Below are 230,686 nucleotides of genomic sequence, written 5' to 3' on the forward strand. Positions count from 1 at the left end.
TTTATTATTTTGCCGGCAGGTAACTCCTGCCGGATCGCAATGGATAATCCACCGCTGCTGCATAAAAGACTTGAGGTATATAAAACCGTTTTTTATATTTATAATAAATTGCACCTTCATAAGTGAATGTATTGTAACAAATAAAAAACTCCCTGCAAAGACAGAGAGATACGGTCAAAATAATCTTGATAAAGATCCCCTCGGTAGGTCGTCTTACGTTTACGCCATGTGGCACCTACTGTCTTCGGCATATATGCAAACCGCTGAGCGGTCAAAAACCAACTCAACGATTTGCATTATAACATTGTATATTATGGTTGTCAACAATTTTCTGCTGTTACTGTGTAATTTTAACTACGTTTAATCTTACACCAGGTCCCATTGTAGATGTAAGAGTTGCACTCTTAACATACTGACCTTTTAAGCTTGCAGGTTTAGCTTTGTTGATTGCACCCATAAGGGTCTGGAAGTTGTCGCTTAACTGTTCTTCTGTAAAAGAAGCTTTTCCAACTGGCACGTGGATAATGTTTGTTTTGTCCAATCTGTACTCAATCTTACCAGCTTTGATGTCGTTAACAGCTTTTGTAACATCCATAGTTACTGTTCCAGCTTTCGGGTTTGGCATTAAACCTTTCGGTCCAAGTACACGACCAAGACGTCCAACAACGCCCATCATGTCCGGTGTAGCAACAACAACATCGAAATCTAACCATCCCTCGTTCTGGATCTTCGGGATCAGTTCCTCTCCGCCTACGAAATCAGCGCCTGCTGCCTGTGCTTCATCAACCTTGGTTCCTTTTGCGAATACTAAAACCTTAACTGATTTACCAGTTCCGTGTGGTAATACAACTGCACCACGGATCTGCTGCTCTGCATGACGTCCATCACAACCTGTTCTGATGTGAAGTTCGATTGTCTCATCAAATTTAGCTGTTGCGTTTTTCTTTACCAGGCTGATTGCTTCAGCAACATCGTACTGAGCAGCCTTGTCAAAACCTTTAACAGCTTCCTGATATTTCTTTCCTCTTTTCATTCTAAAAAAACCTCCTGGTGGTATTATCGGGAGAGGGCCCTCCCACATAATCGTTAACAAATAGTCTTAATTGTTGTAGAATTTTCCAGAAGAATGCCGCTCTTGCATTCTTCCAATGAATTTGCTGTTTTTGCAAATTCTATTCTTCTACGGTAACGCCCATACTTCTTGCAGTACCGGCGATCATGCTCATAGCTGCCTCTAAAGATGCTGCATTTAAGTCTGGCATTTTTAATTCTGCGATTTCCTGTAATTTTGCTCTGGAAAGTGTAGCAACCTTTGTCTTGTTCGGTGTTGCAGAACCAGATTTAATGTTGCAGGCTTTCTTAATTAATACAGGAGCAGGTGGTGTCTTTGTAACGAAGCTGAAGCTTCTGTCTGCGTATACTGTAATAACTACAGGGATGATAAGATCTCCCTGATCAGCTGTTCTTGCGTTGAACTGTTTTGTAAATTCAACGATATTAACGCCGTGCTGTCCAAGAGCAGGTCCAACTGGAGGAGCAGGTGTAGCCTTGCCAGCAGGAATCTGCAATTTGATATATCCTTCTACTTTCTTTGCCATTTGGAATTGCCTCCTTAATCCAATGTTTCAGGCATGATCTCATACCTGCGCACAGATCCTGGTCTGTGCATTAATTGTTAAGTTTTACATCTGCGAAACTTATTTCTACCGGTGTTTCGCGACCGAACAGTTCAACATTGATCGTTACACTCTGTTTTCCGTGGTTCATCGCCTGAATTACTCCGATGGTGTCTTTCCAGACGCCTCCGGTAACCACAACGGTGTCTCCCTCTGTAAAGTCAACTTCAATGTTCTCTTTTTTGATTCCCAATGGTTTCATTTCCATATCGGTAAGTGGAACCGGCTTACTTCCCGGACCAACAAATCCGGTAACACCACGGGTATTTCTGACAACATACCATGTGTCGTCATTCATAACCATATTGATAAGAACGTATCCCGGAAACATTTTCTTTGATACGGATTTTTTTGCGCCATTTTTCATTTCGACAACATCCTGCATCGGAACGCGAACCTCTAAGATCTGATCTTCCAGATGTCTGTTTTCAATTGTCTTGTCAATGTTCGCTTTTACCTTATTCTCATATCCTGAGTAGGTATGAACAACATACCAGTGTGCCTCTGCCATAAATCACTCTGCCTCCATTAAAAATTAAAACCAACAAGGAAATCAACGCCATACTGAATTGCGAAATCCAAAAGCGCGATAATAAGACCTAATACAACGGATACAGCAATAACCGCCGTGGTCTGTCTTACAAGTGATTGTTTCTCCGGCCAGATGATCTTTTTGAACTCAGCCGAAAGACCGGTAAACCAACTCTCTTTCGGAGCCTTGTCTAACTTCTCGGTTTCTCCCATTTTTTCACTCCTTTGCCACGCGCGTCTTATTTGGTTTCTTTGTGTAACGTATGGGTCTTGCAGAATCTGCAATACTTTTTGGTTTCCATCCTGTCAGGATGAGCTTTTTTGTCTTTTGTCATGTTGTAGTTACGGTTTTTGCATTCCGTACATGCCAATGTTATTTTTGTGCGCACAACTTCCACCTCCATTAAAATTCTTTGTGCTTTTTCCTGCCCCGGTCTCCGTAGTGAGACGTTTTCTAAGGATCAGCGACAGTCCTTAAAAAAAGGCATAAAAAAAAGACCTACTTCCATCGCCTGTCTACTATATCATATCCGTCTATTTCCGTCAATCTTTTTTTATATTTAAAAATCCACAATATCTATCCATACTTTTCTGTGAGTTTTTTCCTATTTATTTCCTATTTCACATTTTTTTCTCAAATGGTATAATATTTTTAGATGGTTCAACCGAAATAGTTCTAAAGAATCTTTAAATTTATATTAAAATCCCCACATTTATCATGCCAAGCGGCAAGGATGCTGTCCTATAACCTGATAAATGTTATATATTTCATGGAAGAAAGGAGGGGTTTTCTTGGCTGCTATTGACAGTGCATATCATTATTATTTAAGCACTTATGGCACTTCGAAGGTATCGCGTTATGATACCCATAAGAAGAGTCAGCTTCGTGCTGTCTATAATCAGATTGTAAAAACAAACAAAGATACTCCTCTGTATAAAATTCCAGACTCCACAGATGTCAAAAAATTTGCGATCGATCTGAAAGAACATACCAGGTCTATCCAGAATGTGATCGCATCCCTTTCTGACAATGATGAGGGGATTGAAAACGTATTCAATAAAAAAGTGGCAAAGTCTTCTGATTCATCCTCTGTTAATGTTTCCTACATCGGAGAAGATCAGAATCTCGATAATTCTCTGCATTTTGATGTTGAAGTAAGGCAGCTTGCTGCTCCGCAGATCAATATCGGAAAGTTTCTGTATCCTGATGAATGTGATTTTAAGGCCGGTACTTACACATTCGACATATCAACTGACTTAAATTCATACGAATTTCAGTATACGGCAGGCAGAAATGATGACAATCAGTACATTCTTGAAAAACTTGCACGCCTGGTCAATTCTTCCGGCGTCGGAATCCATGCAGATCTTGCGAAAAATGCCAGCAATAAGATTGCACTGCGTCTGACTTCAAGCCAGACCGGTCTCGCTGACGGTCAGTCTTATCTGTTTGAAGTTACCCCAAGTTCCGATCATGCATCCGCAAAAGCAATGCAGACACTCGGTATTGACTATGTTGCCCAGCAGGCATGTAATTCTTCTTTCCTGTTAAATGGTACTGAACACGCATCCTTGTCTAACACTTTTACCGTCAACAATGCTTTTGAGCTGACATTGAACAAACCAAGTTCCCGGACAACGCCTGTACAGATTGGTTTCAAAACAACCGCTGACTCTGTTGTAGACAATGTACAGTCTTTGATAAATGCGTACAATAATCTGATCCAACTGAGTTATCACTATGACGATACACAGGAAGCAGATAAATTGCGGCGTGATTTCACGCAGGTAGTGAAACCTTATTACAATGAATTTGAGTCATACGGACTGAATTTAACAGACGATGGAGAAATCAAAATCGATACAAATCTCCTGACAGACGCCGTTACTTCTGCTGATGCCAAAGAATGTTTTTCCACATTAAATAAATTCAAAAATGATCTCGGAACGACCGCTGGAAATGTCTCTGTCGACCCATTAAATTATGCAAGCAAAACGATGATCACATACAAAAGACCCGGACATAAGAATTTTTCCTGTCCTTATCTGACTTCCGTTTATTCCGGAATGATGTTAGACAGATACTGCTAAACGGACACTTACAGATTTTCTGTAGTGTCCGTTTAATATTCCAATATCCCAGATGCAACTTCAGATTATGCATCTTTCACGCTGATCATGTACTATATATCATTTTCCTGATTTTCATTTTCTTCTATAATATCCAGCATCGTATTTATTCTTTCTATATAATTGTGATGCTCCCTTACTTTTCGATAACCATTTTCCGCGATTGCCAGACGTTCTTCCTCATGTGCCAGATAATATCCTGCTTTTTCACAAAGATCATCAATTCCGTCAAAGCATACTAAATCTTCGCCTTCTTTAAAATAATATGGTATCTCTGCCTGATAGTTCGTCAACAAAAAGCCACCTGCCCCAAGCACATCCCATACCCTGAGCGGTATGCCGCTCTTGATATTCGGAATCGTAAAATTCAGATTGATCTTTGACATACGAAAAACCTGCGGCAGCTCACTCCAGTAATCAACCGAACCACAGTACTGAATCCGCAGCATATCACTTATATCACTGTTACTGTACACATTGACATGATAACGTTTTGACAGTTCGATCAATGCACGTCTGCGCTCCACTTCCGCAATTTTAAATCCAAGTACGGTCGTCTGAAAGATCAGTCCAAGATCCGAAAACGACCCTTCTGATTTTTCCAGTTCAAAATATTCCTGAAGTTTTTCCAGTATATCCGTGGTCAGCATAGATTCCACAATATTTGCACCACTGATATTTAACTGTGCCTCGATCACTGCGTCAAAATACCCCCGTAGATATTCTGGCAGCCTGCTTTTTATCTTATCATAAGAATTTCTTTCATAAAGGCTTCCAACAAATGCGATATCCCCTTTGTATTTCTGTATTTCCGGCGAATTTGCAATCACCATATCCATCCGGTTTGTATCTACCGCAAGCGGAAGATACCAGATATGCTCTACTCCCATCTCCCGAAATTCCAGATAATTTGTCTTATCAAAGGTAAATATATAATTGCAGGGATGAAAAATGGATTCGTGATACATACTGATCAGCGGATTGTCGCAGCTCCACGATACATATTTTATTCCCATCTTCTGACAGACATTCGAGATCAGCGCAAAATAATTGACCGTAAATACCATATCATAATGCGTTTCCTGCATCTTGTGCTCAATTATTTTTTCAAATTCCGGATCAATATCATAATTGCCAAGGTGCTGTTCGATATTATCCACAGTATGTCCCAGCAATATAAATGTCTGCTCTATGTCTCTGTAATTATAAGCCTTCCAGCGATACATCAATATGTGCATAATAATCCCCATTCCTGCGCTGCTTTTAAGCGCATCACAAGTTTGTGCGAAGCACAAATCTTGCGTGTGAAAAATGTATTTTTCACACTAATCTCCATTCCTGTGCTGTTTCAGCCAAAATAACGTTTTCATCTGTATATAAAGCCTGTTGCAGAGAGAGAATGAAAACCTCCGGCTCTACATCCATGCTTCCCTGATCCACGCTGCCCTGCTTTTCCACGTATGATGCTCTTTTGCTGCCTGATATCCACAGTCTGCCATTTTTTGTGTGGATTGCATGTGTCCGAACAGATCAAATACACGTTCCGGCAGGGTACGGATCTCATTTCTTGAAAACATCACAAGCTCTTTTCCATCCGTAAATTCTCTTCGCAGATAAGTGGAATCATCCGTCACAACTGCTGCCCCCGCAAGCATTCCATTAAAAATACGGTCATGTGCTCCGGCTTTAAACCAGGTCATCGTATTCAGGACAATCTTGCTGTCGTTCATCAGTGGCAATATTTCCGGCGCAAGTACTTTTCCACCATACACCAGATACGGATTATCGCTCCATTCACACTGATCCCAGCCTGTTCCATATGCTGTCACGCGAATCCCATTTTCCACCAGAATACGGACAGCCTGTTCACGGAAAAATGACGTGGCATACGAGTCAATAAAACGCATCTGCACGATGATCTCATGAATACGCTGTTCTGAAATATCATTCCGCTTATATTTTAAATATTCTTCTATCACATCCTCTGTTGTCCGGTCAGGATGATGCACCAGTTCTGACAGCACAGCCTGTGCCATCTCCTCGCCATCGACTTCCGGGATGGATGATAGATCCGGTATCATCTTCGCAACTGTGTAGATCGGCAATGCCCCGGCATATAAAACATCAATTCCACGCTCCGCAAGCGGCTTATGCCTGCTGCCAAGTTCCACTCCCGCATGTGGCAGGAAATCAGTATACCGGATATTTTTAAAGTATCTTCGGATGTAGCGGACATGATTCCGGTCTGTACACAGCACAACGGATGTGTCCGGCGCATTCTGCAATGGTTTTTCATAATGAAACGGGTGATCCATCAGGATATTGATGTATGGAATCTCATAGGTTTCCCACAAATTCGGCTCTCTTGAGGAATTTATATCTTTTGTGGAATATCCCATATTCTGTTTTGAACATGCATCACCAGTTTCTGTTTTGGCTTCCGGAAGTGTCAGATTATATCCGAGGTTATTAAAAGTGACACCAAAAAATCTCTGTCCTTTTTTTGTGCCTTCTTCGATGCATTCGATCAATGCCTGCTTACTCTCCTCTTCCAAACGGGCATCATAAGTAAATGAGGCATACCCCATGGTCTCAAACGCATTTTTCAGTTCCTGTGTAAATAAGTCAAGGGTATCGTAGATGCCGGTGATGTAGATGATGGTTGTTTGCATGGTTGTCTCCTGTTATAACTTGATCCTTTCTATCCTGCAGCTATGTCTTTTATAATCGTCCTTTACAGAATCTGTATTGTCATAATTAATGCCAGCCAGGATCACTTCTCCATGGTAATCTTTCAGACTCTGCATGTATTCCTTCTTCTTTATCTGTGCAATGGCTGCATCCGATGATTTATCCCATTTTAATTCCACTACGATTGCTGGCACATCTCTATATTTTCTCGGAACAAACACAATATCTGCAAATCCTTTCCCCCCTGCAAGTTCCCGATACATTACATAATCTTTCCGTGCGGCATAATATGCCAGTGAAAGCACGCATGACATTGAATTTTCATCATTATACTTTAAGATAGATATATTTTCCTGATGCACCTGTTCAATCATTTGTGCAACATATTCTTCTTTTCCATCTATTGTTGCCCAAAGCAGTGCTTCAGAATTACGGATCGCATCCATAACCGGTTCCCAGCCACCGTCTTCTATACAGTTAATAAATTCTTTCTGTACCTCCTGATTTGGAATAGAAACAGTCTGATTTTCAAAATCATAGGTCAGGTATCCCAAATGTACCAAAAGTGTAAATATATCATCTACGCTTGCAAACGTGGACATATCATTCTGAAATTTATCTGGATTAATTTTAATATGACTGCCTGAAATAAGCTGCGTAACTAACGCTTTCAGGTGATACATATCCATCTGTATATATTTTTTTAATGCCTCATATGTCTCTGTCTTCGTCCAATAACTGTCAAAGTCATGTCCCAGCAATGACATAACAACCGATCTCGGATTATAAATCTGAATTCCCTTTAAATCATATCCATCGTACCACTGCTTCATCCTGTCATAAGACATCCCATATGACATACACAGACTTTGAACTTCCGTTTCTGTAAAACCGGTAAATTCAGCAAGTTCACGCTGATTGGTCATGGAATATTCGTCAAACATATTAAGTGCAGAATGCTCGCCATATTTTTTGATTGGCAGTATTCCTGTCATATAAGCCAGTGCAATATATGGTTTATCTTTCATCCACAGGCGTAGGAAATCCAAATATTTTTTCTGTGCATCATCATCACCCGGATATTTTCGGAATATACAGTCCCACTCATCGATAATGATTATAAATTTCTGATTTCTCTGACTATATATGTTCTCCAATACATCAATAAGATCCTCCCAGTCAAAACAGTCTACATCCCCGTATTCCCGCCTGATATCCCACAAAAGTCTCTTTTGCATATAATCAATCATTCCGTCCACTGTCTGCGCTCTGTTTAAGAAATCAAGCATATTGACACGAAGGACATTATATTTATTCAGATTTGCCTCAAAACTCTCATCCTGTGCAATCTTATAATCAGCAAACATGCTTTTGGAATCGCATCCTTTACTATAATATGCCACAAGCATATTTGCAGTCATAGATTTTCCAAAACGGCGTGGTCTGCTTACACATATATTCTGATGTTCGGTATTCAGATTCCGATTCATTTCAGAAATCAGCATGGTTTTATCCACATATATCTTGGAATTAAGTGCTTTCTGAAATTCTTCATTTCCCGGATTTAAATATATTCCCATTCTAATCTCCATTCTGCATTTGAAAAATTATATTTTTCACTCTGTTTCTCCAATAAGCTGACTATAACAAATTTAACTGTTTATCAATTTTAAACGTTTTTTTGCCGGCTCATAATTACCGCACTTCTGATAATAATACTTTGCCTCACTGATTTTCTCCAAGCATTCATAAATAACTCCAACATTATAATAAGCTGCATAGGAATTTACTCCCGCCATCCTGCAGTCCCGGTGTTTGACCGCTTTCAAAAATTCTCCAACTGCTGCATCAAACATAGCGTTGTTCATATAAATGAGTCCCATCAGGAACTGAAAATCCGCACTATTTCCAAATTCTTCGTAAATGTTTTCAAAGAAAAGTGCTTCCCCGGCGCGTCCGCTGTTGATCAAAGCATAGCCGTAGGTTTCCACCATATCGATGACATATTCTAACTTTGGTTCAAGGTCATAACTGAGCCCATGGGCGAACCAGAAGCATGCCTCGTTATAATCTTCTGCCATGTAATAGCTTTTTCCAAGCTGATACAATAGATACGGGATGTGCTGCTCTTTTTTTGCATCCGTAATTTCAGATTTCTGCTCTGCATCCGTATCCTGCTTTGCGATATTCTGATCTAACTGCGTGGCATGTGCTTCGGCATCCCATCCTGAATTCTTTAATTCCTGCTCTAACAGCCTTATATTGCGCAGCGCTTTTGCCTTTTTTCTTCCTTCGGAAGATCATAACCTGTATGACCGCTGACGACCGGTGCTTCGTATGTACGATATTCCTTTTCGTCACAGGCAGTTACCTGCTCATGGATTCTTCCCGTGTAATGAAAACTTTCTTTTGCAAAAATGCGGTTGATCCACTCTTTATTTTCCTGCTTTCCATCTTTTCCGGAAATAATATTGATTCTCCGGATCCTGCCAACCTCACCTGGATGTTCGGCAATCATTTTCTCTAACTGTACCCGATCGATCTGCTGTAAATATTCATCGCTGTCAATGACCATCACATACGGATGTGCTGCTTTTGAAATCGCAAAATTCTTTGCTGCCGAAAAATCATCGTACCATGGGAAATCATAGATATGATCGGTGTATTCTGTCGCAGCTTTTTTTGTCTGATCTGTCGATCCGGTGTCCGCTACGATCAGCTCAAATCCGGTTTTCTGGAATGATTTGAGGCAGCGCGCTATATTGTGTTCTTCGTTTTTGGTGATGACGCAGACTGATAACATGTGGTGATTCTCCTGTATGTCCCAAATTATACTGAAATATATATATGTGTATCCTAAATTATACTTTTTATCAATTTTCGGTGATCTGTGGATGATCCGCAGCTGATTCGATCAGGACTGTCTTTCCTTAAAATGCATAACAGTGGATACGTTCTTTAGGAATCCCACGTTCCACCAAATTTTCGACATAGCGTTTTTCCTTAATCTGTGCCAACGCTGTTTCCACTGTATCTTCAAGATTTTTCTCCCGGCGCGCATTAAATACCTTAAACTCGATCACATATGCGTCACGCTCTGCAGGGTTTTTCGGTTCAATCATTACATCATATCTGCCAAACCCGCTTTCGCGATTGGAAGTAAGATAATACTGATCCTGTAAATCTACCAAAAGTCCTAAAACAAATCCGTGATAAAACTTCTCCGGCTTTGATCTGGATAGCTGCTTTCCTGCATCAAAACTGCTGAAAGTGCGCAATGCTACACCATTCATATATTCGTTCATGGCATCCACATTGTTTTCCAGCAACGCATTGATAAAATCATTGTACTCTTCTTCCGCATCATCAAACCATGCATGTATCATACTCTGAAACATCAGACTGACTTCCAGATTCGTCAGTGCCAGTTCATATTTCGGCTGTGTTCCCGCCGGGATCTCTTCATATTTTTCATAATGAAGCACTTTTAAATATCCGCTTGCCAGAAGCAAGCTCCAGATTGCACGCTCACTTCCGTTGTCTTAAATGTAGAATTAAACAGGCTTCTGGTAAAGCATACCAGCTGATCCCAATATCCATCGACAAAAGCTTCCTGCATCGGTGTATCATATTCGTCCAGTAAAATAATCACTTTTTTCTTACCGTAATACTGATAAAGAAAACTTGACAGCTGGTATAAGGCAAGTGTCACATCCACATCATTCATATTCTCTGATGTTGTCAGCATTCTTTGAAAAAATGTAATGTCCGAACCGCGCAGGATTCCACTTTCTAAAATATAAACATGCTCTGTCTATAATTTGGAAAGCAGCTGACATATTTTCTGCCTTGTCAGCTCATACGTCGGTTCCTTGATATTCGCAAATGACAGGCTGATGACTGGATAAGTTCCCTGCAGATTACGGTATTTTTCCTCTTTCCAGATTGCCAGATGTTCAAACAGATTTGACCTGCCCGCATAATCTATGGAAAAGAACTGCTCCACCATACTCATTGTAAGTGTCTTTCCAAAACGACGCGGACGGGTGATCAAAGTCGCACTGTCCCCACAATCCCACCATTCTTTAATAAAAGGCGTTTTATCTATATAAAAATAGTTTCCCTGGATGATTGTGGAAAAATCCTGGATACCGATTGCTATATTTACAGACATTGTGACCTCCCTGCGTTTCAGACTGATATTGTGCGCTCTTTTTTATTGTGATAAATTAATCAATGGCATTTAGTTAAGGTATTTCCAGTGGTTTCATCATTATGAAGCCACTGAATTTTTATGTTGCCAAATTCAAAAATTATTACATATCAAGTACACCTGAGCCCATAATACTAAAGTTCATGTCTTTTCCTGTTATTTCTCTTCCCATACATCCCTCAATAAAATCAAAGTATCCATCTGAGCCTGAGTGTTTTTCCCATGTGTCAATGGATTCCTTGATCCTTAACAGGCACATTACCGGAAATCTATAGTATTCTTTCACTTGTCCCTGTGACAACATATCCACCTGGAATTGTTCTTTTAACAGTTCCATTATCTCTTCATTCGTGTAAGGGTCAAATGCCATAAGCAATGCTTTTTCAAGTCTTTCATTTTCTTCATTTCTAAAGTTGCCTGTGTCATATTTTTCACCACTGCAGTTTCCTTTTACATCAAATAATACCAATGCAATGGCCTCCCTTAGTCTACGGCTGTTTGATTCCGGAAATTCGCGGTGTATTTTTAATACATTTCCCTCCATTGGCAGCAGCAACATAGCGTATGTTTGCTTCTTCGCCTTTTCGGATCTTCCCAAATTCCCGTTCCATCTGTGAATAAATTTTTTCAAACTGATATAACTGCATGATTGTTTTTCCTTCCCATCTTTCTATAAATTTTTTCAAAAAAGCTTGACCGATCAGCCAGTATATGTTACGCAAGCCTTGTTTTTAAACATATTTCAAGGAGGTACCTCATGGCTCACATTTATTTAGCACAATTAAAAGCAACCCTCGATAACTGCATTGATGAACTTGAACAGATCCATTTTCTGTTCTCTAAAAACCCGGAAACTGATTTTTCCAGAAAGCGTAAACTTATTTTCAAAAAATATATACAGTTTATGCTTCTGATGCAGGGCAAATCCGTTTCAAATGAAATCCTGGATTTTTTCAGTCATTCCCTGTCCACCCCCCCCTCAAAATCTGCATTTACACAGCAGCGTTATAAGCTTCTGCCGGAAGGATGGGATTTTCTATTTCATTCCTTTGTAACACAGTGCAGACCCCTGTCCGATAACCTCTATTGCGATTACCGTCTTCTAGCCTGTGACGGTTCTGATGTAAACATAGCCAGAAATCCGTCTGACGAAAGGACTTTCATCCATGAAGGCGAAAAAGGCTATAATGCAGTACATATCAATGCACTCTATGACATCATGAGCAAAACCTGCTGTGACTTTCACATCCAGGGAAAGAAAAAACTCCATGAACGTGCAGCACTGAATCTCATGGTTGACCGTTATTCAGATCCTGTCCCTTCTATCCTGATGGCAGACCGTGGTTATGAAAGCTTCAATACATTTGCACATCTTATCTGGAAAGATATAAAGTTTGTTATCCGTATGAAAGATATCAGCAGTAATGGGATCCTTTCTGCCTATGATCTGCTGGATGGAGAGTTTGATACCGGTTTCCGTATTGTCCGCATACATCTTGGAAATGGCAACTATATTTGTATTGCGGCAAATCTCTCAGAAGAGGAATTTTCCCTTAAAGAGATAAAAAACTTTACAAAATGCGCTGGAACGGGGAAACAAGTTTCCGGGAGCTTAAATACACAATAGTTCTTATCAACTGGCACAGCAGCAAATATGATGGAATCCTGCAGGAGATTGCTGCAAGGCTGCTGTTATACAATTTCTATGAATTGGTCATTGCCCATGCTGTGATCCACCAAACCGCCGAAAAGGTCAAACACGTTTATAAAATAAATTTCGCCACCGCAGTCAATATATGCAGGGCATATCTGAAAAACGGCGGTGACGAAACAGCGTCCATGTTTCTCATCCTTATTATATTTCTTAATGTGGCAGATGCGCAATCTGTCTTTTCGGTATGCCTAAAAATATTTTTTCAGCATGTGTGAGTATTTTTCCTATAATATACAACGCAAATTTTTCCACGTATTCCCTTAACTAAACAACAATTTCTGTGTTTTGGAAGATGTGTTATACTCTATTTTGTTAATTTGAACTTAACTAAATGACATTGATGTTTTATTGCCGACCCATAATTGCAATGAATCTATAATTCTATACTTTTAACTAAACCTTCTCAAAATACGTTTAAATTTTTTTACTGCAAAAAAATCTCTAATAGGACGTATTCTGATGCTTTCTTCAAAAAATTTATGTATCTCCTCATGTTTTTGATAATAATTTACAAATGTTTTGACGATTTCATAATTATGATATTTATTACACGAAACAATGGTCTGTAGAACCAAATAACCCACGCAGTCTGCATCATACTTTTCATAATATGCATAGAAAAACTGCATGCGTCCCCCCATTCCTAAAGGTACAATTTCACGAAACAAATCTGACAGATCAATTCGCCTAATAATTTTATCTTTATACATTTTTTCTATTCTTCTACAAAGTAACATTATTTCATGAAGCGCCTGACTGGAAATCCATTCATTACAATTTCTGTCATTTTCTTTATAATTTCGTATTTGAATATACAACTGTGAGTCTTCAATATTATGAGAATTTTTCATCTTACCATCAGTGTTTTGTTTTACCTGCCAATCACACTTATCATGCAAAACAGATCTAACCATAACAGATTCTAACTTTTTACCTTTTGTATTTACATTCGACTTTGCAATAATTGAATCATAAATTGCAGAAAATGAATCTTCTACTTCTTTTAACATTGCGTGACGTTCCATTGATGTCTGAAAATGATCAATTAGCTTATATACAATAATTCCACTTATCGCAGCTAAAATCCAACCAAGGAAATCTCCCATCGTTATTCCATCAGTAATTCGCAAAAATTCATGTATCATCTGCCTCATAATATTAACCTTCTACTTTCGCCTTCGCTTACCCTTTTAATTACATGTTTTCTTTATCTGCTCTACTACATAGCAAATATCATTTGCTGTCAACTGTGTACTGCTCGGAATATTCAAAATACACTTACTGTAATAGGGTGCTTTTTCCATTTTATAAGAAATCGCATCACAGTACGGAATCTGTTCATGTATTAACCCCCAGATTGCACGCGTCTGCACTCCACATTCCTGTAATCCGGTAATAATATCTCTCATTGTTTTACCGTGTATTTTTTCTATCTGAAGTTTTAACGAATAAAACCACTGGTTTGAAACCGTTCCTTCACGAAATTCCAGTAATTTTCCTATAGTATAATCAGAAAACAGCTGTTGATACTGCTCGTAGTTACGATGCTTACGTCTGATAAATTCCGGCAATTCCTCCATCTGTGCTACACCGAGAGCGGCCTGCAAATTTGTCATTCTGTAATTATATCCAATTTCATTATGCACATAAAAATGTGGATCATCTTTTGCCTGTGTTGATAAATATTTCAAATGTTCCACTGTCTTTGTATCTTTTGCTGTTACTGCTCCGCCTCCACCAGTCGTAATGATCTTATTTCCATTAAAAGAATATGCTCCAAAATCGCCAATCGTACCTGCATATTTTCCAGCAAATCTACCTGTCGTATAATGAGAGCCCAATGCTTCTGTCGCATCTTCAATGACCTTTAAATGAAATTCCTGCGCAATATCCATAATTGCTTCCATATCAGCAAGATTTCCAAACACATGTACAACGATCACTGCCTTCACATGTTTACCTGTTTTTTTATGAATCAATTTATTGTCCTGACAGACACATTCTTCTTCACAAAAACAACGCAACTTCTGCGGATCCATACACAGACTGTCATCACAATCCATAAAAACCGGCTCTGCAAACTGATAACGGACAGGATTCACTGCTGCAATAAATGTCAACGTTGGTACAATTACCATATCTCCAGGTTCTACTTTACACTCAATCAACGAAAGATGTAAGGCTGATGTACCACTCTGACAGGCAGCAACTGCTCCTGTATGTAAAAAATCTGCCAGATTCTCTTCCAGCTTCGTAATATATGCACCGCCGGTTGACACCCATCCCTGCTCTAATGCCTCATCTACATATTTTTTTTCATTTCCCTCAAAATTCGGAATTGATAATGGTATAAAACGACTCATAATAATCTCCATTCTTTCTAATGCCCATGATTAAACATTATAAATGTCTGTCTTATAGGCATCCATATGATGACGAATCCACTCAATTGTTTCTGCGATTCCTTGTTCAAACGTGTACTGCTGTTTCCAGTCTGTCAATTCTTTGATTTTTGCATTCGCTCCAAGTAAACGATTTACTTCACTTTTCTCGGGTCTTAACCGCTGTTCATCGCATACAATCTTTGCATTCGGATTAATCTGTGAAATAATTTCATGTGCAAGTTTTCCAATGGAGATTTCCTGCTGTGTTGCAATATTGATCTCCTGCCCAATCGTACGGTCTGACTCTGCAATAGCAATAAAACCTGCCGCTGTGTCTTTGACATAATTAAAGTCTCTTGTAGGTGTTAAAGATCCAAGTTTTATTTCCTCTTTTCCCGCTAAAAGCTGTGAAATAATCGTCGGGATTACCGCTCTCGCAGATTGTCTTGGCCCATAAGTATTAAACGGACGCACAATAGCTACTGGAAGATTAAAACTGCGATAAAAGCTCTCTGCCAGACGATCCGCACCAATTTTTGTCGCAGAATACGGAGATTGTCCCTGATATGGATGCTTCTCATCAATTGGAACATATTGCGCTGTTCCGTATACTTCTGATGTAGATGTCACCATAATACGTTCTGTTTCAAGTTCCCTTGCTGCCTGCAATACATTTAATGTACCTTTGATATTGGTATCTACATAGGAATCCGGGGAATGATAACTAAACGGTATCGCAATCAGTGCTGCCAGATGAAATACACCATCTACTCCTTTCATTGCCTCACGCACACCATTCGGATCACGCACATCACCGGCAAAAATCTCTATCTGATCTAATTTTTCCTTTGGCAGAGTATCAAGCCATCCCCAGTTATTAAACGAGTTATAATATACAAAGGCTTTGACATCATATCCCTTTTCTAAAAGACTCTCTGTCAAATGACTTCCAATAAATCCATCTGCACCTGTTACAAGTACCTTTTTCATGATATCCTCCATTCCTGCACTGATTTGCGCACTCTACTTTTTCTTATCTTTTCATTCTGATTTTAAATTCAGCTTTTCTTCCATACGGTGCATTTCCTCAAATTCACCCATATCAAGAAACGAATCCTCACTAATCGGATACATTCCGACCTTTCGGTTTTGCTTTAACAATTCATCTGCAATATCCGTCATATGAAAAAAAGTATCCTTTGGTATCTGTTCTTTTAATTCCGGATTTAAAACATACATGCCGGTATTTACAAAATAGGACAAACACGGCTTTTCCTCCATAGACTCTACTGCCCCATTCTCACTCGAATGAATCACTCCATAAGGAACTACAATATTTTTCAATGCTGTAACTATCGTAAGTTCATTTCCAGACTCCCTGTGATAACGGTAAATATCCTCATAATCAGCATGAATTAGAATATCACAGTTTGTTACAATAAATGGCTTATCAAACTTATCTTCTATGAGCTGAAGGCTTCCTGCCGTGCCAAGTGGCTTATCCTCCTCCACATAGCAGATCCGATAACTTGTATTCAATTCCGAAAAATAAGATTTTATCATATTTTTCCGGTAATTGACTGTTGCATAAAAATTATGTACTCCATAATCAAGGAATTTACCGATAATCCGTTCCATAATCGGTATATCACCAATTGGTATCAATGGTTTGGGTAAAATTTTTGTATATGGGTACAGCCTTGTCCCCTTTCCCCCCGCCATGATCACAATGGGCACATCTTTTAACAATCCCTCCGGTGTTTTCTCTGTAACATTTTCAGCATCCGAAAAAAGGATGTCTGATATAATTCCCTTCGTTGTCAGAATCGGGAGTGCTGTAATCTTCTGGCTCATCATAAATTCTTTTGCCTGTCCCTGCTCTTTTCTCGTGATACTTTGGGGATTGATATTCATTACTTTTGCAACTGCTGCCTTAAGTTCCCCTGTACGGATCAACCAACGCCTGATATCCCCATCCGTGATCACTCCAAGCAGCTTCTGTTGCTCATTTACAACAAACAAAATTCCCCTGGCATTACGATCGATCTTCTGCATTGCTTCCACAACCGTATTGTCCGGGGATATAAAAAATAACGTAAGCTGCTCTGCCTTCATAAAAACCTCCCTGTTTTTTCTTATCTTCCATGATAAGTACATTTTGTATATATATCGGTCTGTTTTTATAAAATATTTACCAAGCAATCACAAAGTGGAGGCTTCTTATCTCTCATTCTGGTGGTTATATTGCTTCATCAGAACCTCAACAACTAAAAAGTCAAGTTCCTGATCAATATCTACGGAATGAAGCTGATCCATGATATAGGCATAGCAATTTTCTTTATATAAATTTTTTTGTGAAAATAAGTGATGTGTCTTTAAAATATATATTGCGCCATTTTCACGATAATATGTCGGGAGTTGTTGTCTTGGAAGAAATGCAACCTCTTCATCCTCAAAGTTTTCCATCGATAAATCCTGCGGCAAAACATTGCTCCATAGCGGAGAATGTTCCATCTCACAAACAGAAGATATCATACTTGCATTCTTTTCACAAAAAAACTTATATGCTCCCTGTATATCCTCTTCATTTCTTAATGGTGATGTTGGCTGCAATACCGTTATTGTGTCAAACACTTCTCCACATTTACGATACTCATTTATAACATATTTCATCGCATCCCATGTAGTTGCAATATCTGATGACATTTCCGCCGTTCTTAGGAACGGTACATCGGCTCCATATTCTACAGCAATTTTCTTATAAATTTCTGAATCTGTTGACACATGTATTTTGTCAAATATTTTTGATTTTTGTGCTGCTGCTATAGAGTATGCTAATAATGGTTTTCCACATAATTCTTTTATATTTTTATCTTTTAATCCCTTTGATCCGCTTCTTGCTGGAATTACTGCTAAATTTTTCATCTGTATTCCTCCTAACAATCCACAATCCCTGCCATCTCAAGCATTTGTTTTATTCTTTTTTGTAACGTATATTCCTTTTTGGCTTTTTCGTATCCCCTTCTCGCTATCTTACAGCGTTCTTCTTCATGTGAAAGATAATACGATATTTTATCTAATAATTCTTCTTCCGATGAAAATGTCTCTAATTCATTTCCAATCTCAAAGTATTCTGTTATCTCTGTCTGATAATTTGTCAGGACAAATCCACCTGCACCTAAAATATCCCATATTCTAAGTGGTAATCCCGTGCGAATGGGTTTTGATGTAAAGTTCAAGTTAATTTTTGAAAGATGAAATATCTTTGGCATTTCAGTCATAGTTTTTGCCAATCCCCGCATCTCTACCTGTGGCAATCCAGAAACATCACTTCCCGTATACAACGTAACCTTATGGTATCTTGCTATGCTTTTTAGTAATCTTAATCTCTCTTGTTCCGTCACTTTATTGCCTAGATATAAATGTGCCAATGCAGCTTTATCATTATGCACTGCTTTTTCAGGGAATTGATAAAATGGTACTTTCTTTTTAAGCTCACCAACCATATCATCTGTAATACATTCTTCCAAAAAATTGTACCCATAAACCTTTAATTGTGCTTCAATGAGTCCATCTAAATATCCTTTCAGATATGAACCATCTTCTTTTAAACGATTATACGGACATTTTTCTGTATACAAAGAGCCCACAAACGCAATATCTGAGCTGAATTTTTTTGCTTCATCCAGCGTTATTGACGATATTAAAGTATCCAATCTATGATAATTTGCACCTAATGGCAGATAAAAAATACCTGTTGGATTTTCATTTCTGAATTCTTCGTACAATGCATAATCAAACATAAAAATACGATTACACTTATTTCTTATAGAATAAGAATATAATTCCATTACCGGGCTATCCACAATCCAACATACATATGGCACTTTAAATATATTACAGACTTCAGAGACAATCGGGAAAAAATTTATACTAAATACCATGGAATATTCTTTTTTCTTTAATGATTCGGAAACAATTTTCAGACATTCTACCGCTTCCAGTTCTTTATTTTCCATTTCTTCTGTGATTGAATCGACCTCAAATGCATTTTCTTCAAATACATTTATAATATCAGCTTCACAGATACTGTTGTAGCGATAAAATAATATCCTCATAAACTCAGAACCCCTTTATCTTGAAATGTCTGTTATAACTTGTTTATTATACTCCAAATCAATTATTTCAATCGGATGCTCTCCACCCTTTAATTCATTGTTATATTTTCCTTCGACATATGTTCTATGTCCTTCCCCTTTTAAAAACCACTCATATTCTAAATCGACATGTCCTACATCAACCGCCTGATACCCAGCTTTGTATAAATCGTATGCTAACACCGTTGCAGTTGGTCCAAGTGCAATTAAAAATAAATCTTCTTTCTTCTGTTTTATGCACTCACTATATATATTATCATAGTTTTCAAATGCATTTACCGCTGGTGCTATAATTCTTTTTATTGAATTTGCATTATCAAACAAGTCATTTCCAACACCTAATCTCGTCTGTTTTCCTTCTACCAGTATACAATCTCGCCCTTCCCAGATATGTTTTAAATTTTCAAATCTTTTTCTTGGCGCGTCGGTTCTATTATCCGCATACATTACATAAGGTCGTGTTACATACGCATCATAATAGCAAGTATCTTTATTCAACAATTCTAAATGTTCTTTTCGTACTTCTCGCTTTAAATATCTTCTAATTTCTCTTTGCGCCTGTTCATTATATTGCTGGAGGCATCCATAATTATCTGCTATTCCTATCAAAAGTTTATTGTCTTTTGAATTTAATACCTCCTTGAGCCGTTCTGCTAGTTTTTTATCATCTGTCGTTTGAAACTTATGACGAATCCTCCCTGCTATTGCAGCAAATTCACCATCTCCAAATCTTGCCATGGAACATCCCTCTCTGACAATCCTGTCAATTGCCTCCCTGCCAGACTTGATGTTCGGATACCAATATTCTTTATCCTCTTTTACCTCTGCCTGTATTTCAAAACGAACATTTTGTTTATAATCCTCGTTTTCATCTATTGTATCCTGCAGCCATTCAAACAACTGTTTATTGGACTTGATCAAGACTTGATTTGCCTGTTCTAAATTCATAATCTTTTGTTGCATATTCTGTACTATTTTTACAAGCTGCAAAAAATCTTCATTCGTTATGTTTTCCATTTATTTCCTAATTCTGCCAAACCTAAATTTATTATCTTTACTATCTTTGACGTTTCTTTATTGTCTCAGTTCTTCTTTTAATAAAAAATTAATACTCTATCTTTTTTAAAATCTGAAATGCTTCTGCATATTCTACATTGCATGCAGCTGCTCTAAATTTTGCCAATCCCCTTATCGCATCTTCATTTCTCGGAAATGGTGACGGTTTTATTTCATTTTCATATTCATTCATAATAGAAACTTTTTCATCAATATACTCACTTATATCCACATACAAATTTGGCGAAAATCCTTGTGTGGATACCGCATAATCAGTTTCTGATAATATCTCCATACTCAATATCATTTCCACATATGGATATCTGAACGATTTTGTGCAAGAATACATCGTTTCAAATACTACTTTATGATCAGAATGTACATCAAATTGAAACGGTATAATAACTATATTAGGTTCTACCTCTTTAATAATTTCAGAAAATTTATTAATTAAAAATGATTTATCATATTTATCTAATGCTGCTGGCTCTAAACATAAATCATAAAACTTTTTCATTCCATATCTTTCCGATACTTTTTGAGTTTGATTTACACCATCATATTGTTCTTTCTCCGTATATCCATATTCTGTTCTTGCATTTGTAACATTTAACCAATAAATTTCATCTTTTAAATCCCTATGCTTAAGTAAATATCCTCCTGCACCCAAAGTTTCATCATCTGCATGTGGAGAAACAACTAATATCTTTTTCATAAATATTCTCCTTCAATAGCTGTGTATGGATCGCAATCTAACACGTGTATTAAATTATCATATGCTTTTACATAAAAGTTAGTTTCACTTATAACCTTTACAATTTTTCCTGGCTCGATGTTTTTATATAAAGAACCATCTACTTCTTCTACTTTCCATACTCTATAAGATTGTTCTCCACATACAAATGCTGCACCAATATATGGATGGCTCAAGGCACGTACTAAATTATAAATTGCATAACTGGACATTCTCCAATCTATTATACCGTCTGCCGTCTTTCTTTTTCTCCACACATTTCCTTCATTTTCTTTCTGCTCTGCACCAAAAATCAAACCTTTTTCAAATTTATCCGTAAAATCTATAATTTGCTCACACTCCGTTTTTGTTATTTTATCATATAATGTACGTGCATTATCTTCATAATCAATTTTTATCCTCTTCTGTGAAATAATTTCCCCTGAATCAGCTCCCTCATCCATTTTAAAAAAAGAAACTGCCGTGTACTCCAACCCTAATACTAATGCCCAAATAATGGGATGTCTTCCTCTATTGTTTGGTAATTCTGCCGGATGTGTTCCGATTACTCCAAGCGGCGGAATATTTAATATTTTACTTTTTATCAATTGAGACCATCCAAAACAATAAATAATATCTGGTTGGCATACCTCTATAAATTTTACACTTTCTTCTTCATTAATATCTTTCACATACATGTATGGTATATTATACTCTTCTGCTAAAGGTTTCAAATCAACAAAATCAGAATTGAACTTTGATTTTTCCTTTGTGATAACACCAACAATATTCTTTTTTTTCTCCAATAATAATTTTAATTCGGTATACGACGACTCTACACAACCGATGTAAAAAATTTTCATTAATTTAAACATGCCGTCGTGGCATGCCCCCCTTGCGTCGTTCCTGCCTTCAGCACAAACAATGCATAAATCTTATTTACAGGTTACTTTTTATTTCAATTCATGTTATCAAGTACAGACAACTGACAAACATGTGTGATATTAGTTTACACTTTTTCTCTCTCTTCTACAAAATTTATATCATAAAATTTTTTTTCAAGATTGATTTTTTCCTTTAATTCTTTTTTTATAGAATTTATTATCTGCTCTGATGCATGACCCTCACCGAATATATTTTTGCTAGCTTTACATTGATTTTGAAATCTTTCACTTTGTGCAGTCAAAATTGCCTTGCTAATTTCCTCCCGGTCTGCTTTACAATCAATGACCGTATTCCCATGTACTCTGCCCTTTTGTCTGTTTCCAATATTAATTGTTGGTATCTTAAAAACAGGGGCTTCATATAATCCGCTTGAAGAGTTTCCAATCATAATGCTTGCATATTTTAATGCCGAAATATAATATTCTCTTCCCATTGAATCTACCAATTTCGCATTATCCCAATTCTTTGTTCTTTCTTCTAAAAGCTGATTCAATTTATCTCCCTGATAATCTGCATTTGCTTTCGTAAATAAATAGAAATACTCTCCATGTTTCTCCAACACGTCAAGTAATTTTTGAAACTGTTCTATAGAATTTTCTTCTAACGTCACAGGATGATACGTTACTATCGCTAAATTTTCAGGAAATTTCTCTAAATTTAATTTTATCTTTAATTTCTCTTTCGCCATATATTTTTGATTTAAAATATTATCAACACATGTATCCCCGACATTAAATACCCGGCTCGGATTCTCTCCTAACTGAATTACGCGTTTTCTATGCACCTCACAATTTACGAAATGATACATGCTCATTTTGGTAATACAATGACGATATGCTTCATCTAAGGCTCCTTCTGTTGTTTCTCCACCATTTAAATGTGCAATGGGAATTTTTGCGTTCACAAATACGGTTGCAAATGCCATCATTTCATAACGATCGCCCAGAATAATTGCAATGTCCGGTCTATTTTGGGCTATAAATTGTGAAAACTGTATCAACACGCTTCCCATCGCCTTTGATACAGCACATTCATCTTCTACATCATCCAAAATATCAATTTCTGCTGCAATCGGAAATCCATCTTGTATAATCTCATTTTTTGTATATCCATATTTCTTACTTAAATGTGTTCCACTCACAATTAACTGCAGTTCTAACTCGGTATCCTTCTCGATTAATTTTAATATCGGATACAGTAATCCGTATTCTGCCCTTGTAGCAGTTACCACACATACTTTTTTCATAGTTCAATCATCTCATCTCTTTTAAAATTCCGTACAGCACATGTTCCAATGACTTCTTCCCAGCGCATAGGATTCACTCCACCACCTGGTCTTTTTGCAATAATATTTTCTTCTGTAAATTTTTGTCCTTTTTTTATCTCACATCTTGCAAATATACTCTTTCTTGCCGCAATTCGATTTTCCTTTTCAGAATTACTAGGAACCTTTTTCCCTGTACCAATTGCTTTTTCAATATTTCGAATTGCCTGTACCATCTCTTTTAACTCTAATGGGTTCAAACTGGCTACATGATCCGGTCCTTCCATATTTCTATCAAGAGTGAAATGCTTTTCAATAATTGTTGCTCCCATCGCTACTGCTGCAATAGGAACTTCTATCCCTTGTGTATGATCTGAATATCCTATGTCGCACTGAAACATACTTTTTAGTTCATACATTGCCTTTAAATTAACATCTTCCATAGGAGTTGGATATTGCGTATTACAATGCAAAATTCTAATTTCTCCAGCACCATATTTTTTTAAAACATCTACTGCGTTACTGATCTCCTCAATTGTACACATCCCCGTAGACAAAATTATTGGTTTATGTGTTTTTGCCATTTCTCTGAGTAACTGAAAATTTTCCACCTCACTGGAGGCAATTTTCCAAATAGGCATGTGTATTTCTTCTAAAAATTTTAAACTCTCTATATCAAATGGCGTTGATAAAAACATAATTCCCTTTTTTTTGCAATACTCTTGTATTTTACGGAAATCATCAAAGGATAGTTCTAATTTTTTTAATAATTCATATTGGCTTTCCTGCTGTTCTGTTTTCTGATATTCTGCTTTTTCACAATTTACCGCTGTATCATTCTCGGTTATATAAGTTTGAAACTTAACACAATCCGCATTTGCTTCTTTTGCTGCATCCACCAGTTTATACGCCAATTCTAAACTTCCATTATGATTTACCCCCGCCTCAGCAATAATAAATACATGTGGTTTCATCTATCTATTCCTCCATCTTCATCATATGTATATCAAAATATTTCATCATATATACACCTGATTCGTATTTACCAATACAAGGTTTATTTACTATTCCATTCATATTGTTCATTAAAAAAAACGGAAATCTTTCTCCACATTCATACGCATGCAAGTATCCCCCCCCAAAGCGAGGATTTACCTCAGAAATATAAAATTCTCCATCTTGTTCGAATACATCAATATCATTTGTTCCTACTAATCCGAACCCTTTTGAAAACTTCTCTATCAAACGAAATAGTTTTTCATTTTTATACGAAACGCTTTTATCCGTTTCTCCTGCACGCATCTTCAATTTCTTTTTTGCAAAAATAGAAATTACTTCCCTCGAGATTAAGTCTACGTAAATATCTACACCTATTTCCTGCCCTTGCATATATTCTTGAACTATGACATCTTCTGTATTAACAGATCGTAATTGTGCTGCATTCTGAATCTTCTGTATTCCCGCACTTCCGCTTCCACATCTTGGCTTAATAAATAATGGATATGCCAATTGTCCATTTTTCAGATCCATATCTGCATCCTCTATTGTTTTATAAGTTTTGATCCAAGGATAATCATTTTCCTTCAAGAACTGTAATGTTTCCCATTTATCAAAGCATTTATGTATAATATTTTCTTCTCCCACATTAACCATAATTCCTATTTGTTCAAAATGTGCTTTTTGTTTTGCTAATAATTCTAATTCCGGATCAATCAGTGATAATATAAGTCCTATCTCATTCTCTTTACAAATGTTATCTATTTCATCCCAATAGCCATCTTCATCCCAACGTTTTGTAACATAATATTTATCTGCCTCATATAACGCAGGCGCCAAATAAAAGCTATCTGTCGCAATTATTTTTACCCGATCATCTAAATCTTTTTTAAAATCTTTTATTAACTTATTTCTTGTCCCTGCATTTAGAATTAATATGTTTTTCATACCATTACTCCCACTTACATTTTTGTAAGAATTCTGTTACTCCCCATTTTTCTCTTACGATTGTATAATGTTCCTCAGTTCTGACATATACAGTTGGTAAATATTCAATAAAAAGTGAATTAAAGCACATTGTATACCCACCTACAATATGATAAATTATTTTATCTCCTGGTTCGAGTTCATACTCATTTTTCAATTCCAGCAACCGGTCTTTTTCCATACAGGTAAAGCCACAAATAACCTGTCTATCTACCCTATTTTTTTGAGATGTTATCACAGAATATTGGTAATTTTGTTTATGAAAAAAAGGATCAATATGCAATCTGCTTCCGTCTGTTATAACAAAGCGGTTTCTGACTGTATCCTTCTTATCAATAATCTCTGTAACATAATCTACTGCTGTTGCAATTACCGATGCACCAGGTTCCACAATTAGTGTTATTTCCTGCTTTTTTCTCCTGCATAAAATATCATGTATAGCTTCTACATATTTTTTATAAGAAGCTCCCTGATCTCCCCCGCCAAAAAACCCCCCTCCTATATCGATATACTCCAACTCTAACTTTTCATCTTCTGCTATCTCGCAAGCTTTTTTTGCAAGAATCTGATAAACTTCCGGACTTTTACTTTTATTGCTGACATGCATATGAACACCTTTTATCTGTATTCCCTGCATCTCATTTATTTTAAGAATTGCAGTATGCAAGTTTCCATTTTCGTAACCAAATCCAAAACGCCCCCCATCGTCTCCTGTTGAGGTCTGTCCAGGTAATATACTCTCTAAATCTATATTTATACGAATACCTATTTTTCCCTTTACACCATGTTTTGACATTTGTTCCAGCCACTCTATCTCGCGCATAGAATCTATATTAATCAATGTACCCTCTGCAAATGCTTTTTTAAATATATCTTTCCCTTTTATTGGTCCATTAAATATAATCCGATCCGCTGTATAGCCCATTTGTTTTGCAAGAAGATATTCCGTATCCGATACAACTTCTGCATAACACCCTATTTTCTGAGCTTTTTTTATAATATATGGTAACGAATTTGTCTTAAATGAATAACCAATTCTATTTGATGGGAAATATTCATCCAAAATTTTTTTAAAATCCCTGATATTATTTTCAAATTCTTTTTCATCCAACACAAAACATGGTGTCTGCAGTTCCCTAATATCCATTCTATTCCCTATCTTCCTGTTATTTTTCTGCAATAGCAATATAATGTTCTACTTGTACATGCCTATCTGTGTATAATATTGTATCTATTTGTATATTTTTAAACCCAGCTTTTTCTAACACATAATTTAATTCAGCTTTATCATAAAAATGTATCGTACCACGTCCAACTAATACTCCTTCAGTAATCTCTGCATAAGTGTCTTTTTCCAAAAATCTTCCTGTTCCATATCCATCAGTTTCTTTGCCAAAACATGTAGTCAGTAGTTTACCACCTGTTTTTAACATCCTATAAATATTTGCATACATCGTATTGATATTGTCCAATAAATTACAACAAATACATACATTATCAATAACTGCATCAAAATATCCATCCGGATAATTGACATCTAGTGCATCCAAAACATCAAAATGTGCTTTCAAATGTTCTCTTTCAAACCTTTCTTTTGCTCTTTTAATTGCACTTTCAGAACCGTCAAACGCATATGCATCAAACCCTTCTCTTGCAAGATACCATGTATGCGCACCTGTTCCACAGCCAAAATCCAGCATTTTTACTTTACTTCGCTCCGGTGTTTTATAATAATTTCTTGCCACAAATCTTATGACATGTTCTGTAGGGTACATCCCCCATTCCTGTGTGCTATGCACTGTTTCCCACTCCTGGTTAAATGATTTTTCCATTTCAATCCACCTCTTTATATATTTGCAATAATGATTTGTCTCATGATCTCTGATACATTTGTTTTATTTATGTATTCAATATCTGTTTCGTTAATTTTTTCACCATTTTGTTCTTTTTTCATTATTTCTCTTACTATCCTCAAATGGCTTATTAATTGCGAAAGATTTTCTGATACCGCATACATTCCAGTTATTCCCTGTTCTTTTTCTTTTTCTAAAATAATGTCCATTCTATTCCCTATCTTCCTGCTATTTTTCTGCAATAGCAATATACTGTTCTATTTGTACATGCCTATCTGTGTATAATATTGTATCTATTTGTATATTTTTAAACCCAGCTTTTTCTAACACATAATTTAATTCAGCTTTATCATAAAAATGTGTCGTACCACGTCCAACTAATGCTCCTTCAGTAATCTCTACATAAGTGTCTTTTTCCAAAGGTCTTCCTGTTCCATATCCATCAGTTTCTTTGCCAAAACATGTAGTCAGTAGTTTACCACCTGTTTTTAACATCCTATAAATATTTGCATACATTGTATTGATATTGTCCAATAAATTACCATAAACACATACATTATCAATAACTGCATCAAAATATCCATCCGGATAATTGACATCTAGTGCATCCAAAACATCAAAATGTGCTTTCAAATGTTCTCTTTCAAACCTTTCTTTTGCTCTTTTAATTGCACTTTCAGAACCGTCAAACGCATATGCATCAAACCCTTCTCTTGCAAGATACCATGTATGCGCACCTGTTCCACAGCCAAAATCCAGCATTTTTACTTTACTTCGCTCCGGTGTTTTATAATAATTTCTTGCCACAAATCTTATGACATGTTCTGTAGGGTACATCCCCCATTCCTGTGTGCTATGCACTGTTTCCCACTCCTGGTTAAATGATTTTTCCATTTCAATCCACCTCTTTATATATTTGCAATAATGATTTGTCTCGTGATCTCTGATACATTTGTTTTATTTATGTATTCAATATCTGTTTCGTTAATTTTTTCACCATTTTGTTCTTTTTTCATTATTTCTCTTACTATCCTCAAATGGCTTATTAATTGCGAAAGATTTTTTGATACCGCATACATTCCAGTTATTCCCTGTTCTTTTTCTTTTTCTAAAATAAATAGAATTAACTCAATATCCGGTATTTCATTTTTTATATCTGATAATTCCAATTGTACATCCGGTCTCAATTTCAGGAAATCATAAAATAACTGCCTTGCCTCTGAGAATTGTCCCATTTTTACCAGTTGTCCCATTGCACGTTTAAACTCAACTGTCTCGGCTTTCTCTGCCGTGATCCCAATATGACCTTCTTTCACTTTTAATCTTTTCGCTGTAATATAAACTAACAATAACTCCTCAGACAAAAAGCCAAATAACCGTTTATGATAATCATCATAACTGCTCACATCTATATATTTTTCCATTTCAAAAAAAATTGAAAAAAGCCACTCACAATACATATCAAACAGCTCTTTTTTCATAACGCATAAATTACCGAAATAATACTTTTTCCCTTGCATTACTTTTTCAAATGCATCAAAATCTTCCGGAAAAAGTTCCTTTATTATCTCTCCTGCCAATATCATATCTTTTTCATTATGTGCCCCACCAAAATATTCCATATATGATTTTGGTGCATACATTGCATTTGAAACTAACACATCTGCGTCTTTTAATGCCATTTCATATTCTTCTTTCGACATCAGCTTTCCATCACCATTAAAGAAGTATCGCCTATAATGACATATACCAATTAAATCTGCATCATGATAATTTTTCCATAGCCAGTACATTCCCGTAAGTTCTCCATAGTAAGGATTCAACTCTGATATGGAATCTCCACTGTCATCCCTTATATATCCCAAATTCTCATTCAACGCAGTTCCTACTTGAAGCGGCACATATATTGGATTACTCGGCGGATTAAATTTTTTATGTGTCATAACAAAAATTTGTACTTTCATATTCACCACGCTATCTACCACACTATTGTATACCATTTTCATAAAAAAACTAGAAAAAATTTATTTCTCTGTTATAATCAATTTTAAATAGAAAGGATTGTATAGTATGAATATTTTATTTCTTGACTGGCCATGTTTTGGTCGTACTGATTTATTAAATTTTTTCCACGAAAGGCATGACTCTGTCACTTTATTTTCCCATCCAGACTATAACCTCAGAAAAAGTAACTCCTTTGCAGAAAATATTCATTCTATATTTCAAAGTCAAAACTTTGATTTCTGTTTTTCATATAATTTTTTCCCACTGTTGGCCACTGCATGTTTTAAACATAATATTAAATATGTCTCACTTGTATATGATAGTCCACAGGTAAAACTTTATTCTTACACAGTTACTTACCCTACAAACTATATATTTTTATTTGATAGTTATCTTGTTTCTCAATTTCAGAAAGAAGGTATTTCCACGTTCCATTATATGCCTCTTCCTGTCAACTCCAACCGTATTTCTGACCTTTTCAAGCAGACCTATGATGCTTCACGCTTATCTGCCGAAATTTCTTTTGTCGGCTCTTTATATAACGAAGAACATAATTTATATGAATCATTAAATAAGCTTCCACCTTATACCAAAGGCTATCTGGATGGACTTTTGCAAGCCCAATCACATGTTTATGGTTATAATTTTATACAAGAATGTCTTACTTCCTCCATTACAACACAAATCCAAAATACAGTGCACTACAAAAAAAATCCAGATGGTGTTGAACCTTTAAGTTATATTTTTTCAGATTACTATTTATGTCGAAAATTAACATCATTAGAACGTATTGAATATCTTACTGCTGTTGCTGCAAAACATACTTTAAAACTATTTACATCGAATGACGATTTTATTATTCCAAATGCTAAAAATATGGGATTTGCTGATCCGCTTATCGAATCACCCTATATTTTTCATAATAGTAAAATCAATCTTAACATTACCCTACGCAGTATTAAAAGTGGTATTCCTCTTCGTTGCTTAGAAATTATGGCAAGTGGTGGTTTCTTGCTCACAAATTTTCAATCAGATTTTTTGAAACATTTTGTTCCAAACAAAGAATTCGTTTTCTTTGAAAGTAAAAAAGATATGTTGCAGAAAATTGATTATTACCTTGAACATGAAGAGGAACGAATTTCCATTGCAAATGCAGGATTTACTAAGATTTCAAAACTATTTAGCTATGAATCAATTTTTCAGAAGATGTTTTCTCTTATAAATTTTTAATCTTTCATCGCATTATGCAAATATTCCTAATCTATAAACATTAGTTTCCTAAAATATTTACTCTTGGTGAGTAACCAGAATATGGGTTACTCATCAGAGATTAGAATTCTAACCTCTTTTCAAGTTATTTTCCACTTCAAAATCTTTCTAACTCAAAAACTTGAAAAGTTTTTCTTCAAAATCTTTTAATGCTTCTTTCATTTCATATTGTTTTACAGTTTCTATGCATTTTCTTCCTTCTACAAAAGGTAACAGTCCATCTTGTAAATAATTCAAAATTTCAGCAAGCATTTTGAAATCATTCCAACCAAATAAATATCCTGTTTCTCCGGGCGTTATTAACTCTTTTACACCATTAATGGGAGTAGTAATGATCGTCTTTCCACAGGCCAAAGCTTCTATTACAGACAATGGTGCTCCCTCATATTCGGAAGCAAGTACAATTGCATCTGCCTGTTGCGCATATACCCAAGGATTATCCTTCCAGCCAAGCCAAAAGACCCTGTCAGCTAACTTCATTTGTGAAGCCTGCGTTTTCAAAGTATTTACATATTCTTCCTCTCCATCTCCAACTATGTATAATTTCCAATTCTTATCAGCTAACTTTATTGCATTGATCACAATCTCAATATGTTTTTCCTCAGATATTCTTCCTACATAAAACAGTTTTTTCCATTTATCCTGTTGCATAACAGATTTCTCATTAACCCTCGAAAAATCAACGGGATTATACACCCGAACCACTTCCGAGATATTATGTTTTTTTATTTCGCTATAAATATAATCAGAAATTGCAAAATGTCCATCTGCCCATCGTAAACTTTCGTATCCACCATAACCCGCTGCCTGATATCTTTCAACAGGTGCATGTAACCATGAAATAACCGGTATTGTTTTTTCCCCATATACAGCTTTTTGAGCAACATAACTCATATAAGGCCATGCTGTTGCTAACACAATATCTGGTTTTTCTTTTTCATGCAAAAAGTTCATATACGCTTCGGTAAATTCCATCAAATTATGTCCTGCACGTCCGTATAATAAAGGGAAAAATAGAATTCCTTCTCTCGTCCAATTTATTCCTTCCCATACAAGTTGTACAATTCGGACTATCCAACCATCTTCTTTTAGATACAACGCTGTATCATTGATTACATTTTCAACTCCGCCCCGCTCTGCTACTGCAATTACTATATCAATTGTCATTTCAGCCTCAGTTTTCTGCCAATTCAGAAAAGATTTTGACTGCTTCCTGTTTTAAGAGTTCAGATGCTTCAACTATTAATTTTGTATACAATTTACCCTTTCTTGCAAGTTCCAGCCCTTCTTCTTTTAAATTGTCCAATTTATCAAATTCTTCGTTTCTCATAATCTGCATTGCTGACGGCATTGTAAGAATTACCAGCTGATAGACTTCCTGACTTTCCACTTTTTTTATCTGACTTTTTATTTTCGTCAGTAATTTAATATACTCCTGACCTTCCATTTGATTTTTCTTACACAAGCTTTCTACTTTATAGTAACTTTTACGCAATTTTTCTGCACACTTCTTTAAATTTTCAAATTGATCTGGTATTCCAATTAGATATTCTTTCGCCCACTTTTGGTTTTCTTCATTTAACATCGGTGGAATTTTTTCAATACATTTAGCTATATCTACCTCTTTTGTACAAGTTTGTTCGATAGCATCTTTCAATGTCATCAATTCTGTTCCTTCTATTTTTGCTCCACCTTCTGTTGCATTAATCACACGGAATCCTTCCACATGTTCTTTATATAATCTTATATTTGTCTTATACCACTCTAAAAAAACATAAAAATCTGTTCTTGTAGGAACTTTTTCTTCGTAGTTTCCTTCTATCCATTGACAGTCTTTCGTGTCAACTTCATGCATTTTTTCTTCAAAAGTACCATCTGCATGTGTTTTATTCCCAGTAAGTGCTAAATCCTGTCCCACTAATATAATCGTTTTCAAGCCAATTTTATATAACAAAGAAAATGCATTGGTTGCAACTGAACCTCCGCTGCATACATTTCCCCACGGCAGACCGCTTTTTTTCATAATTTTTTCTGCGAATCGATATGATTCATCGAAAAAGAATTTTTTCCCCTGATGAAAATCAAGAATTTCCGGTGTCGCATTTAATGTAGTCGCCATCGGGATTTGTTCTACGCCTTTCATTTCAACCAAATTCATCGGCTTTAATGCATCGACAATGAAAAACATATCCGGAACAATCCCTTCACGCAATAAAGGTTTCAATGCAGTATCTACAGCTATAATAAAAGCTTTTCCTTTTGCCTTTTTTAGTTCCTGGATATTTTTATTTAAAGAGGGGCCTGCTGCCACGACAATTCCTGTAACATCCATTGGAATTGCACGAAAAAGCTGTATCGTTTTATATCCATTATATAAATATTTTGCATTGCGCAATACATTTATAGATGTGACCTCAGCAAAAGCCATAGCAGTATTATATGCAACACGGTTATCCAATGCAGCATTCTTACATTTTTCAATAAGTTTATCTGTTTCCTCTTTAAATAAAATATCATAACCCGGAAGTATAAATAATTGTAAATGCTTTAGATTTTCTAATTTCATAATTCCTGGTAATATTGTATCTACCTTTTCAAGAGACATTCTTGCTATTCCTTCTACCCAAAAAAGAATAAAATGCCTTTCCATTCCTTTTTCTAAATCAATTTCCTCTAAAGCTTTTAAAAAAATACTTATAGATGGTTCATATATGATAATATTAAGCCGTACTTCCACATGCTCAATGAGTTCCCGCAAATAATTAATATTCCCAATTCCCATAAATATATAGGTATAACTTTTTTTTAACTCTCCCTGTTCCAAAAACCATTCATGTGGCGGGCATTTTGCATTTCTTTTCCCCCCTAAATAACAACAATTTCCATTTCTGCTTACCTTGAGTATTCTTTGCTTATCCTCTGAAAGAAGTTCCTCAATTATAACATCCTGTTCCTGCTCCTTTTCTGCCTGTCTAATGTTTTCTTCCATTCCAGGATAATATTGTTCCAGTATCTTTATATTTTTATCATACAGTCGCATTATTTATTTCGTCTCCCTCACATTATTAGGCAGGAAAATTCTTAAATATTCCATCATTCCATATGTAATTGCATCATGCATTAACACATAATCCTGCTGTTCAATTGCCTGCACAATATCTTGAAGAATTTCTATCAGTTTTTCACAGAGTATTTTCCATTCTGTCTCATTATTTTCAAGATGATTTTCTTGCATAAACCATACCGAAAACCCCTGAATTTCTTTCAAACATGCCTGAACCGGCACAAGGTCGTTTCTCTTTTGATAGTCCAAAAAATTATCTGATATTATTTTTAATTTATCATATAATTTCTCTATTTCATCCAACATACCGATTCCTCTTTCTTTCTAAAATAAAAGAGTTGGCAAAGCCAACTCTTTTATTCATATTGTTACTATCATACTCTTGATTACTGTAACAGAGAAAGTACACCCTGAGTAGACTGATTTGCCTGTGCAAGCATAGACTGTCCAGCCTGTGCAAGAATATTATTCTTGCTGTACTCAACCATCTCATCAGCCATATCTGTATCACGGATACGAGATTCAGCGGAAGATGTATTTTCAGATACATTATCCAAGTTTGCAACTGTATGCTCTAATCTGTTCTGTAAAGCACCGAGAGCAGAACGCTGAGAAGATACAGAATTGATAGCCTTCTGTACTGCGTCAATTGTTGCGTTTGCACTTGCATAATCTGATACATCCGGTTTGGTAAGTGTTGTAGCTTTTCCAACAGTTGCTTTATCAGCAATAACATTCTCTGTGTCAGCATATGTAGCATTATTTGCATTAATTGCAGCTGAAATAGCATCTTTCATATTGCTTACATCTGCTGCCATTGCAGCACTTGCAGTTGAATACATATCGTTATTTGCATCCAGATAATATGCACTACCTGACTCCATATTTATCTGCCGCTGATATCCTTTTACATCTGCCGTATTAGAAACAATTGCCTGTAAGCTTGCAATAGCAGTTGCTACCTGACCTGAAAAAGTGTCGTTTGCACTTATTGTTGTGGTTGTATACTTACCAAAAGTAAATCCCGTTACTTTCTTACCAGTCTGTGCCTGTGAAGTGGTACCTGCAATATTATGTAATCCTAAAGCAGATGCATTCATATTGCCGATTGTAACAGAAATCTTCTGATCAGAGTTTGCTCCAACCTGTAAGTTTTTAGATGCAAAACCACCATCTAATAAGTTCTGCTTGTTGAACTGTGTTGTAGATGCGATACGATCGATCTCTGCTGTAAGAGCATCTAACTCCTCGTTGATAGCATCACGGTCAATGCCTTCATTTGTGTCATTAGCACCCTGAACAGCTAATTCATTCATACGCTGTAAGATAGAATGTGTCTCAGCTAATGCACCTTCTGCAGTCTGGATAAGAGAAATACCATCCTGAGCATTTGAAGAAGCTTTATCAAGTCCACGAACCTGGCTTCTCATTTTTTCAGAAATCTTTAAACCTGCAGCATCATCGCCTGCGCGGTTAATTCTGTAACCAGAAGATAATTTCTCAGAAGATTTTGCCTGAGCGCTTGTTGTGATTCCTAACTGACGGTTAGCGTTCATCGCTGTAAGATTGTGCTGTACTACCATATTATTTTTCCTCCTTGAATAGGGCTTCAGCATCCATGCTGAAGTAAATTTGTTTTTGTGAGTCAGCCTACTCTGACCGTACGCTTCATTTTGGCTTTCTCTCAAGTAGCATTCTTTGCTTACTTAATATATATATCGGACATGTCTTTTTTTTCTTTAGTACAAAATGAAAATTTTTCACATTTTTTATTTATAATTTAAAATGGAGCTACGTTATCTCATAGCTCCATCAAAATCTCATTGTACCTTCGCATTCCGTAACAATTCATCTATGCCCAATTCCTTTACCCTCTTATTACTGTTTCCCACACCAATAACAAGCTTATCTACATCAATAAATGCCGTTTTAGAGTTTCTTGCCATAGACCAACTGTCACTTTTTACTTTTTGATAATTATTATCTTTCGTTTTCGATATTATCTGTTTTATCATATCCTGCCTCATTTCCTTATGCGTAATGGCTAAACACCATCATTATTTCTCTTTTTCCTATATCTTATTCATAAAAGAGTTGTCTTACAATAATAGATCAATTATATACCTTTCTATGGATCATTTCAACTACATTCTGCATTTTACACTCTTTTTTCACTTCTTATTATCCACAAAATATGGCTCATTCATTGCACTTTTCATCATACTCTTATAATACTGCTGTACGATTTTCTGGCTGCTGCGCACTTCTCGAACTTGATTACGGATAGTTGTAAACTTCTGTTCTGTCAGACATTTATTTTTTGCCTCTATAGTCTGTATCTTAACACTCTTTTCTGTAATGTGTCTAATCAGTTCCTGCATCCGCCTAATTTCAGCTGCATAAACACCCCTGTCACCAGATAAAGTCTCCTTTACTTTTTCATAAAGACTTTCAAATCCATCATCTAACAATTGGAGTTTTTCAATCTGATCAGATTTTTTAGTTACATACTTCCGAAAGTCATCTGGATCTAAATTGGGATCTGCAAAAAGATTTTCCTGTTCTTCACACAGTCTGACAATCTCATCTAACACCTGTTCCTTTTTCTCCAGACTTTCTATCATGATCTGTAGATAATTCTCTGTCATAAAGATTCCCTCCATCTTTTTCATTATATAGCAAAAGCTGCCGCATGCATTTCGAATATGATTTCATGTGACAGCTTATTGCTTATTTTTTATGAATGATTATTAGAAAGTTTCATTACTTCTTTCCATGTATCCCTCATAGTTCGCAAGTGTTTTAAAACTTCCTCTAATATTTCTTTATCTTTTTTTATATTAGCTTCAAGGAGCCTGTCTTTTAAATACTTATATACATTGTCAAAATCATCTGCCACTGGATATTTATGATTCAAGGTAACCTGAAACTCTGTAATAATATCTTCCACTTTTTTTATATTATTATGTGTTTTTTCCACGTCCTTTTCTTCAATACCCGCAATAGCAATATTGCAGAATTTAATCGCCCCATCATATAACATCAACGTAAGTTCTGCCGGTGTCGCTGTCATGATCTTACTGTTCGCATATGCTGCATAACCCTTAAGATTGTTCATCTGACTATATTCCTCCAAAAACTAATTACTATCATGATCCAAACAAATTTGACAATGAAGATGTCTGAGATTGTAATTTTGAAAGAGCCGTTTCCATTGCAGAAAACTTCTTGTAATAGTAATCCTCCATATCTTCTAACTTATTTTCCCATTTTGTAATGGTTTGTGTGTAATCACTATACTCAGAAGCCATTTCCTTATCATTGTAAAATGTCAAAGAGCTGCGCAATGAACGGCTGCTCTTCATCTTTTTATCCATGGCATCATACAATCCTTTTGAAAGCTGTTTCATAAAATCCACAACGCTATCCGGATCACTCTTGATTGCTGCCATTAATTTATCTTCATTTCCTGATGTTGAGCTATCATCTTCATCTCCATCAATATGATATGCGTACTGTTCATTCTTTGCCGCATTCATAAATCCTAACGTTTTAATCCCAAAACTGCTCAAACTATACGTTTTATCATTTACCGTATAACTCTTTGACATAGCTGTTGTCATACTGTTCAAGATTCCACTTAATGTATCATCCCGACGTAACAGGGAACTCTTTATTTTCGTCTCCCACTTCTCCACTTCTGAATCACTCATCTGATCTTTTTCATCATCAGTCAGTGGTTCATATCCCTTCGCATTGTCTGCGTTGTACAAAGAAGTCATTTCATTAATAAGCGCATTATAGCTGCTCAAAAAGCTCTTTACTTTATCATAAAGTCCCTGCGTATCTGTTGTAACAGTCAATGTCAGTGATTCGTTTGCATCTGTAACTCCCAATGCTGTAATTGAAACACCATTAATGTTGAAATCATTTGTTGATGACGTATATGTAGCACCATTTAAGACAATTGCAGCATTTTCTGCGGAAATTCTTGAATTTCCACTATTTTTCTCTGCTGAACTATCATATACTGTTGAATCCATGCTTAACCCCAATGCAAGCAGAGCCTTATCTCCATCTGCATTTTTGGATTTGATATCAAATGCGTTGTCTGTTCCAGCTTTTGAAGATGCTATAAAAATTCTCTGATTCGTTGCATCAAAATTAGCAGACAAACCAGCTTCTTTTAACTGGTCGACAAATTCGCTTACTTTTGTGTCAGCACTTACGGAAATTGTACTGACTTTTCCAGTCTCCTTATTCGTAACTTCAAAACTTGCATCTGATCCGCTATACCCTAACTGGCGTAATGTTGTAGAAGTACTTACCTTATCTTTAGATGTATTATCTGCAAGTTTCATCTGGGCACCGGTAATATATTCACTTTTCGCAACAGACTTTACTTCCAACGTCTGTACTCCAGCCGCTGCATTTCCACTGACACTCACACTTGCCTTGGTGCTATCCGAAATACTTGCTGTCTTTAAGCTGTATGCAGAAGAGTACTTCAGATTACCAGCCTCTTTATAAAAGCTGTAAATCTTGGAATTCAATGTCTTCCATGCATCCTGTTTCCACGAAAGTTTTGTCTGTGCCTTTTTATATTTATCTGTTTTGTAGCTGTACGAAGACACCAGTGCTGATATAATACTCTCTGTATCCAGACCTGATGCTAATCCTGTGATTCTAATTGGCATATGATCACTCCTATCTGATGAATTTATTGGATGTTATCTTACAGTTTCTGATCCACTAACAGTCCCGCGACCTCCCATACCTTTGCTATCATATCCAGCGTCTTCTCCGGTGGATATTCTTTCAGGACTTTCTTAGTATCTTTGTCTATAATCTTAATCGTCACACGGTTTGTTGCATCATGGATGCCAAAGATTGCCTCCGAGTTCTGAACCTTTTTGTTAATCTCATCAACTGCCTTTTTGATCTGAGTATTCGTACCTACACCTGCAGACTGCTGTCCATCCTGTGACGTATCTGTCTGTCTGGTCGCAATATCATCTTTTGACTGATTCTGAACACCTTTTTCTGACGCTGTGCTATCTAGTTTGATATCTACATTTTCTACGGTTTTCCCATAGGTAACTGTAGAATCCTGCATACGCTGCACTTCCATCTTTATGACCTCCATTTCTGTCAAACATATAACGATTTTTTAATCTACCATATATATCGGTTTCTTTGCCACAAAATTAATACCGAGATGTATTTTTCATATTCCGGATCACAATAAATCATTCAATGATGCAATCGTGTCAACATTTAGCGCAGCCTTATTTTCATTCTGAATCTGTAAATATACCTCTTTACGATAGATTGGCACATCCTTCGGTGCCGATATACCGATCTTTACCTGATCTCCGCGAATCTCAAGCACTGTGACTTCCACATTATTGTTAATCACAAGCGACTCACCTTTTTTTCGTGTCAATGCCAGCATCCTTATTCCTCTGCTTTCTTTTTTCTCATTACTGCTTCATAAATATTATACTTAACCGGGTAATCATCTTCTACAATGATCTGACATCCTTTATTTGTTTCTGTATTAATAATAATCGGCGCTTTCAGATTAATAGACGCGTCCTTTTTGTCTGCTGTTGCAGTAACGGTTGTAAGCACATATAGATTTGTTTCATTCAGTTCACCCAACGGTTTTAACATCTCATCACTGACTGTCGGATTATAATCTGGTTTTAATCCATTCGGCTGCATAACCGGAAATGCGACCTGTGGTTCGTCCATACTCTGAAACCACATAATAGAACTTTCTTTTTTCTTTTTTTCCATGTCATAAATCAGGGCAAATTTCTTTAAATCCGGAAATCCAATCATACCGTTTTCCATATGAATAATCTTCTGCTCTTCTATGTCTATTTCTCCAAAAAGTCTGGTATCTGCCTTCACTTTTTGTCCCTCCTGGTTTATTTTATCTGTTTTGCGTCTTACAGATAACTAAGTAATGTTGTCTGATTAATCTTTGATGCAGCCTGCAGAGATGACTGATATGCAGTATATGCTGCTGTATAATCTAAAATAATATCAGAAAGATCCCTGTCCTCATTTGCTGACTTGAGTTCCTCAAATGTCTCCTGTTGATTAGACATACGGTTTTTGGTCAATGCCAGACTCTGCCCTTTTGTACCGACATCTGTGAGTGCAAGATTTACCTTGTTCAGATAGGTGTCACAATTTCCAATGTAGCTGTTATAAAGCTTTTGCATGTTATCATCTGCATAATCCTGTTCTTTTTTCGCTGCAGCAATCCATTCATCCAGTTTTTCCTGATCTTTTTCCGACGAATACTGATCCATTTTCTTCATCGCTTCTAAGTCTGTTACTTTCTGTTCTGCATCTAACGAACGCTGTACAGCATCGATCAGTTCATCCACATCCCTTCCTAATGACTGGTCAAACACATTGGAAGCCTCTGTATTCACATTTAAAGTCTGATTCGCTGCAATAACATAATCAATATCCTGATAAATCTGGTTGCCATCTTTATCATATTTTTCATATTTTAATGTATTATTCGGATCCGTGATGTTTGTACAGTTATAATAATATTCCGGACGTAACTCTCCATTATCAAAACCTGTTTTGGTATAAGAAATATCCATGGATGCATTATTTGTTGATAATGTGGTCGATGCCACATCACTAAAAATCAGCTCTCCTGTATCTCGGATCAGCACTGCCTCACCATCTGCAATGTCATATGATTTTGGTGTTTTCGTGGATGCTTCTAACCATTTATCATAAGAATCATATACGGTAACATTCATATTTCCTGTCTTATTTACAGGCGTTTTCCCTGTTGTATCTGTATAATTGTAACTGATCGTTACCGTGCTGCCATTTGCAGAGATTTTTGTAGTATTTCCTGTTGCATCCGTCACATCCAGACTGTCAATGCCGTCATAGCCAAGACGGATTCTGTCATAAGCAGCTTTGGTCGGTGATGCGATCATATTATTGTTTAATTCATTCTGGCTTTTTGGAACTTCAATATCATTTCCATAGTATCTGTGTTCCTGCAGATCGGAATAAGATAGTTTCTGTGTGATCTCATACTTTGTGGTTGATTCATCCTGCATAAATGTAATCTTTTTATTGGTGCGGTATCCTGTAAATACGGTTCTTCCGGCATAATCAGCATTTCCTTCCGAATAAACCTTGCTGCGCAGCTGCTCTAACTGCGTCAGAATTGTTTTTCGGTTGCTTGCTGTCAATGAATCCTGTGCACCATACTCGCACTGTGTACGGATTGTCTTAATAAGCTCCTGCATGTTAGTCATTGCAGTCTCCGTTACATCCAGCCATGATTCTGCATCCGGAATATTTTTCTCATAGTACTGATCGATCTCGCTCAACGTACTGCGCAGACGGAGTGCACGGATCGCCGTTACCGGGTCATCGGAAGGACGCTGTATTTTTTTCTGGCTGGTCATCTGATTGTTCAGTGTGTCCACATTTCCTTTATTTCCATTGATATTAATGGATGTATTATGCAATATGATATTATTTGTAATACGCATTGCCATTTCCTCCTGTTATAAATCCGTTTATACTCCGGTTTCCTCGATCAGTTTGTCATATACTTCTGCCATAACTGAGATCATTTTAGATGATAAATTGTAGGCATTCTGGAACTTGATCAGATCAAGTGCTTCCTCATCCTCATCCACACCGGAAACAGACATTCTCTGTGTCTCAAGCGCTGCCTGTATATTTGTATAATTGTTGCTGAAGATCGTAGACTGCTGTGTATCAATGGAGATATCAGAAATCATACATTTCAGGAATCCTGATGCATTTCCTGCACGGAATAAAACCGTATCACTCTTTAATTTTGCCAGATCTTCAACCAGTTTATACTTATCTACACCATCTTCTGTATCGGTCTTATACTGTGCAGCAAGTTTAGATGAATCTTTTACACAAATGGAAGAAACGCAGATATTAGATGCTGTCAGTTTGTAATATGAGCTTGCGCCGCAGTCTGTCGTGTTTCCATGATTCTTATCGCTCTTTCCTAATACATATTCCTCACCGGTCACCTGATCTGCACCGGTAAAGAAAGAATAATAGTCTGTTGCATTTCCGTCTAAATCCTGTCCTTTTAACATGATATCATTAAATAAAGAACAGAAAGAACGTAAAAACTGATTCATCTGTGACATGTAATACGGAACACCCATGGTATCAACAGAGCTTCCGATGGATGCCTGCATACCGTCTACCTTATTGGACTGCTGCTGGCTTAATGCATCCTCAAGTTCAAATGTGTAGGATGTGATCTTGCCATCGGCATCTGTCTCAAAAGTAAATTTTGTATAATTGTAATCTTTTCCGTAAATGGTGAGTGTACCGCTCTCCGGCACTGTCATTGCCTCAATATCTGTGATGGAAGGACTGACTACTTTCACATGTTTGCTGTCGATCACTCTTGCCTCACCGGTAAAGTTCTCTCCGTTGTTGCCATCACGGATATCAAACAATGCCTTTAAGGTACCTGACATGGAACTTGCGCCAGCTTTGAAGCTGTTGCCGGTTTTCTCCCATTTAACATCATATAAACCGTCCATATCGGACTGGTTTACTTTATTTTCCCTTGCAACACATTTTAATGTTTCATAATCGTAGGTATCTACCAGTACCTGACCACCGATCTTAACTGTAAAGTAATTAGCTCCTGTCGGCAGTTCCGGATCGTTTGAGTTCTGTACCGGAAGTTCCTCTGCCTCTGTCGGAACAATCTTGGATAGCTCATCGATCAGTAAGGCTCTCTGGTCACGCAGTTCGTTCGCATAACCACCCTGAATTTCAATGACGTTGATCTGGTGGTTTAAACTTGCGATCTTCTCTGCAATGGAATTGATATTCTGTACTGTAGATTTGATTTCCTCGTTGGCATTATTCTGAATATCTCCCAGTCCGGATGCAACGCTGTTAAAGAATGTTGCGAAATTCTGGGCACTTCCGATAAACTGCTGACGTGTATTCACATCTCCGGCATTGTTCTTTAAGGTATCTAAGTCATTAAACATCGTGTTTAAGATTGTTGAAAAACCTTTGGAAGAATCATCATCAATAAAATAATTTTCAATCTGCTTCAGGTAATTGAGCTTCGTCTCATATAAACCGACAGATGACTGGTTGTACCAGTATTTGTTGTCATAATACTGGTTGCGAAGCTGTTTTACGGACTCGGTCGTAACACCGGTTCCCATACTGCCGTATTTTGCATAGGCACGAATAGACTCGGAAGCAACACGGTTTGCCTGCTGTTTGCTGTATCCTTTTGTCTGTACATTCGATATATTATTTGCACTCGTATTTAAGGCAACCTGATATGCACTTAATCCTGAAGATGCAATCGTTAATCCAAAAAATGTTGATGGCATGTTAACCTCCTATGCTGCTATCCAAGCTGTGTGATCAGATGCTCGATCATCTCATTAATAACATTAATAAAACGGCTGGATGCATTGTATGCGTTCTGGTATTTGATCATATAAGTCAATTCTTCATCCGAAGAAACTCCGATTACCTGCTGTCTCTGGTTATCAACTGACTGTACCGTCTGGGACAGGTTTGTTGCAGTAGAATTGTATACATTTCCGTAGGTAGCAACCTCTCCGATCATAGCTGCATAATAGTCCTTAAAGCTGTATGCCTTTGTGTCATTCGGATTGACTGTAAGGCTTTCTTTATCCCACACTGCTGCAAGTGTCGCCATCAATGACTGATCCACATCTCCATTCTGCTGTAAATGTGGAAGTAATGTCTCATCTGTGATCAGTGCACTGTTTACTCCGGTGCTTGCCATGGTGTACTGCTTTGTCGTGTCTGTCGGATCTTCTTCATTATATAAATAATACGTCTTCGTTGTCGGTGGATTAACACTTGTATCTGTATATGTAACCTCTGTGTAACGTTCTGTTCCAAGTCTTGTAAATAACTCCTGTGGTGGCAGTTTCCCATCCGATCCCACTGCACACTTATCTGCATCTAAGATCTTCGTATTTGCTGTCACGGTATAGGTATTGCCGTCTGCATCGGTCATGGTAACAGATCCGTTTCCTGTCAGGCCTGTAATATAATTCGATGCTTCCGTATTCGGGCATAAGATATCGTTGATCGCCGTTGCAATTCCATGGAACAACTGATCCATCTGTGCTTCTGCACGGAGCATAACAGACATGCCTGTCGTATCATCATAAGTCTTGCCATCTAAGCCAACAATATCCTTGTAATTGGCAACTTTGTCTCCTCTTGCAAGTACAAGTGCCTTGATCTCACCCATATCATTTTTATTTTCCGTGGAAATATCACGGTTAAAATTAAACAGATAGGTATACTCACCCTTGTCCGGGTCAGAGAGATGTGACCAATATGGTGTCACAAATCCTGTCACTTTGTCAGTCTGTTTTTCTACTTTATAATAGCCGTTCTCATTGACAAATTCGTTGCCTTCCACGCTGACGCGCACGACACCGTTTACCTCTTCTTTATAAGAAATATCAACAAGACTCGACAATTCATCCAGTGCCAGATCTCTTGCATCACGCAGTGTCATTGCAGTTTCAATATTTCCTGCCTCGATCTTCTGGATCTGCAGATTTAGTTCACTGATCGTCTTTCCAAGTTCATTGACCACATCAATGTCATCGGAAATCTGTGAATTGATATTATACTGATAACTCTTCAGTCCAGAATAAACAGCACTTGATCTGCTGGTAAAAAGCTGTGCCTTCTGAATAACAAGATTCTGATATACGCTATCCTCCGGGTATTTATATAGCTCCTGAAATGAGCCCCAGAAATCGGTTAATGCATCCTGAAAAGCCTGTCCCTCTAATTCCTGATAATAGTTCTGCACCTCTGTCAGTGCCTCACTGGTCGATGCATAAAAAGACTGACGGCTTGATTCTGTACGGTATAACCGATCTAAGAATACATCTCTTGAATGGACAACATCTCCGATCGTTACACCAAGACCGGATTGCTGATTGCTGATTGCTGCTGTTGTATTAAATGTGACATAGTCACGGTCTGCAAACAAAACGCTCTGACGCACATATCCTGTTGTGTCTAAGTTCGCCAGGTTGTTTGATGTTACGTTAAGTGCATTCTGACTGCTCTGTAAACCGGCTACGCCGATAAACATACTTCCAAAACCATTTGCCATGGTAGTTCCTCCCTGCTTTTACTATTGCTTCGCGTCGAATCCACTGCTGCCTAAGATATCGCCTGTATTATAGGCATTCTTATCATAGTTGGCAGTCTCAGGTGCCTGTCGCGTGCTTCTCAGCAAGGTAAGGTCAAATTCCACCATCTCCAATGCCTGTTTTAAAAGTGCCTCATTCTGTCTGTTTAGCTGCTGCATCTTAGCACCGGCCTCAAGCAGCCTGTCACGCTGTCTGGTAAGTGCTTCCTGTTCTTTTGGCTGCTTGTTAAGATATCCGATCATCTTTGTGATCGTCATCTCTTCCGGGCTCTGACCTAAGACAGTCGCCATATCCGTCAGGACACGGTTTCTTTTATTGGAAAGATTAAGAAGCACGCTCGCAGCATCCTGCTCTCTCGTCGTAACATCCGTAAGATGTTCGATATTGCCCTGCACCACTGCGTCTGTTTTTTCAGTCGCAAGTGTGATCAGTTCCTGATACTGCTTCTCCTCTTTACCCAGCACATCCAAAAGCTCTTCCATTAAACTAGCCACAGATTCATCCTCACTTTTACTTTACTAAAGCATTGTACTTTTCTAATAACTTATTCGCGAAATCATTCATATCCACGTTATAATTACCAGAGTCCAACCTTTCCTTAAGCTGTGCGACTCTATCTTCCCTGATATCCGAAGCATCTGCCACTGCCTGCTTTGCGATCTGGTAATCACGTCCCATAGAAGAGATCTGCACTTCGTCGCGTCCGGAGCCGAGCTGCTTTGTGCTCTGCACTTTCTGCGTCTTCTCTCTATTGTAAAGTTGTGCCACCTGATTATAAGCTTCTACTCGCATAATGGCATCTCCTTTCTTCCTTGAAATTCGCTTTCTAGTGTTTATATCGGACGAATCATTTTTTTCATTAGCGCAAATATGAAAAAAGAAAATGACAGGTCACCACTTTTCGCAGTATCCTGTCATTTTTCTACTGGTATTCACGGATCAGGCAGTATTGTTTCAGTGGGAAGTTCTTCTCCACAATTCCATACACCTGAAATCCAAAGTTTTTATAAAAATCAACATTTTTTTCATTGTGTGTTTCCAATGATATCATCATATGGTGTTCCTGCGCATACGCAATCGTTTCATTTAAAAGTTCCGCAGCGATCCCATGATGCTGCATATCCGGATCAACCGCCAGATAAATAATATGAAGGCGCTGGGTCTGATGTAACTGATCCGTCCAGCTTGAGTTTAAATAATCCCCGCCTTTTATGAAATTGTGAAGTGTTACAAGCGATGGGTCTTCTTTGATCAGAAATGCATCCGTATGGATCGTTGCCCATGACTCTGTCAGGAAAAAATGAAACATATTGATGTGCTCTGCTTCATCCGACACAACAAGAATACTGTTTAGTTCCTTACTGTCCGCAAAAATCTCACAGGTTTCATAAAATTCATCCATATCGCATTGAAACAGTTCCGGCATCAGCCTTTTTCTTACTTCGGCATCCGGGATCAGTGTTTCATAGAGTGGATCATGCGCAAAACAGCGGTATAAAAGCTGCTCTAATTTTGGCAGGTCCTCGCGCTGTACCCGGTATAATTTGTCCGATTTCATATTTTTCTTATCCCCTTTTTATTGTATCAGAACATTTCCTTTACCGTCTGACTGATTTCTTTTAAGGTCTCGCAGAGACGTCTGGTCTGTTTTTTATAGCATTCCTTTAAGTAATGCAGTTCTTCCCGGTAATCTGTGTCTGCTTCTTTTCTCTTTTTCAGCAGGCATTTCACCACATGGTAGAGATCCTCATGCTCTAACAACCGGCCATAACCCCATTTTAAACGCTCCTTCGGCTGGTTGAACACATAATCCGTAAAATGGCGGTAGACATATTCATCAAACATAAACGCATACGCATTGTTATCCACCTGATAAATTTTTTCCAGTGCGTTATCCACATCAGACTGTTCCAGAGCGTTTATAGTGTCCTGCAATAAGCCAATATTTTTCCACAATATCTCATGTGGGAAAAATACCTCTCCATACCAGTCAATGCGGACAAAATGATCCTGCTCCTGTTTGAATTTTACAAGCAGTTGTTTTTCTCTTTCCCTGTTTTCCGCAAAGAGCTGCTCCGCCTCTTGCATGTTACCTTCTGCAAGAAGTGCGTGGTAGCGGGTATTGATAGCGGCAGTCTCTTCGTAAGACTGTTTTGCTTTTTCCTGTGTCTCTTCTGTTACCTGAATTAATTTTTTTGTGATTGCAGCGATCTGTTCCTGTGTTTCTTCCACTTTCGCTGCGATTTCACTGCCTCCGGCAAGTATGCGCTCTAACACCGGTGTAAAATCAAGCGGCACAACTGCCGTTTCATCCAGTGCTAAGATCAGCAGTGTGAACAGCTCATGGTGCAGCCGGTAAACCGCCTCATCATAAAAATCATCATTATCAAACTGGGAATGGTAATGTGTTTCCATGAAACTTCCGCCGGTAAAATCATTGACCATGGAAGGGATTCCTGCGATTGCCATCGAAAAATCATCTGACCAGGTTTCGATCGGTGCCGTCACGCTTGTCATCTCAGGATAAGCCTTTGTCAGTTCCGGAAGTCCGTCTAAATATTCTTTTATATAATGTACATATTCATAACAGCAGCGGATTCTTGCACGCGTGCCGTGTGCCAGCGCCGGCAGCTCAAAATTCAGATCTGCGATCACTTTTCCGACCCATTCCGGATGTGCGGTAAAAATCTGCTCGTAAGCTCCGGTCGACCAGTCAAAGTTGGAATCAACAACGCCCCATTCCTCTGCCGCCATCGCACAGAACACGATCGTGTTGTTCGGCTTGAATCCGCTTTCAATCAGCGTTTTTGCAATGCCAAACATCATGGCGACTGCCGTATTATCATCTTGAAATCCACTGAAATAGGAGTCATAGTGTGCAGATAACAATACCATGCGCTCCGGGTGTTTTCCCGGAATACAGCCTGAAATGTTATAAGTCGTGCAGTCACGTTTTACCCGGCTGTCGGCTTTCAACCATACGGTTGCTTCTTTCTCTCCATCCAGCAGTTCCCGCAATAATGCAGCATCCTCCCTTGAGATGGAAAATGCCGGTGCATCCTCCGGTCCGGCGATATCCTGTGCGTTGAGTGCCCTCGCATCGACTTCTCCATAACCGCCACACTGCACAGCGATCACTGCCGCCGCACCTTTTAAATGTGCCTGATAAACCGGATAATTGATCCACCACTCATCTCTCTGGTTGATATCCACTAACACCAGTTTTCCGGTTACATCTTTCCCTTCATAATCCGCTTCTGTTCCCTTTCCAAGATACATCAGGGAAAATGCCTGCTCACCGTCCGTTACAAAATCTGTCTGATATGCCCCGAGCAATGCGGTATGCCTTTTTCCCTCTTTCGTTTCAAACGTAAGCTCCGCATTTTCAAACTCCCAGCCATCCACGGTAACCGCATTTTTACATACATCCGACAGTCCAAGTTTTTGCATCTCATCCTTTAACATTTCCCCTGTCAGGAATTCTGCCTTCGAACCCGCAGGACGGTAACCGAGTTTCTCGTTTGAGCGAAACTGCTCCATCCGTTTTGCAAGCTGGTACGAGTAATCCGTATCAATATTTTTTATGACCGCTTCCTGCATTGTCATGTGTGTCACACCTTCTTTTTTGCTTCTATTTTTGCTGTTTTTTGTGTTATCTATTTCTTTTTGTGTTCAAATTATTTCCTGTTTTTGATTATAGCACACTTTTTTGTTATGAACAGTCTTGTGGGGGGATTTTGAGCCGATATAATTATGTGGATGGGTTCGATTCGGATGGACATGGCTGTCGGTATTATTATCGGCGGTGCTTTTACAAGTATTGTGTCGTCACTGGTCGAGGATATTATCAACCCGTTTCTTGGAATTTTCGGTGGCATGAATTTTGACAAGCTGCACTGGAATATTGTTGGGGATGTCACATTGAATTACGGAAAGTTTCTGACTGCCGTGATGAATTTCCTGATCATGGCTTTTGTTGTATTTATACTGGTGAAAGCGTTAAATACCGCTGCCCGCATTGCACCTCTATCTTAGATGCAAAGGCAGTGGAAGCATTTGAGAAAAATTTGTAATTTTCATTTGCCACAGCAGATGAAAATTCAGGTAAGTAATTATACGAAATGTGAATGATACATTACACTAGTTCAGGCTGTCTGTCTTTGTGTCATGAACGATACAAAGCAGGCATGTCTGTCCATCCATTTTCCGATCAGTCCGATCACTTTTCCCATAGTAAATGCGGCTAAAATAGTTCCGATCCCAAGGCCGTCAAGATGTCCTAAAAATGCAAAGGTCAGTCCGGCTGTCACGGCAAGGCAGGTAACATCAAATCCAACTTTGATCTTAGAATAGGTAACGGATGTGATATCCGACAATTCTCTCGGGAATAAATCCGTCGGTATGATCGGCAGTTTGCATCGGTTCGACAAAGCAATTCCAATACAGAGCAAAATATAACTGATCAGAAAATAGATTACACGATATCCCGGCGTCAGCGGCAAAACATTGATCCAGCTCTCATGCACATCCAATAATTCGCTGAATGCAAATCCCACTACAAAACTGAACAGATACTGCGGCACAAATTTTTTCCGCAGGATCATGAGACTTAGCACCAGAAGTCCTTGAAATATATAAGTCCAGGTTCCAAGCGATACGCGTGTGAAAACTTCGGAAAATGCATACGGCACGCTTGATATTGCCGAGATGCCTGCACCGGAATGCAGCATCAGTACAACACCAAGACTATTGATGGCAACTGCGACCATGAGTGCAAGTTCCCCGCGGACCGTGCGGCGGGATTTTTCTTTCTGTATTTCTGTTTCTTTCATTTTAAATATTTCCTCCCGGGGAAGTTTTTACAGAAGTCCTGCTTCTGCATTTATGGTCATCCCCAAATTTCAGAAACACTTTACACCTTTCTAATCCATTTAACAAATCAATAGTTTTTATAGTTTGATAGACAGTATCTATTAATTGTGATAAAATAAGCAAAACAGGGAGGAAAATCCTCTCCTCGCCATTGGGCAAATTTTACCATGTAAAATTGGATTTTGCTTCGCAAAACAAGGAGGATTGCCATGAACTTATTCCAGCTTCGTTATTTTGTAACTTTAGCAAAAATGCAGCACTACACAAAGGCTGCACATGAACTTTGTATCACACAGCCGAGTTTAAGCCATGCGATCTCGCAGTTGGAGGCAGAACTTGGCGTGGCACTTTTTGAAAAAAGCGGACGCAATACTACACTCACAAGTTTTGGGGAAGAGTTTTTAATCTGCGCAAACCGCACGCTTGCCACATTGGATTCCGGAGTTTCATCCCTGCAGCGGAGCGCACGCGGTGACGGATTGATCCGGCTTGGCATGCTGCGTTCCCTCGGTGTCAGTTTCATTCCGCAGCTTGCCGCGCGTTATCTGGCATCCCATCCTGAGCATGATGTGCGTTTTACATTTCATACCGGCTCGACCGGCGATCTTGTCAACGGTCTCTCGGCAAGGGATTATGATCTGATTTTCTGTTCCATGCCGCCGGAGACAGAATCGTTAGACACTGTGCCGATCACCCACGAGGATCTGGTACTTATCGTTCCAGACCATCACCCACTGGCAGCAAAACAGTCCGTTGCATTGACGGAAACGCTCATCTATCCACAGATTTATTTTTCCCACGGTTCCGGTATGCGTGACGTTGTGGACCATCTGTTTTCACAGATCAATGCAGTACCGCAGATTGCCTATGAGACAGAGGAAGCCGAGGTGATTGCGGGACTCACTGCACAGGGTTTTGGCATTGCCGTCGTTCCTTATATGGATCTTTTATTAAAGCTGGATGTGAAGATTCTGCAGATCAGTGCGCCTGTATGGGAGCGTAATCTGTATATGATTCATGACCGGCAGGCGTTTATGCCGCCTGCCGTAAGAAATTTTCGTGAATTTGTTTTAAAAGAATGTGAGTATCCTATGATACCAGATTAATTCTGCCACAGGATCTGTTGTTTTGTGAGCATTGGATAATGCACCGGAACACTTCCTTCAAGATCTTCTCTGTGCATGTCCACCGCCGTGATCTGGCTGTTGGAATATGTGGTGTAGTAATAAATTCCACGGCTTGCATTACAGCAGGAGGTGTAGATCGTGATCTCATATTTTCCATCGGATACCTCGCAGCAGCCTCTCTGCTGGTCGACAGATTCTAAGATATGGAAAAACTGTGCCACACTCTCCTCCTCGGAATCGTCAGAAACTGCGTTCATTTTTGTAAACGCGACTCTCGCAAAACGGGAAGCTGATGAAAGATCACCCGGCAGTCCTAATGCTCCCATGCCACGACTGTACATATTCAGATCCAGTTTATCCGTAAAATGATTTTCCGGCTGTTTTGGTGACAGTCCCATGTAATTATTCAGCATAAACATCTGCTGTTCAAACGGAGGATTGTTTGTCAGAACACCAACCGGGTTTTCATGGATATGCAGACCGTTCTTCATAGACTCAACAGTAATAGAACCGTTCTTATCGGAAATGATCCAGTGAAGCATGCCGGATGGCAGATTCTCACTGAACGGTGTATCCACAATATTTAAGTCTGCGATCAGATTCCGCACTTCGTCTAATGAAGCACACTGTGAAAGCACCCACGGAATAAATTCAAATGATGCCACATTTTTTTTGCCTTTTTCTTCCTTATGGTAATATGCATTGCCGACAAAATTAAGTCCCGCCATGCCGACACCTTTTTCATTCACAGCATCATAATAAAGCGGATAATCTCCTGCCATATGCGCCATGCCAATGATCGCATAATGTTTTTCCAGATTTTCCGTATGACGGAAATGAAACGGATAATTGCGCGGTGTTACCGCAATTTCCTCGCCATAAGAAAATTCATAATCTAATGTTCTTCCAAAATAAAAGTCTTTCGTCAGGTAAGTTGCTGCTGTACACATAAAATTCTCCATTCTTATATTGTTTTCAAGCCGGGGCTTTCGTGCGAAAAATCTAGCCAATCTCGTCCACGTTTGCCCCACGCAGTTTAATTCCGTCTGTCTGTTTTAAATCCTGCTGGTATGGATTCGACTCATTATAATATCTGATCTGTGTGTCCGTCACACCACCGGAAATATAAGAACGGCCACATTCCGGGCAGACCGATGTCTGGACTCTGACGGATGCAGATACCACTTCGCCGTTTTGCGTGGCAGCTTTGTGATACGCATTGGAAACATGCTGCCCCTCATGTGCCCTGACAGCAGAAGATGCCGCTTCCGGTGAAATATGCGCAGCATTTTTAAAGGAAACGTTCGCTTCGTTAGAGCCATCAACATATTTGCGGTTTTTACAGGTCTGGCACTCCGTGGTCTTAGATTTATCGACCGCGCCTTTTTGTCCCAGTTCATCTTTATTATTAACATTATTCCGCTGATTTAAATTATTATCATAGGAATCTGTGATATTCCATTTGTATCCATCCACGCCACCGATCATAACGCTCCTCCCCTCCATCCCCATAGGTCTTTTATACCCAAGATTCATCATACGGCAAATCTGCAATTCAATATGCCAATTTTTACAGTTGAGATAATATGCGACAAATACGAAATTCATCCTACTAATTTTCATAACTGTCGGTTTCAAAATTGCTCGTTCACCTTTATTATACGCCCGATCTTACCGTCTTTCAATCCGTCTTCTGATTCTCATCCATAAAACAGCCGACAAAATGTTGCTGGTCACACACTCCGCTCAAAATGCCGTCTTTGCAGGTAAAATATTGGATGGAAATGGAAAAACATTTACTTTTCTTTAAAAAATACCACAGGTAATAGATGCTTGCCAAAATATTTCCGATTGTCGTCGCAACTGCGGCTCCCGCAGCTCCCATCCCCATACCGCTGATCAACACCGGATCTAACACGATATTGGCGACGGTGCCGATCATACTGCCGATCATTGCCTCCTTGCTTGCACCCTCCGCGCGCACAACAAAACTTGCCGCTGCAGACCAGATGATAAACGGCGCCCCGTATGCAATGTGAAAAGTGTATCCTTTTGCATAGAGAAACGTCTGCTCGTTTGCCCTGAACATATTTAAAACCGGCATCATAAATACCATTAAAATGACTGCAAGTGCCACACCGACGATCAGTGACGCATATGTCGCAAACGCGGATGCCTGTTTCATTCTTTTTTCATTTTTCCCGCCCATCGCCATGGAGGCAGGCGCACTGCCGTCCATTCCAAACATGTTAGCAAATGCCATAAACAATATGAAGATTGGATTTGTCAGGCTGACTGCCGCCACCTGCAGCGGATCGCCGGTCTGTCCGGCGAAAAAAGTATCCGCCATGTTGTATACAACTGTTACCAGACTGCTGATCACACTCGGGATCGCCATCTTTGCAACCGCCTTCGGGACGGGAAGGCTGCTCATCAGTTCATTTTTTCTCCTTTCTTTCGGTGGTTTTTCATGAAAAAACGCTTTCACACTAATTACCATTTCTACACCGATATTATCCTCAATATATAATGGGCGAAAGTTCCTTTGTCCAAGTCTCTTTCGCCCATTTCTTCTTTCTTTTTAACATTTTCACAGCCATTTCGGGCGAAAACATCTTCTGTTCTCCTGTTTTCGCCCTGATTTTTTCATTTTCGCGGGCTATTGGCTTCATCCTTATAACGCTTTCGCCCATTCTCTTCTAAATCTCCATTAGACTTCGGTAAAAATGGATGAATCTCTTTCATTTTCCGTTCACTTCGCCAATTTTTTCTTTCTTATACACCCTGCACGATTTCATTTAAGAAATACGCGTGCACCCTTGCATCTTCACTCACTTCCGGGTGAAAACTGAGCGCAAGCTGGTTTTTGTAGCGGACTGCTACCGTATTGCCATCCACTATCGCCAATGTCTCCACCTGCGGATTTAAAATTTCATCAATATATGGTGCACGGATAAAATTCATCCGGTAAGTTCCAATGTGTGCAATCTCTGCGTCCGTGACAAAGCTTCCGAGCTGTCTGCCATAGGCGTTGCGTTTCACGCTTACCGGCAGTGTCTTTAAATAAGCCCTGTCATCATTGGAAACACGTTCTGCTAAAAGGATCAGTCCTGCACAGGTCGCAAGCACCGGTGTACCCGCTTCGATCAGTTCTTTTAACTGGTCAGACATGCCAAGGTCTCTAAGCAGTTTTCCCTGTACCGTGCTTTCACCTCCGGGAAGCACGATCCCCTGCAGTCTGCCATTCTGCACAGTCTCTTCCAAATCCTTTTTCTGACGGATCAGGAATGTATCCGCACCAAGCCCGTCAAGCATCGCCTGATGCTCCGCAAATGCGCCCTGCACCGCAAGGATTCCGATTGATACTTTTTCTGACATGATAATCTCCATTCTTGCGCTGTTTTTTGCGCATCTCAAGTTTGTGCGTAAGCACAAATCCTGCGTGTGAAAAATCTTATTTTTCACACTTATCTCCATTTCTGAGCAATTTATTTCCCACGCTCTGCCATAAGCAGCTGTATCTCATCCTCGTTGATGCCAACCATCGCTTCTCCTAAATCTTCAGATAACTCTGCAATCAGTTTTGCATCATTGTAATTGGTCACTGCCTGTACGATTGCTGCTGCACGTTTTGCCGGATTGCCGGATTTAAAAATACCCGAACCTACAAATACGCCCTCGGCACCAAGCTGCATCATCAATGCTGCATCTGCCGGAGTTGCCACACCGCCTGCCGCAAAGTTTACAACCGGAAGTTTTTTGTGGTCATGCACATATTTTACAAGATCATATGGAACCTGAAGCTGTTTTGCCGCCTCAAAAAGTTCATCCTCACGCTTTGCCGCAACTGCCGCGATCTCGGAGTTGATCAGTCTCATATGATGTACCGCCTGAACCACATCACCGGTTCCCGGCTCCCCTTTGGTACGGATCATCGCTGCGCCCTCAGCGATTCTTCTGAGTGCCTCGCCTAAATTTTTTGCTCCGCAGACAAACGGCACCTGAAATTTTGTCTTGTCAATGTGGTAAACATCATCTGCCGGAGAAAGCACTTCACTCTCGTCGATGTAGTCGATTTCTAATGCCTGTAAGATCTGTGCCTCCGCAAAATGACCGATTCGGCATTTTGCCATAACCGGAATGGAAACTGCACCCTGGATCTCTTTGATCAGCTTCGGATCACTCATTCTTGCCACGCCGCCCGCTGCTCTGATATCCGCCGGGATCCGCTCTAATGCCATAACCGCACATGCTCCTGCCGCCTCTGCGATCTTTGCCTGCCCGGCATTTGTGACATCCATGATGACACCACCCTTTAACATCTGTGCCAGTTCACGATTTAATTCATACTGCTCTTTTGTATTATTTATATTACTCATAACTAACTTTCTCCTTTTTCAGACAACCAGTTTGATTTCTGCGCAGTTTTTCAAACAGTTACTCTGTATCAATTTCTTTCCGGATCCTGATATTATGAAGTATAAGAAAAAACTGGATGTACGAAAACATCCAGTTTTTTCTTTTTCAACCATGCCAGTTTGTAATTGACATGATCTGAGCATTCATTTTTTATTTCAATCCATGATACCATATCAGCACCAATAAATCTTCTATGCCCGAACCGCCCAGCGCATCTTGGTAGACCTTGCCCTTCCGTTCTGGGCACATTCCTGTGCGCTCGGTCTTACCACATCTTTGGAATAGTCTGCATATATGCCAGCCCGATAGCCTTCCTTTAATGCTTTTTTTACCAGCTTATCCTCTCCGGAATGGAATGTAAGGATTGCCACACGTCCGCCCGGTTTTAGGGCATCCGGCAGTTTTTCCATAAACTCGTATAAAACCTCAAACTCACGGTTCACATCGATGCGGAGCGCCTGAAATGTACGCTGACAGGTCTTTTTGATCGTGTCCTTTTTTTCTTTTTCCGGCAGAAAATCCAGTGTTTTTTCGATCACTTCGCGCAATTTTGTCGTCGTGTCGATCCGGTTGCCTTTTCGGATCTCGTCAGTGATTGCCTTCGCAAGTTCCTCACAGTAAGGTTCATCGGAATTTTCATAGAGCATTCCGGCAAGTTCCTCCCTTGTGATGGTATCAAGACGTTCTGCCGCGCTGATTCCTGCTTCCTGATTTAAGCGCAGGTCAAGTGGGCCATCCACCTTAAATGAAAATCCACGCTTTGGATTGTCGATCTGCATGGAAGATACACCCAGATCCGCTAAAATGAAATCAAAACCGCCGACTTCTTTTGCGATCTCATCGATCGTACAGAAATTCTGCAGCCGGATCGTCAGGATATCCTCTCCATACCCGAGTTCTTCCAGTCTCTTTTTCGTCTTGGCGGACTCCTCCGGGTCAACATCGGTTGCATAGATATGCCCCTGTCCGTTCAGACAGGCAAGCATTGCTTTTGTATGCCCTCCATATCCTAACGTAGCATCAAAACCGGTCTCGCCCGGCTGGATCTTTAAGGTATCAAGGATTTCCTGCACCATAATGGAAATATGCATTCCTGCCGGCGTATTTCCCTTTTTGATGACATGTTCGATCGTATCCTGATATTTTTCCGGCTGAAGTTCTTTATATTTCTCTTCAAACTTCTTGGGGTATTTTCCCTTGTAACGTACACGCCTCTTGTGCGGTGTCTGCTGTTCCTGTTCCATATGTCTGTCCTTTCTGTTTCCAAATCATGGTTTCAAAAAAATATTTCTTATGATGATCTCAAAACCATCCTTTTCCATCAGCAACTAATGTCTTTCATTATAATTGCTGGATTGGAACAATTCAATGCCTGATTGCTTTGCGCATTATAAAAAATCCCACAACACAAAAAATGCCCTCTTCTGAGAGACATTTACCCGCCTGCTTAGAAAAGAGCATTTTTACTTCATCTGAAATTGTATTCACTGACAAACTGCATGTAATCTCAAATTACATGTAATCTCAAATTACATGTAATCCCAAATTATATGTAAGCCTAAATTACATGTAATCCTAAATTACATAGAATCCCAAGTTTACACCATCATCCGTATCTACTAGATATTCAGCAGATCACTAAATACTTTCAGTGCACCGTCTGTCTCATGTGCAAGAACACGTTTTGCAAGGACTTTACCAAGCTGAACACCTTCCTGGTCGAAGCTGTTTACATTCCATAAGAATCCCTGGAACATGATCTTGTTCTCGAAGTGTGCTAATAACGCACCAAGAGAACCAGGATTTACCTGATCACCGATAATGATGCTGGATGGACGGCCGCCCTCGAAGTTCTTGTTGCGGTTCTCATCGGATTTACCACATGCAAATGCAACGATCTGTGCTGCAACGTTTGCACACAGTTTCTGCTGGCTTGTGCTGTCCTGGATCACAACATCAGTTCCGATCTGGTTATTTTTAAATCCAACAAACTGTAACGGAACAATATCTGTTCCCTGATGTAATAACTGATAGAAAGAATGCTGTCCGTTGGTTCCCGGCTCACCAAAGATTACCGGACCTGTCGGATAGTTTACAGGTTCACCGAAACGGTTTACAGATTTACCGTTTGACTCCATGTCAAGCTGCTGTAAATGTGCCGGGAAACGGTTTAATGCCTGGGAATATGGCAATACTGCGGTGCAAGGATAACCTAATACGTTACGCTCATATACACCGATCAAAGCATCGAGCATCTCCGGGTTCTTTAATACGTCTTCATTTGCAGAAAGTTTATCCTCAGCGGCTGCACCCTCTAAGAACTGTGCAAATACTTCCGGTCCGAATGCAAGTGATAAAACAGCACCGCCGACTGCAGATGTGGAAGAGAAACGTCCGCCGATATAATCATCCATAAAGAAAGCTGCCAGATAATCATCGCTCTTTGCCAGTGGAGATGTCTCACTGGTAACTGCGATCATGTGTTTCGAAGCATCAAGTCCTGCTTTCTTTAATGCGTCTTTTACAAAAGATTCATTTGTCAGTGTTTCAAGTGTGGTACCTGATTTAGAAACCAGTACGAAGATAGAATGAGCCACATCGATGGAATTTAAAACTGCTGCTGCATCATCCGGATCAACATTGCTGATGAATTTTGCTTCCATTTTAAAAGTATTATTTTTCTTTGCCCAGTTTTCTAATGCAAGATACATTGCGCGAGGACCGAGGTCACTGCCACCGATACCGATCTGAACAACTGTTGTAAACTTCTCACCTGCTGCATTGGTGATCTCACCTGCATGTACTTTGTTTGCAAAATCAGCGATTCTGTTCTGCTGCTCTACATAAAAAGCACGTTTGTCCACGCCATCAGCGTTTACAGCATCACCGAGCTGTCCACGTGTCATATGATGAAGTACCAGACGTTTTTCACCGGTATTTACAACTTCTCCATTGTAGAGAGCCTTAAACTTCTCTGCAAGCTGTGCCTCTTTTGCAAGTTTTACGAGTGCATCAAGCACGTCATCATCAACAGCTTTTGCTGCATAATTGTAAGAAAAGCCCTCCGCCATAGGAATGCTGTAATTTTTTACACGCTCTGCACCGTTCTCGCCTGACATTACTTCTGCAAGGTTTACACGGGAAGCCTTTGAAAGTTCCTTATAAGAATCAAGGGTATCTAAGTTGTTCCAGGTAATCATAATGTCCTCCTTGTTTTTCAGAGAAAATGTGCTTTCCATAAAAACACGCATTTTCATCTGTAAATAAATTTTTAATCACTTAAAATTTTTTTAGCTTAAGTGATTATACTATTAAATATCTGCAAGTTCAAGACTCTGCCCGAATATCACGAAAAATTACTAAAAAAATGTAAAAATCATGCACTTTTTACCATATTTATATTCTTTATATTGACATTATTCTACCTTTTTGAATGATATTTCTGATGTTTAATTTCTGATCCAGCAACAGCACATTTCCATAATTGCCAACTGCGATCTTACCATAATCTTCCTCCACACCAATGGCTCCTGCCGGATTTTCCGTTGCCGCTAACACTGCCACTTCAAGTGGGATTCCCATGTTCTGCACACAGTTTTTCATGCAGTCAAACAGATTTGTGACACTGCCCGCAATGACACCCGGATCTTTTGTCAGGACTGCTTTTTTCCCTTTTACGGTCACATCCTGTCCACCAAGCTGGTAATCTCCGTCTAAAAGTCCTGTTGCTTCCATGCTGTCAGAAATCAGTATCACTTTATCTGCCCCGAAGATGCGGAATGTGGTTCTCACCATCGCCGGATGGATATGGATGCCGTCTGCGATCAGCTCCACCTCTGCCCCCGCCTCAAGTGCCGCTATGACTGGTCCCGGTTCCCTGTGATTGATTCCAGGCATGGCATTATAGAGGTGTGTCATGTGGCTTGCACCTTTTTTTAATGCCTTACACGCCGTATCATAATCACAACAGGTATGTGCAATGGAGATTTTTACTTTATCATGGCACTGCTCAATAAATTCCATGGCGCCCTCTCCCTCCGGTGCGATGTCTACCAGCTTGATCAGTCCGCCGCTTCTTTCCTGCAGACGCAGAAACATTTCTTTATCCGCCGGCATGATGTATTCCGGATTCTGTGCACCGGCTTTTTTTATATTGATAAATGGTCCTTCCATATTGATGCCGACTAAATCTGCTCCCGTATCTTCCTGATAGTCCGCTGCCTTATCCATGATATGTCCTAAAATTTCTTCATTATAAGACATGGTTGCCGGACAGATTGCAAGAACACCGTTTTTTGCTTCATACTCCGCTATTTTTAACAATTCCTCTTTCGATGCCTGACAAAAATCATAACCTACCGCTCCATGGAAATGGATATCCACAAGCCCCGGTATCGCATACATTTCCGCTCCATCAACCACATCCTCCTCTTTGGCTTCCAGTGCACCATTCTCTGCAATCTCTGCAATGCGCTCGTCTTTAATTCTGATATCCTTCTTTTCAAACCTGTGGTCTGATGTATAAACCATTGCATTTTTGATGATCATAATTAATCTCCATTTCTGCGCTGCTTTTAAGCGCATCACAAGTTAAATCTTGCATGTGAAAAATGTATTTTTCACACTAATCTCCATTTCTACGCTTCTTTTAGATCTCAGTAAGCGCTTCTTCATCTGCGATCAGTGTGAAATCCGGATGCATCTGCAGGATCGATGCAGGAACTTCCGGTGTCACAGGTCCCATAAATGCTTTTTTGATGATATCGGCTTTGTTCTTTCCATTTGCGATCATAATAACTTTTTTTGCCTGTATGATCGGCAGGATGCCCATGGTATATGCCTGACGCGGAACTTCATCCTTACTCTCAAAAAATCTCTTGTTTGCCTCGATCGTGCTCTCCGTCAGTTCCACACAGTGTGTATTTTTTTCAAAATGATCCGCCGGTTCGTTAAAACCGATATGTCCGTCCAGGCCAATTCCAAGAAGCTGCATATCAATACCACCGGCAATTTCGATGATCTTGTCATATTCCCTGCAGACTTCCTCACTGTTAAGATTTTCTCCGTTTGGAATGAAAATGTGGTCTTCCCTTACATTTACATGTTTAAACAGATTTTCCTGCATAAAACTCCAGTAGCTCTGTTCGTGGTTTCTTTTGATTCCTCTGTATTCATCCAGATTGATCGTCGTAACCCCGGAAAAATCAACCTCACCGTTGTTATATGCTTCCACGATCTTTTTATATGCCCCCACAGGTGAACCACCGGTAGCAAGTCCTAAAACCGCATCCGGTTTTAAATTTACCTGTCCTAAAATCAAATTTGCTGTCTTTACAGAAACCTCATCATAGTTTTTCACTTTAATAATTCTCATGTTATTTTCCTCCCTCTCCCTACTGGTATGAATCATATGACATCATAAAACGTTCTTTTACCGGCTTTGTATCAACCCCACATAACAGGCAACACATGATACATGCGCCATATACCGGCGGATAGTCCGGAACGTCTAATTCAATATCCGGATGCAGCATCTCTTTTAGCATTTCCCGGAATGCCGGTTTCTGTTTTAAAATTCCGCCGGATGCAACCACATATTTTCCGATATCATAATGATCCACGGCAAAATTGATAAGTTCCGCTAAACATGCTGCATTGTTCTTTAAAATCTGCTCTGCAATCTTATCTCCATTTTCATATGCCAGAAATACGCATGGTGTAAAGGATGCAATGTAGGACTGGTTTTTGCTGTAGATGTCCTGGATGCTCTCCCATACCGTATTCCCTAATTTTTCCTCAACAAGATCCGTCAGTATCGTATGTTCTCCGATCCCGTCCCTTGCATCCTGCGCTGCACAGATCGCATCCCGTCCGATGTGGTAGCCGCTGCCGCCTTTATCAAGCAGATAGCCGCGCCCGCCAAAATGCTTTAAATTTCCATTCTGGTTTGCGTAAATGATCATTCCGGTTCCGCTGATCGCAGCCACACACCGGTCAAGATTTTTTCCACAGGCAATGACGTTATAGATGTCATTTTCGCACTGGATTTTTACTTTCGGATATTTTTCTTTTAACATCTTTTTGATCTTTGATGTATTGTTTCCGGAATCTAATCCTGCAGCACCCACAAAGATTCCGCTGATCTTCCCCTTGATCTTCATGAGCGTATCAATGCCAAGCTGCAGGATGTTCATTGCCTCCTCCATTCCTACCGTATTCGGATTGCAGCCGTCTAATACGATCCGGTTTAAGATCCGTCCACTCTCAGAAAATAAGACAAACTCGGTTTTTGTTCCTCCCCCGTCAATTCCGATCATCATCTTTTCGCCTTCACTGCTCTCTCCGATCAGTGTATCAATGGATACATCTAAAATCTCTGAAATTACACAGAGATTCTCGATACTCGGACAGGACTGCCCGCACTCCCACTTCGATACTGCCTGCGGGCTGATCCCTAATTTTTCTGCAAATTCATACTGGTTCATTCCCCTTTTGTTCCGGTATGTTTTAATGTTCTCCGCCATTGTCATGATATCAAACATTTCGCATCCCCCATTTCGTTTTTTCTAATTTCATTATAAAACTAATAGTTGTTATTTCAAGCATGTACTAGTTGTTATTTCTTTTTGTGCATCAATCATTAGTTGATATATAAATAGAAAAACAGAGCGGATATCGTACAAGTACAATACCGCTCTGTAAAAGTTATACTTTTTAGTCCATATAAGCACCCTTCATCGCACTGGTCGCGTGCTGTGCATACAGTTTTAACAGACCACGTTTATATTTGCTGGTAAATCCTTTCCAGTTCTTTTTCCGCTCCTCTAAAATCTGTGCTATTTCTTCCTCTGTCTTTTCCTCACCTTTCACACCTACGATCGCAAGACGGCGGTTTGCAACATCAAGTTCAATGAGATCTCCCTCTTCCACAAATGCGATCGGGCCGCCGGCTGCTGCCTCCGGAGATACATGTCCTACGACCGGTCCTCTGGATGCGCCGGAAAAACGTCCGTCTGTGATCAGTGCAACACTGGCTGCAAGTTTCGGGTCAGAACAGATTGCCTCGCCGGTGTAGAACATCTCCGGCATACCGCTGCCTCTCGGTCCCTCGTAGCGGATAAATACAGCATCCCCCGGAACTACTTTACCCTTTAAGATCGCATCGATCGCTTCTTCCTCACTGTCATAAGGTTTTGCATTTAATCTTGCATGGAACATTTCTTTCGGACAGGCAGTGTGTTTGATGACTGCTCCCTCCGGTGCAAGGTTGCCACGCAGAATCGCAATACTTCCATCCGTACCGATCGCATGGTCAAAGTCTGCGATGATATCGGTACGTTTAATTTCTTTTCCGATCAGTGCTGATTTTTCTTTTAAAATTGCATCACAGTGTTCGTAAAAACCGTTTTTCTTTAACTCTTCTAAGTTTTCGCCAAGTGTCTTTCCGGTAACTGTCATCACATCAAGGTGGAGCATGCTCTTGATTGCTTCCATGACTCTCGGCACACCGCCTGCATAGTAGAAATACTGTGCCGGCCAGTCTCCTGCCGGGCGGATGTTTAGCAGATAATGTGCACCGCGGTGCATTCTGTCAAAAGTATCCGCATCAATTTCAAAACCAAATTCGTGAGCGATTGCCGGAATGTGCATAACCGCATTGGTAGAACCTGAAATCGCTGCATGTACCATGATCGCATTCTCAAGGCTTTCCATCGTAACGATATCTTTTGCAGCAATGCCCATCTCGACTAATTTCATCAACTGTTTTCCCGCATCATAAGCAGCCTGCTTTAACTCCGGTGCAGTCGCCGGCATCAGCGCTGTTCCCGGAAGCATCAGTCCGAGTGCCTCCGCCATAACCTGCATCGTTGAAGCAGTTCCCATAAAGGAACATGCGCCACAGCTCGGACATGCATTGTGCTTGTAATAACGAAGCTGTTCTTCCGGAATCTCACCACGCTCATACTGTGCGCTGAATTTTCCGATCTGCTCTAAAGTTAAAAGCTCATTGATCTTGCAGCCCGGATCATTTTCTACATATTCCGGTTTTACAACGGTTGCTTCCATAACTCCGCCGGTCACAACGATCGCACTCATTTCTTTTAAACGACCGATACTCATAAGCATCGCCGGCATTGCTTTATCACAGCTTGCGATAAACACTCCGCCGTCAAAAGTTGTTGCGTTCGCCTGTGCTTCCACAAGGTTGGTAATCGCATCTCGGTGTGCTAAGGAATAATTGATTCCATCATGTCCCTGTGACATGCCATCACACATATCTGTCGCATAATAACGCGCTGCTTTTCCGCCGTTTTCGTCAACACCTTTTACTGCTTCTTCCACAAAAATATTTAAATGACTTGAACCCGGATGACTGTTTCCATAAGTGCTCTCTATGATGATCTGCGGTTTGGAAAGCTCCTCCTCTTTCCATCCCATACCCATGCGGAGCGGATCCATCTCCGGTGCAAGTTCTCTTACTTTCTGACTTCTTAATTCCATATTAATCTCCATTCCTGCGCTGCCGTCCATCGCATCTCAGGTTTGTGCATAAGCACAAATTCTACATGTGAAAAATGTATTTTTCACACTAACCCTATTTTCTGCGCTACATTCGCGCATCTTAAGTTTATTTTTCACATTTCTTCTATACAAAGAAAGAAATAATAAGTGCTACGATAAATCCGGTTCCACCAACTAATGTCTCCATGATTGTCCATGTTTTTAAAGTAGTTTTCTCATCAAGTCCGATCAATGATCTTACCAGCCAGAATCCGGAATCATTAAAGTGTGAGCAGACTGTCGCACCACCAGCAACGGCTGCAACCACACATGCAAGATACATCGGTGATAAGGATGCAATCTCTGGCATTGCTGCTACGATTCCTGCTGCCATGGTCATTGCTACGGTTGCAGAACCTACACAGATTCTGACAAGTGCTGCAACTAAAAATGCTACAACAACGATCGGCAGATTTACGGATGCGACTGCATTACCAATGATCTCACCTAAACCGGAATACTGTAAAATGTAACGAAGCACACCGCCGCATGCTGTCACAAGAAGGATCAGTCCTGTCGGCTCTAATGATTTTGTGAGGATCTTCTCTAATTCTGCCATAGAATAACCATGTCTGGTTCCAAGGATAAACATTGCTGCTAATGTTGCAATCAGGAGTGCTGCAAACGGCTGTCCTAAAAAGTTAAACAGCGGCTGTACACCTGCTAATGCCGGTACCACTCCTGCAACGGATTTTAATATGATAAGTACCAGAGGAATCATGATAATGGTAACAACGGATGCAAAACTCGGAAGTTTGGATTCATCGATATCTTCCTGATTTGCGATCTGCTCCGGAACCGGAACATAAAATTTCTTCCCACAGATAGCTCCCCAGACCGGACCTGCAACGATCATTGCAAAAAATCCACAGCATACACCGACTAAAATAACCCAGCCAAGTTCCACGTTTAACATGGTAGCAACTAAAACCGGTCCCGGTGTCGGCGGAATGAATGCATGTCCCACGGCAAGTCCTGCTAAAAGCGGGATTGCATAAAACAGGGATGATTTCTTTGTTCTTTTGGCAAGAGAAAATGCCAGCGGAATTAAAATGATAAGTCCTGCATCAAAAAATACCGGGATGGAAATAACAAGACCGGTGATTCCAAGCGCCCATGCAGCCTTCTCATCTCCAAATTTCTTTACCATTGTAACTGCCAGCGTCTGTGCTCCACCCGATGCTTCCAATATCGCACCAAACATGGAACCTAGTCCTACCAAAAGAGCGATTCCTTTTAGCGTGTTTCCTATACCATCATCGACCGCTGTTACGATCTCTTCAAATGGCATTCCTGCGATCAGTCCGATTGCAATCGCACCGATTAAAATGGAAAGCATGGCATGAACCTTAAATTTGATAATCAGAACTAACAACAATGCCAGTCCGATAATTGCTGCGATAACCAGTCTTGTGGTATCTAATTCTGCGACGTTACCCATGATATACCTCCTTATCAACTTTCGTATGACGTCTGATGTTTTGTTATGTTTATTCTATTTTACAGGGCATTTTTTGTCAATACATCTGATGTCTAGTTCTTTAAAACCTCTTTTTTAGACAAAAAAACAAGGCTTTTCTCTTAAAAACAGCCTTGTTTTTTGTGTATTTTTCCGATATTGCCTTATATTATCAGCACCTGGCGGATGATCATAGGACGTCTTTGCATCTAATTCTCTTTTTTCAACGCCTCTTCCTGTTTTTTCAAAATCATCTGACGATTATAATTAAGGTGCATGATCATAGCATATTTTGCCCCTGCACTGTCCCCCCTTAAAATTGCATCCGTGATCGCACGGTGCGTATCGATCGTCTCCTCTTTTAACTGGCGGTGTGTCAGATTCACGAATGTAATGACCGCTGACTGGATGATCGGCACAAGTTTTTCGATCACTTTATTTTTGCTGCAGCGCGCAATGCAGGTATGAAATTCCACATCCTTCTGAAGGTGGTTCTCTCCTGCAAGATAAAGTGTTTCCACCTCATCACACAGACGTTTTAACTCTGCTTTTTCCTTGTCCGTGGCATTTTCGCTTGCTAACATTGCAATCTCCGGCTCTAACATCAGACGCACATTGCAAAGGTCAAGCGCCAGTTCAAATTTATCCGTAAACTTTGAAAGCCCAAGCGGATCATCCTCTAATCGGTTTGTCCCGATCACATAGGTTCCGGACCCCCGGCGGACTTCAAGCACTCCTTTGGAAACCAGGCTTTTTACAGTTTCACGTACCGTACTCCGCCCAACACCAAACAGTTCTGCCAGCTCAAATTCATTTGGCAGCTTCTCACCTATTTTTACCGGCGTATGTAAAATATAGTCCATCAATTCTTCTTCTACATGCGGTGCTAACAATTCCCGGCTCTTTTTCTCCATATTGTTTCATTTTCTCCTTTGTGCTGGATGATTTCTAAAGACATCATACCACTTTTTTCCGGATGTTTGGAAACTTTTATCTCGCCTTCGCAAAATATTCGTTTAATATCTCTTTGATATAGTGATAACGTCTCGCATAGGAATTTTCCACGCGGATGATCTGCATATGGTGTGCTTTGCAGATTTCATTTTTCTGTCTGTCCCTCTCCCGCACCACCTCATCCTCAAAATGCTCCTTGCCGTCAAGTTCGATCGCAAAAACAGGCATCTCCTGTTTTCCTCTTTTTTCGTAGACAACAAAATCAAATCTTCCCATATAAAACAGGTTATCGTAAGTGACATTTTCCTTAAACACCTGTGATATGGCGACCTCTTTGTGAATCGTGTATCTGTTTCTGGTGAGCCAGATATTTTCCAGCGCATGTGTCAGATTCTTTAAAAATGCAGTTTCTGTCTCTGTGGAAAACGGCTGTATTCCAAGTGCCCTCGAACTGACATGTTTTTCCGTGATCTTTGATTCACCGTTCGTTTTCACATATTGCACCAGCTCGTATAGGTCATCATCCTCATTTCCCTGATGAAGACGTTCTAATTCCTTTTCGTCTGCTAAAAGGATCAGCTTGTCTTTCGCCCGCGAAGTTGCGACATTGATCAGCTCTTTATTATTTTTAAGCCAGTCATAAGTGCCTTTCCCGGTCCGGTCACTGAGTGCTGTAGAAAACAGCACTACGTCCTTCTCATCTCCCTGAAACGCATGTACCGTCCCACACACAACATGTTCAAATCCATTTTCTCTGATCCCCTGCTCAATCAACATCCTCTGATTTACAAACGGTGTAATGACAGCAATGCTTTTATCCTGATTTTCCGCTGCATAATGCATAATCTCTTCCACTTCTGCGGGTGAGGTATTTTTGATGTCACTTTGACCTCCAGCCACATTTACATAGACAAGCGGCTGTTTTTCCCTGCTGTCAGAATGCACCTGCAGCTTTGAGTTATAATATTTTTTATTGTTAAAGTCGATAATTTTTTCATTACAACGGTAATGATTGCGCAGCAAAATCTCATCACTGACCGCATCACAGGCAAGATAAGTCTTATAAATAGAATTTTCGCGGTAATCATATTCATCTGCGACATGGTATTTTCTGCGCAGCCTGCGGTTAGTAAGCTCATCTAATAAGATCACAGGCTTTAACTGCTGCGGATCTCCCACCAGCATCAGTTTTTCGCCACGGATAATAGGCACTAACGAAATTGCTACATTGCACTGGCTTGCCTCATCCATGATCGTCATGTCAAACAGTGGTTCCGGTTCCCCTAATTTATGGGCGGAAATGCAGGTCGTTATCATGATTGGAAATACCTTCTGCAATTTTTTCACGTTCTCTGATTTCTGCAGATACTTGTTAAATGCCACCGCCTGCTCATTCGGATCGTCATCATCATCCAGAATTTCCCGCAGATCCCCAAATCTGTTACTTTCCAGCTCCTTGATGTATTTTGCTGACATATAAAATAGATACTGATAAAACTCTTCCTCATTACGGTCTAGGAGCACCATCGCATCCTGCTCGGATATCTCACCGATCTTTTTGATTTTTTCATCCAGATTCCGAAGCTGGCGTCCCTGAAGATCTGCATGAAAATGAAAGAGTGTTGCGACATTTTTCATCCGCTCCTGATATTCCATTACCTGTGTCAGCGTCTCTTTACGTTCTGTCAGATCTAAGATTTCCTCATACTCCTTTAATCTGCCGGAAAGCTGTTTTGCACGGTCGATCCTGTCACCCTTCCGCCGGTCTAACGTAGACGAAAACACTTTAATTCCCTGCACTTCTCTCCGAAGCTGATTAATATAGCGGATGCATTCTTTTACCTTATCCTGGTTTCCAAGGCGTAATACTGGAAATGCGATTCGTTTTCCTTTATAGGTCAGGGAACTTAATTTTTCAAATACGTTGTCTATGGGAACATTATTGTAGGATGCAAACAACACCGTCATATTATTAAAAAACGCCGTTACGATCGTATTTAAGATTGTATTTGTCTTGCCGGTTCCCGGCGGTCCCTGAATATAGGCAAGCGGATATTTCATGGCATTATTGATGGCAAGAAGCTGGTCAAGATTGATATTGCGATTTAACAGAGCGATCGGATACGCTTTCGTTCTTCGCGGTCGCTCTAAAAGATCTCCGAAAAAAGCACGGATTGGAAAAGTAATCTGTTCTTTTTCGTACATATCAAGGATTGCCTTATATTCCTCATGCAGGTTCAGTACACAGTCCATACCAAGTCCAATGACATAGGGCATATCATCCACAACCGATTTTGATCTGCTTTTTTCTGCGATAGCATCTTTTATTTTTTCAAGATTTGTTTCAAAATCGGACAGCAGTTCATATTCATCCGCATCTAAATATCTCCGGATACTTTCCTGTGTTCCTCCTATGGTAAACTGCGTGCAGACCGTGATATCCTCATCCGGTTTAAACGCTTTATTTTTCACATCAAGATTCAGATTCCGGTATGCAAGTACATACAAACCCTTTTTCGTATGGATACTTAAAATATTAAGCGCCAGCTTCTTTATATGGAGTGTCTTTCCCTGTTTATCCTCCCGGCTCATCCTCCACTGAAAGTTCGTCACAATTTCCTTAAACTGCTCCTCCGACAACTGGTACTCTCCGTCACGCACCCGGTCGCCATCTATATAATGCACCAGCTCATAATCTGTGGTATACGGCGTGGCATCCAGTTTGCTGCACATTTCCAGATAACTTAGTATTTTTAAATTAGCCGTGTTTGCAAAAAGGTTCTGATAACGCTCCGGATGCAGTGCAATGTCTTCGGTCAGCTGTTTGTTTTCCGGACAATAAGAACCTTCTATAACCTCGGTAGACAGGATAGCATCAATATAAATTTTATCGTATTCTTCAATCGTGCACCTGTTCAGATGAAGTCCTTCTACTTTCAGTGTCCGGTTACGTGGATCTAAATCCCGGATTCCGATCCAGTAGTTTGTATGTTTGCCTTCTTTGTTCAGATATTCAATTTTCAGCCATTTTCCTTCATGAATGGCTTTGAAGATATCCCTGCATATACTGTTCATATAATCTACACTTTTATTGAATTCTTACCATTTCCGGATTAGTCTTAAAATAAGATGCCCTTGAAACTTTATTTTTTTCCAGATACTGATTTTCTACCAGATTTTCCAACACCTGTTTTCTGAAATAAGTAGAATCACTTACTCCCAGATACGATACAATCTCGGAAACCTTGTGTGCCTGATAATAACAAAATGATAACACCTTTTCATCATAGACCGTTCCATTTGGTACTGGTGCAAAAAGTATATTCGGTACACCACTGTCTTCCACTCCATCTGAATATGTCAGATCCGGAAGCACCAGTGTAAAATGATCTGATGAAGAATATATATATGGCCGATGTGTTTCATCGACATTCTGATATTCTTCCATAATTTTCTCAAATCCTGTCCCTGCTGCCTCCATAACATTGCAGTTTACCAATACAGACGTTATTAATTCATTTCTCCTTTTCGAAATGATTCCGGATAAATCATACGTTTTCCCAATTTTTTCACCTATGTAAAAACCTCCTGGGGAAGAAATTTCCAATCTGTCCTTAAACATATCCATCTGAATCTGTGTTCCATCTAAAAAGTAATCACGATGTGCAACCGCATTGATCACACCTTCAAACAATGCACGTTTTGGATATGCATCTATATTTTTTCTTGTATTATCCAGTTTTATCATGGAATGATTCATTCTCTGTTCCACAAATTCTATCATGTAATTAATATCTGCAATTATATTTCCATGGAAACGGTTGACTGTAACAATCCGCTCACTTCCCTTATTAAACCCTGAGAACACAGAACATACAACCTCTGTTTTTTTTCCCTGATAGTCATCTCCAAAAAGCACTGCACCATTGACAAGCAGCCCATTTTCATTATAAAACCCCATCGACATTAAAGCTTTTTCCGATAATTCTTTTCCATTATTATGCAATGCATAAAATTCCTGAAGCGTCTTATAATTTTCTGCTTCGTATTTTTTATCCGACAAAAGAAGATCAAACTGTGTGTTCCAGCTTTTAACACTCATTTCTATAATCTCTTCGTAGGTTGCACCATTTGTAAATCCGTCCCGTCTCATAAAAATGGACGGAATATTTTTATACTTTAAAATGACCGGCTTTACAACTGATTCCGGTATATACACATGTATAATAAATCGTTCATTTCCGTTTGCCTCATAACGCACAAAAGATACTTTCATCTGTGGTCTCGGTGACAGATGTTCGTTCACTTGATTATTAAAATAATTCCGTTCATTGTCAGCTTCTTTTCTGTTAAAACCTATCAGCTTATTTGTTTTATCTTCGACTCCGATATAAAAATCTCCTCCGGAAGCATTTGAAAATCCGGCAATGCTTTTCAGCCATCCCACAACATCTTCCCGATTCAACCTGCTCTTACATTCACATTTATCACTTTCCAACTCGACGTTTTCTACAATCTCTTCCAAATACATCGCTTATCACCCCGGTTTTATTCACAGTTTTAATATGCTTTATATTTTATTTCAATCATACTTCAAAGTCAACTTCAAAGTCACTTCAAATAGTTTCATTTTACTTTGAAGTATAATTCTATTATTTCCATACTACACATAATTCAAACTTTTTTGCGATGTTCTTTCTTATTGGCTGATTTTCGGCTCATGTTCTCACATGTTATGTATTTTCCCCATCCCCCTTGCATACTCTGCCAGCTCCCTGTTTGCCTCATTGAACGGTCCAAACTCTTCCACTGTGCAGATGCAGGTCTTACAATGATCGATCAGCTGTTTTGCTGCCTGCACTTTTTCCATTCCAATCGGGAAAAATGCCTTTTCCGACACGACTTCCGATGCTAAAGCCACTGCTGCATTGTACTCTACATCATTTTCCTGCAGGATTCCTGCCGCAAACGGAACAGCTTCGCGCCACAGTCTGTTGTATACCGGGATTCCGCTGCCTGCACCTCCGATCACAAACACCTGCGGGCTGACCGGATTTAAAATCTTATCGTCACTGCAAAAATCTTTGTTCTGGCAGCTATCGGCACTATGCTCCCGGAAACCTTCTGCATTTTCATATCCCGCACACAAAAAGATCTGCCCTGTTACCGGATCAAAACTTCTGTCTGATACTCCGTACAACTCCTGCACATAAGTCCCGGCAAAAATTTCTTCCGGCGTGCCGACACGGTCGATGCGGTCACCTCTGACACAGGCGATCGTATCGGAAATCTTCTGCGCAAGATCAAGTTCATGCAGCGACATGATGACTGCCATCTTTTTATCTCTTGCAAGCATACGGATATTTGTAAGAATGTCCATCTTAAACCCCATATCCAGATAAGAAGTCGGCTCGTCTAAGATCAGTATCTTCGTATCCTGGCAGATCGCACGCGCAAGCATCAGACGCTGGCGCTGTCCGTCACTGATCTTCATAAAATCCTGATCCTGCACCTCTTTCGCGTGGACGAGTGCGATCGCCTCATCCACTTTTACCCAGTCTTCTTTTGAGAGGATACCAAATCGCCCCGTGTAGGGATAACGCCCGGAAGCCACTACTTCCCTGCCACTCATCAGTTCCGTGCGAAGCCGTTCCGTCATGACCATGGACAGCCGTTTTGAAATCTGGCTGTCTTTTAACTCATCCATGGAGTTTTCACCCAAAAACACCGTTCCGTCCAGTTTCTTTAGCTGTTTGGTGATCGTTTTTAAAATTGTGGATTTTCCAGAGCCATTCGGACCGATCAACGTCAGTATCTCTCCCGGCCGGACAGAAAGATTCACATCCCCGATCAGCGGCTTTTTCTCATAGCCGACGGTCAGATGCTCTGTACGGATTTCCTGCATATGCGCTACCTCCCCTCCTGTTTTCTCAACATTGCCGCAATTACAACCGGAACTAAAAACAGCGCTGTGACAGAACTGATGCTGATCTCTGTCGGTGCAAACACAGTCCTTGCGATTCCATCACAGAAAAGTGTCACGACTGCGCCGCACAGAAAGCACCCCGGTATTAAAATAATCGGTCTTGCTGTCTTTGTAGCCATCCTTACCAGATGCGGCACCGCGATCCCGACAAAGGAGATCGGCCCTGCAAACGCAGTCACACAGGCAGACAGCAGGCTCGACAAAAGGATCATCGTAACCCGGAGTGCCTTTACATTGACACCTATATTTCTGGCATAAGCCTCCCCCATCTGGTATGCCCCGATCGGTTTTGCCAGACAAAATGTCACAAGAACCGCTGCACCAACGATCACGACGATCATCTTTATATTTTCCCATGTCATGCCGGAGAAACTACCCATTGACCAGTTGTGAAGGTTAACGATATTCGAATCACTCGCAAACGTAACACAGAAATCCGTGATGGCAGAACAGATATAACCGATCATGATTCCGCAGACTACAAGCAGAGACATTTTTGATACACGAAACGAAATAAGCAGCACAAATCCCATTGCGAGCATGGAACCCACAAATGCAGCCGCCACCATGCCAAAGGAACTGATCATGATCCCTTTTTCCAGCAGAAAAATCATGGTAAGTGCCACTATCAGCTTTGCACCGGATGAAATTCCAAGCACATACGGTCCTGCGATCGGATTCTGGAAAAAACTCTGAAGTAAAAATCCCGATACCGACAAAGCACCTCCAAGCAGGATCGCAGCAAGTATACGTGGCAGCCTGATTTTCCACACGATCTGCGAAAATGTCTCATCTTTTCCACTTCCTGCAAAGATTGCAAACAGGTCTGATGTGGATATGTCAACACTTCCTGCTGCAACATTCCATAAAAAAAGTGCCATCAACAGGATAAATGCAATAACAAACGAAATAATATATCTTCTCTTCATGATCTAATTTTCTCCCAAAGCCACAAAACTACCTTCAGCCTGGTACAATCTGCCAGTCATTATCTTTTATGACACCATTTCCTTTGCGGCATAATATCAATCCAGTTTCTTTAAAAACCGATACTCTGCATCGGTATCTCCAGTCAGAACTTTATTCAGATCCTCGATAAAATCACAGGTTCCACTCGTCTGCTGGTAAAAGTTGCTTCCGGTCGTATAGACCTGTCCTGATTTTACTGCTTTAAAATCCGCAAACAGGCTGTTTTTCTGTACCAGTTCGTCGATCGATGTCAGTTCTCCTTCTATTGTACCATTATAAATAAGAATGTCAGCATCTTTTTCGGCCGCATAAAAATCTTCCATCTGCATTTTCAATGTGGAGAGCGCATTTTCTTCCTCCTCCACATAGCCGTTTAGGGAATAAGTGCCCCCCGCAAGTTCGATCATTGATGACACATAATCGTTTGGTTTGCGCACGGTGACGGTTCCATCGGATGCGACTGCAAAAAATGCCACGGAAAGCCCCGTTTTTTCTTTTTCCAAAATTGGTTCTATATGCGCCACCTGCGCATCAAAAAACTCTTTGGCCTGCTGTTCTCTTCCGAACAAAACGCCAAAAAGTTTTATCCATTCGAGTCTTCCCAGCGGATGTTTTTCATAGCTGGAACGCTCGATCATGACCTTGATCCCAAGTTCTTCTAACTTCTCTTTCACTTCCGGATTATGTGTGATCATCGTATTTTCAATCGCAAACGTACATCCCCCGGAAAGTAAAAGTTCGTAATCCGGTGCACTGTATTTTCCGGCATAGATCAGCTTTCCCTCTGCCATGGCATCTGCGGCTGTCTTTACATACCAGTCTTTTTCTTTTACTCCTGTATATTTCAAATCAGAGACCACACCGATCTGGCAGACTAAATCCATCACCGCACTCGACACCAGATATACATTTTCAAGCGGTTGCTCTAAAACCGTCACATCCCCCGGCACATTTTCCGGTATAGCAATACCTTCTGGTACAAGCAAAAAACGACCGTTATCCACGATCGTAATCAGCTTATAAGCACCATATTGTTCTACTTCAAACTGATCGGCGTAGGATAACTCCATACGCCCATTGCAGTTTAAGTCTGTAAAATCAGCCGTTTCCGGGAATCGGAAAGTCAGTGTATAATCGATCTCATGCGGTGTACTCATTGCCGTTGTATCACCGATCACATCCATCTCACATGGGATTCCATCAATTGGAAATGTGAATGTAGAGTTTCCACCCTCATTTTCATTGAGATATTTCTCCCCGTTCACGATCATGTAATCGTAATGCGTACTGCTCCATGTGATCGTCGCATATGCCACACCGTCTGTCACAGTGACCTTCGCCTGTGAATCCACGGTTGCTTTTCCACTGCCGCCCTCTAATGTGACATCCACTGTATATTCGCCATCCTCAGGGACGGAAACTTCTGTACTGTCTGCCTGCTCTGTGGCATCTTTTCCTGCGATGCTTTCTTCTGCTTCATTCTGCTCTGCCATGCCGCCTGCATTTTCCTCTGTGGCATTCTGTCCTGCTGTCTGTGTATTTTCCCCTGCTGCTCCCTGTGCATCTTCCGTTGCAGCCACACTACTCTCTGTCTGGGCAGCATCATTTTTTGTCCCGCATCCTGCAATGATCTGCATGCACATCATTGCAGCTAAAAGCACTGCTGTCACTTTTCTTTTCTTCATATATCTCTCCATCTATATCCAGGTCTGTATCTGACCGACCAGCCCGGATCAGTTAATCTGCTTTCTGTGGATCAGAAACACTTACCTTATGATCGTACCACTCGCCTTTTGTGCCGAGGATTGCAAGATCAAACTCTTCATCTAATGCTTCCACCGGAACATCAAAACCATATACTTCTTCACTGGTTCCATCACTGTATTTCACAGTGTCAGTTGTAGGCTCTAAAATAGCAGCGCCATCTTTCTGTGCATCGTCTGCTGTTCCAACGAAAAGGTTTACGATCTTCTTTGATACAAGGCTGATATGGATCGTCATTTTTCCATCTTTTACCGTGAGGATCCCACGTCCCTCGTCTGCTTCATTTACATGGAACATACTGCTGTCGGTATCAAACTTTGCTGTGTAAGTTCCATCCTCGAGAGTACCAACGGTACTCTCTGTGGTGGATGTTGACTCAAGTGCTCCTAAAGAATCGATTGCGTCTTTTGTATGATCTACATAAATCTGCTCGATCGCGTCGATTCTTCCAAGTCCTGAAATCTGTGTATCAATGCTGTCAAAATATCCGCTTGCTGTAAACTGGCTCTTCCAGGAATCCTCATCATCTCCTGCCATATCGTTGTTCGCATGATCTCCTGCAACAACCATAAGCGGTCTTAAAACAACTTTTGTATAACCTGCTTCTTTTACTGCCTCGATCACATTTTCGCAGGATGTATCTTCCGGCTCACCCTCAACAGTTCCGATAAATACATTATCATAGGAAAGCGCTTCCATCTGGGCTGCCATCTGGCTGTAGCTTACTTTTGCAGAATGGGAAGTACCATGTCCCATAAATACGAATGCTGTACCATCCTCTTTTGCAGCATCCAGGGAATCATAACCTGCTGTCTTTACAGCCTCTGCTGTGATCGCCTCTGCAACTTTTGCCTTGTCCTCATTGATCACGGTGGCATCTGATCCAACTTCGCCAAGTAATGGCTCTGCAACGGTTACTGTCTCAAATTTGTCTTTATAATTATCAAGTGCTTCTACAAGCTCGTCATACTCTGCACCATGCATCAGATGTGTCGGCTGGACAACAAGATTTTTTACTCCGTTATCAACTGCTCTCTCTAATGCCTGATCCACATTGTCAATCTTCTCATCATCTCTTGCCTGAACATGGTTGATGATGATCTGTGCTGTAAAGGCTCTTCTTACAGACCAGTCCGGATATGCTGCTTCGAGTGCTTTTTCAATTCCGCCGATATCTTCTGCACGGCTGTCATTGAAAGATGTACCAAAACTTACTACTAAAAGTTCGTTCTCTCCGATATTATCCTCATTTAAAGGATCATCCTTTGTGGCATCTCCTGTATCTCTTCCGAAATAATCAGGATCTGCATTTTCACCGGAAACTAACTCTTTCTGTGCATCTGTCAGGGCATCCCATGCCTCTTTTGCTTCTGCACACTGTGCATCTGTATTGTCATTTCTTGTCTGGACATAGATCGCATCGATCAGTTCTGCGACATGATCAGCGGCTGCCTGATCGTCAACTTCTGTGCTCTCTACTGTTTCTGTTGCTTCTGTTTTCTCTGAAGCTGCCTCAGAAGTCTTAACTGTGTCTGTTGCTGTGTCTGCTGCTGTGTTGTTACTTCCGCATCCTGCGACCATGCCTGTGGCAAGTGCTAATGTAGTAAGTAACGCAATGGTTCTTTTCTTCATAATACTCTCCATTCCTGTGTGAAAATGTGTTTTTCACACTAATCTTATATAATGTATTGTTCATAGCTCACAGTATTTTCCCATACAAAGAAACACTCCGCCTTATGATACGGCGGAGTAATAAGTCTGCACATACAATAAAATGTACGCTTTTGCGGACATTCTGTTGTCATGAATAATAGAATGTACGCTCTGCGAACACTCTGTTTATACGGTACGACCAATTACTCGTGATCCGGGAAAATCATTTCCCTGTACCAGACAACTGGCAGGTTTCCTGGCTGAAAGATCATCACACAGACTCCGCCTTCCCAACGCATTGCACAAAAATGCAAAAAACATCAGTGACTTATCTTTAGAATCTGCACTCCCTAATCACAGTGACGAGATCGTACAGGAATCACACCTGTTTCCCTTTTAACCGGCCTGTTCCTGATTTAAAAATACGGCATCTTTTGCATACAGCCACATGCTTTTGGCAATAAACTACCCACTCTGCACACATTCTATTTCAAAAACGACCGGCACCAATTATCTTCTCTATGAAACTCTTAACATACTAGCATATACGCCCCATATTTACAACAACCACTTTTCTCTTGCAAATCATGCAAAATATGATATACTAATCAAGTATTTGCAAAAACATATCTGGAGACGTATCGAAGTGGTCATAACGGGGCGCACTCGAAATGCGTTAGCCCTCCGGGGCACGAGGGTTCGAATCCCTCCGTCTCCGCTCTTCAAAACGGAAACACGATTTATTTTATATTCGTGTTTCTTTTTTTTACACTTTTTCTCCATTTCTCATAATTTTGCTTCTAAAGTACCATATTTTTTGCAATTTATGTCTACCATTTTTTGTCAAAAAATAGTAAAATAAGTGTAATTAATCTTAGGAAAGGGAGCTTGATATCCATGAAAAGCAAAAGTGTTAAAAATTCACTGACAATAATGTGTCTTCTGTTCGTCCTCGTATCTGCTGTAGTCATCGGTAGTATTTCTATCGCAAATATCAGCACCATGACCTCCATGGCAAATAAGAACTATGAAAATGCCATGTTAGACGGGTACAATACCGAGATCAAAAGTCAGGTACAGTCTGTCATCGCCATTTTACAGGCAGAATATGACAAATTCCAAAACGGTGGTCTGACCGAAGATGAAGCAAAAAAAGAAGCAGTAGAAATCGTCCGCAACATGCGTTACAGAGATGATGGAAGCGGATATTTCTGGATTGATGACACCGACTACAACCTCGTTATGCATCCGATTTTAACCGAACAGGAGGGAAATAACCGTTATGATCTAACTGACCAGAATGGTATCAAGATCATTCAGGAGATCATGAAAGTTTCTACCGGTTCCGACGGCGGCGGCTTCAACGAGTTTTACTTTACCAAAGCAGACGGTGTTACTGTTGCCCCAAAGATTGCATACTCTCAGATTTTTACTCCATGGAACTGGGTTGTTTCCACCGGTAACTATGTAGACGATATGGATGCCGAAATGGATATTGCAAAAAATGAAGTTCACGAAAAATATCAGACTATGATCACAGTCCTGATCATCATCGCTCTGGTTATTGCAGTTGCCGCATTCATTGCATCCCGTATTTTCGGTAATACCATCTGCAAACCTTTGATTGAAATTCAGAATTTTGCAAACAGAATGTCAACCGGAGATCTGACTACCGGAGTCAGTGTTTCAAGTAAAAATGAGCTTGGTAAAACAGCCGGTGCGCTTGATCTTGCACAGCAGGAAGTCGTTGGACTTATCTCTAACATTGACGGGGTTTCCTCTCATTTACAGTCTGCCGTTTCGGATTTCAAAAAGAATTTCGACAGCATGAACGAATCTATCCAGAACGTTTCGGCTGCAATCAATGAAATTGCCCAAAACAGTAACTCTCAGGCAGCATCAACTTCAAGTGCCTCTGAAAATATTGCTGAAATTGCCGATGGCATCGCAGATACTTCCTCAGAAATGGAATCTCTTGATCAGAATGCACAGCTGATGCAGGATCGTTCCAATAAGTCCATGGAAACTTTACACAGACTGATTGATGTCAATTCTACAACCAAGACTGATATTGATTCCATGTACAACCAGACAGCACAGACCAATGATTCTGTCAACAAGATCAGTCAGGCAGCTACCTTAATCAGCGAAATCGCATCCCAGACCAACCTGCTTTCTTTAAACGCTTCCATTGAGGCAGCAAGAGCCGGTGAAGCCGGACGTGGATTCGCAGTTGTCGCCGAGGAGATCGGCGGACTTGCTACCCAGTCAGCACAGACTGTCAGCGAAATCAACAACATCATCAGTGAGCTGAGCCAGAATTCTGAAAAGTCCATGGAACTGATGAAGAAAATGAGTGAGGCTTCCGACGAACAGGTTGCAGCTCTTGAAAGTACACAGCAGATGTTTGAAGACTTAAAAGGTGCTCTTGATTCCTGTATGGCGTCCATCCAGACCATTACCGGAAAGATCCAGAATGTCAATTCTCAGCGTGAGCTTGTCACAGAGAGTATCGATACCTTGACACAGCTTGCAACCGACAATGCATCCTCCACAGAAGAGACTTCTGCTATGGCAACGGAACTGGATGCCGCTGTTCGGCAATCTTCCGAGCTTGTGTCCGCTTTGGCTGATGATATTTCAAAGCTCTCTGCAGATATGAAACAGTTTAAACTGTAAATCCGTATGAACTATATACAAATTAATATTTAATCCCAAAAAACCGTGCGGTAATTTTAATCCGCACGGTTTTTCATATCTTTGTTTTCCGCCGGCCAGATAAGTATATCCTGCTGCGGCGGTTCATCTGTCTTATTTTTCCTGATTTTTTAAATGCGCTGCCTGACAATCACTAAAAAGCCACTGTAAGAAGCATTTTAAAACGTGTCACAGCCTTAAGCGCATGGGAAATACCTTTTGGCATAATAATGGACTCGCCTTCTTTTACGATATTTGGCACTCCGTCGATCGTGATCTCTGCTTTACCCTCTAAGATCTGAACCATCGCATCCCCGCCTGCTGCGTGTGCACTGATACCCTCACCTGCATCAAATGCAAATACTGTCATGCCTACACCCGGCTGCTGTGCAAGTGTCATGCTTGCTACTTTTCCTGCTTCATAGTCTACAAGATCTTTCAGACAAAATGCTTTTCTGTGCTCTACGTTTTTGATTAATTTTTCTCCCATGATTTTTTCCTCTTCTCTGCTATAAAAATTCTTACCGTCCGTAAAATAAACTGAAACCATTATAAATCTGTATTTTACAGATATCCCATATACCTAACCGGTTACGGTAATCTGCATGATTTTAAATGCCCCGTTTCCCTTCACGCCATGTGAAATGCCTTCCGGAATCATGAGCGTTTCACCTTTTTGCAGCGGATAGTTCTGATCTTTCGTGTATATATATGCTTCACCGTCTAACAGCACATACATGGTATCTCCGGGATATTCTTCTTCCCGGACATCCTCACCGTCTGCAAATGCAAGCATTGTCATGCACACATGATCACTGTTTGAGAGTGACATGCTGACTACCTGGTGCTCGCGGATATCAATCAGGTGATCTAAGGGCTGGGCTTTTTCGGTGGGCAGGTTTTTTAATGTTGACATTGTTGGGTTCACCTCTGTGGTTTGCTGTGTAAATCCATAGTTACGGTTTATAGTATACACAGTTTAGAGAAAAAATCTGTTGTAAGTACAACATGTTTGGTAAATCATGTAAAAAATTTTATTTATTATTTCTGTTTCTCTCCCTTTTTGCCCGCAAACACCAACCCCAGCAGCAATACCACCGGAAACAGGATGCCCGCAAATATTCCAATTCTTAAGTTATTTTCAAATGCGCTCGACACAAATCCAACCAGAGTCGGTCCGCCGGAACAGCCCAAGTCCCCGGCGAGGGCGAGCAGGGCAAACATAACAGTTCCACCGCGTTTTAATGCAGCGGATGCTTTGCTGAACGTACCCGGCCAAAGGATTCCAACGGAAAATCCACAGATCCCGCAGCCTACAAGTTCCAACATTGGAACCGGGATCAGGGAAATGCAAAGATAGGAAAGGATGCAGAGCGCACAGCTCAACTTCATGAAACGGTCGAGATTTAATTTTTCACCATATTTTCCATAGATCAGACGGGATGTTCCCATCAGGATGGAAAATGACATCGGACCGACCAAGTCTCCGACTGTCTTTGTGATACCAAGTCCCTGCTCCGCAAAGGTGGATGCCCACTGGCTGACTGCCTGTTCTGCGGCACCGGAGCAGACCATCATGACCATCAGCATCCAGAATACCTTTTCCCGGAATAGTTCCTTCATAGTCATACCAGTCTCGCCCTCCTCGTGAAGGCTATAAATCGGTACTTTCGTAAAAAGGATCATATTTGCGATCGGAATGATCGTCCATAATAAAGTAAGGATTTTCCAGTTCCGAGTGCCAAAAGCCGCAAAAAATATGGTAGACAGCAGGACTACACCCGTGCAGCCCCAGCAGTAAAACGAGTGGAGCAGGCTCATTGCCGCCTCTTTATTGTCGGTCGGACAAGCCTCAACGATCGGGCTGATCAAAACTTCGATCAGTCCGCCTCCAACCGCATACACTACGACTGCACATAAAATTCCAGCAAAATGATCCGGCAGTACCTCCGGCAAAACCGTTAACAGTATCAGTCCCACAGCGGCACAGATATGTGCAATAATCACCGATGCACGATAACCGATCCTATCTATAAATCCTGCTGAGAGCAGATCAACTAACAACTGGATCACAAAGTTGATCGTGATCAGCAGTGTGATCTGTGTCAGCGGTATCTGATAACTTTTCTGAAATGTCACAAATAAAAGCGGTACAAAACTGTTTACGATCGCCTGCACGATATAACCGATAAAGCAGGCATACGTTGTTTTTTTATAATCAAACTTCATAATCTCTTTCTCTTACGCAAAACATTTTTTGATCTGTTCCGTGATCCCGCCGTCAATCCATCCTTTCTGTACCATATTTTCCAGTATCGCACATGCCTCATCATGCGTCATTCCGGCTTTATATGGTCTGCTCTCTGTCAGTGCCTGATAGATATCAATGCACGCCATGATGCGTTCCTGCCGGTTTAACTCAGCACCTGTTTTTCCGAACGGATACCCGGTACCATCGAGTTTTTCATGGTGGAGCGCCGCCCAATCGCGGATATCCTCCATTCCTTCCGCCTGTGATAAGATCAGATATGTGTATCCCGCATGATTTTTCATTTTGGAAAACTCTTCGTCCGTCAGGCGTCCCGGTTTTTCTAAGATATCATTTCCGATTGCAACTTTTCCGATATCGTGCAGTGCACCTGCCAGATACATTTTTAGCACCGTCTCCTCGTCATCACCGAGATATGTGGATAATCTGGCTGCATTTTCCGCAACACCAAGTGAATGACGGCTTGTAAATTCGGATTTATAGTCAATGATCTTTGCAAACAGATTGGCAAAATTTTTGCACATTTCACCGCTTAAATCCCGTTTTTTCCTTGGTACAATATTCCACAGCCGCTCTTCTAAATCTGCATCTCCAAGGCTTAAAAAATGTTCTTCCCCAAAAACGTCCAAAAAAACATCCACACATGCATCATCAAATTTTGTCCCTTTATTTTTCAAAAGATAATCTTTTGCGCGCTGCCACACGGCATCATCAAATACCGGCGTCCGGCAGAACGCATCTAAAATATCACACAGATGAATGATCCTTGCAAAAAGAGGGATCTCTTCCCACTTTTTTCCAAATGGTCCGCTTCCATCGGCATTTTCATGGTGATATAAAATCACATTTTTCACATCCGTCAGAAACGGGTACATTTTTAAGTTTTCTTCCCCGTAAATGCAGTGGATGCCAAGCTGCTTTGACGTTATATTTTCCGTATTATTTTTTGTAAAGTCATTGTGAAATTCCTCATGAATATACTGCGTCAGCGCATTGTCATGCAACAGCGAACATGCCGCAAGATCCTGCAGGGCATCTCCTGTAATTCCCATTTTTTGTGCGGTACATACGCTCATATATGCAACTCTTTTTCCATGTTTTGTCGCAACATGGGTCAGTTCCGCTTCGACACAGTCGAGTGCATAAGAGCATGCACCAAGCAAACCAATAATGTCTAATTCCATTTCCCATTCACTTTCTTTTTTATTTTTTCTATCTTAGCACACCAAAATGACTTTTTATAATAATACAGACCAAACCCCTGTTTTACAAATGCTTCTGCTATAAAATTTTCAAATAATGCACCTTTATAAATTCCAAGATTTTTATTTGCCCGAAGATCCTCTTCATAATCAATATTTATCTGTCTTTGTAAACTTTCATTTCTGTATCAGAAAAAGGTCTGCATTCCGTCATATTTTCCATCCAGCTTAAACGCTTTCAACGCTGTCGCCATATCGGGATACTCCTTTTATAATTGCTTTCGGCAAAATAGAGGATCGATTCTGTTTTTCCAATCTGCCTTGCCCCTTTGATAATCAACGGTAAATGATCCGGATCACTTTTCCATTCAATTAAATACTGATCTATTTTTTTAATACATACAAATCCTCATTTTAAAGTTTTTTCTTCATACGATATTCCCACGTTTCGCTGCTCATTATAACACATTTTATGAGCCATAAATATTATTTATTTCACATTTTATGAGCTTTATTTTTATATTTTCTCACATTTTATGAGGATTTTTTCTTTAATTTTTCACATTTCATGTTTCACTTTATCATTCCAACAATTTCTGCCACACGCTTTCCCCATGTTTCACTTTCCTGTTGAAGTTCCGTAGCACTGCGAACCTTTTCGATAAACTCTGCTTCATTCAAAACAAACAACCAGCTTATCTGTGGTTTTATTCTACCACGAATAAGCTGGTTTGTGTAAAAATAATTATTGTCTCACTAATAGGAGAAATCCGAAAGAAAATCGGAACTGTCTTATAAGTATCATAAAATTTTAATTCCATAAATTTATGGGAATTATGGGATATATATTGATATCTTTCTTGTAAAAATATCAAGTTTCCTGTCTGTAGTCATTTTGGCAAACTTGAATTTACTTGCTTTTCTTCTCTTTGCTGCGTCTCACTAATGCGATAAATAGTTCAATGACTCCGCCACATAGCCATATGATACCTAACGCAATATTTTCTGCCCAGAACCAAAACGGTGACATAACAATCCATGTAATCGCTAAAATAAAAATTCCCCTACTGCTCATGATTTTCCTCCTGAAACTCCGATTGTTGCTTACATTATACTTCGTCCATCTCTCTAAGGACAGTGGGATGTTGTGATGAAAGTGAGAGAGATCGCTTACCTGTCAGACAATTTATCTTACTATATTTTTTGCACGATAAATTTACTGATTTAATATCTCTGCAATCGTGTTTGGTGCATATTTATTGAGTTCATGTCCTGCATTTGGAACGATGTGCAAAGTAGCTTGGGGTAGCAATTCTTTTAGCCTTTTAGAAGCCTTTAGATTGGCAGTATCCTTTTTTCCACACAAAATTGTTACTGGACAACGAATATTATTTAATTGCAAAGTAAAATCCAATGACCGCATAGAGTGAGCCAATTTTATGGTGCTGCTTTTTGATAGTCCCATACTTTCAAAAACCTTGTTTGGCATACAACGGAAGATAAGATTTTGAAAATCTATCAGTAAACTTGGAACTTTATATTGTGCGCCAATCAAAACCAGCGAATCCACTTTTTCCTCATGTCGAATAGCAAAATCAATCGCAAGAAGCGCACCTAACGAAAGACCGCAGATACGAAGCGGCTCTTTTACTTCTGAATACCGCTGTTCTAAATCACCCAAAATCTGCGAATAGGATATTTCATCTTCTGTTGAAGAAAAAAGTTCTGGGCAATCGACATCAGAAATTGATAGTTGTTGGACTACTTCTTTCCAGTCCTGTGCAGTTTGTCCCAACCCATGTAAAAAAACAGTTTTCATTAAACGCCTCCTAAGCTCAAGATAACCATCAATGCACAAACAAACTTGAATTTACAGCACCATTTTCCATAACAATGATGAAATAAATGGTTGAAGGAAGAACATAATAAGTGCTACAGATACACATATTATGTAAAAGTCACTCATTTTTGAATTTGAAAAGATTCGCTTCGTAAAATTATCAGTTATCCTATGTACAATAAAATATCCAATTATAGTACCAACAGTATTTGTAATAATATCGTTTATATCACTGGTTCTAAAAGTAAAAATCTGTAATATTTCAATTAAACTTGTAACTATAAATCCCATTAAGGCAATATTTTTAATGTTTCTAAATTTATCCCACAATATCGGCAAAAAGAAACCAAATGGAACAAATAAAAGTATATTCAAACAAGCATTAATGAAATCCGAAACCATATCCAAAAACGGGATAACGTTCACTGCAAAATCAATTTTCAGAGATGCTATATTAGGGAAGCCTACAAGTGCTAAGACTGCAGTAAAATAAAACCCAAATACCATATAAATAATAGTTCGTTTCCAGCTATGAAAACATAACTTGTTATATATGCACCAAATAGGAATTATAAAAACAGCTGCCGCAACAATTTCGATAAGTGCACTATATATTCTATACATATTTTTCTACCTCCACAACTTCCGATTGAGATTTCACCTGTTTTAAGAAATTTAATAACTGTTATATTTTATTATTAAATTCTTCGCAACCCCTTGAAAACACTGGATTTGTCGCAGGTGAGCTTTCCCTTATTATTTCCCTTGTGTTATATCGTCCCATCAGTGTTTATGCACTCTGATAAGGGCAAATACAAGGGCAAGAAAAATCTATAAGACAGTATAACACAAAATAAAAGTGACATGGTGAACTGATTGAAATGCTTCTTAATTTTTGCTACTACTGATTGATTAAATGATAAGGAGATGGGATACGATGAGAACAATATTTGCAGAATACAATCCACAGTGCAACAGCATTGATGTATATACTAATACGGGCTATATACTCCGTATTGATTGTTGGGAAGCAGAAAAAAATTTAAGAACCACACCTGGATCTGATTGTGCTTTGACATCGCTTGCAATCGATGAGCCATTAGAATATGCAAGGTTATATCTTGATGGGAATTTACAGATGTGGGTAGATGCTGAAGATTCATTAGAGTTATGATTATTCCAATCAAAATCTACTAGAATTTATTAAAAATTAGCTTCATAATTTTAAAAGGACAGCCCTATTGCTATGAGGCTGTCCTTAAAAATACAATAGATAAACCTAGATTATTCTTGCTACTATCTGATTGTTAAATTTTCTGTATTCCATATTGCAAATCTCCCTTTTCGCAATATTTTATTAGTATGAATGCCAGAATCGCTGAAAAAACACGTGCCAATACCGTACTCCACCATATCATAATCTGTCCACCAAATAAAGGTGGTAAAACAAGCATAAATATCAGCATCAATACTGGTTCAATGAATGTAAGAATGTATGACAATCCACTTTTTTCAGTAGCATAAAATCCAGCTGTCGCTATTCTGGTAATCGCAACAAATGGTAATGACACTAAAAATATAGGTACAATTTTAGAAATCTCAATACTTACTTCATAAGAAGCTCCGAAAACCCCTCCAATATTTGCTCTGTTTACATACATGATAATTCCACCACAAACAGCAAGAATTATTGCAAAAATGTATGCCATTCTCTGAACTCCTCTCAGGCTTTCTTGATCCTTCTCACCATAAAAACGGCTCATTAAAGGTTGACTTCCATCACCTACGCCCTGCAATATGAGATATATGATACAGATAATATAGGATACACATGCATAAGTTGCAATAGCTTTTTCTCCCCCATAAGAAGCGGAGAATCGGTTTATAAACACCAATGAAATATTAGGAGTCAATGCTAGCCCAAATGGTGCAAGACCTACTCTGAATATAGCGCCACACATTTCTTTTACATTTTTTAAGGATACATACACATAAAACTTTTTATTATATAATGCGTATATGATTGCAATTGCTGCAGTCACACCCTGTCCGGCTATTGTAGCTGTGGCTGCACCTTTCATGCCCATTTCATATATCCATACAAAGATAAAATCCAGAACAATATTGGTTATGAATCCACCAACCATCGCAAACATTGACCAGAAAGAGTTTCCATAATTTCTAATGAATGGCATCATTCCAGTTCCAAGAATCTGCAATATTGCTCCAAGTGCTATAATTTTGATATAATCTGTCGCATTTGTTAATATAATTCCATCTGCTCCAAGCAATCCTAAAATTTTAGACGAAAAGGAGTAAATAATTATGGTACTGATAACACTTACTATTACAAGAAGCCACCAGCTTGTAGCAATAAATTCTTCTGCCCGTTTTCCTTTCTTTTCTGCTGCATTAATTGAGTAATAAACAGCTCCTCCCATACCAATTCCTGTTCCAAGAGCCTGAATCAAAGCCACAATCGGATATGCAATATTAATAGCCGAAAGTCCAGCATCTCCTATGGTATTGCCTACAAAATATCCATCCACTATCGCATATATTCCTGATAATGCAAATGCTATAATAGATGGAATAACATATTTAAAAAATAATGATTTATGATTCATTTTTCTTACAATCTCCTTCCTTGAAAAGTCTGATAAACAGCTCTGTATTATCATTAAGACTTTCTATATTCTCTAATCCCATTTTTTCGATTACATATATTTCTTTTGAGTGCAGTTTTTCTATGATATCTTTCGTATATTCCATTCCTGATTCTGTGAGGCATATCAGCTTATTTCTCTTGTCTGAATCATCAGATACCATATTGATGTATCCTTTTTTCTGAAAATCTTTTAGTATCGTATTTACCGTTTGCTTAGGTATATTCCATTTTTCACTTATCATTTTCTGCGTGCATCTTCCATTACTTTCATAAAATGAATACAAAGCAAAAACTCCATTTGAAGACAGTCCCTGATCCTTTGACCATTCCTCATACATTGCTGTACATTCTTTCCATAAAGCATAATATCGTTGCAACTGTATTATCATATTATTATCTTTTCTCATCTTTTTCCTCCTTAAATTAGTACGAATCCGGACTTTTGTATTATAGTCCGAGTTCGTACTAATTGTCAAGATTTATTTATATACTTTTTCTTTATATAAACAATCAATAGTCCCTTACTAAGGACAGGAAGATTATGAAATTTCCCTGTCCTCTTTTAATAATATCCTCGTTCTTCCATCCAGTCTTTCACATAACATCTGATTCCAATATAAATAATATGCGACAGTAATAGCAATACAATAAGATTTATCGGATTAGCGTTTTTAATCCATTCTCCAAAGTAAATTACAACAGCTGTACTCGTTATCGCTACCACGATACTGATGATATCCCAACAATATTTCCGGTAGATTTTTCCTACCTGATAACCAATCCCGATTATCAGCCACCCGGTTATTACGAATAAAATTGCCATGACAGTACCGGCAATCAGCCAGTACACAATCCCGGAAAGAATACTGTTAGGTATTCCACTGCTTAACTGTCCGAAAGAGTCTGCACCTGTCACAAACTCCCGAAATAAACTTCCCATTCCTTTTCCTAACGCACCGAAAAAGACGATACAGTCGTTAAGGAAAACCGGCGAAAGAATCGCAGTAAACAGTGTTGTTGTTATGCTGTACCATGCCAGTAGAAACAAGATACTTTCATAACCAATCGTCATATTTTTATATTTCTTTTCTAACTGGCTTTTACGGCTATCGCATTTTTCTTTTGCTTTCCGGTAAGCAGTACGGTCACATTTTTCACATTTCTCATAAGGCACTTTTTTCTCAACAGCTACCTCTACCGTCTTTTGGTGTGTCTGTGCATAAAGTTTTTCCTGCTCTGCTTTTTCATACTTAAATTTCCATGCCACGGCTTCTGCGTCGGCTCTTTTCCTGCTGTCTGTCTCGCTGGTCAATCGTTCCTCTGTTTGCCTTAATCTTGTCCGCAATGCTTCGATATTCTCGGCTCTGTTTTCGCTGTTCAATTTCTCGTTCAAGGTCAGCGATTCGCTTAGCTGCCTGTTTAGTTCCTGGATTGTCTGGTCTTTCTGATCCAGTTCGTCCTGCATCTGTTCGGTCATCAGCAGAAGTTCTTCCACCTGCCCGACGTTCTCTAAGTTTCTGCATTCGCTCATCGATCTCCCTCGCTTTCTCTATCTGCTGTTTAAGGTCAGCAATTCGCTGTTCTGTTTCTGCAATAAGCTGTTCTCGTTGTTCAGCTTCTGCGTTAATTCCTGCCATTGCTGATTCTCGTTTTCCAACTGTTCGATTCTGGTTTTCTGTTGCTCGATCTGTGAGAGCAGTTCTTCTGTATCTGGCAAAAGATTTAGCAGCCTGGATAATTCGCTGTTTAAGCTTTTTAAACTCTGGTTCTGCTCCTGAAAAGACAGGAGCTGCCTGTCCCGTTCCTGCAATTCCTGTACCATCTCTGCCATAAGATTCTGCTGTTCCTCGATCTGGTTTATCATTGTCTCCATCATGGGAATGACTTCCCGGCTTTCTTCTAATGTCACGCAATCGCTCCTTCCATTGTGTTAATGCACTGGATACTTTTCCAAAAGAAATCTGTATTTTATCCAGCAGTGCATTTTGTCTTTTTATGATCTGGTTTTCCTCTACTTTCCATGAAGTAGAGGATGTCTGTCCGTTTTGAAATTTCTCGTCAATTTTTCTGGCATCTGCGCCCTCATGGATCGTCGGTATCTCTAATTTTCCCTGCCTTGCATAAGAACGATGGTCAATGTGATTTTCCGTTTTCAAATGTGCATTACAGACGTTTGCCCATTCGCTCCGCCATAGCTCACAATTTTTCGGATTGTTCCACCCGGTAGCATCGGTTAATACACGTTTCCACTGTTTGCGGTTCCTTGTCCCGACTTTCTGGACTCCATTTTCATCAAGTACGGGGATTCGGATTCCATGACGGTCAGGGTTCTTTTTATCCTGCCACCAGTCCGGATGGGATTCATCCACCACAATATTTCCATTTTCATCTCTGACAAACTCCCAATCCTTGATTTCTTTGTTACCCCATGAGTGGTCTGAATTGAATGGTCGCAACGTCACCAGTAAATGCACATGGGGATTACCATCTCCTTTATCGTGGATACTCCAATCCGCACACATTCCCTTATCTACAAAGGTCTTTTGAATATATTCAGTTGTATAATCAATCTGTTCCTGTCGGCTCCATTCTTTCGGAAGTGAGAACTCAAATGACCTGCCGAGTTGTGCATCTGAACTTTTTTCTATCCTCAAGACTTCATTCCATAAACGCTGCTTCTGAAAAGTAAGTTTGAATTTTTCCAGTGCAGCATTTTGGTTATCTGCCCTTTTATATCGGACAGATTTCTGGAACCGTCTGATATTTTCAGCAGGTACATTCTGCCATTCCTGTGGTGCATTTTCACACATCAGCAGGCTGGTATAAACGACTTCTTTTTTTGAAGTATAGTAGCTGATCCTGCCTGTTTCTTCATTTTTCATCACATCGCCATTGAGATAAGCAGACGCCGATATGATGGATTTTCCTTTGCTGCGTCCAACAATCTTTACTGTATAATGAAAAATCGCCATGCTCCGTTTCCCCCATTCTGCCGTATCCGGCTTTGATTTCCGGCAGGTAACGTTTTTCCTAAAAGAAAATGGTATCTGCCGGAGCACCCTCTGCGTAAGAGTGCCCTGTGCATAACAGCCTGCATGGAATGTGCCCCTCTGGCGAAGAGTGCCTCCTGCGGCATGAGCAGGTCTGGCTGAAAGCCCCGCCGACGGAACGAGCCCGGCAAGCGTAAGCGCAGACCGGTTGCCACCTGTGGCAAACTTATACGGACGACCTCTGGTTGTCCATAAGTGCGCCCTTCATAAAAAAGCAATGAAGGGAATGGAAACTCCACTCCCTCCGGCATTACACTTCCTCCGTATTTGCAACTGGCTCTTTCTGCATTGCCTTTGAGAAGAATTTCCCATTTGCTTCCTGCCTTTTTAAGAAGCCGATCAGCTTTGGGATATCATCTTCCTCAATCGCAGAACCCAGTACCGATTCCACTGCACCGCCAATCTGGCAGAGCCTGTGTGTCCGTTTTTTGGTTTCCACATCTTTCTGACGTTTCTTCAGTTCCCGTTTCTGTGCTGCATACTGTTTTGCTTTCTCAAGGCTTTCCTGTTCTTTCTTTTCCAACTGGAGCATACGCTCCTCATAACTCTTTGTTGATCTTGCCATAAATATCATCGTCCTTTCTTTTTTTCCAAACATAAGTTTCCTGTTGTCTGTCAGACGAAGTACATGGTATAATCTGCTTGCGTGTAGGTATATCATGACTCCGGTCTGATAGAACCTTTGGCGGTTTCTTCGGGAACCGCTTTTTTAAGTTGAACCGTTTCTTGTGACTGCTTTCACATTTCCCTTATCCCTCAAGTCCCTGCCCTCGTTGGCTTCCATAAAAAGTTCCAGCATATCCGTTTTGATCAGGACTTTTCTCCCAACCTTCAATACCGGAAGTTTCTTCCACTCTACCAACTTTCGCAGGGTGTTCCTGCCAATTCCCGTATAATCAGCAGCTTCCTCAATAGATAAGGCAATCTTTCTTTGCGTCATATGACCACCTCCTTTCGAATTGCATTATGCAATTTCATTTGTGCTGTCAGTATAGCGTGTTTATATTGCTTTGTCAAGCATTATGAAATTTTGCTGCTTTTCTTAAAATTGCATATTGCAATATATTTTGTTGCGTGGTATAGTAATGACATACCGAAAAAGGAGGCACATCAGCATGAAAGATAAAGAACTACGCAAGCTGATCGGCAGCAGGGCAAAACAGCGCCGTCTGGAATTAAATCTGACACAGCCTTATGTCGCAGAGAAGATGGGAGTTACCGCTTCCACAATCCTGCGTTATGAGAATGGTTCGATTGACAATACCAAAAAGATGGTACTGGAAGGTCTTTCGGAAGCACTTCATGTATCGATTGAATGGCTCAAAGGGGAAACCGATGAATATGAAACTGATATTACGGATAAGAAAGAATTGCAGATTCGTGATGCGATGGGCGACATTCTCAAACAGTTTCCTCTTGACCTCAATAAAACAGAAGACGCTTTTTCTAAAGACTTACTGCTGTTAATGTTAAAGCAATATGAACTGTTTCTGGATTCGTTTCAGTTCGCCTGTAAAAATTACAAAGGCAGTACCAAAGATGCGGACATTGCCAAAGTAATGGGATTTGAATCGAAAGATGAATATAATGAGATTATGTTTCTCAGGGAGATCACACATACTGTCAACGCATTTAATGATATGGCAGATGTTGTAAGGCTCTATTCAAAGAAACCGGAAGCGGCAGAACAAAGGCTTGCAAATCTTTTATCCGAAGTTATGTATGACGATTCTGAATCGGTATAGTAAGATAATCGGAGTTATGATACAATGAGCGCAAGCGAGTCAAGCTGTTTACAGATTTGACGAGCGGCGAATTGGCTTATGGACTTGTCCATAAGATGCCTACACGCAAGAAGCATTTCAGCAGTTCCGATTGTCTGATATCGAAAGGAGACATACGATTATGGCAAAAGGATCTGTTAGAAAAAAAGGAAAAAAATGGTACTATCGTTTCTATGTAGAAGATGCAAGCGGTAAAATGGTTCAGAAAGAATACGCCGGAACCGAAAGTAAAAGTGAGACGGAAAAGCTTCTCCGCAAGGCACTGGAAGACTACGAAGATAAGAAGTTTGTTGCAAAGGCAGATAATCTTACCGTAGGGGAACTTCTGGATATGTGGGCAGAAGAAGAACTGAAAACTGGGACACTCAGCAACGGTACAGTGGAAAATTATCTTGGTGCAATCCGATGTATCAAAAAACACCCGATTGCAGACCGCAAACTGAAAACAGTTACTGCCGAACATTTACAGGCATTTCTTGATCTGCTTACATTCGGTGGTGAGTTTCCAGACGGGAAAGTAAAAAAGGGATACAGCAAAGATTATATCCATTCTTTTTCCGCAGTGTTACAGCAGTCATTCCGTTTTGCAGTATTTCCAAAACAGTTAATCAGTTTCAATCCGATGCAGTATATTAAGCTGAAAAAGCAGGCAGAGGAAGTTGACCTCTTTTCCGATGATGAAGTGGAAGAAGGTACACAGCCGATTTCACATGAGGATTATGAACGGCTTATCCAATATCTGGAAAAGAAAAATCCACCTGCTATTCTTCCGATTCAAATTGCGTATTATGCCGGGCTCCGTATCGGGGAAACCTGTGGTCTTACATGGCAGGACATTAACCTTGAGGAACAATGCCTGACCATAAAACGCAGTATCCGCTACGACGGCATGAAACACAAAAATATTATCGGACCAACGAAACGGAAAAAAGTAAGGATTGTTGATTTTGGAGATACGCTGACTGAAATACTGAAAGCTGCCAGAAAAGAACAGCTCAAAAACCGGATGCAGTATGGCGAATTATATCACCGCAATTACTACAAAGAAGTGCATGTGAAAAACAGGGTATATTATGAATACTATCATCTTGACGGAACACAGGAAGTCCCGACAGATTACAAAGAAATCTCCTTTGTCTGCCTGCGACCAGATGGCTCTTTGGAACTGCCGAGTACACTCAGCATTGTATGCAGATCAGTGGCAAAGAAGCTGGAAGGATTTGAAGATTTCCATTTTCACCAGTTGCGTCACACTTATACCAGCAATCTGCTTTCCAATGGAGCTGCACCGAAAGATGTACAGGAACTGTTAGGACACTCTGATGTCAGTACCACAATGAATATTTACGCTCACTCAACAAGAAAAGCAAAACGGGATTCCGCAAGACTTCTTGATAAAGTAGCGAGCAATGCTTAACTAAAAATTTCCCTTATTTCCCTTGCGGATTCCGCATAAGGGCAAAAATAAGGGAAAATACATATCATTTCACTATTTAATGGGCTGAAAAGCCTGTAAAATAAGGAAAGTTCAGGAAATCTCTCCACAAATTCCGATTTCTATTTTTCCAGTAATTCTATTGTTTATGTTGTTCCTGCTGTATCGGAAGAATATATCAAAGCACTGACTTATTGATTGTAATTATATTTTTTTCACTCTGCAAACCCGGAAGTTATATCATCACTTTGCTGCCAGATGCTATATACCTGATACAACATTGATCGGATTCCCTTCCATAAACTGCTTTATATTATCCGCCAGAATAGAAACCAACCGCTGTCTTGTCTCAAGTCCTTTCCATCCCATATGTGGCGTCAAAAGGACTTGATCCATAGTATAAAGAGGGTTGGTTTCTTCAGGTGGTTCAATTTCCTGAACATCAAGTCCGGCTCCTGCAATCGTACCATTTTCCAATGCTTCTATAAGAGCAGCCTCATCAATAAGTGCACCTCTTGAAGTATTAATGATAAACGCTGAAGGCTTCATAAGTGATAAAGACTCTTTATTTATCATATGTTTTGTACTTTCCGTCAATGGACAGTGCATGGAAACATAATCACTATTCTTGAGTAATTCCTCAAGCGATACATAGCGGATCCCCTTCTCATCCGCTCTCGGTGTCCTTGTATATACAAGTATGTTCATATCCAAAGCCTGTGCGATCTGGATAACCTTCCTGCCAATGTGTCCTGCACCTATAACACCAAGTGTTTTTCCATTTACCTCAACATGCGGAACCTGAAGATTTCTGGTGAAATTGTCATGATTTCCGCATGCCAGCATTTTCATCTGTGCCTGCATTGCAGAACTCAGATTCAATATCATCATGATCGCAGTATGTGCCACACGTTCTGTGCTGTATGCCGGGATATTGCAGACTGTAATCCCCTTCTTCCGTGCTGCTTCAAGATCAATATTATTATATCCTGTACCTGCCTCGCAGATCAGTTTAACAGATTCCGGGAATTTCTGTATCATTTCTGCACTTACAGGCATCTCCTTTGTTACAATGACATCTGCACCCTGAATACGCTCTGACAGCTGCTGTTCTGTTGTATCATCATATACTGTAACATCAGAAGATAAAACGGAAAAATCCAGCTTCCCATCAAAATTCATTTTCTTTGCATTCAATACCACACATTTATCGTTCATACTATAAATTCCTCCTTTTGAATTACTTTAGTCTATCTGGATTGCACTTCTTTATCAGTCGGCCATGATCTCCGAAGAGCCATATAGGATATTAAAAAGTTTGCAAACCAACCAGCCGGTACAGCAAGCCAGACAAATGCAATGCCAAAACGCGGTGCACAAATCAAAGCAACCGACAGGCGTATCGCCAGGTTCACCATGTTTGCAATAAGAAACGGACGCATGATTCCAATGCCACGAAGAACCCCATCAGTTGCCATTTTGATTCCCATAAAGATGAAGAAGTAACCGAGCCATCTCATATAACCCTCGGATACTTGATAAGCCAGGGCAGTTCCATCTTTACCAAGGAATAGCGAGGAAATCTGAGTATGCAAGGTTTCAATGACTATAAAAGCAAGAACTGCAAAACATACATCTAACACCAGTGCAGCGTGATATCCTTTTTTGATCCGTTCAATTTTCTTTGCACCAAGATTCTGGGAAACATATGGGGAAACCGCATTGCCAATGGATACAAAAATCAATGAAAAAACATTCTCTACCCGCATCGTCGCCGCATACCCCGCAAGTGCCTGTGTACCGAAAGGGTTTACAACAGCCTGTACGATCATCATACCGATAGACACTGTAGACTGCTGAAGAACCGAAGGTACAGCAATTTGAAGCATGGAATATAACTCCTTCCTGTCAAACCAATCAAATCGACTTTTATATCGACGCATCCGGCTAAGGAAAAGAAAAAGTGAAAACACCGCAGAAATCCCCTGTGCTATAAGAGTCGCAAGGGCTGCCCCAAACACCCCGAGCCCAAGTCCGGCCACCATCCAAAGATCCATAAAAATATTTAAGATTGACGAGAATACCAGAAGTCCCAGTGGGATTTTTGATTCACCAATTGAAGTGAACATGTTGGAAAGAATGTTATACATAAACAGAAACGGAAAGCCCACAAAATAGACCCGCAGATATAACACTGCATCATTCAGTATATCGCCAGGGGTTTGTAATACCCTCATCATCGAGTGGGAAAAGCAAAAGCCAAAAACACCAAGGACTATGCTTAGAATTAAGAAGCTAAACAAGGACGTTGACACGATGGTCTTCATTTTTCCATACTCCCTGGCACCGAAATAGCGGCTTACGAGCACACCGGCACCGACACCTGCCCCCAGTGCCACACAAATGAAAACATTGGTCAGCGCTGCGCAGGCCCCGACAGCTGCAAGTGCAGAAGAGCCAACAAATTGACCGACGATGATAGAGTCAGCCATATTGTATATTTGTTGAAAAAAGCTGCCCAAAATCATTGGCATTGCAAAAACCGTCAACGCTTTAAGAGGCGTATCTGTGATCAAATATTCATCTTTTGACATTATCATATTCCTCCACAGCCTTTATAATTTCACTTATTCTCCTTCGCCAGAATTTATTCCATGCATTCAAAACGCAAGTTTTAAATTACGTTACGAAATAATTATATGTATTTACAGCTGCCAAGTCAAGCCAACGTTTACTTTCAGTAACATAAATGATATGATATTTAAGAAAAATTACTATCCGAAGGATATTATTTTACAGGAGGGACACTTATGTACCTGAACGGTTTAGATGAACTGGATCAGAAGATCATCCAGTTGCTTATAGAAAATGCACGTATTTCTTACTCTGATATCGGTAAAGAAACCGGTATTTCCAGAGTGGCAATAAAAGCCCGGATTCAGGCTCTGGAGAAAAAAGGCATAATTGAAGAATATACAACTATAATAAACCCTCAAAAGATCAGCGGTGCTGTTTCATGCTATTTTGAAATTGAGACAAAACCAGACCATCTGTCGCAGGTGACAGATATATTACATAATAATGATACCGTCACGCAGATTTACCGTGTCACAGGAAGAGACAAACTGCATGTACATGCCGTTGCCTCATCAAGTGATGAAATGGAACACTTCCTGCACACAATCATTGATACACTTCCCGGCGTTATCAGCTGTAGCTGCAATACGATCTTATCACGTATTAAAGATATTAAAGGATTACGGCTATAGAAACCTGCTAAACAATTACTTATATTACATTTTGCTATTATTGCAACACATTATAAATCAGATTAGCACAGCCTTCAATACTGTACAAATCAGATTCGGTTCCAAACAGGCGGACAATGCTCATAGGTGCGAATTGAAAAACACAGAAAGCAGCAACGATTACTGCCGTAATTATAGCCCCAGATGGGCTGTGCACCAGTAGAAAGTCCCACAATTTTCTTCAGGATTTTTGACGACAAAGCAAAACTCTCTTTGTGGATCTTAACACTCTTAAATTTCCAAATATATACAAAATAGATGATGAACGTTAAAATCTGTCCTATGTTAGTAGCCCATGCAGCACCTTTTACCCCCAGTGAAAAACAAAGATAAATATCGGATCAAGGATAATATTTGCGATGCAGCCTATCAACATACCAATCAAACTATACTTTTAGGACTTCCATTGGCACGTATGATACCTGCAAGCTTATCCTCATTAAGTGCTTTTGCGAGAGCCTGATTATCTACAATCGGACCTCTTGCACAGTTGATCAATATTGCTGATGACTTCTTACGGTGAAGGAATTACAGAAAACCATTATGGAGAAAGGACGGATGTTATATGAACGAATTACAGGATACTTTAGAGGAGATCATGAAGATTTTCAAATGTCAGGAAGACATGCTGGACATTCTGGAGAACGAGAAGTCTCAAAACATCTTCAGAGAAGCCAAGACAAAGGCAGACTGTATCAATGGTGCTATGGCTGCTTGACCAATCTGTGCTGTGATCCTTAAATGCAGGATACAAAAATCCGGTCTCTTTGATTCCCTCAAATAATTGCCAGATACTTCCCGGTCTTCTGCTTTCATCTGGAATCCTGTACTCTTTTAACTGTTCATTTGTCTTTGAGATCAGCACGGCTTTCGCAAGTTCTAAGTTTTTTCCCCTGTCTGATGCAGACAATTTTAAGAAATGCGTATTGAATGTTCCATCCACATATCCCTCTTCATCAAAATATGCGCCTGCGATCCGGTCTATGGATGCCCGTGCGGGCGTCATCCGTCTGGTGAGTTCTAGCATGTCGTCGCGATTGACCATTTTAATCCCCATTCCTGCGCTGTTTTTTGCACATATCCAGTTTGTGCCGGGGCACAAATCTCCATATCATAATAGCTATTTTAACTGATTTAATATCTTTTTCTCATTCATTCTCGTAAAATCGCTCAGTCTGTATGAGCGTATTCTCTCCTTCACGATCACCGGCACTAAAAAACCATTTGCCGAGAGTTTTGCACACCTGTTTATGATCGTTTTACTGGTCACTCCCACCAACTTGCTGACATCAATCGGCGCAAATTCATACAAATGTTTTTTTATCAGAAATACCAACAGCTCTTTCTCCTTCGCATTCAGATAAGACAATCCGACAAGCAGATCCTCCTCACTGGATTCCCTGGACAACTCGCATACTTTCGCGGAATATAATTCCATCATGCGCAGGAAATAATCTACCCATATCTCCGGATGCGGCGGATTATCCCTCCCGGAATAATACAGTGCCGGAAGTCCCATCTGCAAGGATCGGTAATACTCTTCGGCATCATATGCAAAATACTCTTCTAAAGAACCGATCCCATAAAACCCATATCCATTCAGGTCTAATATATACCCGGACATCAGTCTTGCCGTTCTTCCGTTTCCGTCTTCGAACGGATGGATCGTCACCAGTTGATAATGGACAACTGCAGCAACGATCAGCGGATGATCGTCTGTTGTATTCACATAATTGACCAATTCATCCAAAAGTTCTGGGATATCAATATATTCCGGCGGTATATAATCGGCATTTCCCGTCTCCGAATCATACACTGCAAACAAAAATCCCGGCGGCATGGCTCCCCTCAGCCCAATTTTTTCCTTAGATGCTCCTTTTTCCACTAACGCCTGAATCTCCAGAATCAATTCCTTAGAAAACGGGACTTTATCTTTTACCTTCTTTTCTAAAAGACACAATGCCATGAAGTAATTCCTTACTTCCTGCTCCGGCTTTAAGAAATGTCTGTGCGGATCACTTTCGATTGCGGCATCTGCCTGTCCCTCTGTGAGCGGATTTCCCTCTATTTTATTGGATGCATAGGAACTTTTCTTCTTGGAATTTTTTCTTAACTTATTTGCGGTAATACTCGGTATATGAACATTGCCCATTGAGAATTTATTTTTATCAATCTGTGATATCCTCTTTAGAATATTGTTCGTAAGTGTAACATGGATCATTTTGCTCCCTCCTGCATCATTCTATTATACCGGATTTCCGTAATTTATTCCATTAAATTTACACTATTTTTACACTATTTTTCACTATTCTTTCACTATTTTTCTCTTAATTGCTTTCCTTTTTTACACAAGCCCCTGAATCAGGATAAACAGAATCAGCAGCGGCAATATAAACTGAAAATACGGTTTTAATTTTTTGGAGATCTTAAGTCCCTCTCCCGTGTTTGCTTCGTCGATATATTTGTCAAATCCCCATCCCCACTTCGTTACGCTAAACAGCAGATAGATCAGTGAACCGATCGGCAAAAGCAGATTGCTGACGATAAAATCCTCACTGTCAAGTATATCGCGGCTGCCTATCAGATGCAGGCTGCTCCACACATTATAGCCTAATACGCACGGAATACTTGCGATTAGAATGATCACTGCGTTGATGAACGCAGCTTTCTTTCTGCTCCATTGAAACATGTCCATACAAAATGACATGATGTTTTCAAATACCGCCATGACTGTTGAAAAGCTGGCAAACGTCATAAACAGGAAAAACAGACATCCCCAGATACGTCCACCCGCCATATTGACAAATACATTTGGAAGCGTGATAAAGATCAGGCTGGGACCGGCATCCACTTCCACACCATAGCTGAAGCATGCCGGGAAAATGATCAGTCCTGACATGATCGCAACAAAAGTGTCAAGTCCACAGATCTGTGCTCCCTCACCGGCAAGTGAATGTTCTTTTCCCATATAACTTCCAAAGATCTCCATTGCCGCAACACCAAGACTTAAGGTGAAAAATGCCTGGTTCATAGCCGCTGTGATCACATTTTTAAGTCCTGTCTCTGCAACTGTATCCAGATCCGGTACAAGATAAAATTTCACACCCTCAGCTGCCCCCTGCAATGTGATACTATGCACCGCAAGAACAACGATCAAAATTAACAATGCACTCATCATAAACTTGCTTATTTTTTCCAGTCCATTCTGCAATCCCCTGCTGCACACAAAAAATCCGAGTACTACCGTAAGGATCATCCAGAATGCCATCTGCAAGGGATCCGCAAGAAGATTTCCAAATGCTGCTGCCGTGTCATCCGCTGTCATTCCGGTCAGAAATTCACCTTTTAAAAATTTGAAAAAATAAGATACCATCCAGCCAGAGACTGTCGTGTAATACATCATCAGCATATAGCAGCCAAACATTGCGATCCAGCCGTGAATATGCCATTTACTGCCTTCTTTTTCGAGTGTCTTATATCCTAATACAGCGCTGTTCCTGCTTGCCCGTCCCACAGCAAGCTCCATTGTAAGCACAGGAAGTCCCATTGCAACGAGAAAGATCAGGTAAAATAATACAAAGATTCCGCCACCGTTTTGTCCAGCCACATAAGGGAATCGCCATACGTTTCCAATTCCGATTGCACAGCCTGCGCTCACGAGTAAAAATCCCAAACGGGATTTGAAAGATTCTCTTTTCATATTTTTTACTCCATTTCTGGTTTTTTATTGTTATTAAGGTGGATTTTAAATGATATGATACATTTATTATTTTGAGGATTCAAATTCTTTTAATGCCGCAAGTGCCTGTCCGCCAAGCAGATACAGGATTCCTGTATTAAAAATGGTCATCAGTCCGATTCCTACATCGCCAAGATCCCATACAAAAGTATATGCTGCAATTCCTCCAATAAAAAGCATAACCAAGGCAAGTATCTTATACAATGTCTGCCAGATCCATTTGTCACCAAACAGATAAGCAACATTGCTTCTGGCATAAAACAGAATACCTAAGAATGTGGAAAAACTGAATAAAAACAGTGTCACGGCGATGAATATCACGCCAAATTCACCCAGATGATAGCGCATTGCCGATTGAAGCAGATCCATGCCCTCTTTTCCCGCCACGACATTTTCCGGTGCTGTAAGCATGATCATTGCAGTACAGCTGCAGATCACGATCGTATCAATAAATACACCAAGTGCCTGTGTCAGTCCGGCGCTGACCGGCGTCTCACATTCGGCTGCTGCGGCAGCACATGGTGCAGAGCCGGAACCGGCTTCATTTGAAAACAATCCCCTTTTTACGCCATTCATAAGGACAGCGCCGAAGCCGCCGGAGACTGCCTGCCTGAGTCCAAACGCTTCCTCAAAAATCCGACCAAAAACCGCCGGAATGCTACCAATATTTTTCAGGATAATAAATATTGTAATTACAAAATAGCAGACCGCCATAACCGGCACGACCACGTCAAGCACTTTTACCGTCGCATTTTTCCGAAGGACGATCACCGCCGCAATCGCAACCAGTACGATTGTTGTGTAGAGTGGCGGAATGCCAAATGCATTTTCAAAGGATGATGCCACGGAGTTACTGATAACCTGGCTGATGCCGCACCAGCAGATCAGTCCTGAAATTGCAAAAAGTACCGCGATCAGTACATGCTTTTTCTTCTTTTTTAATTTTTCTTCACAGAAATGATGGATATAATATGCGGGACCTCCGCGATATCCGCCATACAAAGGATCTTTCTCCTTGTGTAACTGTGCGAGCGTCCCCTCCACAAATGCGGTCGAGGAACCGATCAGCGCTGTCACCCACATCCAGAACACAGCACCGGCACCGCCTGCTGAGATTGCCGCTACAACGCCTACCAGATTTCCCATGCCGACTCTGGTAGCCGTCGATACGATCAGCGTCTGGAATGTGGAAAGACTGTCCTTATTTTCCTTTTTTGCCATAAGTGCTTTTATCATATCCGGGAAAAGCCTGACCGGCAAAAATCTTGTGCGGATCGTAAAATAGATTCCTGTCGGAATCAGAAGAATTACAAGTAAAGAAATACCTATGCTGCTTTCCTGCGGCAAAGGGATCGTAATCAGATCTCCCCATAAAAATGCGTAGACCTTTTCAATAACCGAGACTATCATAGTATATACCTTTTCCATCCTTAGTTTGTACTTTCTCTATCATACTATAGATTGTCTCTTTCATGCAATAAACAAAAAAAAGATCCGCAGCATAAGCCACGGATCTTGTCTACCGTTTATACCACTCATTTTTTACAAATAAAGTGCACTCCATTTTATGTCTGATATTTTTATTCTGTTAAATTTTCAATTTCCGGAACTTTAAATTTCTGGATCATTCCCTGCAGACTCTCTGCCTCACTGCTCATCTCCTGACTGGCAGCCGCACACTCCTCAGATGTTGCAGAATTTGTCTGCACAACATCATTGATCTGCTCAATTCCCTCATTGATCTGCTGGATTTCTGTTGTCTGTGTCTCTAATGTATCCGCAATATGTGTAACTTCTTCCGTAATCTGCTTAGAGTTCTCTGCTACCTCCTCCAGCTGTGCCGCAGTCTCTTCCGCAATTATCATACCTTTTTCTACCGCATTCACAGATGTTTCGATCAGTGATGCTGATTCTTTTGCCGCCTGGGCACTCTGTTCAGCTAATAAATTTACCTGATTCGCTACAACTGCAAATCCTTTTCCTGCCTCTCCGGCCCTTGCCGCTTCAATAGAAGCATTCAACGCCAGCAGATTTGTCTGGGAAGCAATTTCATTAATTGTTGCAATAATCTTATCAATCTCTTTTGATGCCTCATTAATCTCATGCATAGAAGCAACCATTTCATGCATCTTACCATTGCTGTCTGAAATGGCATTTCCAAGTTCATCCACTCTTCCACTGATTGCTTTTGCAGATTGTGAATTTTTTTCTACCTGTTCAGAAACTCCGGCAACTGTAGCCGTCAGTTCTTCTACAACCGCTGCCTGATTCGTAGCTCCATCTGCAAGATCATTGGAACTTGATGCCACCTGGTCTGCTGCACTTGAAACCTCACTCGAAACATTTTTAATTCCTTTGATCGTTTCTGCCATACTCTTCTCAAATGACATGAAAGAATTTAAAATACCGACAAAATCTCCCTTCCACTCTACTTCCGGCTGAACATCAAAATTTCCTTCTGAGAACAGTTTCATTGCACGATCAATATCATCTACATAAGTTCCCAAAATACGAATTGATTTGCGCATACTGTGCGCCAGTCTTCCAATCTCATCCTCCGAATGATATTCCAGCGTACTGTGTAAATTTCCTTCTGTCAGTTCCTTTGCAACGTCTTCCACTGCACGTAACGGATCCAGAATTGTTTCAAGTACCTTTTTACTTGTTACCTTAGCCAGTGTGCATGCATAAACCAGACAGATAATAATACACACAATTCCTGCAACAGCAAAAATAATTGTAGTTCTTGCAGACTGCTCACTTACTTCATCTGTGATCTCATCTAATCTTATGGCAATTTCCACAAGTTTATTTAATGCAGGTGTACAACTATTAAAAATTTCATCAATCGCTTTCTCTTTTTCGCCATTTTTAATTTCTTCTATAATCGAATAACCAATGTTTCCCCAATCAGAAAGAGCAGATGCATACTCATTATATTCCTCATCCGGTAAGACTTTGGTTTTCTTTAATATTTCCAGCTGCGAATCCACTTCTGTAAGCTGCTTTTTTACAGTCTGCTCATAACTGTCATAAGCAGATGTATCATTATTTAATGCCATTTCCCTGATATTTCTCGCTGACGCATTCACATTGATCCTGCAGATTTTTACCGCCTGATCCGCAGCATTGACATCATCTATATAATGTAACATATTAGCAAATAACACACCTATGACCACGATAGAAAACAGCCCCGAAATCAACATCATAATAATGACTTTTCTGTAGCCATAGTTTATCCTTTCCTTCAAACGCATATTTTCCAATTTGTTTTTCATTGTACTCTTTTGTGACAACATAGATTGTTATTTCCTTTCTCTTTGAATTTTTTGAATTTTTACTCTTATATACCAAAATCCATTTTCAAAGTCAATAAGGTTTCGGTTTAAATTTTATATTCTATTTTTCACATAATATTCAGTACTCCCATCCCCAAAAAATTCAGCACTTTTACCAAAAAAGGAAACCACCACACCCCGGCTCCCGGTTTGTGATGGTTTCCTATTATATTATTCTGTCCATTTCTTAAATTCTTCATCCGTACATTTCACATAATGTGTCCCGGACACCAGATGATCCGTTCCTTTATTGTAATCAATGCCGGAAGTCTTGTAATCGTAGCTCAATGCCACACGATTCTTTTCCACGACCGGATTCGGTGCAGGTATCGCAGAAAGAAGGCTCTTCGTATATGGGTGGATTGGATTCTCAAAGATTTCCTCCGTTGTTCCGGTCTCTAAAAGATGTCCCAGATGAAGTACCCCGATGCGATCCGAAATATATTTGACCATGGAAAGGTCATGTGCGATAAACAGATAAGCAGTTCCGGTCTCCTGCTGGATATCCTTCATCAGGTTTACAACCTGTGCCTGAATGGAAACGTCCAGCGCAGAGATACACTCATCTGCAATGATCAGTTTCGGGTTCATGATCAGCGCTCTCGCAATTCCGACACGCTGTCTCTGTCCACCGGAAAACTGATGCGGATAACGGCCCGCATGCTCCGGCGCAAGTCCAACCTTTGCCAGAATATTTTTGATCTTTTCCTCACGCTCCGCGCGTGTCTTGTACATGTGATGGATATCTAAGCCCTCGCCAATGATGTCGCGCACTTTTTTTCTTGGATTTAAAGATGCCATCGGGTCCTGGAAGATCATCTGCATCTGTGTGCGCAGTGCCTGGCTGTTTGCCTTATTGATCTTTCCGCTGATGTCCATTCCATTGAAATTGATCTCGCCGGCAGTCGGATCATATAGTCTTATGATGCTTCTTCCGATCGTTGATTTTCCGGAACCGGATTCGCCGACCAGACCATATGTCTCACCCGGATAGATCTGGAAACTTACGTTTTCTACCGCATGCACGGTATATGTATTACTTACCTTAAAATATTGTTTCAAGCCTTTCACGGTAAGAAGAGGCTTACTGTTTTCATTCACCGTCATCGATCTTAGCCTCCTTCTTCATTCGCGCAATACGCTCTTTTAATTCAAGCGGCATCTCTGCCTTCGGTGCCCGCGGATCTAACAGCCAGGTTGCCGCATAATGCGTATCTGTGATCTGGAACATTGGCGGCTCAGCCTTGTCATCGATCTCAAGCGCAAACTGGTTACGCGGTGCAAACGCATCGCCCGGTTTCTCGTTTAACAGGTTTGGCGGCGAACCAGGGATCGTGTAAAGCCTCTCGTCCGCGGTATCAAGATCAGGCATTGCGGAGAGCAGTCCCCATGTATACGGATGCTTCGGATCATAGAATATCTCATTGATCGTACCTTTCTCGACGATTTTTCCGGCATACATGACATTGACGTAATCTGCAACTTTGGCAACCACGCCGAGGTCATGTGTGATGTAAATAACGGAAATGCCTCTCTCTTTCTGTACTCTGCGGATCAGCTCGATGATCTTTGCCTGAATCGTAACATCCAGTGCAGTCGTCGGCTCATCACAGATCAGAAGATCCGGGTTACAGGCAAGCGCGATGGCAATGACCACACGCTGTCTCATACCACCGGAGAGCTGATGCGGATAGTTTTTCATACGTTTTTCCGCATCCTCGATGCCAACCTCTTTTAAAAGTTCTACTGCCTTATCCCAGGCTTCTTTCTTCGGTGTCTTAAAATGCCAGATCATACCTTCCATGATCTGTTTTCCGATCGTCATGGTCGGATCAAGACTTGTCATCGGATCCTGGAATACCATGGCAATTCTTTTTCCATTGATATGGCGTCTGATCCACTTTTTATCTTTTGTTAAAATGTCTACCGTCTGCGGCGTTCCATCCGCATGATGATAGGAAAATTCTATGGTACCGCCTGTTACTTTTGCATTGGATGCCAAAATACCCATGGCAGCTTTCATTGTTACGGATTTACCGGAGCCGGACTCACCAACGATCGCAACTGTCTCGCCCTTCATCAGGTCAATATTGACTCCACGGATAGCGTGCACGCTTCCTGCAGTCGTCTGAAACGTAATATCCAGGTCCCGTATTTTTAAAATCTGTTCTTTTGTCTCTGACATATACGAATCCCCTTTCTTACATTTCTTTCAGCTTCGGATCTAATGCTTCACGTAAACCATCTGCTACAAGGTTAAAGCTTAACATCAGAAGCGCCATTACAACGATCGGCGGAATGATCTGGTACGGATGTGTGGTAAAACTGTTAAATCCTTCGGAGATCAGTGAACCAAGTGAACACTGCGGCACCGGAATACCAAGACCTACGAAACTTAAGAACGCCTCGGTAAAGATCGCTGTCGGGATGGAGAACATTACCTGTGTAATGATCGGTCCAATGATATTTGGCAGAACTTCTTTAAAGATAATAAAGAAATTTCCTGCTCCAAGTGTCCGTGATGCAAGTACAAATTCCTGCTCTTTTAATTTGAGCATCTCAGCTCTTGCGATACGGCTCATGCCGACCCACTCTGTCAGCATCAATGCAAAAATAATGGTAAGCATACCCGGCTGCAGTACTAATAATAAAAGAGTTACAATAACAAGACGCGGAATACCGTTCGCGACCTCCAGAAACCGCTGCATGAACATATCGACTTTCCCGCCAAAATATCCGGAGATCAGTCCATAGCTCATACCGATCACCATATCGATGATAGCGGCTGCTACGGCGATAATCAGGGAAACGCGTGCGCCGGACCAGGTACGTGTCCAGATATCACGTCCGAAGTTATCACTTCCGAACCAGTAGTAAAGATCATCTAAGCCTTTTTCTTCATAGTAATTGATCTTTTTTGTTCCGGTCGTTGTTTTCATGCCCTCACTGCCATCGAAGATGCCAAGTTTTTCAAGACCTTTTACCCTCGGTGCAAAGTTTTTCTGTGTCAGTGACTGTTCGGAGTAACTGAAATCATTCATCCCCGGGCCAATAATTGCAAATACCGTAATGATAATGATCAGGATCAGACCGATCACTGCACTGATTTTTTTGAAATAGCGGATCAATACGTCTTTCCAGAAACTCTGTGCTGCAAAGTTGTCATCTAACGCAAGTTCGCCATCCGTATGTTTAAATTTAAAATCCGCCTCGACCGGTATGTAGCCGGCAGCATCATTTCCCACATTCATGGTATTTTCCTGTGACACCATATCAGTCTCCTTTCTTTGCCAGACGAATTCTCGGGTCAATGATTCCGTAAAGGATATCTACCACAAGCATGATGGCAATGTACATTGCAGAATAAATAAAGCTTAATGCGATAACCACGTTGTAGTCGTTCGACTGAATGGCATTTACCAGAAGACTTCCGACACCCGGTATTGCAAATATTTTTTCAACAACCAGAGAACCGGTCATCAGATCGACAATCAGCGGTGCAAGCACGGTGATGATCGGGATCAGTGCATTTCGCAGTGCATGTTTAAAAATCAGCGCTGAACCCGAAATTCCTTTGCTCTCCGCAAGCAGCATATAATCGCTGCCGAGTACCTCAAGCATTTCACTTCGTGTAAAACGTGCAATCGACGCCATCGTAAACATCGAAAGTGAGATACTAGGCAGCACGCTTGATCCGAAAATATCGCTCTCCGAAAACAGCATCGGGAACCACCCTAATTTAAATCCGAAGTTATAGCTGAGTGCCAGCGCGAACACATACGACGGTACCGACACACCGATAACTGAAATGATCGTCGCTAACGAATCCCATATCGTGTCATGTTTTAATGCCGCGAGAAGTCCAAGCAAAAGCCCGACCACGGCACCAATCAACACCGCATATCCTCCGATACTGATGGAGATCGGAAGTCTTGTCTTTATCAACTGGGAAATTGGTGTATTCTTTGAGATATTGTAACTTACGCCGAGATCTCCCTTTAACATATTGCCTACATATTTCACAAACTGTACCGGCAACGGCTGATCCAGTCCATATTTCGTATACAGCGCTGCTCTCTGGTCTGCATTTAACTTCTCATCGTTGAATGGAGAACCCGGCATCAGCTGCATCAAAATAAACAGAACGAGCAAAATTGCAAGCAACGTAAACAGAGACGTAAAGATTCTCTTAAGTGCATATTTTTTCACGTTCTAATCCTCCTTTAGTTTTGCGGAGCAAAATGCGACTGCCTTTGCAGGAGCAGAGGATTTTCCTCCTTTAGTTTTGCGTTCACGACATAGGAAATTCCTGCCTCATTTCCTATAGCGTCAACAATATGATGAAATTGCCGCACCAAAGTTTTGCACTTTAGTGCGGCTATATTCATTTTCCTGCAAAACAGAATATTTACTGTTTCAACACTTTTTTATTCGGTCTTTACAGCATCTTTGTATACACGGTTGATAGCTACCGGATGATACTCAACGCCCGTTACTTTAGAAGAAAGCATCTCTGCGTTGCACTGTGTGTAAAGCGGATAAATAACTGCCTCATCCATAACAATCTTCTCAGCATCGTAGAGTCTTGCCCAGCGTCCCTCTGCATCTGTGCAAAGATCACCGGTTGTACACTCATCAATGATTGCATCGTAATCTGCGTTGCTCCACAGACCGTAGTTGTTAGAGTTATCTGTTACCCACATTCCAAGATATGTCATCGGATCTGCGTAGTCCGGTCCCCAACGTGTTAAACCCAACTGGAAGTTACCGTTCTGCATGTCTTCCACACGCTGTTTCTTCGGCTCAACAACCAGGTTTACGGTCAGTCCAGGAAGAGTTGTCTCCCACTGCTCTTTTAATACCTGCGCTACTTTCTGAGGTGCATCATCTGCATCTACTACCATGTCTAAAGTGATCTCAGATTTTCCAAGTTCCTCTAAACCTTTTGCCCAGTAATCTGCTGCTTTTTCTGTATCATATACACACACATCAGAGAATTTCGTCTGATCTTCGGAGAAGTCAGATCCATCCGGTCCTGCTGCAAACTGCATCGGAACTGCTGTGCATGTAGAAGCAGAACCATCTTTTAATACATCTGCTGTGATGGCATCACGGTCGATTGCCATTGTCATTGCAAGACGTACATTTAAGTTTGCGAGTTCAGGTACTGCGCTGATGTTAGGGCTGACATACCATAAGTAGCCTGCACCAACGGTTGTGAATTCAGGATCATCTTTTACCTGGTCAACCTGCTCACCGTTTACTAATGTTGTATCAAGCGCTCCTGTCTGGTAGCTCATTAATGCCTGCTGTGAATCCTGGATTACCTGATAACTTAATCCGGAAAGTTTTACTCTGTCGGTATCATAGTAGTCTGCATTTTTTGTTAAATGGAATGCAGTTGCTGCCGGCTGATAAGAATCCAGCACAAATGCACCGTTTGATAATACTGTCTCAGGACTTGTTGCAAATGTATCTCCACAGGAAGTAAAGAACTCCTCATTTACCGGATAGAAAGTCGGGAAATACATCAGAGAAGTGAAATAGCTGACTGGTACATTCAGTTCAACCTGAAGTGTATTGTCGTCTACTGCTGTCACACCAAGTTCACTCTTGTCTTTCTCACCTGCGATGATCTCTGCTGCATTTTTGATCTGACCGATATCGCTTAACATATATGCATACTCTGATGCGACATCCGGATCAACTGCTCTCTGCCATCCGAATACGAAATCTGCTGCGGTAACCGGTGTGCCGTTGCTCCATTTTGCATCGGTACGAAGATGGAATGTATAAGTTAAACCATCGTCTGATAAATCATAGCTTTCTGCAATTGCCGGAACTGCCTGTCCGTCTGCATCCATCTGCATCAGACCGTCGGTGTAATCAGCGATTACCTCAAAGGATGTTCCGTCGGTAGCCTGCTGCGGATCGAGTGACTCGACCGGAGTTTCAAGCATAACATTCATGTCTGATGCGCTTGCTGCGGCATCTGTTCCTGCAGCATCACCTGCTGCGCTGCCTGTCTCTGTGCCTGTGGTCGTTCCCTGTGTTGCAGAAGAACTGTTCCCGCCACAGCCTGCAAGACCAAGCATCATTGTTCCGGCCATCAAAATAGCCAAAACTGCTTTGGTTTTTTTCATAATAGTAATCCTCCTTGTTTTGCGGAGCAAAATGTCTGCTATGCCTGCATAGCATGTGCCTCTTGCAGGAGCAGAGGATTTTCCTCCTTGTTTTTGCGAAGCAAAAATCCGAGTCCTCTGACGAGGAGAGGATTTTCCTCCTTAATAAAAATGCGCAAAGATGGCTCTTTTTCTCTGCGCCCCTTTACGCTGATAACACTTTATCACATTGCATTGTCAAATGCAAGTATTATGTTATACATTTTGTACTTTTGTACTAATTTTTTTATTATATTCTGTTTTTGTCTATTTTTTTCTAAAAACAGGCAAATTCACACACAAAAAAATAGGTGAAATACCTTTTCATGTATTTCACCCATAACTTTTTTAATCTTCCTCATGTTCCCTGCATCAATATTTTAAATATTTTTGTAAGAATTATTTTGTAAGGTCTTTTATAACTTCCCCTGCAAGGATCAGACCTGCCACAGACGGTACAAATGCGATACTTCCCGGAATATCACGGCGTTCTGTACATTTATGGACTGTTCCAGGCGGGCAGACACAATGTGAACGGCAGCTGATACTCATATCTTCGATCGGTCTTGTCGGCTGTTCCTTAGAATATACAACTTTTAACTTTTTGACGCCACGTTTTTTTAACTCACGGCGCATGACACGGGCAAGCGGACAGACTGTCGTCTTATAAATATCTGCTACTTCAAATTTGGTCGGATCTAATTTATTGCCGGCTCCCATACAGCTGATCACCGGTACGTTACACTCTTTTGCCCGCATGATGATCTCTAATTTGGCTGTAACTGTGTCTACTGCATCCACGACATAATCATATTCGGAAAAATCAAACTCATGTGCATTTTCCGGCAGATAAAAACATTTTCTTGCTTCCACCTTCGCATCCGGATTGATCTCTAAGATGCGCTCTGTCATCACATCAACTTTATATTTTCCAACTGTCTTTCTGGTTGCAATGATCTGACGGTTGATATTGGTCAGGCAGACCTTGTCGTCATCCACGATCACAAAAGATCCGACTCCGCTTCTTGCAAGTGCCTCCACAACATAGCCGCCAACTCCGCCGATCCCAAAGACCGCAACTTTCGCATTGGCAAGCCGTTCCATATTATCCGCCCCAAGTAATAACTGGGTTCTCGAAAATTGATTTAACATATCCTGTATATCTCCTGTTATCTCTATTGCTATTTCACTATAGTGTCTCATTCATACTTCCCATACGGTATCCACCAAGATCAAGTGTCACATAGGAAAATCCCAGTTGTTTCAGGTAAGAATAAATCTTTTCCCGGTTTTCCCCGGAAACCAGTCTCTCAATCTCATCCGGCAGCACTTCAATACGCGCAATATCCCCATGGATTCTTACGCGCACCTGATGAAATCCCAGATCAAGCAATAACTGTTCTGCCTTATCTACCATACCAAGTTTTTCTTCAGAGATCGTCTCTCCATAAACAAACCGGGAGGAAAGGCACGCAAATGACTGCTTGTCCCATGTCGGCAATCCCATTTCTTTGGAAAGTGTGCGGATCTCTTTTTTATTCAGTAAGGCCTCTCTGAGCGGACTTTTGATTCCAAGTTCTGCTACGGCTACAAGTCCCGGACGATAATCGCCGTTATCATCCATATTCGAACCCTCTGCTACGGCATTGATCTGATATTCATTTGCGATTTCAAGTATTTTTTCAAACAGCTCATGCTTGCAAAGGTAACAGCGGTTCTTCGGATTCTGCCGGAATCCCTCGATATCAAGTTCTTCTGACTTGCACACGATATGTCTGATTCCCTGTTCCTTGCAAAACTGCTTTGCCTCCTCTAACTCCCTTTTCGGAAAAGAACAGGAGGATGCGGTAACTGCGATCACATGATCTGCACCAAGTGTTTCTTTAGCAGCGGCAAGCAGAAATGTAGAATCCACTCCGCTGGAAAATGCAACGGCAACACTGCCCAATGATTTTAAATATTCCTGTAAATTTTTATATTTTTCCTGTACTGACTGCATAACAATCCTTCTTCTTACTGCCTTTTTATAAAAACTATATTTTTCCATTAATTCCTAGTTTTCTCATAGGTTCTATGTATTTTAACATGATATGATGTGAGTGTCAAAAGATATGACAAAGCGGACGTCAAATGCTTCTGCATCCAGCGCCCGCTTCCGTCTAATCCAGTCTTACCACTGCATAATCACCCATAGCATGATTGACATAAAAGATCACATATACTTTCCCATCATGCATGTAAGATTCTCCTGTTGTCTCATCTGTTCCATAATCCTCCGGATCGCCATCAAAATGAGCAAGGCTTGCTGCAAGTGATTCCTCTGTCGGTTCCATCCAGATAAAATTAAATTCCAAAATATCCTTCATCGTGATTTCTGCAGAAGGATTTCCATCTGCATCCAGTACCGTATACCCCTGCGCGCTGCCTCCATCCTCTTTCCCGGCAAATAAAATTTTTGCTGTCTGATCCGGATCGGCAAAATCAGAAAATGTCATTTTTTCGCCGGTCTTCATGTTAATGTTAACGGATGTAAGTGCTGCGGACGGATGTGCCGCTCCCTCATAATTATAATAACCCTGACAGGTCAATGACAATATATCCTGCGTCTGTTCCTGTACGGTGTAGGTAAGCATTACAGAATCGTTTGCGCCAAGGCTCATCTCCTCTGTATCTCCTGTCATTTCCCCGGCAGCCTCTTTCGCAGTAGTTTCAAAGTAGTTATTCCATTCTTCCTGCTTGTCGGTATTACTCCATCCTGTGATCTTCGGGTAAGAAATATCAACCAGCTCTGTTTTTTTATAACTTACCATCTCTACCTGATAATCACTCTGTGCTTCCTGTTCTGCTTCTGTCCCATCGGCAATGTCTGTTGTTTCTGCCCGCTGTGTATCTCCAGAAGATTCTGTGTCATCTGCCTGTGCCTCATTCTGTACCGTGCTTTCACTCGTTTCCTGACGGTCTGCGCTATTGTCCGCACCGATACTCTTATTTTCACCACAGCCTGCTGCAAACATCAATGACAGTGACAATGCTACAATCAATATAAAGTTTCTTTTTTTCATGCAAAATTCCTTTCCTCTGCAGACAGACTAATCTGCCATCCTCTACTGCTCTAAAAATTTTACAATATCCTCTGGTTTCTCTGCAAAATGTGTTGCTCCATGTTCGATCAGAAACTCCTTATCACGGAATCCCCAGAGTACCGAGATACATGGCAGTCCGGAATTTTTTGCTGTCATGACATCCACATCTGAATCCCCGATATAGACGGCTGTATCAGCAGATTTACCCAGTTCTTCCAGTGCAGTTTTTACCATATCCGGTGCCGGTTTTCTCGCCACACCTTCGCGTTCTCCGATCGCAGCCTGCACGATACCTTCAAAATAAATTTCATTCAATTCTTTGACGGCAAAATCAATCTTATTAGAAACGATCGCAAGGGCATAACCTTTTTCTTTTAATTCACGAAGCAGCGGAACCACACCATCATAGGCTCTGGTTTTGTCATTGCAGTGCTCTCCATAATATTTTTTAAATATGGAAAATGTTTCTTCAAATTTTGGATTATCAAATCCTCCCGGAACAGAAAGTTCCATCAGACGACGCACACCGTTTCCAACGAATGAACGCACTTCACCGATCGTGCGCTCCGGCATCTGCATCGTGCGCAGTGCATGATTGGTGGCATCCGCCAAATCCTCTAACGTATTCAATAAAGTTCCATCCAGGTCAAAAACGACTGTTTCATACTTTTTCATAATGAACCTCATTTCCAGACAGCTTATATTTCACACTGCCATTATCTTCCTGATATTGACTCTTACGGTTTCCGCAGGCACCTGTTTGTAATCTTCTAATTAGCACTCACGTTCCCCGCAGGCATCTGTTTGTGATCTTCTAATTAACACTCACGTTTCCGGCAAGCACCTGTTTGTAATCTTCATAATTTTTTGCCAGAAGCGCAGGTGTGTCAAGCCCATACGGACATTTGCTCTTACACTTATTGCAATGTAAGCAGTTTTCAATTTTCTTCATCTTAGCCTGAACCTCAGGTGTGAGCTGCAGCGCTGACGGGGAACGACGGAGCAGTAATGACATGCGGGCACAGTTGTTGATCTCGATACCCGCCGGACACGGCATACAATAACCACATCCGCGGCAGAAATCTCCCGCAAGTTCTTTTCTGTCATGCTCGATCAGCGCACGGATCTCATCGGTCATAGCTGGCGGATTGTCAATATAAGAAATAAATTCGTCCAACTCTTTTTCTCTCTGCACGCCCCAGATCGGCAGTACATTTTCATACTGCGCTTCAAATGCATAGGCTGCTGCCGAATTTGTGATCAGTCCACCGGAAAGTGCCTTCATCGCAATAAAGCCCATATTTGCCTTTTTGCATTTTTCCACCAGAGCAATATCTTTATCTGTTGCCAGATAGCAGAACGGGAACTGTAATGTCTCGTACAATCCGGATTCGATCGCTTCCTCGGCAACTGCAAGTCTGTGGTTTGTAATACCGATATGACGGATCTTTCCCTGTGCTTTTGCTTCGAGCATTGCTTCATAAAGTCCTGTTCCATCCCCCGGTTTCGGGCAGAAAGACGGATTGTGGAACTGATAAATATCAATGTAATCCGTTCTTAAATTATGCAAAGAAATGCCAAGCTGCTCCCAGAATTCGTCTGCATTATTTGCCGCTGTTTTCGTTGCAATATAAACTTTCTCACGCATTCCATCAAATGCTTCACCTAACTTTTCCTCGCTGTCCGTGTAGAAACGCGCTGTGTCAAAAAATGTAATGCCCGCTTCATACGCTTTTCTCACCAGTTTTACCGCATCCTCCGTACTGACTCTCTGGATCGGTAACGCACCGAATCCATTTTTATTTACTTTGATCCCTGTACTTCCTAGTACTACCGCTTCCATAACTCTTATTGTTTTCCTCCTTAAATCGTATTTTAACCACTATCTGCTCCCAGCCTCATCTATGCATTCTATTGTTTTAGATATGGGAAAAATAACTCACTCTTATTTCGCTTATCAAACATATTGTTATACTGCAGTATCTCATAGTTTTTCAGCCATCTGGCGTCCTCACCGGCCGCATCCTCCACATGCAAAAATCTGCCCTGTGATTTTGAATAAAAACCTCTGGAATTGACTGCAGGAATTTCTTCCATCATGTCAGCTAAAAACTGGTTATATGCCGGAAGCGTGATGCCCGCACGCTCTAATGCCAATGTAGACAGATAATTAAGACTTGTCAACTCAACATTTTCTTTTTCGCTGTCATAATTTGTCCAGATGAAAAATGGTACTGTATAGAGATTTTCAAGTTCCGACAGCGTCAGTCCCCCCAGACCTTTTCCATTCAGATACGGATAAAAGCTGGATGATAAACTTGGCTGATGATCTCCGAAAAAGACGATCTCCACCGGATCATCCACTTTTTCAAAATAGGAGATCAGATACTCTAATGCAGAATCACTCTCATGAATCAATGACAGATACTGGTTCACATCCGGATAATTGATACCGAGCATCCGTGCCTTTTCATCAAAATTATCATATTTTTCCGTATAACCACCATGATTCTGCATGGAAATACTCATGATAAATAAATCTTCATTGGACTTTTTGCTCTCATAACGGTCAACGATCTTTTCATACAGTTCCTGATCTGTAATATAATCACGTAAGATCTTGGTCTGGTCAAAATCGTCTATAAAGTGTGACTCATCAAATCCCATATTCGGATATACAATATTCCTGCTCCATCCGGTCTCATAATAAGGATGCATTGCCACACAGGTATATCCGATATTTTTCAGATCTGACACCAGCGACGTCGGCGTATCGGTAATGTACTGCTGATAGACAACCGAACCGCTCGGAAGAAATGCCATGGAGTTGCCGGTTAAAAATTCCCACTCCGAGTTCGGTGTCTTAGCACCAAATACTGAAGAAAGCGCGTGTCCCTTGATCGTATTATCTTCCAGAGAATCATAAAACGGCGTCAGATCGATATTCGTTGAGAAATTACCCACCACGCTTAAATCCGCATAAGACTCACTCATAACAACAATGATCGTCGGCTTCTTTTCTTTCCCCCCATTATCGGTATCCGTCTCTTTTGCATACTGTTTTTCCAGTTCCTGCACTGCCTCTTTCGAATATCCCTCCGGCTCCGCAATAAAGCAGTCACGGATACTTAACACAAAGTTTAAGATATAACCGTTTCTATAACTTCCCTTTTGTTCCCATGTTTCTGTCACTACAGTCTGCGTATGTTTTCCTATATATACACAGCAAAGCACGGCAAGTGAAATACAGACGATCGACATTGGAATCCTTTTTTTGAAGGAAACATGCAATTTCCGGATCAGTGCAACATACAGCGTGGAAAGAAGTATCACATACCCTGCCCTTACATCCATGACAAATTCATAATTGCCTGCCACGGATAGTCCTGTCTGAATGGACTTTAAATCACTGAAAATAAATTCATTTCCCCGAAACAAATATACAAAATAGTTGATCCCTGCAAAGGATAAAAGCACAATGTGCGAGATCAGGCAGGTTAAGCCTGTATTATTCGTAAATACCTGGACGACCAGAAAAACTACCAGGCAGCATAATACGTTTAACAGCATTTTGTTATCTGAAATCTTAGCTCTCAGTTCTGCATCCAAAAGCAGGTACTGGATATGATAAGCCGTAAAAATACCGCCGCTTCCCAGCATAAGCGCACTCCACAGCCATGACAGTTTTTCATTTAATTCAATCTTTAAGCTCTTGATTCCAAAATAAAGTACTCCAAAACCAAGCAGCACCCATATCGGAAATCGAATGACTGCAAACAGCACTGCTGCAAACACCATTGCAACTGCAAGCCGGATCAGATTCTCTTTTTCAAAATATAACTTTATCTTCATGGTTTCCTCATAATTCAATCTCTCATAGTCTCTTTTTCAACAAAGTTATTCTATCATTACATACAGATTTGTCAATTTTGTGAAGATTAAACTTTTCTTAGTTTTTTTTTTGATTTTTATTCTTCTGATATTACAGGTCCCGGTAAATGGTGGGTTTCAATATCAATAAAATACCCCCTGAGCAGATTTATATCATGCCTGCAAAGGAGGTATTTTTCCATATTATTTTGTCCGCTTTTTAAAGAAATCATCGATTGCTGCATGCAGTTTCTGTGCATCCATGCTCTTTAACAGATAACCGTCCGGCTTTAATGACATCACGTTCATGACTGTCTGTGCATCATTTTTTCCCGTCAGGAAAATGATCGGAATATTCTGAAATTCTGCATCTTCACGTATCATCTGCATAAACTGCCTGCCGTCGACGATCGGCATTTCATAGTCTAATAAGATCAGATCCGGTATATTTAAGGCAAGGTATTTGATCGCCATTTCGCTGGAATTGACCGGGATCACCTGATATTTATCTTCTAACAGTGTCTTAATATTTCGAAGTATTACCCCCGAATCATCAACTGCTAAAATCGTTCTTTTTTTCATCCTGTAATATTCATCGACCTGCCGTTTGATGTTTTCCACCATCTCCACAACATTGATCGGTCTTATAAAGATATCGGTAAACATCTGTTTTGGAAGTGTTTCCCAGAGTTTCTCAAGCTCTTCCACATTTCCCATAACAAATACAGGCGTTTTATGCTTGATCGCATGATCGACAATTACCTTGACACCTACCGCCTTTTTCAAAAGTTCTGCACTTGTACAGATCAGATAGCCCTGTGGCTGTTCTTTTGTGGTAAGCGTTGTTGCCATTGCGATATTTACTACCTTTGCTTTAACCTTTTCTTTTTCAAATGTACTCTCAAATGACTTCGTCAGATAACTCTGTTCTTCCATCAAAATAAGAAATTCTCTTTTGTCCTCAAGCATAATAAACCTCCTTTAGTCCCGCAATAACTCCGTCATGGTATCTGTCAATTCCATAATCTCTTCCATCGATCCACTCGCCATCCGAAACTTCTTTTTTGGCAGCTTCCTCCTTATCTGCATAAGGACGGAGTATCGTTTTAAAACCACGGTACATCGTAAGCAGATCCGGTGTTTTTTCCTCAAGCACTGATGTGTCTGCCTGCTTACCACAACTTTCAAGTTCCTTTGCCGCCTCTGATAACGGTACTGCACCGATCAGAAGTGCGGAACTCTTTAACGCATGTACTTCAATGACATAATCATTGATCAGACCTTCTTTCAGGCACTGTTCGATCTTATTTGCCTTGCTGTCGATCGTACGGTAAAAAATCTGGATCGTTTTCATAAGGGCTGCTTTTGAACCACAACGTTTTACCCCCTCTTCAAACGAAAATCCGTCTGTTACTTCCTGTGATCTTTCTGTCTCTGCCGCAGCATCCATATCATCCTCTGTAATAAGTTCTTTTGCCTCTTCCTTAGAAATCTCGTGTATAAGCTCTTTCGGAAGCCATAACTTTAACTGATTACAGATCCGTGTAAACTCAATCGGTTTTGCAACAAAACCATTCATCCCCACATTCAAAAATTCTTTTCTCGCATCTACCATTGCATTTGCAGTGAGTGCAATGATCGGCACTTCTTTTCGTTTTTCATCCGGCAATGCACGAATCTCTTTTGTAGCTTCTATTCCATCCATAACCGGCATCATATGATCCATCAATACCAGATCATATTGATCCTGCCGAACCATCTTAACTGCCTGCATACCATTTTCCGCGGTATCTATCTGCATCTGAAGCGGCTTTAAAAGCTCCTGCGCAACCACAAGATTCAGATCATTATCATCTACAAGCAAAATATGAGCTTCCGGCGCAATAAACAGATTCTCTGCTTCTTTTTCGATCACACTCTCCTTCTGCTGCTCGTAATTAACAGCAGACATTGGTGTCGCATCAACAATGGTCTGTTCTATCGTAAAGTAAAACTTACTTCCCTTGCCATATTCGCTTTCTACTTCAATGACTCCTCCCATCATATTGACTAAATTCTGGGAAATTGTCAACCCCAGTCCGGTTCCTTCCACATAACGGTTTCTGTCCATCTCCACGCGCTGAAACGCATCGAACAGAATTTTCTGATCTTCCTTGCGGATTCCGATCCCGGTATCTGCCACCTCATAATAAAGCATTACTTTATCCGTATTTTTCTGTCTGACATGCACGGAAAAGCGGACGCTGCCTTTCTCTGTATATTTAATGGCGTTATTCACCAGGTTTATGATGACCTGACGGATACGCCCCATATCCCCTTTCAGCTTACATGGAATATCCTGATCAATATCATAGATCAGTTCCAGACCGGAATGTCCGATCCTGTTTTCCATACTGATCCTCAGATCATGAAACATTGAACATGTATCATACGGTTCATCAAACAGCTGCATTTTACCAGCTTCCATCTTTGAACAATCCAGCACATCATTGATGATCGTAAGAAGCACACGCCCGGAACTCTGGATATTCAGCAGATATTCCTGCTCCTTCGGTGAATGCCGGGAACGCAGTAAGATCTCTGTAATTCCCACAATAGAGTTCATCGGCGTACGTATCTCATGTGACATATTCGAAACGAAGTTGGTTTTGGCACGGTTGGCATCTTCCGTCTGTAATACAAGACGCTTCATCAGATGGTTCTGCTCTATGATCTTTGTCACGTCGATAATTGTCATCATATATCCCTGTATCAGTTCATTGTCCTTTAACACCGTTTCTTCCACCTGATAATGCCGGTCTTTCCAGTCAAAAAAATCCTGACTGCCCTGAATAAATGTATATATCTTATCATCCGTGCAATATCCCTGTTCCATATTTATAGAAGTAATAATTTTATCCGCCATCGAATTTAAAAAAAGGAAACGGTGATCCGCATCTGTTACAATGACAGCTTCTTTCAGATTATCAATAATATAATTTTTTGCATTTTTGACAGGATCAAACAAGCCGTATTTTACAACGGCAATGCTCATAAAGATACAGGACAACAGAATTCCAAGAGGTGTTGGATCATCTCCTTTTAGAATTTTTAAAATGCGCAGAGACAACAGGAGCATTGGTGAAAGCATCGCTGCGATCATAAGGAAATGGATTTTTCCTTTATTGGGCATACTTCTCTGAGAGCAGTAGGAAGAGATGATGATGCCGATCGTGGTCATGATTTCTGCCAGTAAGAAAGCCATATAGACATAGTACATTGGTGCTGGAGAGATTTCCAGCGTATATCCGTTCAGGTTTGCCTTCGAAGGAGCCAGCCAGTAATCTTTATAGTATAGATGATGATAATCAACGGTTGCGATCATAACATAAAATCCCATGTTTACCACAAGGAGCAGATGAATCGCCCACTGAGGGATTTTTATATTTTTCCAGCGTATCATAAACATGAGAGCGCAGAAATTACCAAAACATTTTCCCAGGTATTCCATTTTCCCGATCACAACCATAGTTTCTTTCTGACCGCCCACAATGTAAATACTTTTTGCCACAAGTGTCACCAGACAACAGGCAATCGTTAAGATAAGCTCCCCTCTATAGTTTGTATCTTCCTTCCGGAAAACAATCACCAGTAAATCAAAAGCCACAAGAACACCAAATATATGAAGTAACAGCCACAAAACCGCAAATGTCATCACTTACGCTCCCCCTTCTGTTCCTGCACATAACTAGTACATTTTTACCATTATATCATGTCCTGGTGGGTTTGATAACTGGTTTTTCGTAAATTTTAGTTGACTTTAATTTTCAACATCTGTTGCCAAAGCTGCCCGCACTCTCTTTTTTCAAATCCGGCTGCTTTTCAAACGTACATGATGGATTCCTTTTACGAAACTCATTTGATTTTCCTCCTTATCTTCCCTGAGACCCGCAGCCTTCTCTTCCAGGCATATCCTCACTTTTCACATAGCGGGCATTGAACTCCATATTGATCTCGCGCAATTCTTTTTTCCCATCAATATAATCCTGATACATTTCCACAAGTCCTGACATGCAGCCATCGCAGGCTGCATCTATGTTTCCTAATGATTCTGCCACGATCTTTTCACGTTCTTCTTTTGTTGTCTCGGAAATTAAATATCCCATTATCATTCTCTCCTTTTTCAAGTACCATGATCGCATTGGAATTTCTTACGGTGGAAAGCCTGTGTGCGATCGTGCCTGTAAACAAATGTGTATCCTGTATTACCATGGAAAGAGAACGCCGCAGGTCATCTTTCCTGATATCTTTGACGTCGATCCCATCATATGTGATCTGTCCCGGTTTTGCAAACAATGATATTCCGTTCAGCACCGTTTTCTCCGGCACATAGCCGAACACAACATCATGGAAACGCACATCTCCCTTTAACAGTGTCAGTTCTCCTGATGACAGTTTCCACGCATAAGGCAAAAATAAACCTCTTAACTCTTTCGGCTTTACGATTTTGTATACCTGAACGGAACTTATTTCGTAAATAAATGCAAAATATCTATAAAGGTAGCCAATCCAATATATTTCATGCAAGATTCCAAATTTGGTAACCTTGCCTTCTTGCCGAATCGTATACGGGATGCATATTTTTATCCAATATCTTACAGAACTCCTCTCTTGAATTTCCTTTTCGATAAAGTTCCTGATTTGCCCAAATGGAATGTAAATTGTCTCTGTAACAGGCTTCATATAACTTGTAAATTCCAGGCTTTTCATGCATCTTTTCATATAAAATAAACTGATTATCTGCAAACTTAGAAAAAAACAAATCCCATTTTGGGAGCTTGTTATTTTTCCTGGAATTCCAAATGGAATCCATCGGCATGAGATTCCAGAGTTCATCATTCATCACAAATGAGTGTGGAATAAAATGATCCAGATCATATTCTTGTGTATTGATTGGTTCACCCTTAAATACATCTATAATTGGCGTAATTTCCATCACCGCGTCCCAAAGCTTTCTTGCATTTTCCAACTTGCGTATTTTTTCATCTGCGGAGGTAAGTTTATATACCAATCCCGGAACTTCCGGATTATTATTCTGCAGCCACCTAACCTTTTCCAACTGAATCCAACCGAGAATGTTTACGGTATTGTCCCGAATCATTTGAAACCAGTCATCTTGAAAGGTAATCACTCTTTTCAGACTTTTACCATCATTAAATGTATAGGGCAATAAGATTTCGGTCTGGCTTAGTTTGTTATAATATTCCATCATTCTTCCGGCACTACTTTCCAGATTAATCTTCTCGACTCCACGATTTGCAAATCCAGACAAAGCCTTGTAAGGAACATTTTTCGTGAGGTCTTTTTTGTAAGTGCCAAGTTCTTTATCCTCCGAAAACTCCAGCAATTTATTTATGATTTCTACGTCACTTGCATTGTTTGCAAGTCCACTTAATTTCTGTAATCTTAATACGGCTTTTTCAAGATTATCCTTAATAATTCCTTCCCCATAGATTCCACTTAAGTGGATGTGATACTCAAGAACCGGATACCAGGCATTTGATATCATTTTGTTGATGATTTCATCGTAGGCAGCTTCTTTTTTATTAGCAGATATCAGCTGCACAATTGCTTCGAGCCAATAAAACTTATAGCTGCACGTTGGAGAATTCATCATTTTAGAAAATCCATCTATGTCAAGCTTGTTGTAGTATTTCTTGTCGATGGGTAAATCAGCCAATATCTCACCTTCTCCCTTGATTATCTGTTTCAATTCGTCTTTTAAAATTGTAACTTTTTTTATTACAATTTTAAAATATCATGATGTTGGGGGCAAAACCATAAATAACTTTGCCCCTATTTCTATAGCACCTTGAAAAATTCATAATTTGTAGTATGTCGCCGGATTTTAGAAGATATATGCCGGGGCTTTCCTGCCTTGTTTTATGCAAGTACCGGATTTTGAGCGTAATGTCCTAAGCCCCTCACATAATTGAAGGGTTTCCGGAAATTCAATGCGGCTATTTTGGAACCGAAAGAGAACTTGCCACGCTGTTTTCCATGGGGCATCTTTTCCAAATGGTAATTCTTTCGAATATTTGACGGAACAGTTTCCACTCCATTACGGAGAATGCAGGTGTATATCAGTTCCATCCGGCTTAGTTTGCGGATGTTGGATTCAATCATCATGGAATCCATTCGTCTGACTTTGCCGCTGATTCCCATCAATTTTACAATGGAAGCACTTAGATCTTTCACACAGTCATGGTAGAGATCCTTATTATGAAGGGCATACTGAATTCGAAAATCCAGCATAAGATTTTCAACTATCTCATCATCGGAATAATCAAAAAGCTCTTTGATGATGAGCACGCCAACGGTCACATTTACCGGAGTATTCGGTCTGGATGCCTTATCATTGTATAATACAGAAAAGCGCTTTTCATCAATAGCAGGAAATATTTTATCGGCAAAGATTTTTGCTCAGGATTTTTCCTGTGCTTTCTGTTCTCTGGCAGTTAATCCGGAAAAACTATCTGTAAATGACATTTGCTGGTAAGCGTTTTCCTTAAATGACATAGAGAATACCTTCTTTCTTAAGATATCTCTATTATACAGCAAGTAAACTATTTATGCCTATATTTACTACAAAATAGTGCAATCTGTGAATTTCCTTCCTAATCTACCTCGCTGATAAATTTTTCTATAAGCCTGTTTACTTCATCCGGCTGGTCGGTATTGGAATTATGACCGGCATTTTTTATCCATTTAAGCGGTAACCCTTCTCTCTGATGCCATTTCTTATTATAGCTTTTTGCTGAGCCCGCTTTATCCTTTTCTCCACAGATAAGTAACGCCGGACAACTGATACGATATGGCAAATCTGCTTTGATTGCTTCAGCAAGCATTCTGTACCCGAAGCCGGCAAGCCTTGCGTATTCTTTAGGGTCTGCATCATAGGACATCATCATTTTCCGCATAAGATTCTGACCATAATCTGTCTCAGCGCACCCTCTTGACCCTGCCCTAAGAAGCGCTTTCCATGGATATATTTTATATAATGGCTCTGCTCTTTCAAGAAGCCATATTTCCATTGCAGTCATATAAGACTTTTGAAGCGGTGCAGAATCAATAGAAATAAACCCCTTTATCTTATCCGGATATAATTCCATATGCATTTGAGCCAGATATCCACCCATAGACTGACCAATAATGATCGGATGATAAATTTCTTCTTTTGCTAAGATTTCATAAAGCCATTCTGCCATGTCAGCCAGACTGTAATTATTCGTAAATGGTCTGGATAATGCATGTGATGGTGCATCCCATACAAACACATTCTGTTTATTCTCAAAATATTCTATCTGCTTCTCAAAAAGCCTGTGATCTGCTGTAAGTCCCGGTAAAAATACTAACGTAATTTTCTGCTTGTCTATTATATTTACAAAATAACGGATGCAGCCACAGGATGTCTTATAACTGTTTTCTATCATTTTCCGTCCCCTTTCCATAAACCATTTCCCAATGATTTATCATTTCCAGATATTCCTGCTCAAAAACAGTTACATCATAATTTCCTGTTCTGTACCAATGCTTCAGCATCCCTTCTGAAGCATATAGAATTTCTTTATATATACGAACAAATTCTATATCCTTACGGATGAAATCGAGATTCAAAATTGACAAAAGCAATTCCAATGTCGTTTGGGTAACATCCTGTACATACGGTTGGATAGTTGATTGAATATCCGGCTCTGTTTCAAAGTATGAATTTATGGAAAATAAGGACAAAAATGTGTATTTTCTCATCACTGCACACTTAGCCATCAGACCTCGACGCATCATTTCAAAAAAATCATCTGTTTCATATACCTTATATTTACACATGTACTTTTTTGTTAAATCCGCTGCATGATTCCATAAAAAAATATACAGCTCCTGCTTGTTATGAAAATAATGAAACAAAAGTGACTTGGAAATTCCGGCTTCTGCTGCAATTTCTGAGGTTGGTGCCTTTTTATATTGATTCATTGCAAATACTTTATATGCTGCATTCAATATTTGAGATTGTTTTTCTACAGGCAAAGCATAAAATTTATAATTCATAAGCCACCTCCGTTGACCAATTGGGTTAATGTGAGTATACACCCGTTGACCGATTAACGGAAGATATGACAATGCTTTCTGCAATCCAGAGCCAAAATTAGAGATTGGCATATATGCTCCACAGATAAAGCCGTAGCCTGCGCTGACAATCGTTCCTACTGCTGACATCTGCCCCTGCGTAGTAAGCGGATAGCTTATAATACTTGAAAGTGTACTTCCAAATAGCACCAGAAGAATCTCATCAATAATAATCCAAAGCACATCCACAAAGCTTAAATACCAGCCCATTTTTCCTATGTAAAGAAGTCCGATCACAAGTGCCAGCCCATTTACAAGCAATGAATTCAGCACTGTTGCAAGGAAATATCCAAGATATATCTTTGAGCGACTTATCGGTGAAACATTTAAGTCCTTCCTTATACCATTCACCTTGTCCTGAACCATTGTAAGATTCACGCAGAATGTAACTGTTACACAGCTTACTGCTAAGAGAGCGGCAACTAGCTGGGATGCAACTGTCCCATCAATCAACTTTTCCGCAATCGTAAATCCTTCCGGAAATGCTGATGTAAAAGAGTCCTTATAAACCTTTGCTAAAAATGGTGCATACAATACAATCAAAATAAATGGTGTGATAAGTGCAGAAAAAAACATTCCTTTATCTCTAAAAAATAATTTCCTGTTCCTATTCATAAGAGAAATAACTGCCTTCATTCGTTTTCACCTCCCAGTACCTTGCCTGTTACCGCAAGAAATACATCATCCATTCCGCCCTTTACTACCTCGTAATCTCTAAATATATCCTGATGTTTAACTATAAGCTTTGTTGCTTCAATGTCTATATGAGCATTACTAAGATGCATAATATATGAACCAAGATGCATTAAAACACAAAAAGGACGCAGGATTACTCCCACGCCCCAATTACTATCTGGCTTTATCTGTCCTTACCATTGGCACTTCTTTCGCTGCTTCAACCTTCATATCTGCACCGCCTCTTTACATTCACGTATAAAGACTCTTTCACATGCTTTGATCGTCTTTTTCAAATATCAGAATCTTCTGCGTAACCTTTTTTGCAATCGGTAATAACGACAAAAGTCTGTATGCAGATGAAAATAACTCCATGCCACGAAGAATATTATCATCTTTTATTTTATGATACCCTGTTGTCATATTCCCAAGGTCTTCAAAATGATCTGCACCGAAGACAAATTTTGAGCCTGTTTGCTGTATGGATTTTTCTATTCCTTCTTTCTTTACCCATGCCTTTGCCAGACATTCCATAAGAATACAGGCATTATCAAAGTTGTCCTTTATTATTTTTAATATCTTACCGTTTTCTTCTGCTGTCAGATACATTGATAATCCTTCAATGATAAAAAGCATTTTCCCCCGCACTTTTACTTCTTTTGACCATGCAGGGTCAAGTGCAGAAATTCCTATCGTAGAAACACGTCCTGATTCCTCGAAAATCTGATTGCGGATTGCTATCGTTTCTGGCAGATCCAGATTGTACCAGGTGATTTTACCATTATCCATGCGATAAAATCTCGTATCCAGACCACAGGCAATATTAACCACCGTACAATCAGGATTTTTCTCTATAAAATTCTTTACTAATTCATCAAAAACTATCGTTCTAGCAATTACCCCTTTCCCCATCGTAGAATCCCTAGCCGCTGTAGAAAAATCATAATCAATTCTGTCGACTAATTCTACCGCCTTTGCATCATAGAATTTATTATGCTTACTTTTGGAATATTGGGCTCTGGCATAAAAGCTCTGGAGCATTGTCTCAGCACTGCCACTGATAGTAGGTTTTATTCTTTCACTCATACATTTACCTTTTTTGCAATATAATTAGTTTCGACTAACTTGATTGTAACACATTTTATGAAAATAAACAATTCAAATTGACGTGTCTTGGAGACAGCCCCCATAAACTTCTTAAACTGGAAGTTTCCATTTATTTCTTTTTGCGGTATTTGGGTTCAATACCTACTACATACGCTACCATAGCCGCAATACTAATAAGCATTGCACCCAATATAGGTATAATAATCAAACCCGAATTCTGCCCATCTAATAAAGGCAATCCAATTAACGTAAACAAAACACCATACACGCACCACAATATGCCCAAAGCACGATTATAGCCTTTCACATCTTCTATGGGCGCTACCTCAGCATTTGCCCAAAAACCGAAAGGTTTTGCTTTCTTGGAATTAAAATCATAAATGCCCATTACAATAAATAATACGCCGATTATTACCCAAATAACAAATGCTATTAATCTTCCTTCCATAATATGTATCCTTTCTTTGTAGTTCTGTAAATTCCGATTGTTCGAGCTTTTCAAATACTAACGTACTTAATTCTGTTCAATAAGTGATTTATAGTAGTTACCAAAGTCAGCAAGTGAATTAACAATTGGAAGCATTTTTGTTCCGAGTTCCGTTAATCCGTATTCGACTCTCGGTGGCTGCTCATGGTAATCGTGGCGATATGCCAGTCCATCACTCATCATTTGTCTTAAACTATCTGTCAAAACCTTTTGTGAAATACCATCTATACTTCGTTGTAGCTCATTGAATCTCCATGGGCGCTCTTTCAAGTTACGCAAAATCAGCAGTTTCCATTTTCCTCCGATGAGAGATACCGCTGTTGCAACTGGGCATTCCGGTAATTCTTCTTTTGCTCGCATAATTCTCACCTCCGAGTCTATTGTAACACATTCAATTTTGAGTGTACAGTTACAAAAAGGTGCGTACTTGTTTTTGTATGTGTCTCACACTATACTAATACCAAGCAACCAGAAACTACAAATCAACTATGGAGGTATTATTATGACAAATTACACAAAAACAACTATTGGAAAGGAAAACCGAATTGAACTGCATGAAAAGTTGTCTTTAACAGGTGCAGAAATCAGTTTAAACGAACTACCTGCAGGAGCAAATGTCCCATTTGTTCATTCTCATAAAGAAAATGAAGAAATCTATGGAATTCTTTCAGGTAACGGCAAAGCCGTAATTGATGGAGAAGAAATCAGCCTTTCAACTGGAGACTGGCTAAAAATCGCACCTGCTGCAAAGCGTCAGTTTTTTGCATCCGATATTTCCGGAATTACTTATATCTGCATACAGGTAAAAGAAAATTCTCTGGAACATTTTACAGCAGAGGATGCCGTAATCGGCTAATTAAAAGTATTTATTTAATCGAGTAGGAGGGAAATCTGAGTGATTTCCCGACCTCTCACACCACCGTGCGTACCGTTCGGTACACGGCGGTTCAGTCAACTTAACAAGTAACACACCTTTCGGTGTAGTAATCTAACATTGAGATTAATCCAAAACGGGTTAGTCTTTCTTTTGTAACGGCTACATTCATGGCACCGCCTTGACAGCAGTGTGCGATTCTCGCACCATTATAAGCCGTTGAGTACGCTAGTTTCTTATATACCCCTAGCTTTATTAAGTTCTTCGCGCGATTCTGTGGAGTTTTCCAATGTTTCCATATACACATGCGCAATCGAAATCTTATGCTTTGGTCGAGCGTGGCACATAACACCTTCATACTACCTATTTTAAAGTAGTTAATCCACCCTCTGATAAGCTGATTAAGTTTCTCAACCTTATAGCTGTTACTAACGCCCCAGCTACGACAAGTGAGTTCTTTCATTCGCCTCTTGAACTTTGCTACTGATTTTGCATGTGGTTTTGCCTTAAATTGGTGTGCTCTTGAATCAAAGTAGAATCCGAAACCCAGATATTTCAATCCTCTTGGTCTATCTACTTTGCTCTTGGTCATGTTAACTTTGAGTCCTACTTTCTCTTCAATAAAACGAGATATGTTTCTCATTACACGATTGGCAGACATTTCGCTTCCGACCATAATAATACAGTCATCCGCGTATCGTACAAAGTTAAGCCCTCTCTTTTCCATTTCCTTATCAAGTTCATTCAGCATGATATTTGCCAGTAATGGTGAAAGATTTCCTCCTTGTGGTGTTCCCACAATAGAATCCTCATACTCATCATCAATCATGATTCCACTGACAAGATATTTCCTAATGATAGAGATAACATCTCCATCTTTTATAGTTCTGCCTATGATGGTCATAAGCTTGTCATGGTTTACTGTGTCAAAGAACTTTTCCAAGTCAATGTCTACAATCCAGTCGTTGCCCTCGTTCATCATATCAAGTGCTGTCAGGATTGCCTGTTGTGCACATCTGTTCGGTCTGAATCCATAACTATGATCATGGAACTGCTCCTCATAGATTGGTGTTAAGACCTGTGCAATAGCTTGTTGTATAAATCTGTCTGTTACTGTTGGCACTCCCAGGTTTCTGAAACCGCCATCGGGTTTTGGTATCTCCACTCTCCGTACTGGCTGAGGTTTATACTTTCTTGTCCTCAGCTGCTCCTTAATGATTTCGCCGTTCTTTGCAAGATGTTCCTTAAGTTCTGTGCACTTCATTCCGTCCACTCCCTCTGCACCTTTGTTTCGTACGACCTGCAGATATGCTCTGTTGAGGTTATCGCTAGATAATATCTGCTCCATTAGACTACTTGTGTCCATGCGTTCTTTCCTTTCCGTCTCGCTTGATTTGACCATCTTTTACCCGATTGGTTACGGCAGATGTTATCTCTTCTGCAATACGAGACATACTCAAACTTATTGATTGTTCGCCCCTTTGCTCCATCTCTATTACAGAGACTTCTTCACTACTATGGGCTCGGCTGACTTCTCACAGTTCGTTGTTACTAGGCTAATGAAACCCCTGTGAGACCTCCACGCTTAAGGTGCACGCTCTTTCCTCTCATCTATCCGCCACATTTACTCGTACTTCCAGCAACTTTAGGACTTCATCTCTTTTGGCAGATTTATCCGTATTTCCGAGCCTTATATGTGATTTCTGTCCGTCGGACCAAGAGTTTGCTTACAGCTTCCTTCAGATTCCACCTCACGATGGACACCCTTGCTGTTCTGCTATACACTTCCTCGTTGCCTAGGCGTGTTCGGGACTTTCACCCATTAGAGCGCGCCCATGGCGCGCAAACCAAAAATGCACAGTTCCCGATAAGCTAGGAACTGTGCATCTTTTTTCTTCAATTTTACAATTTCTCTATTTTTCAAACAAGAACTTCTCGATTTCAAATGGCGATAAATAAATCTCTCCACCATCATCAGTTTAATTTTCGTTTAGATTAACGATTTCTTATTCCTGTATTCTCTGTCCCTCGGATTTCCTCATGATAGAAATAATCTACGATCACCGGATGTCCCTGCGGGACTCTGCCATAAGGCATTTCATTATCCACAAAGGGACAATCATACTTCTTAGCCATTTCCTCAGCTTTTACTTCAAGTGCTTCAAAGTAGCTGCGGTTATGCTTGTTATAGATCTCGTCGTAAAGTGGTACAAGATCAGGATATTTTCCGGCGATATAATCCATAATTGTCTTTTTGAAACCGCCTCGAAGATTGAGATTTTCGAGCCAGAACAGATCGCACTGATCCTTTACCTGCTCAAAGATTGCTTCAAAATCTGTGATACCGGGAAATACCGGGGATACGAAACAGACTGTACGGATACCTGCTTCATATACCTGCTTCATAGCAGCGATACGGCACTCAATGCTAGAAGCAGAGTCCATATCGTTCTTGAAATTTTCATCTAGTGTATTGATTGACCATGAAACGGTTACTCGTCCAAGCTTCTTCAGCAGATCAATATCCCGTACCACAAGATCCGACTTTGTGCAGATCAGAATATCTGCGTCACTGCCGATCAGCTGCTCCAGAAGTTTTCTGGTATTCCCGAATTGCTCCTCCTGTGGATTGTAGCCATCTGTCACAGAACCGATGACCACCCGCTGTCCGGCATATTTCTTCGGATTCTTAATTTCCGGCCAATGCTTCACATCAAGGAAAGTGCCCCATTCCTCCTTGTGTCCGGTAAAGCGCTTCATAAAAGAAGCATAGCAATACTTGCAGGCATGTGTACAGCCTACATATGGATTGACCGAGTAACCGCCTACAGGCAGACTGGACTTGGTCATGATGTTCTTTGTTTCCGCCTCATTAATGAGGATTCCATTTATTACTTCTGCCATGATTTCTGTACCTCCAACACTTTATTGAATTCATCTGGCATTTCCTGAATCATATTTTCATTCCCTATGATAGGGACAAGATCTTCCTTCATAAATACCGGAATGTCAAGCACATGCGCCTGATCTGTCAGAGACCATGCCCACTCCGGCTCCGTATGAACCTTCCTGCTCTGAACTCCAGTCATGGTGCCGACAACGATCCAGTTGATCCCGTAAAGATCAACTGAACCTGGATTGTCGAATAGCGGCTCAAAGGTAACATGATAGTGTTTTGCTCTGACATTTTCCCGTAGTGCGTCAATACGCCACAGTTCTGCTTTTCTCGTCACCGTAACACCAAACCATGCGTTTTCCAAATCTGTATCAAAATCCAGCAGATCTGGTCGCTTTGTAAGGAACAGGAACTGATGCTGTGGATTTTCACGGATTTTTTCAAATACCTCGTCTCTCCATTCTGACTTCCAGCCGGAAAGATCGCTCATGCCGGTAAGAAGAAAGTTCTGCGGACGTTTCTTTTCCATCATCTTGAGTTTACCCGGAAAGAATTCAGGGTCAGCAAAGTCATCAATCATATGCCAGCGTTTCACATTATTGCGGGCATAGCAATATGCACACCCCACTGTACATCCGATGACGATATTCATGTTTTGAATCTGATCTTTGATACAAATACTCATGATTTCTGCCACTCCTCAAGATTCTTTCTGATACGGTCGAGGCATTCCTCAAACTGGGTAATTTCTTCCTCCGAAAAACCTTTGTAGTAAATACTGCCCATTTTATCAGATACAGAATCGTATTCGTCCTTTAAGGCATGTGCTTTTTCAGTCAGAAACAGGAGTGTTTTCCTTTTGTCCGTTTCAGACTGAACACGTCTTATCAGCCCTTGATTTTCCATTCTTTCCAGCATCGTAGTAAGAGAAGTTATCGCTAATCCACACTTAATCGAGAGTGACCTGATTGAGATTCCATCTTCCTGCCACAGTACATAAAGAATACGCCCTTGGGCTCCGTTAAACGCATCAATATTCTTTTCGCTGAGAATCTTCTCAAAGATTCGATCTCCAAGTTGTTTTATTTTGGTAACAAGAAATCCGCCATTCATTTTTACACAAAAACTCCTATATAGTATTTTATCAAATAATACTATATAGGAGTTTTACTGTCAACAGTTTGTATGTCTAAGTAGAAGTAAATTCCGATTTCTCAGTTTCAAAAACTGGAAGTTATAAATATCTTTGCAAATATACCATATCTATTAACTGTACACCACACTCATAAATTGGGTGGTCATAATTGTCCGTAAAGAAATTCGGAATATTGTGAGATCGGACAAATCCGCATTTTTCATAAAACGGTACGGTCAACGGGCTGTCACCTGTTCCAACCTGCAAAATAGAATATTCATCTGCATATTTACTTACAAGGAAGTCAATCAATGCTTTCCCATAGCCCTGTCCTTGATTCTGAGGATCAACTGCAATATTTTTAATTTCAAGTATTCCATTATCTTTATCAGTAACGACACATTCAGCTTTTACATTACCATCTTCAAGTACATACATAGTACCTTTTTCAAGATAGTGATCAATCATATTTTCCTGCTCATCAGCTAATAACAATAATGCTATAAATTGCTTTTTATTCTCATTCACTTCTCGGATTTTCATATCTATTACTCCGTCAAACTAGAATTTGTTTATTTCTTCTTTTTCGGTTTTGGAGCTAGCAGTTCGTCATACATAGCACCAAACAAACCTGCCAAAAATTCCTTATTATCAACTTCATCTACCAACAACATCTCTTTTGCTCCCTCATAGGGGAATTCATATGAAGCTGTCGGCATATAACTAATTGCTGATTTTACTGGTTTAACAAGTAATCTATCATCATAGATACCACCTACCATCTTTCCTCGATAATAAACAATAAATTCTCCCATCATAGCTCGATAAGTAATTTCTTCTAACTCAGATAGCTGCCCTAAAATAAACTCTAAATATTCTTTGCTTGACGCCATAATTTCACCTCAACTTATAATTTACTTAATAATATGTGCTGTAATAATTGTATAACTATATGAATTGATAGTGATTTTGACATTTCCAATTTCGCAATACCAATTTTTACCTTGTTTGTATATATGGCAATTTTCATCCAACACCTTATTTTTGCAATACTCAACAACATCTACTATATCTATTTTTAGATTTCTTTTAATTCTATCAACTCCCAGTTCAGTTGTATGAATTTTGTTAATATTATCGAGTAATATTTTTTTATCTTCCATTCTTCTTTTCCTCAAATACCGATTGAGAAAACGATAAAGACGGAATGTAAACGTATGGAGCGTTTACGAACTTTAAACAATAATATTTAAATATATTATAATAAAAATCCATGTTCCTTAAATTGGAACATGGATTTTGTGGTAATGGGATAATTAATAATTTATATTTCACATGCCACATCATATGCTGATTTAATAGCATGATCAATATTACTTGGACGTTCTCCAGCACAATCACCAATATAGTGAAGTGGAAGAGGACAATCAGAAAGCTCTGGAAGGTTCTTTCTTGCACCAACAGCCATTACAACAAAGTCTGAAGCAATTTCTTCTGTTGATGTATTGTCGTCTATTGTTTTTTCAACAACTACAGAATCATCTTTGATTTCTGATAATTTTGCAGATGTTACTATTTGAACATTATAATGCTCTAATTCACTCATTAGAGTAGGTAGAACAGTGTTGCTTTCTTCTTTTGCAATCTGGTCCATCATTTCAATAATTGTAACCTTACATCCACGTGAAGCCAGATATTCAGCTGTCTCAACACCTACAAGACCACCACCGATTACAGAAACATTACCGAATACGATTTCTTTCTTGGCAAGCACATCCCATGCACTTGTAACAGTTGGAAGATCTTTGCCAGGAACAGGGATTATTGCGTTGTTTGCACCTGTTGCCACAATTACTTCATCGAATGAATTATAATCCTGTGATGTGAATTCTTCACCTAGCCTGAATGTAACATCTAATTCAGGAAGTACATTTGCATAATAATTAATACTTCTCATCATTTCTTCTTTTCTTGGAGGTACACTAGCAATAAGTAACTGACCACCAATCTGAAGTGATTTCTCAAAAATGGTTACACTATGACCTCTTAATGCAGCAACACGTGCAGCTTCAAGTCCAGCAATACCAGCACCAATAATAGCTATTTTCTTTGATGATGCTGCAGGAGTTATATGTCGTGTTGCTTCGTAACCGTTTTCAGCATTAAGTACACAACTTAAGAAAGCACGATTCTGAATATTATCTGTACATCCCTTATTGCACATCATACATGTTCTGACATTACAGCAATGTCCATCTGCGCATTTGTTTGCAAAGTCAGGGTCTGTGAGAAGAGAACGACCTAATCCAATGATATCAGCAGAACCATTTGCAATAACTGCTTCGGCAGCTTCTGGTGTAACGATACGGCCTACTACAGATACAGGAATAGATACAAGCTCTTTTATTTTTTTAGAATAAGAAACCATAAATCCGTATGGCTGTGTTCCCATGGCAGGGATTGTATCACCCATATTTCCTGTATGGTTAGCCTGTGCAACATGTAATGTGTCAACACCGCAAGCTTCTAATTCTTTTGCAAAAATGCAAGCCTCATCTAATGGAAGACCACCTTTTCCTCTAAAACTATTTTCTCCAAGAGGAGTAACTATAGGAAGCTTGTAGTCGATAACCATGTCAGGTACGATTGTTTTTAATCTTTTTACAAGTGTTAATGCAAAACGTGTACGATTAGCCAGGTCACCGCCATATTCATCAGTTCTATGATTTAAAATAGGAGAGCAGAGAGAACCAACAAGACGGTCTCCATGTACTTCAATACAATCAACACCAGCTTCGTGTGCTAAGATAGCACAGTTTTCCATATGCTTTATTATTTCATCAAGTTCTTCTGCAGTTACTTCATTTACAAAGTGCTGCATATCATGGTGAAGTTTAGCTCTTGCTTCCTGCATTTTGCCCTGATGGAACATATCGTTTAAAGCTTTAACATTGTAGTCAGGATGGAATAACTGAATTCCAAGCTTTGCACCATTTTCATGACATGCGTCAGCAAGTTTTTTGAAGCTTTGAACCTGCTCAGGTGAATAAAGCTTTGGTGTAGGAGAGAATGTTGGAAGTGGTGCAACATCTCCAATTACTATATATCCGACACCGCCTTTTGCGAGACGCTCGTAAAAACGAAAACTTTGTTCTCCAATAGAACCATCTTTTTCCTCATATCCTGTTGTAAGTGGTGGGAACATAATACGGTTTTTAAATTCAATATTTCCAACTTTTATAGGCTCTAATAATTTCATTGTTCATACTTCCTTTCAAAGTGAATATACTATTTAAGTGGTGTTAAAAACTCTAACATTAATTTGTCTAATTCTGCTCTTGCAAAAGCACTGGCAAAATTGTGGTTAGCGCCTTCAATCGTTTTATAATTGCATTTTCCATTGTAAAGTGACTCATATCTATGGCATGTTGCATCATCTACCAAATCATCTGCAGTTCCTCTTATAAGGAGGACTGGTCCGTTGTATCCTTCTGCTGACGAGAATGGCTCATAGTTAAATAAATCATGATTAAAGGATGTTGGGAAAGTGAGTCCTTCAATATCGGCTTTGGTGATTCCCTGAGCTTCCATGGCTTCAGCACGATCCTTACATCCAAACCACATTCCAGCACCTGGACACATAAGCATGAGAGCATAAGGATTAACAATAGGAGCTGCAGTAGCAGCTGCGTATCCTCCCATACTCTGACCAGATAAGATAATCTTATCTGGATTGGCAAAATCTTGTGTTTTAGTCCAGTTTATAATATCCTCGATATCGTGTAGGATACCTGTAAAGGTCATGTCCTCGAATTCACCATCACTTTCACCATTTCCGTATAAATCAAAACGGACACTGGCAAATCCATGTTCAGCTAAGAATCTGGCTGTGTGAGTATAAATACTTTTGTAACCGCTTTTATTCCCTGTAAAGCCATGTACATTTACAATAGCAGGAAATCTTGTGCCATCTTCTGGAATGTTAACTATTCCGCGTAAGATGTGTCCATCACGGTTTGTAATTTCTACTTGTTTTGTCAATTTAAAATACCTCTGTTTCTAATTTTATTCTGCAGTAGCAGCATTTCGCTTATCAGCTAAATCCTGTAACATTTCAGCTGTTTTCTCTTTTGTAAGAGGGTAGATAAATTTTAATACCAGAACAGCTAATAAATACCCTACAACATATAAACCTGTATATGTTTTCCAAAGACGTCCTGAGAATGCTTCATTCTGGACAGCTTCATTAACCTGGAATCCAGCAATTGCAAGTGCAAAACTACTCATACTTCCTGATACAGCATTAGCAAGTTTACGGAAAAATGTATATGCTGAGTATACAATTCCTTCATTACGTTTTCCTGTCTGAAGTTCCTGATAATCAATTGCATCATTTACAAGTGCCCAAACTAATACTTGGAAACCACTTACTCCAAGATAGCAGATTCCGTTGATGATAATAAAGAGCATAGGATTTTCAAGTGGGAAGAAGAATAAAATAGCATAAACAACAACTGAGAAAGATGCACTGTACATAATCCATTCTTTCTTTCCAAATTTCTTAGCAACAAATTTTGTGCCTACGAATGCAATAAGTGACCAGAGTACACTTAACATACCTGAAACTGCCATGATGGCAACATTTCCAAAATAATCGCGGAATAAATAAGTATTTAATCCGTTAATCATACCGGCTCCAACAATACCGATAAAGCTTGATAACATAACTCCGAGTAATGCTTTGTTTTTAGTAATATCCTTAATTACCTTGAAGTAGTTAAGCTTTTCTTTTTTCTCAACAACTGGCTCTGTAATAATACGCTCTTTACACCAATGAGATGTAAACATAAGACAGATTAATCCAATAACTGCACAGATTGCTGACATAATAAGGAAATGGCTAGGTACTGGCTGGTTATCTTTATATAAGAATAATGGTCCAGCAATAACGATAACTGTCATAAAAATTGTACCGCCAAGACTTCTGAAACGAGAAAGGTCAGTACGTTGGTTAACATCATCAGTCATTACACTTGAAAGACTACCAAATGGAACGCTGACACATGTGTACATAATTTCGTAAACAATATATGTAATGAACATATAAGCAATACGTGCACCATAAGCGAAATTGCTTACGTTAACAAATCCTAATATACAGAGTACTGCAGTTGGAAAAGCAAAGAATTTAATCCAAGGAATGAATTTTCCTTTTCCTTTGTTTTTGTGGCTATCAACAAGTGCACCAATTAAAGGGTCATTTATAGCATCCCAAAACTTTGTAATAAGCATAAGGATTCCTACGTGTACTGGATTAACTTTTAATACCAGTGTATAAAAAATAGCAAGATACATGGCACGGAACTGCTCAGTACAGCAACATCCCAAATCGCCAAGAGTGTAACCAATTTTGTCCTTCATGGAAAAAGGTCTTGTTTCTTTCATGATAATTTACCTCTCAAATTTATATTGTTTTGGTAGCTACAATCTTATTATATTGTGGTTATGCTGATATCCATATACAAATATTGCTTGCAAACTACGAAAAATTGATATATTGTATATTTTGACAAAATAAACAAAAAATATAATAGGAAAGTGTGCAAAATAGACATATGAAAAAGCAAGGCTACAAAATGGAATATTTGAAAATATTGGATAGTACCCAGCGAAGCTTTGGGCAAAAGAAGAGCTATACAATTGTATTTATAACTGGTGGGATAGGGTATATGCACCAGGAGGATGATAATATTGTATGTACTATGGAGGATTTGATATTTATTAAGCCAGGTAATAAAGTAAAGCTTGAATATCGTAAAAATAAGTATCCTCTTGAAGTTTATGTTCTTTATATAGGTGGAGAACTTTTAAGGAAATTGTCAGATGAAGAAACAAGACTTGATGAAGCGTTTGATTTTGTTCCGTATCAAGTTAAGATTGTTCATTCTGAGAGTGAATCGGCTATGCTTATAAAGAATATATCCAAAAAGCTCTATTCGATGAATAATGAGCCGCCTAAATTTGCCCGCTCATTATACGAGAAAAGCCTATTAACTATGATTCTTGTACTTGCACTTCGCTCATCTGTTCAGGAGGATGTACAGATTAAGACGAATAAGAAAAAACACGTTGTAATGGATGATATTTTTATTTATATCAGAGAACATTTGACAGAAGATATCTCGTTGGAGCGCTTGGAAAATGAATTTTATGTAAGCCGTTATCATATAGTAAGAGAGTTTAAAAAAATGACAGGTGAGACACCTCATTCATACATTGTAAAGAGCAGACTTGATTTATGCCGCCATTATATAGAGCAGGGGAAAAGTATTCGCGAGGTATATGCGCTTGGTGGATTTGGAGGGTATAATCATTTTTTTAGAGCATTTAAGAAAGAATATGGTGTTACTCCAATGCAATATTACAATAATTTACAGATTGACAGGAATGAAAAGTAATGATTGTGTTTGTAGAATAAAGCAAATAAGCCCGCAATTAAGCGGGCTTAAAATATGAACGAACACATAGGTGGTTTCTAGTGTAAAATTCCTGTAGACTGTAAGAATAATACAAACATCATAATTGGAGCAACAAAACGAATCATACTGTTGCATATAATTTTCTGCAATGGTTTATAGCAAAATCGATAAAGGAATGTAAAATACTTATAAACAATGATTCCATCTGGAATCACTTCGTCATTTTGCTCACGCAATTTGAAAATAATATTATTATAATTTGCATCCGTATATGTAATGACTAAAACCTTTCTGTATTCCGTGCAAACCTTATTTATTATGTAAGTTGTTTTCCCAGCACCAGCCACTGCTAGCATTAACTTTTTATCCATCTTATAGCCCTCTCAATGTAGTCTGGTACGACTATATCTAGTGCATTCATCAATTGATATGCCGCTTCAGTCTTATTCTTCTTTTACATAGCTTAATTGCGGTCTATTTAGCTTGTTTCCTGACTACTCAGGAAAAATATTTCTACCCTCGCCCCACCTGTATTTTCAGAATTTGAAAGTTTAATACCTCCACCATATTTTTCAGCCACAGTTTTTGCAAAAAATAGTCCCATCCCATAATGGGCTTCGCCATTTCTACTTGTGTCATCCATAAAAAACTGCTCTGTGCCATGCAATAATGCTTCTTTTGTAAATCCTGATCCGCTATCCTCCACAATGAATGTCAGCCGGTCATCCTGCTCCTTTGCGTCAATATAAATGATTCCATTTTCTTTTGTATGCTCCACTGCATTCTGAATCACATTCATTACGGCTCGGAACATTGGATCATAAGCAATCGTTACCTTTTTATCACTTTGTTCCGCCTTCCAATCTATCTTCTGGTGATAGATTTCTACCAGTCCGAGTGCCTGTTCCTTTATATCTGCGAAAAAATCTTCTAACCTCACCGTTGTATAGGTAACATCACTGCAATTCCATGATTTTGTGACATCTATCAACTGTTTTACATAACTTTGTATCTGTGTTGTGCCGTTCAAAACATAAGTGATATTATTCTTCTGTTCTGTGGTCAGTTCAGTCTCTGAAAGTAGTTCTGCATTTCCCCGTACAATCGTAAGAGGTGTTTTAATATCATGCGCCAAAGCAGACATCTGTTGTTTCTTTTCCTGCTCTGTTTTCCACTGCTTTTCTAAAGATTCTCGCAATGCATCTCGCATATCATCGATTGCCGATAAACAGTCATCAAACTCTTTGATACCGGAACAGGATGTCTCATATTCCAGATTTTGATCCTTTATTTGTCTGATTGCGTCTAATACAGGCTGCATCTGCTTTTTGATTCTTTTTCCAAAACGTATGGACGGAATGATGATAATCGCTACCGCTCCAATCACTGACATAATACTCATCACATTCTGTGGTCCTATAAAATGCTCCCTCAAAAAAGCTGAATGATATTGAGGTGTCAGGCGATATTGCAATACAACATATTCATTTTCCCTTACAATTACTTTATAAAAATATTTCCCGGATGCGTTTCCGTACTTTGCAACATTCCATGCTATCTGTTCGTATTGTTCTGACAGATCTCCACCTATTTTCTCTCCATTCTCTGAAAAGATTACATAATCACAAAGTGCAGGAATCATCTCAGCAGTTACTTTATCCGCACGTAAAATCGTATCATATGCTTCATTAATCTTTTGCTCTGCATAATTCGCCGGATAGATACAACCCACACTAATCAAAAGGTACAGCAGCAGCCAAGCAACAATCACCAAACCTACTAATGATCCAAGCATGACCAGTACATATCTCATAAAAATCCAGCTGAGTGCATTGCTTCTCTTTACTCTTCCCATTTATATCCAATCCCCCAGACTGTTTTTATCGGTGTATAATCATAATCCGCAAATTTTGCTCTTATATTTTTGATATGCGTGATAATGGTACTGTCATTACTCTCACTGTCAAAACCAAAGACCTCTTCTAAAATCTGTTCTTTCGAGAAAACCTGTCCCCTGTTTTTAGCCAGGAATTCACAAATTTCGTACTCCGCTTTCGTAAGAGGAAGTTCCTTATCATCAACCAATAGTTTCTTTTGAGATATTTGAATACAGACCCTCCCCAAAACCATCCTGACAGAATGTTCCCTGTGCTCTCTTCTAAGATGTGCATTGATCCTTGCCCGAAGTTCCATCACTCCAAATGGCTTTGAAATATAATCATCTGCTCCTAAAGAAAGTCCGTTTACCAGACTGTTTTCCTCCGTTTTTGCCGTAAGAAACAAAATCGGACAATCCACAAGTGCCCTGATTCTTTTGCATAATTCGAAGCCATCAATTCCAGGCATCATAATGTCCAGTAAAATCAGGTCATAACGATGTAATTCTTCCATATTAATTTTTAGTGGATTACTTACTTTGGTAACCAGATGTCCATCCTTATTCAAAATGCTTTCTATCATTTCCAAAATTGCCGGTTCATCATCAACTGCCAGTATTTTTGCCATAGTTTCCCTCGATTCTATTCCGATATTCTGTTTCCTTCCCAGTGGTTTACCCACCAAAAATAGTATACCATACTAATCCCTGTAAATATTAAGCAACCTGGTATGAATGACAACCATTCACCTACACTAGTTTCTCCCAATACAGATTGCAGATAAGTATATGGTACTCTACCCGTCCAGCAGACAAATACATATTTCCACACATAATCTCCAAGTCCGGTAAGCATCAATGCACTAATTAGTCCTGATATAATCCCTGCTCCAATGGATACCCCTTTTCCAAACTGAAAAGCCAGAATCAGCTGCCACAGATAAAGTGGAACACTGCTTCCCCACAGCAGCAATGCTGCAAATATACATCCTTTCATGATTTCGATATCGCTTGATGCGATTCTTCCAAATCCAATTCCGAATATGATTGCTGTCAATAGGATAGAGCACAGACACAAAACCAGTAGCATCAACAGTTTCGATAAAAATGCTGCAGGTTTATCCGGTAAAGACAACAGATTTTGAAAATCACCTGCATTTTGTTCCTGTTCCATCACACTTGCTGTAAAAATTCCAATAAGTACCGGAAGTCCTGCTCCTATTGCCTGATAAAATGCAATCACTTTCATATTTTCATTCCATGGTGAAAAAAAGTAATATATTAAAAATATAACGCTGGTTATAATCGGAATCAGTAAGTGTGCCAGAATCACAGATGTTCCTTTCATCTTTCGCAAGTCTGCATTAAGAGATCTTCCAATCATCTTATTTCACCTCTCTTCTCTCAAACCATTTCAAAAACAGAACCGTTACAAAAACAAACCAGATGATTGAGAGACACATTCCCGGAACAATGACTCCCGTATCCAAAAGAGGATTCCCTGCTTCTGCGGCAAGTCCATTTGGTAAAACATGAAGCAACGGGCACATCATTCGCATAGGGATTGCAGAAACAAGTACATACCAGATTCTGGTTTGTGATATTACCACACCGCTGACGGTAATAAACAGGCAGACGAACAGGTTTACAATCATTCCAAATCGTTCACTTAAAAATAAAGCTACCGGAATCTCCCATAACTCAGAAACCGTCAGAAACAATACTGCAATCAACGCTCCTCCAACTGGAACATGTGTCGTTAGAAGAAAGCCTCCAAGCGTTGCTCCTGCAAACACAATCACATTAGAAAACAAAATCATGTACCCAATATAAATAATTTTCCCCAGCAACAATTTTCTTCTGTCTGTGGGAATAGTCGTTAAATGATAGTATTTTATCTTTTTCTCCTGCGCCACAGAAAGATAACAAAATAGGGCAATCATCCCCGGCAGCAAAAGTGTATACCACCAGTTCCAAACACTTTCTGCATAAGCATTTGTCATCCCAAGAGTAAGTATAAATGCCATAACAAATGTAAGAAGAGGAAATCCCCAGATAAACTTTTTTCGCATGGTTCTTTTGGCTTTTTGATGTTCTGCTTTTATAATATTAACCATGGATTTCACCTGCTTTCTGGTTTTTTCTTACCACATTCATAAACAAATCTTCAAGATTATCTCCCTGCTTTAATGCTCCTTCGTATCCTAAGATTCCACCTGAAATAATCCCGACTTTATCTGCAAGTAACTGTACCTCTGAGAGAATATGACTGGAGAGAATTACAGTGATTCCCTGTTCCGGAAAAGACCGGATCAGCTCTCGTAATTCCTCGATGCCTATTGGATCTAATCCATTCGTAGGTTCATCCAATATCAAAAGTTCCGGTTCTCCAAGCAATGCCATTGCAATGCCTAGTCTTTGCTTCATCCCCAAAGAAAACTGTCCTGCTTTCTTCTTTCCGGTGTTTGTAAGTGATACAATCTGCAAGACCTCATCAATTCTGTTTTCATCTGTACCAAGCAATAATTGTCTTACCTTCAAATTCTCTCTGGCGGAAAGATTTTCATAAATAGGCGGATTTTCAATTAACGCTCCTATTTTTGATAAATCTTTCCTATCCAAAAGTTTTCCATCAAAGTAAATCTTTCCTGCAGTTGGTTTCATCATACCAGTCAACATTTTCAATGTGGTAGATTTTCCCGCACCATTCGGTCCAAGCAGTCCATAAATCTGTTTCTTTTCTATATTAAGTGAAACATTATTTACCGCTTTCTGCTTTCTAAAATATTTACACAAATTTTGTGTCTGCAACATCATTTCCATCTTTACTATCCTTCCTTCTATATTTCATTTCTTACTGAAATATAACCTAACAGAAAAAAATAAAGATTTGATGAAGATTTATTCCCGTATGGAATAAACCATCAATTGAATATCATTATCAGAACTCGGCTTTCCACTGAAATCAGCAAAGCTGTTACAAATACGAAGTCCTAATTTACCGAATATCTCCGTGATTTCATCCAAACTATATAACCTTATAGGATTTCCTTCTTTCATTTCAGGCTTATAAAGTGCTTCTCCATACATATAGTCTACCTGCCCATATATCAGCGTTTTTCTATCCTTCTCCCATTCAAAAGCAGATAATGTAAGTCCCTTTTCTCCTGCATCCCATAACTTGCAAGGGAAGCCCTAATATCCGGCTGTAATTGTGTTACCATCCTTTTCACCTACTTATAAAATTCATCATCAACTATATGGAATGTCTCAAGGTACTCATCAAATATTTTTAAATTCACAAGTACTAGCTGACCTAACTTATAGATTGCTTTGGCATCTTTAGCCATCTGCATAAACTTTGATACACTCATATGATACATTTCTGCTCCTTCGCTATATCTTACAAACTTTGTATTACCATTCTTCTTAAATTCCTGATACGCCTTTGTGTGTTCCATATTAATCTCCTTTCGCTATTTCAGCTGTTCCTATAACGCAAAAAGAGGACATCTTCTAAATTTCTTTAGAAAATGTCCTCTAAGTAATACAATCTTTAATTTTTCAGACTAAGCAATCTGTACTAACGTGTATTGACCTTTATTTGACTATAAGTTTTTTTGGTCAAAACTTGGTCAAATGACCTTGACCAATCAAATTTTGGATTGTCAACACTTTTTCAGACAAATTTTTTTAGGTTATTTTTCCGATATTGTACAGGCGTTTGATACCCTAAGGAAGAATGTATGCGGTGATGATTATACCAGTTTACATAATCCCATAGTTTTATCTTCAGTTCTTCCTGCGTATGGAATGTTTCATTCCATACAAATTCTGTTTTTATAATCTTGAACGTAGCTTCTGCCACTGCATTGTCATAAGGACATCCCTTATGGCTCAGGGAGCGTTCCATATGGAACGTTTCTAACAGTTCTTCAATTGTCTCGTTTTTAAATTCATTTCCACGGTCTGTGTGGAAAATATGGATTTCCGACAGATTTCCGTCTACTTTCATAAATGCCTGTTTTACAAGTTCTGCTGTTTTATGTTCTCCTGCACTGTATCCAATAATCTCCCTGTTAAAAAGATCAATCAGTACACAAATATAATTCCAGCGATTTCCTACCCTTACGTAGGTCAAATCACTTACCACTACATTGCGGTATGGCTGGTTTTGAAATTGTCGGTTCAACACATTCTCTACTTTTGATTCATTACATCTGTCTTTTTGCGGTTTAAACTGTGCTGTAGTATAGCTTGAAACCAGACCTTCCTGTTTCATAATCCGTCCAATCCTGCGTCTTGATACCTGTTTCCCGCAATCAGCCAATTCTTTCTTGATCTTTCGTGTACCATAATAGTTCCGGCTTTTTCTAAAAATTTCCTGAATGTCTGCAGTGAGTTCTGATTCATCTTTTTTTGCTGCTGCTTCATAATAATAGGTGCTTCTGTTTACCTGTAGGACGCGGCACATTGCTGATACAGAGTATTTGTGGGCATTTGCTTTAATCACATTTACTTTCGTCCTAAGATCAGCGCCGCTTGTTTTAAAATATCATTTTCCATTCTTAACTGCTGGTTTTCTTTCCGAAGCCGGATCAGTTCTTCCTGCTCCGGAGTCCGGTTATCTTTTTCATGGAAAGAACCGGAATTGGATGCCTGCTTTACCCACTTGTCAAACAGGGAAGTAGCAATGTCATATTCACGGCAGATATCACATCTGCGTTTGCCGGAACGATATAGTTCCACCAGTTGCTGTTTAAATTCATCTGTATATTTGCGAGGTTTTCGTCGTTGTTTTTGTTCGGTCATAAAGAGTGCTCCTTCGTGTATTTATTATAGATTATATGACCTTAAAAAATCTGTCCAGTTAATTGTAACCTATCCATTTAGATGAATTTAATTCTCTTAATACAGCTTAGCTCCAGCAGGAATTGCGTCATCTAACATAAGCAGATTCAGTCCTTCGTGTCCGTCATACTCGTACACTGCTGAAATCAGCATTCCTTCTGATGGGATTCCCATCATCATTCTGGTAGGAAGGTTTGTGATTGCTACACATGTCTTTCCAACGAGCTGTTCCGGCTCATAGTACTCATGAATACCGCTTAAAATCGTGCGTTTCTTGTCAGTTCCATCATTTAATGTGAACTTGAGAAGCTTCTTTGACTTTGGCACTGCTTCGCAGGCTTCAATCTTTACGACTCTGAAATCAGATTTTGCAAATGTATCAAAATCTACAAATTCCTCAAAAAGAGGCTCAATTTTTACTTTTGAAAGATCAAGCTGTACGCTCTCTGCGGACACACTTGTTGTCGGCTCACTTGCTGCAGGAGCTGCTTCGGAAGTCTTAGAAGACTTCTTGTCAGAGTCTAATGACTTCATTGTCGGGACCCTTTTTGTGGTTCTTTCATACTCGACCAAGCTGGTGTTAATACTATTAAATTCTCCATATTCCAATTATCCCCCATACTTCATATTTTTGCTCTACTTTGAGTCACTTTGCGGGCAAATGATGTAAAATAGATGTAAGATATGATGTGACGCTTCGTGTGCCATTGTAAATCTGCGACGTCCCTGCTCCTTTTCAGCAAGAAGAAATTTATCAAGTACGATGGTATCTTTCGGGAAAACAAAGGGAATAATTTTTCCGTCCTGATGTACCAACAGTGGTGTTGCTCCATCTGCCAGAAAGCCAATCCTGCCTGCATCATCTTCTGCGAAAGAAGCGTATTCAATTCGTAACATAAGAAATTCTGTAATGAAATGTTCTATGTCGATGGATTGAATCACTCGATTGCTAAACTTATTAGCATAAGCTGTTATCAAGCCTTCGCTGATTTCTTCCAACTCGGCTCTTGACATATAAATACTCAAGTTGTGTCCATCTCCGACTCCACCTTGTCCGGCGGTGCAACTCCTCCGGCAAAGTTCTGTTGTATTTCCGCACTATCCAAATTGATTAGATAGCGAATTCCTTCAAGTGTTCTCATTCGTCTGTCCTCTGTTATAGTTCTTTGATGATGTGACAAGCCACACCCTGAATGCAGCACTCATCTACAATGATGTCTTTCATCTTCTTATTTTCCGGGTGGAGAATGATTTTCTTATTCTCATCATCTCGGAAGTAGCGTTTCAATGTATTCTGATTATCCACAAGGGCAACTACTATATCGCCATCATTGGCTTCTACCTGCTTTTTAACAACCACAAGGTCGCCGTCATCAATCCCTGCTTCAATCATAGACTGACCGCTTGCTCTTAATATGAAGAAATCTCCTTTGCCGAAAATGGCAGTAGGAAGTGATACATATTCTTCAATATTTTCTTCCTCATACTGAGGACTGCCACAAGGAATAGAACCTACAATCGGTGTCTGTGTCTGTTCGCCACTATACTTACGGGTCACATTGGTACGAATCTCCTGCCCGTCATACTCAATCATATTCTTCTCAGCCATCTCTACCAAGTATTTATATGCTGTACCTCTGGCAATACCAACCGCTTCAGCAATCTTTGTAGTCGATGGGGATTGTCTGTTTTGCAGGTAATAATCCTCGATGTACTTTTTTATCTCACTCATAAGTTCAGGACTCTTGCTTCTCATACCTGCACCTCGCTTTCTTTTCTATCGGAAGCAGTTTGCTTTCGATAGTTTTATTATACATGATACGAAGAAATTTTCAAGTAGGTTTTTCGCAAAAGAAAAGAGGTGTCGCAATTTGCTAACACCTCTCCATTCTTTAATATTGACTTTACGCTTTATGCAGACCATCTACATAAATGCAAATCTGCACTATTCATTCTCTTTCATATCTTCAGTAGCTTTTGTAAGCATTTGTCTGTATTGCTCTTTCAAGTTTTCCGGTGCAAGTATCTGTACCTTGCCATTAAAGCCAAACACCCAACCGAAAAAGGTTAGACTGGCTGATACTTCGGTCTGTACTCTGAAAGACGTCATATCATACGCAAGGGTTGTCACATCTTCTCCGAAACGGTCAACCATTGTTTTCATCAGGCTGTTATCACACCGTAAATCCACAAGGACTTTTTCGCCTGAGAACATAAAGAAAACTTCCTTTGTGTAATTCTCAATATCAAAATCATCAGGCATAGGAATAATGTCCTTATCCAATATCTCCGGCTTGGAAGCAATACGGTCTACCCTGAAATTGATAACTTTGCTTTTCTTCTCTGAATATCCGAGAACATAATAATAGTCCCCACACCAGAGAAGTTTATACGGACTGAGCTTATACACTTCGCCCTTGTTCTTCAGAACCTTTTTCTTTAATCCGGTATAATCGTAATACTGGAAAGAAATCTGTTTACCTGCGTTGATGGCATCGTTTATAGCGTCAATGATATAATATATCTGCTCATTATCCGGCTTAATGCGATTGACCACATAGTTATTACGCTTCAACTTTGCCACCTGCCCCGGACTGGTCATCGTATGTATCTTCTCAATCAGCGTTTCGCTTTTCTTCTTTGTAATGAACTTCGATGACTCTACTGCATCTATCAGCAGTTTCAGCTCCGGCAGTTCAAACTTTCGGCTGGCTACAAAATACTTGCTTTGCGTCGAATGAATGGTTACAATATCCAGTCCATATTCCAAAAGAGCTGCTATATCCTTCGTTATGGTTGTCCTGTGAGCAGAAATCCCATATTCCTCATTCAAAATCCCGATGAGCTGCGTTGTAGAAAGCGGGTGTTCTTCATCAGTACGCTCCAACAAGATTTTCAGTAGATATAGTATTCTTGGTTTTGCTTCCATACATTTATCCTTTCTCGAACAGACTCACCGCAAATTACAGTAAATTTCACCCGATTTCTTTTAAAATACCCATCAGTACAAAACGAGCATTGTCATATTCATAGGAACAGGTAGACAGTGTAAGCAGTCTGTCCTCATCGGATACAGTTGTCCCGGAGGTAAACAAGGAATTATCCAGCGCTGTTTTCAGCAGTCCGCTGCGTTCCTCTTTCGTTTTCTCAAATTCATACACCTTTGAATCTGACGGTGTAACATATCCGGCGATCAGCTTCACTTTATAATTCTGCTTTGGTGTGAGCAGATACAAAACAGAATGTTCTTCGTAATATTCCTGCTTACTGTATTTAGGCAGAGAGCCGAACATCGTGTTGTTTTTCATATTATGACCGTAGATAATGGTATGCAGATCAGAACAATCGGCGGCGTTTCGGTAATCCATAAAAAGCGTTCCCGCTATATTCCAAGTACCGTCAAGCAGTCGGCGAAGATAATACTCGTTATCCTTGCTCTGTACTACCGGATAGTTGATTTCGGTATCCGGGCAATAGAGCCAAGCAATAATGTCCTTGTTTTCTTCCTGCAAACGCTCAAAGTCTACCGTAATTAGTGCAGTTTCAGAAACAGGCTTTATCGCAGATTCTGTTTGTCCATTCTCCGTTTGCTGTGTTTGTGGTGCGGTTTCTACCGCTTTATCAATCAGCACATCATTCTGTCTTTGACTGTCCTGTGTTTCTTTCCAATAATCATAAATGTGATATGCAGATAAAGAAAAAACAGTTATACATACAGATAAAATCAGGATTTTCCATACCTTTTTAATAGCGTAACACCGTCCTTATTTGTCTGCTTTTTTATCATGCACCTTAGTCAGCTCATAAGTGCCGCCGATTGTTCCTTCGCCGCCGATGAGGATGAGGGTATCGCCTTTGACACTAAACTCATAGGTTGCGTCATGTGCCGATTCGTTCACAAAGTCGATATATAGCTGATTGTCCTTGATTTCATAGGTAAAATCATAATCTGCAAGGGTGAGGAGCATTGCACCGCTGCCTTTGCCGTCAAATTCATAGGCAGTAGTCCCATCAAAATCCCATTTGCCGGCAAGCGCATCTGTTCTGCCGGAGCAGCCTTTACAAATCAGCACAATAATCAGAACAACAAAAAGGAGTGCTAATAACGAAACAATCACAGCTCTTTGCCTTTTTCTTCGCTTTATTGCGGTTTTGCGTGTAGGGGAGAGATACCTGCCTTTGCTTGACTGAGCTTGTCTTTTGTATTCTGTTTGATTTGATGTGCGGGCAATCCGTTCGGTGTCAGTTGGTTTTTGGGAAATTTGCCGAGGCTGCTTATTGTTTTGCTATGCTTGATTTTGAACACTATTCTCTGACGAAGGCGAAGGTGCTTTGTCAAATGTTCTGAGTATTTCTTCAATTTCTTTTTCTTGTTCGTCCATTTGATTTCTCCTTGTTCGATTTCTTTCCGAAAATCGGCAAAGCGCTTTTTTTGCCGCCTTTCGGAAAGGGACTTCCGAAGAAATCCTTTTCGTAAGGAAAAGGCGGCAGCGGAAGCTCCGCTACCGCCATCCTTAAATGGTTAGCTATCTGTTATTTCACAGATTTTCTTTTTTAGTATAAACAGTAGTTGTCACAACTCCGAAGCCGCTGACGAACAGCAGAGCGATCCACAGCCACTCATACTGTTGTCGCCGGTCTGCGGATTCTGAACATCATCCGAAGGCTTGGTGGTATCGTCAGACTTGGTAGGAGCGGCAGGTTTGGTTGCCTTCTGACCTTCTTCGATAGTCTGAGTCGTTACTGCAGAGCCACCGGCAGAATCAAAGGTTACGGTATAGTTTTTATTTCTTTGTTGTAACAGCCTTAGCTTTTGACCAGCCTGAATAAATCCTTATGGATTTGCCGTTAATCTTAACTGTCTTATAGGTGCGAACTCTTACATAATACTTTTTCTTGCCCGAAAGCTTTGAAATTTTCTTTGATACTGTTGTATTCTTGCCTACTGTTACGGTCTTAGCCTTGCTGAATTTACTTGAGGCACTGTACTGTACCTGATAGCCTGTTGTCTGTGTAGCCTGCTTCTTCCACTTTACTGTAAACTTCTTTGAACCTGCTTTAAGTGAGGAAATACTTGTTGCCTTTGGCTTGATTGTGAAATAAAGCGTCTTTGTTCCGCTGTATTTACCCTTAAAGGTAATCTTTACTGCGTACTTGCCAACATACTTTCTGCCTTTTGCATAAGACACAGTATAGTCAGTATTCTTAACAAGTGTCTTTCCTGTTCTGTCCTTAACAATAACCTTAGGTGTTCTAACCTTTCCGTTATATGTTAATGATGTTGCTTTAAGCTTTATGCTTGATGCCTTTGTTACGGTTTGCTTTGTGGTGTGGGCAATCTTAGCAATATTGCCCCAAGATGCAAGGTCGGTTATTTCCTTTGTACCGAGTACATCTTCATAGAACTTGCCACAACCTTCGCACTTGTAGTATGCTTCCTTACCGCCCTCTGTGCAGGTGGCAGCTTTCGCAGCAACCAAAGTCAGATTGTGAGTGTGCGGTACAGTTTTGTAATATCCGCAGGTGTCGCAAACATTGTCAGAACCGTAATCGTGAGCCGCTTCGTCCTTTTTGTCGTGGCAACGAGAACATTCATGCCAGTGGTTAGTATCATCAGACTTCCATTCTGTGCCTGCGGTATGTCCGGGAGCCGGAATCTTCACACTGGTTTTATCGGTAATTTCTACCGATCCTGTTGCATCTGCGAACCACTTGTCACAGCCATCGCAGGTGTAGTATGCGGAATTGCCCGCAGTAGTGCAGGTGGCAGCTTTCGCAGCAACCAAAGTCAGATTGTGAGTGTGTTCTTCGTTTTTATTTTTGTAATAATATGTAACAACCGTTCCGTCCGAAACAATAGGCTTATTCAAGCCGTCAACCTTTATAAATTCATAATCATAAAGTGTTTTTGCCGGTGTTAAATCAAGCTTTGTGCCGTATGGCACGGTAAATGTTCCGCCGGCAGTGTTTGGAATTTCAGAGCCGTCCTCAAATTTATACTGAATTGAAACGGTTGTGTAGCGCTGTGTTTCCGTATTGTCGTCTGCAAGCACATTTCCGTTTTCATCGAGCACCTGAAATGCCACGGTATCGCCGCTCTTAAGCTGTGCATCAGACGGAATTTGATAAATAAGCGAGCAACTCTTTAAGCCTGAATTAAAGTCGCTTTTGATGTGATCCAAAGCACCGAGCGGCCAGAAATTCGCCTTATCATTCCAAACAGGAATGTCAAAGGTTTGTACTGTTTGAAGCGGATTCCCCGATGAATCGGTCGCAACGCTTCCGTCGGAGTGCTTAATCCACATTTTGAATTTTAATTGTCGTGCATTTTTATCTGAAATGTTTTGAATAACAGTTCTAAGCTCGATTTTTTTACCGTTCATATTAGTATTAAATCTGCTTTTGCTGTTGCCGCTCAAAAGTCGGTCATTGCGATTATATGTGTAATTATAATATGAACTTGTTTCAAGGTCGGTAAAATCAGACGGCTTTGAATAAGCGCCCGTATATTCCTTAACCTCGGGAGTTGCAACATAAAGGTCTACATCCTTAACAAGCTGAGACATTCGCTTGAAGCCCTGCAAACGGCAAACCTCACAGAATTGATAGTTTGTGTCTCTCATTATGCACTCATAACTTGAAACAAGCATTTTTGAGCCGTAAGCATTGCGGCAGGTATATGTGTTTCTAAAACCTAAAAGCTGTCGCCATTTTATCTTTTCCGGGTCTTCAACCGAGGAAAGATTGAGTGATTTAAGTTCCTTATCGTCAAGCAAATATCCGTCACTGTATTCATCACCGAGACCGAGCAAACCGTGTCCAAACTCGTGTGCAAAAGTTTTTGACGCACGATAACTGTCTGATGGCGAAATGAAATAATGGAAGCCGTATTCACGGTTATTATAAGCACCGCCGAAATCTGATTTTGTGTTTACAACCATAGCGAACTGAGCAATATAATCGTGAACATAATAATAAGGCTCATATTCCGAACCGGACGGAATTGTGTTTGGATCACACTTTTTTTTGATATGAGCATCGTGAATTTTCTCGATAAATTCAGGACCGATACATCTCTCAAAAATATGATTTTTCCACTGACTTCCGTGGAGATTATTAGAAATAACAGGCGAATTATATTTGTCGACTATAACATCAAAGAAGGTGCTTCCACCATTGTCAAAAGTCGATTCGGAAGCTGTGCAAAGAGCGTAAACATTGAATCTGTCGGCATAACTGCGATACGGTTCATATTTCATAGCGTCCTGCCAAAGTCGTTTGACATCATTGATGAATTTGCCCTGCTGACTTTTTGTGTATCCCTCGCCGCAAACGACAACAACCATATTTTCCGTGTCGCTACGTGTTTTTTGGATGGTATAAACAGGGATGGTAGGATTAGAATATTTTCCGTCATTTGAATACCACGGGCCGAGGGTGAGCTGAATGCTTTGCTCGGTGCTGACATTCCAATCGGGATTTGCGTCCTCGGCAGGTTCCGAAATTGTATAATCATCCTCTTGCTTATTTGGAGCAGAGCCGATATAAGGACTGCTTTGTGAGCCGCTGCCGGAAGTTGTAACAAAATATTCGGAATCGAGATAAAATGCAGGTCTTACACCCAAATCGGAATACCACGGAGCATAACGACCGACCTGACCCGATGAACTGATATAACGCATATCGTGATTGCAATCGGTAACAGGAGTGCGAAGCCAATAAGGCCAAGCCATACCGTCATTATTATACGCAACATAATAACCTTTGAGATTTTTCCACACGGCATTAGCCTGCTTTACATCAAGAAGAAAAACCTTTTCGGTTGTAGTTTCAAAATATGAACTGTCGTAGTTTGCCACCGCTTCCGAGATATCGGTGTAGTATAACAAATCCGAATTTGCGTCTCCATCAACTATGCCCTTGTTGTATTCGGGATGAGAAACGAGAGAACGCTGGGTAACGGTTTTCATTGCCGCAATTTCAGATTTTGAAAAAGCGTTGAGAAAACCCGCTTTTTCGTTGTACGCTCCCACACCGCTTACATATCCGTCTTTCGGAGGGTTGCCGCAAAGCCAATCGACTTTGCCTTCAGCTGCGGTCGAATTTAACCAAGAACGCATATTGCTGTCTTTCCAATAGTTAGAACCGTAATCATCACGCTTATAGCTTCTGCTGTGTGATTTTGAATTGCTGTTGTCATTTGTTTTGGCATCATATGCAAGGGTGTCAACAATTTTGTCTGCAAGCATAAGCGGTCCGTTATTGTCAATGCTTACACATCGCCAAAGAATTGAGGCATTGTTATACGCGCCCATTTTAACATAGTCGCCAACTTTAATATCGGGCTTTGATGCCGCCTGAATGGTCATCGGCAAAACGGAAATTGCCATGCACAATGCCAAGAATATTGCGGTTATTTTTTTCGTCATTAAGGAACTTCCTTTATAAGCTATATATTTGCTTTTATTATATTGTAAGGTGTTATATGTGTCAATCACCAGTTTACAAATTTATAAATGATAGACTTGCTGACAAATCAGCTGTTTTAAAGCCTTTGTCATAGCATTTGATTTTATATGTGTTTCGATATTTTTCACGAAAGTGGCAAAAAATATCTGGCTGCGAATGCCCTGACTTAATTCAAACCGAAACTCCTGCACACTTTTTGTGCGGTATTCAGAAAAATGTTCGTTCTGATAAGGCAGAATCTTCATGGCACAGTAACTGATATTGATCAAATTGACCAGCATTTCAATCCCTTTGCAGCTTCGCACCATATAGTTGCAAAAAGACCAGAACGTTTTCTGCTCATAGTAGCTTGTTTCAATATTCCAGCGAAATGAGTACAAAAGTAGCGGTATGTATTTCATCCGATCACTTCCAGTCTGGTTTAATGGAGCTTTTTCCTGCCATGCGCAGAAAATCTGCAGATCTTCCGGGAAAACGGTACTGAAAAACAGTCGTTTTGTACCATGTTCTTTTTCAGTGACAGTGACATAGGCAAGAACTTCTCTGTCGCCGAAGATCTTAGTCAGAACCCGACGGACACCGGTATAATAATCCCCGATCTTTTTATTGGATAATGTAAAATCTGTCTCAACAGAAAGCTGTTTTCCATGTTTGGCAGGACGTCCCCGCCGACCGGTACGTGCAGGTGCAGGATCATACATGACAGAATCAATCCTTGCATTACCGATCAGATCCAGGTTTGGATATTCATCAACGATTGATACCAGGTTCTGTTTTGTATACCAGCTGTCGCACAGGATGATGACATGATCCCTGCTGTGAAATTCAGGCATAACCTGCCGGATCATGGATGCTGCCAGTTCCAGTTTGGATTCTTTTTTCTGCCACATACGATAACCAAGCGGAACAGAAAGATAAGATACCTTATCTCCATTCCAGACAGGTACGCAAAGCATGACACTCCTTCTATATTTCATTTCTTACTGAAATATAACCTAACAGAAAAAAATAAAGATTTGATGAAGATTGCTAAATAATTCGTCTACTCTATTTTTATTCTCGTATGGAATAAACCATGCCCCGTAATTTTACTACCTACAGAAATTCTGTAGTGCAAACTACTTTGCAAATCTGTAACTAATTATTCAATTGTTATGTCCAATCTCTCTTGGACAATTGATATTCTACAATGCACTTTAATTTTACGGAAGTGACACCACTGGTGTATTTTTACGAATTTTCATCAGTTTTTGGTGTATTTGTCATTTCCTTTAATTTGTTCCATGTATGCTTAGGCAGTTCTCTTGCCGGCTCTCTGAATCGTTCAAGATATTTTTCAAATAATTCCGTATTGATTAATGCTGAATTACCGACTTTATAGACTGTTCCTGCCTCTCTCGCAATTACTATGATTCTCGATTTACTTATCCCGTAAATAATCGCTCCTTCCTCTGCATTGACAAATTTTTTCATAAAATCCTTTGTATCTGAATAGCACTTATATGAGTAACTCATTCATCAGTCTCCTTTCACATTTGGCAATGGATGTTTCATTTCTGTTGGCGGTTCTCTGAATTGCTCCATATATTCATCAAACACCTCCAGATTAATCAGAATAGTATTTCCTTTTGCTTCGCCTATCTTATATACAGCTCCAGCTGCTCTAGCCATTTCGATAAATCTATGATGTCCTATGCTGTAAGTCATTGAACCCTCTCCGATTCTCACAAACTTCTTTTCCACAATTTTATTTGAACTAGGAACTCTTGCAGAATGTTTCATAAATTTCATCAACCTTTCCTTATGTACTAATATAATCTTTGCAAGCTGATATCTTGCTCCAGCAGCCAACGCTATATCCATTGCCTCATCTTGTGTTACATCTAATAAAGCCATTACCTCATCAATACGAATAAATCTTGGTTTTACAATTTCTTTTCTATAGGCACAAACTGAACCACTCAATGTATTTACCATAACATCACCTACTTATAAAACTCAGAATCTGTAATATGAAAAGTTTCAAGATACTTATCCAATATTTCTGTATTAACAAGTACAAGCTGACCAATTTTATAACAAGCCTTGGCATCCTTAGCCACTTCTTGAAATTTTGTCATTCCCATAAATATTAAATGATAACCAAAACTTCGCCCCATAAATGCTATGTGACTTACCATAGACATTATTTCTTTAATTTGTTTTGTATCTTTTGACAACGCATAACTAGAAAATTCATCAAATAATAAATACTTCTCGTCATATCCTTTATTACGAATAGTATCAACAAAAGAATTATAAAACTTTCTTAACAAGTCATCACATTCTGTATACTCCGCATATGTTGGTACGATATTGTCCCAATCTCCACCTGCTTTGAAATCACAGATGGAAATATCTACATTGTTATCCAGTATTTGATTAACAATCATCTGGGAACTGACGGTCTTTGAACCGCCAGTTATTCCAGAAATCAACAAATGTGGGACTATCCTTGTATCCCATACAAGATGGTTTTAGACTATCTTGAAATAGACGAAAATATTATTGCTACATGCCATTTTTCAAACTTATGTGCTCCAGAACTTTTTTCTTCTCTATCCTCAAGGAATCAATTAGCTATTATATATTTAATGAAAAATCTACATACTGATTTTTCATTTAACTCACTTTCCGATAATTTAGGTATTGAAGAAACAGGCTTTTAATTTGATATTGACCATAAAAAAGCAGATGAATCAAATCATCTGCTTTCTCCATTAATCCTTTCCTGCAATTTTTTCTAACTGCTTTTCTATTTTATCAAGACTATAGCTCTTTTTCTGTTCCATACGAACATAATCAGAAGTATTTATTATACAGTTTATACCTTTCATCGGTAACTCAAATTGTTCATTATACATCTTGCCATTACTATAATACTGAATATCTATTATTAGCGGTTTCTCACACAATTTCATATAATCGCCTGTTCCGTCCGCTGGTACGCAAATAGAGTAAACATATTTATCATCCGCAGGGAGAAATATTTCTATATCTTTTAATTTTTGCAATGTATCTGCAACACTTGAATTTTTTTCTGTGCTTCTTAAACACTCTAACCACTTTGCCGAAATATTTATTATTAATTTTTCCGCCATTGTCTTTCCAATATTATGAAATGCCAAACAATATAATTGTCCCTCTAATGTTACAAAACGAGGAATTACATGTGCTCTGTTACTTTCTTCAAACTGTCGTTGAGCTTCTTCTGTTTGCCTTCTTGTAGCTGATGCAGACTTTCCATTGAATATACATATAAATATCGTTGCAATAACATATACAAATGTCAGTACTGCCATAACAAATCCATTATTGTTATTCATCCATGTTATCAACTCTTTCATTAACGATTTCCTTTCGCTCTATTATGTGTTTTACAAAGCATTTGACAATTACTAATATCTGTTGCACCGCCATTACTCCATGCCGATACATGGTCTGCATCCATCTCACTTAACTTCCAGATACGACCATGGTTATTGTCAGAACCTAACGCACAAAGCGGACAATTTGATTTATCCGTTCCCTTAACTGCACTTGTCTGTTGTGCATACACACTTTTTTTCGTCGGCTCATCAAAAATACGAATGTTCAGTAATTTTGTTTCTACGCAACCACCAAGAATATATTCATATATACCCTTTTTGTCTTTTACAAAATAGTCTGCAAGATATTCTTGTACTTTCTCTGACACCTCTTGCGGATTATATGCATTTCTGTGATATGTCTCATATAATCTTCCCCAATCAAGACCGACCATAGATGAAGCAACATCAAGAAAAACACTTGATACCCAATCTATAACTGAATTAAAATACGTCTTTAGTTCCGTTATATTATCATCATATCTATGTTGGCTCATATATCCGCTTATATTACCTTTACTAACCCATTGTAAAGCTGTATGTAAATAATCCTGTCTATTTGCACTACCAGATATATATGCACTCCACTTTTGTATATTTGCATTCTGACTGTTACTAAATTCCTCTTTTGCCTTTGTAACAAATGTTCCAGAGTGTATTGCATTTAAAAGTTCTTGTGCGTTAAGTGGTACTCCTGCAATATTAATTGTTTCAAACCACTCTTTTATTTCGCTTTCCTCTCCTTCACAAATATATATAGTTAATAGAGAATCTAATATTTTGCGTTTTTTATCTTCTGCAAGTCCACCAAAATACTGTTCCATACCATTGCTATCTTTAATTGCAAATTTTCCTGTCACAAATCTTCCGAAACTCGTTATTCTTTGCTGTCCGTCAAGAACCTCATACTTATCTTCCCCTACTTTTGTAAAATAAATAAGTCCAAGCGGATAGCCCTTTAATAATGATTCTATTACTGCAACATCCTTTTTACCATCTGCATAGATGTAATTTCTCTGATATTCTGGTTGAATTGTCAATTTACCAGACAATCCAAACAATCCTTTTCCTTCGTAATCGTTATATACAAATCCCTTGCAAATATCTTCAACTGTAATATCCGTTCTTAATGTTGTTTTCATTCATTCTCCCTTCTGCGAATTGCAATACGCTTATAAACCAATTTTCCATCTATTGTCGGTACTGCTAAATCAAAATCCCCATCTTTACCATGATTAAATTCGCCTACTATTTCAAATTGGTCTGGATTATACTTGTCTAAAAAAGTAATCGGCACTCCCATAATTCCTTCATAATCATTCGGTATCGCATCCGTAAACGGAACTTCTATTGCATCAAAATTATCATACTTTTGATACTTATTTTCTTTAATTTGCTTGTGCTTACTATATTTAATATTATCAGCCATACTCATAAGCTGTAATGGTTGATGCCTACGTCCATGGTCAAGATTTGTCAACCACAAACAATTATTTGTAGCAACAATTCTTTTTCCATCTTCTATTCTCGCTTCTGTTCCATATAACTCATAATTATCTGGAACAATAAAACCAGAAATCCAACGACCCATACCATTTCCGAGCCATATCTTATTATCCATAATGTATGGAAAAACTTCTTTGTATAATATGCAATTAATATTTCCAATAATTAAAAATTTCTTATTTGCTTCAATAATCCATGAAAGAAATTCTCTAAACATGCTAAATGGTGGATTAGTTATTATGACATCTGCTTCATCACGAAGTTTTCTTACTTCCTCGCTTCTAAAATCTCCATCCCCTTCTAAATAAGACCACTCTAAATCGTTTATATCAATTCTTCCAGAAGCATCACTATCCTTTTCCAAAACAAAAATCTTTCCATGTGTATCTGTCTTTTTTTCATCATATTGAGGACTATTCATTTCAAAAAGCGTTATTTGATGATATTCTATTTTCTTACTTGCTGATGCATAACTCGTTGATATTAATTTTTTTAATCCTAGCATCTCAAAATTTTGAGCAAAAAACTTTGTAAAATTACTCCACTCTGGGTCATCGCATGGTAACAATACAGTTTTCCCTCTAAATGTATCTGGATTATATTCTAAATACGCATTTACTTCTTTTTGAATATCTACAAACTGCGTATAAAATTCATCATTTTTTGCTGACTTTGCCGCCGTCAATCCACTATTTTCTCTCATATCTCTATCCTTTTCTATATTGTGCTAAAACTATTGTACCAGAAAATGAAAGAAAGCGGTCAAACTTTTTATAAGTTCAACCGCTTCACAATTAACTTCTATGAACGTGCTCTCTTTATAAACTTTTCTCGTAAATTGGTCATAGGATTTAATTCATTATACAATACCACTAACTAATTTTAGTAGAGTTTTGCCCCAGCAGGAATATGGTTATCAACCATAATAAGATGAAGTTCTTCATCCTCCGAATCTTTAAGGTTGTTTACTGCTGAAAGTAACATACCACAAGATTCAATTCCCATCATTGCTCTTGGTGGAAGGTTTGTAATAGCAATCAATGTTTTTCCAACTAATTCTTCTGGTTCATAATATGAATGTATTCCAGAAAGGATTGTTCTATCAACACCTGTACCATCATCAAGAGTAAACTGTAATAATTTTTTGCTCTTTGGTACTGCTACACATTCCTTAACCTTAACTGCTCTAAAATCTGATTTTGAGAATGTATCAAAATCAACTGTTTCCTCAAACAATGGCTCAATTTTTACATTTGAGAAATCAATCTTTTCCTCAACGGTCGCAATCTGGTCGCAATTCTCGGTTGTAGTGCTCTTAGATGCCTTATTTTCCTGCTTATCAGAGCCTAATGACTTCATTGTTGGGAGCTTTTTCGCTCCTGCTGTAAAGAGCTGTAAGATGATTTACATTTCTTTAAATCATTACAATATTTTCTTTAGCAAGCTGTACTAAAATAACCAAATTTGCAGTCTTTTTTGGTCATATATTAGTCATATTAAATTTTTTTGGTCAATTGCCTAGTCCTCAAATCAGAGGACTCTTTTCTATATTATATCGTTGTTTCTAAAATACATCCATGTTCTTGGCAAGTTTCTCCAAAGCCTCTCTAGTAACCTCTGGATTTGCCTCCGCATAAATGTTCATGGTTGTGCTGACATCAGCATGTCCCATTACTTCTTGAATAACTTTTACATTGGTTTCGTTCTCACAAAACCTTGAAGCAAATGTGTGTCTAAAAATGTGACATGAAAACCTGGGCAACATTATAGGTTCTCTCTTCTTTTTCTTTGCCTCTACCTCTTCTTCGGCATTATGAGCATCAACGATTCTCTTGATTGCACGATTTACTGCCTGCGGATTATGTGGATTTCCAAACCGATTAGTAAATATAAAGTTTGTCATTCCATCAACCTCTGCAACACAAAAACCTTCTTCCTGCTGACGCTGGTATTCAGACTTGAGCACTTCATACACCGGTCCCATCATTGGAATTGTCCTTATTCCTGCTTCTGTTTTAGGTTCTGAAACCCTAAACTCACACTTGAATGAATTGTCAGATCTTGTGTAATAAGTAAGACTATGGTTAATATTGATTGTTCGTTTCTTCATATCAACATCGTCCCATCTGATGCCTATTGCCTCACCGATTCTGCATCCAGTTCCAAGCAGAAATACAAAAAACGGATACCAATGGAAGAAAAACGGATTCTTCGCAACATAATCAATAAATTCTCTCTGCTGCTCTACTGTCAGTGCTCTTCGACTCTTTCTAGCACCACCATTTCTTTTTTTCACCTCGGCATAAGCTCCATCTACAGGATTTCTTCTTATTATATCATCTCGTACTGCCAGCTCAAATGTAGGTCGCAATACAGTATTGATACTCTCCAAAGTATTTACCTGCAATCCTTTGTTCGTAATCAAATCCGTATAGAAAAATAAGACATCAGAATACTTTACATCCTTAATCTTTTTCTTTCCAAAAGTATCCCTGATAAAATGTTCCCATGTATATAAGTAATTTGCTTTTGTAGTGCTTCGCAACTCCGTCTTGGTAGAAATATATCTATCAAACAAAAAATTTACATCTGCACTTCCAGCAACATATACATTTAACCCGTCCATCTGGTCACGAACAAGTTCGTCTTCTTTCTGCCTAAGTGTTACAAGAGATTTCGCATATATCGTCCTTTGTTTTCCCAATGGATCAGTATAAATATATGAATACCTACCATCAGTTTTACGATAATGCTCTCCTTTTCGTAATACTCTTCCTTTACCATCTTTTCTACAAGCCATCTTTTCTCCTTTCTCAAAAAGAAAAGAGCCTGCATTACTTCTGGTCAGCCATTAGTTTCTCTAACACTGCCATTTTAACTACTTGCGTCATAGTCATGTTATGATTTTTGGTGTATTCAAGCAGCAATTCATGTTCTTCACCATTCAGTCTGATTGTAATCCTCTTATCAGCAGGATTTTCAGCCTTTGGTCGTCCCATCTTTGCCAATATATCACCTCCATCTGAACATAGTATACTTTATGTCGGACATAAAGTCAAGTATATTAATGCATACTCTTTCATATTCTTTTCAATTTATTTGTAGAATTCCTCGTCTTCTATATGAAATGTCTCCAGATATTCATCAAGAATATCAAGGTTCACAAGCACCAGTCTATTCATCTTATAACATGCTTTCGCATCCTTAGCTAACTGCTGGAACTTTGATAAACTCATTGAGTACATCTCTGCACCCTCTGGATATCTGACAAATCTCTTATTATTTGTTTTCCTTGTTCTGCTATCCATTTTGTTTCATCTCCAATTCCTCTAATACCATCTTACGTGCTACTGGTAACAGATTAAACTGCATAATCATTGCTCTATCCATTGCTTCCCTAATCTCTGATTCTCCCGGAATATATCCCGACTTAAAACGAACACAGCCCTTATTCAAGGTCTGAATATCCTCCGGCATAAAATCAGATCTATTGCTCAATGCATACCCTCTTATTTCTGAAGGCTCAACTATCACATGCACAGGATTATCTTTCAATTTTGATGATAATGGAACAACTGAAATCTGAGGTGCACCACCATGATTACTTGCATCACACGATACCACAATTCCAGGTCTGATTCCGCCCTGTACTCCATGTGGGTTACGACCAAAGTCTGCATATACAACGTCAAATTTTTTATATTTGTCATATCGTTTTTTATTCTTATTCATAACCTAAAACCCCCTTAACTGCATAGCCAGTCTGCCATCATCTACTGTAACAATAATTCCTCCTGCATCCTGAACCTGTGCTATTTTTATAAATGCATCAATAAGGTTGTCTGTAATAACACTCATGTTTGCGACTATTACACCATCTACCTGCTTTTTTCTAATCTTATCCACAATCTGATGCCACTGTCTGTCCACATCATTCTGTGAAAATCCATGTCGGCGTTCAGTGCCAACAATCATGTATTCTTTATTTTTTACATACTCATGAATATATTTACTCTGCTTGTCCTCTAAGCGATCCACTTTATCCAATGGTGCACTTACTGACAGATACTCTATACATTCAATCGTCTTTTTCTTTCTTCTCATAGCCAAACCTCCTATGAAACAAGCATCTCTGCATTATCAAGCATCTCGTTAAATATCTTTTGAAAATATGCCTTCCTGCTATAATCCATTAATTCCAACCTAGAGTCTATTGAATTTTCTTTCTTACCCTCTGCCACATTCAGGATTGTATTGGCATCTACTTTGAAATAATCAATTATCTTAAATAGATTTGTGATACTTAATGCACGTTCTCCATTCTCATACTTTTTGATAGTTGACTCACTAATACCAAGCTCAGCAGCAAGGGCTTCTTTTGTAAGATTTCTTTGGATTCGTAACGACTTAATCACGATTCCAACTTGATAACCATCATATTTCATCGCTATATCCTCCATCGTCCTTTGCCATTTCTCTTAACATCTCTACAGCTGCATCTTCTGTTTCATACTGACCAAGCCACTTCCCTCTCGAATCATGTACTACTGTTCCGAATGCAGTCTGCGTAAATCTGCAATCCTTCACAGCCGGGACTTGTTTGTCCCGACCGGAATGATTTTCTGTTGTCGATCTACCAAAGGACTCCATTAGCATCCAAAGTCCTCTGCATGAGATACAGTAATTGGCACCGGACCGACTTCAAGAGAATAGAGCCATATGCCCATATCTGTGATGGTCTTCACAAATTCCTCCAGATCATAAATGTCATCGGTGATCTCATTCAGGCTTCTGACTACTACAACCTCAAAATATCCCTCTTTAAGTGTTGCAAAGAAAGCATTCAGTGCTTCTCTGTCATAGTCCCTTGTCATTGAGCGATCACAATACGCATCATTTATTATTACTCCATTAGGTATTGCCTGATCACGCATACTTTCAACCATCTGGACTACATTGAGTTCCGCTCTGCGTGACTTTACAAATGCAATACCCTTTGCAAGCTCCTGATTATCTGTACCTTCGTTTCCTACTAAGTTAAAATCTCTTTTTTTCATTTTGTTATCTCCTTTACGATTTCGTATTGGAGAGTTTTGGCGCCTCCACTCTCGTGGTGTGCTGTTCTTTAGCACATGTTTATGGTACTCTATTAAAAAAAACTATGCGCCCACTCTAAAGACTATCTTTTCTGATTTGTAGTCTTTAAAAGACTATTTTTAATTTCTCCCTCTATTCTTCCAGTCACCATTTTTAAATTGTTTACTAATTCCACCATCTCCGGCGAATAATTCATGTGTTCTTCTCCAAACAATAAAAAATCAGCAGAGCAATCCAAGATTTGTGCAATGCAATATAATTGTGGTATCGTACAATTTGCTTTTCCACTTTCAATTCGAGACATCTGGTTTTTACCAATGCCAAGATAGCTTGCCAACTCTATAGCTTTCATATGCCTTGATTCTCGTATATCTTGAATTCGTATACCGATTTCCAAACAAGTATCAGAATCATATTCTTTTATCTCTTGGATCACTCTGCTCACCTCCCTTACAAAAAAATAAGGAGCCTCTATCATTCAAATATTGAACGATATCGGCTCCCTTTTGCCCTTATCAACTGCCAATTCAGCTGATGTATTATTTAACTTGTATTTTATCTGCCCGCTGTTTTTTTACGGAATAAACCACAAAATTTCCATCCTTATCTCTGCGCACTTCTGCATCATGACCATTTTTAGTTGCGTAAAGTATCTGCTGGTATAATAGATGAATTTTATCTTCCATATGTTGCACCTCCCAATGTTGGCATATCTACTTTATCATAAGTTGGTATAACAAACTCTTCTTCAAGCTCCCAATTTTCTTCGCTTATCAAAATAATTGATATTATGTCGTGGATTTTAATTGTACCAAGTCTTCTTTTGGCAGCATCAAACTCATCCCTATTGCTAAGCACAAGACTTAATTTTGTACCATTATCTCTTAAAGAATTCACATAACAGCAGCCGAAAAACCAAGATAGTTTTTGCATCACTGGTCTATGTGGTCCAACATATACATCAAAAGCCCATTCCCTTATTCCATACTCTTTTAATAATTCTGTTTTGATAACAAAATCCGCTCTAAATCTAATTTCATCCGTAGTATAAATAATATTTTTTTCTTTTTCAATCTCACACTTATACCCAAGCTGCGTAATATCACAAAGCAATCTATCAATAACGATATCTTCTAATACACTTTCAGATTTTCTTTCCTTTCCTTCATATACGCTTATTTTCTCCAGTCCATGTGCTTGTAATAGCATATCCAATGTTACGCCGCCTTCAGGTACTGCATTATCTGCAATTGCCTTAATAAGTGAATCCTTATTTGGTGTTGTATTTTTTTTATTTATTAATCTAGATATTGTAGATGGACTAACTCCACAAACTCTAGCGAATTCATTAATTGACCTCTCATCCCCTTTAGCTCTTTTAGTCAAATCAGCCAAGGTCTCCATATCTTGATCATGTTTTCTATAATATCCTGGGAACAAATTCTTAATTGTCTCATTTTGTTGCATGAACGCCACCTCCATGCAATAGATGATATCACATCTATTGCGTGAAAGCAATATCTACGCAACATATTTTTATAATCATTCATTAAATGCATTAATCAAATTTATCAAAACCTCTTTTTGTTCTTTCGTTATTTTAATTTCATGCTCATATTTTTTCCCAAATAAAATATAGTCCGCAGAACCTCCTAATATCTGTAATAATATAAACAACTGCGAAATAGTGCAATTTGCTCTACCATTTTCAATTCGTGACATTTGGTTCCTTGTTATTCCCAATTCCGTTGCCAACTCAATGCTTTTCATATTTTTGTCTAGTCGCATTTCCTGTATTCTCTGCCCTATTTCAAATTGTACATTCTTATCATATTCTCTTATTTCCTTGTTCATATTGTCCATCCTTTAAAACTTGTTACCGTTAACTCGTTTGAGGACGGACAATAACTCCCAAGATATGTAATTTTCTGCAAATAAAAAAGGACACATGAAAAACAGTCCCAGTCCTCAAACTGGTTTCTAATTTTTCATGCGTCCTTAGGATGGCACCTTTGCGTATCATCAGCTTACGCTTATTGCAGGTGTCTCCCATATCATGATGACCACTAATTTAATTGTCTTATCCTGTTGCGACCAAATATCTGCCGCAGCATCTGATGTCTGACTGTATGTATCAGATATAATACTTATCCTGTTCTACTCTATCCAGCAACTCGCCTTCCTTGAAATTCTTCAAGGTCATTACTCTGCCACAATGGTGACATTTCATCATAACTCTTGGCAGTACCGGATAATTTCTGTTACCTGTAACCATGTATGAAACTTTCATACTCTTCTTGCACTTCTTACAATAAAAATCTATAACTTTTAACTCTTTGTTCAATTCAGTTCGCTCCTTATTCATACAAAATCATCAATCTACAATTCTGTACTCGTAAAGGAAAGGGAAATCACCTTTGCAAGCCTTTTGCCGGGAGTTCCGATGAATGTCTGCACATTCCCCGGCTTTGCTGATCTAAAGCCAACTGATATGAATTGTGCTGTCAGCACACAATCACATCAGGCTCCGGCTCTTTCCATAAACCACATATTGTTATCTTCATAGAAAAGGAATATTTCCTTTCCATCTACCACGCAGGTATAACGCTCTCCAACTCCACCAGCCCTTGTACTGGCAGCTCTGCGCTTGTCTTTTACTCGTGTAATCTCATACTTTCTGCCATCTTCCCATGTTATCTCTTTGGGAATGAGCAGTCCGTCCTTTGAAAACTCTGCAAGTACATCAACATATACCTTATTGCTCAATGTAATCACCTTCCTTACAAGATCGCTATTGCTCTGGAAGCATCCATCTTCCTTGCTATATAGCCTTTTTCTTCTAATATTTTCAGATGTGCATAAACACTTGAAGTCGATGCCACCCCTACCATCTTGCATATCTCCCTGATAGTAGGAGCATAACCATTCACACGCTGATATTGCATAATACTTTCATACACATTCTGCTGCTTCTCCGTCAATGGTGCTCTGTCTACCAGATCAATTCTTGCTGCTTCGCTCATGTTCCGCCTCCCTCTTTATCCAAAATACCCATGTGGATGTACTGTGTGTTCTTCTTTTGCATTGACTACCGATAGAATCCTGTCCCGGTACATGAGTCCCCTCTGGATACTGTAAAATCCAAATCTTCTGCGTATCTCATCAACCGCTGAATCCATCTTCATCTGCTTTTCACGCTTCTCCACACTTGAGAACAAATCAATCTGTTCCCAATAATTATCTGTTACTAAGTCTGCACCTCGGACACCAATACTGCGTATTGGTTTGCTCCAGTTATAGTTTTCCTTAAATATCTGATAAGCGTATGCAACTATCTCTCCGGTGATATTCGTTGCGTGGTCAATCTTTTTCTGACGGGTAAAAGAGAATAGCTCATTATCCCTGACACTTATCTCAACCACTCTGCACCGGAATCCATTCTCACGAAGTCTTGCTGCAACACTCTCAGCCAGAATATAAAGAACAATCTTTACATCCTCATCGCATACTAAATCCTTTGGTGTCGTTGTGCTGTTTCCCACCGATTTGATTGGAGCGTGGGTATTCTCCAGTTTGACAGGTGATTCATCATAGCCATTAGCAAATGACCATAAGATGCTGCCCATCTTTCCAAGGTGGCTGTTAAGCATCCCTTCATCTGCCCTTGCAAGATCACCTATGGTTCTGATACCGAATTTTGCAAGCTTCTGATTCGTGCTCCTTCCGACATATAGCAGATCACTTACCGGAAGTGCCCATGCCTTCTGCTTAAACTCACTCTTATACATAGTTGTGATTGCATCCGGCTTCTTATAATCTGAACCAAGCTTTGCAAATATCTTATTGAAAGAAACACCAACACTCACTGTGATGCCAAGCTCTGACTTCATTCTCTTGCTGATTTCCTGTGCAATGAGCAATCCATCCCCTTTAAGGGAGCTGCTCCCTGTCACATCAAGCCAGCACTCATCAATTCCATATGGCTCCTGCTTGTCCGTATATTCTGCATATATCTCATGCGCCATCCTTGAGAACCGAAGATATAAGTCCATTCTTGGTGAAACAAATGTTATGTCCGGACAGACCTGCTTTGCCTGCCAGAGCGCCATTCCTGTTTTCACACCGTACTTCTTGGCAATATAGTCAGCAGTTAAGACAATCCCATGTCTTGCCTCCGGGTCACCGCCTACTGCCAGTGGCTTTCCTGCAAGCTCCGGATGATGCAGATGCTCAATCGAAGCATAACAACAGTTGATATCTGAATGAAGTATTACCCTGTCTCCCATCTGCATAACCTCCTGCATTTAATCTATCACTACCATAACCTTTAGTCCAAGTATATGAGTAATGTTCCTTACAGGGCATAGTATAACCCCAAGAATAATCGACTGTCAACGGACACATGTGTCTGTTTTCTCATTATATTGGATTTTTAACTTGAATAATTGGTACTATTGCTATATACTATGGAGTGAAAAGAGACATTAGAAATCAACTAATTGGAAAGAAAAGAGGCGTATGTATGTACTCAATCGGAGAAATCATTTCAACATATAGAAAAAAGAAAGGCTTGCTCCAGCAGGATCTCGCTGATGAACTGGCAAAAGAAGGCATCAAGATTTCCTATAAAGCCATATCCAACTGGGAGAGAAATCTTGCTGAACCAAGCGTTACCATATTTTACAAAGTGTGTAGAATCCTTGGTATCACTAATATGTATGAAGCATATTTTGGAGTAAATCCTGCTGATCCTTTTTCATCACTTACTGATGAAGGCAGGGAAAAGGCTATGGATTATATCAATCTGCTCCACGCATCCGGAATGTATGAAAAGCAAACTGCTAAGATAATTCCATTCAGAAGCATTGATATTTTTGAAAATGCAGTATCAGCCGGAACCGGTAACTTTCTCGTAGACGGACCTAAAGAGACTGTACGCATAGATGAATCTATTCTGCCGGAAGATACAACTTTCGGTGTACGCATTAGTGGTGACAGTATGGAACCTGAATTCCACGATGGTCAGATTGCATGGGTATTGCAACAGGAATCTGTTGCTAATGGAGAAATCGGCATCTTCGCTCTGAACGGAGAAGCCTATATCAAGAAGTTAAAGGACGACAAAGACGGAATTTTCCTTATCTCACTCAACGAAAAGTATGCACCTATCAAGGTTGGAGAAAATGACCGCTTAGACATATTTGGAAAAGTTCTTGGAAAATCTGATGCTTCTGCTCTTACCGATCATTGCCGATAAAAACGCAAGTCCTTTTTATTGGACACATTTTTTTGCATAATTGACAATAAGAAAATATCTATAGAACTGAAAGAAGGGATTTTTTATGGTGGTCACAAATAATATCAGAGAAATCCGTGAACAGCGTGGCATTTACCAGAATGACCTTGCCGCTGCTATCGGATTCAGCACCAAAACTGTCAGCAGGGTAGAACGTGGGGACAGCACCCCATCTGCCGAATTTATGCTGCGGATATCAAAGTACTTTAATATGCTGGTGGAAGATGTATTCCATGTGGAAGATTGAGTCGGAGCAGCAATCCGGTTCACCTTCTATTTTGGACAGCTTTTCATGTCCTTATCAACAACTATAGTTTTTTTGATAAATGCTTGACTGTAAACCTTGTTTATAGCTTATTATTAAGTAAAATAGAGTTGCTCGAAAGGAGGGCATAATATGACTATAAAAGACGTAGAAGAGCGAACAGGTTTATCCCGTTCTAATATCCGTTTTTATGAAAAGGAAAAACTTATTGAGCCTTCGAGAAATGAAAGTAATGGTTATAGAGATTATTCTAAAAATGATGTGGAAAATATAAAGAAGATTGCATATCTACGTACATTGGGAATTTCTATTGAAGATATACGAAATATTATATCCGAAAAAGTAACATTGCAGGAAATGCTTGAGAAGCAAAAGGAAGTATTAAAAAATCAGATTACTGATTTGAATAAGGCGAAACTCATGTGCGAAAAAATGCTGGATGAAGGAAGTATTAGTTATGAAAAATTACAGGTAGAACAGTATGTAACAGATTTTCATGACTATTGGAAAGATAATCGAACTGTTTTCAAACTGGATTCAGTCAGCTTTTTGTATATATGGGGAAGTATGCTTACCTGGACTATGATTACCGCACTATGCTTGATTATTGGGGCTTTGTCTTATTCTAAGTTGCCGACAGAAATTCCAGTACAATGGAGTAAAGGAGTGGCAACATCCCTAGTTAATAAAAACTGGATTTTTATTTGTCCTGTTATATGTATCATAATCCGTTATTTATTAAAACCTTTTATCTATGCGAAATTGCAGATGAACAATTATTATGGAGAAATTATAACAGAGTATTTGACAAATTATATGTGTTTTATGAATAAAAAAGCCCCGCCGCAGCGGGGTTTTTTTATAGGAATTTATCAAGTTCAGTCTCGACACGCTTATTTATTTTAACTTTAGGATTTTCCATAATCGTTCCTCTTGCGACAACCATTTTTACATGTCGTAATGCTCTGAGGTCATCGAGTGGGTTTTCCTCGGTTACAATCATATCTGCACATTTATCTTTTTCGAGCGTACCGGTAATATCACCGATTCCCGCCATTTCGGCAGCTCTTGCGGTTGCCGTATACAGTGCAAACGCATTGGAAACGCCCGTATATTTGTGGAAATAATACAATTCTCTCCAGAAATCATACTGTGTAATCCACGGACATCCGACATCATTGCCAAGAACGACAGGTATATCATTTTCAAGTGCCGCTTTCGCACATGCAATTATTCCCTCAAACACAACATTTCCGTTAAACTGTTCAACTTCAGTTGCGTTGGTAATCGAACGATCAAACAATGCATACGGAAGTGCAGGCGAAATTGTTGTGCAAAGAAATGCTTTTCTTTCCTTGAATAACTTAATTGTATCATCATCAATTTTTGCACCGTGTTCAATTGAGTCAACACCATTTTCAAGAGCAACACGCACCCCCTGCGGAGATTCGACATGTGCAGCAACTAAATAGCCATTTTCATGTGCCTTGTCACAGACTACCTTTACCATTTCCGGAGACATTTTCAGTTCACCCGGAACACCTTTTTCTTTTGCGTCCATTACGCCGCCAGTAATCATAAGCTTTATCAAATCAACCTTTTCTTTTTCCGATTGCTCCAGATGTTTTAAGGCTGTATCTATACTGTCCGCCGCAACAGCAACAGAGCCAGCCATATGTCCGCCAGGCACGGAAATCCCTTCATTAGCGGCAAGTATTCTAGGTCCCATCTTTGTTCCTGCATTAATCTCATCTCTTAATTTTGTATCAAAACTTCCAAGTCCGCCAACCGTTCTTATTGTTGTCACACCGCTCATAAGCTCTGTTTTTGCAAATCCGGCAACCATACCGTATGCAATTGAACGCATAAGTGCATTTCCCATAAGTATTTTTACAAGTTTCTCATTATCACGCTGTTTTTTCTGCGGCTTGCCATTACCTGCAAGGTGAACATGCATATTTATAAGACCGGGCATAATATATCTGCGTTTTAAATCAACTTTTTCATATCCATTCAAATCCGTGCCTGCCTTGACAATATCCTCAATTTTATCATTGTCCGTAAGTATGACGAAGCCCTCTTTTACCTGCATATCTTTGGTTCCGTCAAGTATTTTTCCGTTAATATAAGCATATTTCATATTTTTATACCCCGTGTTTTTGAAATGTTTATTTAATACCAATTAATCAAAATCTTACGCACTGATTGACTTTCCTGTGTAAAGCTGATAGTATCTGCCTTTTTCTTCCATAAGCTGGTCATGTGTACCACGCTCAATAATTCTTCCCTGTTCCATAACCATAATACAGTCTGCATTCCGTACCGTAGAAAGACGATGAGCGATAACAAATGAAGTTCTTCCTGTCATAAGTGCATCCATACCACGCTGTACAAGTTTTTCTGTACGTGTATCAATAGAAGAAGTCGCCTCATCAAGAATAAGAACAGGAGGATCTGCAACTGCCGCCCTCGCTATTGCAAGAAGCTGACGCTGTCCCTGACTAAGGTTCGCACCACCGCCGGTAAGCACTGTGTTATAACCATCAGGAAGTCTTTTTATAAATCCATCAGCATTAGCAAGCTTTGCGGCAGCTATACATTCTTCATCAGCTGCATTGAGTCTTCCATATCTGATATTGTCCATAATCGTGCCTGTAAAAAGGTTGGTATCCTGTAAAACAATGCCCAGGCTTCGGCGTAAATCGTCTTTTTTAATATGATTAATATTAATTCCATCATAACGGATTTTACCATCCTGTATATCATAAAACCTGTTAATAAGGTTGGTAATTGTTGTCTTTCCGGCACCGGTAGAACCTACAAACGCAAGCTTCTGACCAGGTTTTGCGAACATTTTTATATCGTGAAGCACGATTTTGTCAGGATTATATCCAAAATCAACTCCATCAAATGTAACATCACCCTGAAGTCTTGTATACATTTCATCTTTGTTTGCAGCATTTGGTTTTTTCCATGCCCACATCTCTGTCAGTTCTTCAGTTTCATGGATTTCACCATTTGAATCATAACATATATTTACAAGTTCAACATCACCTTCATCTGTCTCTGGTACTTCATCACAAAGGTCAAATACCCTGCCGGCACCTGCCATAGCCATTACAATACTGCTTACCTGCTGGCTTATCTCTGTTACAGGCTGTGTGAAACTCTTGTTTAATGAAAGAAATGCTACAAGTGTACCAATTGTAAGTCCTGAAAAGCCGCTTAATGCAAGCACACCACCTACAAGTGCACACAAAACATAACTTATATTTCCTATATTTTCATTGATAGGCATTGTAATATTTGCAATTTTATTAGCATTGTTGGCACTTTCTCTTAACTTGTTATTAATCTGCTTAAACTGTTCAAGACTTTCCTGCTCATGACAGAATACCTTAACAACCTTCTGCCCTTCCATCATTTCCTCAATATAAGCATTTACTTTACCGATATCTTTCTGCTGTTCAATGAAATATCTGCCAGATGCAGCGGAAAGCTTTGATGTCACAAAAAGCATAATTGCAACCATAATAACAGATACAATTGTAAGTGGTATATCAAGAACTATCATACTTACAAATGTTGATACAAGTGTTATAAGTGAATTAAGAACCTGTGGAATACTCTGGCTTATAAGCTGTCTTAATGTATCAATATCATTTGTATATACCGACATTATATCTCCATGTGCATGTGTATCAAAATATCTGATTGGAAGTGATTCCATGTTAGTAAACATCTCTGTACGGAGCTTTTTCATAGTACCCTGACCAACATTTACCATAATTCTGTTATATCCGTAGGAACATAAAACACCCACTGCAAATATTGCTACAAGTTTTAAAAGAGCCTGTGCAAGCGGTGAATAATCAGGAACTGCCATCTGGGTAAGAGGCACAATGTAATTATCAATAAGTTTCTGTATAAATAAAGTTCCACATAATGTCGTAAGTGCCGAAACCAATATGCAAACGACCACCATGAAACATGCCAATTTATAATTTTTTACTATATAAGAAAGAAGTCTTTTTAATAATAAAAGCGGATTCTTCTCTTTGTTCTCATTTTTATTTTTCATGTCTTCCTCCTATTCTCACTATTCTGCCGATTCGTCGAAATCGCCGCCGCCCTGCATCTGAACTTCACAGATTTCGCGGTAAACTTTGTTATTTTCCATAAGATTCTCATGTGTATCAAAGCCACTGACTTTTCCATCTTCAAGAACAATAATTCTGTCGGCATCCTGAATACTTGAAATTCTCTGCGAAACTATAAGCTTTGTTGTTCCCGGAATTTTCTGGGCAAATGCCTGTTTGATTTTTGCGTCTGTTGCAGTATCTACAGCACTTGTCGAATCATCAAGAATAAGAACCTTTGGTTTTTTAAGCAATGCTCTCGCAATACAGAGTCTCTGTCTCTGACCACCTGAAACATTAGTACCGCCCTGTTCTATCCATGTATCATACTTCTTAGGCATTCTCTCGATAAATTCATCAGCACATGCCTGTTTACATGCCTCAACACAATCTTCATATGAAGCATTGTCATCACCCCATCTGAGATTGTCAAGTATTGTTCCTGAAAACAGGACATTTTTCTGTAATACTACAGCCACCTGATTACGGAGTGCATCCATATCATAAGTTCTTACATCTTTTCCGCCAACACATACAGAACCTTCAGTAACATCATAAAGACGGCTTATAAGGCTCACAAAACTTGATTTTCCGCATCCTGTACCACCAATAATACCAATTGTCTCACCTGCATTAATATGAATATCAATATCATGTAAAGTATCCTCTGTACTGTTTTTTCTGTATGAAAAATTAACATGATTAAAATCGATTCTTCCGTCTTCCACTTCTTCATAAGGTTTTTCCGGATTGGCAAGGTCCGCTTTTTCATTAAGAACTTCTGAAATACGCCTTGCACTTGCCGCACTCATTGAAACCATTACAAATATCATTGAAAGTATCATAAGTGCCATAAGCATGTTCATTACGTAACTGAACATTGATGTAAGATTACCAGTTGTAATTGAACCCGACACAATAAAATGTGAAGCAAACCATGACAATGCAACAATACATCCATATACAACAAGCATCATAGTCGGATTGTTAAATGCAAGAAATGACTCGGCTTTAACAAATGTTTTATAAAGATTATCTGCCGCTTTATTAAACTTTTTATTTTCATGCTCCTCACGTACAAATGCCTTAACAACACGGATTCCTGAAATATTCTCCTGAACGCTCGCATTGAGTTCATCATATTTTTCAAAACCTGATGTAAAAACCGGTGTTACTTTATATATAATAAAGAAAAGTACAAATCCTAAAAATATAAGTGCAACAAGAAATATAATACTTAATCTCGGACTTATTATTACACACATTGTAATACTGCAAATCATCATGAGAGGTGCTCTCACAACACTCCTTATTATCATCTGATAAGCATTCTGTACATTAGTTACATCAGTTGTCATACGTGTTACAAGACCTGCTGTACTGAATTTATCAATATTAGAAAATGAAAATGTCTGTATATTTTCATACATTTTCTCTCTCAGATTACACGCAAATCCTGTTGATGCTGCCGCCCCATACTTTCCTGCCTGTATACCACAAAAAAGGCTCAAAAATGCTATAATAAGCATTATTCCACCATAAATACCAACCTTTCTCATATCTCCGGCCTGTATTCCTTTATCAATTATTGAGGCTGTTATAAATGGAATAAGAATTTCCAAAAAAACTTCAACTGCAGTAAATATTGGCGTTATAATTGATTCTTTTTTATATTTGCCCATACATTTTGCTAATGTTTTTATCATATTTTTATCATTCTCCCTTCGATTAAATTCACCTTATAAGTCTACAGTCAGCATGACTTGATACTGTCATATACTTTCTGCAAAAGATTTCTAAGCTGTCCTTTTTCATCATCATTAAGTGCCTTTAAAAGTTCCCTCTCATTTTCATCCATTGAAGCTCTTGCCGTCTTGCATATCTCCTCACCTTTTGCCGTGAGCTTTACATGTTTGATTCTTTTATCATTTGAATCATAAAACCCCTCTATCATCCCATTTTTTTCCAGACGTGCAGCAATTCCTGCCATCGTTGCCTGTTTAACTTCAAAATGCTTTTCAAGTTCTTTTAGCGTTATCGTCTCATCGGCTGCCTCGCTGATAGTTGCGAGGACCTTAATCTGCGAAAGGGTGACATCATTGCACATCAACGTATTATTAGCCTTTCTTCCAAGTGCATCGTTAAGTCTCTTTATAAGTTCACCGCAATGCAATGTTTCTCCAAACATATGCTCATTCCTTTTCATAAAATTTGATAAATAGTTTCTTCTAGATGCTCTAATATATTACAAAAATAATCGGCTCTGCGTCTTAAGCGTCTGGCTCTTTGATGACAGTTATCTTCAAGTTGTCAACTTTAATCAATCTTTCTTGTCTGCATTTTGGACAATAAAGGGGATAATTCTCCAAAACAGTGTCCTTCCTAATTTTATTACGGGTTTTGCTCCCACAAACAGGACACAATATCCATTCGCATTTCATCATAATTAGTCTCTAATCCTTTCAAATCTCATTTTATATGACTTTTGCAAGCTGTTAAGCTAACTTGTGGAACATATGCCGAACCTTATCTATACGGCTATTCGGGCGGCGGGGTTGGCAAATAAATTTACCAATAGCTGGCTGGTATCCTTTTAACTCTGTCAAGCAGACTCCCTGCCCATTTGTGAAATAAGTTAAATCGTTCCTGTATTCTTGAATACATCTAGCAGGGATTTCTCCTTTCAGAATGACCTCGTCATTCTTTATCTGAGTACTTACAATATCTGCACAATACCTTGGAGCATCATGATACGCCCGTGAGAGATATTCCTGCGGTGCATAAATTTCAAAGTGGAGATATGGCTCTAATAGTTCTGTCCCTGCTTTTTTTAAAGCCTGCTCCAATACGATAGGGGAAAGCAGCCGAAAGTCTGCGGGGGTACTTACAGGACTATAATACAATCCATATTCAAAACAGATTTTACAGTCTGTCACTTTCCATCCATACAGCCCCTGCTCGCAGCCATAAAGAACCCCCTCCATAACCGCATTTTGGAACGATTGATTTAAATATCCAAGTGAAACTCTGCTTTCATACTGCACTCCGCTTCCAATAGGGAGCGGCTCTATGGACAACCCGACAGAAGCCCAGAAAGGATTTGGCGGGACTTCTATGTGGATGGTATATTCTGCTTTTCTAAGCGGTCTTTCCATATATATAACAGTAGGCTCTTTTATTTCTGCCTCCACATGATATTTTTCCTCAAGGATGGCACAAATGACTTCCATCTGCACATTCCCCAAAAAAGAAAGTATAATCTCATGCGTTGTAGTATCCACATAATATTTTAAAAGAGGGTCGCCATCTGAAATTTCTGTAAGTGCCCCAAGCAATATTTCCCGCTGTTCAGGTTTCTTTACTGCAATCGTTGTTTGGAGCATAGGGAGAGGATTTTCAATAAATTTTCTCTGCGGCAACAGCATTTCGTTCCCCAAAATACTGTTTAGCTGCAAAACATCATTTGGTAAAATTACAATATCACCAGAGCAGGCTGTATCGGATGGATATAATTCACCGTTTGTCGGAACACACATCTCTGTGATTTTTATTTTCTCTTTTTCAGATATTCTAATAACATCCCTCAAATGCAATGTTCCGCTATATATACGCACATAAACAAAACGCCGCCTTTTCTCTGAATATTCAATCTTAAAAACCTGCCCGCATAATTCAGATTGACCTTCAGGCGTTGATGAATAAAATTTACTGGCAATCACTTCTATAAGCTGCCGAATCCCCAGATTGTTTTTAGCGCTTCCGTGATAAACGGGAAATAACGTTCCGTTTTGGAATCTCCTGTTTTCTTCCTGTTCCAGTTCTGACATTTTAAACGGTTTCCCTGACATATATTTCTCTAATAGTTCATCGTTTCCCATAATTACCGCATCCCACTGTTCCATATCGTCATTGTCCGTTACATTTATATGGGGATGCTGCCCAACCTTTTGCTTCACTATAATTTCCGAAGAAAGCTTTGCTTTCATTTCCCGATATACCATTGGCAAATCAATCCCCTCTTGGTCAATTTTATTGATGAAAAAGATTGTCGGAATCTTCATTGTCTGTAGTGCATGAAACAGTATACGGGTCTGTGCCTGTATGCCATCCTTTGCAGAAACTAATAATACTGCTCCGTCTAAAACGGATAAAGAACGGTATACTTCCGCCAAAAAATCCATATGGCCTGGCGTATCTATAATGTTGACTTTTACATCCTCCCACTGAAAAGATGTCACTGCTGTCTGGATAGTGATTCCCCTTTGACGCTCCAAATTCATTGTATCTGTCCTTGTTGTGCCTTCATCTACGCTCCCTAGTTCTGCAATTGCACCACTGGTATATAATAAACTTTCCGTTAATGTTGTCTTTCCTGCGTCAACGTGAGCCAGAATGCCTAAGTTAATTATTTTCATGTGATTTTCCTCCTATCAACACCCAAAAAAGGGCATAAAAATACCCAGTGATAAATACTCCTATCACTGGGTAAATAACTCCAATAGCCCCAAAACACTTATATGTTTTCGGGCATATAAAATTACATGATAAAAGTATTCTTAAACTGGGTACAAAAAACTAAGCCCCATATTAAAAGTGAAACGGGACTGCTACTTTTTGTTCCCACTATCAAATTGACAGTTTATTTAAGAATACCTTGCCGCATATTTATTAACTCCTTGTATAAAACTGAATCTAATTATATTCCTTAACCCTTTATTTGTCAAGCCCTTTTTAGCATTATTGACAAGAGTATCTTCCTGCATTTCTTTGATCTGGTTCTGCATATTGGTGAGTTCTTCCGTCATGGAATCAATCTTTTTCTCCAGTCCATCCACATAGCTGCATATCTCAAATACATCGTTTGCCTGCTCTTTCATGGCATTTTTCTTTAATAAGTCGAGAAGTTCTCTTATGACCTCCTCATTGGTAAGTGTTTTTCCTGCTTCCATATCCATTCTGTTTCCTCCATTCTGTAAATGGGGCAGCCTTGGCCGCCCCTGTACTCTGATTACTGATTATCGAAAGGGCGTCGCCTCTTTGTCCTTCTCTTTATCGGGATTGCCATGATGTTTCTCTGCACTCTCTCTTGCATTTTCGTTGCTCTTATCCTTTGCTTTCTCATATTCCGAGATAATCTCATTATAGAGTTTTTCCCTGAAATCCTTTGTGACCGGATAGCAGACATCCTGATAGATTGGCTTGCCCTGCTCATCCACCTGCTTTGTCTTATAAGAAGGCATTGATACAAAGATTTTCTCTTTACCCTGCACGATATTGATGTTATTTACGATGAAACTGTTTTCAAAGTAAATGCGTGCAAGTCCCTTGATGTTACTGCCTTCCCTCTCATAAGGTGTCACAGTTACGGAAAACTCAGGCATTTCCTGTATTCTGTCCCGCTTCTGTGTCTCCTCTTTCTCCGGTTCCCTGATTCTTGCATAGGCATCAAGGATATTGGTATAGAGTTCCTCACGAAACTCTGCTGTGATAGGATTGCACACATCCTTATAAATCACACCATTGCTTTCATCACGCTCATTGGAGCGGTATCTAGGCATTGATACAAAAAGCTCTCCCTTGTCCTTATTCTCAAGGATTGCAATATTGGTGATCTTAAATGAATCACCGAATACCACTGTTGCAAATCCTTTGATATTGCTGCCCTCTTTTGCCCTTACTTCGTTTACCTTAATTGAATACTTCATATGCTATTCCTCGCTTTCTTTTTGTTCTTTGTTTTGCTCCGGTATGATAAACTCACACCAAAGCTGTTCTATCTGTTCACAAGACAATCTGCCATTTAACCAGTTGCCAAGTGTAACGACCATTCCGTCCTGCTCATAGTAGAGCCACTCCTGTGTTTCAATGTTCCCCTCATACACGATGGTCACATCAAAATCAGGCATAAATAATCCTTCCTCTGCATCCCATACACAGGCTATTCCCTGTCTGAGTGTCAGATTCAGGCTTTCGACATACACAGACCAGCCGCTTACGACTATCTGAAATTCATCATCAATCTCTGCAATATCATCCTCGATGTCAATTAGCTCTTCCATTTCCGATACTGCCTCTTCTATCTCACCTAACCGGTATCTCTTATTCATCCATCACCGCCTCCTTATAAATGCACCTGACTACAAAACGCATGGTTCCTTTCTGGGAACAGGTAAAAAGAGTTAGTTCTTTTTCATCGCCCTGTGTCTTGATGCTGTTATCATACGGATTTACTACCTCTGTCTCTGTTACCTCATAGATATGCTTCAGCCCATTTTTGTCGGTTATCATTACTTCATCACCTATGGATATCTGACTTAGTGGTGTAAAAAATGTGCCATATCTGCTGCCATTGTGACCGCACAATACACAGTTGCCACTCTCCCCAATCCCTGCTGTTTCTTCTATATGACCAATCCCGGCATTAAGCACTTTACTTGTGGTTCCTTCCATTACCGGATACCTGATATCTAAGCCCGGTATCTCAATGATGCCGATAACACCGCCTTCTTTAAGAATGGCTTCATCCTCTTTACTAATGGAGGTTTGCTCTTCCTCCACATCTGTTTCTTCATCGTAATCATCCTCCAATGTCTGCTCAAATTCACTTATGAGCTGTTCTGTCTGTTTTTCTCCGGTTGCCCGCCAGAAAAAAGGGACTGCCATAATGGCAATCCCTGCTGTAATCAGTAGTCCTGCGACCACTTTTCTTATGCTCATATTATTCACTCTCCTATCGTGTTCTGCCCTCTCTGTCCGCTTGATAAGCACCTTTATCCTCTGCTACAATTGCTGCAGATTCCATTCTGTCATCAGCTTCTCTTTCTTCCTCCGGTCCGCTCAGGTCTGCATCAATAGCCTTTGCTGCCGCTTCATTCTGTGACCTCCAAGAAGTCGAGATTGTTCCACGATAAGCGGTAAGTTCTTCTCCGACCACTCTGAAACAAGCTCCGGGTGTACTTCTGCTAAACTGTTGTTCATAGCCAAACCTCAACCTCCTTGTGCTTAGAGTATATGAAGTTTTGGCTTTATCTTGTAGTTTGCGAATATCTGTATAAATAGAAAAAGCCCTTTGAGAAAAGGATTTCTCCTCTCTCAAAGGGCAGGTTGGCAAACTGGAAGTTGTAAATATCATTTTACATTTTTATATGAAATCACAATATGACTTGGTGCAAATAATACTGATGCAATAATCAATAGCACTGACCTACTCATAATCCCACTAAACAAGAACAACATTGAAGGAATAATAGAAAGTGCTAATGCTCTGAAAACGCTGTTTTTCTTAAAACATATAATCCAAATAGCACAATAAAGCATTACCAATATGGTATCTACAATCAAATATAGTACAAATGCTTCGTCAGACCACCACCCGAACCAAGTTCCCGGAATATTGATTATCATGAATCCGAAACAACCCAATCTCCCTACTTGTTCTGTGACCTCAACATATTTATTGTTCCACTTATTATCAAATCCATCTTTGCACTTAATCGCAAATACAACATTGGGTATCATAATGACTGCAATAAAAATCAGCCCAAAAACATTAAACCATTCCATATTATCTACCATCACAATCTTCGATTTTCTCAATTCTCCAAACTTGAATTTAAGGTTCTCTTTTATTTTCAAAATAAGCTTCAATCTTTTTATCTACAACAATTCCTACAGGTGTCAAAACCAATAAAATAATTACCATTATTATCAATGTAAAAACCATCGCCCCATCAAAACATTTATCAGCAATAAGTTATTTTTCTTCTATAGATTCTGTTACATTAGTTCTATATTTCTCTTCACATGCTTTTAAGTAATCAAAGCATAATCCTCCATCACATCTATAGAAAAATGGATCTTTACAAATTGTATTATCACTATTGAGAATAAATACAGGTATGATATCTTTATCGTTGCTGTTTATATAACTAATTTTAAAACTGTATCCCGTTCTTCCAAGTGAAATGCCATCTCTTTTCATTGAAATACCTTGAATATTCGCCACTATATATTCGATATCTTCTGAATCGGTGATAGTAAAACCAGTTCCTGTATTTCCATCGAACACATTTATATGGTCTACCTCAGAAGGATTTACATTCTTACCGAATTTCTTTGGCATGAAATAGTAACCTACTGTTCCTACCAATAACACAGCAATTAAAATAACCAGAATACGCAGTTCCTTTTTCATACACTCTTTACCTCCACAAATATCGATTTGTATTTCTGTTTGTTTTAAAAATGGGCAACTCCGATTGGAATTGCCCACTCATTGCACTAATTATGCGATTTTTTCTTGCTTGCACCGATTTCTGCATCAATTGATGTAAGTTTGATGTAAATCGCTGTTTTTTTAGTTTTTTATCAAATGAAGTACGTCCCGTCTATTTGGTGAAACGGTACATCTTTACATCATCTTAATAGAGCTTTGCACCTGCTGGAATGTGGTCATCTACCATCAGAAGATGAAGCTTTTCTTCGCCTTCTTCTTCATGAATAGCACTGAGGAGCATACCGCAAGAGTCAATGCCCATCATAGCTCTCGGTGGAAGATTTGTGATAGCAATAAGAGTCTTTCCAACCAGTTCTTCCGGCTCATAGTAAGCATGAATACCGCTTAAAATGGTTCTGTCTGTGCCTGTTCCGTCATCAAGAGTAAACTGTAACAGTTTCTTTGACTTCGGTACTGCAACACACTCTTTAACCTTTACTGCACGGAAATCTGACTTGCTGAATGTATCAAAATCAACAAATTCCTCAAATAAAGGCTCTACCTTTACCTTAGAAAAATCAATCTTTTCAGACTCAGTTTTTACATTTTTTTCAGGTGCTTCAGAAGCTGTATTATTTACATCATTTTTCTTATTTACACCATCTAAAGACTTCATCGTCGGGAACAGTAAAACGTCACGGATTGCTGCGCTGTCTGTAAGCAGCATCACAAGACGGTCGATTCCGTATCCGATACCACCTGTTGGCGGCATACCGATCTCTAATGCATTTAAGAAATCTTCGTCTGTATGCTCTGCCTCATCATCACCGGCTGCAGCATTTGCATCCTGTGCTGCAAAACGCTCACGCTGGTCGACCGGATCGTTAAGCTCAGAATATGCATTACACATTTCCCATGTATTGATGAAAAGCTCGAAGCGCTCTACCTTGGTAGGATCGCTCGGTTTCTTCTTTGTAAGCGGAGAGATCTCGATCGGATGATCCATGATGAAGGTCGGCTGGATCAGCTCTTTCTCGCAGAACTCCTCGAAGAAAAGGTTGATGATATCACCCTTCTTATGACGCTCCTCATATGCAATATGATGCTCATCTGCAAGTTTTTTCGCTGCAGCATCATCTTCTACAGTATCGAAATCAATTCCGGTATATTTCTTAATCGCATCGTTCATGGTCATGCGTGTAAATGGCTTGCCAAGATCGATCTCGATGCCATTGTAACTGATCTTTGTACTTCCGCAGACTTTCTCTGCAAGATAACGGAACATGGACTCTGTCAGTTCCATCATTCCCTCATAGTCTGTGTATGCCTGATACAGTTCCATCAGCGTGAATTCCGGGTTATGACGGGTATCAACACCCTCATTACGGAATACACGGCCGATCTCGTATACACGTTCAAGTCCGCCGACGATCAGTCTCTTTAAGTATAACTCCAGAGAGATACGCAGTTTTACATCCTCATTTAAGGCATTATAATGTGTCTCAAACGGTCTTGCTGCTGCTCCACCTGCATTAGATACAAGCATCGGAGTCTCAACTTCCATGAAATCACGGTCAGCTAAGAAGTTACGGATCTCTTTTAAGATCTTGGAACGTTTGATGAATACTTCCTTGCTCTCCTGATTCATGATCAGGTCGATATATCTCTGACGGTAACGCATGTCTGTATCAGTCAGTCCGTGGAACTTCTCTGGAAGGATCTGTAATGATTTTGACAGCAGTGTCATCTCCTCAGCATGGATAGAAATCTCACCTGTTTTGGTACGGAAAGCATATCCCTTTACGCCCCAGATATCGCCGATATCAGATTTCTTGAAATCTTTGTAGATTTCCTCTCCGATATTGTCTCTTGCAACATATACCTGAATACGTCCCTTTAAGTCCTGAATATTGCAGAATGATGCTTTTCCCATCACACGTTTAAACATCATACGGCCGGCGATCGATACCGGTTTGCCTTCCATTGTCTCAAAATTGTCGATGATATCGGTTGAGTGATTTGTCACATCATATTTTGTGATGACAAACGGATCTTTTCCGTTCTCCTGCAGTTCATGCAGCTTGTCATAACGTACCTGAAGCAGCTGGTTTAAATCCTGCTGGTTATTGTTCTGCTCTGCCATGTTTATCCTCCACTTGTTTTATTCCCCGGACAGTCTTTCTGCCCGACTATCATATCTCTTAGTTTGCTCTGTGAATTGAAAGCACTTTGTATGAAAACTCTCCTGCCGGTGTCTCAACAGTAACGGTATCACCTACCTGTTTGCCAAGCAGTGCCTTACCAACCGGTGATTCGTTGGAAATCTTGCCTTTTAAGCTGTTAGCCTCGGTAGAACCAACAATCTTATACTCTAATTCCTCATCAAATTCGCAGTCAAGGATCTTTACGCTGCATCCGATGCTTACTTTATCAAGATCAGCCTCTTCCTCGACAACTACTTCTGCATTCTTTAAGATTTTCTCAAGTTCTTCAATACGTGCTTCGATGTCTCTCTGCTCGTCCTTTGCAGCGTCGTACTCAGCGTTCTCAGATAAGTCTCCCTGCTCTCTTGCCTCTTTGATCTTCTGTGAAACTTCTTTTCTTCTTACAACCTTTAAGTTCTCTAATTCGTCTTCCAGTTTCTTGAGTCCCTCGTAAGTCAGAATGTTTTTCTTGTCCATTGCATTTACCCTTCTTTATAATAATTATTGTTCGGTTCATGTATACGGCGGCACAAAGCCTTGCGCCAGACGCTATGAACGATAAAAAGCCTTCTCAAATCTGTCCTGCCACGGCGCCCCCGTTTTCTTTTTTGGTCTCTTAACAATCACAGTATTATAACCGATAGGTACTGCTATGTCAAGATTTTCGGCTGTTCGCCAGTTTTTTTTATGGATTGGAATATAATGTTTTCCCAATGCGATCTGTTTTTCATACAGAGCACTGTTCCATTCAAAATCAAGCAGAAAAATACTGCTGTTTTTTTCCTTATTCTTTGCTAATCCAAGACGCTTTTTCGATACGATAAGTGAAACCAGTCCGGTCTTCTCATACATTGTCTCTGCAAACTCATGAAAATATGCAGGCCGGTCTGTATAAATTGTAAGCGCATTAAGCTCATCCCCGATCTGCTCCAGCACATCGAGCGTCCCTGCCGGCTCAAACATCCCTGCTCCATCCGGTTCCTCATCGATCACCTCGACAATCGCGCACTCCGGCTTCACACTTTTTGCCGCAAGAATGCCTTCGTACACTGGTTTAAAATCATATAAAAATTCATTGGAAAAGTACATCGCGCTTCTCCGTCATATTCCTTTTTCCATCTTTATGACAGCATTTTCTGATTCAGTACTTTTTCCGGAATTTTACTTATGTCTTTTTTGTTTCCTTCATTTTAACTTTACCGGATTGAATTTTTCTGCCAGTCGCTAAGTCACGAATCGCCTTTTGGCACTCGGATCATGCCATAAAACCGCAGACCTCCTGGAACAATGCCTCGAGCTGCTCATATGTCTCCACCTCGTTGATCCTGCCCCGCAGCTTAGAAGAGTTACGGTAGCCGGCTGTATACCAGGCGGCATGTTTCCTGATCTCACGGATACCGGTATATTCGCCTTTAAATTCAAGCTGCATACGGGCATGCCGAAGGAGCATCTGTGTCACTTCCTCAAAAGTCGGTTTCGGGAGTTCTTCCCCCGTCTTAAAATAATGAAGGATCTGTGCAAAGATCCACGGATTGCCCTCGGCGCCGCGTGCGATCATAAAGCCGTCGCAGCCGGTCTGTTTCTGCATCGCGATCACATCTTTTGCTGTTAAGATATCACCGTTTCCGATGACCGGTATCGAGACCGCTTCTTTTACCTGTCTTATGATATCCCAGTCGGCTTTTCCGGAGTAAAACTGCGATCTCGTCCTGCCATGGACCGCCACTGCCGCTGCACCGGATTCCTGTGCAATGTGTGCCATCTCAACCGCATTGACATGCTCCTCATCAAAACCTTTCCTGATTTTCACTGTAACCGGTTTTTTGATTGCCCGCGCTGTCTTTTCAATGATCTCTCCGGCAAGTTTTGGATTTTTCATCAGTGCAGAACCATCACCGTTGTTGACTACTTTCGGCACCGGACAGCCCATGTTGATATCCAAAATATCAAACGGTCTGTCCTCGATCTGTTTCGCGATCTCACTCATGATATCCGGATCAGAACCAAACAGCTGAAGCGACACCGGATTTTCCCGCTTATCGATCGTTAACAGCTCTTCGGTATTTCTGTTTTTATAGAGAATCGCTTTTGCACTCACCATCTCCATGCAAAGCAGCCCTGCTCCCTGTTCCTTGCAAAGCAAACGAAATGGCAGGTCTGTTACGCCTGCCATCGGTGCTAGTATCAGGTTATTTTCTAACGTTACATTTCCAATCTTAAGTCGTCTGATCTCTCCCATACCACCATTTTCCTAAATAATTTACTCTCTCATATCCAATTCAGGTATCCTGAATCTCCCGATCAAATATCTCTTATTTCCTGATCTTACCGGATTTACGATTCTGTTTCTTATAAATAAGGTTCATTCCTTTTAAAGTCAGGTTCGGATCGTATACATCGATCACATCTGTCTCATTTGCAATGATACGTCCAAGACCGCCGGTTGCGACCACCTTGACCTCTCCCATGTCAGCCTCTCTGATCATATTTTTTACAATATATTCTGTCTGTCCGATCTGTCCATATACCAGTCCTGCCTGCATACTTGAGATCGTTTCTTTTGCAAGAATGCTCTCCGGTTTGCGGATCTCGATCTCCGGCAGTTTTGCCGCATCTTCCCACAACGCTTTTGCAGAAATGCGGATTCCCGGTGCAGTTACCCCGGAAACAAATGCTCCGTTTTTATCGACCAGATCATAAGTAGTGGCAGTGCCAAAATCAAGTACCAGTACCGGTCCGCCATACAGCTCATATGCTGCTGCCGCATCCACGATACGGTCTGCACCGATCTGCCGCGGGTTCTCGGTTACCACGCGGATTCCTGTTTTGGTACCTGGCTCCACAATGATCGGATTGATACCAAAATATTTGATGATCGCACCCTCTAAGGAATGCATAACATTTGGAACAACAGAAGCTATGATTGCATCCTCGATGTCATCATGTCTGATCTTATTCTGCTCTAACAGATTTGACAAAAGCATTCCATACTCGTCCGATGTACGCGGCATCTTCGTCGTGATACGAAAACTTGCCATTACCTCATCCCCACGGAATACACCCACTGTGATATTTGTATTTCCTACGTCAATCGTGATTACCATCGTATTTTCCTACCTTTTTCTTTACATTTCTGATTCGTCCATGCCAATATATAGCACTTTATAATACATTTCCAAAGCACGAAGCAGTTCTTCTTTTGTACGCTGCAGTTCACGTATCTTTAACCCACAGCCGATCTCATCATATAAAAGATCATTCTCATCACTGGAAGTACGAAACTCCAGATTGCCCTCCTCATCAAAGACTACCTGAAAAATACCACCGATATCTTCCGTAAAAAGAACACACATGATCTTTAATTCATCTTTGATCGAATCCGGAAGTCCCTTGAAATCCTGATTCAGATAAAATTTTTTATTGTAAGCGCTCGCTCCGCAGAGCACCACTTCTTCTCTCTCAGACATATCCGTATACTCCTCTCACGGAAACTTCGCCGGAGGATACCAGTTTTCTGCCTTCCCAAGTATCCACGATCAGTTCGCCATGCGGCGTGATTCCCATTGCTTTCGCCTCATAAGGCTCTTTTGGATCTAACACTCTGACCTGTTTTTGCATATTGATCAGGTGCGCATTGTATTCTTTTACCAGGCCGCTTAAATCTTCCGTCTCTAAGAATATCTCATAATATCGTTCGAACTGCTCTAATACTGCCTCGATCAGTTCTGCGCGGTTCACACGTAAACCGGTCTCCATCAGGATCGAGGTTGCTATCTGTTCAATCTCTTTTGGAAATGATTGATTCCGGACATTGATACCGATTCCAATGACAACATGATTGATGTAATCTAACTGTGCACTCATCTCCGTTAAGATTCCGCAGACTTTTCTGCCGTTCATCACAATGTCATTCGGCCACTTAATACCTGCGTCTACGCCTGTTTTCTCCGATATCGCTTTCGATACCGCAAGTGCTGCGATCAGTGTCAGCATGGAAGCACGGTCAGGGGCAAAATCCGGTTTGAGCACCAGCGTCATAAATATTCCGACTCCTGCCGGAGATTCAAATCCTCTTCCACGGCGGCCGCGTCCGGCTTCCTGCTTCTCCGCAACGACCAGTGTACCGGTCGGATGACCTTCCTCTGCAAGCTGTTTTGCCTTTGTATTGGTAGAATCTATCGTATCAAAATAAAAGATCTCACGTCCTGCCCATTTTGTTTTCCGAATGCTTTCCAATTCTGCCTTATTCAGACAATCCGGTGTCGACACGATCTTGTATCCTTTATTCTGCACCGCCTCGATCACATATCCCGCTTCTTTTAACTGTTTTACCGCTTTCCAGATTGCAGTGCGCGATACGCCGAAACGCTCACACAGTTCCTGTCCGGAAATATAATCATCAGCTTCCTTTAATGCCGCTAGTAGCTGCGTCCTCATCTAGTGTCCTCCATTTTTGTCTGATACACTTATTTTTCACACTGTTCTCCACCAAGTGTTGCAAACATGACTGCTTTGATCGTATGCATACGGTTTTCTGCCTCATCAAATACGACAGACTGTTTACTCTCAAATACTTCATCCGTTACTTCTAATTCACTGTAACCAAACTTCTCATAAACTTCTTTGCCGATCTTGGTCTTTAAGTCATGGAATGCAGGCAGACAGTGCATGAAAATGGCATCCGGTTTTGCATTTGCCATAGCTTTCGCATTTACCTGATATGGCATCAGATCATGAAGACGTTCCTCCCAGATCTCATCCGGTTCACCCATGGATACCCATACATCCGTATAAATAACATCTGCGTCTTTTGTGCCCTCTTTGACATCCTCTGTCAGTGTAATGGTTGCTCCTGTCTCTTTTGCAACACCTTCACAGTACTCTACCAGTTTTGCATCCGGGAAATACTTTTTGCTTGTGCATGCAACAAAATCCATACCAAGTTTTGCACAGGTCACCATCAGGGAATTACCCATATTATAGCGGGCATCACCCATGTAAACCAGTCTCACGCCTTTTAATCTGCCAAGATGCTCACGGATCGTCAGCATATCGGCAAGCATCTGAGTCGGATGAAATTCATTGGTCAGACCATTCCATACCGGCACACCGGCATATTCTGCGAGCTCTTCCACGATATCCTGTCCATATCCACGATATTCAATACCATCAAACATACGTCCCAACACACGAGCGGTATCCGGAATGCTCTCTTTTTTGCCGATCTGGGAACCCGAAGGATCTAAGTAAGTTACATGCATGCCAAGATCATGGGCTGCCACCTCAAAAGAACAACGTGTCCTGGTGCTTGTCTTTTCAAAAATAAGTGCGATATTTTTTCCTGTCAGACAATCATGCGCAATACCCTGTTTTTTCTTTGCTTTCAGATCCGCTGCAAGGTCGATCATATATGTAATCTCTTCTGGTGTAAAATCCATTAATTTTAAAAAATTACGTCCTTTTAAATTCATGTCTTTCTATCTCCTTTTGCATGGCTGTGCATATTTTCTTTTATGCCACAACGGATGGTACACCATGCGCACCATCCGTTCTGATAAACTTTTGTCCAATTTTATTTATGATCTACTGCAATTTCCGTAACAGATTTTGCAAGACCGGCGATTCCCTGAATCTCAGATGGAATGATGATCTTGGTTGCTTTTCCGTCTGCTGCTTTTGCAAACGCCTCTAAGCTCTTTAACTGGATCACGTTCTGATCCGGTGCTGCTTCTTTGATCATACGAAGTCCATCTGCGTTTGCCTGCTGGATCTTAAGAATAGCTTCTGCCTGACCTTCTGCCTCGCGGATCGTTGCCTCTTTCTTTGCCTCTGCACGTAAAATTGCTGCCTGTTTCTCTGCCTCTGCGTCAAGAATTGCAGATTCTTTCTTACCTTCTGCAACGAGGACTGTTGATTTCTTTTCACCCTCTGCACGCAGGATCGCTTCACGTCGCTCACGCTCTGCCTTCATCTGTTTCTCCATCGCATCCTGGATCGCTGCAGGCGGGATGATATTCTTTAACTCAACACGGTTGACTTTGATTCCCCATGGATCAGTCGCAACATCTAAAGAAGATCTCATCTTCGTGTTGATTGTCTCTCTCGATGTCAGTGTCTCATCAAGTTCAAGATCACCAATGATGTTACGCAGTGTGGTTGCTGTCAGATTCTCGATCGCCATGATCGGATTTTCCACTCCATATGCATAAAGTTTTGGATCTGTGATCTGGAAATATACAACAGTATCGATCTGCATCGTTACGTTATCTTTTGTGATAACCGGCTGCGGCGGGAAATCTACCACCTGCTCTTTTAACACAACTCTCTTTGCCACACGGTCGATAAACGGTGCTTTGAAATGAATACCTACAGACCATGTTGCAAGATAACCTCCCAGACGTTCTACCACGCATGCAGTTGCCTGCGGAACGATCTTAACACAGGATACTGCGATCAGCAGTGCTACGATAATTAAAATAATAAGTGCTACAATTACTCCTGGCATACGAAACTCCTCCCTAAATTCAATTTTAAATACAGTATACTATCTGTTTTGTGCCTTTATTCATATTACTATATTTACTTTGAGATTACAACTAATCTTTTCATATGCTTCCTGAAGATAATTTTTTTCTTTTGAAATGCCTTACCAGCACAACAACAGCCCCCACCAGAAATGGAAATACAAATGTGCCAAACCGGTATAAAAGCGACGCAGATCCGGCAATACCAGTGCCGACGATTCCTGCAAAAAGTGTTGTAAATACAAATTCCGTGGAACCGATCCCGGCCGGAGACGGAATAACCGCAGCAAGCATGACAGACAGTGACGTGATCGCAAGCACCTGCGCCAGAGTCAGTGCAGGATTTTCCTGAAACCGGACACCTTTAAAAAGAAGATACGGTATTCCGTACCAGAAACAGCATTTCAACAGGCAAAGAAAGATCACCTCTGTGGTAACTTTTTTGTTTTTCATCAGATGGTTCGAAGCATCCTCAAGCATCATGCACTGCCTTTTGATCTCTTCTGCCATTATTTCAAATTTTCCATGAAACTTCTGATTTGCGAAGTCAAGCAGCCGGCAGATCAGATGATGAAACCGGTTCGAACAGCAGAATAAAAACAACCCAAGTGTGATCACCAGTGTAAGCACATATCCGGCAGCTAAAAGTCCCGCATAATCACCAAACCAGTTTCTCATAAATTCCCAGTTCATCACAAAAAAGATTGCAGAAAACAATGCAATGCTTATTTTGTGGAGCGCATACTGTATCATATACAGTCCAAATCCCCCGCCATATTCAATTCCATGCTCACCCAGATAAATGATCGCTGCAACTCCGGAACCGCTTCCTAACGTTGCCACCCGGTAAAAAGAACAAAGGAACGCATTCGTAATACCATTTTTATATGCAAAAGACGACCGATACTGCTTTGCGAGCACGGTCGTGATAATGCCTTCTATGATCTGATATACCGCTGCCATCAGACAAATGCCAATGACAACGGCTGGTGATGTTTTCGTAAGCTGTTCTAAAATCGGTCCTGCCGAATCACGGAAAGTATACACGATAATACCAATGACTGCCAGAACCAGTCCCCATTTTAAAAGCTGCTTTTGTATTTTACTGATAACAATCGCCCCTTATTATTGCTGCTCACACTGCAACTGTGAACAAAACTTATTTCTTTTTGAAATTGGTGTAGCCTTTTTGTTTGTATGGATGCTCCTTCCAGAGTCTGTCTGCAGTCTCTTTCCATTCACATGCATATGCCTCACATTTTCCACATAAATGTTCTACCGGCTCTGCCTCCTCAACATCTGTAGAGTGTGCACCTGTTTCATGTACCATACGCTGTAAGATCTCAGGATTCTCAAGCATCGGGCATGGACGAAGCATATTCTCATTGAACGGCTGGTTATCTCTGTATGCCATGAATAACGGCTGTTTTAAGCACTCTAACAGTGATTTCTCACGGATATTTGCACCGGAGTAATGAATAAATACACAAGGCTCTACGTCACCCTTCGGGTTGATGTGGCAGTAGTTTCTTCCTCCTGCGATACATCCGCCTACGAACTCTCCATCATTCTGGAAGTCCATAACAAAGATCTCTTTTCCACCTTCCATCGCACGAACCTCACGGATTCTGTGATAGATGTATTCACGCTGTTCTTTGGTCGGCATCAGATCCGGAGCTGCCTTCATACCTACCGGCATCAGATGGAAATACCAAGCGAAACGGCTTCCATGCTCGATCAGAAGATCAAAGAACTCGTCAGATGTAACAGCATCCATGTTTTTGCTAGTATAGCATACACTGTTTCCGAAAATCAATCCGTTCTCATGTAAAAGATCCATTGCACGAATGACTTTGCCATATACACCACTTCCACGGCGGAAATCGTTTGCATCCTCAAATCCCTCAAGACTTATGGATAAGGAAAGGTTACCGACACGTTTCATGTCATCACAGAGTTTCTGGTCTACAAGTGTTCCGTTTGTATAACAGTGGAATGCACAGTCATTGTGTTTCTCACAAAGTTTGATGATATCTGCTTTACGAACCAATGGCTCTCCACCGGTCATCATATAAAAATAAATACCAAGTTCTTTTCCCTGTGTTACGATACTGTCAAGTTCATCAAAAGAAAGATTTAATTTATTACCATATTCAGCTGCCCAGCATCCGGTACAGTGAAGGTTACATGCACTAGTTGGATCCATTAAGATCAGCCATGGAATATTGCAGCCATGAACCTCTCTCATTTTACGAATGGTCTTTGTTCCATAAAATGCAGCCTGAAATCCAAGGTTTAATGCCGTCATCTTCGCAACATGCGGATCTGTCTCATCTAACAGACGGTTTACATAACGCATCCATTTGTGATCCGGATTCTGAATCATTTTTCTTACACCGTCATAAGCCTCTTTACGGAAGTTATCTCCCATAAATTTCTCTGTAAGATCTACGATCTGTAATAATCCTTTCTCACGATCCTTGTTCAAACTTTTTAATGCAGCATCGATTGCGACGCTGAATGCTTTTCTCTCTACTGTCAGTGCTAAATTTGCCATAACTCCGACCTCCGTTATCTTTTTCACATTCTTTTACTAGAAGCAAGTATAAAAAAAATACACTCTTTTTTAAATATGCAATGACTTTTCAATGTAGCCATCTAATATACAAATTTGCAATTTTGTCTATTTTCCGACTACATCAGACAATATTTGCATAGCATTGATACTACATTACATAGTATTAATAACTACGTAACATTATATTATTTTAAATGAATTTGTCAATCAACGATTATTACTTTTTTCTTAAATCTTTCCGGCTATGCTTAACAGTTCTTTCCAAACTGGTTATAATAACGGTGGTTTATTTCATGGAAAGGAGATTTTTGATCATGCCTGGATATGTTACCCATTATATATTCGGAAGAGAGGTTTATCATAACCTGAAAAATAATTCTTTAAAAAAGAATCTTTATTATAATCGTACTGCTTATGGTCTTGGACTTCAGGGACCTGATATTTTCTTTTATTACCTTCCTTCTTATGTACTGGAAGGTCATAATATCGGTGCACTTGCCCATGTCTGCGAAACCGGTGCTTTTTTCCAGGGTCTGATCGAAAGTCGCAGCCAGTTTTCGTCCTGCACAGATCTTAATATCGCAGAAGCCTACCTGATGGGTTTTCTCGGACACTATACCTTAGATACGATATGTCATCCATATATTTATGCTATGACGCATTTTAAAGATAAAAAGGAAAAAGCATATTTTTCAAGGCATGCCTATCTGGAAACGGATATTGATACTGCACTGCTCGACATGAAACTGCACCGTCAGCCATGTAATTTCCATCCGGAGGACACGATCCGGCTGACACACCGCCAGAAGTATGTTATTGCAAGTATGCTCTATTACGCTTACCGTTATGCTTTCCCGGATGTCGAATTCCGCAAATACACCATGTATCTTGCCATTTTTTCCATGCAGTTTGGTCTGTGGCTCATGCACGACGACTCCGGTAAGAAAAAAGCCATTGTCCGGCTGACCGAACGGATCTGTCTCGGATATCCTTTATTTTCACCGCTGATTCCAAGTGACACTTTATTTTTCCGCACAGATCCATTCAATCTGAGACATGCGAAATGGACAAACCCATGGGATTCTTCCCTTATTTCCCATGAGAGCTTCTTTGATTTATATAACCGATCCAAAAAACTGTATCTGTCCCGCATCCTCTCACTGCACACTGCACTTCATGCCGGTGCCGATTCAGCAAAGCAGGATGCCGCCATACAGAAATTCTTAGAAGAATATGGAAATCTTTCTTTCCACAGCGGATTAAGTTCAACGATTCCAAGCTGAATGCCAGAAGTAGTGATCGTGCAATTTTCCAGTTCAATTTTTAAAAGTCTTTCGGAGCTGACAAAATCTTTGAATAAAAATACCGCGCAGATCTGCGCGGTATTTTTATTCATGACGACTGATGGTTCACAAATCGTACCTTTTCTTTTATTTATTATCTTCACCGAAGAAATCACGGATCTGACCTTCAATGATCTTCATCAGTCTGGTACGTGCCTCAAGGCTTGCCCATGCAATATGAGGTGTGATGATCAGGCGGTTACTGTCTTTGATCCGTTTTAATGGATTTTCTGCACTCATCGGCTCTACGGTAAGCACGTCAAGTCCTGCTCCTGCGATCGTTTTATTTTCCAGTGCATCTGCTAGATCTTTCTCAACCACGATCGGTCCCCTTCCAAGATTTAAGAAGATGGCAGATGGTTTCATTTTTGAAAATGCCGCTGCATTCATTAATTCCTCTGTCTGTTCCGTCAGCGGTGCATGTACCGATATAATATCTGATTTTGCAAGCAGTTCCTCAAACTCTACACGCTCATACCCCGGCTGGTTATTCTTTCCGGTCGTGGAATAATAGATCACATGACAGCCAAACATTTTTGCAATATCAGCAACTCTGCGTCCGATCGCGCCAAGTCCGATGATTCCCCAGGTCTTGCCATTCAAGTCATGGAATACGTTGTCAAAATGAGTAAATGTGATATCTCCGACATATTTTTCTGATTTGACATAATCATCATAGTATCTTAATTTTTCCCAGAGATAAAATAACAGGGCAAATGTGTGCTGCGCTACAGTTTCCGTGGAATATCCGGCAACATTTCTCCATGCAATGCCATGTTCATCCAGATATGTCTTATCCAGATTGTTTGTTCCGGTTGCGGTGACACAGACCAGTTTTAAATGTTCTGCCTCACCGATCGACACCTCATTGATCTGCACTTTATTCACAATTACCACATCCGCATCTTTTGTGCGCTCTCTTGCCTCCTCGGCTGTGGAAAATCCATATTTTACAACAGTTCCAAGTCTGTCATATCCGGAGAGATCAATGTCTTCCCCGATCGTCTTTGCATCCAGAAATACAATGTTCATCTTTTTTCTCCTTTGCATTATTTATTCAGATAGGCGTAAAGGGCGTCTGTCTGTTCCGTAGCAATACGGTATCCTTCATCATAAAGTCTGCGTAACTTTACGGTATCTGTCTCCGTCCTGCCGACTCCATAAGTCGATTCCGGAGCGATCACAAATACTTTTCCCTCTTTTTCCAGCTGCATCAGTTTCTCCATGGAGGCGTTATAACGCTCCGCACGCAGTTTCATATCTTCCACAATTTTCGGATAACGCTGATACAGACGGTTCATGACTCCCGCAGCTTTTTCTTTTTTCTTTACATATCCGCGTTCTCTCGTAAGAACCACAACAATTTTCTCACATCCTTTTTCTAAGGCATGCTCATACGGAATGGAATCTGCAAGTCCACCGTCTAAATAATAATGTCTGCCGAGTTTTACCGGCTGGAACAGGATCGGCAGTGAACAGGTCGCAACCAGAAGATCTCTCATATCTTTTCCACGCGGCACTTCCATATATTCTGCTTTGCCTGTATGAATATTTGTGACTGCTGCCTCAATCTCTCCCGGAAAACGTGCCAGCGCATCATAATCAAAAGGAAGCAGTTCATTTGGTACTTCCTCAAATACAAATTTTGTATTGTAATACGCATGTTCCTTGCGGTTTAACAGATGGCGCATTCCCATATAGCGCTTATCTGCCATATATTTTTCCATCAGTTCAAGATTGCGCCCTTTCTGCCCTGAAAGATATGACAATCCATACGCCATTCCTGCGGAAACACCGATATAATAATCCGGCATAATATCTTCTTCTAAAAATTTATCCATTACTCCGCAGGAAAAAACGGTGCGGTTTGCACCACCTTCAAATACCATTCCAAGCTTCATTTCTGTCTCCATTCTATGTCCCAGGCAACAGGTCTTTATCATCCTGTCCATTTTCTATTTCTATGTTTATAATTCCTCTTTTTTTTCACTTTTCTGCATTTTAGGCATCTCATTACTCTCCGTCACATAGAGAGTGACACCTTTGATTTCTTTTACCGTAACGATCTCTCCCGGTTCAAAGATTTTGTCATCATCCACCGAACGGGCAGTCCATTCCAGTCCATTCATAACAGCCGTTCCGGTTCCTTTTACATTATTGATCTGTTCCGTAACACAGACATTTTTCCCGACTGCCTCCTCATAATTTGTCCTGACCAGATGCGGTTTCAAATATTTCAGTGCCCATGGTCTTGTAAAATAAAGCAGTACAAATGATACCACTGCAAATACGATGATCTGTCCCACAATCCCCATTCCAAATGCTGCACAGATTAATCCTGCAAGGCTTCCTCCTGCCAGCCAGATTGAAGTCAGTCCAACGGTAGCGATCTCTAATACCACAAAAAATACGATCAATGCCAGCCAAACCATTATCTCCATAATTTTCTTCCTCCTGTCATAAAATTTCTGCTGTTTCTATAGTAGTATATCGCAAATAATTTTTCAATGCCACGGTTAATTATCTACGCTTTTCGACCGAAACATATATCAGATGATTTTTAAGGAGGGCTGTCCTATGTCCAATACCGCTTATGTCGGAGCCGGAACAACACTTGGTACGTCTTATTATATGCGCCGTTTTTATGCTTCAAATGCTGATGCACGTACCACTACTTCACGCAGCAACCTGTCCAACTCCACACTGACAGGTGCCGATGCACATGCACTGCGCCGTGCAGTACGTTCCCTTGGCTCATTTACATATGATGACGATAACGCTGCAAATATAAGAAACAATGTTTCCGCATTTATCAGCACTTATAATAATATGCTTAATTCTTCCGGTAATTCAGACGACCGTACCATCAAAAACACACAGAAAAGTCTGAAAAATATTACCGCTGAATACGCTGACCAGCTCGATAAGATCGGTATTACCGTAAAAGATAACGGAACACTTGAATCCCGCAGCTCCCTTTTTGGCTCTGCCGATATTTCAAAGTTTGAATCTCTGTTTTCCTCAGATTCCGAATATATGCAGCGTGTTAATTCCTATGCCAGACGCCTTGAAAACAGAAGCAATATCCTGACACAGATCGAATACAATGATGCACTTGCAAAGCGCAATGCCAGAAATCAGGCATCCTCTTCTGTTTCCACAGATAACACCAGCTCCGCAGATACCGGTACGACTGCCACAAATGCTCTGAATATTGCATCTGTCACATCGGTAACTGCTGATCTGAATACATTACTAAACACAGGCATAGGCAAAAATGTAAATGTCATATTATAACGATTCTTTTTATTTCCACGTCATATTTACATTTAACTGATTTCCAATGATGCTGACATCTGCATAACTGCCGCAGACAAGCGGCATCATTGGTGGAATATGTCCGATATCTGCATCCATAATGACCGGTACCTGATATTCCGCAAGCAGATCTGTAACTGCATGATACTGGTCTAATCCCATCATTTCCTGTCCAAATACCGCCGGTCTTCCGATCAGAAATCCCTTTACATGCGAAAACCATCCGGCATGTTTCATCTGCCAGACCGCTCTGCGGATAGACATCACGTTCAGATCACAGGATTCCAAAAACCAGATGATCCCATCATCCTGATATTTCTCTGTAAATTCCTTTACCTTATCAAATTCTGTTCCGAGCAGATTGACCAGACAGTCCATACAGCCACCAAGCAGTCTTCCCTGCATGTTTATCTTCTTCTGCAGATTTTCTGCAGGATGCACCTCGATTTTTGATTTGCCGCCCGTCTGTGCAGCATTATGTTCCAAATTCTGTTCCTGTGGCAGATATACCATAAGTCTCTTCTCTTCTGTCACATTATACGCTTCAAGCGGATGCTCCTCGTCTTTTTTGCTGTCTTTTTCCCACAATGCGTAACCATGTACACTGTTTTGCTGTCCGCGCAGAAGATGATAAGCATCCCACAGATTTTCATGCCATGGCTCCATGCCAAAAGCTGCCGCACACGGTCCGTACACCGATGCAGTATCACACAATGTCGTAAGCAGGAATGTCATATTGGTATTGTCTGAAAATCCCATATACCACTTTGGTTTTGCCTTCCTGATCTTGTCAAAATCAACCTTATCTAAAATCTCACACATCAGCTCTCCACCGCCGCAGGAGATTAAAATATCATTTTTATCACTGCAGTAATATTCGGTCAGCTCCGCCCCGCATGCCTCCGGTGTATTGCTGATACCGATTCCATCTGATGCATAACAGTTTGGTCCAAGATCTGATTTATGCCCCATTTCGGCAAATTTTTTCTGCGCATTCAAAAATGCTGTATAATACGGCTCTATGCTGCATCCAAAAGACGGTGCCACAAAGCCAATCGTTCCGTTTTCCGGTAAAAATTCTGGATATTTCATATTGTTATCGTATCCTCCAATTTCTTTTTTCTCAGTTTACACCGCCGAAAAAACGGTTGCAATCTTTTTTCGTTTTGCTATAATAATTAGTAGTTATTTCATTATGGGCAGACATAGTACATCGGTAGTATATCAGCTTCCCAAGCTGAGGAGGCGGGTTCGATTCCCGTTGTCTGCTTAATCAGCACAACCCAGTAAAATCGGCAACGTCTTGATTTTACTGGGTTTTTATATGTATGAAATTTTCATATTCAGAAAAATTTTATCTCAAAAAGTATATTTTTTACGTCAAAGTATTCCACAATGTATTCCACAAAATATTATCCATCTTTCGTAAATAATACATATTCTTAAAAACAGCATGGATTTTATGGATAAGCCGCTATTCCATCATTGATAACCGAGTGGATAATGTATGGAAAAATCATGGAAAAAGGAAAACTTCTTTTCCACCATTTTCCCACAACATTTTCCACCCGGTTACCAACGATTCCATAAACAACAGCTTATCCACAAATTCCACCCTGCGATTAAGATCTGCTAACCCCCTCTTGCTTTGTTTTATTTTATAAAATAGATTTTTTACACAAAAAAAGACCTCACCCCAGCATTATACCGAAGCGAAGCCTTTTTCTCTATCTCTCATTTTCTTTTTCTTTCATTGCAATCTCAATGATCGCCAAGTCTCTTTTTGCAGCACTTATCTCTTCAACAGCATCACATACAGGCAGCAATATTGCCAGTGTTATCGCCACTGCTAAAATAACAGACAGCAAAAAACAAACGTTTATTTCTTCCATACCATTATACCCGGAAGTTACAACATACTGATACGCAGTTCTCATAAAACTAAAAAATTCTTTCCAGACACCCATTATGATTCCAAGTAAAATAATAATCAGCAGCATTTCACAAATATTCTTTTTATGTTCATATCTCACTTTTTGTTCTACATATTCAAACTCCAGGGCTTCTTTTTCCATAGATCTTAATGTCTCAAGTCTCCATTTAAAAGCCTGCATTTTCCGCCTGCGTACTTCCCGATATGAAAATTTCATGATAAAGTTTTCTATCTTTTCTTTCATCACTCCACCTCCACGATCTTCCAGTTATCCCCCTTCTCCAGCGTCAGCTTATACTGCATGATCTGCGTGATCTTTAGATCCTGATCCAGATATCTTACATAAACTTCTGCTTTCGGCTGACCACCTTCCATATAGTATGCTTTTCCTGCCAGTCCGTCATATACATAGTTCTTTCCAATCGCCGGAAGAACACCATCCTTTACATAATAGACAAGTTCTTTCGCTGATGCCTGGGGATAAAGTTTGAAAAATGTATTTAAAAAATCTTCAATCTGCGTCTGTGTTTTTAAATCAATGCTCCCGTCTGTTTCCTTTTCTTCCGGTTCATAAGAAGATTTTCCCGGCAGCGCATATGCTGTCGGGTTTTTTACAACCAACATCTTTCCTTTTTCATCCCTGTGAACCGTTACCTGATACACATTACTCTGCTCCGCGGTCTGCTCACCTTCCGATATCCGCTGCTTTACACAATACGTTACTTCGTACTCTGTATCCGTAAGATCCTTCACAGACCAAATATCTACGGATTCAACTTCTGCCACAGTCGGACAATCTGTCGTTATCATCCCATGATCCATAAGCTGAAGCGTTTCCGGAAGATATTTCTCCAGTGCTTTTTCTCTCTTGTTTATCTCCCGGTCTGTATTTTCCCAGGCATGATATACACCTGCAAAATCCTTTACATAACTCTCCAGGGCATTTGTATCTTTCAGTTTTTCCTCGATCACAGTCTCTTTTTCAACCGTGACCGTATCAACCGATGTGAAATTATTATAAATTCCTAAGATAATGCTGATTGCAAGTAAAATCCAGAATAACCGGATCCATCCCCTGTTGGGAGATACCTTTAAAACCGGCATTTCTTCTGCCTGGTCACTGCCTTTATATTCACCCCTTATCTTTTCTTTTGGTTTTAATTTCCGGATATGTACTTTCATCTTTTCCGGCAGTTTTGTATATATCTTTTTTAAAAACAGCCAGACCTTATTTTTTATTTTTTTGATCATTACTTTTATCTGTACTTTCTTTTCCTGTCCCATTTTGTTTTCTTTTTCCATTTCTTTTCCTTTCTGCCGTTGCGACATCGCATTTATGTTGACGGCGTACTGACTCTTCCAATACATACAAAGTGCTCTTTCCAGAAGCTTGTATTTAAGTCCGCAAAGCCGATCGGGTTACCGGCATGAAACATCCTTCCATTTCCGGCATAGATCCCAACGTGCGTGATGTAATTGTCTGTCTTATATGTTTTCGTGAAAAAGACCAGATCTCCCGGCTGCGCTTCCTCCAGCTCCAGATGCTGCACGGCTTCATACTGTTCCTGCGCTGTCCTCGGCAGTGACACTCCCGCCTGTCCAAAACACCATTGCGTTAACCCGGAGCAGTCAAAGGATGTCTGCGGACTTGAACCACCCCAGACATATTTCCATCCCTGATATTTATAAGCTTCCGCAAGAACCGCATTCGCCGTATCTGCCGGTAACGGCTCTGACTCCAGATACTGTTTTACAAGATATACATAAAACATGTTTCCGTAGTCATACCTCCATCCGCCATTCTGTGCGATCGCAACCGAATTATCATATTTTACTTTTCTGCCGCCGCATTTGCTGCTGGCAAAATCACATGATAGCTGGAATGCATGAGCCTTTCCTCTGACTGATACATAATCAATATATCCGGCTCCATAATTGTATGCCTGGATCACAGTATCAAGATCACAACCTAACGTGTCTGCTTTCTGCAGCAACATGGCAAAATACGCAACTGCAGCTTTGATGGATTCCGAAGGAGTTTTCTCTTCCTCTGTCAGTCCACTGTTTCCAAGTGACTGCATCGGATCATTCCCTTCTCCCCCGGATTCTACCATCATGATCGCAAGCAGATACTTTTCATACTCATGTATGTTGTATTCCGCCGCCGTATCTCCAACAAACGCTGCATATTCCCTTACTTTGTCAGATAACCCAAGACCGGACGCATGTTTCGGGTCTCCACCGTCACTATCGCCCGTGGTTCCAATCAGCAGCACACCACAAATCGAAAACAGTAAAACAGGAAATAAAATACATAAAGTACATATGATCCGTTTTACACGTTTCATCTCTCTTTACTTCCTCCCGTTCCTCCGATCAGCATTTTCTGTCTCCATTTTTCTTTCAGTACTTCCTATTCTTCTCCGCTCTGTCAACACATCATTTCTTAAATCTTTTGCATTTCCGCCGGATCTTATGACAGTTCTACCAGGCACAGACCCTGTCCCTGTTCCTGTTTCTCTTACGCTTTGTCCACCGTTTCTCTCCTGCAGTCTAAGATCTTCATTTTTCTGCTGATGCAGGCCTTCCATGAATTTTTCCTGATCCGCACTGTTTAACATCGTTCCATAAGTTCCAAGTTCTTTTCTTACATCCCTGTTTGAATACGGAAGACGGGTCACACTCTGTTTATAACGGATATCCTCTAACGGCGTTCCTATGCGCTCTGCCTTCTGGTCATTTTTCCTGATCCGTTCTTCACTTCCTGCCATGTTCTGTAATTTTTCATCTGATGCTTTCCGCACCTGCCCTCTGCTGTCAATAAAACTTCTTCCTGCTTTTGCGCCGCGGTTCAAGCCATCCACACCACGGTATTTATCCAGTTCTTTTCCATTTACCGGAATCCGTTGGTGGAAGTCAATTCCATCATAACGTTTTAGCGCAGTTTCACTTCTTCGTTTTGCAAGATACATCTCACGGCGTTTCCTTCCTGCATCTGCCTGAATCCGGTTTCGTTCCTGCAGACGTCCCGTTTCTCTTCTGTTCCGTTCTCCGGCTATGCCCTCTTTAAAGTCTTTTACATTCTGCTCCATTGCTTTCCGGTGTAGTCCTGCCTGATATTTTATTTCAGTCGGTGTATTCTTTACATTTTCCTTTACCAGATCCATACGATCCTTCAGGCGTTTTCCAGAATCCATAACCATACCGACACGTTTTCCGGCTTTTGTACCTGCCGACGGCATTTTATCAGCCTGGTAGATCGTAGTCCATTCACTTTCCGATCTTCTTCCGTCGTTTTTAGACGCATTTTCATTATTTCCAAATGGATTCCTTACAGGTTCGTTTGCAGATTCTCCCACAGGTTTTCTTACAGGCTTGCCGCCACTATTATTTGTATGTGATGATGCCCTCTGTGTACCGCTTTCACCTGAAGGTGCTGCTGTATCTTTAGAACCATCTCCGGTATTTCCACCTGTTCCACCGCCAGTTCCATTGCCGGCACCTGCATTCCTGCTTACTGCAGCACGTCTTCCGCCCGAAGAATATCTTCGTCCAAACAGTTTTCTCATGACCATATATCTTCCCATGCTCCGCAGGAAACGACCACGCTTATTACCACTGCCATCCCCTAACGCAACCATGGATAAAATTTCATCCATTTTTAAATATATTCCTACGAAGACAACGATCTGTAAAAATGCAACCATCAAAAACGGGTAATCACCCGACATGGAATAGATCATTGCGGATAAGGAAAACGCGATCGTAATAAGAAGCGTTAATCCTGCACGCATTAAAATCGTATTAAACAGTTTTAACACTGCCTTTTTTAACAGCCCGTTATAAGTCGGCAGCATGGATAAAATAAAATTCAGCGGCAGATATAATGCAAATATGATAAACATAAGCTGCGTAAATACAACCATTCCGCACATTATGATCACAAAAATGCTGATGATCAGATTCAAAAAAAATATCAAAATAACTATTCCAAATCTGCTCGCCACATTTGTCACGGTCATATTTGCATTTTTATAAGTTTCAATTTCTGTCTTTACTGCAGCCTGACGGTCTTCCCCGAAATTTGCCAGAGGACTGACCGACAAAACAGATCTTATGCGGTTTCCATCAATTCCAGCCGCAACACGTTCTGACTCAATGGCATTTTCATCCGTTGTACCAAACTGCAGTAACAGCCATGGCTTATAAACCTGTACCGCAAACAGGTTATTCCTTATCTTATCTGTTGCTTTCTTTCCCATTTCATCATTTCCCGGCATCACAAGCTTTGTTCCAAGTTCTAATACCCCATTGCTCAAATCTGATGAAAAATCGTTAATATTTTTTATATACTGTGGCGCATAGGCAATAAATGCTGCCGTTAAAAGGAAGATCACAAACATATTTACCGCGGCACTGACTGCTTTCGTTGTTTCCCTTTTCATTAATCCAACATATCCCATATAACCGCCTACGATCAATACGACAAATATCAGCATCCAGGTATAAAAACCATCCGCATTGAATCTTTTCGACCCCATACTCATACCCGCTAAAACCTGAATATTTTTTCCAATACTGTCAGCCATATCACTGATAAAATCCAGAGCATACGTCTGCTGTACTATATAACCTGTTCCGCTGCTTAATAAAACACTGATCTCCCATATCGCATTGCTTAAACCATAAAATGCATACGACAGGTTATTCCCCATGCCATCCAGCCAGTTCCATGGAAGCCAGTCCCAGGAAGTATCAACGTAAAAGTCAAGCTGATAATTATTCCATGAATACTGACTATACAGATTTCCGGTATCGATCGTTTCGTCTACCAGTCCGGAAGCTGCCGATACCTCCATATTGGCAGCCGATAAAAATAATCCTGTCAGAAGCATGCATACAAGAAATGCTGACAGGATCCGTTTGTGCAGCTTTCGCGGTCTTTTCGTTTTCATTCTCCACTTTTTCTTCATGAAGCTTCCTCCCTTCTTGGAGGTCTGGTGTCAAATGCATCAAATACATGCTGTAACAATATCTGCGTGTGTACTTTTCCAACACGACCGTAAATGTCCTGCATCAGACATTCCCCAGTTTCTAATGCCATGATCGCATTCTGGTTTTCTTCATCATCCGGATCCAGCCCAAAGAATCTTAATGTATTCCGGATCTCCGTCTTATCTGTGGAATGAAAAGCGAACTTCAAACCGATATTGTTTTTGATTTTTTCGTCCAGAAGATCGGAAGAACTCTGCGTGATAAAAAATACACCGGACTGCATCGAACGTCCGGCACGTACAAGTTTGTTCGACAAAGCTGCTCCCTGCGCTACCTGCAGGAGACTCCATGCCTCATCTAACGCAACGATTTTATAAATTTTCCTGTCTGAATAAATAAAATCCAATGCAAAAGTTCCGATCGCGATCATAACCGCAATACTTAAATATTCGATGCTGGTATATTCCTCCACATTTTTTTCAGAATCCGGCAGCATCAGATCCTGCACCTGCAAAATGTTTAAAGCCTTGTCTGCACTGATCTTACGCGTCACTTTCCCATCTGAAAACAGCAATCCCGCAAAATCATAATCGGTAAACGCTGCTATGTGGCTTGCAAGCAGATGCGCTTCTTCATCCTCCATCTCATTTAACTCATCGATCACATATAAAAGTCCGCTATCCGATCTTTTTGTAACTGCCTTTACCGCATCACGTAAAAGCGGGAAACGTTTTCCATCTTTAATACTGACACCAGTCAAAAATGTCAGGATATCCATCGCCAGGCTGTCTGCATCTTTCTTGTTCTGCATGATCACATACGGATCAAGCATTCCTTTATTGCCCTCATCACTGGTCAGGTTGATAATGTTAATTTCATCCGAAAGTTCCGGAAGCATTTCTTTCCATTTCCCGCGTTCCGACTTCGGATCAAGGATCAGCGCCCTTGCACCGTGTAAAACTTCCTGATAAATAATGTTATTTGCAGACATTGACTTACCACCGCCAAGCGTTCCGGTAAACGCAACAGCAAGGGCATTGGTAACACTCCCGGCTACGTTCTGACATGCAAGGGACGGATCTATATAAATATTGTTTCCGGTTTCTGTGTCATACCCGATATAACTTCCATCTGGATCGCCTAAGATACGCGCCGCACCAAATCCAAGTCCTGCCAGGAAATCTGCTTTTACATACTGGATATAATCATTTTCATATCTTGATCCAGAAGGAATAAATTCTTCATGGAATCCGATCATATCACCAAACGGGCGTACCAGTTTAATGTTAAAATCATTCTCGTAATAATCCCTGACCTCTGCGATACGACGTTCCAGCTCCTCTTCGCTTTCTGCAGCAATCCGGACAACGTAGCTTAATTTGTACATGGATTCTTTTGTTCTGCCTAAATCCTTTTCCAGCTCGTCCACATCCACCAGAGCTTCTACCACGGAATTATCTGTATCGGCACCTGCTTCATATGCATGCTCGTCTAAGTCATTTAATTCCTTTTTCTTATTCCTAACCGTCGTCAATGCGCTTCTGTTCGGCATGATTTCAACGTTCATGCTGACGTCTACCGGGAACCTGAAACGCTCTTGCTCATAGTAAAAGATCTCTGACGATGGAAACTCCAGTTCCCCGATTAAAGCATTGATCGTCAGGTATGCAACATAGTTTTCTCCCTCTTCCCTTATCATCCGGATATATTTCTGATGCTCCTGCAACACACAGCGCGTCAGGCGGAGAATGTCGTACTTGCGGACTAACGTTTTTTTCTCCAGCTTTTCTTTTGGGAATGAATACTCATATTTATAATATGGCGTTTTCTGCTGTCCATAGATATGTTCCACGATATATCCGATATCTTTCTTTTCCAGACGCTTTAAGGAAAACTTTCCTTTTACACGCTGTCTTAAAAAATCCTCCAGCTTCACATAACGCTCTATCTCTGCACTGTTTATGCTGACAAAATCACCCATCAGGTTATGGTTGACACTGTTTATAAAGTCTGTAAATACGGCTAAAATATCTTCCTTTACCTTCTTTACACTGACCTCCTCTTCTCCCTTGATCAGTTTGAATCCCAGGAAGAAACGGTAAGTAACCTCATTTTCCATGCCGCCCATGGAAGCAATCAGCCCTTCCGTCTGCAGATCGATCACTTTTTCCGCCGTCTCTTTTAAGCTGCCTTTTAAATGCTTCTTGCAGTTTTCCTGTCTGTCCCGTACCGATGTTTCTGTGGCAATACAGAGCGCATGCATCTTACCTTCCCTGTTTACCGTCATGATCTGGCGGAATCTTTCATGTACTGCCATCTTTTCATCCGGAGATAAAAAAGCATAGTTGTACGGAATCAATTCATAATATGCCCACCATTCTCCCTGCTGGTTTAAGATCATGTTGTTTTCGATGTACTTAATCGGGAACATATATATCCCTCCTCACTGCGGTAATATATTCATTTACCGTCTTTTTACGGTATATCACGCGTTTTCCTGCATAAGTTTCCTTCGGACGTATCAGATAATTAAATGCGGAACATAAAAATCGATACGGATTTTTACCGTCAAAACTCTTTTTTGACATCAGATACGCATTTCCTACGCATATCGCGGCCCATACAACGAAACTTTTTATATACACAAATGGCGGCAGGTTGTGAATCATAAAACACACAACTGCAGTCCCGGTAAAATACCCGATCTGTGTCATTGTCGCCGGAAACGGCAGATTAAAATCCCCGACCGCATGAATCACTTTTTCAACATTCCAGATGCTTGTATATGACTTTACCTGTTTCATTTCTTCCCTTTCTTTCCTTTCTGCCTGTCCGGCGGTTTTCTTCATCCTTTTCATTTATCCAAGGCACAGGGCATCCCGCCCCGCACCTTATTTTTTTATCAGGGATCATTCCCCTCCGTCATCTGCAACACCGCCCTCGATGATCGTGCCATTATAGATCTTTAACATCGTGTCTTTTGTCCCAGAGGGATTAAAGACGAAACCGACCGCTATGACCGCGATAATTGCAAAAACAATCAGTTCTGCAATTTTGTGTTTAAATAAAAGCACAAGACCAACGATAATAATCCCTCCTAAAACCAGAGGCTGTATATTCGTCATGAGCCACGTATAAATTCCCTGTCCAAAGTTCATATCTCTTTCCTTTCCGCGCATTTTGCGCATAAAAAAAGACAGCTTTTTTATTGCCGTCTGTTTACTGTTACATTTTTTCTTTTTATTTCTTCTTTATGGTGCATGTTCCATAACGCATCCATCTTTGCGCTTTAAAAATTGCGACGTCGCAATTTCAGGATTCCATATATTCCTGTCTAAGATCATCGATCCAGTGCCTTCCTTTCTGTTTCACTGTGATAACATCCTCTAATACCGCCTGCTGTTGTTTTAATATCTTTTTGTGATGCTGGGATAAATTCGCTTCTTCTATCATGTCTTTTGCCAGACGTGTTCCGCGGAGGTCATCCAGCTTCTGTACCATCTTAAGAGACGGTGCAACCTGTCTTGTAAGCCAGAGAAGCGTCCGGTCAAGAGTGTATTCCTCCGGTTTGGTCGTTAATTTAATACTCCGGTACTGTCCGTTTAGAAACCATACCCAGCGTTCATTTAACGGCCAGTTTCTACGCTCCTGCTCCGGATCTGCATCTACAAACCTTACATAATGATTGATGATAGAATAGGCAGTACAGGCAACGTCTTCCATTTCCAAAAGATCATCCATGGCGCATTCCGCACGCTCATCTTTTAACCGGATTTCAAAACGGTTCTTTGTCTCTGCCTCGTCTAAAGGAGTGCCGTTTTTTACATACTGTTCATAGTCCTTTTCATAAATACAGAAGTAAATTTCACTTTTTAATGATCCCAGGTACAATGTATTTCCCATGCTTGCCGCATCTTCTTCCCGGTTCCTTATCAGCTCCCCGGACTGGTAATCCTTAAAACTATGGAAAATCGTGATACATTCATCCCGGCGGCATTTTTCTGCAAGTTCCGGGATATTTAAAATTCCGGCACGGTCATTGATCGCAATGTCGATCCGCTTAAATACTGCCCCCATCTCCCTTGCAGTCCGGAAGAAATCGTACCAGGTACGTTTCTGCACCTTTAAAAACGCTTCGAACTGCCTGCACCCTTTACCTTTTAATTCAAGCAGGATGCCTTTTTCATGTTCCGGCGATACCATGACTATGATATCTCCGTAAATATACTGACGCCCGTATCCATAAAAACTGTGCGCTTCCTCAATCATGTACTGCATCCGGATGTTCATGACATCCTCGATCACACGTCTTTCGTCTGTGGTTGCGAAACGGATCCTTACATAGTCAAATAAAATTTCCATTTCTTTGTCCGGATTAAAAATTTCCAGAACCATTTCCAGATGCTCCAGCAGCTTTTTTGTTGCCCGTTTTTTTCCAATCAGCAGCATACCGTAATAACTTCTGCTGATCCCTGCCGTTTCTGTATATTCGCTTTGCGATACGCCGTATCTTTTCCGTCTGGCTTCCAGGTTCGTGATCCATTCCACCGGGTCAAACGCAATGGAATCTTCGTTTTCTTCTATGCATCCTTCTATTATCTCTTCTGTCGCCTTTTGCACTACTTCTCCGGCACTGAATACATCATCTGCCGTTCTGAAATTATCTGCCAGAATTGTCTCTTTTTGTACTACATAACCACTTTCTTTTTCCTTCCGGTATTCCTGCAGCACATTTTGCAACTGATCGATCAGCTTATCACTGGCCGGCTTTTTCCCGTGTATCAGCATGTTATAATAGCCTCTTGAAAAACCAATGCGTTTTGCAAGTTCTACCTGGGATAATCCCAGTTCTTTGCGTTTTTTCTCAATCTCTTTTAACGTCTCCTGGTTCTTTTCCACATCTGCCACCATCCCATTTTATAATTCAGTTCTGCAGTCTCCCAGGGATATCCTCATAGATCTGCATTTCATTACGTCTTGCCTGCATAAACTCAAGCACTGCACCACGGCTCTCCCTCCAGCCCGGCATCATGTACACCCCGGTACAGATCGACAGCAGCGTCAATGATACTTTTATATATTCCTCCCACGTCGCATCTTCCGGCAGCATTGCATTGACTTTCGCCGGATTGATTACAGAATATCCATTTTCGGTTAATTCCTTTTCTGCTTTCCCAAAACGTTCCATATAATCCGATGTTCCGGTAATCGGTCCGCTGATATAAATATGTTCCGTCTGTTTTTTGTTCGCTTTTTTTTCAATTACCTTTTCTTCATTCCTCTCCGGCAGTTTCGCTGCCGTTTTCATACATTCGATCACACGCTTCTCCTTCCTGCTGTCTTTTCTCACAGATTCGCGACAGCTCTGCAAAAAAATCATATTCCGGAGCTACATATGGAGCGTAAAACTCTGTTACAACACCGTTTCCGGTGTTTACATAGCCGCGCCCCGCAATATCTTTTTCTTTAAATTGTTTATCAATACTGCCAAACATCATGGTGTACCCGCTTGCAGACATACTACCCAGCGCAACACGGAAACCGAACTGATCGCGGACACCATCTCCGAGATATTTTGCATCCGGACGCTGACACGCAAGAATAATAAAATATCCTGCCTGTCTGCCTTTCATGATAATAATCCGGATCAGCTTCATAACCTCTTCCCATTCTTTTTTTGCAAGCGTATCCATAAATGCCACATATTCATCAAAGATCAGAAAATGCGGCGTCAAACCGACTTTCGCATAATTCGCACCCATCCGAAAATCCGGATGTTCCTGCATTTCATCATAACGGGCTTCCATTCCCTCATAGAAAGCCTCCACGCATTCCATTATGCTTTCTGTATCGTAATGCACATCCGGCATGATCCTGGATAAGAAAGATAAATCTGCTTTCTTCGGATCACAGATATGCAGCACCGCACCAGATTCTAACAATGCTTTTATCACGATCAGAAGAAAGATCGTTTTTCCACTTCCCGTATCACCTGAAATCAACATATGCGGCAATTTATCATATTTCCATGAGATATGCTGCATCAGATTCAGTTCTCCATTTTCTGCTTTTACATCCTGAATATCGATCCGGCTCTTTTCTACACCTGTTAAAAATTCATATCTGACCCAGATATCCTTTGTATCTTTTTTTACCAGTTCACAATTTAATCCGGTTTCTAACTTCTCCTCCAGATGAAGCAGCTTATCCTGGTACTTTCCCATAGTGATCTTGACTGTCACATAAATATGTCTGTTTTTCCTTCTGTAATAAAGCGCCGGGAAATACGTGATCCGTTCCATTCTGCCGCCTGATCTATAACGCTGCAGCGGCTCTGTCTCAAACCACCGGTTTTCTAATAACATACGCGCCATTGCCTGGCGGTTGCGGATATCTGTCATGTTGCCGCTTTTCCATTTATAAAGCATATCCAGCAGGTATAAAACCACGATCAGGAAGAGAAGGAATACCCTAAGCAGGATATTTCCTTCTGTCAGCCGGATCACAAAAGCGGATAATGCTGCAACAGTCAGGGCAAAAAAAATGACAGACCTTAAAATCAGCCTGTCATCATAACGCCCGATGCATTTTCCTTTCCAGATTGGAAATCTGTTCATCTATTCCACTCTCCCATCCGGTTATTTATTTTTTATTTCCTCCATCTTTCGCATCTGTTCCGGTCTTATCTGCTGTCTTATCAGATGTTTTGTTTTGATCTGCTGTTTTCGACGTGTCCGCTCCAGCAGCTTTTGTCTGATCAGCAGGCTTTCCTGCAGCATCTGCCAATACAATATCCTCCGCATTGATGTACCAGTCTGCCGTTGCCCTTCCTCCGAACGTTGCATCCGCTCTTGCACTTACGACCGGATTCACAAGCGTTACTACTGCATTGTATGGGAAATCTTTTTCTCCGGCTTCCGGTGGAATGCTGACTGTGATCGTGTGCCCCTGGCGCTGACATTTCAGGTCATATGTACGTTTTTTTATCTCATCGGTCACATTTCCTTCCTCGTCCTGCGCGTAGTTTTCTCTGCGCAATGCCGCAAACTTTAATTCTCCTAATGTTTTCTCTGTATCAACAACTAATCCCTCTGGAAATCTCATATTTTATTCCTCCATCTTTCTATTTTTTCTTTATTTTTTTCTTTTGAATCATTCTCTTTTATTTCATTTGCTGTGCTGCACATAATTCCCTTTACCGGATCACTGCTTTACTCCCGCATCTTCCAGCTCATCCACAGAAATGATATCATCCGCATAAATTTTATAATTCACATACCCCTTATTATTGATCGCATACCCTTCAATTTCCACGCGGGGATTTACCAGCGCCACCGGTTCCTCATATTCAAAACGCTTTACCCCTGCCTTTCCAGGAATGATAACCTCAACGTTATCTGCGCGCTGTACATCAGAATAGAGACTGTAAGTTCTTGACGTAACTGCATATCTGCCATTTGTACGCTGCTGATTTTCTCTGCCCGCTCCGGCAAAAGTGATGTTTCCTAATGATTTTTTTGCATCAATAAATACATTTTTTAATTCCATGATATTTTCCTCCTACTGTTTACATGTTTTTACTTGTCTTTCTGATCTGCCTTTTCTTATTCATCCCGGTTTACAATGCTGTACCCATGTTTCATCAGATATTCTTCTACCAGCTCGTCTAAGCTGCCATCATCCGGTTCATCTTCTAAGCAAACATCCGCTTCCCGGTAGATGCCATCTGCCATTAAAAGCAGGCTGTTCATTCCATCGCTCCGCGTCTCGTGGGTTCTTGCAATGATGCTTGGATTTTCCAAAATAACCGCTTCGCCAAATTCAAACGGCTGCGATCCATTCGCACCGACCACTAAAGCCTCTACGACTTCCCCGCGAAGCGCGTCAGCAAAGAACGTGTAAAAATTTCCTTTTACGTCTTCCCCGCAGATGTTCCAGGTAACTGCTTCCCCTTCACCGGCATAGTGCAATGCCCCAAAGGTTTTTGACATGTTCGGGATCACAACTCTCACACCCATATGTACATTCCTCCCTTCTGTGTGTTTTTCTTTCTTCCACCCACCAAAAAAAACAGCCGGTATGATCACACTGTTTTTGGTCGCTGCCTTATCTTAAGATAAGGTTCCCACCACATAACCTGTTTTTTCTGCATCATCACAATTAAAACGGGTTTAAATCTTCTAACGCTGGTTCCATCTCTGCCCTGCAGACGGCTGCCGCTGCAATGACCGGATCGGAATCTGCATATCGCCGCATTCCTGGGAAATCATTATTTTCAATCGCTTCCTGCAGTTTTCTTACTCTTCCGGTCACTTCATCCGGTCGCACACGCATGCACGCCGTCTGGATCCGTCCTAGAAAACTCTCATGATCTGCAACAAACTGATAATCCTGATTTTCCAAAATCTGTTTTAATGCTGCTTTTGCATTTTTCTTTATGTTTTCCCTGCCACGCATATAATTTACATCCATCTCCGGCGGCAGATCTGCGAACTCGGATGGAATAAAAAAGCCGTGCGCAATCATCTCTTCCTGCTGATATTCGATCCGTCTGCGCTTATAATTAAGTTCCTGTCCGTCCGTCCACTTCGGCCCGTGTGCGCCTTTTAAAAAGACGACGCACCAGTCTGCCACCGCCGCAAGGAGCTGCCCATAAAATTTAATCAGTTCCCACTCCCGTTCGATTCCTTCTGCATAATCGGTTAAAAGAAGCTGTCCTTCATTTAACCAGTTTTCACGATCTGCCGGTGGCATCTGCACCCCACCTTTGTTTTTCCAGTCTTCCACATCATAAGCGGTAACACTTTTTTCTGTCTGTGCCATCTTCTCCACCTCCTTAAAAGATTCTTTTTTTGTTTTGTTTTTCTCAAAATTCAAAACACATGTGATTCCTGCAATACCATATGCAGGCAGGCTATTTTTTTGTGTTTTATGCTTAGTTTACATCATGCCTACTTTCGGGGGCTTAGTAGGCAATGTGTAAACTAGGGTTTTTGTAGCGTTTTTTGCCGTATTTCCGGCATTTGTGCCCCCATGATTAAGAGTCGCCTATCGCATTTATACCCCCGTGTTACAATCCGGGGGTAAGCCGGGCGCTTACGCGCCCGGCAGAAGCCCTGAAGGGCTTAGCGCCGCCCCGGAGGGGCGCCCCGCTTCGCTGCTTACACTCCGTCCGCGCGCCGCGGGACACCCCTCCGGAACAGCACTAAACCCTTCAGGACAGCGGCCGCTCTCCCCGTCTTGCAACACCGTAAGAACAGCGTGGATTTTATGGATAAACAGCTATTCCATCATTGATAACCGCGTGGATAATGCATGGAAAAATCATGGAAAAGGAAAACCGTCTTTCCCACAATTTTCCCACACATTCCCCACCCAGTTACCAACGATTCCATAAACAGCAGCTTATCCACAAACTCCACCCTGCGGCTAAGGTCTGCAGATATCCTCTTATTTTGTTTTTTTGATCAACAAACAAAAAGGATCTTTTCTTTGTGGCGAAGACGCCAGACATCCAAGCGCCTCCGCTGTGTGAAACTGTAAACAAGGCAGGGACAGATCACGACAGTTTCTGCCAGACAGCCCGGACACTGCGATGTTTTACCGCCTGGTAGGTTATATCGCTAGCAGTCAATAATATTTCAACCTGCATACAGTATACTTTCGCCATCTTATCCCCTCCTACGCTAATCTTCTATATAACCGATGATTTCATATCTTTGATCCTAATTGCCATAATACAAATTACCTTCTCGGTCCTGAAACTCATTCCAGAACAATGGAAAACCTAAAGGTGTTTTTTCATTGTCAAATTGCACCGCATAACCAGTAGCATTGCACAGCTCTTCCCCATTCCCCGTTTCAAACGTCCGACTAAACGGTATCTCTTTTAATTTTATTCTTCCTGTTTCTTTCATTTTCTCTTCTCTCCCTCTTATTCGATCATTCTTTTCTTCACTGCGACTAAGGTCTGCTGGTATCCTCTTATTTTGTTTTTTTGATCAACAAACAAAAAGGATCTTTTCTTTGTGACGAAGACGCCAGACATTCAAGCGCCTTCGCTGTGTGAATTTGTAAACAAGGCAAGGACAAATCACGACAGCTTCTGCCAAACAGCCCTAACGCTGCGATACTTTACCGCCTGGTAAATTATATCGCTTAATAAACACTGTAACAGTTTCTCCAGTGTCCACCAGTTCCGGGTTGCTCCGCGTTTTTTATATCTCTGATTTTGTTCCTTCACATAATGGTCAAGTAACGCTTTTTCATCAGCAGTCAATAATATTTCAAGCTGCACGCGGTATACTTTCGCCATCTTCCTACCTCCATTCATTTTGATCTGCCATTTCTAAATTTTTCCGGTCATTCCGGAAATGGCAAGCCGGGGAATCGAACCCCGGTAAACGCCACCGCTTGCCTATGCTATCTTATAATTCGGGTTCATCTCTTTTAATGTACTTTCTAAATCTTCTTTACAACATACTTGTGAAAATCTGTAAGGACTTTCTATTAAGCAAAATTCTTCGCCGTTGTCAGAAAAATATTTAACTGTTCCTATATGTATTTTCTTACTGTTGTAGATTGCATAAATTTCTCTCATCAAATCCTTCTTCCTCCATTCTTTGATCTGCCATCATCAGAGCCGGGAGATCATCCCGCGGCTGACGCTCCAGGGTGGAGCGTTTCGGCTAATATTTTATATACACGCGGTTCTCATCTTCATAAACGATAGAGCCGCCAACATATATAACTGTTTTCTCTGCCATCCCCGGAAAATCGCCCGGCATCGTTATCTCAACGCCGTTCCCGGTAGTTTCAATTTTTAACGCCCTTCCTAAAAATGTTCCATCTGGTGTAAATACTTTTTTCATATTCCTATGCCTCCCTCTCAACTTCCAGCTTATTGATATTTCCCTCTTTCATGTCCTCAACAATCGCTTTCAACTCATCCAGGATATCCCCTTCCTTTGGTGTCTCGAATGTGTAATTTTCGTTGTATTCCTTTCCTTCAACTTTAATTCTATAGATCATGTTTTCGTCCTCCTGTGATTTGTTTTTCTGTTCTTTATGATATTAGTATATCACTAGTTCTAGTGATATACAATTGGCAAAACAGACAAACATCACTATTTTTAGAGATATATTTTTATGCATTTTGTCACTATTATTTGTGATGTTTTTCATGATAATATAAATTAGAAAGGCGGTGTATATATGTCAATTAGTTATCGCAAATTACTTAAAATTTTTGAAGAAAAAAATATAACTTCTTATGTTGTAAAACGCGATAAAATCATTGGGCAAGCTTCCTGGAAAAAAATCCACGAAGGCGGTCATATTGATACTCGAACAATTAACAGCCTCTGCCAATATTTAGACTGTCAACCCGGCGATATCCTAGAATATATTCCAGATGAACTAACTAATGCCGATACTACAAAATAATTCTTTTCAACAAAAAAAGGAAGATGCTCTTTTGCCATCTTCCTTTTTACATTATGAAAAAGCATACTCTATCCCTCCAATTCAAATTGGTCAAATCTTAAATCGAAATATTCCTTCGCTATTTCAGGGTATCGTTCCTCAAAATCAACTAATGCTTTCATTGCTGAACATAATGTCCCCTCTGTCTTATGGTGAGCCTGATTTGCCTCGCAAAACTGTCTAAAGCTTTTCTTCTTGAAAAATCCAGGCTGATTACACCATCTTGCCATAGTAATGTAAAAACTTCTGTACTCTGACTTTTTCCAAGGTGTTTCATTCTTATTTTGGTATCTCATGATATATGGTAAACAATGATATCTCATTAACAGGGCTACTCTTCTCCACATATTTATGATATCTTGTACATCTGTACTCTCAAATCCAACCAACACATAGAACTTTATGTTAGTCGCTTTTGTATATTTTCTAATTAGCTGCAATTTTCTATGAATCAGGTCATAGTCCGAAATATTATCAAATGCAAACGTATAGTCTCCATCATATGACGCTGAGAATAATACTTCACACCTTTCGTCTGTAAGCAGCCTTTCGTCCATTCCTTGCTTAAACTTAAATGGCTTCTTCAAAGCTTTTAGCTCTTCTAGAATTGTTCTCCATTCTGGGCACCCAAGGAAATTATCATCTAACAAACAAATCTTCTTTCTTGACGGATCATAGAACTCGTCCAATGGGCTATGGCGAAAAACTTTGTCATATTTCTGATTTACACAAAATGGACATTTTCTAAAACACCCTCTTGTCATGAATCCAATACTGTAATCTGTATATTCCTTAAACTGAACCATAAAAGTACGTTTATTAAACTTCTTTCCAGCTTCCCCTGCCGCTTGCTCTGCTTTTCTCACCTCATTATCAATCCAATCATTATATAAATTGTAATCAGGCATGTGATGTTCTATCTCATCGTCTAAATTTGGAGCATTAGCAAAAAAGAATCCCGTTCCTCCAACGTGAATATTCTCAGGAAGATTAGCCTCTCCTGTATCCATATTAACGCTTTCCTGAATCCACTTTGGAACCCATGTATCTGTAAATACCTTTGCGATATATACATGATCAAATTCATTTAAATTTTCATAATCAAGTTTAAGTTCAACTTCAGCACCTTTTTCCTTCCAATATGCTGACAATTTTTCACATACTAAATTGGGAAAGCGGTGTTTCTGCCGTCCTAATAGATCAGCATCAATAATTCCTATCTTCATATGCTCCTCACTAATATTTTATTTTTAATACCAACCCCAGCCTAAGTGCTGCCTTATCATGAATAAGGTTATATGGTGCCATCATCATAATAATGATGCCCTCTGTAATCTGTTCCGTTTCTCGAATGAGATTTCCTTGTGATCCACATATCGATGTAGCAACTATTATATTTTTCTTTGTTGTCTTACTCTTGGCTGCGACGTCAAGATTGTTGATCGGGAGACTGGAAAAACATTTTAATTTTCAGCCAACAAAAAAGGAAGATGCTCTTTTGTCATCTTCCTTTTTACATTCATTGCTTATTCTATTTTTCAACTTTATTCGTCATTTTATTATTGCACACTCTATTCTTACCTGTTACAATCATTTACGGGTACTGCCATAACGGTAGGCGGTTAGTCCTTCAACAGAGGGACTGTGACCCTCTGATTACATAGAAACCTGAAACGGAATCTAAAGAAGTCACTGACTTCCTGGAAAGGAGGGCTAAGCCATGAGTATTGTGGATTTCATTGCAGTGGTAAGCTTCGGCTTAACCTGTTTTTGTGCCGGATACACATTCGGTAAGGATAATAATAAGCCACAAAAATAGCCGCCCACGTCTGGTAAACTAAGCGGCAATTTTTGTCATACTAATTTACTTGGATTAGCCGTCTATCGGCAGTACCCTTTTCTAGCTTCATACTATCACACTGTTTCTGATCTGTCAAAACATTTATTCTCAAGTCCTCTTCTACACTGCTCGCAATATTTATGTTCACTTGCTTTTCAATCCTCTTTGAATATGGATTCTTTTTGGGATTTAATTTTTTAATATCATACTCTTTTCTCATTCTTATTACCTTTTCCAATATTCTTTTCTCATTCATATGTTTCCAACTCATCTATTGTCTTTGTAATAAATTTCCCCGCTTCTGCTTCTGCCATGGATTTATCCAACATAGCAATATATTCTGCATTTTGCTCTGTTGCCTTTTCACTGTTTTCTTTTGATGTCTTATCTAAAATATTTTCTCTCTTCACACGCACTCCATTCCACAGTCCGTTTTATCAAATCAAGTTCCAGCTTACAAAGCCTGTACTCTTTATAAAAGAACAGCAACGTCATATTTGAAAAGACCGTATAAATTATCAATATAATCAAAATTACAATCATCTTTTCCTCCAAATCATAGCACATCACTTATTATCCTACAATATACAATAGGGAAGATGCTCATGTATCATCTTCCCTGTGTTGCGACACCGCAATTTTTATCTTACTTTATTCGGCGCCATAAACCGATTGTAAAATTCTGTCAATGCTCCAGGCTCCTTACTGTTTCCGATCCCGTGATCTTGGACATATTGTTTCATTTCAAGAATCGTTTCATGCGGAATTAAAAACTCATCTTCCGGCGTGTCATTTTTCAAATTATCAAATGCCCTCTGCAGCGCGGCGTGATATTCCGGATTCGTCATCCAGATAGAATTTTCTTCTAATCCGCCATGTTCATGATCTAATTTAAAATATTTCTCACTGATAAATCTGGTTTTTCCTTCTGGCTTTTCTACAACAGGCGTTGTGTCAACTACATACACCATGATCTGTTTCACATAAGTATTTCCTGTATGGTCAACTACAGTCAGATTCTCGGATGTTGCAAAATCATGCTGCAGGTTTGTAAACTCACCTGCCTGATAGTCCGGGATCGTAAAGGATGTGAAAACTTCCGGATCACTTGGAGCCGGGTTTGTTCCCGGTAAAATCGGGCTTCCATCCTCACGGTCGATCGCTGTTGCATGGCTTAAAATCTCTTCTTCCGTGATAAATCCGCTCTGTGCCTGTTCTAAAGTGTAATACAGATCCTGCGCCTGAATCCACGGACAATCATCCCATACAGCATAAAGTGTGATCTCACCGCCGTCCTCTGTTACAAGGTTCTGCACGATATCTCCGGCTTTCCACTTCGGGATAAAGGTATCTTTGCCATCTTCCAAAGCCCAGCCCATAAAAATGGATGCATACACCTTTTTCTTTGGTGCTTCGGCTTTCTTATCTTCCTCAATTTTATCCAGATCTGCGTCTTTTAAAGCATCCATATCGACTGCATCATCTTCTGTCCTTTTTTTCAGCATAGCATCTCCGCTGAGATCTGTTTCATCTGCAGCGTCAGAATCCTCTTCTGTTTCGTCCATATCATCCGGCGTGTCTGCTTCTGCCATATCTGTATCGGTTTCAGCATCTTCAATTTCAGTGTCTTCGATCTCAGTGTCTTCCTCTTCCTCTTCATATCCTGCCATCATGGCTTTTGGAATTGCCCCGGAAATGACACCATCTGTCACATTCTGACCATCGAGTGTGTATTTCACATAGGCTGCTGTTCCATCTGCATTCCATACATCCGGCAGCGTTACATCTTCATCATACGTTGCCTCAATATCATCGATATGTCCGGCTCCGCCGTTCGGATCAAAATGGATCGTATATTTATTTGCCTCTGCATTGGCTGTCATCGTGACATTTCCGGCCGGCATTGTGAATGTAAATTTCTTTGTATCCACGGTCTGATCTCCACCGGAACCTCCGGTATAATTACCAGTCCAGTTCAGCCAGTGATAGCCTTCTTTTACATTGGCATCAATCGTTACGCTCTGGCCGTAACGGTACGGTCCTGCTCCGATCGTCTTTTCTATGCCTGTCCCAGCATTTAAGGTCACATTGTAAAGGTGTCTTTCATAATAATAATCAATGACCATCTTTCCATCCGCAGTGACCGCTTTCGTCTGCGTTTTCGGGCTGTCAAAACCGATGTATGTCTTTACTGCAGGCGTAACCTTGCTTCCGATCTGTGCTTTCTTTGTCTCTGTCTCGGCAAGCTCGTAATTTTTATCATCATGTGTGGAAGCAATTCCGGTTGTTTTCTGTTTCCAGTGATGAACGGTATAAACAGCTTCATCTAACACTCCGGTAAGAGTTAAGGTCATGTTATAAGCAGGCATGCTTCTCTCATAGGCATAGGTTTTATCATTCACATAATCCGATGTGACCTTACAGTTTGTCGAAACACCAGTCTTTTCATTGAGATCCGTCCACATGCTGAACACGCAGCCGGTATTAAAGGTCGGTGTGGAAACAATGTTTGCATTACACGGCAATTCATACGATGTCATGTAATAATCACCGGATACCGTGCTGCTACTGTTTACTGTGCCACCGGCACCAGTGATCGCCGTCCCATTATTAAATACCTGTGTTACAGCTTTATTGACCGTGGTTTTGTCGATCTTAACAGTAAGCACATAGATTGGAACTCCGACTGATTCTTTCGTTAATATGTCATCAATGGTAGTACCAGTTGCAACATTTTGTGATCTCAAATCACCGGACAGCCTAGATCCATTCTTAAACTCTTCCACTCCGGAATTTTTCTCATATGTACAGTCGATACTGTAACTGATATAACTGCCTCTGCTTGGGTTTATGAATTTACTATTTTCATAGAATGTTCCCTCATCCCCCTGTGTATCAACCGCAAAGGTTACCGTATGATTTTTTGCATTCCATGTTCCTTTTATTGTTGTTTTTGTATCAGCTTCTTTATTATATACTGTCAATTCCGGTTTCGTATTGGTCGGAGTCAGTGCTTCATCTAATGTGACTACCAGTTTTCCATTGTAATAACCTGTTTTTGTCTGCAGGGTTTTATTGGTGATCTTCTGTGAAACGTTAACTGTGGTAGGGCTCTTTACCGTTGTGACCTGATTTCCTTCTGCAAAGTTATCCGAGATATCTATCGCAATACCTGTCACAAACATGGTAACCCATTTGGTAAAATCTCCGGTATTGGTCTGCAAAGTATAATACTGATTTGCATAGGCAGGCTGTGTACTTTCCTTTTTAATTGTAAAATCGACCAGATCTCCTCTTGTTGTCGTTGCTTTACTGTACAGTGCATTTCCATTGATCGATAAATACGGACTTACATCTTTTGACAGTCCGAAAATCTTTTTGTTTTTATCAAACTTTTCAGACGCTTTCTGTGCATACAGGTTCATTTTGGTAAATTTGGAATTACTATTAGTGCTCTCCACAAAAATCATCAGATATTGTCCGGTCAAAGGCACTTTATCATTTGCCTTGTATGCCTTTGATCTCACACTTGTAACCATTCCGGTTTTAATGTCTTTCTCTACCCATTCTCCATTATGCTTTGAAACATCATCAATATTAAAATCCGCGGACATTCTAAGACGCACTGCCCTCATCGGAACTGACATATCACAGTTTTCCACAATGATCAGCTGCCATCCACCGGCGCCCTCGCCACCGCCGATATGCTCATAATACGGAATGTTGAATACCGAATACGTTCCATAGATCTTGCTGCTTTTATTAATGATATCCGTCACATCCGCATACATGTTTACGAAGGTGTACTGTTGCCTCACTCCTTCCTCTTTGTTTTGGTTTTTATAATCAATTGACCTGTTATCATAAGTTGCATACTGTGCCTTTATCAGTTTTGCCGTTCCATCCGGCAGTACAAAAGCGATTTCTGATTTTGCAAGTGCTTTCGCATCTGTGTCCGATCTTTTGATACTTGTCCTTGCCTGCCATACCAGATATGCTGCACGGATCGTCCCATCCGCACCTTCTGACTTTGTCAGCTTTGCAGACCGGTTGTTTTTGATCTTCTTTCCGATCACTGAATTATCTGCATTTTTCAAAACATTTTCCGCAGCTTTATACTGGTCTTTTTTACTATCATAGGTATTATAATTCGTAACGATATCATAAGCCCATGTATCATAGTTCGTATTTCCGGTATAGTTAATATTCAGCCGCCCATACAGCGGGGTTTCTTTTCCTGCTTGTGAATCTGTCATATAGACATTTCCTGCTTCTTCTACCGTGATCGCTTTTATGTTCTGTGGGATCATGGTGATTAGAACCATTACTGCACAGAGCAGTAAAAATCTGCTTAGTTTCAATATTTTTTCTTTCATAGATCTCCTTTCGACTTTCCGTCCTGTGTATTTATATTTTCATTTTGAAAATACCGTGGTAAAAAAATGAACTGCAAGGTAATCAGAGATTCCAAGCAGTTCATTTTCTGACTATCAAAATTAATTTTGATAGTTTTCATACTTATTCAATTTTACTTGTTGTTTAAAGCTCAGTTACCCAGCCATCCTTTTCCCTAGCTTCATCCATGCCTCTTCCTGTTTTGAAACCTGTACTATATTTAGCAAAAGAAGTCTGTTTATCGCTTACGGTTACTTTCCAAGAATAACTCCAACGTCCATCGACTGTTTTTAAAGTAATAACAGAAGATCCTTTTCCCTTCACATCAAGATAAACGTCATCCTCTACCTTTAAAACATTTTCATTACTACTGGTCATAATAAATCCTATATCAAGCGAGCTAGACGTTGCAACTTTTTTATCAGAAGAAAACATTTCTCGGTTTACAGGCGTTCGTCTGTACTCAATCGTTCCATCCTCATGTTTTTTCACATAGTATTTGATATTATCATACATATCAAATCCCACTGCCAGTACCATGTCATTTTTCTTGACAGTTACCTTGTAAGTAGCTTTAACTTTCTTATTGGCTTTGGATGTAACTGTGATCGTTGCGGTTCCTACCTTTTTCGGTGTAACAAAACCGGTAGAAGAAACGGCTGCGACACTTGTGTTGCTGGACTTATAGGAAACAGCACTGTTCTTTACACCGGTGATCCGTTTTACCTTGATCTGCGCCTGTCCGTATTTTTCTTTCTGTACTAAAAGCTGTTCTCCAATAAACTGATCCATGCTCTCGTGATCTTCGGTATAAAATTCAAGGCTGTGTGCATCACCACAATGATTATAAATCTTATGGAAAGATTTTTCCGGGTACAGAACCACGTTATCTTCTTCGAGGACGATCTTACCTTTTCCTTTTTCGGAATAGTCCGTGTCAATCATATCCGCCGTTTTTACTGTTACCTTAAACACAGCTTTTACTTTCTTGTTGATTAGGGAAGTTACAGTGATTGTAGCTGTACCAGCTTTCTTTCCGGTTACTTTTCCTTTGGATGATACCGTTGCAATTTTCTTGTCACTGGAAGAAAAGGTAAGGTTCTTATTGCTGAGACCTTTAAACGATTTTACCTTGATCGTGGTTGTATTTCCAACAATGATACTCTCTTTGCTCTTTTTTAAAGTGATCTTTGCTTTCTGCTTTCCTTTGCTTACCGTCAGACTCAGTGTTCCTTTTACTTTGGAATCATAGATGGATGTCACAGTGATCTTACATTTTCCTTTTTTCTTTACAGTCACAACACCCTTTGCATTTACTGTTGCAATGCTGGTGTTCGAGGATTTGTATTTCAGTTCACCGGATTTGATACCTTCTTTACTGTTTTTTGATCCTACTACCACTCCATTTTTAAACATGGCAACCGGAACAATCGTGAACTTCTCTCCTGCATAAACAGTTTTCTTTTTTATGCAGTGATAATGTCTGTATGTAGAAATATTGCAACAATGTTCCTGCGTTTTATGCCATTTGGCATCATCTGATGTTGCAAACACGATCTGATTCTTTGGTTGATCCTCTCCAAAGTAATCAATGTATGTTGCCTGCTTTGCCGATACTTCCTCCGGCTGTGGTACTACGATACTGCTGATGCACATGATAAGTGCAAGCATGAGCACGACTGCTTTTTTCCATCCTTTTTCTTTCATCTTCATAACTACCTCCTGTTTTATCTTTTAACATTGTTCATGTTGTTTTCCCTGATATTTCTATACTTATAGTATACACCTTTTTCTCTTAAATTCCAAGGCAGTAAGCAATAAAAATTGTCACTGCCGCAAATAAAAATACTTCCACAAATATAAATGTTCCCATCCCAATAATCAGGATATTTAACATCCTGTTTTTTCTTATCTTTTTCATCTTTTTCCTTAATTCCAGACTGCATAATAAGCTGCATCCTGTGTCATCGTCATATTCTGATCCAGAGCATTTCCCTCTGCATCTGCCCATCCTGTAAATGTTTTTCCTTCCTGTACCGGATTTTGGGGAACCGGAACTACATCACCGTTCAGGACCTCATAGCATTTATAACAGTCCGTATCCGATAAATAATATCTTACCAGGCAGATCTCCGGCACTTCTTCCTGAAGTTTATTTACAACCGCCGTCCTGTCATATGACACGGTTCCCGGTTTTCCATTGGGGTGTTTAAATTCCTCTGTCACGCTTACGGATAACAACTGTTTCTCTTTATCCGCTGCATTTACTTTTAACCGGATATTCGAATCAGAATCAATCGCATATGCAAGTGTTTCTAAAAAATCAGCTTCCAACTGGTTCTTATCTACAACATCATATTTCTTTGCCAGTAGATTTTCCGCTGTCTCTTCTGCAGCAGACGGTAAATTGCTTTTTAATTCCATGCTCCGGTTCATTCTTCCCGATACCGCCATGATCGTTAAAAAGATCACTCCGGCAATACAGGTTGTGACAATCGCCCTGATGATTAATTTCATTTGCGCCCCTTTCTACATGACCGGAACATGGATCACTACGGTTGTTTTCCGATTACCGGAATCCACTGCTTTTACCGTAAAAGAATACTTTCCGGCAGATGAAAATGTGATCGTTCCGGATGCCTGATCCATCTGGTCTGTCAGTTCGTTTCCATCTTTATCACAAAACTTTAAAAGTTTTACCGCAAGCTCCTGTCCGTTATAGTCATGTGCTTTTACATAATCTGCTATATTCACTGTTCCCGGTGCAAGGCTGCCGCTTCCCTGGTACTCAATCACCGGTGCATCTTTTGCGATTTCTGTCTGATACGCACCATAGTCTACATAAGCATTGTAATCAGTCCCATCCGTATTCATATGCGCTGCTATGATCTTTACGATTCCACGGTTTCCATCCGAATCTGTTACGGCAGAAAATATGATCGTAAGGACACCTAACGTTACCAGGGCAGCTGTTAAAAAGCCGCCATGCTGTTTCATGATTTCTTTCATATCATCCTCCCTACCCGCATATACCGATGAAAAATGTTTCCACCATCTGCTTAAAATATCCAGAATATGAACCATACATCAATCCAAGTGCTGCTACGGAGATTACACCGGACAGCATAACACTTCCCAGTTCATTTACAATTTCTTTCATTTAAACACCACCTTTAAAATGCTGTTGCAGCTGAATACACGCCGAGCATAAGCGCAAGAACTGTAAGTCCGGGAATTGATTCTAGTACCATTTCTCCCAATGTTTCCAAAATCTGTTTCATCTTGCGATCCCCCTTGTCATATGCGTTTTCTCAATACCAAAAATCGGTATTTTATAACTATAGGACAACACTACATCTGCAGACACTGTCTCTCCATCTGCATCAGCAGAAGGTGTTACAGCAAGCGTGTATCCTGCTGACTGTGCCTGTGAGATACAGCTTGTAATCACAGTCTGGTTAAAATCACTGTTCTCGATCTCTGTTATCACATCCGCTTTATACTCTTTTGCAGCCGCTGTCTGTGCCGATGCTGTCAGTAATGCTGCCCCGCCCAAAACACAGAGCAGATAAAACAGCAGCGTTGTAAATGTATTAATGATGTTTTTCATTTACGCCCCTCCCATATTTGACAGCATTTCAAGCAAAAATGCCATTCCAACAACCAGGTCACCAAGCATTTTTACAGAAGCCCCCATAATCGGATATCGATACAGGATCTGTACTTTAAATACTGAATTTTCATTTTTTAGTTCTGCCGCATGGCTCTGCATTTCCTGCATCTGCGTTAAAAGGTTCTGGATCTGCACCCTTGCGTCTCCTGTTCCCGATTCCGAAATTGCATATAGCATCTTCATACAGCTTGCAGCCTCTGGAATATCGAAATCTTTACAAAAGTCTGTATAAGAACTCAATATTTTAGGTTTTTCTTTTATTCTATTCATCAAAGCATTTAGCTCCGGCACTAAAACCTTTGGCGCCTCATCCACTGATTTTGCAATCGAAACCTGTACATTGCTGTGCTGCATTAACAGCGCCATCTGCATTAACCATTCCGGAAAAGCTGAATATAATTCTTCTGATACATTGTTCCTGGCTATACTTCTGTCAAATCTATGCTGCTGTGTCATCACGACTGCAAGAATCGCCATTGGAACTGCAACCCAGGATCCTTTTATGACAAAAAATACCGTCAATACCAAAAACGGCAGCGTCCACATCAGACTTCTTTTTTTTTCTTTCTTTTCATCATAATTTACAACATCATAATAGTCGCGCAACACCCTTTCTTCCCTTTTCCCGTTTTCCTCTGTCAGCCAGTTCCTGGTCAATGACTTCTCACTTTTTGCGTATGAGAAAACCATCCACAATAAAAGGGCAAACGATGTGATCTGCACAAGTCCCGCTTTAAACACATTATAAGGTGCCTGCATTTTAAACATCCCAGGAATGCTGTTTAACGCATATAAAATCAATGCACAAAATACGGTCGTCACAACAATCGATACAATGTTGTCTGCATGAGCTTCTTTTTTCTCTTTCTGAAGAAGATATCCCCGGCGTTTCCACAATTCAATATCATTTAGCAGCAATTCTATTGATTCTACTGCATCGCCTCCATACTCTTCTGCACTGATCAAAAAATCATGTACCGTCTTCATCTTCCGACATTCATATTCGTTTTCCACAGTATCCAGCGATTCTCTCAAAACGCTTTTACCTGTTTTTGAGTGTCCTTCCTCCAGATGATTGACCGCCTTATCTACTACATCCCGCATATGTCCCGACTCAAAGGTTTCTCTTGTTTCCTTTAGGGCGGATAACACTTTCCCTGTTTTCTGAAATGCATATAACATCTGCTCCATATATGCTGCCACATCTGCAAAACGCTTCTGCTCATACATCTTCTTGTAGGTGTCCAGGATAAATACCGGTATCGATAAGAACATTGCGATCAGTACAATGACCAGCAGATTCCATCTTAACTGGAATAATAATCCGATTGTTCCCATTCCGGCGATACACACCCCAATCACAAATAAGTGTGTCTTCCAGGAAAAGTGATAGCCATAGTTATAAACCTCTTTTGAAAGGTTTCCAGGATTTAAAAGTAGCAGACTCTTTGTGATACGGCTTTCTTTTTGGGTCTGTTTCCCTTGTTTTTCCCGCTTTCTTTCTTTTTTGTTTCCTTTTTCTCTTTTCTGAACTTTACTCAAATCTGCCATTATCTGCCCTCTTTCCGGTATCTGTAAAAGCTTTCACAAAAGAAAGGTTCTTTGATCCCAGCACGCTCAAATTTCAACAGAATTTCTCCCGGTATCTCTTGTGACATCAGCTCCCCATCCTCTACCAGCATATAGATTTTGTTTTCGTGGTTTTCCCTGCTGTAAAAACAAAGCTGATCCAAATGTCTCCGGATTTCTCCATCCGGAGTGGTTTCTCTCCGAATCAAAAGTCCAAGATTTACATAACGGTAAATTCTGTTTTCCATACGCTGTGCATCATTTACATTGTTCATCATACTTTGAATACGATCCGGCAGCTTTCTCACATCATCCAGATGGATCGTTGTAAATCCGTTCACGCCAGTGCTCCACTGTTCCAACAAAGATGTCACTTCTACAGATCTTGCCTCTGACAAAACCAGGTATGCCGGATTCTGCCTTAAGCATGCTTTGATCGCATCTGTATAAGAGAAGTTATCCTTTACACGAAGCTCTACCGCATCTGCCCCAGGATTGATCTCTGAATAATGAATTTCCAACGAATCCTCGATCGTGATCACACGCTTCTCTTTCGGAATAAACTGCATAAAAAACTTTGCAGTCTCCGTCTTTCCCGCGCCGGGTTCTCCGCCAAATACAAAGTTCATACCCGCTTTCACACAATTTAAAAGCAGGTGCAGCACCTTTTCTTCACAGAAACCACTTTTTAACATTCCATCAATCGTGTTTCTTACCAGACAGGGTGATCTGCGGATACAGACGCTTGTCCCGGTTGCCGCCACAGAATCATGGATGATACTGATACGAAGTTCTTTCGTATCTGCCTCTAAAACTTTATTTGCATTGTTGAACTGCGCATCCACACAATTTGCAATGTTATGTGTGAACGAGTCCAAAAAGCTCTCTGTTACCTTTTCTTCTGCCTCTTTTGCCCTGTACTTACCTTTTTTCAGATCAGTAATCCACAGAGCAGACCCGTTGAAATCTACATCCGTCACATCCGGCTGCATTAAAAAGTTCCAAAACACACCGAACTGCTCTGGACTTGGTTCAAATATTTCTCCCACGATTTTTTTTACTTCCCCTTTCTTTCTAAAATTTCAGGCGGCCACAGTTGCTAAAGACCAACAAAACAACTGCAGCCGCCCGTTTTCTGCTTAACCAAGTGCATTAAACTTTGTAAAAAAGCTCTGGAATCCATCCGTGAAGAATTTATAAACAAATCCATCCGGATTTGCTACACAAAGAGCCACAACCAATGCACCAAGTGCCAAAAATGTAATGCCGCTTATCGACATATCGCCAAAATGCTCCATGAAATGTTTCATTGGAATCTACCTCCCTCCATCGTTACTCGATTCTCCTGCAGGTCAAATCTGTATGGGATTAATCAATCCCTTATAAACACAGGAATGCTTTATCACATCGTCGTTCCTTCCAAAAGGTTATATATCAATTCATAGCGACACATAACAAGGAAAGGAATTGTCTCTTTCAGACTGCAATATACGGAAAAATTTTCTCTTGCTTCCTGAAATGCACAATCCATTTTGTACTGTGGCAGATTTTCTTTCTCTGCATTCTTTCGCCAGGCATTGTACTTCTCCTGGAGAGATCCGTTTTGTTCTTCAAATATTTTTAGATCATCCATTGTATTTACTTCTGCCACCCCTCTTTGCATTTTTTCATAATACCTTTCATAAAAAAGCATAACCTCAAAAGGTATTCTGTTTTTTAAATGGCACCATATAGAAAACGCACTTCTTACTTCCTCAAAAATGCAATCTGTCTCATACGGCATTTTTCCTTCTTTTTCCATGCTTTTTCGCCACACTACATATTTCTCCCATACATTTCCATTTTTCGATTCAAAGTTTTTTATTTTATCTCTTTCCAAATCATCCCACTGTCGCATTCTAACAGCCAGCTCTGTTGCATTCTCCATCGTATTGTAAATTTTAAACAATTCAGGATATTTCAGTACCAGCCATAAATGCGCCTTTTCCATTCCGTCACTTTCAAAAGTGCCGTTTAAAATACACTTAAAAACATAGTCTGTCAGGAAATGTGAAATCTCTATGGTAAACCTTGGATCATGTATATTTCCATTGCATATTGCAGATATAAAATATTCCTGCTTTATTAGAAGTACCGTTGCATGATCTATTAATATTCTTCTATTTCTGTCAGCAGTCCGTTGCACTTTCCTGACTTTATAGCAATGAATAAATAGAATCGTTATTGATACTATGCATATAATTGTAACTACTAACAAAAGAGTCATCACCTCGTAACATTCCAACAATATATAATCTTCCTGTGCTTATAAGGGACAAATTTGCGTCCCTTATTTTTTAGCAGCGTTCTATAACCGCACACTGCCAAGAGCCTGTCAGCCCCATCACGGTCTCCTCCTCTTTCTTTCGTGGCTGTTACGTTTTATCCCCGTCAATGGGGCTTTCTGAAAGTTCTAAATTTCACACTTCCACCCGCACAAGTCCATTCAGTTATCAAGGTTCCATAAAAATTAATAAAGGGAAACATCTGTTCAGATTGAACTTTTCTTAGAAATGCCGTAGAATAAACTTGTTGTTTTGGTGGCATTTCTAAGAAATGTTTCCCGGAAGCCTTGTGATTGCCGTCACAGGGCTTCTTTTTTTTCTGACTCCCATTTACACAGGAGCCGATTGTCTGCATTGCTTTGATGCTACGGTCGTGAAGCTGCCGTGCAGACAGGTTGTTATTTCTTGTTCATGTTTTTTAAATGCTCTTTTAACACTGTCATA

Annotated in this window: 238 protein-coding genes, 2 tRNA genes, 1 other RNA gene, 7 pseudogenes, 1 riboswitch and 1 other annotated feature (1 of these 250 cut by a window edge); of the genes and pseudogenes, 20 read left to right on the forward strand and 228 right to left on the reverse strand. The window is 40.0% G+C overall.

What is annotated here, in order from left to right:
* Positions 1-132 precede the first annotated feature (132 nt).
* Positions 133-266: a sequence feature (ribosomal protein L10 leader region), on the reverse strand.
* A 71-nt stretch (positions 267-337) separates the two neighbouring features.
* The 5 genes from rplA to rpmG form a co-directional block, all read right to left on the reverse strand.
* Positions 338-1,033, reverse strand: coding sequence for a 50S ribosomal protein L1 (gene rplA / locus ACDD58_RS07745; protein ID WP_117921881.1), 696 nt, complete (start codon positions 1,031-1,033; stop codon positions 338-340).
* A gap of 139 nt (positions 1,034-1,172) precedes the next feature.
* Positions 1,173-1,598, reverse strand: a complete 426-nt coding sequence (gene rplK / locus ACDD58_RS07750) for a 50S ribosomal protein L11 (protein ID WP_370776742.1) — start codon at positions 1,596-1,598, stop codon at positions 1,173-1,175.
* A 70-nt stretch (positions 1,599-1,668) separates the two neighbouring features.
* Positions 1,669-2,187 (reverse strand): transcription termination/antitermination protein NusG, encoded by a 519-nt coding sequence (gene nusG, locus ACDD58_RS07755; protein ID WP_006855729.1) that lies wholly within the window; start codon positions 2,185-2,187, stop codon positions 1,669-1,671.
* Positions 2,188-2,204: 17 nt separating this feature from the next.
* Positions 2,205-2,420, reverse strand: coding sequence for a preprotein translocase subunit SecE (gene secE / locus ACDD58_RS07760; RefSeq protein WP_015521110.1), 216 nt, complete (start codon positions 2,418-2,420; stop codon positions 2,205-2,207).
* A gap of 26 nt (positions 2,421-2,446) precedes the next feature.
* Positions 2,447-2,596 carry a 50S ribosomal protein L33 gene (gene rpmG / locus ACDD58_RS07765; protein ID WP_006855731.1) on the reverse strand — a complete coding sequence of 50 codons (150 nt, stop codon included), beginning with the start codon at positions 2,594-2,596 and terminating at the stop codon, positions 2,447-2,449.
* A gap of 403 nt (positions 2,597-2,999) precedes the next feature.
* On the opposite strand from rpmG, the gene fliD (ACDD58_RS07770) reads away from it, so the two are divergent.
* Positions 3,000-4,298, forward strand: coding sequence for a flagellar filament capping protein FliD (gene fliD / locus ACDD58_RS07770; RefSeq protein WP_370776746.1), 1,299 nt, complete (start codon positions 3,000-3,002; stop codon positions 4,296-4,298).
* A 92-nt stretch (positions 4,299-4,390) separates the two neighbouring features.
* Here fliD (ACDD58_RS07770) and ACDD58_RS07775 read toward each other — a convergent pair whose 3' ends face one another.
* From ACDD58_RS07775 to ACDD58_RS07820, 10 genes are all read right to left on the reverse strand, one after another.
* Positions 4,391-5,575, reverse strand: coding sequence for a DUF3880 domain-containing protein (locus tag ACDD58_RS07775; protein WP_241070861.1), 1,185 nt, complete (start codon positions 5,573-5,575; stop codon positions 4,391-4,393).
* Between the two features lie 177 nt (positions 5,576-5,752).
* On the reverse strand, positions 5,753-7,009 hold the full coding sequence (locus ACDD58_RS07780) for a glycosyltransferase (protein ID WP_370776749.1): 1,257 nt from the start codon (positions 7,007-7,009) through the stop codon (positions 5,753-5,755).
* A 12-nt stretch (positions 7,010-7,021) separates the two neighbouring features.
* A complete protein-coding gene (locus ACDD58_RS07785; protein ID WP_370776751.1) occupies positions 7,022-8,608 on the reverse strand; it encodes an AAA family ATPase in 1,587 nt (528 codons plus the stop codon).
* 72 nt (positions 8,609-8,680) lie between these two features.
* Positions 8,681-9,109 (reverse strand): tetratricopeptide repeat protein, encoded by a 429-nt coding sequence (locus tag ACDD58_RS07790; RefSeq protein WP_370776753.1) that lies wholly within the window; start codon positions 9,107-9,109, stop codon positions 8,681-8,683.
* Between the two features lie 176 nt (positions 9,110-9,285).
* Entirely contained in the window at positions 9,286-9,831 is a 546-nt protein-coding gene (locus ACDD58_RS07795; protein WP_370776755.1) for a glycosyltransferase family 2 protein, read from the reverse strand.
* A gap of 127 nt (positions 9,832-9,958) precedes the next feature.
* A complete protein-coding gene (locus ACDD58_RS07800; protein WP_370776757.1) occupies positions 9,959-10,513 on the reverse strand; it encodes a PD-(D/E)XK nuclease domain-containing protein in 555 nt (184 codons plus the stop codon).
* Positions 10,514-10,515: 2 nt separating this feature from the next.
* A complete protein-coding gene (locus ACDD58_RS07805) occupies positions 10,516-10,776 on the reverse strand; it encodes a hypothetical protein (RefSeq protein WP_370776759.1) in 261 nt (86 codons plus the stop codon).
* Positions 10,777-10,842: 66 nt separating this feature from the next.
* Positions 10,843-11,202 (reverse strand): AAA family ATPase, encoded by a 360-nt coding sequence (locus tag ACDD58_RS07810; RefSeq protein ID WP_370776761.1) that lies wholly within the window; start codon positions 11,200-11,202, stop codon positions 10,843-10,845.
* 142 nt (positions 11,203-11,344) lie between these two features.
* Positions 11,345-11,710: a hypothetical protein gene (locus tag ACDD58_RS07815; protein WP_370776763.1), complete on the reverse strand. Its 366-nt coding sequence runs from the start codon at positions 11,708-11,710 to the stop codon at positions 11,345-11,347.
* A gap of 19 nt (positions 11,711-11,729) precedes the next feature.
* On the reverse strand, positions 11,730-11,888 hold the full coding sequence (locus ACDD58_RS07820; protein ID WP_370776766.1) for a hypothetical protein: 159 nt from the start codon (positions 11,886-11,888) through the stop codon (positions 11,730-11,732).
* Between the two features lie 110 nt (positions 11,889-11,998).
* Here ACDD58_RS07820 and ACDD58_RS07825 point away from each other — a divergent pair, with 110 nt between their 5' ends.
* Entirely contained in the window at positions 11,999-12,868 is an 870-nt protein-coding gene (locus ACDD58_RS07825) for a transposase (protein ID WP_370776769.1), read from the forward strand.
* Positions 12,869-13,344: 476 nt separating this feature from the next.
* On the opposite strand, the gene ACDD58_RS07830 is transcribed toward ACDD58_RS07825, so the two are convergent.
* The 17 genes from ACDD58_RS07830 to ACDD58_RS07910 all read right to left on the reverse strand — a co-directional run bounded on the left by ACDD58_RS07830 (position 13,345) and on the right by ACDD58_RS07910 (position 29,294).
* Positions 13,345-14,109: a hypothetical protein gene (locus ACDD58_RS07830; RefSeq protein ID WP_370776771.1), complete on the reverse strand. Its 765-nt coding sequence runs from the start codon at positions 14,107-14,109 to the stop codon at positions 13,345-13,347.
* A gap of 36 nt (positions 14,110-14,145) precedes the next feature.
* Positions 14,146-15,318, reverse strand: a complete 1,173-nt coding sequence (locus ACDD58_RS07835) for a LegC family aminotransferase (protein WP_370776773.1) — start codon at positions 15,316-15,318, stop codon at positions 14,146-14,148.
* A gap of 30 nt (positions 15,319-15,348) precedes the next feature.
* Complete coding sequence (locus tag ACDD58_RS07840) at positions 15,349-16,329, reverse strand: NAD-dependent 4,6-dehydratase LegB (RefSeq protein WP_370776776.1); 981 nt, start codon at positions 16,327-16,329, stop codon at positions 15,349-15,351.
* 51 nt (positions 16,330-16,380) lie between these two features.
* Positions 16,381-17,454: a nucleotidyltransferase family protein gene (locus ACDD58_RS07845; RefSeq protein WP_370776778.1), complete on the reverse strand. Its 1,074-nt coding sequence runs from the start codon at positions 17,452-17,454 to the stop codon at positions 16,381-16,383.
* Positions 17,455-17,559: 105 nt separating this feature from the next.
* Positions 17,560-18,264 carry a cytidylyltransferase domain-containing protein gene (locus tag ACDD58_RS07850; protein ID WP_370776781.1) on the reverse strand — a complete coding sequence of 235 codons (705 nt, stop codon included), beginning with the start codon at positions 18,262-18,264 and terminating at the stop codon, positions 17,560-17,562.
* A gap of 11 nt (positions 18,265-18,275) precedes the next feature.
* Positions 18,276-19,457, reverse strand: coding sequence for a DUF3880 domain-containing protein (locus tag ACDD58_RS07855; RefSeq protein ID WP_370776784.1), 1,182 nt, complete (start codon positions 19,455-19,457; stop codon positions 18,276-18,278).
* A 15-nt stretch (positions 19,458-19,472) separates the two neighbouring features.
* A complete protein-coding gene (locus tag ACDD58_RS07860; protein WP_370776786.1) occupies positions 19,473-20,513 on the reverse strand; it encodes a GT-D fold domain-containing glycosyltransferase in 1,041 nt (346 codons plus the stop codon).
* 88 nt (positions 20,514-20,601) lie between these two features.
* Positions 20,602-21,267, reverse strand: coding sequence for a PIG-L deacetylase family protein (locus ACDD58_RS07865; protein ID WP_370776788.1), 666 nt, complete (start codon positions 21,265-21,267; stop codon positions 20,602-20,604).
* Complete coding sequence (locus tag ACDD58_RS07870; RefSeq protein WP_370776790.1) at positions 21,264-22,160, reverse strand: formyltransferase family protein; 897 nt, start codon at positions 22,158-22,160, stop codon at positions 21,264-21,266. Before ACDD58_RS07870 ends, ACDD58_RS07865 begins: the two co-directional genes overlap by 4 nt.
* Positions 22,161-22,294: 134 nt before the next feature.
* Positions 22,295-23,476, reverse strand: a complete 1,182-nt coding sequence (gene neuC, locus ACDD58_RS07875; protein ID WP_370776792.1) for a UDP-N-acetylglucosamine 2-epimerase — start codon at positions 23,474-23,476, stop codon at positions 22,295-22,297.
* Positions 23,473-24,468 (reverse strand): N-acetylneuraminate synthase, encoded by a 996-nt coding sequence (neuB, locus tag ACDD58_RS07880; protein ID WP_370776794.1) that lies wholly within the window; start codon positions 24,466-24,468, stop codon positions 23,473-23,475. Before neuB ends, neuC begins: the two co-directional genes overlap by 4 nt.
* Positions 24,469-24,472: 4 nt before the next feature.
* Positions 24,473-25,438 carry an ATP-grasp domain-containing protein gene (locus ACDD58_RS07885; RefSeq protein ID WP_370776795.1) on the reverse strand — a complete coding sequence of 322 codons (966 nt, stop codon included), beginning with the start codon at positions 25,436-25,438 and terminating at the stop codon, positions 24,473-24,475.
* 4 nt (positions 25,439-25,442) lie between these two features.
* Positions 25,443-26,624: a hypothetical protein gene (locus tag ACDD58_RS07890; protein ID WP_370776798.1), complete on the reverse strand. Its 1,182-nt coding sequence runs from the start codon at positions 26,622-26,624 to the stop codon at positions 25,443-25,445.
* A 19-nt stretch (positions 26,625-26,643) separates the two neighbouring features.
* Positions 26,644-27,309 (reverse strand): class I SAM-dependent methyltransferase, encoded by a 666-nt coding sequence (locus ACDD58_RS07895; RefSeq protein WP_370776801.1) that lies wholly within the window; start codon positions 27,307-27,309, stop codon positions 26,644-26,646.
* Positions 27,310-27,323: 14 nt separating this feature from the next.
* Positions 27,324-27,539: a hypothetical protein gene (locus ACDD58_RS07900; protein ID WP_370776803.1), complete on the reverse strand. Its 216-nt coding sequence runs from the start codon at positions 27,537-27,539 to the stop codon at positions 27,324-27,326.
* Positions 27,540-27,558: 19 nt separating this feature from the next.
* Positions 27,559-28,224, reverse strand: a complete 666-nt coding sequence (locus tag ACDD58_RS07905) for a class I SAM-dependent methyltransferase (RefSeq protein ID WP_370776805.1) — start codon at positions 28,222-28,224, stop codon at positions 27,559-27,561.
* Positions 28,225-28,238: 14 nt separating this feature from the next.
* Positions 28,239-29,294: a DUF4422 domain-containing protein gene (locus ACDD58_RS07910; RefSeq protein WP_370776807.1), complete on the reverse strand. Its 1,056-nt coding sequence runs from the start codon at positions 29,292-29,294 to the stop codon at positions 28,239-28,241.
* A 106-nt stretch (positions 29,295-29,400) separates the two neighbouring features.
* On the opposite strand from ACDD58_RS07910, the gene ACDD58_RS07915 reads away from it, so the two are divergent.
* Positions 29,401-30,564 carry a DUF3880 domain-containing protein gene (locus tag ACDD58_RS07915; RefSeq protein ID WP_370776810.1) on the forward strand — a complete coding sequence of 388 codons (1,164 nt, stop codon included), beginning with the start codon at positions 29,401-29,403 and terminating at the stop codon, positions 30,562-30,564.
* Between the two features lie 147 nt (positions 30,565-30,711).
* On the opposite strand, the gene ACDD58_RS07920 is transcribed toward ACDD58_RS07915, so the two are convergent.
* From ACDD58_RS07920 to ACDD58_RS08005, 18 genes are all read right to left on the reverse strand, one after another.
* Positions 30,712-31,770: a glycosyltransferase gene (locus ACDD58_RS07920; protein ID WP_370776813.1), complete on the reverse strand. Its 1,059-nt coding sequence runs from the start codon at positions 31,768-31,770 to the stop codon at positions 30,712-30,714.
* A gap of 7 nt (positions 31,771-31,777) precedes the next feature.
* A complete protein-coding gene (locus ACDD58_RS07925; RefSeq protein ID WP_370776815.1) occupies positions 31,778-33,643 on the reverse strand; it encodes a motility associated factor glycosyltransferase family protein in 1,866 nt (621 codons plus the stop codon).
* A gap of 3 nt (positions 33,644-33,646) precedes the next feature.
* Positions 33,647-33,973: a hypothetical protein gene (locus ACDD58_RS07930; RefSeq protein ID WP_370776817.1), complete on the reverse strand. Its 327-nt coding sequence runs from the start codon at positions 33,971-33,973 to the stop codon at positions 33,647-33,649.
* A gap of 80 nt (positions 33,974-34,053) precedes the next feature.
* The gene (locus ACDD58_RS07935) at positions 34,054-35,250 is read right to left on the reverse strand and encodes a flagellin (RefSeq protein ID WP_370776820.1); all 1,197 of its coding nucleotides are present in this window, start codon (positions 35,248-35,250) and stop codon (positions 34,054-34,056) included.
* 237 nt (positions 35,251-35,487) lie between these two features.
* A complete protein-coding gene (locus ACDD58_RS07940) occupies positions 35,488-35,682 on the reverse strand; it encodes a hypothetical protein (protein WP_370776822.1) in 195 nt (64 codons plus the stop codon).
* Between the two features lie 156 nt (positions 35,683-35,838).
* Complete coding sequence (locus ACDD58_RS07945; RefSeq protein ID WP_370776825.1) at positions 35,839-36,315, reverse strand: flagellar protein FliT; 477 nt, start codon at positions 36,313-36,315, stop codon at positions 35,839-35,841.
* Positions 36,316-36,404: 89 nt separating this feature from the next.
* Positions 36,405-36,785: a flagellar export chaperone FliS gene (gene fliS, locus ACDD58_RS07950; protein ID WP_370776828.1), complete on the reverse strand. Its 381-nt coding sequence runs from the start codon at positions 36,783-36,785 to the stop codon at positions 36,405-36,407.
* A gap of 31 nt (positions 36,786-36,816) precedes the next feature.
* Entirely contained in the window at positions 36,817-38,364 is a 1,548-nt protein-coding gene (fliD, locus tag ACDD58_RS07955) for a flagellar filament capping protein FliD (protein ID WP_370776831.1), read from the reverse strand.
* Between the two features lie 38 nt (positions 38,365-38,402).
* On the reverse strand, positions 38,403-38,798 hold the full coding sequence (locus ACDD58_RS07960; protein ID WP_370776833.1) for a flagellar protein FlaG: 396 nt from the start codon (positions 38,796-38,798) through the stop codon (positions 38,403-38,405).
* 108 nt (positions 38,799-38,906) lie between these two features.
* Positions 38,907-39,122: a carbon storage regulator CsrA gene (gene csrA / locus ACDD58_RS07965; protein ID WP_370776835.1), complete on the reverse strand. Its 216-nt coding sequence runs from the start codon at positions 39,120-39,122 to the stop codon at positions 38,907-38,909.
* A 2-nt stretch (positions 39,123-39,124) separates the two neighbouring features.
* Positions 39,125-39,586 carry a flagellar assembly protein FliW gene (fliW, locus tag ACDD58_RS07970; RefSeq protein WP_370776838.1) on the reverse strand — a complete coding sequence of 154 codons (462 nt, stop codon included), beginning with the start codon at positions 39,584-39,586 and terminating at the stop codon, positions 39,125-39,127.
* A gap of 38 nt (positions 39,587-39,624) precedes the next feature.
* Entirely contained in the window at positions 39,625-41,217 is a 1,593-nt protein-coding gene (locus tag ACDD58_RS07975) for a flagellar hook-associated protein 3 (RefSeq protein WP_370776841.1), read from the reverse strand.
* A 27-nt stretch (positions 41,218-41,244) separates the two neighbouring features.
* Positions 41,245-43,086: a flagellar hook-associated protein FlgK gene (gene flgK, locus ACDD58_RS07980; RefSeq protein ID WP_370776843.1), complete on the reverse strand. Its 1,842-nt coding sequence runs from the start codon at positions 43,084-43,086 to the stop codon at positions 41,245-41,247.
* A gap of 17 nt (positions 43,087-43,103) precedes the next feature.
* Positions 43,104-44,873, reverse strand: a complete 1,770-nt coding sequence (gene flgK / locus ACDD58_RS07985; protein WP_370776844.1) for a flagellar hook-associated protein FlgK — start codon at positions 44,871-44,873, stop codon at positions 43,104-43,106.
* A gap of 21 nt (positions 44,874-44,894) precedes the next feature.
* Positions 44,895-45,395 carry a flagellar protein FlgN gene (locus ACDD58_RS07990; protein WP_006857375.1) on the reverse strand — a complete coding sequence of 167 codons (501 nt, stop codon included), beginning with the start codon at positions 45,393-45,395 and terminating at the stop codon, positions 44,895-44,897.
* Between the two features lie 28 nt (positions 45,396-45,423).
* Entirely contained in the window at positions 45,424-45,705 is a 282-nt protein-coding gene (flgM, locus tag ACDD58_RS07995; RefSeq protein ID WP_118598780.1) for a flagellar biosynthesis anti-sigma factor FlgM, read from the reverse strand.
* Between the two features lie 130 nt (positions 45,706-45,835).
* Entirely contained in the window at positions 45,836-46,471 is a 636-nt protein-coding gene (locus tag ACDD58_RS08000; protein WP_370776847.1) for a GNAT family N-acetyltransferase, read from the reverse strand.
* Between the two features lie 26 nt (positions 46,472-46,497).
* Entirely contained in the window at positions 46,498-48,513 is a 2,016-nt protein-coding gene (locus ACDD58_RS08005; protein WP_370777472.1) for a M28 family peptidase, read from the reverse strand.
* 174 nt (positions 48,514-48,687) lie between these two features.
* On the opposite strand from ACDD58_RS08005, the gene mscL reads away from it, so the two are divergent.
* Positions 48,688-48,948: a large conductance mechanosensitive channel protein MscL gene (gene mscL / locus ACDD58_RS08010; RefSeq protein ID WP_015521060.1), complete on the forward strand. Its 261-nt coding sequence runs from the start codon at positions 48,688-48,690 to the stop codon at positions 48,946-48,948.
* Between the two features lie 110 nt (positions 48,949-49,058).
* Here mscL and ACDD58_RS08015 read toward each other — a convergent pair whose 3' ends face one another.
* Positions 49,059-49,745, reverse strand: a complete 687-nt coding sequence (locus ACDD58_RS08015) for a DUF6198 family protein (protein ID WP_006857379.1) — start codon at positions 49,743-49,745, stop codon at positions 49,059-49,061.
* A 249-nt stretch (positions 49,746-49,994) separates the two neighbouring features.
* Between ACDD58_RS08015 and ACDD58_RS08020 the strand changes: the two genes are divergently transcribed.
* Positions 49,995-50,891, forward strand: a complete 897-nt coding sequence (locus tag ACDD58_RS08020; RefSeq protein WP_370776850.1) for a LysR family transcriptional regulator — start codon at positions 49,995-49,997, stop codon at positions 50,889-50,891.
* Here the strand turns inward: ACDD58_RS08020 and bsh are convergent.
* The 19 genes and pseudogenes from bsh to ACDD58_RS08115 all read right to left on the reverse strand — a co-directional run.
* A complete protein-coding gene (gene bsh, locus ACDD58_RS08025) occupies positions 50,888-51,862 on the reverse strand; it encodes a choloylglycine hydrolase (protein ID WP_370776853.1) in 975 nt (324 codons plus the stop codon). The genes ACDD58_RS08020 and bsh overlap by 4 nt on opposite strands.
* Before the next feature lie 52 nt (positions 51,863-51,914).
* Positions 51,915-52,451, reverse strand: a complete 537-nt coding sequence (locus ACDD58_RS08030; protein ID WP_195522648.1) for a hypothetical protein — start codon at positions 52,449-52,451, stop codon at positions 51,915-51,917.
* Between the two features lie 142 nt (positions 52,452-52,593).
* A complete protein-coding gene (locus ACDD58_RS08035; protein ID WP_370776856.1) occupies positions 52,594-53,346 on the reverse strand; it encodes an MATE family efflux transporter in 753 nt (250 codons plus the stop codon).
* A 341-nt stretch (positions 53,347-53,687) separates the two neighbouring features.
* Positions 53,688-54,290, reverse strand: a complete 603-nt coding sequence (pdxT, locus tag ACDD58_RS08040; RefSeq protein WP_370776859.1) for a pyridoxal 5'-phosphate synthase glutaminase subunit PdxT — start codon at positions 54,288-54,290, stop codon at positions 53,688-53,690.
* A gap of 110 nt (positions 54,291-54,400) precedes the next feature.
* On the reverse strand, positions 54,401-55,291 hold the full coding sequence (gene pdxS, locus ACDD58_RS08045; RefSeq protein WP_015559695.1) for a pyridoxal 5'-phosphate synthase lyase subunit PdxS: 891 nt from the start codon (positions 55,289-55,291) through the stop codon (positions 54,401-54,403).
* A gap of 231 nt (positions 55,292-55,522) precedes the next feature.
* Positions 55,523-56,575, reverse strand: a complete 1,053-nt coding sequence (rsmH, locus tag ACDD58_RS08050) for a 16S rRNA (cytosine(1402)-N(4))-methyltransferase RsmH (RefSeq protein WP_015559694.1) — start codon at positions 56,573-56,575, stop codon at positions 55,523-55,525.
* Positions 56,576-56,950: 375 nt separating this feature from the next.
* Entirely contained in the window at positions 56,951-58,531 is a 1,581-nt protein-coding gene (locus tag ACDD58_RS08055) for a glucose-6-phosphate isomerase (RefSeq protein ID WP_117920303.1), read from the reverse strand.
* 205 nt (positions 58,532-58,736) lie between these two features.
* On the reverse strand, positions 58,737-59,879 hold the full coding sequence (gene nagA, locus ACDD58_RS08060; protein WP_370776863.1) for an N-acetylglucosamine-6-phosphate deacetylase: 1,143 nt from the start codon (positions 59,877-59,879) through the stop codon (positions 58,737-58,739).
* Positions 59,880-59,979: 100 nt separating this feature from the next.
* Entirely contained in the window at positions 59,980-60,705 is a 726-nt protein-coding gene (gene nagB / locus ACDD58_RS08065; protein ID WP_370776866.1) for a glucosamine-6-phosphate deaminase, read from the reverse strand.
* A 19-nt stretch (positions 60,706-60,724) separates the two neighbouring features.
* Entirely contained in the window at positions 60,725-61,873 is a 1,149-nt protein-coding gene (locus ACDD58_RS08070; RefSeq protein ID WP_117920158.1) for a BadF/BadG/BcrA/BcrD ATPase family protein, read from the reverse strand.
* Between the two features lie 172 nt (positions 61,874-62,045).
* On the reverse strand, positions 62,046-63,833 hold the full coding sequence (ilvD, locus tag ACDD58_RS08075; protein WP_370776868.1) for a dihydroxy-acid dehydratase: 1,788 nt from the start codon (positions 63,831-63,833) through the stop codon (positions 62,046-62,048).
* A gap of 145 nt (positions 63,834-63,978) precedes the next feature.
* Positions 63,979-65,334 carry a GntP family permease gene (locus tag ACDD58_RS08080; protein WP_117920160.1) on the reverse strand — a complete coding sequence of 452 codons (1,356 nt, stop codon included), beginning with the start codon at positions 65,332-65,334 and terminating at the stop codon, positions 63,979-63,981.
* A gap of 227 nt (positions 65,335-65,561) precedes the next feature.
* Positions 65,562-66,266, reverse strand: coding sequence for a FadR/GntR family transcriptional regulator (locus ACDD58_RS08085; protein ID WP_117920162.1), 705 nt, complete (start codon positions 66,264-66,266; stop codon positions 65,562-65,564).
* Positions 66,267-66,342: 76 nt separating this feature from the next.
* Positions 66,343-69,381: an AAA domain-containing protein gene (locus ACDD58_RS08090; RefSeq protein ID WP_370776871.1), complete on the reverse strand. Its 3,039-nt coding sequence runs from the start codon at positions 69,379-69,381 to the stop codon at positions 66,343-66,345.
* A gap of 13 nt (positions 69,382-69,394) precedes the next feature.
* Complete coding sequence (locus tag ACDD58_RS08095; protein ID WP_370776873.1) at positions 69,395-70,837, reverse strand: ATP-binding protein; 1,443 nt, start codon at positions 70,835-70,837, stop codon at positions 69,395-69,397.
* Between the two features lie 195 nt (positions 70,838-71,032).
* Positions 71,033-72,211: an ABC transporter ATP-binding protein gene (locus ACDD58_RS08100; protein ID WP_370776874.1), complete on the reverse strand. Its 1,179-nt coding sequence runs from the start codon at positions 72,209-72,211 to the stop codon at positions 71,033-71,035.
* Positions 72,212-72,216: 5 nt separating this feature from the next.
* Complete coding sequence (locus ACDD58_RS08105; protein WP_370776877.1) at positions 72,217-73,221, reverse strand: FecCD family ABC transporter permease; 1,005 nt, start codon at positions 73,219-73,221, stop codon at positions 72,217-72,219.
* A gap of 96 nt (positions 73,222-73,317) precedes the next feature.
* The gene (locus ACDD58_RS08110) at positions 73,318-74,946 is read right to left on the reverse strand and encodes an ABC transporter substrate-binding protein (protein WP_370776879.1); all 1,629 of its coding nucleotides are present in this window, start codon (positions 74,944-74,946) and stop codon (positions 73,318-73,320) included.
* A gap of 469 nt (positions 74,947-75,415) precedes the next feature.
* Positions 75,416-76,657: pseudogene (locus ACDD58_RS08115) on the reverse strand (sirohydrochlorin cobaltochelatase); the annotation flags it as partial.
* 249 nt (positions 76,658-76,906) lie between these two features.
* Positions 76,907-77,102: riboswitch (cobalamin riboswitch) on the reverse strand.
* A 208-nt stretch (positions 77,103-77,310) separates the two neighbouring features.
* Here ACDD58_RS08115 and ACDD58_RS08120 point away from each other — a divergent pair.
* Positions 77,311-77,396, forward strand: a tRNA-Ser gene (locus tag ACDD58_RS08120).
* A gap of 179 nt (positions 77,397-77,575) precedes the next feature.
* Entirely contained in the window at positions 77,576-79,357 is a 1,782-nt protein-coding gene (locus ACDD58_RS08125) for a methyl-accepting chemotaxis protein (RefSeq protein WP_186899928.1), read from the forward strand.
* Between the two features lie 172 nt (positions 79,358-79,529).
* On the opposite strand, the gene ACDD58_RS08130 is transcribed toward ACDD58_RS08125, so the two are convergent.
* From ACDD58_RS08130 to ACDD58_RS08160, 7 genes are all read right to left on the reverse strand, one after another.
* Positions 79,530-79,865 (reverse strand): cupin domain-containing protein, encoded by a 336-nt coding sequence (locus tag ACDD58_RS08130; protein ID WP_186899927.1) that lies wholly within the window; start codon positions 79,863-79,865, stop codon positions 79,530-79,532.
* A gap of 93 nt (positions 79,866-79,958) precedes the next feature.
* Positions 79,959-80,291 carry a cupin domain-containing protein gene (locus ACDD58_RS08135; RefSeq protein ID WP_186899926.1) on the reverse strand — a complete coding sequence of 111 codons (333 nt, stop codon included), beginning with the start codon at positions 80,289-80,291 and terminating at the stop codon, positions 79,959-79,961.
* A gap of 125 nt (positions 80,292-80,416) precedes the next feature.
* On the reverse strand, positions 80,417-81,604 hold the full coding sequence (locus ACDD58_RS08140; RefSeq protein WP_186899925.1) for a sugar MFS transporter: 1,188 nt from the start codon (positions 81,602-81,604) through the stop codon (positions 80,417-80,419).
* A gap of 12 nt (positions 81,605-81,616) precedes the next feature.
* Positions 81,617-82,828, reverse strand: a complete 1,212-nt coding sequence (locus tag ACDD58_RS08145) for an HD-GYP domain-containing protein (RefSeq protein WP_186899924.1) — start codon at positions 82,826-82,828, stop codon at positions 81,617-81,619.
* 928 nt (positions 82,829-83,756) lie between these two features.
* Complete coding sequence (locus tag ACDD58_RS08150; protein WP_006857209.1) at positions 83,757-83,921, reverse strand: hypothetical protein; 165 nt, start codon at positions 83,919-83,921, stop codon at positions 83,757-83,759.
* Between the two features lie 141 nt (positions 83,922-84,062).
* Positions 84,063-84,665 carry an alpha/beta fold hydrolase gene (locus ACDD58_RS08155; protein WP_005342549.1) on the reverse strand — a complete coding sequence of 201 codons (603 nt, stop codon included), beginning with the start codon at positions 84,663-84,665 and terminating at the stop codon, positions 84,063-84,065.
* Between the two features lie 51 nt (positions 84,666-84,716).
* Positions 84,717-85,310, reverse strand: coding sequence for a VanZ family protein (locus ACDD58_RS08160; protein WP_117920180.1), 594 nt, complete (start codon positions 85,308-85,310; stop codon positions 84,717-84,719).
* Between the two features lie 313 nt (positions 85,311-85,623).
* Between ACDD58_RS08160 and ACDD58_RS08165 the strand changes: the two genes are divergently transcribed.
* Positions 85,624-85,860 (forward strand): DUF6061 family protein, encoded by a 237-nt coding sequence (locus ACDD58_RS08165; protein WP_002578301.1) that lies wholly within the window; start codon positions 85,624-85,626, stop codon positions 85,858-85,860.
* Positions 85,861-85,993: 133 nt separating this feature from the next.
* Here ACDD58_RS08165 and ACDD58_RS08170 read toward each other — a convergent pair whose 3' ends face one another.
* The 7 genes from ACDD58_RS08170 to ACDD58_RS08200 all read right to left on the reverse strand — a co-directional run bounded on the left by ACDD58_RS08170 (position 85,994) and on the right by ACDD58_RS08200 (position 91,344).
* Complete coding sequence (locus ACDD58_RS08170; protein WP_109214827.1) at positions 85,994-87,313, reverse strand: MATE family efflux transporter; 1,320 nt, start codon at positions 87,311-87,313, stop codon at positions 85,994-85,996.
* A complete protein-coding gene (locus ACDD58_RS08175; RefSeq protein WP_108817235.1) occupies positions 87,303-87,761 on the reverse strand; it encodes a MarR family transcriptional regulator in 459 nt (152 codons plus the stop codon). Before ACDD58_RS08175 ends, ACDD58_RS08170 begins: the two co-directional genes overlap by 11 nt.
* 155 nt (positions 87,762-87,916) lie before the next feature.
* Positions 87,917-88,666, reverse strand: coding sequence for a DUF6040 family protein (locus tag ACDD58_RS08180; protein ID WP_009243742.1), 750 nt, complete (start codon positions 88,664-88,666; stop codon positions 87,917-87,919).
* The gene (locus tag ACDD58_RS08185; RefSeq protein ID WP_109214826.1) at positions 88,605-90,326 is read right to left on the reverse strand and encodes a MobA/MobL family protein; all 1,722 of its coding nucleotides are present in this window, start codon (positions 90,324-90,326) and stop codon (positions 88,605-88,607) included. The genes ACDD58_RS08180 and ACDD58_RS08185 overlap by 62 nt, the downstream gene beginning before the upstream one ends.
* Complete coding sequence (locus tag ACDD58_RS08190; protein WP_058692446.1) at positions 90,302-90,655, reverse strand: hypothetical protein; 354 nt, start codon at positions 90,653-90,655, stop codon at positions 90,302-90,304. The genes ACDD58_RS08185 and ACDD58_RS08190 overlap by 25 nt, the downstream gene beginning before the upstream one ends.
* Entirely contained in the window at positions 90,655-90,969 is a 315-nt protein-coding gene (locus ACDD58_RS08195) for a DUF3847 domain-containing protein (protein ID WP_002578306.1), read from the reverse strand. The genes ACDD58_RS08190 and ACDD58_RS08195 overlap by 1 nt, the downstream gene beginning before the upstream one ends.
* 144 nt (positions 90,970-91,113) lie before the next feature.
* Positions 91,114-91,344, reverse strand: a complete 231-nt coding sequence (locus tag ACDD58_RS08200; protein ID WP_002578307.1) for a helix-turn-helix domain-containing protein — start codon at positions 91,342-91,344, stop codon at positions 91,114-91,116.
* Positions 91,345-91,519: 175 nt separating this feature from the next.
* On the opposite strand from ACDD58_RS08200, the gene ACDD58_RS08205 reads away from it, so the two are divergent.
* Together ACDD58_RS08205 and ACDD58_RS08210 are read left to right on the forward strand one after the other, a co-directional pair.
* Positions 91,520-92,149 (forward strand): helix-turn-helix domain-containing protein, encoded by a 630-nt coding sequence (locus tag ACDD58_RS08205; protein ID WP_009243739.1) that lies wholly within the window; start codon positions 91,520-91,522, stop codon positions 92,147-92,149.
* Positions 92,150-92,309: 160 nt separating this feature from the next.
* The gene (locus tag ACDD58_RS08210; protein ID WP_009321335.1) at positions 92,310-93,605 is read left to right on the forward strand and encodes a tyrosine-type recombinase/integrase; all 1,296 of its coding nucleotides are present in this window, start codon (positions 92,310-92,312) and stop codon (positions 93,603-93,605) included.
* 279 nt (positions 93,606-93,884) lie between these two features.
* On the opposite strand, the gene ACDD58_RS08215 is transcribed toward ACDD58_RS08210, so the two are convergent.
* Positions 93,885-94,841, reverse strand: coding sequence for a 2-hydroxyacid dehydrogenase (locus ACDD58_RS08215; protein ID WP_370776887.1), 957 nt, complete (start codon positions 94,839-94,841; stop codon positions 93,885-93,887).
* Positions 94,842-94,873: 32 nt separating this feature from the next.
* The gene (locus ACDD58_RS08220; RefSeq protein WP_117920184.1) at positions 94,874-96,217 is read right to left on the reverse strand and encodes an MATE family efflux transporter; all 1,344 of its coding nucleotides are present in this window, start codon (positions 96,215-96,217) and stop codon (positions 94,874-94,876) included.
* A 216-nt stretch (positions 96,218-96,433) separates the two neighbouring features.
* Here ACDD58_RS08220 and ACDD58_RS08225 point away from each other — a divergent pair, with 216 nt between their 5' ends.
* Entirely contained in the window at positions 96,434-96,892 is a 459-nt protein-coding gene (locus tag ACDD58_RS08225) for an Lrp/AsnC family transcriptional regulator (protein ID WP_370776889.1), read from the forward strand.
* Between the two features lie 459 nt (positions 96,893-97,351).
* On the opposite strand, the pseudogene ACDD58_RS08230 reads toward ACDD58_RS08225, so the two are convergent.
* The 28 genes and pseudogenes from ACDD58_RS08230 to ACDD58_RS08365 form a co-directional block, all read right to left on the reverse strand.
* Positions 97,352-97,444: pseudogene (locus ACDD58_RS08230) on the reverse strand (NAD(P)-dependent oxidoreductase); the annotation flags it as partial.
* Between the two features lie 73 nt (positions 97,445-97,517).
* The gene (locus ACDD58_RS08235) at positions 97,518-97,976 is read right to left on the reverse strand and encodes a DUF4317 family protein (protein WP_370776891.1); all 459 of its coding nucleotides are present in this window, start codon (positions 97,974-97,976) and stop codon (positions 97,518-97,520) included.
* 75 nt (positions 97,977-98,051) lie between these two features.
* Positions 98,052-99,152 carry a Fic family protein gene (locus tag ACDD58_RS08240; protein WP_117920190.1) on the reverse strand — a complete coding sequence of 367 codons (1,101 nt, stop codon included), beginning with the start codon at positions 99,150-99,152 and terminating at the stop codon, positions 98,052-98,054.
* 123 nt (positions 99,153-99,275) lie between these two features.
* Entirely contained in the window at positions 99,276-100,631 is a 1,356-nt protein-coding gene (locus ACDD58_RS08245; RefSeq protein WP_117920192.1) for a sodium-dependent transporter, read from the reverse strand.
* A gap of 66 nt (positions 100,632-100,697) precedes the next feature.
* Positions 100,698-102,080, reverse strand: a complete 1,383-nt coding sequence (locus ACDD58_RS08250; RefSeq protein ID WP_117920305.1) for a sodium:alanine symporter family protein — start codon at positions 102,078-102,080, stop codon at positions 100,698-100,700.
* Between the two features lie 170 nt (positions 102,081-102,250).
* Entirely contained in the window at positions 102,251-103,972 is a 1,722-nt protein-coding gene (locus ACDD58_RS08255) for a methyl-accepting chemotaxis protein (RefSeq protein WP_118772381.1), read from the reverse strand.
* 210 nt (positions 103,973-104,182) lie between these two features.
* A complete protein-coding gene (locus ACDD58_RS08260) occupies positions 104,183-105,118 on the reverse strand; it encodes an ABC transporter ATP-binding protein (protein WP_117920196.1) in 936 nt (311 codons plus the stop codon).
* Complete coding sequence (locus ACDD58_RS08265) at positions 105,105-106,196, reverse strand: ABC transporter ATP-binding protein (protein WP_117920198.1); 1,092 nt, start codon at positions 106,194-106,196, stop codon at positions 105,105-105,107. The genes ACDD58_RS08260 and ACDD58_RS08265 overlap by 14 nt, the downstream gene beginning before the upstream one ends.
* Positions 106,197-106,212: 16 nt before the next feature.
* Entirely contained in the window at positions 106,213-107,283 is a 1,071-nt protein-coding gene (locus ACDD58_RS08270; protein ID WP_006857402.1) for an ABC transporter permease, read from the reverse strand.
* 1 nt (position 107,284) lies between these two features.
* Entirely contained in the window at positions 107,285-108,220 is a 936-nt protein-coding gene (locus ACDD58_RS08275) for an ABC transporter permease (protein ID WP_370776896.1), read from the reverse strand.
* 218 nt (positions 108,221-108,438) lie between these two features.
* A complete protein-coding gene (locus tag ACDD58_RS08280; RefSeq protein WP_370776899.1) occupies positions 108,439-110,154 on the reverse strand; it encodes a peptide ABC transporter substrate-binding protein in 1,716 nt (571 codons plus the stop codon).
* 417 nt (positions 110,155-110,571) lie between these two features.
* Positions 110,572-111,324 (reverse strand): ThiF family adenylyltransferase, encoded by a 753-nt coding sequence (locus tag ACDD58_RS08285; protein ID WP_117920208.1) that lies wholly within the window; start codon positions 111,322-111,324, stop codon positions 110,572-110,574.
* A 37-nt stretch (positions 111,325-111,361) separates the two neighbouring features.
* Complete coding sequence (larE, locus tag ACDD58_RS08290) at positions 111,362-112,171, reverse strand: ATP-dependent sacrificial sulfur transferase LarE (protein ID WP_117920306.1); 810 nt, start codon at positions 112,169-112,171, stop codon at positions 111,362-111,364.
* Between the two features lie 160 nt (positions 112,172-112,331).
* Positions 112,332-113,234, reverse strand: a complete 903-nt coding sequence (locus tag ACDD58_RS08295; RefSeq protein ID WP_117920211.1) for a PdaC/SigV domain-containing protein — start codon at positions 113,232-113,234, stop codon at positions 112,332-112,334.
* 42 nt (positions 113,235-113,276) lie between these two features.
* Positions 113,277-113,930, reverse strand: coding sequence for an HAD family hydrolase (locus ACDD58_RS08300; protein ID WP_117920213.1), 654 nt, complete (start codon positions 113,928-113,930; stop codon positions 113,277-113,279).
* 139 nt (positions 113,931-114,069) lie between these two features.
* Positions 114,070-115,098 carry an aldo/keto reductase gene (locus ACDD58_RS08305; protein ID WP_370776903.1) on the reverse strand — a complete coding sequence of 343 codons (1,029 nt, stop codon included), beginning with the start codon at positions 115,096-115,098 and terminating at the stop codon, positions 114,070-114,072.
* Positions 115,099-115,166: 68 nt separating this feature from the next.
* Positions 115,167-117,107, reverse strand: coding sequence for an LTA synthase family protein (locus ACDD58_RS08310; RefSeq protein WP_370776905.1), 1,941 nt, complete (start codon positions 117,105-117,107; stop codon positions 115,167-115,169).
* A gap of 222 nt (positions 117,108-117,329) precedes the next feature.
* On the reverse strand, positions 117,330-118,094 hold the full coding sequence (locus tag ACDD58_RS08315; protein WP_370776907.1) for a PleD family two-component system response regulator: 765 nt from the start codon (positions 118,092-118,094) through the stop codon (positions 117,330-117,332).
* On the reverse strand, positions 118,087-120,819 hold the full coding sequence (locus ACDD58_RS08320; RefSeq protein WP_370777474.1) for a response regulator: 2,733 nt from the start codon (positions 120,817-120,819) through the stop codon (positions 118,087-118,089). Before ACDD58_RS08320 ends, ACDD58_RS08315 begins: the two co-directional genes overlap by 8 nt.
* A 217-nt stretch (positions 120,820-121,036) precedes the next feature.
* Complete coding sequence (locus tag ACDD58_RS08325) at positions 121,037-121,270, reverse strand: purine biosynthesis protein PurH (protein ID WP_117920220.1); 234 nt, start codon at positions 121,268-121,270, stop codon at positions 121,037-121,039.
* A gap of 55 nt (positions 121,271-121,325) precedes the next feature.
* Positions 121,326-121,574 (reverse strand): annotated as a pseudogene (locus ACDD58_RS08330) (ABC transporter ATP-binding protein); the annotation flags it as partial.
* 109 nt (positions 121,575-121,683) lie between these two features.
* Positions 121,684-122,877 carry an HNH endonuclease domain-containing protein gene (locus tag ACDD58_RS08335; protein WP_243102967.1) on the reverse strand — a complete coding sequence of 398 codons (1,194 nt, stop codon included), beginning with the start codon at positions 122,875-122,877 and terminating at the stop codon, positions 121,684-121,686.
* Positions 122,878-123,047: 170 nt separating this feature from the next.
* Positions 123,048-123,476, reverse strand: a complete 429-nt coding sequence (locus ACDD58_RS08340; RefSeq protein WP_370776910.1) for a hypothetical protein — start codon at positions 123,474-123,476, stop codon at positions 123,048-123,050.
* A gap of 305 nt (positions 123,477-123,781) precedes the next feature.
* Positions 123,782-124,597 carry an alpha/beta fold hydrolase gene (locus tag ACDD58_RS08345; protein WP_370776912.1) on the reverse strand — a complete coding sequence of 272 codons (816 nt, stop codon included), beginning with the start codon at positions 124,595-124,597 and terminating at the stop codon, positions 123,782-123,784.
* A complete protein-coding gene (locus tag ACDD58_RS08350; protein WP_370776914.1) occupies positions 124,578-125,924 on the reverse strand; it encodes an ABC transporter permease in 1,347 nt (448 codons plus the stop codon). Before ACDD58_RS08350 ends, ACDD58_RS08345 begins: the two co-directional genes overlap by 20 nt.
* 309 nt (positions 125,925-126,233) lie before the next feature.
* Entirely contained in the window at positions 126,234-127,049 is an 816-nt protein-coding gene (locus ACDD58_RS08355; RefSeq protein WP_117920226.1) for a class I SAM-dependent methyltransferase, read from the reverse strand.
* Positions 127,050-127,179: 130 nt separating this feature from the next.
* Positions 127,180-127,518: a hypothetical protein gene (locus tag ACDD58_RS08360; protein ID WP_117684373.1), complete on the reverse strand. Its 339-nt coding sequence runs from the start codon at positions 127,516-127,518 to the stop codon at positions 127,180-127,182.
* Between the two features lie 66 nt (positions 127,519-127,584).
* On the reverse strand, positions 127,585-127,917 hold the full coding sequence (locus ACDD58_RS08365; RefSeq protein ID WP_072522465.1) for a helix-turn-helix domain-containing protein: 333 nt from the start codon (positions 127,915-127,917) through the stop codon (positions 127,585-127,587).
* 142 nt (positions 127,918-128,059) lie between these two features.
* Here ACDD58_RS08365 and ACDD58_RS08370 point away from each other — a divergent pair, with 142 nt between their 5' ends.
* The gene (locus ACDD58_RS08370; RefSeq protein WP_118210241.1) at positions 128,060-128,413 is read left to right on the forward strand and encodes a cupin domain-containing protein; all 354 of its coding nucleotides are present in this window, start codon (positions 128,060-128,062) and stop codon (positions 128,411-128,413) included.
* A gap of 100 nt (positions 128,414-128,513) precedes the next feature.
* On the opposite strand, the gene ltrA is transcribed toward ACDD58_RS08370, so the two are convergent.
* From ltrA to ACDD58_RS08420, 10 genes are all read right to left on the reverse strand, one after another.
* Positions 128,514-129,797 carry a group II intron reverse transcriptase/maturase gene (ltrA, locus tag ACDD58_RS08375; RefSeq protein ID WP_118592077.1) on the reverse strand — a complete coding sequence of 428 codons (1,284 nt, stop codon included), beginning with the start codon at positions 129,795-129,797 and terminating at the stop codon, positions 128,514-128,516.
* Between the two features lie 629 nt (positions 129,798-130,426).
* A complete protein-coding gene (locus tag ACDD58_RS08380; protein ID WP_118592419.1) occupies positions 130,427-131,335 on the reverse strand; it encodes a radical SAM mobile pair protein B in 909 nt (302 codons plus the stop codon).
* Complete coding sequence (locus ACDD58_RS08385; protein WP_370776919.1) at positions 131,323-132,012, reverse strand: radical SAM mobile pair protein A; 690 nt, start codon at positions 132,010-132,012, stop codon at positions 131,323-131,325. The genes ACDD58_RS08380 and ACDD58_RS08385 overlap by 13 nt, the downstream gene beginning before the upstream one ends.
* Entirely contained in the window at positions 132,009-132,440 is a 432-nt protein-coding gene (locus ACDD58_RS08390; protein WP_117920236.1) for a radical SAM mobile pair system MarR family transcriptional regulator, read from the reverse strand. The genes ACDD58_RS08385 and ACDD58_RS08390 overlap by 4 nt, the downstream gene beginning before the upstream one ends.
* Before the next feature lie 121 nt (positions 132,441-132,561).
* Positions 132,562-133,005, reverse strand: coding sequence for a GNAT family N-acetyltransferase (locus ACDD58_RS08395; protein ID WP_370776921.1), 444 nt, complete (start codon positions 133,003-133,005; stop codon positions 132,562-132,564).
* Between the two features lie 29 nt (positions 133,006-133,034).
* Positions 133,035-133,355: a TfoX/Sxy family protein gene (locus ACDD58_RS08400; RefSeq protein ID WP_370776923.1), complete on the reverse strand. Its 321-nt coding sequence runs from the start codon at positions 133,353-133,355 to the stop codon at positions 133,035-133,037.
* Positions 133,356-133,376: 21 nt separating this feature from the next.
* Complete coding sequence (locus ACDD58_RS08405; RefSeq protein WP_118592421.1) at positions 133,377-133,625, reverse strand: DUF3781 domain-containing protein; 249 nt, start codon at positions 133,623-133,625, stop codon at positions 133,377-133,379.
* A gap of 161 nt (positions 133,626-133,786) precedes the next feature.
* A complete protein-coding gene (bilR, locus tag ACDD58_RS08410) occupies positions 133,787-135,721 on the reverse strand; it encodes a bilirubin reductase, long form (RefSeq protein WP_117920240.1) in 1,935 nt (644 codons plus the stop codon).
* A 29-nt stretch (positions 135,722-135,750) separates the two neighbouring features.
* Positions 135,751-136,503: an alpha/beta hydrolase gene (locus tag ACDD58_RS08415; RefSeq protein ID WP_006858440.1), complete on the reverse strand. Its 753-nt coding sequence runs from the start codon at positions 136,501-136,503 to the stop codon at positions 135,751-135,753.
* Positions 136,504-136,527: 24 nt separating this feature from the next.
* Positions 136,528-137,907, reverse strand: a complete 1,380-nt coding sequence (locus tag ACDD58_RS08420; RefSeq protein ID WP_370776926.1) for an MFS transporter — start codon at positions 137,905-137,907, stop codon at positions 136,528-136,530.
* A 170-nt stretch (positions 137,908-138,077) separates the two neighbouring features.
* Between ACDD58_RS08420 and ACDD58_RS08425 the strand changes: the two genes are divergently transcribed.
* Positions 138,078-138,920: a helix-turn-helix domain-containing protein gene (locus ACDD58_RS08425; RefSeq protein ID WP_117920242.1), complete on the forward strand. Its 843-nt coding sequence runs from the start codon at positions 138,078-138,080 to the stop codon at positions 138,918-138,920.
* A gap of 77 nt (positions 138,921-138,997) precedes the next feature.
* Here ACDD58_RS08425 and ACDD58_RS08430 read toward each other — a convergent pair whose 3' ends face one another.
* From ACDD58_RS08430 to dinB, 40 genes and pseudogenes are all read right to left on the reverse strand, one after another.
* Entirely contained in the window at positions 138,998-139,312 is a 315-nt protein-coding gene (locus tag ACDD58_RS08430) for a hypothetical protein (protein WP_117920244.1), read from the reverse strand.
* A 107-nt stretch (positions 139,313-139,419) separates the two neighbouring features.
* A complete protein-coding gene (locus ACDD58_RS08435; RefSeq protein WP_370776929.1) occupies positions 139,420-140,796 on the reverse strand; it encodes a sensor histidine kinase in 1,377 nt (458 codons plus the stop codon).
* Positions 140,784-141,446: a response regulator transcription factor gene (locus ACDD58_RS08440; protein ID WP_015559641.1), complete on the reverse strand. Its 663-nt coding sequence runs from the start codon at positions 141,444-141,446 to the stop codon at positions 140,784-140,786. The genes ACDD58_RS08435 and ACDD58_RS08440 overlap by 13 nt, the downstream gene beginning before the upstream one ends.
* Positions 141,447-141,460: 14 nt before the next feature.
* Entirely contained in the window at positions 141,461-142,201 is a 741-nt protein-coding gene (locus ACDD58_RS08445) for a lantibiotic immunity ABC transporter MutG family permease subunit (protein ID WP_005330844.1), read from the reverse strand.
* Between the two features lies 1 nt (position 142,202).
* On the reverse strand, positions 142,203-142,934 hold the full coding sequence (locus ACDD58_RS08450) for a lantibiotic immunity ABC transporter MutE/EpiE family permease subunit (protein WP_370776933.1): 732 nt from the start codon (positions 142,932-142,934) through the stop codon (positions 142,203-142,205).
* Positions 142,927-143,640: a lantibiotic protection ABC transporter ATP-binding protein gene (locus tag ACDD58_RS08455; RefSeq protein ID WP_044999424.1), complete on the reverse strand. Its 714-nt coding sequence runs from the start codon at positions 143,638-143,640 to the stop codon at positions 142,927-142,929. The genes ACDD58_RS08450 and ACDD58_RS08455 overlap by 8 nt, the downstream gene beginning before the upstream one ends.
* Positions 143,641-143,718: 78 nt before the next feature.
* On the reverse strand, positions 143,719-143,907 hold the full coding sequence (locus tag ACDD58_RS08460; RefSeq protein ID WP_055040005.1) for a hypothetical protein: 189 nt from the start codon (positions 143,905-143,907) through the stop codon (positions 143,719-143,721).
* 143 nt (positions 143,908-144,050) lie between these two features.
* Entirely contained in the window at positions 144,051-144,278 is a 228-nt protein-coding gene (locus ACDD58_RS08465) for a DUF6462 family protein (RefSeq protein WP_117920252.1), read from the reverse strand.
* A 218-nt stretch (positions 144,279-144,496) separates the two neighbouring features.
* Positions 144,497-145,629 (reverse strand): IS3 family transposase gene (locus ACDD58_RS08470; protein WP_117920255.1). Its coding sequence is split into 2 segments (ribosomal slippage): positions 144,497-145,362 and positions 145,362-145,629, totalling 1,134 coding nucleotides; the frame shifts between segments, so codons are not numbered across the junction.
* A 96-nt stretch (positions 145,630-145,725) separates the two neighbouring features.
* Positions 145,726-146,100 (reverse strand): annotated as a pseudogene (locus tag ACDD58_RS08475) (lysine--tRNA ligase); the annotation flags it as partial.
* Between the two features lie 204 nt (positions 146,101-146,304).
* Positions 146,305-146,694, reverse strand: a complete 390-nt coding sequence (locus tag ACDD58_RS08480) for a hypothetical protein (protein ID WP_243006771.1) — start codon at positions 146,692-146,694, stop codon at positions 146,305-146,307.
* Positions 146,695-146,824: 130 nt separating this feature from the next.
* Positions 146,825-147,424, reverse strand: coding sequence for a transcriptional repressor LexA (gene lexA / locus ACDD58_RS08485; protein ID WP_008118564.1), 600 nt, complete (start codon positions 147,422-147,424; stop codon positions 146,825-146,827).
* A 189-nt stretch (positions 147,425-147,613) separates the two neighbouring features.
* A complete protein-coding gene (locus tag ACDD58_RS08490) occupies positions 147,614-148,597 on the reverse strand; it encodes a YafY family protein (protein ID WP_117920257.1) in 984 nt (327 codons plus the stop codon).
* Positions 148,598-148,643: 46 nt separating this feature from the next.
* Positions 148,644-149,417, reverse strand: coding sequence for a class B sortase (gene srtB, locus ACDD58_RS08495; RefSeq protein WP_117920259.1), 774 nt, complete (start codon positions 149,415-149,417; stop codon positions 148,644-148,646).
* 15 nt (positions 149,418-149,432) lie between these two features.
* Complete coding sequence (locus tag ACDD58_RS08500; RefSeq protein WP_199536191.1) at positions 149,433-149,786, reverse strand: DUF5640 domain-containing protein; 354 nt, start codon at positions 149,784-149,786, stop codon at positions 149,433-149,435.
* Positions 149,787-150,241: 455 nt separating this feature from the next.
* Positions 150,242-150,496: an InlB B-repeat-containing protein gene (locus ACDD58_RS08505; protein WP_082241386.1), complete on the reverse strand. Its 255-nt coding sequence runs from the start codon at positions 150,494-150,496 to the stop codon at positions 150,242-150,244.
* On the reverse strand, positions 150,453-154,097 hold the full coding sequence (locus ACDD58_RS08510) for a M64 family metallopeptidase (protein WP_070103150.1): 3,645 nt from the start codon (positions 154,095-154,097) through the stop codon (positions 150,453-150,455). The genes ACDD58_RS08505 and ACDD58_RS08510 overlap by 44 nt, the downstream gene beginning before the upstream one ends.
* A gap of 81 nt (positions 154,098-154,178) precedes the next feature.
* Positions 154,179-155,099: pseudogene (locus tag ACDD58_RS08515) on the reverse strand (transposase); the annotation flags it as partial.
* A gap of 268 nt (positions 155,100-155,367) precedes the next feature.
* The gene (locus ACDD58_RS08520; protein ID WP_173022899.1) at positions 155,368-155,652 is read right to left on the reverse strand and encodes a DUF6462 family protein; all 285 of its coding nucleotides are present in this window, start codon (positions 155,650-155,652) and stop codon (positions 155,368-155,370) included.
* Between the two features lie 3 nt (positions 155,653-155,655).
* The gene (locus ACDD58_RS08525; protein ID WP_117920263.1) at positions 155,656-156,114 is read right to left on the reverse strand and encodes a DUF6462 family protein; all 459 of its coding nucleotides are present in this window, start codon (positions 156,112-156,114) and stop codon (positions 155,656-155,658) included.
* Between the two features lie 8 nt (positions 156,115-156,122).
* Entirely contained in the window at positions 156,123-156,617 is a 495-nt protein-coding gene (locus ACDD58_RS08530; RefSeq protein ID WP_370776941.1) for a DUF6462 family protein, read from the reverse strand.
* Positions 156,618-156,896: 279 nt separating this feature from the next.
* Positions 156,897-157,523, reverse strand: coding sequence for a hypothetical protein (locus ACDD58_RS08535; RefSeq protein ID WP_117920265.1), 627 nt, complete (start codon positions 157,521-157,523; stop codon positions 156,897-156,899).
* Entirely contained in the window at positions 157,523-158,686 is a 1,164-nt protein-coding gene (locus ACDD58_RS08540) for an HNH endonuclease family protein (protein ID WP_370776944.1), read from the reverse strand. Before ACDD58_RS08540 ends, ACDD58_RS08535 begins: the two co-directional genes overlap by 1 nt.
* Positions 158,683-159,753 carry an adenine-specific methyltransferase EcoRI family protein gene (locus ACDD58_RS08545; RefSeq protein WP_117920269.1) on the reverse strand — a complete coding sequence of 357 codons (1,071 nt, stop codon included), beginning with the start codon at positions 159,751-159,753 and terminating at the stop codon, positions 158,683-158,685. Before ACDD58_RS08545 ends, ACDD58_RS08540 begins: the two co-directional genes overlap by 4 nt.
* Before the next feature lie 179 nt (positions 159,754-159,932).
* Positions 159,933-160,409, reverse strand: coding sequence for a methionine--tRNA ligase subunit beta (locus tag ACDD58_RS08550; RefSeq protein WP_330418383.1), 477 nt, complete (start codon positions 160,407-160,409; stop codon positions 159,933-159,935).
* A gap of 205 nt (positions 160,410-160,614) precedes the next feature.
* On the reverse strand, positions 160,615-161,850 hold the full coding sequence (locus ACDD58_RS08555; RefSeq protein ID WP_117613589.1) for a site-specific integrase: 1,236 nt from the start codon (positions 161,848-161,850) through the stop codon (positions 160,615-160,617).
* Positions 161,851-161,884: 34 nt separating this feature from the next.
* The gene (locus ACDD58_RS08560; RefSeq protein ID WP_227081569.1) at positions 161,885-162,049 is read right to left on the reverse strand and encodes a DUF6290 family protein; all 165 of its coding nucleotides are present in this window, start codon (positions 162,047-162,049) and stop codon (positions 161,885-161,887) included.
* 96 nt (positions 162,050-162,145) lie between these two features.
* Positions 162,146-162,358, reverse strand: coding sequence for a DUF6462 family protein (locus ACDD58_RS08565; RefSeq protein ID WP_117477964.1), 213 nt, complete (start codon positions 162,356-162,358; stop codon positions 162,146-162,148).
* Positions 162,351-162,782 carry a type II toxin-antitoxin system PemK/MazF family toxin gene (locus ACDD58_RS08570; protein WP_117477963.1) on the reverse strand — a complete coding sequence of 144 codons (432 nt, stop codon included), beginning with the start codon at positions 162,780-162,782 and terminating at the stop codon, positions 162,351-162,353. The genes ACDD58_RS08565 and ACDD58_RS08570 overlap by 8 nt, the downstream gene beginning before the upstream one ends.
* Before the next feature lie 3 nt (positions 162,783-162,785).
* Positions 162,786-163,154, reverse strand: a complete 369-nt coding sequence (locus ACDD58_RS08575) for a recombinase family protein (RefSeq protein WP_117477962.1) — start codon at positions 163,152-163,154, stop codon at positions 162,786-162,788.
* A gap of 11 nt (positions 163,155-163,165) precedes the next feature.
* The gene (locus ACDD58_RS08580; RefSeq protein WP_158564467.1) at positions 163,166-163,495 is read right to left on the reverse strand and encodes a helix-turn-helix domain-containing protein; all 330 of its coding nucleotides are present in this window, start codon (positions 163,493-163,495) and stop codon (positions 163,166-163,168) included.
* Positions 163,485-163,637, reverse strand: a complete 153-nt coding sequence (locus ACDD58_RS08585) for a hypothetical protein (protein ID WP_243129821.1) — start codon at positions 163,635-163,637, stop codon at positions 163,485-163,487. The genes ACDD58_RS08580 and ACDD58_RS08585 overlap by 11 nt, the downstream gene beginning before the upstream one ends.
* A gap of 62 nt (positions 163,638-163,699) precedes the next feature.
* Positions 163,700-164,107, reverse strand: a complete 408-nt coding sequence (locus ACDD58_RS08590) for a recombinase family protein (RefSeq protein WP_117613586.1) — start codon at positions 164,105-164,107, stop codon at positions 163,700-163,702.
* Positions 164,108-164,229: 122 nt separating this feature from the next.
* Positions 164,230-164,583, reverse strand: a complete 354-nt coding sequence (locus ACDD58_RS08595; protein ID WP_055062799.1) for a helix-turn-helix domain-containing protein — start codon at positions 164,581-164,583, stop codon at positions 164,230-164,232.
* 103 nt (positions 164,584-164,686) lie between these two features.
* Complete coding sequence (locus ACDD58_RS08600; RefSeq protein ID WP_158563102.1) at positions 164,687-164,833, reverse strand: hypothetical protein; 147 nt, start codon at positions 164,831-164,833, stop codon at positions 164,687-164,689.
* A complete protein-coding gene (locus ACDD58_RS08605) occupies positions 164,823-165,614 on the reverse strand; it encodes a helix-turn-helix transcriptional regulator (protein ID WP_117613584.1) in 792 nt (263 codons plus the stop codon). Before ACDD58_RS08605 ends, ACDD58_RS08600 begins: the two co-directional genes overlap by 11 nt.
* A 75-nt stretch (positions 165,615-165,689) precedes the next feature.
* A complete protein-coding gene (locus ACDD58_RS08610) occupies positions 165,690-166,001 on the reverse strand; it encodes a helix-turn-helix domain-containing protein (RefSeq protein ID WP_158563103.1) in 312 nt (103 codons plus the stop codon).
* 666 nt (positions 166,002-166,667) lie between these two features.
* Positions 166,668-166,922: a hypothetical protein gene (locus ACDD58_RS08615; protein ID WP_004611568.1), complete on the reverse strand. Its 255-nt coding sequence runs from the start codon at positions 166,920-166,922 to the stop codon at positions 166,668-166,670.
* 5 nt (positions 166,923-166,927) lie between these two features.
* Positions 166,928-167,170 carry a LexA family transcriptional regulator gene (locus ACDD58_RS08620; RefSeq protein ID WP_004611567.1) on the reverse strand — a complete coding sequence of 81 codons (243 nt, stop codon included), beginning with the start codon at positions 167,168-167,170 and terminating at the stop codon, positions 166,928-166,930.
* Between the two features lie 15 nt (positions 167,171-167,185).
* On the reverse strand, positions 167,186-168,433 hold the full coding sequence (dinB, locus tag ACDD58_RS08625; protein WP_117613582.1) for a DNA polymerase IV: 1,248 nt from the start codon (positions 168,431-168,433) through the stop codon (positions 167,186-167,188).
* Positions 168,434-168,669: 236 nt separating this feature from the next.
* Here dinB and ACDD58_RS08630 point away from each other — a divergent pair, with 236 nt between their 5' ends.
* The 3 genes from ACDD58_RS08630 to ACDD58_RS08640 all read left to right on the forward strand — a co-directional run bounded on the left by ACDD58_RS08630 (position 168,670) and on the right by ACDD58_RS08640 (position 170,614).
* Entirely contained in the window at positions 168,670-169,404 is a 735-nt protein-coding gene (locus ACDD58_RS08630) for an XRE family transcriptional regulator (protein WP_117613581.1), read from the forward strand.
* A gap of 85 nt (positions 169,405-169,489) precedes the next feature.
* Positions 169,490-169,690 carry a helix-turn-helix transcriptional regulator gene (locus ACDD58_RS08635; RefSeq protein WP_370776953.1) on the forward strand — a complete coding sequence of 67 codons (201 nt, stop codon included), beginning with the start codon at positions 169,490-169,492 and terminating at the stop codon, positions 169,688-169,690.
* A gap of 150 nt (positions 169,691-169,840) precedes the next feature.
* On the forward strand, positions 169,841-170,614 hold the full coding sequence (locus tag ACDD58_RS08640; RefSeq protein ID WP_242991902.1) for a MerR family transcriptional regulator: 774 nt from the start codon (positions 169,841-169,843) through the stop codon (positions 170,612-170,614).
* Here the strand turns inward: ACDD58_RS08640 and ACDD58_RS08645 are convergent.
* The 24 genes and pseudogenes from ACDD58_RS08645 to ACDD58_RS08760 form a co-directional block, all read right to left on the reverse strand.
* Positions 170,568-171,848: an amidohydrolase family protein gene (locus ACDD58_RS08645; RefSeq protein WP_117529001.1), complete on the reverse strand. Its 1,281-nt coding sequence runs from the start codon at positions 171,846-171,848 to the stop codon at positions 170,568-170,570. The genes ACDD58_RS08640 and ACDD58_RS08645 overlap by 47 nt on opposite strands.
* Positions 171,849-171,902: 54 nt before the next feature.
* Positions 171,903-173,789: an ABC transporter ATP-binding protein gene (locus ACDD58_RS08650; protein ID WP_117761253.1), complete on the reverse strand. Its 1,887-nt coding sequence runs from the start codon at positions 173,787-173,789 to the stop codon at positions 171,903-171,905.
* 18 nt (positions 173,790-173,807) lie between these two features.
* Positions 173,808-175,553 (reverse strand): ABC transporter ATP-binding protein, encoded by a 1,746-nt coding sequence (locus tag ACDD58_RS08655; RefSeq protein ID WP_117761255.1) that lies wholly within the window; start codon positions 175,551-175,553, stop codon positions 173,808-173,810.
* 47 nt (positions 175,554-175,600) lie between these two features.
* Positions 175,601-176,035: a MarR family winged helix-turn-helix transcriptional regulator gene (locus ACDD58_RS08660; protein WP_158550875.1), complete on the reverse strand. Its 435-nt coding sequence runs from the start codon at positions 176,033-176,035 to the stop codon at positions 175,601-175,603.
* Between the two features lie 82 nt (positions 176,036-176,117).
* Complete coding sequence (locus tag ACDD58_RS08665; protein WP_002779755.1) at positions 176,118-176,291, reverse strand: cysteine-rich KTR domain-containing protein; 174 nt, start codon at positions 176,289-176,291, stop codon at positions 176,118-176,120.
* Between the two features lie 51 nt (positions 176,292-176,342).
* Positions 176,343-178,262 (reverse strand): tetracycline resistance ribosomal protection protein Tet(O), encoded by a 1,920-nt coding sequence (gene tet(O), locus ACDD58_RS08670; protein WP_117477955.1) that lies wholly within the window; start codon positions 178,260-178,262, stop codon positions 176,343-176,345.
* A gap of 303 nt (positions 178,263-178,565) precedes the next feature.
* Positions 178,566-178,802, reverse strand: a pseudogene (locus ACDD58_RS08675) (DUF6674 family protein); the annotation flags it as partial.
* 60 nt (positions 178,803-178,862) lie between these two features.
* Positions 178,863-179,552 carry a SpoVG family protein gene (locus ACDD58_RS08680; RefSeq protein WP_117613577.1) on the reverse strand — a complete coding sequence of 230 codons (690 nt, stop codon included), beginning with the start codon at positions 179,550-179,552 and terminating at the stop codon, positions 178,863-178,865.
* A gap of 3 nt (positions 179,553-179,555) precedes the next feature.
* Positions 179,556-179,954 carry a hypothetical protein gene (locus ACDD58_RS08685; RefSeq protein WP_106765256.1) on the reverse strand — a complete coding sequence of 133 codons (399 nt, stop codon included), beginning with the start codon at positions 179,952-179,954 and terminating at the stop codon, positions 179,556-179,558.
* A complete protein-coding gene (locus ACDD58_RS08690) occupies positions 179,947-180,564 on the reverse strand; it encodes a class D sortase (protein ID WP_117613576.1) in 618 nt (205 codons plus the stop codon). The genes ACDD58_RS08685 and ACDD58_RS08690 overlap by 8 nt, the downstream gene beginning before the upstream one ends.
* A 13-nt stretch (positions 180,565-180,577) precedes the next feature.
* Complete coding sequence (locus tag ACDD58_RS08695; protein ID WP_207724055.1) at positions 180,578-180,838, reverse strand: hypothetical protein; 261 nt, start codon at positions 180,836-180,838, stop codon at positions 180,578-180,580.
* A gap of 137 nt (positions 180,839-180,975) precedes the next feature.
* Complete coding sequence (locus tag ACDD58_RS08700; protein ID WP_004612402.1) at positions 180,976-181,422, reverse strand: hypothetical protein; 447 nt, start codon at positions 181,420-181,422, stop codon at positions 180,976-180,978.
* Positions 181,423-181,600: 178 nt separating this feature from the next.
* Positions 181,601-182,041: a hypothetical protein gene (locus tag ACDD58_RS08705; RefSeq protein WP_022461061.1), complete on the reverse strand. Its 441-nt coding sequence runs from the start codon at positions 182,039-182,041 to the stop codon at positions 181,601-181,603.
* Between the two features lie 226 nt (positions 182,042-182,267).
* Positions 182,268-184,205: a lysine--tRNA ligase gene (lysS, locus tag ACDD58_RS08710; RefSeq protein WP_186900067.1), complete on the reverse strand. Its 1,938-nt coding sequence runs from the start codon at positions 184,203-184,205 to the stop codon at positions 182,268-182,270.
* Positions 184,206-184,263: 58 nt separating this feature from the next.
* Entirely contained in the window at positions 184,264-184,743 is a 480-nt protein-coding gene (gene greA / locus ACDD58_RS08715; protein WP_015521908.1) for a transcription elongation factor GreA, read from the reverse strand.
* Positions 184,744-184,815: 72 nt separating this feature from the next.
* Positions 184,816-185,355 carry a hypothetical protein gene (locus ACDD58_RS08720; RefSeq protein ID WP_370776959.1) on the reverse strand — a complete coding sequence of 180 codons (540 nt, stop codon included), beginning with the start codon at positions 185,353-185,355 and terminating at the stop codon, positions 184,816-184,818.
* A 166-nt stretch (positions 185,356-185,521) separates the two neighbouring features.
* Entirely contained in the window at positions 185,522-186,505 is a 984-nt protein-coding gene (dusB, locus tag ACDD58_RS08725) for a tRNA dihydrouridine synthase DusB (RefSeq protein ID WP_186900068.1), read from the reverse strand.
* Positions 186,506-186,578: 73 nt separating this feature from the next.
* Positions 186,579-187,370, reverse strand: a complete 792-nt coding sequence (locus ACDD58_RS08730) for a type III pantothenate kinase (RefSeq protein ID WP_118209949.1) — start codon at positions 187,368-187,370, stop codon at positions 186,579-186,581.
* A gap of 21 nt (positions 187,371-187,391) precedes the next feature.
* The gene (locus ACDD58_RS08735) at positions 187,392-187,733 is read right to left on the reverse strand and encodes a DUF6145 family protein (protein WP_118209948.1); all 342 of its coding nucleotides are present in this window, start codon (positions 187,731-187,733) and stop codon (positions 187,392-187,394) included.
* Positions 187,726-188,703, reverse strand: a complete 978-nt coding sequence (locus ACDD58_RS08740) for a biotin--[acetyl-CoA-carboxylase] ligase (RefSeq protein ID WP_118209947.1) — start codon at positions 188,701-188,703, stop codon at positions 187,726-187,728. The genes ACDD58_RS08735 and ACDD58_RS08740 overlap by 8 nt, the downstream gene beginning before the upstream one ends.
* Before the next feature lie 29 nt (positions 188,704-188,732).
* Positions 188,733-189,737 carry an ornithine carbamoyltransferase gene (gene argF / locus ACDD58_RS08745; protein WP_118209946.1) on the reverse strand — a complete coding sequence of 335 codons (1,005 nt, stop codon included), beginning with the start codon at positions 189,735-189,737 and terminating at the stop codon, positions 188,733-188,735.
* 101 nt (positions 189,738-189,838) lie between these two features.
* On the reverse strand, positions 189,839-190,771 hold the full coding sequence (locus ACDD58_RS08750; RefSeq protein ID WP_118488991.1) for an SPFH domain-containing protein: 933 nt from the start codon (positions 190,769-190,771) through the stop codon (positions 189,839-189,841).
* A 100-nt stretch (positions 190,772-190,871) separates the two neighbouring features.
* A complete protein-coding gene (locus ACDD58_RS08755) occupies positions 190,872-191,906 on the reverse strand; it encodes a YbhN family protein (protein WP_370777475.1) in 1,035 nt (344 codons plus the stop codon).
* Between the two features lie 43 nt (positions 191,907-191,949).
* Positions 191,950-193,347: a radical SAM protein gene (locus ACDD58_RS08760; protein WP_370776962.1), complete on the reverse strand. Its 1,398-nt coding sequence runs from the start codon at positions 193,345-193,347 to the stop codon at positions 191,950-191,952.
* A 335-nt stretch (positions 193,348-193,682) separates the two neighbouring features.
* Here ACDD58_RS08760 and ACDD58_RS08765 point away from each other — a divergent pair, with 335 nt between their 5' ends.
* Entirely contained in the window at positions 193,683-194,651 is a 969-nt protein-coding gene (locus ACDD58_RS08765; protein WP_370776965.1) for a zinc dependent phospholipase C family protein, read from the forward strand.
* Between the two features lie 147 nt (positions 194,652-194,798).
* On the opposite strand, the gene ACDD58_RS08770 is transcribed toward ACDD58_RS08765, so the two are convergent.
* From ACDD58_RS08770 to ACDD58_RS08780, 3 genes are all read right to left on the reverse strand, one after another.
* The gene (locus ACDD58_RS08770; RefSeq protein ID WP_370776967.1) at positions 194,799-195,743 is read right to left on the reverse strand and encodes a D-2-hydroxyacid dehydrogenase; all 945 of its coding nucleotides are present in this window, start codon (positions 195,741-195,743) and stop codon (positions 194,799-194,801) included.
* A 17-nt stretch (positions 195,744-195,760) separates the two neighbouring features.
* On the reverse strand, positions 195,761-196,612 hold the full coding sequence (locus ACDD58_RS08775) for a patatin family protein (RefSeq protein WP_370776968.1): 852 nt from the start codon (positions 196,610-196,612) through the stop codon (positions 195,761-195,763).
* 66 nt (positions 196,613-196,678) lie between these two features.
* Positions 196,679-197,152 (reverse strand): NfeD family protein, encoded by a 474-nt coding sequence (locus tag ACDD58_RS08780; RefSeq protein ID WP_117920293.1) that lies wholly within the window; start codon positions 197,150-197,152, stop codon positions 196,679-196,681.
* Between the two features lie 136 nt (positions 197,153-197,288).
* On the opposite strand from ACDD58_RS08780, the gene ACDD58_RS08785 reads away from it, so the two are divergent.
* A complete protein-coding gene (locus ACDD58_RS08785; RefSeq protein ID WP_370776970.1) occupies positions 197,289-198,008 on the forward strand; it encodes a hypothetical protein in 720 nt (239 codons plus the stop codon).
* A gap of 9 nt (positions 198,009-198,017) precedes the next feature.
* On the opposite strand, the gene ACDD58_RS08790 is transcribed toward ACDD58_RS08785, so the two are convergent.
* Positions 198,018-199,121 carry a S66 peptidase family protein gene (locus ACDD58_RS08790; protein WP_117920297.1) on the reverse strand — a complete coding sequence of 368 codons (1,104 nt, stop codon included), beginning with the start codon at positions 199,119-199,121 and terminating at the stop codon, positions 198,018-198,020.
* 107 nt (positions 199,122-199,228) lie between these two features.
* Here ACDD58_RS08790 and ACDD58_RS08795 point away from each other — a divergent pair.
* Positions 199,229-199,299, forward strand: a tRNA-Gly gene (locus tag ACDD58_RS08795).
* A 457-nt stretch (positions 199,300-199,756) separates the two neighbouring features.
* On the opposite strand, the gene ACDD58_RS08800 is transcribed toward ACDD58_RS08795, so the two are convergent.
* The 21 genes and pseudogenes from ACDD58_RS08800 to ACDD58_RS08900 all read right to left on the reverse strand — a co-directional run bounded on the left by ACDD58_RS08800 (position 199,757) and on the right by ACDD58_RS08900 (position 215,988).
* Positions 199,757-200,206 carry a hypothetical protein gene (locus tag ACDD58_RS08800; RefSeq protein WP_370776972.1) on the reverse strand — a complete coding sequence of 150 codons (450 nt, stop codon included), beginning with the start codon at positions 200,204-200,206 and terminating at the stop codon, positions 199,757-199,759.
* Positions 200,206-201,264, reverse strand: a complete 1,059-nt coding sequence (locus ACDD58_RS08805; RefSeq protein ID WP_370776975.1) for a conjugal transfer protein — start codon at positions 201,262-201,264, stop codon at positions 200,206-200,208. The genes ACDD58_RS08800 and ACDD58_RS08805 overlap by 1 nt, the downstream gene beginning before the upstream one ends.
* Before the next feature lie 32 nt (positions 201,265-201,296).
* Positions 201,297-202,310, reverse strand: coding sequence for a lysozyme family protein (locus ACDD58_RS08810; protein WP_370776977.1), 1,014 nt, complete (start codon positions 202,308-202,310; stop codon positions 201,297-201,299).
* 6 nt (positions 202,311-202,316) lie between these two features.
* Entirely contained in the window at positions 202,317-204,935 is a 2,619-nt protein-coding gene (locus ACDD58_RS08815; protein WP_370776979.1) for a CD3337/EF1877 family mobilome membrane protein, read from the reverse strand.
* On the reverse strand, positions 204,932-207,388 hold the full coding sequence (locus ACDD58_RS08820) for an ATP-binding protein (RefSeq protein WP_370776982.1): 2,457 nt from the start codon (positions 207,386-207,388) through the stop codon (positions 204,932-204,934). Before ACDD58_RS08820 ends, ACDD58_RS08815 begins: the two co-directional genes overlap by 4 nt.
* Positions 207,375-207,761: a conjugal transfer protein gene (locus ACDD58_RS08825; protein WP_370777476.1), complete on the reverse strand. Its 387-nt coding sequence runs from the start codon at positions 207,759-207,761 to the stop codon at positions 207,375-207,377. The genes ACDD58_RS08820 and ACDD58_RS08825 overlap by 14 nt, the downstream gene beginning before the upstream one ends.
* Before the next feature lie 105 nt (positions 207,762-207,866).
* Positions 207,867-208,115, reverse strand: coding sequence for a hypothetical protein (locus ACDD58_RS08830; protein ID WP_370776985.1), 249 nt, complete (start codon positions 208,113-208,115; stop codon positions 207,867-207,869).
* Between the two features lie 154 nt (positions 208,116-208,269).
* The gene (locus ACDD58_RS08835) at positions 208,270-209,520 is read right to left on the reverse strand and encodes a replication initiation factor domain-containing protein (protein ID WP_370777478.1); all 1,251 of its coding nucleotides are present in this window, start codon (positions 209,518-209,520) and stop codon (positions 208,270-208,272) included.
* A 171-nt stretch (positions 209,521-209,691) separates the two neighbouring features.
* Positions 209,692-209,868, reverse strand: a pseudogene (locus tag ACDD58_RS08840) (helix-turn-helix domain-containing protein); the annotation flags it as partial.
* Between the two features lie 13 nt (positions 209,869-209,881).
* Positions 209,882-210,277, reverse strand: coding sequence for a DUF4406 domain-containing protein (locus ACDD58_RS08845; protein ID WP_370776988.1), 396 nt, complete (start codon positions 210,275-210,277; stop codon positions 209,882-209,884).
* Positions 210,231-211,574, reverse strand: coding sequence for an FtsK/SpoIIIE domain-containing protein (locus ACDD58_RS08850; RefSeq protein ID WP_370776989.1), 1,344 nt, complete (start codon positions 211,572-211,574; stop codon positions 210,231-210,233). Before ACDD58_RS08850 ends, ACDD58_RS08845 begins: the two co-directional genes overlap by 47 nt.
* A 25-nt stretch (positions 211,575-211,599) precedes the next feature.
* Entirely contained in the window at positions 211,600-212,061 is a 462-nt protein-coding gene (locus ACDD58_RS08855) for a YdcP family protein (RefSeq protein ID WP_370776991.1), read from the reverse strand.
* A 99-nt stretch (positions 212,062-212,160) separates the two neighbouring features.
* Entirely contained in the window at positions 212,161-212,505 is a 345-nt protein-coding gene (locus ACDD58_RS08860; protein ID WP_370776993.1) for a YdcP family protein, read from the reverse strand.
* Positions 212,506-212,561: 56 nt separating this feature from the next.
* Positions 212,562-212,975, reverse strand: a complete 414-nt coding sequence (locus ACDD58_RS08865) for a DUF961 family protein (protein WP_370776996.1) — start codon at positions 212,973-212,975, stop codon at positions 212,562-212,564.
* Between the two features lie 142 nt (positions 212,976-213,117).
* Positions 213,118-213,780: a hypothetical protein gene (locus tag ACDD58_RS08870; RefSeq protein WP_370776999.1), complete on the reverse strand. Its 663-nt coding sequence runs from the start codon at positions 213,778-213,780 to the stop codon at positions 213,118-213,120.
* A 902-nt stretch (positions 213,781-214,682) separates the two neighbouring features.
* The gene (locus ACDD58_RS08875; RefSeq protein ID WP_015521883.1) at positions 214,683-214,874 is read right to left on the reverse strand and encodes a hypothetical protein; all 192 of its coding nucleotides are present in this window, start codon (positions 214,872-214,874) and stop codon (positions 214,683-214,685) included.
* Between the two features lie 176 nt (positions 214,875-215,050).
* Entirely contained in the window at positions 215,051-215,272 is a 222-nt protein-coding gene (locus ACDD58_RS08880) for a hypothetical protein (RefSeq protein ID WP_370777002.1), read from the reverse strand.
* A 102-nt stretch (positions 215,273-215,374) separates the two neighbouring features.
* Positions 215,375-215,557 carry a hypothetical protein gene (locus tag ACDD58_RS08885; RefSeq protein ID WP_370777005.1) on the reverse strand — a complete coding sequence of 61 codons (183 nt, stop codon included), beginning with the start codon at positions 215,555-215,557 and terminating at the stop codon, positions 215,375-215,377.
* A 21-nt stretch (positions 215,558-215,578) separates the two neighbouring features.
* An RNA gene (locus ACDD58_RS08890) (hammerhead ribozyme type II) lies at positions 215,579-215,647 on the reverse strand.
* On the reverse strand, positions 215,646-215,828 hold the full coding sequence (locus ACDD58_RS08895; RefSeq protein WP_370777008.1) for a hypothetical protein: 183 nt from the start codon (positions 215,826-215,828) through the stop codon (positions 215,646-215,648). Before ACDD58_RS08895 ends, ACDD58_RS08890 begins: the two co-directional genes overlap by 2 nt.
* 4 nt (positions 215,829-215,832) lie before the next feature.
* Positions 215,833-215,988, reverse strand: coding sequence for a hypothetical protein (locus ACDD58_RS08900; protein WP_370777011.1), 156 nt, complete (start codon positions 215,986-215,988; stop codon positions 215,833-215,835).
* Between the two features lie 183 nt (positions 215,989-216,171).
* Here ACDD58_RS08900 and ACDD58_RS08905 point away from each other — a divergent pair, with 183 nt between their 5' ends.
* Positions 216,172-216,402 (forward strand): helix-turn-helix domain-containing protein, encoded by a 231-nt coding sequence (locus ACDD58_RS08905; RefSeq protein WP_370777013.1) that lies wholly within the window; start codon positions 216,172-216,174, stop codon positions 216,400-216,402.
* A gap of 68 nt (positions 216,403-216,470) precedes the next feature.
* Here ACDD58_RS08905 and ACDD58_RS08910 read toward each other — a convergent pair whose 3' ends face one another.
* From ACDD58_RS08910 to ACDD58_RS08980, 15 genes are all read right to left on the reverse strand, one after another.
* Complete coding sequence (locus ACDD58_RS08910) at positions 216,471-217,667, reverse strand: hypothetical protein (protein ID WP_370777016.1); 1,197 nt, start codon at positions 217,665-217,667, stop codon at positions 216,471-216,473.
* Positions 217,668-218,300: 633 nt separating this feature from the next.
* Positions 218,301-218,537: a hypothetical protein gene (locus tag ACDD58_RS08915; RefSeq protein ID WP_370777019.1), complete on the reverse strand. Its 237-nt coding sequence runs from the start codon at positions 218,535-218,537 to the stop codon at positions 218,301-218,303.
* On the reverse strand, positions 218,530-218,691 hold the full coding sequence (locus ACDD58_RS08920; RefSeq protein ID WP_370777021.1) for a toxin-antitoxin system antitoxin subunit: 162 nt from the start codon (positions 218,689-218,691) through the stop codon (positions 218,530-218,532). Before ACDD58_RS08920 ends, ACDD58_RS08915 begins: the two co-directional genes overlap by 8 nt.
* A gap of 231 nt (positions 218,692-218,922) precedes the next feature.
* Positions 218,923-222,657 (reverse strand): hypothetical protein, encoded by a 3,735-nt coding sequence (locus ACDD58_RS08925; RefSeq protein ID WP_370777024.1) that lies wholly within the window; start codon positions 222,655-222,657, stop codon positions 218,923-218,925.
* A 163-nt stretch (positions 222,658-222,820) separates the two neighbouring features.
* A complete protein-coding gene (locus tag ACDD58_RS08930; protein ID WP_370777027.1) occupies positions 222,821-224,389 on the reverse strand; it encodes an Ig-like domain-containing protein in 1,569 nt (522 codons plus the stop codon).
* Positions 224,390-224,403: 14 nt separating this feature from the next.
* Positions 224,404-224,622, reverse strand: coding sequence for a hypothetical protein (locus tag ACDD58_RS08935; RefSeq protein ID WP_370777029.1), 219 nt, complete (start codon positions 224,620-224,622; stop codon positions 224,404-224,406).
* Positions 224,606-225,193 (reverse strand): hypothetical protein, encoded by a 588-nt coding sequence (locus tag ACDD58_RS08940; protein ID WP_370777031.1) that lies wholly within the window; start codon positions 225,191-225,193, stop codon positions 224,606-224,608. The genes ACDD58_RS08935 and ACDD58_RS08940 overlap by 17 nt, the downstream gene beginning before the upstream one ends.
* Positions 225,194-225,205: 12 nt before the next feature.
* Positions 225,206-225,685 (reverse strand): hypothetical protein, encoded by a 480-nt coding sequence (locus tag ACDD58_RS08945; RefSeq protein WP_370777032.1) that lies wholly within the window; start codon positions 225,683-225,685, stop codon positions 225,206-225,208.
* A 10-nt stretch (positions 225,686-225,695) separates the two neighbouring features.
* A complete protein-coding gene (locus tag ACDD58_RS08950; RefSeq protein WP_303098552.1) occupies positions 225,696-225,836 on the reverse strand; it encodes a hypothetical protein in 141 nt (46 codons plus the stop codon).
* Between the two features lie 117 nt (positions 225,837-225,953).
* On the reverse strand, positions 225,954-226,286 hold the full coding sequence (locus tag ACDD58_RS08955) for a hypothetical protein (protein ID WP_303098551.1): 333 nt from the start codon (positions 226,284-226,286) through the stop codon (positions 225,954-225,956).
* Complete coding sequence (locus ACDD58_RS08960; RefSeq protein WP_370777034.1) at positions 226,287-227,900, reverse strand: hypothetical protein; 1,614 nt, start codon at positions 227,898-227,900, stop codon at positions 226,287-226,289.
* The gene (locus ACDD58_RS08965; protein ID WP_331497542.1) at positions 227,900-228,967 is read right to left on the reverse strand and encodes an ATPase, T2SS/T4P/T4SS family; all 1,068 of its coding nucleotides are present in this window, start codon (positions 228,965-228,967) and stop codon (positions 227,900-227,902) included. Before ACDD58_RS08965 ends, ACDD58_RS08960 begins: the two co-directional genes overlap by 1 nt.
* Before the next feature lie 90 nt (positions 228,968-229,057).
* Positions 229,058-229,228 (reverse strand): hypothetical protein, encoded by a 171-nt coding sequence (locus ACDD58_RS08970; RefSeq protein WP_303098549.1) that lies wholly within the window; start codon positions 229,226-229,228, stop codon positions 229,058-229,060.
* Positions 229,229-229,320: 92 nt separating this feature from the next.
* On the reverse strand, positions 229,321-229,908 hold the full coding sequence (locus ACDD58_RS08975) for a hypothetical protein (protein WP_370777036.1): 588 nt from the start codon (positions 229,906-229,908) through the stop codon (positions 229,321-229,323).
* Positions 229,909-230,640: 732 nt separating this feature from the next.
* A protein-coding gene (locus tag ACDD58_RS08980; protein ID WP_370777038.1) for a hypothetical protein crosses the window boundary here: on the reverse strand, positions 230,641-230,686 show its 3' portion. It continues 959 nt past the right edge of the window; the window shows 46 of its 1,005 coding nt (coding positions 960-1,005); its start codon lies beyond the right edge, outside the window; its stop codon occupies positions 230,641-230,643.

Origin of the sequence: Roseburia sp., assembly GCF_041325975.1 — a bacterium.
Taxonomy (GTDB): Bacteria; Bacillota; Clostridia; order Lachnospirales; family Lachnospiraceae; genus Roseburia; species Roseburia rectibacter.

Coding starts and splice junctions, on each gene's coding strand:
- rplA (WP_117921881.1), bottom strand. CDS start 1,033: ATGAAAAGAGGAAAGAAATATCAGGAAGCTGTTAAAGGTTTTGACAAG.
- rplK (WP_370776742.1), bottom strand. CDS start 1,598: ATGGCAAAGAAAGTAGAAGGATATATCAAATTGCAGATTCCTGCTGGC.
- nusG (WP_006855729.1), bottom strand. CDS start 2,187: ATGGCAGAGGCACACTGGTATGTTGTTCATACCTACTCAGGATATGAG.
- secE (WP_015521110.1), bottom strand. CDS start 2,420: ATGGGAGAAACCGAGAAGTTAGACAAGGCTCCGAAAGAGAGTTGGTTT.
- ACDD58_RS07775 (WP_241070861.1), bottom strand. CDS start 5,575: ATGCACATATTGATGTATCGCTGGAAGGCTTATAATTACAGAGACATA.
- ACDD58_RS07780 (WP_370776749.1), bottom strand. CDS start 7,009: ATGCAAACAACCATCATCTACATCACCGGCATCTACGATACCCTTGAC.
- ACDD58_RS07785 (WP_370776751.1), bottom strand. CDS start 8,608: ATGGGAATATATTTAAATCCGGGAAATGAAGAATTTCAGAAAGCACTT.
- ACDD58_RS07790 (WP_370776753.1), bottom strand. CDS start 9,109: ATGGCAGAAGATTATAACGAGGCATGCTTCTGGTTCGCCCATGGGCTC.
- ACDD58_RS07795 (WP_370776755.1), bottom strand. CDS start 9,831: ATGTTATCAGTCTGCGTCATCACCAAAAACGAAGAACACAATATAGCG.
- ACDD58_RS07805 (WP_370776759.1), bottom strand. CDS start 10,776: ATGCTGACAACATCAGAGAATATGAATGATGTGGATGTGACACTTGCC.
- ACDD58_RS07810 (WP_370776761.1), bottom strand. CDS start 11,202: ATGTCTGTAAATATAGCAATCGGTATCCAGGATTTTTCCACAATCATC.
- ACDD58_RS07820 (WP_370776766.1), bottom strand. CDS start 11,888: ATGCAGTTATATCAGTTTGAAAAAATTTATTCACAGATGGAACGGGAA.
- ACDD58_RS07825 (WP_370776769.1), top strand. CDS start 11,999: ATGGCTCACATTTATTTAGCACAATTAAAAGCAACCCTCGATAACTGC.
- ACDD58_RS07830 (WP_370776771.1), bottom strand. CDS start 14,109: ATGAGGCAGATGATACATGAATTTTTGCGAATTACTGATGGAATAACG.
- ACDD58_RS07835 (WP_370776773.1), bottom strand. CDS start 15,318: ATGAGTCGTTTTATACCATTATCAATTCCGAATTTTGAGGGAAATGAA.
- ACDD58_RS07840 (WP_370776776.1), bottom strand. CDS start 16,329: ATGAAAAAGGTACTTGTAACAGGTGCAGATGGATTTATTGGAAGTCAT.
- ACDD58_RS07845 (WP_370776778.1), bottom strand. CDS start 17,454: ATGAAGGCAGAGCAGCTTACGTTATTTTTTATATCCCCGGACAATACG.
- ACDD58_RS07850 (WP_370776781.1), bottom strand. CDS start 18,264: ATGAAAAATTTAGCAGTAATTCCAGCAAGAAGCGGATCAAAGGGATTA.
- ACDD58_RS07855 (WP_370776784.1), bottom strand. CDS start 19,457: ATGAGGATATTATTTTATCGCTACAACAGTATCTGTGAAGCTGATATT.
- ACDD58_RS07860 (WP_370776786.1), bottom strand. CDS start 20,513: ATGGAAAACATAACGAATGAAGATTTTTTGCAGCTTGTAAAAATAGTA.
- ACDD58_RS07865 (WP_370776788.1), bottom strand. CDS start 21,267: ATGAAAAAGATATTAGTTGTTTCTCCACATGCAGATGATGAAACTTTG.
- ACDD58_RS07870 (WP_370776790.1), bottom strand. CDS start 22,160: ATGTTTAAATTAATGAAAATTTTTTACATCGGTTGTGTAGAGTCGTCG.
- neuC (WP_370776792.1), bottom strand. CDS start 23,476: ATGAAAAAAGTATGTGTGGTAACTGCTACAAGGGCAGAATACGGATTA.
- neuB (WP_370776794.1), bottom strand. CDS start 24,468: ATGAAACCACATGTATTTATTATTGCTGAGGCGGGGGTAAATCATAAT.
- ACDD58_RS07885 (WP_370776795.1), bottom strand. CDS start 25,438: ATGAAAAACATATTAATTCTAAATGCAGGGACAAGAAATAAGTTAATA.
- ACDD58_RS07890 (WP_370776798.1), bottom strand. CDS start 26,624: ATGGATATTAGGGAACTGCAGACACCATGTTTTGTGTTGGATGAAAAA.
- ACDD58_RS07895 (WP_370776801.1), bottom strand. CDS start 27,309: ATGGAAAAATCATTTAACCAGGAGTGGGAAACAGTGCATAGCACACAG.
- ACDD58_RS07900 (WP_370776803.1), bottom strand. CDS start 27,539: ATGGACATTATTTTAGAAAAAGAAAAAGAACAGGGAATAACTGGAATG.
- ACDD58_RS07905 (WP_370776805.1), bottom strand. CDS start 28,224: ATGGAAAAATCATTTAACCAGGAGTGGGAAACAGTGCATAGCACACAG.
- ACDD58_RS07910 (WP_370776807.1), bottom strand. CDS start 29,294: ATGAAAGTACAAATTTTTGTTATGACACATAAAAAATTTAATCCGCCG.
- ACDD58_RS07915 (WP_370776810.1), top strand. CDS start 29,401: ATGAATATTTTATTTCTTGACTGGCCATGTTTTGGTCGTACTGATTTA.
- ACDD58_RS07920 (WP_370776813.1), bottom strand. CDS start 31,770: ATGACAATTGATATAGTAATTGCAGTAGCAGAGCGGGGCGGAGTTGAA.
- ACDD58_RS07925 (WP_370776815.1), bottom strand. CDS start 33,643: ATGCGACTGTATGATAAAAATATAAAGATACTGGAACAATATTATCCT.
- ACDD58_RS07930 (WP_370776817.1), bottom strand. CDS start 33,973: ATGTTGGATGAAATAGAGAAATTATATGATAAATTAAAAATAATATCA.
- ACDD58_RS07935 (WP_370776820.1), bottom strand. CDS start 35,250: ATGGTAGTACAGCACAATCTTACAGCGATGAACGCTAACCGTCAGTTA.
- ACDD58_RS07940 (WP_370776822.1), bottom strand. CDS start 35,682: ATGATAAAACAGATAATATCGAAAACGAAAGATAATAATTATCAAAAA.
- ACDD58_RS07945 (WP_370776825.1), bottom strand. CDS start 36,315: ATGACAGAGAATTATCTACAGATCATGATAGAAAGTCTGGAGAAAAAG.
- fliS (WP_370776828.1), bottom strand. CDS start 36,785: ATGAACAATCTTAAGGGTTATGCAGCATATGCGAACAGTAAGATCATG.
- fliD (WP_370776831.1), bottom strand. CDS start 38,364: ATGCCAATTAGAATCACAGGATTAGCATCAGGTCTGGATACAGAGAGT.
- ACDD58_RS07960 (WP_370776833.1), bottom strand. CDS start 38,798: ATGGAAGTGCAGCGTATGCAGGATTCTACAGTTACCTATGGGAAAACC.
- csrA (WP_370776835.1), bottom strand. CDS start 39,122: ATGCTGGCATTGACACGAAAAAAAGGTGAGTCGCTTGTGATTAACAAT.
- ACDD58_RS07975 (WP_370776841.1), bottom strand. CDS start 41,217: ATGCGTATTACAAATAATATCATATTGCATAATACATCCATTAATATC.
- flgK (WP_370776843.1), bottom strand. CDS start 43,086: ATGCCATCAACATTTTTTGGATTAACGATTGCATCTTCAGGATTAAGT.
- flgK (WP_370776844.1), bottom strand. CDS start 44,873: ATGGCAAATGGTTTTGGAAGTATGTTTATCGGCGTAGCCGGTTTACAG.
- ACDD58_RS07990 (WP_006857375.1), bottom strand. CDS start 45,395: ATGGAAGAGCTTTTGGATGTGCTGGGTAAAGAGGAGAAGCAGTATCAG.
- flgM (WP_118598780.1), bottom strand. CDS start 45,705: ATGCGAGTAGAAGCTTATAATCAGGTGGCACAACTTTACAATAGAGAG.
- ACDD58_RS08000 (WP_370776847.1), bottom strand. CDS start 46,471: ATGAAATCGGACAAATTATACCGGGTACAGCGCGAGGACCTGCCAAAA.
- ACDD58_RS08005 (WP_370777472.1), bottom strand. CDS start 48,513: ATGCAGGAAGCGGTCATAAAAAATATTGATACGGATTACTCGTACCAG.
- mscL (WP_015521060.1), top strand. CDS start 48,688: ATGGACATGGCTGTCGGTATTATTATCGGCGGTGCTTTTACAAGTATT.
- ACDD58_RS08015 (WP_006857379.1), bottom strand. CDS start 49,745: ATGAAAGAAACAGAAATACAGAAAGAAAAATCCCGCCGCACGGTCCGC.
- ACDD58_RS08020 (WP_370776850.1), top strand. CDS start 49,995: ATGAACTTATTCCAGCTTCGTTATTTTGTAACTTTAGCAAAAATGCAG.
- bsh (WP_370776853.1), bottom strand. CDS start 51,862: ATGTGTACAGCAGCAACTTACCTGACGAAAGACTTTTATTTTGGAAGA.
- ACDD58_RS08030 (WP_195522648.1), bottom strand. CDS start 52,451: ATGATGAATCTTGGGTATAAAAGACCTATGGGGATGGAGGGGAGGAGC.
- ACDD58_RS08035 (WP_370776856.1), bottom strand. CDS start 53,346: ATGAGCAGCCTTCCCGTCCCGAAGGCGGTTGCAAAGATGGCGATCCCG.
- pdxT (WP_370776859.1), bottom strand. CDS start 54,290: ATGTCAGAAAAAGTATCAATCGGAATCCTTGCGGTGCAGGGCGCATTT.
- pdxS (WP_015559695.1), bottom strand. CDS start 55,291: ATGAGTAATATAAATAATACAAAAGAGCAGTATGAATTAAATCGTGAA.
- rsmH (WP_015559694.1), bottom strand. CDS start 56,575: ATGGAACAGGAACAGCAGACACCGCACAAGAGGCGTGTACGTTACAAG.
- ACDD58_RS08055 (WP_117920303.1), bottom strand. CDS start 58,531: ATGATTACCTGGAACAACTTAGATACCCTTGATTCTTATAAGGAACTT.
- nagA (WP_370776863.1), bottom strand. CDS start 59,879: ATGATCATCAAAAATGCAATGGTTTATACATCAGACCACAGGTTTGAA.
- nagB (WP_370776866.1), bottom strand. CDS start 60,705: ATGAGAATTATTAAAGTGAAAAACTATGATGAGGTTTCTGTAAAGACA.
- ACDD58_RS08070 (WP_117920158.1), bottom strand. CDS start 61,873: ATGTTTGATATCATGACAATGGCGGAGAACATTAAAACATACCGGAAC.
- ilvD (WP_370776868.1), bottom strand. CDS start 63,833: ATGGAATTAAGAAGTCAGAAAGTAAGAGAACTTGCACCGGAGATGGAT.
- ACDD58_RS08080 (WP_117920160.1), bottom strand. CDS start 65,334: ATGGGTAACGTCGCAGAATTAGATACCACAAGACTGGTTATCGCAGCA.
- ACDD58_RS08085 (WP_117920162.1), bottom strand. CDS start 66,266: ATGGAGAAAAAGAGCCGGGAATTGTTAGCACCGCATGTAGAAGAAGAA.
- ACDD58_RS08090 (WP_370776871.1), bottom strand. CDS start 69,381: ATGAACAGTATATGCAGGGATATCTTCAAAGCCATTCATGAAGGAAAA.
- ACDD58_RS08095 (WP_370776873.1), bottom strand. CDS start 70,837: ATGTATTTGGAAGAGATTGTAGAAAACGTCGAGTTGGAAAGTGATAAA.
- ACDD58_RS08100 (WP_370776874.1), bottom strand. CDS start 72,211: ATGCAGGAAATCCGTACAGAGCATCTGACCGTCGGCTATGAGAAAAAG.
- ACDD58_RS08105 (WP_370776877.1), bottom strand. CDS start 73,221: ATGAAGAGAAGATATATTATTTCGTTTGTTATTGCATTTATCCTGTTG.
- ACDD58_RS08110 (WP_370776879.1), bottom strand. CDS start 74,946: ATGAAGAAAAGAAAAGTGACAGCAGTGCTTTTAGCTGCAATGATGTGC.
- ACDD58_RS08125 (WP_186899928.1), top strand. CDS start 77,576: ATGAAAAGCAAAAGTGTTAAAAATTCACTGACAATAATGTGTCTTCTG.
- ACDD58_RS08130 (WP_186899927.1), bottom strand. CDS start 79,865: ATGGGAGAAAAATTAATCAAAAACGTAGAGCACAGAAAAGCATTTTGT.
- ACDD58_RS08135 (WP_186899926.1), bottom strand. CDS start 80,291: ATGTCAACATTAAAAAACCTGCCCACCGAAAAAGCCCAGCCCTTAGAT.
- ACDD58_RS08140 (WP_186899925.1), bottom strand. CDS start 81,604: ATGAAGTTTGATTATAAAAAAACAACGTATGCCTGCTTTATCGGTTAT.
- ACDD58_RS08145 (WP_186899924.1), bottom strand. CDS start 82,828: ATGGAATTAGACATTATTGGTTTGCTTGGTGCATGCTCTTATGCACTC.
- ACDD58_RS08150 (WP_006857209.1), bottom strand. CDS start 83,921: ATGAGCAGTAGGGGAATTTTTATTTTAGCGATTACATGGATTGTTATG.
- ACDD58_RS08155 (WP_005342549.1), bottom strand. CDS start 84,665: ATGAAAACTGTTTTTTTACATGGGTTGGGACAAACTGCACAGGACTGG.
- ACDD58_RS08160 (WP_117920180.1), bottom strand. CDS start 85,310: ATGTATAGAATATATAGTGCACTTATCGAAATTGTTGCGGCAGCTGTT.
- ACDD58_RS08165 (WP_002578301.1), top strand. CDS start 85,624: ATGAGAACAATATTTGCAGAATACAATCCACAGTGCAACAGCATTGAT.
- ACDD58_RS08170 (WP_109214827.1), bottom strand. CDS start 87,313: ATGAATCATAAATCATTATTTTTTAAATATGTTATTCCATCTATTATA.
- ACDD58_RS08175 (WP_108817235.1), bottom strand. CDS start 87,761: ATGAGAAAAGATAATAATATGATAATACAGTTGCAACGATATTATGCT.
- ACDD58_RS08185 (WP_109214826.1), bottom strand. CDS start 90,326: ATGGCGATTTTTCATTATACAGTAAAGATTGTTGGACGCAGCAAAGGA.
- ACDD58_RS08190 (WP_058692446.1), bottom strand. CDS start 90,655: ATGCCGGAGGGAGTGGAGTTTCCATTCCCTTCATTGCTTTTTTATGAA.
- ACDD58_RS08195 (WP_002578306.1), bottom strand. CDS start 90,969: ATGGCAAGATCAACAAAGAGTTATGAGGAGCGTATGCTCCAGTTGGAA.
- ACDD58_RS08200 (WP_002578307.1), bottom strand. CDS start 91,344: ATGACGCAAAGAAAGATTGCCTTATCTATTGAGGAAGCTGCTGATTAT.
- ACDD58_RS08205 (WP_009243739.1), top strand. CDS start 91,520: ATGAAAGATAAAGAACTACGCAAGCTGATCGGCAGCAGGGCAAAACAG.
- ACDD58_RS08210 (WP_009321335.1), top strand. CDS start 92,310: ATGGCAAAAGGATCTGTTAGAAAAAAAGGAAAAAAATGGTACTATCGT.
- ACDD58_RS08215 (WP_370776887.1), bottom strand. CDS start 94,841: ATGAACGATAAATGTGTGGTATTGAATGCAAAGAAAATGAATTTTGAT.
- ACDD58_RS08220 (WP_117920184.1), bottom strand. CDS start 96,217: ATGTCAAAAGATGAATATTTGATCACAGATACGCCTCTTAAAGCGTTG.
- ACDD58_RS08225 (WP_370776889.1), top strand. CDS start 96,434: ATGTACCTGAACGGTTTAGATGAACTGGATCAGAAGATCATCCAGTTG.
- ACDD58_RS08235 (WP_370776891.1), bottom strand. CDS start 97,976: ATGGTCAATCGCGACGACATGCTAGAACTCACCAGACGGATGACGCCC.
- ACDD58_RS08240 (WP_117920190.1), bottom strand. CDS start 99,152: ATGATCCATGTTACACTTACGAACAATATTCTAAAGAGGATATCACAG.
- ACDD58_RS08245 (WP_117920192.1), bottom strand. CDS start 100,631: ATGAAAAGAGAATCTTTCAAATCCCGTTTGGGATTTTTACTCGTGAGC.
- ACDD58_RS08250 (WP_117920305.1), bottom strand. CDS start 102,080: ATGATAGTCTCGGTTATTGAAAAGGTCTACGCATTTTTATGGGGAGAT.
- ACDD58_RS08255 (WP_118772381.1), bottom strand. CDS start 103,972: ATGTTGTCACAAAAGAGTACAATGAAAAACAAATTGGAAAATATGCGT.
- ACDD58_RS08260 (WP_117920196.1), bottom strand. CDS start 105,118: ATGACGGTGAATGAAAACAGTAAGCCTCTTCTTACCGTGAAAGGCTTG.
- ACDD58_RS08265 (WP_117920198.1), bottom strand. CDS start 106,196: ATGTCAGAGACAAAAGAACAGATTTTAAAAATACGGGACCTGGATATT.
- ACDD58_RS08270 (WP_006857402.1), bottom strand. CDS start 107,283: ATGGTGTCACAGGAAAATACCATGAATGTGGGAAATGATGCTGCCGGC.
- ACDD58_RS08280 (WP_370776899.1), bottom strand. CDS start 110,154: ATGAAAAAAACCAAAGCAGTTTTGGCTATTTTGATGGCCGGAACAATG.
- ACDD58_RS08285 (WP_117920208.1), bottom strand. CDS start 111,324: ATGTTAAATCAATTTTCGAGAACCCAGTTATTACTTGGGGCGGATAAT.
- larE (WP_117920306.1), bottom strand. CDS start 112,171: ATGCAGTCAGTACAGGAAAAATATAAAAATTTACAGGAATATTTAAAA.
- ACDD58_RS08295 (WP_117920211.1), bottom strand. CDS start 113,234: ATGAAAAAAAGAAACTTTATATTGATTGTAGCATTGTCACTGTCATTG.
- ACDD58_RS08300 (WP_117920213.1), bottom strand. CDS start 113,930: ATGAAAAAGTATGAAACAGTCGTTTTTGACCTGGATGGAACTTTATTG.
- ACDD58_RS08305 (WP_370776903.1), bottom strand. CDS start 115,098: ATGGAAGCGGTAGTACTAGGAAGTACAGGGATCAAAGTAAATAAAAAT.
- ACDD58_RS08310 (WP_370776905.1), bottom strand. CDS start 117,107: ATGAAGATAAAGTTATATTTTGAAAAAGAGAATCTGATCCGGCTTGCA.
- ACDD58_RS08315 (WP_370776907.1), bottom strand. CDS start 118,094: ATGCTTGAGGACAAAAGAGAATTTCTTATTTTGATGGAAGAACAGAGT.
- ACDD58_RS08320 (WP_370777474.1), bottom strand. CDS start 120,819: ATGACATTTGCGGTTTTGTGGCTGTTACTTCATATATTTGGTGTTCTT.
- ACDD58_RS08325 (WP_117920220.1), bottom strand. CDS start 121,270: ATGGGATATTTAATTTCCGAGACAACAAAAGAAGAACGTGAAAAGATC.
- ACDD58_RS08345 (WP_370776912.1), bottom strand. CDS start 124,597: ATGATAGAAAACAGTTATAAGACATCCTGTGGCTGCATCCGTTATTTT.
- ACDD58_RS08350 (WP_370776914.1), bottom strand. CDS start 125,924: ATGAAGGCAGTTATTTCTCTTATGAATAGGAACAGGAAATTATTTTTT.
- ACDD58_RS08355 (WP_117920226.1), bottom strand. CDS start 127,049: ATGAGTGAAAGAATAAAACCTACTATCAGTGGCAGTGCTGAGACAATG.
- ACDD58_RS08360 (WP_117684373.1), bottom strand. CDS start 127,518: ATGGAAGGAAGATTAATAGCATTTGTTATTTGGGTAATAATCGGCGTA.
- ACDD58_RS08365 (WP_072522465.1), bottom strand. CDS start 127,917: ATGCGAGCAAAAGAAGAATTACCGGAATGCCCAGTTGCAACAGCGGTA.
- ACDD58_RS08370 (WP_118210241.1), top strand. CDS start 128,060: ATGACAAATTACACAAAAACAACTATTGGAAAGGAAAACCGAATTGAA.
- ltrA (WP_118592077.1), bottom strand. CDS start 129,797: ATGGACACAAGTAGTCTAATGGAGCAGATATTATCTAGCGATAACCTC.
- ACDD58_RS08380 (WP_118592419.1), bottom strand. CDS start 131,335: ATGGCAGAAGTAATAAATGGAATCCTCATTAATGAGGCGGAAACAAAG.
- ACDD58_RS08385 (WP_370776919.1), bottom strand. CDS start 132,012: ATGAGTATTTGTATCAAAGATCAGATTCAAAACATGAATATCGTCATC.
- ACDD58_RS08390 (WP_117920236.1), bottom strand. CDS start 132,440: ATGAATGGCGGATTTCTTGTTACCAAAATAAAACAACTTGGAGATCGA.
- ACDD58_RS08395 (WP_370776921.1), bottom strand. CDS start 133,005: ATGAAAATCCGAGAAGTGAATGAGAATAAAAAGCAATTTATAGCATTA.
- ACDD58_RS08400 (WP_370776923.1), bottom strand. CDS start 133,355: ATGGCGTCAAGCAAAGAATATTTAGAGTTTATTTTAGGGCAGCTATCT.
- ACDD58_RS08405 (WP_118592421.1), bottom strand. CDS start 133,625: ATGGAAGATAAAAAAATATTACTCGATAATATTAACAAAATTCATACA.
- bilR (WP_117920240.1), bottom strand. CDS start 135,721: ATGAAATTATTAGAGCCTATAAAAGTTGGAAATATTGAATTTAAAAAC.
- ACDD58_RS08420 (WP_370776926.1), bottom strand. CDS start 137,907: ATGAAAGAAACAAGACCTTTTTCCATGAAGGACAAAATTGGTTACACT.
- ACDD58_RS08425 (WP_117920242.1), top strand. CDS start 138,078: ATGAAAAAGCAAGGCTACAAAATGGAATATTTGAAAATATTGGATAGT.
- ACDD58_RS08430 (WP_117920244.1), bottom strand. CDS start 139,312: ATGGATAAAAAGTTAATGCTAGCAGTGGCTGGTGCTGGGAAAACAACT.
- ACDD58_RS08435 (WP_370776929.1), bottom strand. CDS start 140,796: ATGGGAAGAGTAAAGAGAAGCAATGCACTCAGCTGGATTTTTATGAGA.
- ACDD58_RS08440 (WP_015559641.1), bottom strand. CDS start 141,446: ATGGCAAAAATACTGGCAGTTGATGATGAACCGGCAATTTTGGAAATG.
- ACDD58_RS08445 (WP_005330844.1), bottom strand. CDS start 142,201: ATGATTGGAAGATCTCTTAATGCAGACTTGCGAAAGATGAAAGGAACA.
- ACDD58_RS08450 (WP_370776933.1), bottom strand. CDS start 142,934: ATGGTTAATATTATAAAAGCAGAACATCAAAAAGCCAAAAGAACCATG.
- ACDD58_RS08455 (WP_044999424.1), bottom strand. CDS start 143,640: ATGGAAATGATGTTGCAGACACAAAATTTGTGTAAATATTTTAGAAAG.
- ACDD58_RS08460 (WP_055040005.1), bottom strand. CDS start 143,907: ATGTATGGAGAAGCACTTTATAAGCCTGAAATGAAAGAAGGAAATCCT.
- ACDD58_RS08465 (WP_117920252.1), bottom strand. CDS start 144,278: ATGGAACACACAAAGGCGTATCAGGAATTTAAGAAGAATGGTAATACA.
- lexA (WP_008118564.1), bottom strand. CDS start 147,424: ATGAGAAGCAAGAGTCCTGAACTTATGAGTGAGATAAAAAAGTACATC.
- ACDD58_RS08490 (WP_117920257.1), bottom strand. CDS start 148,597: ATGGAAGCAAAACCAAGAATACTATATCTACTGAAAATCTTGTTGGAG.
- ACDD58_RS08510 (WP_070103150.1), bottom strand. CDS start 154,097: ATGACGAAAAAAATAACCGCAATATTCTTGGCATTGTGCATGGCAATT.
- ACDD58_RS08520 (WP_173022899.1), bottom strand. CDS start 155,652: ATGAGTTACTCATATAAGTGCTATTCAGATACAAAGGATTTTATGAAA.
- ACDD58_RS08525 (WP_117920263.1), bottom strand. CDS start 156,114: ATGGTAAATACATTGAGTGGTTCAGTTTGTGCCTATAGAAAAGAAATT.
- ACDD58_RS08535 (WP_117920265.1), bottom strand. CDS start 157,523: ATGAAAGAGTTGATAACATGGATGAATAACAATAATGGATTTGTTATG.
- ACDD58_RS08540 (WP_370776944.1), bottom strand. CDS start 158,686: ATGAAAACAACATTAAGAACGGATATTACAGTTGAAGATATTTGCAAG.
- ACDD58_RS08545 (WP_117920269.1), bottom strand. CDS start 159,753: ATGAGAGAAAATAGTGGATTGACGGCGGCAAAGTCAGCAAAAAATGAT.
- ACDD58_RS08550 (WP_330418383.1), bottom strand. CDS start 160,409: ATGAAGTCATTAGGCTCTGATAAGCAGGAAAATAAGGCATCTAAGAGC.
- ACDD58_RS08555 (WP_117613589.1), bottom strand. CDS start 161,850: ATGGCTTGTAGAAAAGATGGTAAAGGAAGAGTATTACGAAAAGGAGAG.
- ACDD58_RS08560 (WP_227081569.1), bottom strand. CDS start 162,049: ATGGGACGACCAAAGGCTGAAAATCCTGCTGATAAGAGGATTACAATC.
- ACDD58_RS08565 (WP_117477964.1), bottom strand. CDS start 162,358: ATGGATAGCAGAACAAGGAAAACAAATAATAAGAGATTTGTCAGATAT.
- ACDD58_RS08570 (WP_117477963.1), bottom strand. CDS start 162,782: ATGAATAAGAATAAAAAACGATATGACAAATATAAAAAATTTGACGTT.
- ACDD58_RS08575 (WP_117477962.1), bottom strand. CDS start 163,154: ATGAGAAGAAAGAAAAAGACGATTGAATGTATAGAGTATCTGTCAGTA.
- ACDD58_RS08580 (WP_158564467.1), bottom strand. CDS start 163,495: ATGAAATATGATGGTTATCAAGTTGGAATCGTGATTAAGTCGTTACGA.
- ACDD58_RS08590 (WP_117613586.1), bottom strand. CDS start 164,107: ATGAAAAAAAGAGATTTTAACTTAGTAGGAAACGAAGGTACAGATAAT.
- ACDD58_RS08600 (WP_158563102.1), bottom strand. CDS start 164,833: ATGGAAGATAAAATTCATCTATTATACCAGCAGATACTTTACGCAACT.
- ACDD58_RS08605 (WP_117613584.1), bottom strand. CDS start 165,614: ATGCAACAAAATGAGACAATTAAGAATTTGTTCCCAGGATATTATAGA.
- ACDD58_RS08610 (WP_158563103.1), bottom strand. CDS start 166,001: ATGAACAAGGAAATAAGAGAATATGATAAGAATGTACAATTTGAAATA.
- ACDD58_RS08620 (WP_004611567.1), bottom strand. CDS start 167,170: ATGAGCGAAGCAGCAAGAATTGATCTGGTAGACAGAGCACCATTGACG.
- dinB (WP_117613582.1), bottom strand. CDS start 168,433: ATGGGAGACAGGGTAATACTTCATTCAGATATCAACTGTTGTTATGCT.
- ACDD58_RS08630 (WP_117613581.1), top strand. CDS start 168,670: ATGTACTCAATCGGAGAAATCATTTCAACATATAGAAAAAAGAAAGGC.
- ACDD58_RS08635 (WP_370776953.1), top strand. CDS start 169,490: ATGGTGGTCACAAATAATATCAGAGAAATCCGTGAACAGCGTGGCATT.
- ACDD58_RS08640 (WP_242991902.1), top strand. CDS start 169,841: ATGACTATAAAAGACGTAGAAGAGCGAACAGGTTTATCCCGTTCTAAT.
- ACDD58_RS08645 (WP_117529001.1), bottom strand. CDS start 171,848: ATGAAATATGCTTATATTAACGGAAAAATACTTGACGGAACCAAAGAT.
- ACDD58_RS08650 (WP_117761253.1), bottom strand. CDS start 173,789: ATGAAAAATAAAAATGAGAACAAAGAGAAGAATCCGCTTTTATTATTA.
- ACDD58_RS08655 (WP_117761255.1), bottom strand. CDS start 175,553: ATGATAAAAACATTAGCAAAATGTATGGGCAAATATAAAAAAGAATCA.
- ACDD58_RS08660 (WP_158550875.1), bottom strand. CDS start 176,035: ATGTTTGGAGAAACATTGCATTGCGGTGAACTTATAAAGAGACTTAAC.
- ACDD58_RS08665 (WP_002779755.1), bottom strand. CDS start 176,291: ATGATGAAATGCGAATGGATATTGTGTCCTGTTTGTGGGAGCAAAACC.
- ACDD58_RS08680 (WP_117613577.1), bottom strand. CDS start 179,552: ATGAAGTATTCAATTAAGGTAAACGAAGTAAGGGCAAAAGAGGGCAGC.
- ACDD58_RS08685 (WP_106765256.1), bottom strand. CDS start 179,954: ATGAATAAGAGATACCGGTTAGGTGAGATAGAAGAGGCAGTATCGGAA.
- ACDD58_RS08690 (WP_117613576.1), bottom strand. CDS start 180,564: ATGAGCATAAGAAAAGTGGTCGCAGGACTACTGATTACAGCAGGGATT.
- ACDD58_RS08700 (WP_004612402.1), bottom strand. CDS start 181,422: ATGGTAGATAATATGGAATGGTTTAATGTTTTTGGGCTGATTTTTATT.
- ACDD58_RS08705 (WP_022461061.1), bottom strand. CDS start 182,041: ATGAAAAAGGAACTGCGTATTCTGGTTATTTTAATTGCTGTGTTATTG.
- lysS (WP_186900067.1), bottom strand. CDS start 184,205: ATGGCAGAGCAGAACAATAACCAGCAGGATTTAAACCAGCTGCTTCAG.
- greA (WP_015521908.1), bottom strand. CDS start 184,743: ATGGACAAGAAAAACATTCTGACTTACGAGGGACTCAAGAAACTGGAA.
- ACDD58_RS08720 (WP_370776959.1), bottom strand. CDS start 185,355: ATGTACTTTTCCAATGAATTTTTATATGATTTTAAACCAGTGTACGAA.
- dusB (WP_186900068.1), bottom strand. CDS start 186,505: ATGGGAGAGATCAGACGACTTAAGATTGGAAATGTAACGTTAGAAAAT.
- ACDD58_RS08730 (WP_118209949.1), bottom strand. CDS start 187,370: ATGGTAATCACGATTGACGTAGGAAATACAAATATCACAGTGGGTGTA.
- ACDD58_RS08735 (WP_118209948.1), bottom strand. CDS start 187,733: ATGTCTGAGAGAGAAGAAGTGGTGCTCTGCGGAGCGAGCGCTTACAAT.
- ACDD58_RS08740 (WP_118209947.1), bottom strand. CDS start 188,703: ATGAGGACGCAGCTACTAGCGGCATTAAAGGAAGCTGATGATTATATT.
- argF (WP_118209946.1), bottom strand. CDS start 189,737: ATGAATTTAAAAGGACGTAATTTTTTAAAATTAATGGATTTTACACCA.
- ACDD58_RS08750 (WP_118488991.1), bottom strand. CDS start 190,771: ATGCCAGGAGTAATTGTAGCACTTATTATTTTAATTATCGTAGCACTG.
- ACDD58_RS08760 (WP_370776962.1), bottom strand. CDS start 193,347: ATGGCAAATTTAGCACTGACAGTAGAGAGAAAAGCATTCAGCGTCGCA.
- ACDD58_RS08765 (WP_370776965.1), top strand. CDS start 193,683: ATGCCTGGATATGTTACCCATTATATATTCGGAAGAGAGGTTTATCAT.
- ACDD58_RS08770 (WP_370776967.1), bottom strand. CDS start 195,743: ATGAACATTGTATTTCTGGATGCAAAGACGATCGGGGAAGACATTGAT.
- ACDD58_RS08775 (WP_370776968.1), bottom strand. CDS start 196,612: ATGAAGCTTGGAATGGTATTTGAAGGTGGTGCAAACCGCACCGTTTTT.
- ACDD58_RS08780 (WP_117920293.1), bottom strand. CDS start 197,152: ATGGAGATAATGGTTTGGCTGGCATTGATCGTATTTTTTGTGGTATTA.
- ACDD58_RS08785 (WP_370776970.1), top strand. CDS start 197,289: ATGTCCAATACCGCTTATGTCGGAGCCGGAACAACACTTGGTACGTCT.
- ACDD58_RS08790 (WP_117920297.1), bottom strand. CDS start 199,121: ATGAAATATCCAGAATTTTTACCGGAAAACGGAACGATTGGCTTTGTG.
- ACDD58_RS08800 (WP_370776972.1), bottom strand. CDS start 200,206: ATGAAAGAAAAGATAGAAAACTTTATCATGAAATTTTCATATCGGGAA.
- ACDD58_RS08805 (WP_370776975.1), bottom strand. CDS start 201,264: ATGGAAAAAGAAAACAAAATGGGACAGGAAAAGAAAGTACAGATAAAA.
- ACDD58_RS08810 (WP_370776977.1), bottom strand. CDS start 202,310: ATGAAACGTGTAAAACGGATCATATGTACTTTATGTATTTTATTTCCT.
- ACDD58_RS08815 (WP_370776979.1), bottom strand. CDS start 204,935: ATGAAGAAAAAGTGGAGAATGAAAACGAAAAGACCGCGAAAGCTGCAC.
- ACDD58_RS08820 (WP_370776982.1), bottom strand. CDS start 207,388: ATGTTCCCGATTAAGTACATCGAAAACAACATGATCTTAAACCAGCAG.
- ACDD58_RS08825 (WP_370777476.1), bottom strand. CDS start 207,761: ATGAAACAGGTAAAGTCATATACAAGCATCTGGAATGTTGAAAAAGTG.
- ACDD58_RS08830 (WP_370776985.1), bottom strand. CDS start 208,115: ATGAACTTTGGACAGGGAATTTATACGTGGCTCATGACGAATATACAG.
- ACDD58_RS08850 (WP_370776989.1), bottom strand. CDS start 211,574: ATGAACAGATTTCCAATCTGGAAAGGAAAATGCATCGGGCGTTATGAT.
- ACDD58_RS08855 (WP_370776991.1), bottom strand. CDS start 212,061: ATGAGATTTCCAGAGGGATTAGTTGTTGATACAGAGAAAACATTAGGA.
- ACDD58_RS08860 (WP_370776993.1), bottom strand. CDS start 212,505: ATGGAATTAAAAAATGTATTTATTGATGCAAAAAAATCATTAGGAAAC.
- ACDD58_RS08865 (WP_370776996.1), bottom strand. CDS start 212,975: ATGGGTGTGAGAGTTGTGATCCCGAACATGTCAAAAACCTTTGGGGCA.
- ACDD58_RS08870 (WP_370776999.1), bottom strand. CDS start 213,780: ATGGCACAGACAGAAAAAAGTGTTACCGCTTATGATGTGGAAGACTGG.
- ACDD58_RS08875 (WP_015521883.1), bottom strand. CDS start 214,874: ATGAAAGAAACAGGAAGAATAAAATTAAAAGAGATACCGTTTAGTCGG.
- ACDD58_RS08880 (WP_370777002.1), bottom strand. CDS start 215,272: ATGGCGAAAGTATACCGCGTGCAGCTTGAAATATTATTGACTGCTGAT.
- ACDD58_RS08885 (WP_370777005.1), bottom strand. CDS start 215,557: ATGAGAGAAATTTATGCAATCTACAACAGTAAGAAAATACATATAGGA.
- ACDD58_RS08895 (WP_370777008.1), bottom strand. CDS start 215,828: ATGAAAAAAGTATTTACACCAGATGGAACATTTTTAGGAAGGGCGTTA.
- ACDD58_RS08900 (WP_370777011.1), bottom strand. CDS start 215,988: ATGATCTATAGAATTAAAGTTGAAGGAAAGGAATACAACGAAAATTAC.
- ACDD58_RS08905 (WP_370777013.1), top strand. CDS start 216,172: ATGTCAATTAGTTATCGCAAATTACTTAAAATTTTTGAAGAAAAAAAT.
- ACDD58_RS08910 (WP_370777016.1), bottom strand. CDS start 217,667: ATGAAGATAGGAATTATTGATGCTGATCTATTAGGACGGCAGAAACAC.
- ACDD58_RS08915 (WP_370777019.1), bottom strand. CDS start 218,537: ATGAATGAGAAAAGAATATTGGAAAAGGTAATAAGAATGAGAAAAGAG.
- ACDD58_RS08925 (WP_370777024.1), bottom strand. CDS start 222,657: ATGAAAGAAAAAATATTGAAACTAAGCAGATTTTTACTGCTCTGTGCA.
- ACDD58_RS08930 (WP_370777027.1), bottom strand. CDS start 224,389: ATGAAGATGAAAGAAAAAGGATGGAAAAAAGCAGTCGTGCTCATGCTT.
- ACDD58_RS08935 (WP_370777029.1), bottom strand. CDS start 224,622: ATGCAGTCTGGAATTAAGGAAAAAGATGAAAAAGATAAGAAAAAACAG.
- ACDD58_RS08940 (WP_370777031.1), bottom strand. CDS start 225,193: ATGAAATTAATCATCAGGGCGATTGTCACAACCTGTATTGCCGGAGTG.
- ACDD58_RS08945 (WP_370777032.1), bottom strand. CDS start 225,685: ATGAAAGAAATCATGAAACAGCATGGCGGCTTTTTAACAGCTGCCCTG.
- ACDD58_RS08950 (WP_303098552.1), bottom strand. CDS start 225,836: ATGAAAGAAATTGTAAATGAACTGGGAAGTGTTATGCTGTCCGGTGTA.
- ACDD58_RS08955 (WP_303098551.1), bottom strand. CDS start 226,286: ATGAAAAACATCATTAATACATTTACAACGCTGCTGTTTTATCTGCTC.
- ACDD58_RS08960 (WP_370777034.1), bottom strand. CDS start 227,900: ATGGCAGATTTGAGTAAAGTTCAGAAAAGAGAAAAAGGAAACAAAAAA.
- ACDD58_RS08970 (WP_303098549.1), bottom strand. CDS start 229,228: ATGAAACATTTCATGGAGCATTTTGGCGATATGTCGATAAGCGGCATT.
- ACDD58_RS08975 (WP_370777036.1), bottom strand. CDS start 229,908: ATGGAAAAGGCGCATTTATGGCTGGTACTGAAATATCCTGAATTGTTT.